The organism is Geomonas sp. Red32, from assembly GCF_023652955.1.
Taxonomy (GTDB): domain Bacteria; phylum Desulfobacterota; class Desulfuromonadia; order Geobacterales; family Geobacteraceae; genus Geomonas.
In genome coordinates, this window is sequence record NZ_JAKLOY010000004.1 from 56464 (window position 1) to 284195 (window position 227732).

General features: G+C 61.7%; 217 protein-coding genes, 3 tRNA genes and 1 pseudogene. 99 read left to right on the forward strand and 122 right to left on the reverse strand.

The annotated features are described in order from the left end of the window. Window positions 1-200 precede the first annotated feature (200 nt). The 3 genes from L4X63_RS11830 (at window position 201) to L4X63_RS11840 (ending at window position 3406) form a co-directional block, all read left to right on the forward strand. Complete coding sequence (locus L4X63_RS11830) at window positions 201-899, forward strand: ArsR/SmtB family transcription factor (protein WP_250678842.1); 699 nt, start codon at window positions 201-203, stop codon at window positions 897-899. Then, complete coding sequence (locus L4X63_RS11835; RefSeq protein WP_250678843.1) at window positions 896-1417, forward strand: TlpA disulfide reductase family protein; 522 nt, start codon at window positions 896-898, stop codon at window positions 1415-1417. Before L4X63_RS11830 ends, L4X63_RS11835 begins: the two co-directional genes overlap by 4 nt. A 114-nt stretch (window positions 1418-1531) precedes the next feature. Further along, complete coding sequence (locus L4X63_RS11840; RefSeq protein WP_250678844.1) at window positions 1532-3406, forward strand: cytochrome c3 family protein; 1875 nt, start codon at window positions 1532-1534, stop codon at window positions 3404-3406. A gap of 130 nt (window positions 3407-3536) precedes the next feature. Here L4X63_RS11840 and L4X63_RS11845 read toward each other — a convergent pair whose 3' ends face one another. Next, complete coding sequence (locus L4X63_RS11845) at window positions 3537-3815, reverse strand: hydrogenase maturation nickel metallochaperone HypA (protein ID WP_250678845.1); 279 nt, start codon at window positions 3813-3815, stop codon at window positions 3537-3539. A 402-nt stretch (window positions 3816-4217) separates the two neighbouring features. Here L4X63_RS11845 and L4X63_RS11850 point away from each other — a divergent pair, with 402 nt between their 5' ends. Together L4X63_RS11850 and L4X63_RS11855 are read left to right on the forward strand one after the other, a co-directional pair. After that, window positions 4218-4706: an adenosine-specific kinase gene (locus L4X63_RS11850; protein ID WP_250678846.1), complete on the forward strand. Its 489-nt coding sequence runs from the start codon at window positions 4218-4220 to the stop codon at window positions 4704-4706. Window positions 4707-4943: 237 nt separating this feature from the next. Next, a complete protein-coding gene (locus L4X63_RS11855; protein ID WP_250678847.1) occupies window positions 4944-5819 on the forward strand; it encodes a fumarylacetoacetate hydrolase family protein in 876 nt (291 codons plus the stop codon). 24 nt (window positions 5820-5843) lie between these two features. Here L4X63_RS11855 and L4X63_RS11860 read toward each other — a convergent pair whose 3' ends face one another. From L4X63_RS11860 to L4X63_RS11885, 6 genes are all read right to left on the reverse strand, one after another. Next, a complete protein-coding gene (locus L4X63_RS11860; protein ID WP_250678848.1) occupies window positions 5844-6656 on the reverse strand; it encodes a type II TA system antitoxin MqsA family protein in 813 nt (270 codons plus the stop codon). A gap of 3 nt (window positions 6657-6659) precedes the next feature. Next, window positions 6660-7088, reverse strand: a complete 429-nt coding sequence (locus tag L4X63_RS11865) for a type II toxin-antitoxin system MqsR family toxin (protein WP_250678849.1) — start codon at window positions 7086-7088, stop codon at window positions 6660-6662. Between the two features lie 27 nt (window positions 7089-7115). Further along, a complete protein-coding gene (locus tag L4X63_RS11870; RefSeq protein WP_250678850.1) occupies window positions 7116-8504 on the reverse strand; it encodes a phage exclusion protein Lit family protein in 1389 nt (462 codons plus the stop codon). Between the two features lie 16 nt (window positions 8505-8520). Further along, entirely contained in the window at window positions 8521-8895 is a 375-nt protein-coding gene (locus tag L4X63_RS11875) for a hypothetical protein (protein WP_250678851.1), read from the reverse strand. Then, on the reverse strand, window positions 8892-9080 hold the full coding sequence (locus L4X63_RS11880) for a hypothetical protein (protein WP_250678852.1): 189 nt from the start codon (window positions 9078-9080) through the stop codon (window positions 8892-8894). Before L4X63_RS11880 ends, L4X63_RS11875 begins: the two co-directional genes overlap by 4 nt. A 346-nt stretch (window positions 9081-9426) precedes the next feature. Continuing rightward, window positions 9427-10965, reverse strand: a complete 1539-nt coding sequence (locus L4X63_RS11885) for a sigma 54-interacting transcriptional regulator (RefSeq protein WP_250678853.1) — start codon at window positions 10963-10965, stop codon at window positions 9427-9429. 262 nt (window positions 10966-11227) lie between these two features. Between L4X63_RS11885 and L4X63_RS11890 the strand changes: the two genes are divergently transcribed. The 4 genes from L4X63_RS11890 (at window position 11228) to L4X63_RS11905 (ending at window position 16064) form a co-directional block, all read left to right on the forward strand. Continuing rightward, window positions 11228-11860 (forward strand): FMN-dependent NADH-azoreductase, encoded by a 633-nt coding sequence (locus L4X63_RS11890; protein WP_250678854.1) that lies wholly within the window; start codon window positions 11228-11230, stop codon window positions 11858-11860. A 200-nt stretch (window positions 11861-12060) separates the two neighbouring features. Continuing rightward, window positions 12061-13332, forward strand: coding sequence for a TolC family protein (locus L4X63_RS11895; RefSeq protein ID WP_250678855.1), 1272 nt, complete (start codon window positions 12061-12063; stop codon window positions 13330-13332). Between the two features lie 44 nt (window positions 13333-13376). After that, window positions 13377-14489, forward strand: coding sequence for an HlyD family secretion protein (locus L4X63_RS11900; RefSeq protein WP_250678856.1), 1113 nt, complete (start codon window positions 13377-13379; stop codon window positions 14487-14489). Between the two features lie 21 nt (window positions 14490-14510). Then, window positions 14511-16064, forward strand: a complete 1554-nt coding sequence (locus tag L4X63_RS11905; protein ID WP_250678857.1) for a DHA2 family efflux MFS transporter permease subunit — start codon at window positions 14511-14513, stop codon at window positions 16062-16064. A gap of 132 nt (window positions 16065-16196) precedes the next feature. Here L4X63_RS11905 and L4X63_RS11910 read toward each other — a convergent pair whose 3' ends face one another. After that, a complete protein-coding gene (locus L4X63_RS11910) occupies window positions 16197-16844 on the reverse strand; it encodes a fibronectin type III domain-containing protein (RefSeq protein WP_250678858.1) in 648 nt (215 codons plus the stop codon). A 106-nt stretch (window positions 16845-16950) separates the two neighbouring features. On the opposite strand from L4X63_RS11910, the gene L4X63_RS11915 reads away from it, so the two are divergent. After that, complete coding sequence (locus L4X63_RS11915) at window positions 16951-17379, forward strand: hypothetical protein (protein WP_250678859.1); 429 nt, start codon at window positions 16951-16953, stop codon at window positions 17377-17379. Window positions 17380-17813: 434 nt separating this feature from the next. Here L4X63_RS11915 and L4X63_RS11920 read toward each other — a convergent pair whose 3' ends face one another. Beyond that, window positions 17814-18845 (reverse strand): DUF4034 domain-containing protein, encoded by a 1032-nt coding sequence (locus tag L4X63_RS11920; protein ID WP_250678860.1) that lies wholly within the window; start codon window positions 18843-18845, stop codon window positions 17814-17816. Window positions 18846-19080: 235 nt separating this feature from the next. On the opposite strand from L4X63_RS11920, the gene L4X63_RS11925 reads away from it, so the two are divergent. From L4X63_RS11925 to L4X63_RS11935, 3 genes are all read left to right on the forward strand, one after another. Next, the gene (locus tag L4X63_RS11925; RefSeq protein WP_250678861.1) at window positions 19081-20028 is read left to right on the forward strand and encodes a hypothetical protein; all 948 of its coding nucleotides are present in this window, start codon (window positions 19081-19083) and stop codon (window positions 20026-20028) included. Between the two features lie 64 nt (window positions 20029-20092). Next, the gene (locus L4X63_RS11930) at window positions 20093-20380 is read left to right on the forward strand and encodes a hypothetical protein (RefSeq protein WP_250678862.1); all 288 of its coding nucleotides are present in this window, start codon (window positions 20093-20095) and stop codon (window positions 20378-20380) included. A gap of 105 nt (window positions 20381-20485) precedes the next feature. Continuing rightward, complete coding sequence (locus L4X63_RS11935) at window positions 20486-21046, forward strand: replication initiation factor domain-containing protein (RefSeq protein WP_250678863.1); 561 nt, start codon at window positions 20486-20488, stop codon at window positions 21044-21046. A gap of 89 nt (window positions 21047-21135) precedes the next feature. On the opposite strand, the gene L4X63_RS11940 is transcribed toward L4X63_RS11935, so the two are convergent. Continuing rightward, on the reverse strand, window positions 21136-21327 hold the full coding sequence (locus tag L4X63_RS11940; RefSeq protein WP_250678864.1) for a hypothetical protein: 192 nt from the start codon (window positions 21325-21327) through the stop codon (window positions 21136-21138). Between the two features lie 412 nt (window positions 21328-21739). Between L4X63_RS11940 and L4X63_RS11945 the strand changes: the two genes are divergently transcribed. Then, window positions 21740-23041 (forward strand): Arm DNA-binding domain-containing protein, encoded by a 1302-nt coding sequence (locus L4X63_RS11945; protein ID WP_250678865.1) that lies wholly within the window; start codon window positions 21740-21742, stop codon window positions 23039-23041. 16 nt (window positions 23042-23057) lie between these two features. Here L4X63_RS11945 and L4X63_RS11950 read toward each other — a convergent pair. Next, window positions 23058-23132 (reverse strand) — tRNA-Gly (locus tag L4X63_RS11950). A 161-nt stretch (window positions 23133-23293) separates the two neighbouring features. On the opposite strand from L4X63_RS11950, the gene L4X63_RS11955 reads away from it, so the two are divergent. After that, window positions 23294-23737 carry an acyl-CoA thioesterase gene (locus L4X63_RS11955; RefSeq protein WP_250678866.1) on the forward strand — a complete coding sequence of 148 codons (444 nt, stop codon included), beginning with the start codon at window positions 23294-23296 and terminating at the stop codon, window positions 23735-23737. After that, a complete protein-coding gene (locus L4X63_RS11960) occupies window positions 23730-23978 on the forward strand; it encodes a hypothetical protein (RefSeq protein WP_250678867.1) in 249 nt (82 codons plus the stop codon). Before L4X63_RS11955 ends, L4X63_RS11960 begins: the two co-directional genes overlap by 8 nt. Before the next feature lie 59 nt (window positions 23979-24037). Here L4X63_RS11960 and gluQRS read toward each other — a convergent pair whose 3' ends face one another. From gluQRS to L4X63_RS11975, 3 genes are all read right to left on the reverse strand, one after another. Further along, entirely contained in the window at window positions 24038-24991 is a 954-nt protein-coding gene (gene gluQRS / locus L4X63_RS11965; RefSeq protein WP_250678868.1) for a tRNA glutamyl-Q(34) synthetase GluQRS, read from the reverse strand. An 85-nt stretch (window positions 24992-25076) separates the two neighbouring features. Then, window positions 25077-25391: a pyrimidine/purine nucleoside phosphorylase gene (ppnP, locus tag L4X63_RS11970; protein WP_250678869.1), complete on the reverse strand. Its 315-nt coding sequence runs from the start codon at window positions 25389-25391 to the stop codon at window positions 25077-25079. A 27-nt stretch (window positions 25392-25418) separates the two neighbouring features. Continuing rightward, window positions 25419-25802 carry a hypothetical protein gene (locus L4X63_RS11975; RefSeq protein ID WP_250678870.1) on the reverse strand — a complete coding sequence of 128 codons (384 nt, stop codon included), beginning with the start codon at window positions 25800-25802 and terminating at the stop codon, window positions 25419-25421. A 707-nt stretch (window positions 25803-26509) separates the two neighbouring features. Between L4X63_RS11975 and L4X63_RS11980 the strand changes: the two genes are divergently transcribed. Next, a complete protein-coding gene (locus L4X63_RS11980) occupies window positions 26510-27451 on the forward strand; it encodes a replication initiation factor domain-containing protein (RefSeq protein WP_250678871.1) in 942 nt (313 codons plus the stop codon). Between the two features lie 455 nt (window positions 27452-27906). Here L4X63_RS11980 and L4X63_RS11985 read toward each other — a convergent pair whose 3' ends face one another. Both L4X63_RS11985 and L4X63_RS11990 read right to left on the reverse strand, forming a co-directional pair. Next, window positions 27907-28650 carry a hypothetical protein gene (locus L4X63_RS11985; protein WP_250678872.1) on the reverse strand — a complete coding sequence of 248 codons (744 nt, stop codon included), beginning with the start codon at window positions 28648-28650 and terminating at the stop codon, window positions 27907-27909. Window positions 28651-28892: 242 nt separating this feature from the next. Then, window positions 28893-29648, reverse strand: a complete 756-nt coding sequence (locus tag L4X63_RS11990) for a hypothetical protein (protein ID WP_250678873.1) — start codon at window positions 29646-29648, stop codon at window positions 28893-28895. Between the two features lie 152 nt (window positions 29649-29800). On the opposite strand from L4X63_RS11990, the gene L4X63_RS11995 reads away from it, so the two are divergent. Beyond that, on the forward strand, window positions 29801-30133 hold the full coding sequence (locus tag L4X63_RS11995; protein WP_250678874.1) for a helix-turn-helix domain-containing protein: 333 nt from the start codon (window positions 29801-29803) through the stop codon (window positions 30131-30133). A gap of 29 nt (window positions 30134-30162) precedes the next feature. Here L4X63_RS11995 and L4X63_RS12000 read toward each other — a convergent pair whose 3' ends face one another. Then, on the reverse strand, window positions 30163-30837 hold the full coding sequence (locus tag L4X63_RS12000; protein WP_250678875.1) for a recombinase family protein: 675 nt from the start codon (window positions 30835-30837) through the stop codon (window positions 30163-30165). 154 nt (window positions 30838-30991) lie between these two features. Between L4X63_RS12000 and L4X63_RS12005 the strand changes: the two genes are divergently transcribed. Continuing rightward, entirely contained in the window at window positions 30992-31192 is a 201-nt protein-coding gene (locus tag L4X63_RS12005; RefSeq protein ID WP_250678876.1) for a hypothetical protein, read from the forward strand. 358 nt (window positions 31193-31550) lie between these two features. Here the strand turns inward: L4X63_RS12005 and L4X63_RS12010 are convergent, their stop codons facing one another. From L4X63_RS12010 to L4X63_RS12020, 3 genes are all read right to left on the reverse strand, one after another. Continuing rightward, complete coding sequence (locus tag L4X63_RS12010) at window positions 31551-33284, reverse strand: site-specific integrase (protein WP_250678877.1); 1734 nt, start codon at window positions 33282-33284, stop codon at window positions 31551-31553. 136 nt (window positions 33285-33420) lie between these two features. After that, a complete protein-coding gene (gene glnA, locus L4X63_RS12015) occupies window positions 33421-34833 on the reverse strand; it encodes a type I glutamate--ammonia ligase (protein ID WP_250678878.1) in 1413 nt (470 codons plus the stop codon). Window positions 34834-34871: 38 nt separating this feature from the next. After that, a complete protein-coding gene (locus L4X63_RS12020; RefSeq protein ID WP_250678879.1) occupies window positions 34872-35210 on the reverse strand; it encodes a P-II family nitrogen regulator in 339 nt (112 codons plus the stop codon). 338 nt (window positions 35211-35548) lie between these two features. Here L4X63_RS12020 and L4X63_RS12025 point away from each other — a divergent pair, with 338 nt between their 5' ends. Next, entirely contained in the window at window positions 35549-36256 is a 708-nt protein-coding gene (locus L4X63_RS12025; protein WP_250678880.1) for a peptidoglycan DD-metalloendopeptidase family protein, read from the forward strand. A 139-nt stretch (window positions 36257-36395) separates the two neighbouring features. On the opposite strand, the gene L4X63_RS12030 is transcribed toward L4X63_RS12025, so the two are convergent. The 11 genes from L4X63_RS12030 to L4X63_RS12080 all read right to left on the reverse strand — a co-directional run bounded on the left by L4X63_RS12030 (window position 36396) and on the right by L4X63_RS12080 (window position 49068). After that, complete coding sequence (locus L4X63_RS12030; RefSeq protein WP_284694614.1) at window positions 36396-38483, reverse strand: glutamine synthetase III family protein; 2088 nt, start codon at window positions 38481-38483, stop codon at window positions 36396-36398. Window positions 38484-38931: 448 nt separating this feature from the next. Then, complete coding sequence (gene hrpB / locus L4X63_RS12035) at window positions 38932-41415, reverse strand: ATP-dependent helicase HrpB (protein ID WP_250678882.1); 2484 nt, start codon at window positions 41413-41415, stop codon at window positions 38932-38934. Between the two features lie 7 nt (window positions 41416-41422). Next, window positions 41423-42097 carry an HAD family hydrolase gene (locus L4X63_RS12040; RefSeq protein WP_250678883.1) on the reverse strand — a complete coding sequence of 225 codons (675 nt, stop codon included), beginning with the start codon at window positions 42095-42097 and terminating at the stop codon, window positions 41423-41425. A gap of 103 nt (window positions 42098-42200) precedes the next feature. After that, entirely contained in the window at window positions 42201-43046 is an 846-nt protein-coding gene (locus L4X63_RS12045) for a phosphatase PAP2 family protein (RefSeq protein ID WP_250678884.1), read from the reverse strand. An 18-nt stretch (window positions 43047-43064) separates the two neighbouring features. Beyond that, window positions 43065-45851 carry an SLBB domain-containing protein gene (locus L4X63_RS12050; protein ID WP_250678885.1) on the reverse strand — a complete coding sequence of 929 codons (2787 nt, stop codon included), beginning with the start codon at window positions 45849-45851 and terminating at the stop codon, window positions 43065-43067. A gap of 121 nt (window positions 45852-45972) precedes the next feature. Continuing rightward, a tRNA-Glu gene (locus L4X63_RS12055) sits at window positions 45973-46047 on the reverse strand. A 36-nt stretch (window positions 46048-46083) separates the two neighbouring features. Continuing rightward, window positions 46084-46157: transfer RNA gene (locus L4X63_RS12060), tRNA-Gln, on the reverse strand. A gap of 41 nt (window positions 46158-46198) precedes the next feature. Further along, window positions 46199-46750, reverse strand: a complete 552-nt coding sequence (locus tag L4X63_RS12065) for a 2-oxoacid:ferredoxin oxidoreductase subunit gamma family protein (protein WP_250678886.1) — start codon at window positions 46748-46750, stop codon at window positions 46199-46201. Window positions 46751-46925: 175 nt separating this feature from the next. Beyond that, window positions 46926-47669, reverse strand: coding sequence for a thiamine pyrophosphate-dependent enzyme (locus L4X63_RS12070; RefSeq protein WP_250678887.1), 744 nt, complete (start codon window positions 47667-47669; stop codon window positions 46926-46928). A gap of 21 nt (window positions 47670-47690) precedes the next feature. Further along, window positions 47691-48755, reverse strand: coding sequence for a 3-methyl-2-oxobutanoate dehydrogenase subunit VorB (locus L4X63_RS12075; RefSeq protein WP_250678888.1), 1065 nt, complete (start codon window positions 48753-48755; stop codon window positions 47691-47693). Window positions 48756-48864: 109 nt separating this feature from the next. Beyond that, the gene (locus tag L4X63_RS12080; protein ID WP_250678889.1) at window positions 48865-49068 is read right to left on the reverse strand and encodes a 4Fe-4S binding protein; all 204 of its coding nucleotides are present in this window, start codon (window positions 49066-49068) and stop codon (window positions 48865-48867) included. A 195-nt stretch (window positions 49069-49263) separates the two neighbouring features. On the opposite strand from L4X63_RS12080, the gene L4X63_RS12085 reads away from it, so the two are divergent. Then, entirely contained in the window at window positions 49264-49767 is a 504-nt protein-coding gene (locus L4X63_RS12085) for a Ros/MucR family transcriptional regulator (protein ID WP_250678890.1), read from the forward strand. Window positions 49768-49965: 198 nt separating this feature from the next. Here the strand turns inward: L4X63_RS12085 and L4X63_RS12090 are convergent, their stop codons facing one another. The 6 genes from L4X63_RS12090 to L4X63_RS12115 all read right to left on the reverse strand — a co-directional run bounded on the left by L4X63_RS12090 (window position 49966) and on the right by L4X63_RS12115 (window position 61320). Further along, the gene (locus tag L4X63_RS12090) at window positions 49966-50808 is read right to left on the reverse strand and encodes a pseudouridine synthase (protein WP_250678891.1); all 843 of its coding nucleotides are present in this window, start codon (window positions 50806-50808) and stop codon (window positions 49966-49968) included. Between the two features lie 267 nt (window positions 50809-51075). Continuing rightward, window positions 51076-52035 carry an acetyl-CoA carboxylase carboxyltransferase subunit alpha gene (locus L4X63_RS12095; RefSeq protein WP_250678892.1) on the reverse strand — a complete coding sequence of 320 codons (960 nt, stop codon included), beginning with the start codon at window positions 52033-52035 and terminating at the stop codon, window positions 51076-51078. Between the two features lie 100 nt (window positions 52036-52135). Continuing rightward, entirely contained in the window at window positions 52136-55618 is a 3483-nt protein-coding gene (gene dnaE, locus L4X63_RS12100) for a DNA polymerase III subunit alpha (protein WP_250678893.1), read from the reverse strand. 395 nt (window positions 55619-56013) lie between these two features. After that, a complete protein-coding gene (gene hisS, locus L4X63_RS12105) occupies window positions 56014-57270 on the reverse strand; it encodes a histidine--tRNA ligase (RefSeq protein ID WP_250678894.1) in 1257 nt (418 codons plus the stop codon). A gap of 181 nt (window positions 57271-57451) precedes the next feature. Then, window positions 57452-58873, reverse strand: a complete 1422-nt coding sequence (locus L4X63_RS12110) for a GGDEF domain-containing response regulator (protein WP_250678895.1) — start codon at window positions 58871-58873, stop codon at window positions 57452-57454. Window positions 58874-58953: 80 nt separating this feature from the next. Further along, window positions 58954-61320, reverse strand: coding sequence for a DNA internalization-related competence protein ComEC/Rec2 (locus tag L4X63_RS12115; protein ID WP_250678896.1), 2367 nt, complete (start codon window positions 61318-61320; stop codon window positions 58954-58956). Between the two features lie 280 nt (window positions 61321-61600). Between L4X63_RS12115 and L4X63_RS12120 the strand changes: the two genes are divergently transcribed. Then, a complete protein-coding gene (locus L4X63_RS12120) occupies window positions 61601-62059 on the forward strand; it encodes a hypothetical protein (protein WP_250678897.1) in 459 nt (152 codons plus the stop codon). 94 nt (window positions 62060-62153) lie between these two features. Here the strand turns inward: L4X63_RS12120 and L4X63_RS12125 are convergent, their stop codons facing one another. The 13 genes from L4X63_RS12125 to xseA all read right to left on the reverse strand — a co-directional run bounded on the left by L4X63_RS12125 (window position 62154) and on the right by xseA (window position 75651). Further along, window positions 62154-62453 (reverse strand): hypothetical protein, encoded by a 300-nt coding sequence (locus tag L4X63_RS12125; protein ID WP_250678898.1) that lies wholly within the window; start codon window positions 62451-62453, stop codon window positions 62154-62156. Window positions 62454-62798: 345 nt separating this feature from the next. Beyond that, complete coding sequence (locus L4X63_RS23645) at window positions 62799-62927, reverse strand: hypothetical protein (protein WP_268899001.1); 129 nt, start codon at window positions 62925-62927, stop codon at window positions 62799-62801. Between the two features lie 730 nt (window positions 62928-63657). Further along, window positions 63658-65241 (reverse strand): citramalate synthase, encoded by a 1584-nt coding sequence (cimA, locus tag L4X63_RS12135; protein WP_250678899.1) that lies wholly within the window; start codon window positions 65239-65241, stop codon window positions 63658-63660. Window positions 65242-65442: 201 nt separating this feature from the next. After that, window positions 65443-66657, reverse strand: a complete 1215-nt coding sequence (locus L4X63_RS12140) for an aspartate kinase (protein ID WP_250678900.1) — start codon at window positions 66655-66657, stop codon at window positions 65443-65445. A gap of 295 nt (window positions 66658-66952) precedes the next feature. Next, window positions 66953-67417 (reverse strand): tRNA (adenosine(37)-N6)-threonylcarbamoyltransferase complex ATPase subunit type 1 TsaE, encoded by a 465-nt coding sequence (gene tsaE / locus L4X63_RS12145; protein WP_250678901.1) that lies wholly within the window; start codon window positions 67415-67417, stop codon window positions 66953-66955. A gap of 5 nt (window positions 67418-67422) precedes the next feature. Then, window positions 67423-67872 (reverse strand): CBS domain-containing protein, encoded by a 450-nt coding sequence (locus L4X63_RS12150; RefSeq protein WP_250678902.1) that lies wholly within the window; start codon window positions 67870-67872, stop codon window positions 67423-67425. 67 nt (window positions 67873-67939) lie between these two features. After that, window positions 67940-69478, reverse strand: coding sequence for an NAD(P)H-hydrate dehydratase (locus tag L4X63_RS12155; RefSeq protein ID WP_250678903.1), 1539 nt, complete (start codon window positions 69476-69478; stop codon window positions 67940-67942). Continuing rightward, entirely contained in the window at window positions 69479-69856 is a 378-nt protein-coding gene (locus tag L4X63_RS12160) for a holo-[acyl-carrier-protein] synthase (protein ID WP_250678904.1), read from the reverse strand. Further along, window positions 69853-71049 (reverse strand): peptidase MA family metallohydrolase, encoded by a 1197-nt coding sequence (locus tag L4X63_RS12165; protein ID WP_250678905.1) that lies wholly within the window; start codon window positions 71047-71049, stop codon window positions 69853-69855. The genes L4X63_RS12160 and L4X63_RS12165 overlap by 4 nt, the downstream gene beginning before the upstream one ends. A gap of 59 nt (window positions 71050-71108) precedes the next feature. After that, the gene (gene dxs / locus L4X63_RS12170) at window positions 71109-72980 is read right to left on the reverse strand and encodes a 1-deoxy-D-xylulose-5-phosphate synthase (RefSeq protein ID WP_250678906.1); all 1872 of its coding nucleotides are present in this window, start codon (window positions 72978-72980) and stop codon (window positions 71109-71111) included. After that, window positions 72980-73864, reverse strand: a complete 885-nt coding sequence (locus tag L4X63_RS12175; protein ID WP_250678907.1) for a polyprenyl synthetase family protein — start codon at window positions 73862-73864, stop codon at window positions 72980-72982. The genes dxs and L4X63_RS12175 overlap by 1 nt, the downstream gene beginning before the upstream one ends. 156 nt (window positions 73865-74020) lie before the next feature. Next, complete coding sequence (locus tag L4X63_RS12180; protein ID WP_250678908.1) at window positions 74021-74248, reverse strand: exodeoxyribonuclease VII small subunit; 228 nt, start codon at window positions 74246-74248, stop codon at window positions 74021-74023. A gap of 50 nt (window positions 74249-74298) precedes the next feature. Further along, window positions 74299-75651 (reverse strand): exodeoxyribonuclease VII large subunit, encoded by a 1353-nt coding sequence (xseA, locus tag L4X63_RS12185; RefSeq protein WP_250678909.1) that lies wholly within the window; start codon window positions 75649-75651, stop codon window positions 74299-74301. Between the two features lie 88 nt (window positions 75652-75739). On the opposite strand from xseA, the gene L4X63_RS12190 reads away from it, so the two are divergent. Then, the gene (locus tag L4X63_RS12190; protein ID WP_250678910.1) at window positions 75740-77119 is read left to right on the forward strand and encodes a ParA family protein; all 1380 of its coding nucleotides are present in this window, start codon (window positions 75740-75742) and stop codon (window positions 77117-77119) included. A gap of 226 nt (window positions 77120-77345) precedes the next feature. Here the strand turns inward: L4X63_RS12190 and L4X63_RS12195 are convergent, their stop codons facing one another. After that, a complete protein-coding gene (locus L4X63_RS12195; protein WP_250678911.1) occupies window positions 77346-78236 on the reverse strand; it encodes a divergent polysaccharide deacetylase family protein in 891 nt (296 codons plus the stop codon). Between the two features lie 333 nt (window positions 78237-78569). Here L4X63_RS12195 and L4X63_RS12200 point away from each other — a divergent pair, with 333 nt between their 5' ends. The 3 genes from L4X63_RS12200 (at window position 78570) to L4X63_RS12210 (ending at window position 81407) form a co-directional block, all read left to right on the forward strand. Then, window positions 78570-78983 carry a bacteriohemerythrin gene (locus L4X63_RS12200; RefSeq protein WP_250678912.1) on the forward strand — a complete coding sequence of 138 codons (414 nt, stop codon included), beginning with the start codon at window positions 78570-78572 and terminating at the stop codon, window positions 78981-78983. 328 nt (window positions 78984-79311) lie between these two features. Next, window positions 79312-80028 (forward strand): c-type cytochrome, encoded by a 717-nt coding sequence (locus tag L4X63_RS12205; RefSeq protein ID WP_250678913.1) that lies wholly within the window; start codon window positions 79312-79314, stop codon window positions 80026-80028. Beyond that, on the forward strand, window positions 80025-81407 hold the full coding sequence (locus L4X63_RS12210) for a cbb3-type cytochrome c oxidase subunit I (RefSeq protein WP_250678914.1): 1383 nt from the start codon (window positions 80025-80027) through the stop codon (window positions 81405-81407). The genes L4X63_RS12205 and L4X63_RS12210 overlap by 4 nt, the downstream gene beginning before the upstream one ends. A 209-nt stretch (window positions 81408-81616) precedes the next feature. On the opposite strand, the gene hcp is transcribed toward L4X63_RS12210, so the two are convergent. Beyond that, window positions 81617-83263, reverse strand: coding sequence for a hydroxylamine reductase (gene hcp / locus L4X63_RS12215; RefSeq protein ID WP_250678915.1), 1647 nt, complete (start codon window positions 83261-83263; stop codon window positions 81617-81619). 201 nt (window positions 83264-83464) lie between these two features. On the opposite strand from hcp, the gene L4X63_RS12220 reads away from it, so the two are divergent. Next, window positions 83465-83626, forward strand: coding sequence for a hypothetical protein (locus L4X63_RS12220; RefSeq protein WP_250678916.1), 162 nt, complete (start codon window positions 83465-83467; stop codon window positions 83624-83626). Between the two features lie 4 nt (window positions 83627-83630). Here L4X63_RS12220 and L4X63_RS12225 read toward each other — a convergent pair whose 3' ends face one another. Next, window positions 83631-84185 (reverse strand): DinB family protein, encoded by a 555-nt coding sequence (locus L4X63_RS12225; protein ID WP_250678917.1) that lies wholly within the window; start codon window positions 84183-84185, stop codon window positions 83631-83633. A gap of 177 nt (window positions 84186-84362) precedes the next feature. On the opposite strand from L4X63_RS12225, the gene L4X63_RS12230 reads away from it, so the two are divergent. The 17 genes from L4X63_RS12230 (at window position 84363) to L4X63_RS12310 (ending at window position 100665) form a co-directional block, all read left to right on the forward strand. After that, the gene (locus tag L4X63_RS12230; protein ID WP_250678918.1) at window positions 84363-85763 is read left to right on the forward strand and encodes a cbb3-type cytochrome c oxidase subunit I; all 1401 of its coding nucleotides are present in this window, start codon (window positions 84363-84365) and stop codon (window positions 85761-85763) included. A 12-nt stretch (window positions 85764-85775) separates the two neighbouring features. Next, window positions 85776-86639, forward strand: a complete 864-nt coding sequence (locus tag L4X63_RS12235) for a cbb3-type cytochrome c oxidase subunit II (protein ID WP_250678919.1) — start codon at window positions 85776-85778, stop codon at window positions 86637-86639. A gap of 1 nt (window position 86640) precedes the next feature. Beyond that, window positions 86641-86781 (forward strand): cbb3-type cytochrome c oxidase subunit 3, encoded by a 141-nt coding sequence (locus tag L4X63_RS12240; RefSeq protein ID WP_250678920.1) that lies wholly within the window; start codon window positions 86641-86643, stop codon window positions 86779-86781. A gap of 24 nt (window positions 86782-86805) precedes the next feature. Then, window positions 86806-87294, forward strand: coding sequence for a c-type cytochrome (locus tag L4X63_RS12245; protein WP_250678921.1), 489 nt, complete (start codon window positions 86806-86808; stop codon window positions 87292-87294). Window positions 87295-87337: 43 nt separating this feature from the next. After that, window positions 87338-88510, forward strand: coding sequence for a 4Fe-4S dicluster domain-containing protein (locus L4X63_RS12250; RefSeq protein WP_250678922.1), 1173 nt, complete (start codon window positions 87338-87340; stop codon window positions 88508-88510). A 275-nt stretch (window positions 88511-88785) separates the two neighbouring features. Continuing rightward, on the forward strand, window positions 88786-89229 hold the full coding sequence (locus tag L4X63_RS12255; RefSeq protein ID WP_250678923.1) for a hypothetical protein: 444 nt from the start codon (window positions 88786-88788) through the stop codon (window positions 89227-89229). Beyond that, window positions 89226-91715, forward strand: a complete 2490-nt coding sequence (locus L4X63_RS12260) for a heavy metal translocating P-type ATPase (protein WP_284694616.1) — start codon at window positions 89226-89228, stop codon at window positions 91713-91715. The genes L4X63_RS12255 and L4X63_RS12260 overlap by 4 nt, the downstream gene beginning before the upstream one ends. Further along, on the forward strand, window positions 91712-91879 hold the full coding sequence (ccoS, locus tag L4X63_RS12265) for a cbb3-type cytochrome oxidase assembly protein CcoS (protein ID WP_250678925.1): 168 nt from the start codon (window positions 91712-91714) through the stop codon (window positions 91877-91879). Before L4X63_RS12260 ends, ccoS begins: the two co-directional genes overlap by 4 nt. Window positions 91880-92057: 178 nt before the next feature. After that, window positions 92058-93158 (forward strand): hypothetical protein, encoded by a 1101-nt coding sequence (locus tag L4X63_RS12270; RefSeq protein ID WP_250678926.1) that lies wholly within the window; start codon window positions 92058-92060, stop codon window positions 93156-93158. An 83-nt stretch (window positions 93159-93241) separates the two neighbouring features. Next, entirely contained in the window at window positions 93242-95143 is a 1902-nt protein-coding gene (locus L4X63_RS12275; protein ID WP_250678927.1) for a tetratricopeptide repeat protein, read from the forward strand. 106 nt (window positions 95144-95249) lie between these two features. Next, window positions 95250-95849 carry a TIR domain-containing protein gene (locus tag L4X63_RS12280; protein WP_250678928.1) on the forward strand — a complete coding sequence of 200 codons (600 nt, stop codon included), beginning with the start codon at window positions 95250-95252 and terminating at the stop codon, window positions 95847-95849. 37 nt (window positions 95850-95886) lie between these two features. Next, on the forward strand, window positions 95887-97038 hold the full coding sequence (gene thcB4, locus L4X63_RS12285; RefSeq protein ID WP_250678929.1) for a Thoeris type III anti-phage system protein ThcB4: 1152 nt from the start codon (window positions 95887-95889) through the stop codon (window positions 97036-97038). Then, entirely contained in the window at window positions 97035-97607 is a 573-nt protein-coding gene (gene thcA / locus L4X63_RS12290; protein WP_250678930.1) for a Thoeris type III anti-phage system protein ThcA, read from the forward strand. The genes thcB4 and thcA overlap by 4 nt, the downstream gene beginning before the upstream one ends. Window positions 97608-97733: 126 nt before the next feature. After that, a complete protein-coding gene (locus L4X63_RS12295; protein WP_250678931.1) occupies window positions 97734-97961 on the forward strand; it encodes a hypothetical protein in 228 nt (75 codons plus the stop codon). Between the two features lie 205 nt (window positions 97962-98166). Beyond that, complete coding sequence (locus tag L4X63_RS12300; RefSeq protein WP_250678932.1) at window positions 98167-99060, forward strand: hypothetical protein; 894 nt, start codon at window positions 98167-98169, stop codon at window positions 99058-99060. 118 nt (window positions 99061-99178) lie between these two features. Beyond that, entirely contained in the window at window positions 99179-99925 is a 747-nt protein-coding gene (locus L4X63_RS12305) for an SAM-dependent methyltransferase (RefSeq protein WP_250678933.1), read from the forward strand. A 185-nt stretch (window positions 99926-100110) separates the two neighbouring features. Then, window positions 100111-100665 (forward strand): DUF1697 domain-containing protein, encoded by a 555-nt coding sequence (locus tag L4X63_RS12310; protein WP_250678934.1) that lies wholly within the window; start codon window positions 100111-100113, stop codon window positions 100663-100665. 570 nt (window positions 100666-101235) lie between these two features. On the opposite strand, the gene L4X63_RS12315 is transcribed toward L4X63_RS12310, so the two are convergent. Beyond that, window positions 101236-104286: a hypothetical protein gene (locus L4X63_RS12315; RefSeq protein WP_250678935.1), complete on the reverse strand. Its 3051-nt coding sequence runs from the start codon at window positions 104284-104286 to the stop codon at window positions 101236-101238. A gap of 1266 nt (window positions 104287-105552) precedes the next feature. Here L4X63_RS12315 and L4X63_RS12320 point away from each other — a divergent pair. Beyond that, window positions 105553-105846: a hypothetical protein gene (locus L4X63_RS12320; protein WP_250678936.1), complete on the forward strand. Its 294-nt coding sequence runs from the start codon at window positions 105553-105555 to the stop codon at window positions 105844-105846. Between the two features lie 6 nt (window positions 105847-105852). Here L4X63_RS12320 and L4X63_RS12325 read toward each other — a convergent pair whose 3' ends face one another. The 3 genes from L4X63_RS12325 to L4X63_RS12330 form a co-directional block, all read right to left on the reverse strand. Then, the gene (locus L4X63_RS12325; protein ID WP_250678937.1) at window positions 105853-106173 is read right to left on the reverse strand and encodes a BrnA antitoxin family protein; all 321 of its coding nucleotides are present in this window, start codon (window positions 106171-106173) and stop codon (window positions 105853-105855) included. Further along, on the reverse strand, window positions 106142-106429 hold the full coding sequence (locus L4X63_RS23890; RefSeq protein WP_350339189.1) for a BrnT family toxin: 288 nt from the start codon (window positions 106427-106429) through the stop codon (window positions 106142-106144). The genes L4X63_RS12325 and L4X63_RS23890 overlap by 32 nt, the downstream gene beginning before the upstream one ends. Before the next feature lie 65 nt (window positions 106430-106494). Beyond that, a complete protein-coding gene (locus L4X63_RS12330) occupies window positions 106495-107310 on the reverse strand; it encodes a ParB/RepB/Spo0J family partition protein (RefSeq protein WP_250678938.1) in 816 nt (271 codons plus the stop codon). A 340-nt stretch (window positions 107311-107650) separates the two neighbouring features. Between L4X63_RS12330 and L4X63_RS12335 the strand changes: the two genes are divergently transcribed. The 7 genes from L4X63_RS12335 (at window position 107651) to L4X63_RS12365 (ending at window position 110906) form a co-directional block, all read left to right on the forward strand. Next, a complete protein-coding gene (locus L4X63_RS12335) occupies window positions 107651-107959 on the forward strand; it encodes a hypothetical protein (protein WP_250678939.1) in 309 nt (102 codons plus the stop codon). A gap of 207 nt (window positions 107960-108166) precedes the next feature. After that, window positions 108167-108415, forward strand: a complete 249-nt coding sequence (locus tag L4X63_RS12340) for an AbrB/MazE/SpoVT family DNA-binding domain-containing protein (RefSeq protein WP_250678940.1) — start codon at window positions 108167-108169, stop codon at window positions 108413-108415. Beyond that, window positions 108412-108822, forward strand: coding sequence for a type II toxin-antitoxin system VapC family toxin (locus L4X63_RS12345; protein WP_250678941.1), 411 nt, complete (start codon window positions 108412-108414; stop codon window positions 108820-108822). Before L4X63_RS12340 ends, L4X63_RS12345 begins: the two co-directional genes overlap by 4 nt. A gap of 104 nt (window positions 108823-108926) precedes the next feature. Further along, window positions 108927-109451 carry a hypothetical protein gene (locus L4X63_RS12350; RefSeq protein ID WP_250678942.1) on the forward strand — a complete coding sequence of 175 codons (525 nt, stop codon included), beginning with the start codon at window positions 108927-108929 and terminating at the stop codon, window positions 109449-109451. A 104-nt stretch (window positions 109452-109555) separates the two neighbouring features. Beyond that, window positions 109556-109786: an addiction module protein gene (locus L4X63_RS12355; RefSeq protein WP_250678943.1), complete on the forward strand. Its 231-nt coding sequence runs from the start codon at window positions 109556-109558 to the stop codon at window positions 109784-109786. 86 nt (window positions 109787-109872) lie between these two features. Continuing rightward, window positions 109873-110346: a carboxymuconolactone decarboxylase family protein gene (locus tag L4X63_RS12360; protein ID WP_250678944.1), complete on the forward strand. Its 474-nt coding sequence runs from the start codon at window positions 109873-109875 to the stop codon at window positions 110344-110346. Between the two features lie 80 nt (window positions 110347-110426). Further along, a complete protein-coding gene (locus tag L4X63_RS12365; protein WP_250678945.1) occupies window positions 110427-110906 on the forward strand; it encodes a YybH family protein in 480 nt (159 codons plus the stop codon). Between the two features lie 193 nt (window positions 110907-111099). On the opposite strand, the gene L4X63_RS12370 is transcribed toward L4X63_RS12365, so the two are convergent. Genes L4X63_RS12370 through L4X63_RS12380 form a run of 3 tightly spaced genes read right to left on the reverse strand, consistent with a single transcriptional unit; the run spans window position 111100 to window position 114693 of the window. Beyond that, window positions 111100-112851, reverse strand: a complete 1752-nt coding sequence (locus tag L4X63_RS12370; RefSeq protein ID WP_250678946.1) for an NAD+ synthase — start codon at window positions 112849-112851, stop codon at window positions 111100-111102. A 16-nt stretch (window positions 112852-112867) separates the two neighbouring features. Continuing rightward, window positions 112868-114058, reverse strand: coding sequence for a nicotinate phosphoribosyltransferase (pncB, locus tag L4X63_RS12375; protein WP_250678947.1), 1191 nt, complete (start codon window positions 114056-114058; stop codon window positions 112868-112870). Window positions 114059-114072: 14 nt separating this feature from the next. Continuing rightward, window positions 114073-114693, reverse strand: a complete 621-nt coding sequence (locus L4X63_RS12380; RefSeq protein ID WP_250678948.1) for a nicotinamidase — start codon at window positions 114691-114693, stop codon at window positions 114073-114075. 197 nt (window positions 114694-114890) lie between these two features. Between L4X63_RS12380 and L4X63_RS12385 the strand changes: the two genes are divergently transcribed. From L4X63_RS12385 to L4X63_RS12410, 6 genes are all read left to right on the forward strand, one after another. Beyond that, window positions 114891-115592, forward strand: a complete 702-nt coding sequence (locus L4X63_RS12385) for an NUDIX hydrolase (RefSeq protein WP_250678949.1) — start codon at window positions 114891-114893, stop codon at window positions 115590-115592. 20 nt (window positions 115593-115612) lie between these two features. Next, entirely contained in the window at window positions 115613-116677 is a 1065-nt protein-coding gene (locus L4X63_RS12390) for a J domain-containing protein (RefSeq protein WP_250678950.1), read from the forward strand. Between the two features lie 92 nt (window positions 116678-116769). Then, entirely contained in the window at window positions 116770-117699 is a 930-nt protein-coding gene (locus L4X63_RS12395) for a hypothetical protein (protein WP_250678951.1), read from the forward strand. Window positions 117700-117703: 4 nt separating this feature from the next. Beyond that, the gene (locus L4X63_RS12400; RefSeq protein WP_250678952.1) at window positions 117704-118951 is read left to right on the forward strand and encodes an adenylosuccinate synthetase; all 1248 of its coding nucleotides are present in this window, start codon (window positions 117704-117706) and stop codon (window positions 118949-118951) included. A gap of 131 nt (window positions 118952-119082) precedes the next feature. Next, complete coding sequence (locus L4X63_RS12405; protein WP_250678953.1) at window positions 119083-120204, forward strand: dipeptide epimerase; 1122 nt, start codon at window positions 119083-119085, stop codon at window positions 120202-120204. Between the two features lie 195 nt (window positions 120205-120399). Further along, window positions 120400-120981: a cob(I)yrinic acid a,c-diamide adenosyltransferase gene (locus L4X63_RS12410; protein ID WP_250678954.1), complete on the forward strand. Its 582-nt coding sequence runs from the start codon at window positions 120400-120402 to the stop codon at window positions 120979-120981. Between the two features lie 245 nt (window positions 120982-121226). Here the strand turns inward: L4X63_RS12410 and L4X63_RS12415 are convergent, their stop codons facing one another. From L4X63_RS12415 to L4X63_RS12425, 3 genes are all read right to left on the reverse strand, one after another. Further along, window positions 121227-122192: a diguanylate cyclase gene (locus L4X63_RS12415; RefSeq protein WP_250678955.1), complete on the reverse strand. Its 966-nt coding sequence runs from the start codon at window positions 122190-122192 to the stop codon at window positions 121227-121229. Further along, window positions 122179-126315 (reverse strand): PAS domain S-box protein, encoded by a 4137-nt coding sequence (locus L4X63_RS12420; RefSeq protein ID WP_250678956.1) that lies wholly within the window; start codon window positions 126313-126315, stop codon window positions 122179-122181. Before L4X63_RS12420 ends, L4X63_RS12415 begins: the two co-directional genes overlap by 14 nt. 547 nt (window positions 126316-126862) lie before the next feature. Continuing rightward, the gene (locus L4X63_RS12425; protein ID WP_250678957.1) at window positions 126863-127123 is read right to left on the reverse strand and encodes a hypothetical protein; all 261 of its coding nucleotides are present in this window, start codon (window positions 127121-127123) and stop codon (window positions 126863-126865) included. Window positions 127124-127591: 468 nt separating this feature from the next. Here L4X63_RS12425 and L4X63_RS12430 point away from each other — a divergent pair, with 468 nt between their 5' ends. Then, complete coding sequence (locus L4X63_RS12430; protein WP_250678958.1) at window positions 127592-127870, forward strand: type II toxin-antitoxin system RelE/ParE family toxin; 279 nt, start codon at window positions 127592-127594, stop codon at window positions 127868-127870. Window positions 127871-127939: 69 nt separating this feature from the next. After that, window positions 127940-128269, forward strand: coding sequence for a HigA family addiction module antitoxin (locus tag L4X63_RS12435; RefSeq protein WP_250678959.1), 330 nt, complete (start codon window positions 127940-127942; stop codon window positions 128267-128269). Window positions 128270-128282: 13 nt separating this feature from the next. Here L4X63_RS12435 and topA read toward each other — a convergent pair whose 3' ends face one another. From topA to L4X63_RS12460, 5 genes are all read right to left on the reverse strand, one after another. Continuing rightward, window positions 128283-130088: a type I DNA topoisomerase gene (gene topA, locus L4X63_RS12440; RefSeq protein WP_250678960.1), complete on the reverse strand. Its 1806-nt coding sequence runs from the start codon at window positions 130086-130088 to the stop codon at window positions 128283-128285. Between the two features lie 81 nt (window positions 130089-130169). Then, window positions 130170-130970 carry a general secretion pathway protein GspB gene (locus tag L4X63_RS12445; protein WP_250678961.1) on the reverse strand — a complete coding sequence of 267 codons (801 nt, stop codon included), beginning with the start codon at window positions 130968-130970 and terminating at the stop codon, window positions 130170-130172. 34 nt (window positions 130971-131004) lie between these two features. Then, entirely contained in the window at window positions 131005-132597 is a 1593-nt protein-coding gene (locus L4X63_RS12450; RefSeq protein WP_250678962.1) for an AAA family ATPase, read from the reverse strand. Window positions 132598-132752: 155 nt separating this feature from the next. Beyond that, window positions 132753-133358, reverse strand: coding sequence for a CAP domain-containing protein (locus L4X63_RS12455; protein WP_250678963.1), 606 nt, complete (start codon window positions 133356-133358; stop codon window positions 132753-132755). Between the two features lie 48 nt (window positions 133359-133406). Then, a complete protein-coding gene (locus L4X63_RS12460) occupies window positions 133407-133664 on the reverse strand; it encodes a hypothetical protein (protein WP_250678964.1) in 258 nt (85 codons plus the stop codon). A gap of 295 nt (window positions 133665-133959) precedes the next feature. On the opposite strand from L4X63_RS12460, the gene L4X63_RS12465 reads away from it, so the two are divergent. Further along, window positions 133960-134454: a hypothetical protein gene (locus L4X63_RS12465; protein WP_250678965.1), complete on the forward strand. Its 495-nt coding sequence runs from the start codon at window positions 133960-133962 to the stop codon at window positions 134452-134454. 139 nt (window positions 134455-134593) lie between these two features. On the opposite strand, the gene L4X63_RS12470 is transcribed toward L4X63_RS12465, so the two are convergent. The 3 genes from L4X63_RS12470 to L4X63_RS12480 all read right to left on the reverse strand — a co-directional run bounded on the left by L4X63_RS12470 (window position 134594) and on the right by L4X63_RS12480 (window position 138050). Then, complete coding sequence (locus tag L4X63_RS12470; RefSeq protein ID WP_250678966.1) at window positions 134594-136225, reverse strand: methyl-accepting chemotaxis protein; 1632 nt, start codon at window positions 136223-136225, stop codon at window positions 134594-134596. Further along, complete coding sequence (locus tag L4X63_RS12475) at window positions 136222-136479, reverse strand: Franean1_4349 family RiPP (RefSeq protein WP_250678967.1); 258 nt, start codon at window positions 136477-136479, stop codon at window positions 136222-136224. Before L4X63_RS12475 ends, L4X63_RS12470 begins: the two co-directional genes overlap by 4 nt. Before the next feature lie 200 nt (window positions 136480-136679). Beyond that, a complete protein-coding gene (locus L4X63_RS12480) occupies window positions 136680-138050 on the reverse strand; it encodes a sigma-54-dependent transcriptional regulator (protein ID WP_250678968.1) in 1371 nt (456 codons plus the stop codon). 233 nt (window positions 138051-138283) lie between these two features. Between L4X63_RS12480 and L4X63_RS12485 the strand changes: the two genes are divergently transcribed. Continuing rightward, the gene (locus L4X63_RS12485; protein WP_250678969.1) at window positions 138284-140065 is read left to right on the forward strand and encodes a methyl-accepting chemotaxis protein; all 1782 of its coding nucleotides are present in this window, start codon (window positions 138284-138286) and stop codon (window positions 140063-140065) included. A 113-nt stretch (window positions 140066-140178) separates the two neighbouring features. Here L4X63_RS12485 and L4X63_RS12490 read toward each other — a convergent pair whose 3' ends face one another. Together L4X63_RS12490 and L4X63_RS12495 are read right to left on the reverse strand one after the other, a co-directional pair. Beyond that, complete coding sequence (locus tag L4X63_RS12490; RefSeq protein WP_250678970.1) at window positions 140179-140685, reverse strand: cupin domain-containing protein; 507 nt, start codon at window positions 140683-140685, stop codon at window positions 140179-140181. Window positions 140686-140695: 10 nt separating this feature from the next. Continuing rightward, complete coding sequence (locus L4X63_RS12495; protein ID WP_250678971.1) at window positions 140696-141607, reverse strand: sensor domain-containing diguanylate cyclase; 912 nt, start codon at window positions 141605-141607, stop codon at window positions 140696-140698. Between the two features lie 360 nt (window positions 141608-141967). On the opposite strand from L4X63_RS12495, the gene L4X63_RS12500 reads away from it, so the two are divergent. From L4X63_RS12500 to L4X63_RS12510, 3 genes are read left to right on the forward strand one after another with little or no spacing between them, the layout of a single operon-like run. Beyond that, window positions 141968-142351 carry a response regulator gene (locus L4X63_RS12500; RefSeq protein ID WP_250678972.1) on the forward strand — a complete coding sequence of 128 codons (384 nt, stop codon included), beginning with the start codon at window positions 141968-141970 and terminating at the stop codon, window positions 142349-142351. Continuing rightward, complete coding sequence (locus L4X63_RS12505; RefSeq protein ID WP_250678973.1) at window positions 142344-142985, forward strand: chemotaxis protein CheC; 642 nt, start codon at window positions 142344-142346, stop codon at window positions 142983-142985. Before L4X63_RS12500 ends, L4X63_RS12505 begins: the two co-directional genes overlap by 8 nt. Then, window positions 142972-143928 (forward strand): sensor domain-containing diguanylate cyclase, encoded by a 957-nt coding sequence (locus L4X63_RS12510; RefSeq protein ID WP_250678974.1) that lies wholly within the window; start codon window positions 142972-142974, stop codon window positions 143926-143928. Before L4X63_RS12505 ends, L4X63_RS12510 begins: the two co-directional genes overlap by 14 nt. Window positions 143929-144181: 253 nt before the next feature. Here the strand turns inward: L4X63_RS12510 and L4X63_RS12515 are convergent, their stop codons facing one another. The 7 genes from L4X63_RS12515 to L4X63_RS12545 are packed head-to-tail and all read right to left on the reverse strand — an operon-like array spanning window position 144182 to window position 150873. Beyond that, window positions 144182-144661, reverse strand: a complete 480-nt coding sequence (locus tag L4X63_RS12515; RefSeq protein ID WP_250678975.1) for a Zn-ribbon domain-containing OB-fold protein — start codon at window positions 144659-144661, stop codon at window positions 144182-144184. 1 nt (window position 144662) lies between these two features. Then, window positions 144663-145955, reverse strand: a complete 1293-nt coding sequence (locus tag L4X63_RS12520; protein WP_250678976.1) for a thiolase C-terminal domain-containing protein — start codon at window positions 145953-145955, stop codon at window positions 144663-144665. Further along, window positions 145952-147103, reverse strand: coding sequence for an acyl-CoA dehydrogenase family protein (locus tag L4X63_RS12525; RefSeq protein WP_250678977.1), 1152 nt, complete (start codon window positions 147101-147103; stop codon window positions 145952-145954). Before L4X63_RS12525 ends, L4X63_RS12520 begins: the two co-directional genes overlap by 4 nt. A gap of 27 nt (window positions 147104-147130) precedes the next feature. Then, window positions 147131-147481 (reverse strand): hypothetical protein, encoded by a 351-nt coding sequence (locus L4X63_RS12530; protein WP_250678978.1) that lies wholly within the window; start codon window positions 147479-147481, stop codon window positions 147131-147133. 14 nt (window positions 147482-147495) lie between these two features. Continuing rightward, window positions 147496-148158, reverse strand: coding sequence for a hypothetical protein (locus L4X63_RS12535; RefSeq protein WP_250678979.1), 663 nt, complete (start codon window positions 148156-148158; stop codon window positions 147496-147498). 55 nt (window positions 148159-148213) lie between these two features. After that, a complete protein-coding gene (locus L4X63_RS12540; protein WP_250678980.1) occupies window positions 148214-150388 on the reverse strand; it encodes a xanthine dehydrogenase family protein molybdopterin-binding subunit in 2175 nt (724 codons plus the stop codon). Beyond that, a complete protein-coding gene (locus L4X63_RS12545; protein ID WP_250678981.1) occupies window positions 150385-150873 on the reverse strand; it encodes a (2Fe-2S)-binding protein in 489 nt (162 codons plus the stop codon). Before L4X63_RS12545 ends, L4X63_RS12540 begins: the two co-directional genes overlap by 4 nt. A 143-nt stretch (window positions 150874-151016) precedes the next feature. Here L4X63_RS12545 and L4X63_RS12550 point away from each other — a divergent pair, with 143 nt between their 5' ends. Together L4X63_RS12550 and L4X63_RS12555 are read left to right on the forward strand one after the other, a co-directional pair. After that, the gene (locus L4X63_RS12550; RefSeq protein WP_250678982.1) at window positions 151017-151436 is read left to right on the forward strand and encodes a c-type cytochrome; all 420 of its coding nucleotides are present in this window, start codon (window positions 151017-151019) and stop codon (window positions 151434-151436) included. 185 nt (window positions 151437-151621) lie between these two features. Next, on the forward strand, window positions 151622-151798 hold the full coding sequence (locus L4X63_RS12555) for a hypothetical protein (protein ID WP_250678983.1): 177 nt from the start codon (window positions 151622-151624) through the stop codon (window positions 151796-151798). A gap of 104 nt (window positions 151799-151902) precedes the next feature. On the opposite strand, the gene L4X63_RS12560 is transcribed toward L4X63_RS12555, so the two are convergent. After that, entirely contained in the window at window positions 151903-152571 is a 669-nt protein-coding gene (locus L4X63_RS12560; protein WP_250678984.1) for a DUF922 domain-containing protein, read from the reverse strand. A 247-nt stretch (window positions 152572-152818) separates the two neighbouring features. Between L4X63_RS12560 and L4X63_RS12565 the strand changes: the two genes are divergently transcribed. Continuing rightward, entirely contained in the window at window positions 152819-154318 is a 1500-nt protein-coding gene (locus tag L4X63_RS12565) for a leucyl aminopeptidase (protein ID WP_250678985.1), read from the forward strand. Between the two features lie 50 nt (window positions 154319-154368). Further along, the gene (locus L4X63_RS12570) at window positions 154369-155784 is read left to right on the forward strand and encodes a B12-binding domain-containing radical SAM protein (protein ID WP_250678986.1); all 1416 of its coding nucleotides are present in this window, start codon (window positions 154369-154371) and stop codon (window positions 155782-155784) included. Between the two features lie 13 nt (window positions 155785-155797). Here L4X63_RS12570 and L4X63_RS12575 read toward each other — a convergent pair whose 3' ends face one another. The 7 genes from L4X63_RS12575 to L4X63_RS12605 form a co-directional block, all read right to left on the reverse strand. Continuing rightward, window positions 155798-156889, reverse strand: coding sequence for a type III polyketide synthase (locus tag L4X63_RS12575; RefSeq protein WP_250678987.1), 1092 nt, complete (start codon window positions 156887-156889; stop codon window positions 155798-155800). Further along, a complete protein-coding gene (locus L4X63_RS12580; RefSeq protein WP_250678988.1) occupies window positions 156882-158123 on the reverse strand; it encodes a U32 family peptidase in 1242 nt (413 codons plus the stop codon). The genes L4X63_RS12575 and L4X63_RS12580 overlap by 8 nt, the downstream gene beginning before the upstream one ends. Further along, on the reverse strand, window positions 158120-158827 hold the full coding sequence (locus tag L4X63_RS12585) for a methyltransferase domain-containing protein (protein ID WP_250678989.1): 708 nt from the start codon (window positions 158825-158827) through the stop codon (window positions 158120-158122). Before L4X63_RS12585 ends, L4X63_RS12580 begins: the two co-directional genes overlap by 4 nt. A gap of 19 nt (window positions 158828-158846) precedes the next feature. Then, complete coding sequence (locus L4X63_RS12590; protein ID WP_250678990.1) at window positions 158847-159623, reverse strand: hypothetical protein; 777 nt, start codon at window positions 159621-159623, stop codon at window positions 158847-158849. Between the two features lie 115 nt (window positions 159624-159738). Beyond that, a complete protein-coding gene (locus L4X63_RS12595; RefSeq protein WP_250678991.1) occupies window positions 159739-161196 on the reverse strand; it encodes a B12-binding domain-containing radical SAM protein in 1458 nt (485 codons plus the stop codon). Between the two features lie 570 nt (window positions 161197-161766). Continuing rightward, window positions 161767-163374 carry a methyl-accepting chemotaxis protein gene (locus L4X63_RS12600; RefSeq protein WP_250678992.1) on the reverse strand — a complete coding sequence of 536 codons (1608 nt, stop codon included), beginning with the start codon at window positions 163372-163374 and terminating at the stop codon, window positions 161767-161769. A 232-nt stretch (window positions 163375-163606) separates the two neighbouring features. Beyond that, entirely contained in the window at window positions 163607-164077 is a 471-nt protein-coding gene (locus L4X63_RS12605; protein ID WP_250678993.1) for a CYTH domain-containing protein, read from the reverse strand. An 83-nt stretch (window positions 164078-164160) separates the two neighbouring features. Between L4X63_RS12605 and L4X63_RS12610 the strand changes: the two genes are divergently transcribed. Continuing rightward, window positions 164161-165039: an alpha/beta fold hydrolase gene (locus L4X63_RS12610; RefSeq protein ID WP_250678994.1), complete on the forward strand. Its 879-nt coding sequence runs from the start codon at window positions 164161-164163 to the stop codon at window positions 165037-165039. Between the two features lie 153 nt (window positions 165040-165192). On the opposite strand, the gene L4X63_RS12615 is transcribed toward L4X63_RS12610, so the two are convergent. The 8 genes from L4X63_RS12615 to L4X63_RS12650 all read right to left on the reverse strand — a co-directional run bounded on the left by L4X63_RS12615 (window position 165193) and on the right by L4X63_RS12650 (window position 172770). Continuing rightward, complete coding sequence (locus L4X63_RS12615; RefSeq protein WP_250678995.1) at window positions 165193-165564, reverse strand: hypothetical protein; 372 nt, start codon at window positions 165562-165564, stop codon at window positions 165193-165195. A 27-nt stretch (window positions 165565-165591) separates the two neighbouring features. After that, entirely contained in the window at window positions 165592-165975 is a 384-nt protein-coding gene (locus L4X63_RS12620) for a DUF190 domain-containing protein (protein WP_502799910.1), read from the reverse strand. After that, the gene (gene crcB / locus L4X63_RS12625; RefSeq protein WP_250678996.1) at window positions 165936-166310 is read right to left on the reverse strand and encodes a fluoride efflux transporter CrcB; all 375 of its coding nucleotides are present in this window, start codon (window positions 166308-166310) and stop codon (window positions 165936-165938) included. The genes L4X63_RS12620 and crcB overlap by 40 nt, the downstream gene beginning before the upstream one ends. An 82-nt stretch (window positions 166311-166392) precedes the next feature. After that, entirely contained in the window at window positions 166393-167310 is a 918-nt protein-coding gene (locus L4X63_RS12630) for a pirin family protein (RefSeq protein ID WP_250678997.1), read from the reverse strand. Between the two features lie 138 nt (window positions 167311-167448). Then, window positions 167449-170058: a methyl-accepting chemotaxis protein gene (locus L4X63_RS12635; protein ID WP_250678998.1), complete on the reverse strand. Its 2610-nt coding sequence runs from the start codon at window positions 170056-170058 to the stop codon at window positions 167449-167451. A 427-nt stretch (window positions 170059-170485) separates the two neighbouring features. Then, window positions 170486-170980: a chemotaxis protein CheW gene (locus tag L4X63_RS12640; RefSeq protein WP_250678999.1), complete on the reverse strand. Its 495-nt coding sequence runs from the start codon at window positions 170978-170980 to the stop codon at window positions 170486-170488. Window positions 170981-171449: 469 nt separating this feature from the next. Continuing rightward, on the reverse strand, window positions 171450-172085 hold the full coding sequence (locus L4X63_RS12645; protein WP_250679000.1) for a response regulator: 636 nt from the start codon (window positions 172083-172085) through the stop codon (window positions 171450-171452). A gap of 7 nt (window positions 172086-172092) precedes the next feature. Then, a complete protein-coding gene (locus L4X63_RS12650) occupies window positions 172093-172770 on the reverse strand; it encodes a response regulator (RefSeq protein ID WP_250679001.1) in 678 nt (225 codons plus the stop codon). A gap of 210 nt (window positions 172771-172980) precedes the next feature. Here L4X63_RS12650 and L4X63_RS12655 point away from each other — a divergent pair, with 210 nt between their 5' ends. Then, entirely contained in the window at window positions 172981-173547 is a 567-nt protein-coding gene (locus L4X63_RS12655) for a hypothetical protein (protein ID WP_250679002.1), read from the forward strand. Window positions 173548-173673: 126 nt separating this feature from the next. Here L4X63_RS12655 and L4X63_RS23895 read toward each other — a convergent pair. The 4 genes and pseudogenes from L4X63_RS23895 to L4X63_RS12670 form a co-directional block, all read right to left on the reverse strand. Beyond that, window positions 173674-173868, reverse strand: a pseudogene (locus tag L4X63_RS23895) (SOS response-associated peptidase family protein); the annotation flags it as partial. A gap of 24 nt (window positions 173869-173892) precedes the next feature. Beyond that, window positions 173893-174270, reverse strand: a complete 378-nt coding sequence (locus tag L4X63_RS12660) for a PH domain-containing protein (RefSeq protein WP_250679003.1) — start codon at window positions 174268-174270, stop codon at window positions 173893-173895. Window positions 174271-174354: 84 nt separating this feature from the next. Beyond that, a complete protein-coding gene (modA, locus tag L4X63_RS12665; RefSeq protein WP_250679004.1) occupies window positions 174355-175089 on the reverse strand; it encodes a molybdate ABC transporter substrate-binding protein in 735 nt (244 codons plus the stop codon). Window positions 175090-175291: 202 nt separating this feature from the next. Beyond that, window positions 175292-176101 carry a TOBE domain-containing protein gene (locus L4X63_RS12670; protein ID WP_250679005.1) on the reverse strand — a complete coding sequence of 270 codons (810 nt, stop codon included), beginning with the start codon at window positions 176099-176101 and terminating at the stop codon, window positions 175292-175294. A 386-nt stretch (window positions 176102-176487) separates the two neighbouring features. Between L4X63_RS12670 and L4X63_RS12675 the strand changes: the two genes are divergently transcribed. Continuing rightward, window positions 176488-176916, forward strand: a complete 429-nt coding sequence (locus tag L4X63_RS12675; protein WP_250679006.1) for a bacteriohemerythrin — start codon at window positions 176488-176490, stop codon at window positions 176914-176916. Between the two features lie 256 nt (window positions 176917-177172). Beyond that, on the forward strand, window positions 177173-178732 hold the full coding sequence (locus L4X63_RS12680) for an Lcl domain-containing protein (protein WP_250679007.1): 1560 nt from the start codon (window positions 177173-177175) through the stop codon (window positions 178730-178732). A gap of 85 nt (window positions 178733-178817) precedes the next feature. Here the strand turns inward: L4X63_RS12680 and L4X63_RS12685 are convergent, their stop codons facing one another. The 4 genes from L4X63_RS12685 to L4X63_RS12700 all read right to left on the reverse strand — a co-directional run bounded on the left by L4X63_RS12685 (window position 178818) and on the right by L4X63_RS12700 (window position 182441). After that, on the reverse strand, window positions 178818-179723 hold the full coding sequence (locus L4X63_RS12685; RefSeq protein ID WP_250679008.1) for an AEC family transporter: 906 nt from the start codon (window positions 179721-179723) through the stop codon (window positions 178818-178820). Window positions 179724-179744: 21 nt separating this feature from the next. Then, window positions 179745-180746: a YhdH/YhfP family quinone oxidoreductase gene (locus L4X63_RS12690; RefSeq protein ID WP_250679009.1), complete on the reverse strand. Its 1002-nt coding sequence runs from the start codon at window positions 180744-180746 to the stop codon at window positions 179745-179747. Window positions 180747-180769: 23 nt separating this feature from the next. Further along, complete coding sequence (locus tag L4X63_RS12695; protein ID WP_250679010.1) at window positions 180770-181777, reverse strand: aldo/keto reductase; 1008 nt, start codon at window positions 181775-181777, stop codon at window positions 180770-180772. 76 nt (window positions 181778-181853) lie between these two features. Further along, window positions 181854-182441 carry a TetR/AcrR family transcriptional regulator gene (locus tag L4X63_RS12700; RefSeq protein WP_250679011.1) on the reverse strand — a complete coding sequence of 196 codons (588 nt, stop codon included), beginning with the start codon at window positions 182439-182441 and terminating at the stop codon, window positions 181854-181856. Window positions 182442-182794: 353 nt separating this feature from the next. Here L4X63_RS12700 and L4X63_RS12705 point away from each other — a divergent pair, with 353 nt between their 5' ends. Together L4X63_RS12705 and L4X63_RS12710 are read left to right on the forward strand one after the other, a co-directional pair. Next, window positions 182795-183043 carry a hypothetical protein gene (locus L4X63_RS12705; RefSeq protein ID WP_250679012.1) on the forward strand — a complete coding sequence of 83 codons (249 nt, stop codon included), beginning with the start codon at window positions 182795-182797 and terminating at the stop codon, window positions 183041-183043. Between the two features lie 94 nt (window positions 183044-183137). Next, the gene (locus tag L4X63_RS12710) at window positions 183138-183575 is read left to right on the forward strand and encodes a MarR family winged helix-turn-helix transcriptional regulator (protein ID WP_250679229.1); all 438 of its coding nucleotides are present in this window, start codon (window positions 183138-183140) and stop codon (window positions 183573-183575) included. A gap of 117 nt (window positions 183576-183692) precedes the next feature. On the opposite strand, the gene L4X63_RS23650 is transcribed toward L4X63_RS12710, so the two are convergent. Both L4X63_RS23650 and L4X63_RS12715 read right to left on the reverse strand, forming a co-directional pair. Further along, complete coding sequence (locus tag L4X63_RS23650; protein ID WP_284694617.1) at window positions 183693-183824, reverse strand: hypothetical protein; 132 nt, start codon at window positions 183822-183824, stop codon at window positions 183693-183695. Window positions 183825-183869: 45 nt separating this feature from the next. Continuing rightward, window positions 183870-184949, reverse strand: coding sequence for a branched-chain amino acid aminotransferase (locus tag L4X63_RS12715; RefSeq protein WP_502799912.1), 1080 nt, complete (start codon window positions 184947-184949; stop codon window positions 183870-183872). A 315-nt stretch (window positions 184950-185264) separates the two neighbouring features. On the opposite strand from L4X63_RS12715, the gene L4X63_RS12720 reads away from it, so the two are divergent. Beyond that, a complete protein-coding gene (locus L4X63_RS12720; RefSeq protein ID WP_250679013.1) occupies window positions 185265-185843 on the forward strand; it encodes a hypothetical protein in 579 nt (192 codons plus the stop codon). 190 nt (window positions 185844-186033) lie between these two features. Here the strand turns inward: L4X63_RS12720 and L4X63_RS12725 are convergent, their stop codons facing one another. Beyond that, window positions 186034-186402 (reverse strand): TRL domain-containing protein, encoded by a 369-nt coding sequence (locus L4X63_RS12725; RefSeq protein WP_250679014.1) that lies wholly within the window; start codon window positions 186400-186402, stop codon window positions 186034-186036. A 331-nt stretch (window positions 186403-186733) separates the two neighbouring features. Between L4X63_RS12725 and L4X63_RS12730 the strand changes: the two genes are divergently transcribed. Next, the gene (locus L4X63_RS12730; RefSeq protein WP_250679015.1) at window positions 186734-187243 is read left to right on the forward strand and encodes a hypothetical protein; all 510 of its coding nucleotides are present in this window, start codon (window positions 186734-186736) and stop codon (window positions 187241-187243) included. Window positions 187244-187337: 94 nt separating this feature from the next. Here L4X63_RS12730 and L4X63_RS12735 read toward each other — a convergent pair whose 3' ends face one another. Continuing rightward, window positions 187338-187994, reverse strand: coding sequence for a chemotaxis protein CheD (locus tag L4X63_RS12735; protein WP_502799913.1), 657 nt, complete (start codon window positions 187992-187994; stop codon window positions 187338-187340). A 61-nt stretch (window positions 187995-188055) separates the two neighbouring features. After that, window positions 188056-188991: an L-lactate dehydrogenase gene (locus L4X63_RS12740; RefSeq protein WP_250679016.1), complete on the reverse strand. Its 936-nt coding sequence runs from the start codon at window positions 188989-188991 to the stop codon at window positions 188056-188058. A 197-nt stretch (window positions 188992-189188) separates the two neighbouring features. On the opposite strand from L4X63_RS12740, the gene L4X63_RS12745 reads away from it, so the two are divergent. The 3 genes from L4X63_RS12745 (at window position 189189) to L4X63_RS12755 (ending at window position 190864) form a co-directional block, all read left to right on the forward strand. After that, window positions 189189-189392 carry a hypothetical protein gene (locus tag L4X63_RS12745; protein WP_250679017.1) on the forward strand — a complete coding sequence of 68 codons (204 nt, stop codon included), beginning with the start codon at window positions 189189-189191 and terminating at the stop codon, window positions 189390-189392. A gap of 384 nt (window positions 189393-189776) precedes the next feature. Next, complete coding sequence (locus L4X63_RS12750; RefSeq protein WP_250679018.1) at window positions 189777-190400, forward strand: hypothetical protein; 624 nt, start codon at window positions 189777-189779, stop codon at window positions 190398-190400. Between the two features lie 140 nt (window positions 190401-190540). Further along, window positions 190541-190864 (forward strand): cytochrome c3 family protein, encoded by a 324-nt coding sequence (locus L4X63_RS12755; protein WP_250679019.1) that lies wholly within the window; start codon window positions 190541-190543, stop codon window positions 190862-190864. A 123-nt stretch (window positions 190865-190987) separates the two neighbouring features. Here the strand turns inward: L4X63_RS12755 and L4X63_RS12760 are convergent, their stop codons facing one another. After that, a complete protein-coding gene (locus L4X63_RS12760) occupies window positions 190988-191611 on the reverse strand; it encodes a TetR/AcrR family transcriptional regulator (RefSeq protein WP_250679020.1) in 624 nt (207 codons plus the stop codon). Between the two features lie 168 nt (window positions 191612-191779). On the opposite strand from L4X63_RS12760, the gene L4X63_RS12765 reads away from it, so the two are divergent. The 6 genes from L4X63_RS12765 (at window position 191780) to L4X63_RS12790 (ending at window position 197040) form a co-directional block, all read left to right on the forward strand. Continuing rightward, a complete protein-coding gene (locus L4X63_RS12765; protein WP_250679021.1) occupies window positions 191780-192517 on the forward strand; it encodes a flagellar motor protein MotB in 738 nt (245 codons plus the stop codon). Window positions 192518-192668: 151 nt separating this feature from the next. Beyond that, a complete protein-coding gene (locus L4X63_RS12770) occupies window positions 192669-193172 on the forward strand; it encodes a cytochrome P460 family protein (protein ID WP_250679022.1) in 504 nt (167 codons plus the stop codon). Between the two features lie 396 nt (window positions 193173-193568). Further along, window positions 193569-195464 (forward strand): methyl-accepting chemotaxis protein, encoded by a 1896-nt coding sequence (locus tag L4X63_RS12775; RefSeq protein WP_250679023.1) that lies wholly within the window; start codon window positions 193569-193571, stop codon window positions 195462-195464. Between the two features lie 188 nt (window positions 195465-195652). After that, window positions 195653-196123: a putative molybdenum carrier protein gene (locus L4X63_RS12780; RefSeq protein ID WP_250679024.1), complete on the forward strand. Its 471-nt coding sequence runs from the start codon at window positions 195653-195655 to the stop codon at window positions 196121-196123. A 405-nt stretch (window positions 196124-196528) separates the two neighbouring features. Then, a complete protein-coding gene (locus L4X63_RS12785; protein ID WP_250679025.1) occupies window positions 196529-196717 on the forward strand; it encodes a hypothetical protein in 189 nt (62 codons plus the stop codon). A gap of 38 nt (window positions 196718-196755) precedes the next feature. Beyond that, window positions 196756-197040 carry an STAS domain-containing protein gene (locus L4X63_RS12790; protein ID WP_250679026.1) on the forward strand — a complete coding sequence of 95 codons (285 nt, stop codon included), beginning with the start codon at window positions 196756-196758 and terminating at the stop codon, window positions 197038-197040. A gap of 37 nt (window positions 197041-197077) precedes the next feature. On the opposite strand, the gene L4X63_RS12795 is transcribed toward L4X63_RS12790, so the two are convergent. Then, complete coding sequence (locus tag L4X63_RS12795) at window positions 197078-198157, reverse strand: hypothetical protein (protein ID WP_250679027.1); 1080 nt, start codon at window positions 198155-198157, stop codon at window positions 197078-197080. A gap of 404 nt (window positions 198158-198561) precedes the next feature. Next, window positions 198562-201549 carry a PAS domain S-box protein gene (locus L4X63_RS12800; RefSeq protein WP_250679028.1) on the reverse strand — a complete coding sequence of 996 codons (2988 nt, stop codon included), beginning with the start codon at window positions 201547-201549 and terminating at the stop codon, window positions 198562-198564. A 335-nt stretch (window positions 201550-201884) separates the two neighbouring features. Here L4X63_RS12800 and ruvB point away from each other — a divergent pair, with 335 nt between their 5' ends. Together ruvB and L4X63_RS12810 are read left to right on the forward strand one after the other, a co-directional pair. Then, complete coding sequence (gene ruvB / locus L4X63_RS12805) at window positions 201885-202898, forward strand: Holliday junction branch migration DNA helicase RuvB (protein ID WP_250679029.1); 1014 nt, start codon at window positions 201885-201887, stop codon at window positions 202896-202898. Continuing rightward, complete coding sequence (locus tag L4X63_RS12810) at window positions 202899-203609, forward strand: DnaA/Hda family protein (RefSeq protein ID WP_250679030.1); 711 nt, start codon at window positions 202899-202901, stop codon at window positions 203607-203609. A 10-nt stretch (window positions 203610-203619) separates the two neighbouring features. Here the strand turns inward: L4X63_RS12810 and ettA are convergent, their stop codons facing one another. The 4 genes from ettA to trpB form a co-directional block, all read right to left on the reverse strand. Beyond that, window positions 203620-205518 (reverse strand): energy-dependent translational throttle protein EttA, encoded by a 1899-nt coding sequence (gene ettA / locus L4X63_RS12815; RefSeq protein ID WP_250679031.1) that lies wholly within the window; start codon window positions 205516-205518, stop codon window positions 203620-203622. Between the two features lie 216 nt (window positions 205519-205734). Beyond that, window positions 205735-206232, reverse strand: coding sequence for an LEA/WHy family protein (locus tag L4X63_RS12820; protein WP_250679032.1), 498 nt, complete (start codon window positions 206230-206232; stop codon window positions 205735-205737). A gap of 198 nt (window positions 206233-206430) precedes the next feature. Further along, on the reverse strand, window positions 206431-207117 hold the full coding sequence (locus L4X63_RS12825; RefSeq protein ID WP_250679033.1) for a transglycosylase SLT domain-containing protein: 687 nt from the start codon (window positions 207115-207117) through the stop codon (window positions 206431-206433). A gap of 225 nt (window positions 207118-207342) precedes the next feature. Further along, complete coding sequence (gene trpB, locus L4X63_RS12830; RefSeq protein ID WP_250679034.1) at window positions 207343-208533, reverse strand: tryptophan synthase subunit beta; 1191 nt, start codon at window positions 208531-208533, stop codon at window positions 207343-207345. Between the two features lie 176 nt (window positions 208534-208709). Between trpB and L4X63_RS12835 the strand changes: the two genes are divergently transcribed. Continuing rightward, window positions 208710-209186 carry a tRNA (cytidine(34)-2'-O)-methyltransferase gene (locus tag L4X63_RS12835; RefSeq protein ID WP_250679035.1) on the forward strand — a complete coding sequence of 159 codons (477 nt, stop codon included), beginning with the start codon at window positions 208710-208712 and terminating at the stop codon, window positions 209184-209186. Between the two features lie 278 nt (window positions 209187-209464). Here the strand turns inward: L4X63_RS12835 and L4X63_RS12840 are convergent, their stop codons facing one another. Together L4X63_RS12840 and L4X63_RS12845 are read right to left on the reverse strand one after the other, a co-directional pair. Next, window positions 209465-212344 carry a protease pro-enzyme activation domain-containing protein gene (locus L4X63_RS12840; RefSeq protein WP_250679036.1) on the reverse strand — a complete coding sequence of 960 codons (2880 nt, stop codon included), beginning with the start codon at window positions 212342-212344 and terminating at the stop codon, window positions 209465-209467. Between the two features lie 449 nt (window positions 212345-212793). Beyond that, window positions 212794-213330: a nitroreductase family protein gene (locus tag L4X63_RS12845; RefSeq protein ID WP_250679037.1), complete on the reverse strand. Its 537-nt coding sequence runs from the start codon at window positions 213328-213330 to the stop codon at window positions 212794-212796. A gap of 181 nt (window positions 213331-213511) precedes the next feature. On the opposite strand from L4X63_RS12845, the gene L4X63_RS12850 reads away from it, so the two are divergent. Together L4X63_RS12850 and L4X63_RS12855 are read left to right on the forward strand one after the other, a co-directional pair. After that, complete coding sequence (locus L4X63_RS12850; protein ID WP_250679038.1) at window positions 213512-214021, forward strand: PaaI family thioesterase; 510 nt, start codon at window positions 213512-213514, stop codon at window positions 214019-214021. Window positions 214022-214237: 216 nt separating this feature from the next. After that, complete coding sequence (locus tag L4X63_RS12855) at window positions 214238-215422, forward strand: PAS domain-containing protein (RefSeq protein WP_250679039.1); 1185 nt, start codon at window positions 214238-214240, stop codon at window positions 215420-215422. Window positions 215423-215631: 209 nt separating this feature from the next. On the opposite strand, the gene L4X63_RS12860 is transcribed toward L4X63_RS12855, so the two are convergent. Both L4X63_RS12860 and L4X63_RS12865 read right to left on the reverse strand, forming a co-directional pair. Further along, complete coding sequence (locus L4X63_RS12860; RefSeq protein WP_250679040.1) at window positions 215632-215934, reverse strand: hypothetical protein; 303 nt, start codon at window positions 215932-215934, stop codon at window positions 215632-215634. 5 nt (window positions 215935-215939) lie between these two features. Beyond that, a complete protein-coding gene (locus L4X63_RS12865) occupies window positions 215940-216275 on the reverse strand; it encodes a hypothetical protein (protein WP_250679041.1) in 336 nt (111 codons plus the stop codon). A gap of 284 nt (window positions 216276-216559) precedes the next feature. Between L4X63_RS12865 and L4X63_RS12870 the strand changes: the two genes are divergently transcribed. The 8 genes from L4X63_RS12870 (at window position 216560) to L4X63_RS12905 (ending at window position 224336) form a co-directional block, all read left to right on the forward strand. Further along, window positions 216560-216928 carry a roadblock/LC7 domain-containing protein gene (locus L4X63_RS12870; protein WP_250679042.1) on the forward strand — a complete coding sequence of 123 codons (369 nt, stop codon included), beginning with the start codon at window positions 216560-216562 and terminating at the stop codon, window positions 216926-216928. A gap of 109 nt (window positions 216929-217037) precedes the next feature. After that, window positions 217038-217787 (forward strand): oxygen-binding di-iron domain-containing protein, encoded by a 750-nt coding sequence (locus tag L4X63_RS12875; protein ID WP_250679043.1) that lies wholly within the window; start codon window positions 217038-217040, stop codon window positions 217785-217787. A 28-nt stretch (window positions 217788-217815) separates the two neighbouring features. Beyond that, window positions 217816-219102 (forward strand): HD-GYP domain-containing protein, encoded by a 1287-nt coding sequence (locus L4X63_RS12880; protein WP_250679044.1) that lies wholly within the window; start codon window positions 217816-217818, stop codon window positions 219100-219102. Next, on the forward strand, window positions 219099-220898 hold the full coding sequence (locus tag L4X63_RS12885; RefSeq protein WP_250679045.1) for a PAS domain-containing sensor histidine kinase: 1800 nt from the start codon (window positions 219099-219101) through the stop codon (window positions 220896-220898). Before L4X63_RS12880 ends, L4X63_RS12885 begins: the two co-directional genes overlap by 4 nt. Beyond that, on the forward strand, window positions 220895-221809 hold the full coding sequence (locus tag L4X63_RS12890) for a response regulator (RefSeq protein WP_250679046.1): 915 nt from the start codon (window positions 220895-220897) through the stop codon (window positions 221807-221809). Before L4X63_RS12885 ends, L4X63_RS12890 begins: the two co-directional genes overlap by 4 nt. Window positions 221810-221866: 57 nt before the next feature. After that, the gene (locus L4X63_RS12895) at window positions 221867-222673 is read left to right on the forward strand and encodes a ParA family protein (RefSeq protein WP_250679047.1); all 807 of its coding nucleotides are present in this window, start codon (window positions 221867-221869) and stop codon (window positions 222671-222673) included. Continuing rightward, the gene (locus tag L4X63_RS12900) at window positions 222648-223223 is read left to right on the forward strand and encodes a hypothetical protein (protein WP_250679048.1); all 576 of its coding nucleotides are present in this window, start codon (window positions 222648-222650) and stop codon (window positions 223221-223223) included. Before L4X63_RS12895 ends, L4X63_RS12900 begins: the two co-directional genes overlap by 26 nt. Window positions 223224-223241: 18 nt before the next feature. Then, window positions 223242-224336 carry a response regulator gene (locus L4X63_RS12905; protein WP_250679049.1) on the forward strand — a complete coding sequence of 365 codons (1095 nt, stop codon included), beginning with the start codon at window positions 223242-223244 and terminating at the stop codon, window positions 224334-224336. Between the two features lie 145 nt (window positions 224337-224481). On the opposite strand, the gene L4X63_RS12910 is transcribed toward L4X63_RS12905, so the two are convergent. Next, complete coding sequence (locus tag L4X63_RS12910) at window positions 224482-226659, reverse strand: tetratricopeptide repeat protein (RefSeq protein ID WP_250679050.1); 2178 nt, start codon at window positions 226657-226659, stop codon at window positions 224482-224484. 327 nt (window positions 226660-226986) lie between these two features. After that, a complete protein-coding gene (locus tag L4X63_RS12915; RefSeq protein ID WP_250679051.1) occupies window positions 226987-227727 on the reverse strand; it encodes a succinate dehydrogenase/fumarate reductase iron-sulfur subunit in 741 nt (246 codons plus the stop codon). Between the last annotated feature and the right edge of the window lie 5 nt (window positions 227728-227732).

A 227732-nucleotide genomic window follows, 5' to 3' on the forward strand; every position in this document is an offset into this window, starting at 1 on the left:
GACATTCAAATGATCATTTGATTATAAGATTATCAGCGTCATCATCCTGGCCCACGTTACCAGGCAACGCCTGCTGCCGACCCACCCACGTTACGAAGACAGCAGTTGCTGTTAATCCGCCCATGTTACGAAACCAGCCGCTGCTGCCGGTCCGCCCACGTTACCGGGCAGCCGCGGCTGTCGATCCGAGGACAAAACCTGTGGACCTCCAACATATCCCCGACCGCCTGTATCAGCAATTCGCCCGCGTCGGCCAGGCGCTCGCCAGCCAGCAGCGGGTCAGAATCCTCAACCTCCTCTGCCAGCGGGATCGCTACGTCGACGACCTCGCCGAAGAGCTGGAGCAAAGCTCGGCCAACACGAGCGCACACCTTAAGATTCTCCGCGAGGCCCACCTCATCGAAATCCGCCGCGAGGGGCGCAACGCCTACTGCTCGCTCTCGGGGAGCCCCGCGGTGAAGCTCTGGGTGGCCCTGCGCGACTTCGGGCTCCAACAGGATCCCATTGCCCGCGAGCTTATGCGGGAATACGGACGCGATGCCGCCGCCGTCCCGGAAGCGCTCGGCGAAGAGGCTCTGGAGATGGTCAGAAACGGCGATGCCGTCCTGGTCGATCTCCGCCCTTCCAGCGAGTACCAGGCCGGTCACCTCCCGCTGGCGCAGAGCATCCCCGTCGAGGAACTCGAAGCCCGCCTCAAGGAGCTTCCCCGCGACAAGGTCGTCTTCATCTACCGCCGCAGCCCCTTCTGTGTCGGGACCGTGAAGGCGGCCAAGATCCTCAAAGAAGCGGGATTCGAATCCCGGCGCCTTCGTGACGGAGTGGCCGAATGGCGGGCGGAGGGAAGGACCCTGCCGGCCCCCCCCGCCCCGGCCGACACCAAGAAAGGAAAAGCAGCATGAACCGCACGAAAAAGCTCCTCCAGTTGGCCCTCCTCATCGGCATCGGCCTTTACCTCTTTCCGCTGGTCAAGGAAAGGTTCGCCTTCGCCGGCGCGCCACCGGCCCTGCACCAGGCTGCTCCCGATTTCACCCTCACGGGAATGTCGGGGAACCAGGTCCGCCTGGCCGATTACCGGGGAAAGGTGGTGCTGGTCAACTTTTTCGCCAGCTGGTGCCCTCCTTGCCGCATGGAGATCCCCGGGTTCCAGAAAACCTACGCCGCCTACCAGGGGCGAGGCTTCACCGTCATCGGCGTCGCCCTCGACGACGTCCCCCCCTCCTTCCTGAAACGGATGGGGATCACCTATCCGGTCGCCTTGGGAAACGAAAGCGTTTTCAATGCCTACGGCGACATATCCAGCGTCCCGGTCTCGTTTTTAATCGGGCGAAACGGCAAGGTGGTCAAGAAGGTGATGGGCTACTACCTCGAGAGCAGCCTGAAAGGCGACATCGAGAAGGCCCTCGCCGGCAAAATCTGACACACCCCCGCGCCTCTCCTTAAACTCTCCCTCCCCTTCAAGGGGAGGGTTGGGGTGAGGATGGGGTAGGGAAAGAACGTCTGTTGTAAATCGGGATAAAAAAAGGAGGGCGAAATGAAGCGGCTTTTCGTCGTGGTGGTTCTGCTGGCTGCTACCAGTGCATGGGGTTTTGATGCGGCATCGCAGTGCGTGATCTGCCATGGGGACAAAAACCGGATGAAGGAACTGGGGGCCGAGGCGATGTACCTCGACCCGGCTCAGGTCGACCGGGAAGTCGGCATGGAGGGGGCGACCTGCGTCGACTGCCACCTCGGTGACGGTTCGCAGGCGACCAAGGAGGGTTCCCACAAGGGGATGCTTCGCCCCTTCGTGGTAGCGGTAGGCCCCAAGGTCAAGGGGGAAGCCCTTTTCCGCGAGGCGGCGGGGGCCCTGCAACCGCTCAACCCGCGCGGGACGGGGATGGACAGGATGATCCCCAAGGGAGACCCGGAAAAGCTGAAAGCCGCGGGGGCCAAAGCCATCATCGGGATCGAGTGGCATGACCGCGACCCCGAGACCATGGCCTACGCTCCCAAGATCGCGGAGCAGACCTGCGGGCGCTGCCACCAGAAAGAGGTGAAGGACTACAACAGCTCGGACAAGGGGCTCTTGAAGCACCAGCGGGCGTTCCGCTCCTGGAGCGAAAGGCTCCCCGGCCCGCAGAACTGCGGCATGTGGTTCGGGCAGAACTACGAGAACCTCAGGGTCCAGACCTCGGTCCCCTACACCCTCGCCCAGAATGCCGCCTCCGACCGCAGCTGCAACCTCTGCCATCCCGGCTGCAACGACTGCCACTACCGCCCCTTCGCCGGGAAAGGGAGCCACTCCTTCGGGCCTCCCGACACCGCCAGCTGCTACGGCGGCGGCCGGGCCAGCGTCTGCCATGCCGGGCCGATGGACCGGCGGCGCGGGGCGGGCTACATGCGGGGCGAGTACGCCTTCCCGAGCACCCTTCAGCCGGGGCCTCACGTGAAGGCGGGCGTGCAGTGCCTTGACTGCCACAAGCCGGTCGACCACAACTTCGGCCACCTCGCCGCCGACGACGCCAGGTCGTCCTGCGCCAAATGCCATGCCGACATCGTCAAGGCGGTGAAGAGCTCCGCCCACAGCAACGTCGACTGCGCCGCCTGCCACGTCACCGTCATCGGCGCCTACCAGTACACCTTCTGGGGCAACGGCAACGTCGCCGGGGTCGAGACCCCCTACGCCAAGCACAAGGAATACTACGGCACCCGCGATCTCCCGACCCTGATCCGGGACGCCGGCGGACGCTGGATCGGCGTCAAACCCTACCCGATGGCGGTACTCAACCAGACCACCGACCTCGGCCCGACCGGACTCCTCTTCCGCTCGATCCCCACCCGCACCATCGCGGGCAACGTCCGGATCGGAGAGCCGCCCGCTTTCGAAGTCTCCCGCGCCGCCACCGACGTCAACGACGCCTTCATCGTGGTCGGCACCCGGGACGACCTCCCCACCGGCAACAAGGCCATCCTCTGGGTCCAGATGGACAAGATGAGCCACGCCCTCGGGAAGCCCCGGGGATGCAGCACCTGTCACGATTCCCATGCCCAGGTCGGTAAATCGGAGTGGAGCTACTTCGAAGGTAAGGACGTGACCAAGCCGTTCAAGGGGAGCTACACGGTGACCGCCGACAAGGACGGGATCCGTTTCAGCGACGTGACATGGGAGGCGCCGTCCCTGGCCCAGGGCCGCAAGCTCCAGGACCTGGCCCCGTTCGCGGTGTTGCCGAAGAACGCCTGGGACGTGAAGGGGATCGATCTCTCCATCCCCTTCAACGACAAGAAGACCAAGAAGGAGCGGAGTAATCTCGACACCTTCCTCGCCGAACTGGACAAGCGCCCCCCGGCCGAAGATCTCCGCAAGATCAAGGTCATCGCCTACCACAACCTTAAGATGGCCAAAGAGATGCTGGAGTCGCGGAAGTAGAGCGGTTCGGGCACCGGACGTAAAAGGGACGGACGTAAAAAGGGGGACAGGCACCAACCGGAGCCTGTCCCCCTTCCTTTTCTCTATCCCCCGTCCCTTCACGGAAGCGGGTGGCCGGAGGCTTTTATCCCTACAGCCGGAACCCTTCCCCGGCAAACTGGATGTTGGCGGGATCGTTGCTGCGCGGCGGCGAAACCGCGTGGACCCCGCCGCACGCCGGGCAGCTGGCGACGAAGGTAGCCAGTAAAAAGCCGGCCCCGCACCCTTGGCAGACCGCCTGCAGCCCCCCGTTAGGGAGCCTCTCATTCTTCAGGGTACCGCCATGGGCCCTCGACACGAACTCCACCAACTCCCTTCCTTCCGCATACGGCCCCGCACCCGCGGAATGCCCGCAACCACAACCACCCATCAGTAACCTCCTTTTGCCGATAAACGATAATCTTTCACTCAGCCGCTCCCCTCCACCTATGGAGAGGGCAGCCCCATCCGGCCCAAATCCCGCCCTGCCCTTTGCTCAAGGCTCCCCAGAAAGCCCCCTTGAAAAAGGTTCTTCCGGCCATCCCGGGGAACGCAGGTCCCCCACTTGTCAAAGGGGGGACAGGGGGGATTTCTCAATCCGGGCAGATCTATGAGCAGGCCAGATAGTACCCTGATTGCGCCAGGAAGCCTTGACCGGCGTCAAAAAGTTGCAGTTACCCCGGCCTTTATCCCGTTAAACAGACTCCCTCCGCCTCCTCCTCCCATTTACATCCCGCACCGGCGGGTTAAAATGCATATCGACCGAAGCCAATTAATCCTGGAGGAGGGAAACATGCAACTGGAGATGCGAGCCGTTGAAGTCGTCTACCCGGAAGGGTGCAACATCATCCTTGGCCAGACCCACTTCATCAAGACCGCCGAGGACCTGTACGAGATCATCGTCACCACGGTACCGCAGGCGAAGTTCGGGATAGCCTTCACCGAAGCCTCCGGCCCCTGCCTGATCCGGAGCGAGGGAAACGATGAAGAGTTGGTGAACAAGTGCCAGAGGATTCTCCAGTCCATCGGGGCGGGCCATGTTTTCTGCGTTCTTTTGCGTGACGCCTATCCCATCAACGTTCTCAACCCGATCAAAAACTGCCCCGAAGTCTGTCATATCTTCTGTGCCACCGCCAATCCCCTCCAGGTCGTAGTCGGCGCGACCGCGCAAGGCGCCGGGATCCTTGGCGTCATCGACGGCAGCGCCCCCAAAGGCATCGAGTCCGGCACCGACCGCGACGCCCGCCGCCAATTCCTCCGCACCATCGGCTATAAGCGGTAAACGGCGAAGGTTAACATTGGTCCCCTCCCCTTCAAGGGGAGGGAGAGGGTGAGGATGGGGGTGAGCAGAGTACCCATTCGGCCGAAACAAGATCTATAATGAAGAGTAGCCCCTTTTCAATATCATGATGGGTGGGGCACCCCGTGCCCGCGCTGAATCGTCCCCTCCCCTTCAAGGGGAGTGACAGGGTGAGGATGGGGTTAGAGAGAAGATGGGGTTAGAGAGAAGGAGAAGCCCGTGAAGATAGCAACCTTCTGGTACGACGGCATGAGGCTGGTGGGGCGGGTCTCCGCCGACGGCACGATGATCACCCAGTTCTTCCTGGGGGGAAGAGGCCACGAAGCCGGAGCCCTGGCACTGATGGAGCGGCTATCCGCCGGGGATTGTCTCGAACAGGGAGCCCCCCTGCCGCTGTCGGAAGTACGCCTCGATGCCCCCTTGCCGCACCCGCGCCGCAACATCTTCTGCGTCGGCAAGAACTACCGAGCCCACGCCCGAGAGTTCGCCCGGAGCGGCTTCGACAGCAGTTCGGCGAAGGCGGGAGACGAGGTGCCGAGCGACCCGATCATCTTTTCCAAGGTTCCCGAGACCGTGATACCGTCCGGCGCCCCGATACGGATTCCGACCGGCGTGTCGGAAGCGGTCGACTACGAAGCCGAGCTGGCCGTGGTGATCGGCCGCGGAGGGAGGGGAATCGCCGCCGGGCAAGCGATGGAGCACGTCTGGGGGTACACCATCATCAACGACGTAACCGCCCGCGACTGGCAGAGCAGGCATCGCCAGTGGCTCTTGGGGAAATCGTTCGACACCTTCTGTCCGATGGGGCCGTGGCTCGTATCCGCCGACGAGCTCGACGGCACCGACACGCGGGTCCGCAGTTGGGTCAACGGCGAACTCCGCCAGGATGGCCGGACCAGCGATTTCATCTTCACCATCCCGCAGCTGATCCAGACCATCTCCGCCGGCGTCACCCTCTATCCCGGCGACATCATCGCCACCGGCACCCCGGCCGGCGTCGGCATCGGTTTCGATCCCCCCCGCTACCTCAAGCCCGGCGACCGCGTCCGCATCGAGATCGACGGCCTGGGCGTCCTCGAAAACCCGGTCGAGTAGGGGGCGACAGAACCGGGCCTGCCGCTAAAGAGCAATTAAGGTGTCGGCCTTTTGATATGTAATTGAGTGACCAGTGCGGGTTGTAGACCAGGCAGGCTCATGGTGGGATGCATGGTAAGCCTCCACTCCGTTTCTGAAACGTGTCGCTACTCGTCTGATTATGCCGATTTCACCTTCAGTTAGTTCCTCGGCTTGGCTCGCGTCAGCCTCCATGATTGCGCTCACCAGATCTCGATAATTGTTCAGTTGCGGGCCTTGTGGAAGTGCCGCATAGGTCGCACCTGTCATACCTCTGCCCAATTCACGATAGGCAATCATATCGGCAAACCAGAGGTATTTCGCACTGTAGAGAAACCGGTCGTTGGGTTTAAGCAACGTTTTGCGCAAAACACGTTCAAATTCTCTCAGTACGAGCTTTATTCTCTCCAGCGATAGCTCCCGGTTGCCGCAATAAGGATCGGCGCAGCAATCTTTCTTCTCCAAAAAATGCCGCAAATGCTGGTCCATCGCTTTGTTTTGCACCAGCCCATTCTCCCACCTTTTAACACTGGCGACTCCCACACACATCGATTCAGCAAGCTCGGATTGGCTGATGCCCAGGCCTTCCCTCAGTGATTTAATCCTGTGGCCCGGCAATAGTCCGTGTTTCTCCCGGTAGACATCACTGACATAGCATTGCACCTTGTGTGCAACCTCTATACTGGTTGCCTCAAGGTGGCATTTATCGCAGACGTCGGCAACGTACTCAACGTTAAAATCTTCCCCCCTGAAGGTGACTTTTCGCGTTACCGTTTTCGGGGACATCGTGGATGAATCATTGGGGCACACTTCTTTCATGGTTCACCTGTTTTTGTGCAATGAGACTAGCCAGAGGGTATCGTTATGGATGGCGAATTTCAGGTATATCACTCGGCCGAACCAGGTCGAATCCACCCTGAAAGCAAAAAGATCGGCACCCTTGATCCCCACCTCGTACGATTTCTGTGGTGGATGAGCCCCCGCATAGGTTTCCGGGCTTGCCTCCTCCAGAAGAGTAACCAACACATCATTAAGCTCATCGAGAGTATATTCCAACTCGTCCGCGTCCGAGAGGAGGCTCTCTAGATCAACGATTTTGACCCGCGATTGAGACAAGGCCACGGCAGCGGCCCTGATCTTACCCGTGATTTCTCGGTGCGATGGTCTGGGTTTCACCCGGGTCTCCCTGATAAAAACGGTATCATATGATACCAAAAGGGTCAATAACCTACCCTCTCCGAAGGGTATCATCTGATACCTGACGCTCGGAGGGAGGTGTTATTTCTTGATCCGCTCTTTAATTGATCTTAGCGGATCCACCCCCCTAAAAGTGCGCACCATCTCCAGGCAAGTCTCAAGGAACGAGTACTTCTCCTCGTAACCGGCTGACGGGTCCTGAAAAAGCGATGTCAGGTGCTCCCGGACCTGCTCGAGCGAAGGGTCTGCAAGCCGGGCATCCGTGTTGACCATGTCTATTGCCTCGATGACGGCGTCGATGTCATGAAACATCAGCGGCCTCAACGCAGCCTCTTCAAACCTGTCGCGCCAACTTCCCTGTAAAGGGGGCAGCAGTTGCAAAAAGCTCCTGATCATGAGGTTGGCGTACCTAAACAACTCCTCAAAAACGTCAGGCTCCAATTCCATCCGGACAAAGGTCCAAATGTTATTGATTCGCATCTGCACCGGCGGGTGTGATGCCCGCGACACCTGCACACCTCGTAGCCCCTCCATTCGCCGGAAAAGATACAGCACCAGGACAGCTCCGGCTGCGACATAAAAATTATGCACCGCCGCCAGTGCATGCCGGTAGTCCTCGACCGCTTCCGACGGATCCCGCTTGGTAAAAATCGAAGAGATCGCGTGATCTTCAACCGTCTTATCCAACATACCGAACCTGATGGCGGTCAAGTCAGCCATAAGTTCCTGGTTCCACTGCATCCGAAAATCCTCTTCTGGCTGGCCTGCATGCACGTGCCCCAGCAGTACATGCGCGTACTCGTGGCCGAAGATGAAGTTTTTCATACCTGAGTCCAGGAACTCCCAGAACAGTTTATGCAGTTCGTCGAATACGGGGTACTGGTACTCCACCGCCACGCCCAAGAGAGACCGATCCACCATCTCAATGAGCGGCAGTCCTGCCGGATCGGGATCACGCTTCCAGTTCACGGGAGCCACGACAAACGGATTGAGTTCGACGTGATTGGCAATCACGCACGATGCCAGTGACGAAGCGATCCAAAGGCCGCGGCTGATCACCACCAGCCATTCGCTAGAGTTTTCGATTTGTACGACCTGCGCTGCAGGGGTGCCGAGTTCGAGGGTGCCGAAGTAGACCTCCTTTAGTGCCGCGTCCGCGGGGATTTCCGGCACTTTGGGGATCAACTCCTGTAACCGTTTCTGAATGCGGTCCAGGATGTACATGTCCAGGATGGACTGTCCCTTCGGGATAAGAGCGGAAATGGCCTTGAACTCCTCCCCTGCTATCCCTCGCATGTCGTCTAGGTAATCCTTTGCAGAGGGGGGGATGACGCCGGCGGATGCTGCTTCCGCAATTATCATCATCATTTCTTCTTTGGATCGTTTGTCGTAGTCGACATCCGATTGCTTCGCTAACGCCGTCAACAATGCCGCCGCCCTTGGGCTGATCAGTAGTTGCATGCCTGCCATGTCACCTCCTGAGAATCTACAGAATGAAAAGTAGCGCCCATATTGTTCCGGCCAACCAGAAGAGTAGCCAGATGACGGAGAACACAAGGATTCTTCTGACGGTAACGCGGTAAAGCTCAAAGAGATCATCATCAACACGCTTTGGAAGCGGTATCGAAAGCGCAATTCCGAATCCGGCGGAGATGAAGAGAAGGAGGATACCCATGCGCAGCCCCCCAGGCACAGGCGGCGTCAGCTTTGCCAGCGTAGCCAGTGCGCCTAGGGTGGCGGTCGAGGTGGCAAAAAAATATTTACCGAGATCGTGCGCCACCGCTGGGGCAGATTCCAACTCCTTGAGAACCCACTTTTTCGTCACTGTGGCAACGTCATCACCTGTTAGCCTCAATGTCATGGCCCCACCTCCTTCCTGACGCACTCGTACCGGTAATAGTACTTCCCGCACCGGCGGCACTCTCTCGGCATCTCCTTTGGGAGGAGTGGGCTGATGCTGAACCCCTTCCCTTTGACGTTACCAGTGCCGGCGTCGTTAGGAAAAAGGACCTCGTCATCATGCACGGGACACAAGTACTGGGCCATTGGCTTCTCCTTTCACTTTTTGGCTTTCCTGCCCTTATACGAGGGCGGGTTAGTTAAAGGAACGGGTTTACCGTCGACAGCACGTTATGGAGTGAGCGTCGGGGTACGGATGAGCAGCGAGTAGGTCGAGGGGAGGGGATCAGGGACTGGATGGTATGGCGTCGGACCCAGGGAGCACTATGCGCGCTGGACGCTGCCTAAAGGTAATAGTGCCACTCAAGGCAACAATAGCAACCTGAAGGTTTCCCGGAATGGGCCGGAACTCACGCCCCCTTGCCCCTTAGGGGGGACGGGGCGTGGAGGCGGGTGAGGGAGGTAGTGAAGGGGGAAGGGGTTGAATTCGTTCTCACCGGCTCTTCCGGCGGTAGGCGATTCCCAGCTTGTCCAGACGCCAGCGGAGGGTGTTCGCGTTCATCCCCAACAGCTCGGCGGCGCCGCCGGGGCCGTGGATCTTGCCGCTGGTGAGCTTCAGCACCTCGGTGATGTGGGCGGCCATCGCCTCGTCCAGCTTGAGCGGGAGGTGCGGCCTCCCCTCCTCCACCGCAGCAACCGGGCTCCGCCGCTCCTCGCCACTTAAGACGGTGTCGAAGGTGAGCGCACCGCCACGGTGCCTGATCAATTCCCGCTCCACCAGGTTCTCCAGCTCCCGCACGTTCCCCGGCCAGTCGTACTCCATAAGACGCATCAGCGCCCCCGGCGCGATGGAGGGGGGCATGCCGATGCCGAGCTCGCGGCTCTTCACGGTCACGAAGTGCCGGGTCAGCGCGGGGACGTCCTCCTTCCGCTGCCGCACCGGCGGGATCATGACCGGGAAGGTGCTCAGCCGGAACCAGAGGTCCTCCCGGAAACTCCCCTCGCCGATCATGTTCTGCAGGTTGCGGTGGGTCGCCGCGATCACCCGGATGTTCACCGGTATGGCCCGCTTCCCCCCTACCCTTTCCACCTCCCGGCTCTGCAGAACCCGCAAAAGCCGCACTTGGGCGGTCATGGGAAGCTCTCCGATCTCGTCGAGGAAGATGCTCCCCCCCTCCGCGCGCTCGAAACGGCCACGGGTTTCGGCAACCGCCCCGGTGAAGGCCCCCCGCTCGTGCCCGAACAGCTCGCTGTCGATCAGGCTCTCGGGAATCGCGCCGCAGTTGACCTTGATGAAAGGGCCGTCCTTGCGCGGGGACGAGAAGTGGATGGCGTTGGCGATGATTTCCTTCCCGGTCCCGGTCTCCCCCAACAAAAGCACGGTGCTGTTAAGGGGCGCCACCTGCCGTACCGCCTCCATCACGTTGCGAAGCCCGGTGTTGCCGCCGATGATCTCCTCGCCCAGGTGGCCGTACAGCTCCCGGTTCAAGAACCGCTTGTCGTCGAGGAGAATGTCCTGGTAGCGGAGCACCGCCTCGTGCGCGAGGGCGTTGGCGAGCGCGATGGCAAAGGGCCTGGTGACGTACCCCATGATCTCCGCCTGCTCCTCGCTGTATCTCCCTTCCCCGTGTGCCCGCAACGTCAGCCCCCCGATCGGCTCGGAATCGAGATGCAGCGGCACGATCATGTCCGAGTTCCCTTCCAGCTTTATGAGCGGGGCCATGGTCTGGAAAATCTGGTCGTCCATGTCCGCACTGGCTATGAACGGCTCGCGGAAACAGCGCTCCTTGATCCTCTCGACGATCTCCTCGGGTAACGGGATGATCTCGTCGGGGGTCTCCGACCCTTCCGTCCCGACGTAGGCGATGCGGCGCAGGGCCCCCAGGTTCTGGTCGACGATATTGAGGAACAGCTCGTCCAGGGGCAACTGCTCCCGCAGATACACGAAGGTATTGCGGAGCGACTCCTTGATCTCGAGGCTGCTGCAAATCCGTATGGTCACTTCCCTGATGAATTCGTCCCGGTTTACCATCGCATCTCTCTCCTTCCGCCTTTTCCGCATCCCAGCCCCGTTCCCGGCTCCCTTTCCCAGAGAGCTATGGGCCGGCTGCGGGCGATTACAACATGCCGTAGTCTACGCCACAATCACAACATACCACAACACAAAATACAGCATACCGTGGTCTGAAATGGCCAGCCGTCAGCAATCGGCCGGAAATACTAAGGTTACCATCCTGGCACGCTCCTGGCTAATGAGAGACCGGAGCCCGCAACCGGCGGGCGAGGAGAGCGTCATGGCGAACCTGCTGTACGTAACATGCTTCCTGAAACCTATTCACCGTTCCCGCGGTCTTTCGCTGGGGTACGAATTCCTGGAGGAGTACCTGCGCTGGAACCCGCGCGACGAGGTGCACGTGCTCGACCTCCACCGGGACAACATCCCGCGCATCGACCAGGACGTGCTGCACGCCTGGGAGCGGATCAGCGCCGGGGAGAGCTGCGGGTCGCTGAGCGAGGACGAGCGGCGAAAGATCAGCCGCATCTGGCGGCTCGCCGACCAGTTCATCGCCTGCGACAAGTACGTCTTCATCACCCCCAGCTGGAACCTCTTTTTCCCCGCCGAGTTCAAGACCTACATCGACGCGGTCACCGTGCCGGAAAAGAGCTTCCGGCTGACCCAGGAGCGTGCCGAAGGGCTCCTGGCCGGGGAGCTCAAGAAGTCGCTCCACATCCACGCCTCGGCCCCCTTCAGCTACGGTAACGAACGGGATCTGAGTGCCCCTTACCTTCGCTCCGTGTTGAACTTCCTCGGCGTGACCAACCAGGAGACGGTCCTCCTCACCGGGTGCGACGATCCGCAGCAGGGGCCGTCCAGTGAGCACGGCGACGCCCGCCGCAGGCTTCTGGACCTGGCCCTTCGCTTCTGACCTCCCTCCCCTTCAAGGAGGGCCGGGGCGAGGATGGGGTGGAGAAAGATGAAACGAAACGGGAGGCAGGGCAGTGACATTCATAGTGGCAGGGACCATCGTTCTGTGGGTTGTAATCGCGCTGGTGGCGATCTTCACCCGCTCGGGAAAAGAGAAAGAAGACCGGTAATCAACGACACCACGAGGGAGAGTAAACGGTGATGAATCTAAGAAGTTATGTAATGGCAGCCATGCTGGTGGCGGCGCTGGCGACCACCTCCTCGGCGGAAACCCTTTCGCTTCAGCAAAGCCTCGACAGTGCGGCGCACAACAACCCAACCCTCAAGGTCTCGTCCTATAACAGCACGATCGCCCGGGAAAACGAACGGGTGGCCGCCAGCGGCTACCTCCCCAGGGTGGACGCCAAAGGGGGATACACGGCACAGCTCGACGCACAGTCGATCGCGATAGCGGGCATGTCGGCCCCCACCCAGCAGGCCGATTACGGCTTCTTCTCGCTGGGGATCGGCCAGACGCTCTACGACTTCGGCCGCACGAAGTCGCAGGTGGAGCGGGCCAAAGCCCGGAGCGAGGAGGCGCGCCAGGGGTACCGCGCAACGGAGCAGGAGGTATTTCTCCGCGTGGTCCAGGCATACTACGGGATCCTCGAGAGCCAGAAGCTTTTGGCCTCCGCCGACGAGGAGGTTCGCCAGATGGGTGGACACCTGAAAGATGCCCAGGCGAAGTTCGACCAGGGGGTGGTGACCCGTAACGACGTGCTCCAGGCGGAGGTCAAGCTCGCCAACAGCAAGCAGCGGCGCCTGGAGATCGCCAGGCAGCTCGACAACAGCTGGCTCCTCCTCAATTTCCTAACCGGCCGCGAGCCCGGCTCGCGGGCCCAGCTCGAGGATACCCTCGGGCGCAGCGAATCCCCCTCCGTCAAGGCCACCCAAGCCGACCTCGCGTCACGGCCCGACCTCTTGGCCGCCCGGGAAGCGGTCGCCGCCAGCGAAGCCGACGTGCGCGAACAGCACACGAACTTCCGGCCCGAGCTGTATGTACAGGCGGGGGCCGAATACCAGCAGAACCGCTACGTCAACGAGCAGACCATCCTGGCCGCCACGGTCGGGATCCGGTTCAACATCTTCGACGGCTTTGCCAAGGACGGCCGTCTGCGCCAGGCGGTCGAGGTGCGCTCGCAGAGCGAGGCGAGCCTGCGCGAGGCCGAGCAGTCGGCGCGGCTCGAATACCAGACAGCGGTAAACGATCTCCAGGTGGCGGGCGAGCGGATCTCCACCAACGAGAAGGCAGTCGGCCAGGCCGAGGAGAACCTCCGGCTCAACCGCAGCCGCTACGAGGAGCAGATGGGAACCTCGACCGACGTCATCGACGCCCAGATCCTTCTCACCCAGGCGCGCACCGACTATTTCCAGTCGCTCTTCGACGAGCGCGTGGCCCGCGCCAGGATCAGGAAAGCCCTCGGTACCCTGTAATTTTACGCCCCTTATAGATATCGAAAAATACCACGGAGGATGTCATGGAAGAGATGGTGAATACGGTGGAAGAAGTAGTAGGCACGGTGGAAGGGATAGGCAGCGAAGAGGCGAAGCCGGTTGGGCGCAAGCTGGCAATCCGTGCCGCGGTAGGGTTGGTGGTCGCCGCCGCGTTGGCGTGGGGAGGGCATCTCTACGTCGAGGGGCAGCGGCGGATCGAAACCGACGACGCCTTCATCGAGTCCCACATCCACGCGGTTTCTGCCCGGGTGCCGGGGACGGTGACCAAGGTGCTGGTCAAGGACAACCAGTTCGTACACAAGGGGGATCTCCTCCTCACCCTGGACGACCGGGACTACGCGGTGAAAGTATCGAGCGCCCAGGCTGACCTGGACATAGCGAGAAACGACACCACCGGGGAAGCCGCCCAGGTCGAGGCGGCCAAGGCCGACCTGGAGCGCGCGAGGGCGCAGTTCGCCCAGTCCGAGCTCGATCTCAAGCGGGCCCAGGTGCTGGTCGGCCGCGAAGTGATGCCGCGCGAGCAACTGGAGAGGAGGACCACCGACCGCAGCGTGGCGGCGGCGCAGGTCAAAGGGGCCGAAGAGAGGCTCCGCGCGGCGCAGGCCGCCCTTGGGCTGGTGGGAGGAGGCAAGGCCGGTGCCCGCGAAGCCAAGCGCCAGTCGACCCTGGACGAGGAACGCCTGAACCTCTCCTACACGAAGATCTACGCCCCCGCCGACGGTTACGTCACCCGCAAATCGGTCGAGCCGGGGAACCGCGTGCAGTCGGGACAATCGCTTCTTGCCGTGGTGCCGCTCGAAGACTCCTGGATCACCGCCAACTATAAGGAGAGCCAGCTCACTCATGTCCGCCCCGGCCAGAAGGTTTCCTTCAAGGTGGACACCTACCCCGGGCGCGAATTCACCGGGACCGTGGAAAGCATCATGGCGGGGACCGGCGCAGCCTTCTCGCTGCTGCCGCCCGAGAACGCCACCGGCAACTACGTGAAGGTGGTGCAGCGGGTGCCGGTGAGGATCGCCATCGACCGCGCGAGCGATCCCAACGCACAGCTGAGAGTGGGGATGAGCGTGACCCCGGTCATCCAGGTGGAGCGGAACACCTCCGCGATCGTGAAAGAGCTCTTGCACCTCTCCTAGCCGGGGGATCGGAGGATGAACATGCAGGACAAAACCAACACCGCCAACAAATGGCTCATCGCCCTCGCCGTCATGCTCCCGGCGTTGATGGAGGTGATCGACACCTCGGTTGCCAACGTGGCGCTTCCCAACATGCAGGGGAGTCTCAACGCCGGTACCGACGAGATCACCTGGGTCCTCACCTCCTACATGGTGAGTAACGCCGTCGTGCTCCCGATCACCGGCTGGCTTTCCCGCATGTTCGGCCGCAAGCGCTTCCTGATCACCTGCGTGATCCTGTTCACCCTCTCCTCGCTTTTGTGCGGAGCGGCCCCCAACCTGGCGACCCTGATCTTCTTCCGCATCGTGCAGGGGGCGGCCGGCGGCGCGCTGATACCGATCAGCCAGGCGATCCTCCTGGAGAGCTTCCCCCACAGCGAGCAGGGGATGGCCAACGCCATCTTCGGCATCGGGGTGATGTTCGGTCCCATCATCGGCCCGGCACTCGGAGGCTGGATCACCGACAACATGACCTGGCGCTGGATCTTCTACGTCAACATTCCGGTCGGCATCGCCGCCCTCGCGATGGTCGGCCGCTTCGTGACCGACCCACCCCACGTCACGCGGGGTAAGGCCACCATCGACTACTGGGGGCTCACCTTCCTGACCCTCGGCATCGGATCGTTGCAGATCATCCTGGACAAGGGGCAGCAGGACGACTGGTTCAACTCCCCCTTCATCGTCATTTTCACCGTAGTTTCGGTCGTCTCCCTGCTCCTCACCGTCTGGGTGGAGCTGAGGCATCCGCACCCCATCGTGAACCTGCGGCTCTTCAAGAACGTTTCCTTCCTGGCGGGGAACCTGGTGATGTTCATGATCGGGTTCGGACTGTACGGGTCGCTGATGGTGATCCCGCTCTTCTTGCAGACCCTGATGGGGTACACCGCGACCCAGGCGGGCCTCGTGCTGGCGCCGGGAGGAGTGGCGACCCTTCTTTTGATGCCGCTGGTGGGAGCGGGGCTCTCCAAAGTGGACGGCCGGAAGATCGTCTTCGCGGGTCTGGTGATCTCCGCCTGGTCGATGTTCATCTGGCGCGGATTCCCGCTTGCAACCGCCTATGGCGACTTCCTCTGGCCGCGGATCGTGGCGGGGGTGGGGCTCTCCATGCTCTTCGTGCCGCTCACCACCCTCACCCTTGGTGGTATGAAGCCCGAGCAGATGGGGGATGCGACCGGCCTCTACAGCCTTTTGCGCAACATCGGCGGGAGCGTCGGCATCGCCGCCACCTCGACCCTCTTGGCCCGTTACAACCAGATGCACCAGAACCTGCTGGTATCGAGGCTGAACCCCTTCAATCCCGTCTACCAGGAGAAGGTATTCTCGATATCCCAGGGGTACGCCGCCCGCGGAGTTGGTCCCGCAGACGCGCAGCAGTTGGGGGTAAGCTCCGTCTACCGGTTGTTGCAGCAGCAAGCCGCCATCCTCTCCTACAACCGCGTCTTCTGGATCCTGGGCCTGGGTTTTCTGGCCGTCATCCCCTTCCTCCTCCTGCTGAAAAAGCCGAAACCCGGCGCCGCCCCCGTCGCCGCCCACTGATTCTTCTTCTGAAACATGAAAGCCCCCGGCTGCATCGGCAACCGGGGGCCTAGGTCCCCTCCCCTTCAAATCTACCCTCACCCCTGCCCCTCGCCCCTTTAGGGGAGAGGGGCAGGGGTGAGGGAGGTGATATCACAAAGCCCTAAGCGAAACAGGCACCGACCAGGGCCCGCGCCCGTGGCCGCTGAGGACCCTCACGCGGAACCAGTACAGTTTTCCCGGTTCCTTCTCCCCTACTTTGATCCCCGTGGCGCGAGGGAAGGTATCCACATCGCTCCAGTTCGACTCGACCGCCGGGTCCCCTTCGCAGATCTGTATGTCGTAGGCCCTCGCACCCGACACCCTGCCGGCCCTCAGGTCAAAGAAACCGGAATCGAGAGCATGCCTGACGGAAAGGTCCGTAGAGGGGACCGTGGGGGCCGCCTTCACCATTTCGGACTTCAGCGGGAATCCCGTAGTTCTCAGCACCTCCAGGTTGCCATCGGCAGCGAGCTCGACGTAGCTGGCGATCTTGGCGAGATGAGTCTTGGTCTCCAGATGCAGGGCATTACGCTCGGCAAGTTTTAAAGTGTCACGGGTCTGGGCGTTTTTGATTGCGGCATCGAGTTTATCGGTTGTAGTTGCAAGCGTGTCGAGAGACGGGACGAAGTGAGGCCAAGGCTCGGCGAAGTTCTCGAACGAATGGTTGGTGAGCATAGCCTTTACCGTTCTGGCCAAGGCTACCGTTTCAGCAGCACTCGTCCCAAATCTCCGTACCACCCACGTTATTTGTGGCGTCATGACGGGTCTCCTTTCAATTAATTTTTACTAATCATAGCGGCATTCCGTGGCAGTGCAAGCGAGGAAGCAATTTTTTCACCCCGTACGGGGCGCGGAGTGACGCACCATGGACGAGTTTTGCCGTCAAAAAAAGGCCGGGAGAACCCGGCAGAGTTTTGCAGTGCACGAACCAAGATTCTTCGCGAAAACAACGCCCTCCCAAGCGCCTAGAAATATAGGGCTTTTGGCCACTACAGTTGAAGAATCAAAATTGTTAGCGCGCATCTTCCTTTTCTTCGCGCACATTCTCCTTTTCTTAACGCAAAAATGGAGTTTCTCTGCGCAAAGCCACCGCGATCGAATCGCCCAACGAAGTTCTCGACGATCTCCGGCAAAATACGTGGTTCAGGTTTGGAAATTGGCCGGCTTGGATTTCAAAAGGAGAGAAGAGAGCGGCAACGGTGTAAGGCAGGAAAGGACTGTCGTCGCCCAACAAGCAAAATTCGAGGTATACGACGCCGAAGATGCAGTTCCCAAATCGGTTGGCGTAACGTAAGCAGCAGTTTTTGGTGCGTCAAAATGTGGCGTTTTGAGGAAAAAAATGGCGGGCGTAAAACTGAAAAGCCCCTGGCTGCGTGGAGCGGCCGGGGGCTTTGAATTTGTTTGGAGCGGGAAACGGGGTTCGAAGGCCTCATAAAAAGGCAAGTCAACCTTGAAAAGGGTCATAAAATCAAACTATTACAAATTGTTACCTGAACCTTCAGTGTGTCTAAAGTCCATTACAGTTCAACTGAAAACAGGTTCATTCGGCAGGTTCAGCAACAATTCGGGTACACTAACGGGTGCGCCCTTGACCTGCGCGGCGATTGTATGCCGCGCCAGTGTCCAAGGGCGTGTTGGGCGTTACAATTTCTATCACAAAGATAGAAAATGCAGAGTGACCCTTCATTTTTTTTGCTCACCAGTCGCCTGTTCGGGTTATTCCTGTTCCTATTTCATTGAAGAATGTACAATGGCAGTTTTAGCTTTTTCAATGCAATTTTCGTAGGTCCTTTTGCCCCAACTCCAGACTCCCACTAGTTCCACTTTGTCTGCTAGTATTTTATTTTCTTGAAGGACGGCCTCGTAATCTTCGCTAAAACAGGCAAAACGCAGGTAATAATTGTGCATCCGGGGAGCGTTGTAGTAGTAGACCAGTTTTTCAAATGATGGTTTAAGAGTATTCCACGGGAATTCAGTAAATACTCCTTTGTAGGTTAATTCGTCCACCATGTTTCCAGCAAAACGAGCCATAAAACTTTCGCGGTCAGGTTTATCAAGGCCTGCCATTTCCTTCCTGATTAAACGTCCCAGCTCACCTGGTTGACCACCCCACTTGGGCTGCAAAAACTGCGCACGATAAAGAATGTTGTAATAGAATTGGGGTTCAGCAGCCCTGGCATCAGCATAGTTCTTCTCAATCACCTCTTCGGGTTCATGCAAAAGAAAGGCTACTCGGAAGCGAAGCGTATGGAGCATTGGGCAATCTGGGCCTTTAACTTGCTGCTTCAACACTTCCTGGGCACGGGCAAGGCGTTCTTTGAATTGTTGCCAGCCTTCGTCCGTTACTTTATCGGCGTAACCTTCACCACGGGCATCGACAGCCCAATCAAACAGCCCCTCTCCTAAAGCAGTCTGCGATATTGCCGAATCAGGAAAAGCCGCTCGCCAGCGGACAAGGCGATCTATATATTCCTTCCAACCATTCTTATCGCTGGCATATGGATCGCTCAGGTTATTAATGAATAAGTATATCCGCCAACTGCCATCGGCAAAGCGGGCCTTACGGGAAATCAGGTCGCGTGCGTAGCTCTCCAACTCGGCAAATCGTTCTTCACGCAGCAATCGCGCTACTTCAGCATTTTGTTGCACACTGGTAATCTTGTCTAGCTTAATGGTGGGAGTCGGTTCTGTTTCGCTTGCTTTTACGGTGGTTGCCAAACTAAAGCACAAGACAACGTTGATGCATACGAGCAGTGCCAAGAATGTTCTGTTTATTGCGAGCATTTTTCATCTCCGGTTCATAAGATATTGGGGCACAACTACTTATTGAGCGGTTCACGCGCGCGTGCGTGAACCTGTGATCTTCCAGAAAGGGATATTTAGCTCATGCACATTAAGGCAGGCATTCCCCCATCTTGGCGCCAGGGGGTTGGAAATACATGCAATTTCATATACCATGCGCTCCATTGTAAGGAAAGAATTATTAGGAGTTATAATGCTAGCTGTCGAAAAGTGGGCTCAAGGTAAGTCACAGTACATTGCCCTGTTTGCACCATCTATAGCCGCCTTCGCTAGAGAAATCCCGGATATCCTCAAGTACCAGAAAAAACACCGGCTCTTGAGCCATACCTTTTCTGTCCCGGACCTCCCTTCCTGGTCCGCGCTGTATCGCTTTCACCATCGGTACACGGATCCGCTTTATGGCATGATCTTTCAAACTTCAGAATACGGCCAACGACTAATTACATTGATGTCTGAATTCCAGCGCCTCTCCCGAAATCCTGATTTGCTGAAAGAAATGGTTTTCACATCTGAAGAAATCAAAGAAGGGCAGACATATTGGAATGAACTTCAACGAATGTCCTTTGATGACATCCAGGAAGACATTTCTGGTGCCCCTATGACGCCAGAAATGCGGACTTCTTTTCAACAGTACATGGACGCGAACGAAACGGAGTTCGCCTTCCTGTTCCTGGTCGCCATCCCCTGCTTGCTGATCTACAAGGAATGGCCCTCCTCCTTATACCGAAAGGCGGTGGTACGCGGCGATACTGGTGCAATCCACAAGCTACTTCGTCTTGATCCCTTCACCCTCCACGATTCGGCCATCGGTAAGCAGATTCAGCACGTCCGTATCCACGGGCGGCAAGCTGTTTACGAAGAGCTTCTCAGCGCACCACTCAAACCTCTCAAGGTCAAGCTGACAAGCCGTACCATAAAAGACATGCTCGCCGGGTTCATCTCCTTGCTTGCAGAAAAGCTCAAGCAACCTCTCACCTCAACTGAAATCCGAGATCTCTTCGACGCCGTTGCAAAGGATACCGATAAGCGTGATATAGACACCAGCCTTCCAGAAAGTCAGGAGGCATATTCAAAGGTTATCCAGCTTAACCGCCCAGACTGGGAGCCAATGTTACGCCCCGGACAGAAAAAACTAAAGTAGCGTCCGGGTAGTTCTCCCGCATCCGTGGCAAACCTCCCAAGAAAATTTATCCTTGGAGGTTTCCATGAAAATGTCCGACAACAACATCATTCCCGCAGAACAGCGCGCGTCCCAGGCCACCGGTGAGAGTCGGGACGGGGCGGCTCCCGACGTACCGGTGGCGGGTGCGGGGAGCTTTGCGACCGCAAGCGAGCAGGAGGAGGCTTTGCCTCCGACCACCGAAGGCGACCTTGTCGCCGAAGGAAGCATGGCGGAACCTGTAACACGCCATGCGCTAATACCACACCTCGAAAATTTCCAGTACCTTCTCTGCGGCTTTGACTCCCTTGACATCGGTCTATTCGTGGAATAGGGAACTGACTGGCCGGTAGTTCTCAAAACTCTCCAACAGCTCAAAGATCACGCAAAAAAACTAGGAGAGGTCGTAGAAGAAACGTACCTCGGACGAAACTACGTCATGTTCCCCAATGGCAAAGGCGACAACTACGCCTTCCACCTCCAGTTCCCGCAGTATCACCTCTACATTTCCAAATCTGAAAAGTTCACATCTTCACCGAATGTCTACCTTTCCATCAATTCAAAAACCATGTGGGGAAAGGGCGTAGCTTATGTCCTCGACTTAGCCACCAACGATCTCAAGTATTTCGGTGGTAAGATCGTCGAGGTACTCCCTAGCCGCCTCGATATCTGCGCCGACTTCAAGTTATCCTCTGGTCTCTCCCTCCCTTTCTTGGAAGAACACACCGTGTGCCGCAGCCGGGATGTCAGACCGATAATTAAGGGCGGCATCCTCGAAACCTGTTACTTTGGTTCACCTGCCGCACCTATCCGCCTGAGGATTTACAACAAAGGAAAAGAAGTAATCAAAAAGGGGGAAAAGCTATGGTTCGCCGACATGTGGGGGACTGACAATCTTGAAGATATCTGGAGGGTCGAATTCCAACTACGAAGAGCCGCCTTGAAACAATTCAAGATCAACGATTTTCTTGATCTCTGGCAAAGAGCCGGAGGCGTCTAGAACTACCTGACTGGAGACTGGTTCTCCCTCCGAGTTCTGGACAATGACCGCCAGAATCGGCGCACTATCCACCCTTGGTGGATTGAAGTTCAAAACTGCGCTGAACGACGGCGCTCTTCTACATCGCCCACATTGCCGGTTGCCTCCCTGCGTTCGCTGCCAGGACCGGGAACAGGGATTACAAAGAGGCCATCCTTGCACTCGGTAAAGCCTTGTATGAACACCGGAGCAAAAGGGATTTCGACAGGGAATTCATAAAACGCTCCATTAAGCTTGGGCATGTCCTGGAAGCTACGGGGGATGACCATGAGTGATTTAAAGGTGAGGACCGTTGAGCATGATGGTGTCCCGCACCACCGTCTTCGGCTGGCTAAAAAGCGGTGTTCTGAAGGAAGGCGTCCACTACTGCCGACTCGGCCGAATCCTCCGCTTCTGCTGGCGGGAAAGTCTTTTCTTCCAAGGCCAGCAGAGGCTCCCCACGGAGGATGACGGCCTGGCGACTCTGCCGCCAGTGCCACGAAGTGAGCACGATTCACAGCGAGGCGCAGCCTCGGTCCCAGGCTCGCCTTTGACTTTCAAGCGAAGCAAGGCACCGATGATGAACCTGGACTATTGATAATCGGATTGATTGGCGTTATCCTCCGCACCGGACTAAGACACACTGAAGGGAGGGTAACGCCATGAGGACATAACATGAGAAACAAGAAAGGCAATCTCGCCATAGAAGCACCCAGCAAGGAACACGGAGCTGTCAAGAGGCGCAAAGGCTCCAGTAAGCTCTATGTGGATTTCTACTACTTCAGCCAGCGGATCACCCGCACCACTGAGCTTGATGACACCCCGGCCAATGAACGAAAGGTTCGCGCCTTCCTGACCAGGATCGGGCAGAGGATCGAGGACGGCACCTTCAAGTTTGCCGAGGCATTCCCTGGAGCCACCGAACAGGAAAAAGCCTACTTCACCCAGCTTGAGGGGCGAGAGTACCGGCCCGAACCTCACCAGGTGCTCTTCGGTGAGTACGTGAAGGAATGGATGGAGACCATCTTTCCCTCCTTCAGCTCGCCGACCAAGCGGAACGACTACCGGGAAGCGATTGAGACGAAGATACTACCCCACTTCAAAAACGTCTCCTTCTACCAGATCACCAGCACCACGGTTTTCAAGTTCACTCAATCCCTTCTCTGCACGCGGGGGGAGAACAAGGGGAAGCCTCTCTCGACGGCGAGGAAAATGAACATCCTCATGCCGTTCAGAACGATCTGGAACGATGCCTGCGACCATTACCGGTGGGTGCTGAAAAGCCCCTTCGACAACCTGAAAAAGAGGCTCCCTAAGACCGAGAAGAAAGAGCACGTTGTCATCCGGTTTGATGAATGGCTTCGCTTCCTGGGCCACCTGGAGGAATACTACCGGCCCATAGCGGAGTTCATGATACTTACCGGGATGATCCCTTCAGAGATGGGGGGATTGAGGAAAGAGGACATCGACGGCGAGTACATCAACGTCAAAAGCTCCTTCGTGCTCGGCCAGGACAAGCAGAGTCTGAAAACTGCGTTCAGGAAGCGCCAAGTCTTCATCACCAGGGCGCTAAGGCAACGCCTGGACATCATCCTGAACCGCTCGGATTCACCCTTCGTCTTCACCATGGAGGACGGGGCGCGGTTTAACAGCTCCCGATTCTGCAAGGTCTGGAAAAAGGGCGTTGACGCTGCCGGGATCACCTACGTTACCTCCTACTCGGCCCGGCACTCCTTCGCAGCCTGGAGCCTCCTTGTCGGCATCAATCCGCTAAGGCTCGTCAAGCTCATGGGTCATGCTAGTAAGCAGATGGTCTACGAGGTGTACGGAAACTACGTGGAAGGTCTGGAAGAGGACGGAGAGAGAATCTTCGACTACCTGGGGCGCGACTTCGTCATACCCCAAAAAAGCAAATCCCCGATTCCGTTTGGGGACAGAACCGGGGACAGTCTCGAAAGGATCGCGCTAACCGCTTGAACCTGTATGTTTTTTATGGAGCGGGAAACGGGGTTCGAACCCGCGACTTCAACCTTGGCAAGGTTGCACTCTACCACTGAGTTATTCCCGCTCAATGGAGATCCTGTTTATAGCAAAGGACCTCCCTTGAGTCAACCATTTTTTTCTTCATACTGCAATGATCTCAGCGTACTTGATCTCGATAAAGTGAGTCCCTTTCGGGGCCCGCTGAGGTATACTCTGGTGTCGGAGTAACTTCAGAAGGAGAGCTGCATGGACAATCGCAAGGCCGAACTGATCGAAACGCTGTTGCCCAAAGACACGAACGGCTACGGGAATATCTTTGGCGGAGTCATCATGAGCATTATGGACAAAACCGCCGGGGTCGCCTGCTGGCGCTATTCCCGCAAACGGGTGGTCACCAAGTGCGCCCAGGAGATCTGCTTCCACACCCCGGTCAACATGGGGGAGGTCGTGTACTCGCGCGCGGCCATCGTTCACGTCGGGCGCTCTTCCATGGAGGTGGAGGTCGAGGTGGAGGCCGAAAACGTGATGGATGGAACCATCCGCCGGGCAGCCAGCGGCATCTTCACCATGGTGGCCCTGGACGAGAACTGGCACCCTACCCCGGTTCCGGTCTGGCAGCCGGTCACCGAGACGGATATCGAGAAATGGCAGGCGGCCGAACTGAGAAGGAAACGCCGGAGCCATGAGTAGGCACCATCGGCAAGATACCAGGCGGCGGGCGTGGTATGGCAGGGCGCTGGTGCTGGTGCTCCTCCTGACTCTTACCGGCTGCGAGACGATCAACGACGCGGTGGTCAGGTCCTGGCTGATGGATTCGGGCCTGGGGAATCGGGTCAACAAGCAGATCAAGGAAGGGTTGAAGAAGAAGGAGATTTCCCCGCCGGTGACAGGGCCGAGATTCCCGGCGCCGCAGGGTTTGGATCAGGGATAACATAGCACCGGGACCCCATCCTCACCCTGTCCCTCCCCTTGAAGGGGAGGGAACACCACTCAAAGAGGTGTGGACGCCGGAGTGTCAGCGTTCCGGTGAAAGGGAGCCGGGTCGCGGGGGATGCAGGTTGGGTCGAAGTTCTCCCTCGCCCAGGCGAGGATGTCACGGGAAGAAGCGGTCGCCAGGGAGGCAGGAGGATTTTGGCCGAGGAAGTGGAGGGCTCCAAGCAGCAGTCCGCCCCCCTCTTTCGACAGGTCGCGGCCGGCAGCAAGGGAGATGGCGTTGTCCCTTTTGCTGAGCTTCGAGCCATCGGGGCCGGTCACCAGTGGCAGGTGCCCGTAGTTAGGGGTGGGGAACTGGAATACCCGCTGCAGATAGATCTGACAAGGGGTGGCGCTTAACAGATCCGCCCCTCTCACCACCTGGTTCACGCCCGAGGCGGCGTCGTCCACCACCACGGCAAGATGGTAGGCATACGGGCCGTCGGCACGGCGCACCACGAAATCCCCGCAGGAAGCCGTTAAGCGCTGGCAGTAGCGCCCCATCACGGCATCGTTGAAGCAGATCACCTCGTCATACACCTTCACCCTCAGTGCACGCTCCACTTTTTCGGGAGGAAGCCCGTCACGGCAGATGCCGGGATAGACCAGGGTCTCGCCGTGGGGAGCCGAGGAGATCTGGGCAATCTCGCTCCTGGTGCAGCCGCAGCCGTAGGCGAGCCCACGCCGGATCAGCTCTTCCGCCGCCTCCCGGTACTGCTCGGTCCGCCGGCTCTGATAGAGCACCTCCCCGTCCCATTCGAACCCCAGGGTCTCCAGGGTAAAGAGGATATCGTCGGCGATCCCCGTCACCACGCGGGGAAGATCGAGGTCTTCCATGCGAAGAAGCCAGCTGCCCCCGCTAACCCTCGCCATCAGGTAGCTTCCAAGAGCTGCAACCAGGGAGCCCAGATGAAGGGGTCCGGTTGGAGAAGGGGCGAAACGCCCTACTATGTGGTGAGCGTCGTCGGTCATTGGTCGTTCACGGTGTTTGCCCAATCCTCCACCTGTCCTCCCCCTTGAAGGGGGAGGAACCTGTCTAAAAGGGCTGGTACCGGGATTAGCCGAGGAAGGAGCAGCAGTAGTCGGCGATGGTGGTGACCTTCATGGTGAAGCTGGAGTTGGCCGGGACTTCGAACGCTTCGCCGCCCTTGACGGTAACCCACTCGGAGGAGCCGGGCAGCAGCACAGTCAGCTCGCCCGACATGAACTCCATCAGTTCGGCAGCCCCGGTGTTGAAGGTGAACTCGCCGGGGAGCAGGATGCCGAGGGTCTTCTTGGTGCCGTCGGCGAAGATGACGGCCCGGCTGGTGCACCTGCCGTCGAAGTAGATATTGGCTTCTTTGACTACCGTTACGTTGTTGAATTCAGACACGAACTACCTCCTGGAAAAAAATATGGATCAGGCCAGCCACTCTCCCGACTCCCACCGCTCCAGGGCGACCTGCGCCCGGAAACCGATGAGACCCGGCAGTTTGGCGATTCTTTTCAATACGGCAATACATCTATCGGGAGACTCACGCATCGCGAAGACGGCGGCCATGCCGGCTACGGGTGGGGCCGGGTCTTCAAGGAGCACGAAAAAGGCCTCCAGCCCCCCCTCCCGCACCACCGCAGCATAGAACCTGGTGAGCTCCTGTACTTGGGCGGAAGCCGCCTCGTCGTCATAGGCTTCCATCGCCTCGGCATGCCTGAGAGCGGCCTTGGCAAACCATCCGACGACTTTCTCTATCTTCTCCTGCTGAGTCAATTCCTGCTCCCCGAGCCGTTCGACTGCTGACTGCACGGCACCAGCTCCAGCCAAGAACAGTAACAGTTTTGGAACCTTGAAACAAGCAAAAGGCATTGGAACACGGATCAAATCCGATGAGACGGATTTACACGGATAAATCTTTCAAGCTTAAATATTTACAATGACCGAAGCTCCGGTTGATCCGCCTTTATCCGTTCAATCCCTGTCATCCGTGTTCTATTGCTTTGTTTTTACGGGAGTCGAACAAGAAAAAGGCGGGGTTGCCCCCGCCTACCCCGCCTTTACCTTGAAGGTAACCTCTTGAGTTCCCATGTGGCAGCCCCCCTGGACGGTCCACCAGCATTAGCAAAACCATTAGCACATTTTGATAGCGGCATTCAACCCTTTCCTATCCGCCTACCCTAAACGGGGGATATGCTCGCTACCAAGATCCGGTGGACCATCTCATATATATTAAAACATGAATATGCAATCAGGGGGTATGACTGCCAATCCCCCCTGCCAACCTCCTTTAATAAGCACGCTCGCCTCCCTCCTCTGCCTCACTCCCCCCGAAGCCGGGAACTCAGCCTTCCCCTCCTACCCAACTCAAACCTATTTAAGACCCCACAAGCTCTTGGCACCAAGTACACCGACCGAATCCATGCCGATTTTTTTTTCAGAACACGCGGAAAAACTCTCCTCTACTGGGCATATAAGATTATAGCAAGCCAATACTTCATCTTACCATCCGAGGAGCCATGCAGCAAATCACCACTGGGATAGACCACCTACACCTGACGTTTTCAGCCAGCCATTCTCTTGAAACCATTGTAACCACCTTGTTCACAGGTATCACAGCAGATCACTTCCGCCCCAGTCGCAAGCAGCAGAAATGGTACCGCCGCACCCGACTTCTACAGACCACAACCGGCGACACCCTGGCAGCTTTCCACAGTGACAGCACCTCAACCTTCGGACGTAGGAACTTACTACAGGTTCACGGGCTTGCTTTCAGTGATTCAGCCCTCAACGCATTACGCCCCCTGAATTTACAGAAGCTCATTGACGGCGCGGTTGAACTTGACGCGCATGTCTCCGAGATCGACGTTTACATTGATGACCGCTCAGGACTGACCCCTGTGAACCAGATCTACGAACAGTCACTACCTCACACATACCGCGATTACATACGTTCCACCTTTACTAAGGATCACCAGGGTAAGCCGACCCTACCCGATTTCTATGGCGGATCTTCAATCTACTACGGGAGGCGGGGACGAAACTTCTGCAAAGTCCTTTTCTACCAGAAAGACCTATGTCCCCGACAAAGAGTGTACGAGACCGGAAATCGGCTCAAGTCCCCCTGGATCAGGTATGAATTAAAGCTACGCAAAGGATCTGCCAAGAAGGAAACCGACCTCCTGATGAAACTAAGCATCCCCGAATTCGACGCAGAAACACCGCGCCTGGGAGAGGTTGTCGTTGACCTGTTTCAACGTCACTTCTCCTATGTGGTTCCTGGTCCCCGGTCCAGTCGCCGGAAATTACAATCTTGGTGGAGTGAATTGTTGAAGCGTGCAGCCCTCTATAACCATATACCACTGTCTGACCACACCTCCTGCTACCACCGTCCGGGGATATCCTCACTGCGTACTTTAGACGGTAACCCGCAAACTGACACTCTTGCATTCTGCCTGTAGAGGGCGATCACACCAAACCCCATCCGAGGATTACCATTAATGATCGAACATGCACTTCGACTCCCTCCCTCTCTCAATAAGAAGGAGATCCCTAACGCAGGATACCGTAACCGTTGCCCGTTCTGTGGTTCCTCCAAGTGGGCACCCGGTACCCGTTGCGACTGTGGAATCTGGTGCCCGCCAGAAAGCGGTCACAAGCGTTCAAGACCAAGCAAATACAAAAAGACACCGCCTAAGGCGGATACGCTCATCTATGAGCCGAAACATTGTCATTACATCTAGAGTCACATCGACCACAGCGACAGCAGCTTACCGTGGGCCTGAGGCCGAGGCCGGAAAGGAGAAGGGCCGGATTCTCTATGAAGAGATCCGGCCCTATGTCCCACCCTCCGTCTCATGCCAGACGGTATTTTTATTTTTATCAATCAATAATGTTAAATTTGACACGGTAGTTGCTAGGAAAAGAAGTTCCCCTGGACCGGTTTTGGTTGGGAGAAGCTAGGGCAGGGTACAAATCCTATCCCCTGGTTTCGTAAGATCTCTGCGAAACGGTCATCGGGTGACACCACCACATACGATCCTCTCTTGTGGGATTGATAAAAGCGAATCTGCCGGATCAGTTCTCCCAGAGACAGGATCTTGCTCTTGACCTCAATGAAGACCTCATCGTCATAGGACCCAATTCTCCATTCTGGCGCGGCTGAGGGGAAAGCCTGTAGGTTAGAAGTGTAAGACTCCACCCTCAAACCGGGCCGACGAACTCTTACCATCATGTCGATTGCCCCGACCACGAACCCCTTGTCGTTCATGATCGTACACTCCCAGACAGTCTTCGTAACCTGGAGCTTCGGCATCGCCGGAGGATCTTCAAGCTTTGACCATTCCTCCAGTTGGAGAAGCTTCGATTCGGTCTCCAGGGTTTTCGGGTCTGGGGTAGGTGCACCCGGTCCAGCAGAACTTGATCTGAGGTTATGGAGTTGGCGCTCTAGGCTGGCTTTGAGTTTAGCCAGGCCGGTGTGAAAATCCGAAAGCTCTCCTTTGACCTCCCTCTCTGGCCAGACAGCAGGGAAAGCTCTATTTATGACCTCCTCGATGTTTGCGTTCAGCCAGATCATGATGCTGTCGTGTTCTGGTGTCTTCAGGTCATCGTCCTTGAAGCCGAACTTCTCAATCAGGGTCTTTGCCTTAGGTTGCCCCATCAGCGCCTCCAGAATACTCCTGTTCGTAGGTCTCTCACTATCGCACATAAGCAACCACCAATCCAGGTAAAAGATTGACGGTGAGAGGGCTGGAGGTCTCTCTGTGCTGAATCGTTAACGCTGTAACTCAGGTCATAGCAGATTTGGCCTTTTACCCACCAGTAACCCCTCTTTGCCACGTTAACGGTACCCCCCCGATTCTCTGTGCTGCACCATTAACGCGGCACCGTCCAAGCACCGCGTCAGTGCTGGTTCTGGATTGTCGTACAGACGCCATCATCGAAATAGACGCAGGTGGAGGCGTCCTCCCTCATAACCCACTGTTCATTGACTCCGCTAGCGGTACTAGTCCGATTGACCCGATACGGCTTCCCCCAGGCAGTTCTTACCTGCTCAGTTGTCATTCCTACCCGGATCTTCTTTCTTCCGATGGTGTTGCAGTCTTCTTCACTCCAGTCAGGATGTTCCTGGTGAACCCGCTTGCCTACTGGCGTAAGTTGAACTCCTACAGCGCCATCTTTGGATTTTGTCAGTTGTGTTTGGATCTCCTTCTGCCTCTTGTCAATTCGTCCTAACAGAACCTGAGCTTCTTTGTATTCAGGGGCATCTGATGGTATGCACTCAAGAAGCGTTTTCACCTGATCTGTATCTCCAGAACTTAATCTGTTTTCAATTTCTGTTTTCGCTTGGGTCAGGAGTTCAGCCGTACTCATCTTTTTCCCGGATTCACGCTCATGCATGATACCAAACAGAGCAACGCCCAAAAGCACCAGTATACCAACAAGCACAAGTCCCAGGCCGTTACGACCACTACGGACTTTCGATTGCTGCTCCGGCATCTCCGGTTCTTTCAACGGCACTGCCTGATGGTCCTTTACCTTGACTTCTTCGCGCACCTGAGAATCCAGGTGCTTCATTAGCGGAAAGGCGCAGGTAGGGCATACCTCGGCTTTATCCGAAACCTCTTTTGAGCACTCAGGGCACTTGATAAGAGCCATACTACCTCCCTCTCTCCACTTGATAGCAGATCCTAACCGACCATCAACTATACAGTCTGAGATGATATACTGACAAGTAAAACATATCATTAATGAACGTGGAAACGATGATCTCATAGCTGTATGCTCGCCGCCAAAAGGGGCCTATAGCTATGCTGGACAGTGCAGCCATCGGGAAAAAGATAAAGGAATTTCGCGTCAGTGTAGGCCTTACTCAGGAGGGGCTTGCTGAACGGCTTGGCATTACGTTTCAGCAAGTGCAACGGTTCGAGAAGGGAACAACGAAGGTAAACCTAAGCAGGTTACAGCAGCTTGCGGAGATCCTAGAAGTCCCGGTCTCTGCTTTTTTTGCTGAGTCGCCCAACACAGTGTACAACCTGACCAACGAAGAGCTAAGGCTCCTGGAGGCCTTTAAACAGGTGCCCAAGCATGTACGCGGTAGCGTTTTGGATGTTGTAGAGAACATGGCGGTGAAGAAGCCGTGACCCCAAAACCGATTTTGTCCTGAAAGGGGTTACACCCTCTCAAGAGCGTTCCGTACTGCTGCAGGCGTCCACAACTTGCCTCGTGGGGTAGGTACGTTCATGCCGTTCAGCTCATCGGCAATGCTCTGGAGAGTTGCCTTTGCTTCTCTTGCTCGCTTGATTGTAGCCGCGACCTTTGCGGCATCTTCATTTGCCTTTGCAGACCTGTTGGCTGCTGATTTGGCCCTCTTCGTATCATCCATTGTTATCGTTCGCTCGGTCTTCCCCGACTTGGTTGTACCTCCATTAGCTAATCGCACCTTCAGTTCTGCCAGTGATTTCTTGGTTCGATCAGATATAGCTTTCGCCTCATGCTCTGCCATGACTGCCATTATCTGGATCGTCATGCGGTTCGCCTCTGGCATGTCAGCTGCGATAAACTCTACGCCCGACTCCATCAGGGTAGCAGTGAAAAGCACGTTGCGGGATAACCGGTCGAGCTTTGCCACTACCAGCACGGCCTTTTCCTTCTTGCAGTACGCTAGGGCCTTTAGCAGTTCCGGTCTGTTTTTCTTCTTGCCCGACTCAACCTCAATGAATTCAGCCGCAGGGGTGTACTTCGCAACCGCTGTGCGCTGGGCATCAATACCCAGGCCGTCTCTGCCTTGGTGAGTGGTCGAGACCCGCAGGTAGTGTGCGTATTTCGTTGTCGGCGTTGCCTCCATCGGTGCCCCCTTAAGTGAATTATAAAATGTGGTCGGACGTACACAAATTATATTTATTTTGTTTGGTGATGTCAATGTCAATTACCGCTTTCGAGATGCAGGCTAATATGGTATCAACTGGTGGGCGAAGGACAGACTTAAAAGGGAGGTCGTTATGAGCGAAAGTGAAAACGAAAGAAAACTTCCGGCTAGGGAAGAAATAGAGGCATACATCGGAGGGGATGGTTGCCTCTGCCTAAAGCAAGGGCCATTCCCATACGAGGATCACGAAAACATCATCGCTATGTGCCCTCAGGATGTACCAATCATCATCAAATGGCTCCAGGAGCTTCTTGAAGAGGTTAAGGGCAAGTGACAACATGGACCGCTCTAGATCTAGGAGCGGCCCTTGTTGTTTTCAACCCTGGTGCAGCACGTAGACCAACAAGCTGACGCACCCGCCGTTGAACATCGAGAGGACATGCCATCCACGCCGGTTGCTCCAGATTCCGACAGCAACGTGGAGGAGGGCCAAGCAGCCGAAGAAGAGAAATCGCACGTTTGCCCCTCACCTACCCCTGGACCGCCGCGCAAAGTGACGTCAGAAGCGAAATTTGGAGGCCCAGGTGGGGGCGGGGTCGAAATGGCCCCGCACCTCAGGCGCGCAGTCCCTTTCATTCACGCCCGAAAAGTAGAAATAGAAGTTATATAGCACCATTGTGGATGCTTCGACACTAGTCTCCGACCAGCACAGCCTTCAAGCGACTGAGGTCCACGGGATACGCCGCTAGTTGGACAACCTTATTCATTATCCCAAGCTGCCGCTTTCGGTAGACCGTGTCACCCGTGTTCCCCTTCACCCGGTGCCCCATAACGTTATTCAAAGCAAGGTCCAGAAAAGGACTATACCCCTCACCCGCAACGACCTCTCCACGGTCATGCGATGCAAGTGCGGGAGCGATCAAGGCTTCCTCGACCGAACAGCGGAAGTTAGCACGAAGCGAGTACAGCCGTAGCTTAGAGTCATTGGAAATCAGGTTCACTGGTGAGTTCATGAGACTGCTGGCGTTGGCATCGTAATACAGTCCACAGCTCTCCCGCCACTTGAGATTTGGGAAAAGCTGGGACTCCCCCATGTCTTGCATCTTCCGAACGTAACCGACTAGACCTAAGTCCCTCAGTGTTCTGTGAACCGGGACATTGCGCTTTGACTCTTCCGTCTTCGTCCTTTGGTGTCGCTCCTCATTCCCGGTTACTCTAAAGAAAAGGATTCCCTCTCGCTCCTGAACATCATCAACAAAGAGTTGTGCCACCTCATTACACCTCAGCCCAGAATAGGCTATTACCAACGGAATCCAGGTGAGTTCAGGTCGTTGTGGGTTGTGGAGATCCGCCAGGAGATCAAAATAGGCTTGAAGTTCCCTCGATTCAAAGATCCTGGACTTCTCGCAGGCCACTCCAGAAGGTAAACCTAGCCCCCTGAACGGGTTCCCTTCAGTGTACTTCACCTTGTGGTTGGCACCCCAATTAAAGACTGCCGACAAGGTTTCGAGAGCATTGTCAACTGACTTGTTCTCCAGCGGCTCCCGTTCATTGTAGAACTCGTGCTGGTAGTAATCCCGCCACTCTAACGCCATCTCTGGCGTTACCGCCCTCACCCTGGGCACTTCGCCAAAACACTCAGCAAAAACCCGCTCAATCCTTTCTAATTCCTTCGCTTTCCGGCGTGCCCGGTCAGGAGCGTGTGTTTTTGACCACTCGGCATGGTACAACTCGCGCAGTTCGGAAAAGGGGATACCTGGGTCTTTCCTCACAGGAAGATTACTGCGCCACCGCCTCAGAAGCCGGTACTGGTAATCTGAATCGTCTTCGGTTATCCCCAGCACCCTTTCTGACTCAACTTTGAACAGATGACGCTCCGCTACCGCAAATGCAGCTACGACCTCGGTAAACTCATCTTTAGTGACCTCATCGGGACCACCGACCAAGCCTTGCTTGTTGTAGTGGCTAAGCATCATATCCGCTGCCTCAGTAGCAAACGGGGTGCTTAGAATGTTGCCATTGGCTTCCTCCCGCTGGTACATGGCCGCAGCCTTCGCCAACACAGACCCCACAACCTCTGGATTTTTTAGACTCCGCAGCAAATCAGCCCGGTACAGCATGAACGCGTTGTATTCCGGGTCATCTGAGACCTTAACCCCTAGCCTCGCCTTATCCTGCGCAGCTATAGTTCCCAGGCCATACTCAGCTACCATCGAATCGATCAGTTTTTGATCCATCCCGTTCCTCATCCTGTTAAATAGACCATCCACTACCGACAAAAGTTTGCGTGCGGCGGACTTTGCATCCTGGTACCGCCTCGTTTTCAGCGATCTCCAGATCTGACGCTTCCCTACTACTGGTTGAAGGTCAATAGGCACCGTGATAACCACGCAGTACGTCTTGCCCCTTCGCCTCATATAATCCATTTCAGGCCTCCCGACATTAGCAGATTCGTTAACAAATCGCCAAGGGGAGTCGAAACACATCAGGAACCAGATAGTTACCAACAAGAAAAAGGCGGGGTTGCCCCCGCCTTTTTGGATGCTGCTATCGAGCTGCCGATTAGATGTCGAAGTAGAGGGCGAACTCGAGCGGAACCGGACGCATACGGACCGGGTTGACTTCGGCTTCGGTCTTGTACTCGACCCACTTCTCGATGACGTCCGGGGTGAAGACGTCGCCTTTGAGGAGGAACTCGTGGTCTTCCTTGAGGGCGTTGAGAGCTTCTTCGAGGCTCCCCGGGGCGGACGGGATGTTGGCGAGCTCTTCCGGAGAGAGGCCGTAGATGTCCTTGTCGAGCGGCTGGCCCGGATCGATCTTGTTCTCGATGCCGTCGAGGCCTGCCATCAGCATGGCGGCGAAGGCCAGGTAGCCGTTGCAGGACGGGTCCGGAGTACGGTACTCGATACGCTTGGCTTTCGGGTTGGTGGAGAACATCGGGATACGCAGCGAAGCGGAACGGTTACGGCTGGAGTACGCCATGTTCACCGGAGCCTCGAAGCCCGGCACCAGACGCTTGTAGGAGTTGGTGGTCGGGTTGGTGAAGGCGCAGAGGGAACGGGCGTGCTTGATGATGCCGCCGATGTAGTAGAGCGCCATCTGGGAGAGCCCGCCGTACTTGTCCCCGGCGAAGAGGTTGGTGTTGTCCCTCCACAGCGACATGTGGCAGTGCATACCGGAGCCGTTGTCGCCGTAGAGCGGTTTCGGCATGAAGGTGACGGTCTTGCCGTTACGGTAGGCGACGTTCTTGATGACGTACTTGAACCACTGGAGCTGGTCGGCCATGTCGACCAGCGAGGAGAAGCGCATGTCGATCTCGGCCTGGCCGCCGGTGGCGACTTCGTGGTGCTGGCACTCGACGCGGATGCCGACCTTCTGGAGCTCGAGAACCATCTCGTTACGGAGATCGTTCTGGGAGTCGGTCGGGGAGACCGGGAAGTAGCCTTCCTTGTGGCGCGGCTTGTAGCCGAGGTTCGGGAACTCTTCGCGGCCGGTGTTCCAGGCGCCTTCGACGGAGTCGACGGCGTAGAAGGACTGGTTGGACGAGGAGTCGTAACGGACGTCGTCGAAGATGAAGAATTCGGCTTCCGGTCCGAAATAGGCGGTGTCGGCGAGGCCGGTCGACTTCAGGTAGGCCTCGGCCTTGCGGGCGATGTTACGCGGGTCGCGGCTGTAGTCTTCCTTGGTGATCGGATCGAAGATGTTGCAGATGAGGGACAGGGTCGGAATAGCGGTAAACGGATCCATCTTGGCGGTGTTCGGATCCGGAATGATGATCATGTCGGAAGCGTGGATCGGCTGCCAGCCGCGGATGGAGGAGCCGTCGAAGCCCTGACCTTCTTCAAAAGTGTCCTCGCCGAACTCGCTCATAGGCACCGAGAAGTGCTGCCAGATGCCGACGAAATCCATGAACTTGAAGTCCACCATCAGCGCGCCGTTTTCTTTTGCGAACTCAACTACTTGTTTTGGGGTCATTCTACAATCTCCTTTGAGTTTAGTAGGAAATCAGGCCATTACAGGGCGTCTTCGCCCCGCTCACCGGTCCTGATCCGTACAACTTCTTCAACGGGTGTGACGAAGATCTTGCCGTCGCCGATGCGGCCAGTCTTAGCGGCCTGCTCGATGGCATCGACCACCTTGGCAACCACCTCGTCGGAGACGATGATTTCCATTTTGATCTTGGGGATGAAGTCCACGACGTACTCCGCGCCGCGGTACAGTTCCGTGTGTCCCTTCTGGCGACCGAAACCTTTGACCTCACCGATGGTGATGCCTTGAATACCGATCTCATTAAGGGCTTCTTTGACCTCGTCGAGCTTGAAGGGCTTTATAATTGCTTCCACTTTTTTCACGGGCGTTACCTCCGCAGGTTTTTCAATGCGCGCAAATTATAGTAACGTTACCGTCAAATTGCAAGGTTAATAAAGCAACGTGAGCCGGGGTTCAGGGTCAAATTAGCAATTTATTTGCCAACGCAACTGTTAAAAAAACCACTAGTCTTTTTACATAGTTACTAATGTAAATCCCCCTCCCGCTTCTCGATTCCGGCGCTTGCGCTTAACCGTTAGGCACCCCCGGGACCGGCTGTCTATTTTTTAGGCAGCACGGAGTTCGCCTTGCCAACGCACCCTCTGTCACGGTATATTTGCGCCTTAACCTGTGACATAAAAGCCGTCTCCGGAACTTGCTCATGAAAAAGTTTCATCTCTCCAAACTTCGTCTAGTCTCGCTGCTCATTTTACCGGGATCCCTCTCCCTGGCATCTATCCCGGCGCGCGCGGACTTCTATCGTTACGTTGGCGAAGACGGGGTGGAAACCTTCACCAATACGCCCAGCACCCCCGGCGCGGTACGGGTGCTGCGCGAGGCGAAGGTGAGGACCAGGCCGGTAAAGGAGCATGCGACGGAAGCGCTGGAGCCGCCGGCGCCGGGCGAGCCGCCGCGGCTGCCGGTAAACGGGACGGTCACCTCCAAGGTCGGCTGGCGCCACGACCCCATCGACGGCGGCATCAGGCACCACAACGGGGTGGACATCGCGGTGCCGTCCGGGACCCGGGTGAAGGCGATCATGGGCGGCAAGGTCCGGGAAAGCGGCTTTCACGGCGGCTACGGAAACCTGGTGGTGATCGAACACCCCGGCGGAATGACGTCGCTGTACGGACACAACTCGAAGCTGGAAGTGAAGGCAGGAGACACGGTCCAGGCCGGCGACGTCATCGCCTACTCGGGCTCCACCGGCCGCTCGACGGGTCCCCACCTGCACTTCGAACTGTGGAAAAGCGGGAACAACGTCACCCAGGCCTACCTCGAAAACGGCGTCGGCATTCCGGAGGTCTCGGGAGGCATCAGGAGTTACCTCCACGCCGACGGCTCGATCGTCTTCACCAACCTGCATTAGCAAATCCGGCTACCATCCACCCCAGCCCATACTCACCCTGACCCTCCCCTTGAAGGGGAGGGAACGTTACGCCCGCCATTAAATAAAAAAAGGAGCCCCCGGTGGAGGCTCCTTTTTTGTTGCTGCGGTGCTGTCGAGATTACAGGATGAAAAGCATCTCGGCGTAGGTCGGCATCGGCCAGTAGTCGGCGGAGACGATCTTCTCGAGGGCATCGCCGTCGGCACGCAGAGCGAGCATCTGGGCGAAGACCTTCTCGCGGAAGGCGGTGGCCTGCTTGGCGAGGTCTTCGATGGCCAGTGCGTTGTCGAGAGCCTTCTGAAGGGCCTTGACGTTTTTGTTCATCGCGGAGAGGAGCTTGGAGGCCTCTTCCAGGGTTTCCTTCTGGGCCGAAACGTCGATCTTGCTGGACACGGCGGCGACCGACGAGATGGACTGGGCGACTTCGGTGATGAAGGAAGTGGCGGCAGGCATGATGCTCTGCTTGGCCATGTCGATCATGGTCAGCGCTTCGATGTTGAGGGTCTTCACGTACTGCTCGACCACGATCTCGTAGCGGGCATGGATCTCTTTCTCGGTGAAGACCTTGTGACGGGTGAAGAGCTCCACCGACTCCTTCTTGATCAGCTCCTTGAGAGCCTCGGGAGTGCTCGGGATGTTCGGCAGCCCGCGTTTCTTGGCCTCGGCGACCCACTCGTCGGAGTAGTTGTTGCCGTTGAACACGATGCGCTTGTGCTTCTTGGCGGTCTCCTGGAGGAGTTTCTGCAGGTCGGCGGAGAAGTCCTTGGACTTCTCGAGCTTGTCGGCAAACTGCCTGAGCACTTCGGCGATGATGGTGTTGATGATGACGTTCGGGCCGGAGATGGAGAAGGTGGAACCGACCATCCTGAACTCGAACTTGTTGCCGGTGAAGGCGAACGGAGAAGTACGGTTACGGTCGGTGGTATCTTTCGGAAGCGCGGGGAGAGTGGTCACCCCGATCTGCATGTCGGTCCCTTTTTTGGAGGACTTGGCCCCGCCCTTCTCGATCTGCTCCATGATGTCGGCCAGCTGCTCGCCGAGGAACACCGAGATGATAGCCGGCGGCGCTTCGTTGGCGCCGAGACGGTGGTCGTTACCGGCATTGGCGCAGGTCATGCGCAGGAGGCCGGCGTACTCGTCGACCGCCTTGATGGTGGCCATCAGGAAGGTCAGGAACTGGGCGTTCTCGTGCGGGGTGTGGCCCGGCTCGAGGAGGTTCTGGCCGTCGGAGGAGCTCATGGACCAGTTGTTGTGCTTACCGGAGCCGTTGACGCCGGCGAACGGCTTCTCGTGCAGCAGGCAGACCATGTCGTGACGGAGGGCGACGCGCTTCAGGGTGTCCATGACGAGCTGGTTATGGTCGGTGGCGATGTTGGTGGTTTCGAAGATCGGGGCGATCTCGAACTGGCTGGGGGCCACCTCGTTGTGCTGGGTCTTGGCGGTCACGCCGAGCTTCCAGAGCTCGGTGTTGACTTCCTTCATGTAGGAAACGACCCTTTCCTTGATGGTGCCGAAGTAGTGGTCTTCCAGCTCCTGCCCTTTCGGGGGCATGGCGCCGAAAAGGGTACGGCCGGCCATCATCAGGTCAAGCCTCTCTTCGAAGAAGGACTTGTCGACCAGGAAGTATTCCTGCTCGGGACCGACGGTGGAGGTGACGCGGTTGGCGGTCTGGTTGCCGAACAGGCGGAGGATCCTGAGGGCCTGGGTGGAAAGGGCTTCCATGGAGCGCAGAAGCGGGGTCTTTTTGTCGAGCGCCTCACCGGTGTAGGAGCAGAAGGCGGTCGGGATGCAGAGGGTGACGACGTCGGCCTCTTCGCGGAGGAAGGCCGGGGAGGTGCAGTCCCAGGCGGTGTAGCCGCGGGCTTCGAAGGTGGCCCTCAGGCCGCCGCTCGGGAACGAGGAAGCGTCCGGCTCGCCCTTGATGAGCTCCTTGCCGGAGAACTCCATCATGATGCCGGCGTCGGTCGGGGTGATGAAGGAGTCGTGCTTCTCAGCGGTAACGCCGGTCATCGGCTGGAACCAGTGGGTGAAGTGAGTGGCGCCTCTTTCGATGGCCCATTCCTTCATCGCGGTGGCGACCACGTCGGCGATCGACGGGTCCAGCGGGAGACCTTCGTCGATGGTTTTCTTCAGGTTCTTGTAGACAGCCTTCGGCAGTCTTTCTCTCATCACATCCTGGCTAAATACGTTCTGACCGAAAATCTCCATACTCGTTCTCACTCCTTGTCTTTGGTGGTGTGGAAATTAAGCAACTTTCCGAGTTGCGACTATTTTAGGCAGTTTAATCCGGAGTTCGGAAAACCCTCGTAAACTGCAAGATATGCGCCCTTGCGAGAGCCCTCGGACAGGCGTCACGGTAACGCCCTGTAGTACCGGCCGTTCCCTAAGGAAATTTCGCGAAAGGATGCAGAAAAATTAGGCAGTTATAACCAAAATGTGCCGCAATTTTAGGCAACATGCCTAAAAAAGCAGCACGGCACAAAAGCTTCCCTCACCAGGCCTTCGGCCACCCTCCCGCCCAAGGGGGGCGAGGAGCGGAGATGAGGTACGGGGTTAGAAGCAGGCGAGAGGGAGGAAGGGAAGGGGTTCGGTCACCGTGTAGTGACACAGCGGTACGGGAGTTTTCGGGCCGGGTGAAAGCGATCGTTCGCGGGGGTCACATCCTCTTCTTCACGTGGCGGGTGGCCTGGGCACTCCAGGGGTCGTCGGGCCAAGGGTGCCTGGGATAGCGCCCCTTGAGCTCCTTGCAGACCTCTTTGTAGGCGCCGTCCCAGAAGCTCCTTAGGTCGCTGGTGACCTGGATGGGGCGGCGGGCCGGGGAGAGGAGGTGGATAAGCAGCGGGACCCGGCCGAAGGCGATCCGCGGGGTCTCGGCCAGTCCGAACATCTCCTGCAGCTTCACGCTCAGGTACGGGGCTCCCTCGGAGGGGTAATGGAGCTGGACCCGGGAGCCGCTGGGAACCTCGAGGTGGGTCGGGGCCCCCTCGTCGACGAGTTTTTGCTCCCGCCAGCTAAGCATGGCCCGAAGCGGCCCCAGAAGGTCGACCTTGGCGAGCTGGCCGAGACTTCTCACCCCGTCGAGGTAGGGGAGGAGCCACTCGGAGAGCCGGGCGGCCAAGGCATCTTCGGAAAGATCGGGAAGCCCCTCCTCGGGGAGCTCCCGGGCGAGGAAGACGACCCGGTTGCGGAACTCGACGGCCTGGCCGCTCCAGTTGAGCCCCTCCAGTCCGGGCCCCGCCAGGATCCCTTCCAGAAGGGCCGCGGCGACCTCTTCCCGGCCGGGGGTGGCGGGGCGCTCGGAAAGGAGCAACGCCCCCAGGCGCTCCTCCTCGCGGGCGATCACCCGTGCCTCCCGCTCGTCCCAAAAGACCCGCTTTTGCCGGGTGATGGCGGCCGCACAGACCTCCCTCACCGACTCGAGGGTCACCGCGCTGGCGAGGTGGATATCGCCCTCCGCTCCGCCGCCGGTCACCTCGACCGCCACGATGAACGGCTGCCCGCGCAGGTTCGAACGGTGCGACAGCTTCCCCCCGGTGCCGTTGGCGAGGAGGTAGCGTCCCGAGCCGGGAGCCCGCTCCTTCCCTACCCGGTCCGGATACGCCTTCATCAGCAGCGCCCCGATCAGGCCGGTATCGGGAACCGGTCCACGGCCGTCGCCCGAGAGGCGGAGGGCGTTGCGGAAGTAGCCGGCAAGCCTTTCGATGGTGGCGCTCAGCTGGGGGTCGCGGCGCTCGCGCAACGCCTCGATACGGTCGAGCAGGTCGCTGTCGGAAAGCGCCCCCTGCCCGGCGGGGAGAAGGTCCCGCTCGGAGAGGATGGCCGCCAGGGTGCAGGCGAGCCTCCCCTCCCCTTCAGGCCCGGCGGCGATCAGCATGGCGGCCAGCCTCGGGTGCATCGGGAGCGCAGCCATCTTCTTCCCGAGGGGGGTGATGGCCCCGCGGCGATCGAGCGCACCGAGCTGGGCGAGGAGCGATCTCCCTTGGGCCAAATGCCCGGCCGGCGGCTGGTCGAGGAACGAAAGCTGGGCGGGATCGGCCACCCCCCAGAGGGCGAGGTCGAGGGCCAGGGGGGTCAGGTCGGAGACCCGGATCTCGGGCGGCGTGAAGGGGAGCAGGGTTGTCTGGGTATGCCGCGTCCAGAGCCGGTAGCAGATGCCGGGACCGAGGCGCCCGGCGCGCCCGGCCCGCTGCTCGGAGGAGGCAGCCGAGATGCGCAGCGTTTCCAGGCGGTTCAACCCGCTCCCGGCGTTGTAGCGGAGCTGGCGGGAGTAGCCGGAGTCGATCACCACCCGCACCCCTTCGATGGTAAGGCTCGTTTCGGCGATATTGGTGGAGAGGACGACCTTGCGGCAGCCGGCGGGGAGGATGGCGCGCTCCTGCAGGGCGAAGGGAAGGTCGCCGTAGAGGACGGCTACCAGTACCTCGTTTCCCAGCCGCTCCTTCAGGCTTCGTTCCAGCCGCTTGATCTCCCCGGCCCCCGGGAGAAAGACGAGGATATCGCCGGTGGTCTCGGAGAGGGCGGAGAGGACGGCGGTGAAGACGGTATCGGTGAGGCGGCCGGTGGGCTCAAGGTTGAGGTAGCGGTGCTCGACCGGGAACTGGCGGCCGGGGCTGGAGATCAGCGGAGCACCGCCGAGCAGCTCGGCGACCGGGGCGGCGTCCAGGGTGGCGGACATGACGAGGATGCGGAGATCCTCGCGGAGCCCCTGCTGGACATCGCGGCACAGGGCCAGGGAAAGATCGGAGGTGAGGCTTCGTTCGTGGAATTCGTCGAAGATGACCGCCCCGACGTCCTCCAGCAAAGGATCGGCCTGGAGACGCCGGGCGAGGATCCCCTCGGTGACCACCTCGACACGGGTGGCGGCGGAGACCTTGCGCTCGAAACGGATGGTATAGCCGATGCGGCGGCCGGGTTCCTCACCGAGCGAGGAGGCGAGGAAGCGGGCGGCGTTGACGGCGGCAAGCCGCCTCGGCTCCAGCATGATGATCTTCTTGCCGGAAAGGTAGGGGGCGTCCATGAGGGCCAGCGGGACCCGGGTGGTCTTGCCGGCGCCGGGTGGGGCCTGCAAGACGGCGGCGTTGCCCGCCTCGAGGCGAGCCACCAGCTCGGGGAGGATTGCCTCGATAGGAGCCTTGGACATGGAGATCTTAGATGAGGAGGCGGAGGCTTTCCAGGTCGACGCCGGCCAGCGAATCCACCACCTTCACGGCTCCGGTGAGCCGCTCTTCGGGATAGCTGTTGGTCACCCCCAGCACCTTGAGACCGGCGCCGGTGGCGGAGGCGATGCCGGCCGGGGTGTCCTCGACGGCGAGGGTCGAGGCGGCCTTGACCGCACCGGGGAACCTTTCCTGGAGGCGCTTGAGCGCCATGAGGTAGCTCTCCGGGTCGGGCTTGCTGGCGGCCACCTCGTTGGCGGTGACGATGACGTCGAAGGCTCCGGTCAGCGAGAGCTGCTCGAGGACGGGATCGATGTCGCTTCTCAGGGCGCCGCTGCAAAGGGCGAGCGGCAGGGTGCCGGAGATGGAGCGGATCAGCTCGACGACGCCCGAATAGGGGGCGACCCCGGCGGAGACGATGCGGATGAAGGCCTCGGCTTTTTCCGCCATTAAGCGATGGAGCTCCTCGCCGGAAAGGTGGCGCCCGCCGGCCCGGAAGGACTCGCGGAAGGCGTCGCGGTCGTCGAACCCCAGGTACTCATCGAGGTACTGCTGCCAGGAGTAGCCGAGCCCTAAGGGGACCAGCACTTCCTGGAAGGCTTTGTAGTGAAGCGGTTCGCTGTCGACGATGATGCCGTCGAAGTCGAAAATTACTGCGTCTAGCATTGGTGCTCCTTATCCCGGGCCGCCCGGAGGACGGCTTGTGTGCTCATTCTCTGTTTTACCGGACCCGCATGGCACGGGGTGACCGCCCTGGCTGGACGCAGGCTCAGAAACGGCCGGAGAGGGCGAGGCCCGGGGCGCCCCCAAGGCTCGCCGGGGTGACGGTGACCTTGGCGCCGTGGAGGTCGTAGTACCTGGTGACGGCACTCCCGGCCAGTTCGCCGATGGCGGCCCCCAGCACCACGTCGCTCGCCCAGTGCTGGTCCCGGTAGAGACGGGAGAAGCCCACCAGGGTGGCACCGGTATAGCAAAGGGCCTTTACCCCCCAGGAGTCGCTCTCGGCGGCCAGCACGTGGGCCACGGCGAAGGAGCTCGCGGTGTGCATGGATGGGAGCGAATAATCGCCGTCGAAGCGGAAAGGACGGTAGTCCGATTCCCCCTTCCCGGCCTCCGGTCTCGCCCGCCCCACCGCCTCCTTGAGGATCAGCGTGGTGCCGTCGGCCAAAAGGAGGGCCTCGCCGAGCTTTTGTCCCAAAAGAAGGACCCGCGGCGAATCGGTCAGTGCACCGGCTCCATAGAGGGTCGCGGCCACCCCGAGGTGGATGTAGGGATCCCCGGCCAGGCTCCCCCAGCGGGTGACGTGATCGAGGGTGCTGGTGTGGACCCCTGCAAGGTCCGAGCGGATGTCCCGGTCATAGACGTAGGCGGCGGCAAAGGCTCCCGCCGCGGCAATGGTCTGGACCCAGTAGGGATCGACGGGGCCGGTTGCGAACAGAAGGCTCTCGTCCCCTATCCGCCCCGCCTCCTCCTTCACCGCAGCGGTGCTGGTGAAGACGTTCTCGACTGCCAAGACCGGCGTGGCCGGAAAAAGCCCCACTGCCAGCACCAGCGCGGCCAGCAGGCGAACGGCACTCCGCACTGCCACCGGCACAACCCCTTTCGATGTCACCATCGTAAGCCCCCTTACCCGCTACTTGAAGAAGAGCCAGATGGTACCGGCGGTGAGAGCAACCTGCGAAACGATGGTGGTGATGTCCTTGATCTCCCTCAGCCAGGCTATCCGGTCGAGTTTCTGCGGAACGACCACGGTGTCCCCCGGCCAGAGCGTCCTGGAGAGGAAGCTCCCGAAGTGCCAGGTCTTGTCGCTTTCGTCCCAGCTGAATCCGAAGGAGGACTGGCTCCTGCTGAGCACGGTGCCGTCCGCCCGCAGCACGTACATCTCGGAGGTGTCGGCGTCGTTGAGCGGGCCGCCGGAGCTCGAAAGGTACTTGGAAACGGTGCCGTCGTCGCTGAAGACGAAGGTGGCAGGGCTGTAGACCTGCCCCATCACGCTCACCACGCTCGGGGTGGCCGGGACGTCGAGGATGTCCCCACCCATGAGCTCCAGGTCGAACTTGGACTTGGCGAGCTTCTCCGGCGGCAAAAGGCTAATGACGATGCGTCCTTCCGCCTTCTTCAGCTTCAGCGTTTCCAGGCTCTTCATGAGGCTGTCGAGGGCGGCCTTGTTGGCGGCCAGATCCTCGCTGGAGGAGGAGACCGCGGAGAGCTCGCTCTGCTTTCTCAGGATGTCCTGCTCGCTGCGGGCGATCACCTCGTCCATCCGTTTTTGCTGCAGCACCTGCACCGACTTCCTGGTGAAGCGGGCGCCGCGCAGGTAGGCCCGGTCGGTGAAGCCGCCGGCCCGCTCGATGACCGAGCTCAGCCGCTCTCCCTTAGTGATAGAATACTTGCCCGGATAGCGGACCTCACCTTTGAGGGTGATGAAACGGTCGGTCATCTCCAGCCATTGGGTGATGCTCCTGACGATGAGGACGTCGTCCGGCTGGAGCTCGAGATTGGCGGAGGGGTCGCCGGCCAGCGCCTTTTTCAGGTCGAGATTGATCCGGGTGGGGGTGGCGGAGCCGCGGCTGATGTCGATCCTGGTGAGCTCGGCGTCCTCCATGAGGGCGTTACGCTTGAGGCTCCCGGCGGCGGCCAACAGGTCGCGCACGGTCATGCGGGGGTAGAACGGGTAGTTGCCGGCCTTCTTCACCTCGCCGGTGATGGAGACCATCGGCCGCTCCTGCATCTGCCAGAGCGAGAAGACCTTGACCTCGTCCTGGTCCCTCAACTCGATGTTCTCCTTGGCATCCCCCGAAAGGGCCTTGCCGAGGTTCGCGGAGAGCTTCTCGAGGTGCCGGTCGGGGAGCACCTGGCGGGTGATCTCGGCCGAACCGAGATAGGTGTCGGGGAGGATCGCGTCGTACCCCGGGAGGAGGTCGCGCAGACGCATCCCCTTACGGTACTGGTATTCGCCGGGGCGGGAGACGTTCCCCGAGAGGGTCACCACCTGGCGCGCCACGTCGTAGAAGGGGAAGACCTTGACCATGTCGTGGTCGGAGATGGGGATCGAGGCGAGCTCCTGCTCGAGCTGGCCCCCCTTGGGGAGGTAGTCGTGGATCACGCGGGAGCTGTTCCCTTCCAGCCGCTCGACCTGGATCCGCCCCTTGTCGCCGGAGGCGCTGATCCCCCCCGCCATCTCGATGACCGACGAGAGGGTGGCGGGCCCTTTGAGCTCGTAGATGCCGGGGCGCTTGACCTCTCCCGCCACCGCCGCCACCGGGCCGATGACCGGCACGAAGAGGGTGTCGCCGTTTTCCACCCGGACGTCGCGGCTGCGGTCGCCGGAGAGGAACATGGAGTACAGGTCGATATCCTGGACCGTCTTCCCTCCCCTCACCAGCCGCACCTGGCGCAGCGACCCGCTCTTGGTGGGGCCGCCGGCGGCGGAAAGGGCGTTGATGGCCGAGGAGAGCGAGCTCACCGTGTAGGCGCCGGGAGCCTGCACCTCTCCCACCACGAAGATCTGGATGGTGCGGAGCTTGCCGAGGGTGATGTTGAATTCGTACCCCTTGAAGTAGCGGGAGATGGACTTGTCGACCACGCCGCGGAGCTGGGCGTAGGTGAGTCCCCAGACCTTGACGGCCCCGATCCGGGGGATGGTGATCTCGCCGTTGCGATCGACTTCGAGGTCGTAGCGCCCCTGGGTGGTCCCCCAGATGTCGAGCCGGAGCGAGTCGCCCGGGCCGATGACGTAGTCGGAACCGACCGGGAGGTTGTCGCGGGAGGCGGCGCCGGCGTTGGTGAAGAAGTCATAGCCGAACTGGGTGAGGGCGAGTTTGACCTCTTTCCCGTCGACCTTGCGGGTCATCGCCTTCAATCCGCGGGAGAAGGAGCGCTCGATGGCGGAACTCGAATCCTCGGGAGGAAGCGGGGTGACCGTGATCTCCTCGGAGGAGGCGACCTCCTTCCCTTCCTTGCTGTAACCGGACACCCTCACGTAGTGGACGATGCCGTTTTTAAGCCCGCGCAGGCGGTAGTTGTTACCCTTGATCTTCTCCAGCCGCCGCTCGACCTTGTCGCGCTCGCTGTGGTAGCTGATGGTGTAGGTATCGACCGGGGTGTCGCCCGGTTCGGGGGCGTACCAGTTGATGACGATCTCTTCGTCCCCCGCCTCGCCCCTCAGCTTGAGCTTGGTGGTGGTCACCTTACCGTTGGCGTCCGTTTCATTCGGGCGGATGGTCTCTTTCTTCTGCGGCTGGTCGCCGGTGTCGGATTGCTGGTCGCCTGCCGGGGGCTGGTCGCTGGACTGCTCGGGGGCTTGCTGCTGATCGGAGGAGACCTGGCCCCCCTGGAACGCCGGGTCGGTGGCGGCCAGCGCAAGGGGGGGCTGGAGGATGGTAAGGCACAGAAGGAGTACGGCGAGAACTTTTCTCATGAAAACCTCAGCCAGCGTAGTTTAAGACAGAATAAAATAAGCGAGTTGGCTACGGTTGGCAACAGCAAAACCGGGCGGCGGGCAAAAAAAAACAGCGCCCCGGGGGACGCTGTCTTCTTTATGGTGATCCCAAGGGGACTTGAACCCCTGTTACCGACGTGAAAGGCCGGTGTCCTAACCACTAGACGATGGGACCGGAAAAGGCCGGGCCGAAGCTATGACCTTTATGAATTGGCTGGGGTACAAGGATTCGAACCTTGGATGACGGAGTCAGAGTCCGTTGCCTTACCGCTTGGCGATACCCCAACAAGAGAGACCAACTTAATAGCAAATCCGGCAGTCGAAAGTCAAGCTTTTTTCTGCCGGGCCGCCGCCCCCCCTGCCTCGATCGCCTTGAGGTTGGCGGGGATGAAGCGGTGGTTCCTCTCGGGGAGCGCCTGCTCGAGCGCGCCGGCGACCGAGGCGGTCCCCACGGCGGGGACCAGCGCCAGGTACGCCCCGACGGCCACCATGTTGACCATGCGGGAGTCGCCAAGCTCCATGGCGATCTCGTTCATGGGAACCGGGACCAGGGTGATGTCGCCGCGGTCAAGGCCGGAGACGTCCACCAGCGAGGAGTTGTAGATGCAGATCCCGCCCGGGCGGACCTTGCTCCCGAAACGTTCCAGGGAAGCCTGGTTCAGCACCACCAGGGTGGAGGGATTTCCCACCACCGGGGAGCCGACCGCACCGTCGGCGATCACCACCGTGCAGGTGGCGGAGCCTCCCCTCTTCTCGACCCCGTACGCGGGGAAGTAGCTGACGTTCTTTCCTTCCTCTATGGCGGCATAGGACAGGAGGTTCCCGGCCAGGAGCACCCCCTGCCCGCCGAAACCGGCTATCATCAGATCGTACCGCATGATCCCTCCTACTACATGAATATGATCACTTCAGCTCGGCGGACACAGCCCCCCCCTTGTCAAAGGGGGGACAGGGGGGATTTGCCTCTACAGATGGCGAAGCACTCCCCCAAATTCCCCATTATCAAGTGGGACTTAGAACCCGCTTGGAGACCGTTTCTAAAGGGCGCGAGAGCTACTCGTTCCCTTCCTGCTTGAAGATCCCGAGCTGGAAGTACGGGATCATCTCCTCGCCCACGCGGGCATTGGCCTTGAGCGGCGTCATCCCCCAGTTGGTAGGGCAAGCGGAGAGGACTTCCACGAAGGAGAACCCTTTCCCCTGGGCCTGGTAGCCGAAGGCCTCGCGCATCACCTTCTTGGCCTGGATGAGGTTCTTGGGGGAATCGACCGCCACCCTCGCGGAATAGGCGACCCCGCCCAGCTGGGCCAAAAGTTCGGCCATCTTGATGGGAGAGCCGTCTTTCTTCCGGTCGCGGCCGTAGGGGGAGGTGGAGGTCTTCTGCCCCACCAGGGTGGTGGGAGCCATCTGTCCCCCGGTCATCCCGTAGGTGGTGTTGTTCACGAAGACGACGGTGATGTCCTCGCCACGGTTGGCGGCGTGGATGATCTCGGCGGTCCCGATGGCGGCCAGGTCGCCGTCACCCTGGTAGGTGAAGACGAAGCGGTCGGGGCGGGCCCGTTTGACGCCGGTGGCGACCGCCGAGGCGCGCCCGTGCGGGGCCTCGACCACGTCGATGTCGAAGTAGCCGTAGAGAAACACCGAGCACCCGACCGAGGCGACCCCGATGGTTTCCTGCTGCACGCCGTGGAAGTCCATGGCGTCGGCCACCAGGCGATGAATGGTGCCGTGATGGCACCCCGGGCAGAAATGGGTCTGAACGTCCTTGAGGCTCACCGGCCTCTTGAAAACCTGTTCCATGCTGCTTCCCTCGTTAAGGTATTAAATCCTGGCGCAACTCTTCCGGATCACGTCCAGAAGCTCTTCCGGAGACGGGAGCGAGCCGGCCCCCGGCGGGCGGCCGTAGAAGCCGACCTCGGCCTTGCCGTTGACGGCCAGCCGGACATCTTCCACCATCTGTCCGCAGTTGAGCTCGACCACCAGCACCCGCCCGGCCCGGATCCCGGCCTCGGCGAGCGCCTTCTCCGGGAAGGGGAAAAGGGTGATGGGGCGGAAGAGGCCTACCTTCAGCCCCTCCTCGCGCGCCATGGCTATCGCGGTCTGTGCGATGCGGGAGACCGAGCCGAAGCCGGTCACCAAGAGTTCGGCGTCGTCGGCCAGGTAGGTCTCGTACATGACCTCCTTTTCCTTCATCACCTGGTACTTGGCGTGGAGCTTCCAGTTGTGGGCCTCGAGCTCACCGTCGCCGAGGAACAGGGACTTGACCACCCGCTGCTCCCCTCCCCCTTTGCCGCGGACCGCCCAATCCTTCTCCGGGAGCTCGCGCTGGGGACGGGGATTGGGGACGAGCGCTTCCTTCATCTGCCCGACCACCGAGTCCCCCAGCACCATGACCGGGGTGCGGTAGAGATCGGCGAGGTCGAAGGCATGCATGGTCAGGTCGTACATCTCCTGCACGCTGTTGGGGGCCAGCACCGGGATATGGTAGCCGCCGTGCCCTCCCCCCTTCACCGACTGGAAGTAATCGGACTGGGAGGCATCGATCCCGCCGAGGCCGGGGCCGGAGCGGGAGATGTTGATGATGACGCCGGGGAGCTCGGAGCCGGCCATGTAGGAGATCCCCTCCTGCTTCAAGGAGATGCCGGGGCTCGACGAGGAGGTCATGGCGCGCTTGCCGCAGGCGGAGGCGCCCAGGAGCATGTTGATGGAGGCGACTTCGCTCTCGGCCTGGATGAATTCGCCGCCAAGCCCGGGAAGCTCGCGGGAGAGGTACTCGGGAATGTCGCTTTGCGGGGTGATGGGGTAGCCGAAGTAGTAGCGGCACCCGGCTTCCAGGGCCCCCATGGCGGCAGCCTCGTTTCCCTTAACGAACAGTCTTTTCGACACGTGGACCTCCAGCATAAAAAACTGCATGACTCCATGTAGCTCGATCGAGGGAAGGCATAACGGCGGGCCCGCCCGATCAGACCAGAGTCACAGAAGCGGTGACATTGACTTATTTGTAGACAGTGATGGCTACGTCAGGACAGATTTCGGCGCAGAGAGCACACCCGGTACACTGCTCCAGATTCGGAGCCTCGGCCGGTGTGTAGCCCTGGATATTGACCCGTTCGCAGAGCTGTATCAGCTTACGGGGGCAGGCTATGGTGCAGAGACCGCACCCTTTGCATCTCAACTGATCAATCTCAATTCTTGCCATAAGCAACTTTCCTCACATACCGACAGCGGTGCCGAACCGCATCCAATTAGCGGCTGAAACTAGCAGAAACCTGTCGCTTACGTCAACTTTTTTTGTTTTGAGTAAAGATTTCTCGCTTGCTTTTGCTTGGTCTTATAGTTTAATAAAAATTAATAAATTTTTGCACGTTAAAAACAGGAAAGGAGGACCACCGAGATGGCATCATCACTGCTCGAACTGACGGCCAACATAGTCTCGTCGCACGCGTCGGTAACCGAGATGTCCGGCGAGGATCTGCTTCAGGAACTGCAGAAGGTTCACGTCGCCCTGCAGAAATTGGAAGTGGAAAGCGGCGAAGGTGGTGAAAAGCCCGAGGGCAAGGGGCCCGCCGTTTCTTTGAAAAGGGCCTTCCAACCGGACCAGATAACCTGCATGCTCTGCGGCAAAACCGGTATGAAGACTCTGGCCCGGCACCTGGCCCAGGTCCACGGGATGAAGCCAGGGGAATACCGGAAGCAGTTCGGCATCCCGAGCAACCAGGCTCTCACCGCCAAGAACTTCTCCGAGGCCCGCCGCAGGATGGCCCAGGAGAAGGGGCTCGCCGACAATCTCGCCAAGGCCAGGGCCGTCCGGGCCGCGAAACTGGCAGCCAAAGCCGGTGGCGAAAGAAAGCCGGCCAAAGAGCCGCGGCAGCCCAAGCAGAAACGGATGAGCGCCTGATCTCCCCTATTTCCTGCCGCAAAAAAAAAGCCGCCCGAGGGGTGGCTTCTTTTTGTTCAGGTATAACCTTAGCGGCAGAATCCCTCCCAATGAAACATTCACTGGCAACATGGGGGAAAGTAGGTCCCCCCCTTGTCAAAGGGGGGACAGGGGGGATTTGCCTCTGGCCGGTTCTGCGTTGCCCCTTGGCGATTACGGTTATCCTCGCGGCTTTCCCCCGGGCCGGCCTCCCCCACCCCCTCGCCCCCTCCCTCCAGGGGAGGGGGAAGAAGGTTGGCGGCGGGCGACGATACCGGTCTTGCGCGGGGCGCGGCCGGATCCGGCATAGACCTTCCGCTTGAGGCGGGTGACCTCCTCCGGGGCGAGAAAGCGGAAGTTCCCCGGCTTGAGGTCGCCGATCTCCAGGAAGTCGTAGCGCGATCTTTTCAGCCTCACGACGCTCAGCCCCACCGCCTCGCACATGCGGCGCACCTGGCGGTAGCGGCCCTCGTGGATGGTGATCGAAATCCAGCTGTTGTGCTCGCTCTCGCTGACCGGCGCCACCTTGGCGGGTGCCGTCATGCCGTCCTCCAGCTCCACCCCTTCGGTAAGCTTGCCGATCTGTTCCTCGGAAACCTTTCCGCTCACCCGCACCAGGTACCCTTTGTCCACCTCGTGGCTCGGATGCATGAGGGTGTTGGCGAGCTCGCCGTCGTTGGTCAAAAGGAGAAGCCCTTCGGTGTTGTAGTCGAGGCGGCCGATGGGATAGACCCGCTCCTTCACCCCCTTCAAAAGATCGGTCACGATCGGGCGCCCTTCGGGGTCCTTCATGGTGGTCATGTAGCCGACCGGCTTGTAGAGAAGGATGACGACCCGGTTTTCGGCCACGACGATGGCCTTGCCGTCGACGGTGATGACGTCGTTGTCGGGATCGGCCTTGGAGCCGAGCTCGGCCACCACCTCGCCGTTCACCTTCACCCTGCCGTCGAGGATGATCTTCTCGGCCTCGCGGCGGGAAGCTACCCCTGCCTGCGACAGTATCTTCTGCAAACGTTCCTGCATGTAAATTCTCCGTTAACGGTTATTACCCCATCCTCACCCGGTCCCTCTCACTGAAGGAGCTCTCTTCCCCCTCCCCTGGAGGGAGGGGGGTGGGGGAAGCCAGCCACTGCGGAAAGGGTCGGCAGGGCCTACAGCGTTAAAATCCCCCCTGTCCCCCCTTCGCAAAGGGGGGAACGCGAGGCCAGCTCTTTCGTTGAATCAAAAAAGACAAAAAGGCGGCTCCATGTCTGGAGGCGCCTTCCTGTTCTCTATCAGAGGGCTTTGCGATTACTCGGCAAAGCGGGACATCTTCCTGAACTTCTGGTAGCGCTGCTCGATGAGCTCCTCGGCCGGAATCTTCATCAGCTCGGCCAGGTTCCTGGAGAGCGCCTCGTGGAGACTCTTCGCCATCGCCTCGTGGGCGCGGTGGGCGCCGCCAGCCGGCTCGGGGACGATCTCGTCGATGACGTCGAGCTCCTTGATGTCCTTGGCGGTGAGCTTCAGGGCCTCGGCGGCCTGGGCCCCCTTGGTGCCGTCGGACCAGAGGATGGCGGCGCACCCTTCCGGGGAGATGACGGCGTAGACCGAGTGCTGCAGCATGAGGATGCGGTCGCCGACCGCGATGGCGAGCGCGCCGCCGGAGCCACCCTCGCCGGTGATGACGACGATGATGGGAACGGTGAGGCGGCTCATCTCGCGGAGGTTACGGGCGATGGCTTCGGCCTGGCCGCGCTCCTCGGCGCCGATGCCCGGGAAGGCGCCCGGGGTGTCGACGAAGGTGATGATCGGGAGCTTAAAGCGCTCGGCCATCTCCATCAGCCGGAGCGCCTTGCGGTACCCTTCCGGGTTGGGCATGCCGAAGTTGCGGAACACCTTCTCCTTGGTGTCGCGCCCCTTCTGGTGGCCGATGATCATCACCGGCTGGTCGTCGAGCCTGGCAAGGCCCCCTACGATGGCGTGGTCGTCGCCGTAGTTGCGGTCGCCGTGGAGCTCGACGAACTCGGTGAAGATGAGGTTCACGTAGTCGAGGGTAAAGGGACGGTTGATATGACGGGCGACCTGCGCGGTCTGCCAGCGGGAGAGATTGGAGAACATATCCTCACGCATCTGCTCCGCCTTCTTCTCGAGCTTCTCTACTTCACCCTTGAGATCCACCCCTTCGGTGGAGAAAGCGAGCAGTTCCTGGATCTTCTTCTCCAGCTCGGCCAGCGGTTTCTCGAAGTCCAGGTAGCTTTGTTGCAGTGCCATATATCATCATCTCCTTGTCTTTAGATTCTTCCCCACCAGTGAGTAAAACAGATAAAACCGCAGCTCACTTCAGGAAATGAGTGCGGTGGGGAGTCCGTGCTTATTCAAATGAGACGGCATTATAGCCGAAGAGGTTCCCTACTTCCACTGTTAATTCTTCACTGGCCGCCACTTTGTACATGTCGGAGAGCTTGACGGTAACCCGCGAGCCATTCTCCAGGTTCATATGAAGGAAACTCCGGCAGCTTCCGCGGTACTTTGAGAGTATCCCCTTGAGCGTATTAAGCTTGCCGGCATCGGCCTCCTGGGCGTCGATAGTGAAATTCACCCGGCGGGTCTCCCGCTCGACCAGATCCTTCAGGAGAACGATGTCGGTGGCCATCACCTTGGCCCCCTTTTCACCGTGCTCGACGGTGCCGGTCACGTGGATCGGGTCGTCGTTTTTGAGGTACTCGGAGCAGCGGGCGTAGACGTCGGAGAAGACCACCACCTCGAGGGAACCCATCAGGTCCTCCAGGGTGATGAACCCCATCCGGTCCCCCTTCTTGGTGATGATCTCCTTGCAGGTGGTGGAGACGCCGCAGAGTTTCACCTCGCTCTTGTCCTTGGCCTCCTGGATGGTGGAGGTGTCGACGGTGGAGAACCGGCGCATGTCGGAGACCCAGCGGTCCAGCGGGTGTCCGGAAATGAAAAAGCCGATGGCCTCCTTCTCGCACCCCAGGCGATACTTCTCGTCCCACTCGGGGATGTCGGGGAACTTCTTGGAGCCTCCTCCCGGTCCCCGCACGATCTCGGCGACGCCGAAGAGCGATACCTGGGCGCTCTCCTTCTCCTGCTGGATCTTCTGCCCCTGCGCCGCGGCGTCGTCGAGTGCCGCCAACATCTGGGCACGTTTGTAACCGGTGCAGTCGAAGGCGCCGCTTTTGATGAGCGCCTCGATCACCCGCTTGTTGCAGCGCCTGAGATCGACCCTTTCACAGAATTCGTAGAGATCGGTGAACGGCTCCTCGCCGCGCGCCTCCAGGATCGCCTCGATGGCCCCCTCCCCCACGTTCTTCACGGCGCCGAGGCCAAAGCGCATGGCGTCGTCGAGCACCCGGAAGGATCTGAGCGACTCGTTGATGTCCGGCGGCAGGACCTGGATCCCCATCTCGCGGCAGTCGCCGATGCTCTTGATGACCTTGTCGGTGTTGCTCATGTCCTCGGTGAGGAGGGCGGCCATGAACTCCACCGGGTAGTGGGCTTTCAGGTAGGCGGTCTGGTAGGCGACCAGCGCGTAGGCGGCGGAGTGCGACTTGTTGAAGCCGTACTCGGCGAACTTGGCCATCAGGTCGAAGATGCCGGCGCACTTTTTGGGGTCGAGCCCGAGCTTCTCGGACCCCTCCATGAACTTCAGGCGCTCCTTGGCCATCTGTTCGGCGTCTTTCTTACCCATGGCGCGGCGCAGAAGGTCGGCGCCCCCCAGCGAGTAGCCCGCCAGCGAGCGGGCGATCTGCATGACCTGCTCCTGGTAGACGATGACGCCGTAGGTGTCCTTGAGGATCGGCTCGAGCTGCGGCAGATCGTAGACGACCGCCTTGCGGCCGTGCTTGCACTCGATGAAGGCGTCCACCATGCCGCTCCCGAGCGGACCCGGACGGTAGAGGGCGCAGACTGCGATGATGTCCTCGAAGCAGGAGGGCTTCAGCTTGACGAGGAGCTCCTTCATGCCGGAGGACTCGAGCTGGAAGACGCCGGTGGTGTTGCCGGCCTGCAGAAGCTTGTAAGACTCCTCGTCGTCGTCGGTCAACAGCGTGATGTCGAAGTTCGGGTCCTTGCCGTTACGGATGTGCTTGCAGGCGTTGTCGATGACGGTGAGGTTCTTTAACCCCAGGAAGTCGAACTTCACCAGGCCGACCTTCTCCACGTACTTCATCGAGTACTGGGTGGTCAGCGATCCGGTCTTCTGATCCTTGTAGACCGGGGCAAACTCCTCCATCTGCTTGGGCGCGACCACGAGGCCCGCGGCGTGGGTGGAAATGTGGCGGGCAAGGCCTTCGAGGCGCAGGGCGACGGTCATGACCTCGTTCACCCGCGGGTCTTCCGCCATCAGCTCCTTGATCTTGGGCTCCTGCTCGATCGCCTTGTCGAGCGTGATGCCGAGCACCTCGGGGATCAGCTTGGCGATCTTGTCCACGTCGGCGAAGGTGAGATCGAGCGCGCGCCCCACGTCGCGGATGACGCCGCGGGCGGCCATGGTACCGAAGGCGGCGATCTGGCAGACCTTATCCCTGCCGTAGCGGTCGACCATGTACTGGATCACCTCTTCGCGGCGGTCCTGACAGAAGTCGACGTCGATATCAGGCATGGAGATACGTTCGGGATTGAGGAATCGCTCGAACAGCAGGTTGTACGGCATCGGGTCGATGTCGGTGATCCTGATGCAGAAGGCGACCAGGGAACCTGCCGCCGAGCCCCTGCCCGGCCCCACCGGGATGCCGTGGTCCTTGGCCCAGTTGATGAAGTCCGCGACGATCAGGAAGTAGCCCGGGAACCCCATGTGCCGGATGCAATCGAGCTCGATGCGCAGGCGGGCGTGGTAGGCCTGCTCCTGCTCGGCGGTCAGGTTGGGATACTTGATCTTGATCTTCTTGAGGCGGAGATCGAGCCCCTCGATGGCCTCGCGTTCCAGCTGCTGGTCGAGGGTCTCGCCCGGCGGCGCCTCGTAGGCGGGGAAGTGGTAGGTCTTGAAGTCGAACTCGTAATTGCAGCGCTCGGCGATCTTGACGGTGTTGGCGAGCGCCTCGGGGCAGTAGTGGAACTCCTTCGCCATCTCCTCCGGGCTCTTCAGGTAGAAGGCCTCGGTGGTGAAGCGCATCCGGGACGGGTCGCTCATGGTCTTCCCGGTCTGGATGCAGAGGAGGATCTCGTGCGCCTTGGCGTCCTCTTTATTGAGGTAGTGGCAGTCGTTGGTGGCGACCAGCGGCAGACCCATCTCGCGGGCGATCTCCATCACGCGGTCGTTGGCGATCCTCTGCTCGGGGAGCCCGTTCTCCTGGATCTCCAGGTAGTAGCTGTCCGGGAACATCTCGGAGTACCACTTGGCGGCGGCCCGGGCCTCGTCCATCTTGTTGCGGCCGGCCAGGTAGGCGACCTCACCCTGCAGGCAGGCGGAGAGGCAGATGAGCCCTTCCCGGTGCTTCTCCAGGAGCTCCTTGTCGATGCGGGGGCGGCGGTAGAAGCCGTCCTTGTAGCCTGCGGAGGTCAGGTAGCAGAGGTTCTTGAAGCCGGCCATGTTCTCGGCCAGCAGGATGAGATGGTAGCTCGTGACGGGATTGGCGGCGGAGGGGGCCTTCTTCTCGAGGCGGGAGCCGGGGGCGATGTAGACCTCGCACCCGAGGATCGGCCTGATCCCTTTATCCTTGGCCTTGAGATAGAACTCGAGGGAACCGAACATGTTGCCGTGGTCGGTAACCGCCACCGCCGGCATGTGGTATTCCTTGGCCTTCTTGACCAGGTCGCCGATACGGATGGCGCCGTCCAAGAGGGAGTACTGGGAGTGGAGATGGAGATGTACGAAGTTGGCCGATTCTGCCGAATCCATAACAAACGGTCCTGAAGTATGCGCTGGCGGGAGAGCCGATACAGCCTGCTCTCGACACGACAAAGGGAGCCTTTTTGTCGGCTCCCGTGAGGTTATCTTACGGTGAAAAATGTAGGGGGATTGTTACCACGAATGGAGACTCTGTGTCAATTGAACAGCGCGGGTAAGCCCGTGACAGAGAGAGATTTTTATCTTCAGGAAGCCGTGGCCTAGGTGAGAACTCAGCCCCTTACGTCCCCCCCTTTGCGAAGGGGGGACAGGGGGAATTTTTGCCCCAGCCAGCATCAGCTCCGCCGCCGGCCTCCCCCACCCCCTAGCCCCCTCCCACCAGTGGAGGGGGAAAAGAGGTCCCCCCCCTTTGCGAAGGGGGGACAGGGGGGATTTGCCTTTGCTTCTTATCCCTTGATGACCTTGATGACCTTGGCGATCAGCGCTGCGTCGAGGGCGATCTCTTCCTGCGTGCCGCCGTCCATATTCTTCAGCGGCGCCGCACTCTTGGCCAGCTCGTCCTCGCCGATGATGAGCGTGAAGCGGGAGTTGAACTTGTCCGCCCGCCGCATCTGGCTTTTGAGGCTCTTCCCTTCGTAGTCGATCTCGACCGCGATGCCGTTACGCTGGAGGGCTGCCATCAGCCGGAAGGCCTCGGCGTGAGCCTCTTCCCCGATGGCGGCGATGAAGAGATCCGGGCGCCTGGCGAACTCCTTCTCCGCCAGCAAAAGCGCCACCCGCTCCACCCCCATGGCGAAACCGATCCCCGGGATCTGGGGACCGCCCAGCTCCGAGATGAGCCCATCGTAGCGGCCGCCGGCCGCCACCGCGCTCTGGGCGCCCAGCATGGTGGTGACCATCTCGAAAGTGGTCCTGGTGTAGTAGTCGAGGCCGCGCACCATCCGCTCGTTGATGGCGTAAGGGGTCCCGACCAGGTCGAGATAGCTGCGGGTCTTGCCGAAGTGGGTCGAGCAGTCGTCGCAGAGGTACTGGAGCATGGAGGGAGCGCCCTTGGTGGCCTCCTGGCAGCCGGGAGACTTGCAGTCGAGCGCCCGGAGGGGATTGGTCTCGTAGCGCCGCTTGCAGTCGTCGCACAAAAGCTCGATCCGCTCGTAGAGGAAGCTTTTCAGCGCCTCGCGGTAGTTCGGACGGCAGCAGGGGCAGCCGAGGGAATTGACCTGCAGGGACGGCTCGGTGAGCCCCAGCTCCTGGAAGAAGTGGGTCAGCATGGTGAGCACCTGGGCATCCACCGTCGGGGAGGAGACCCCGGTGATCTCGGCGCCGATCTGGTGGAACTGGCGGTAGCGACCCTTCTGCGGGCGCTCGTAGCGGAACATGGGGCCCATGTAGTACAGGCGGGCGACCGGATCGAGGGCGTGCATCTTGTGCTCGATGAAGGCGCGCATCACCGAGGCGGTCCCTTCCGGACGCATGGTGACCTTGTTCCCACCCTTGTCCTCGAAGGAGTACATCTCCTTCTCGACGATGTCGGTGGCGTCGCCAATGGAGCGGCAGAAAAGCTCAGTCTTTTCGAGGATCGGGATCCGGATCTCGGAGAGTCCGTACAGCTCGAAAACCCTCCTGGCCGTAGCCTCGATATGCTGCCACTTCTCAACCTCGCCCGGGAGGATGTCGTTGAACCCTTTCACGCCAGTAATTGCCACGTCCGGAAATCTCCTTGCCTATTAAAATTCACAAGCCGCGCGGCACTGCCGGCGGCCCGGGTTGCAACCGATAAAGATGTGCCCGCCACATCCTGGCGGGAGTAACGCCCCCTCCACTTGCTGGCGGGGTATGGTCCCCCCCTTGTCAAAGGGGGGACAGGGGGGATTTGCATTCACCCCTTTACCGCTTCCGGGGTTGCCATTCCCCTTGGGCGGCCTGCGGTTCGCTGCCCGGTTGCGGCTGGGCGTGGAAGGCGAGGTTTTTGCCACCCGCCTTGCCGCGGTACATCGCCTGGTCGGCCAACTCCAGGAGCTCCGCCTTGGTGGAGGCGTCCTTGGGAGAGCAGGCATAGCCGAGGCTCACCGTCAGCTTGATGGAGAGGCCATCGGCGCGGGCGAAGGTATGCTCCTCGATGGAGTGGCGGATACGCTCGGCGACCACCGCCGCCCCTTCCAGCCCGGTCTCCACCAGCACGATGGTGTACTCGTCCCCGCCGTAGCGGATGACGGCATCCACATCGCGCACGCTTTTTCTCAAGAGGGTCCCCACCTCTCTCAGCACGCGGCTTCCGATCAGGTGACCGTACATGTCGTTGACGGTCTTGAAGAAGTCGATGTCGATGAAGAGGAGCGAGAGACTGGAGTCGAAACGGTCGGCACGCTTGAGCTCGCGATCGAGCACCACGTCGAGATAGCGGTAGTTGTACAGGCCGGTCAACTCGTCGATGTAGAGGAGATCCTTGGCGAAGTTGTAGCGAGCAGCGTTGTCGAGCGCCAGCGAGGCCTGGTCGAGCAGAAAGGTGATGTGATTGGCGTTCAAGGTGCCGGGGAAGCTCGGCTGGCCGGGGTCGTTGAACAGGATGATGATTCCCTGCAGTGACCCCTTGTGCCTTATATACAGGCACATCGCCTCTCGCAGCTCGGTGTCCCGGCATTCCGGATCCGCCTGGAAATTCTTGAGGGTCGCAAAGTGGCTCTCGCCGTCGTCGATCAGGTCGCACTCGGTGATGGCGGCCTGCCCGAGCAGCGAGGCGGTGCCCTGATCGAGCCCTTTGATCTCCTGAAGGATGAGCTGCCCGGACTCGGTGAAGTAGCCGAGACCGCGGGAAACGCCGGCCTCTTTGGAGAGGGCGTCCACCAGCAGCGGGTAGATCCGCTCGAGCTCGAGGCAGTTGGCGATGGTCTGGCTGACCTGGAAGAGATTCACCAGTCCCCGCAGTTCCTGGTTCTCGTCCAAAAGCCTCCGCTGCCGCATGCAGTGGGCGACGATGTGCCTGAACTCGTCGTGGTTGATCGGCTTGACGAGGTAGTCGGTGGCCCCGTTTTTGAGGGCGTAGATCGCCGTCTCCACGTTGGCGTGGCCGGTGACCATGATGACACTGACAGAGGGATCGTGACGCTTGACCGCGGAAAGGATATCGAGACCGCTCACGTCGCTCATCACCAAGTCGGTCACTACCAGGTGGTAGAGCCGTTTGGTAATGAGATCGAGTGCTTCCTCACCGGAGGAAGCGGTCTCTACAAGATACCCCTCCTCCTTCAGAAGATCTGTGTAGACCTCCCGGAAGAAGCTGTCGTCTTCGACTATTAAAACCCTTTCCATGAAACCGGTCTCCCAGGGGGGGTACTCAGAGGGATGGACGAATTCCAGCATAAACTAGCAGATAGCCGTGAACGCGTCAATTAAAATGGCCTCCAGGGAAGCGAGACAGAGACGACGCCCTCGCTGTCGCAGATGACTTTGACGGTGCCGTCGAGGTCGGTCCGGTGAATGGGAATGTGCCGGTCCCGGAGCCGTTGCAGGGTGGAAGGAGCCGGCAGACGGAACGGGTTGCCGAAGCCGGCGGAGATCACCGCCAGCTTGGGCGAGACCAGATGTAGAAAGGGATCCGATGAGGAATAGCGGCTCCCGTGGTGGCCCACCTTGAGGATGCTGCTCGGGGTAAGATCTCCCCTTTCCAGCACTCCCCCCTCCCCTTCCGCGCCGAGGTCGCCGGGGAAGAGCGCCGCCCCCTTGCCGAGCACCAGCCTCAGTACCAGCGATTCCTCGTTGGCGTCGCCGGAGGGAGGCTGCCACCCAAGCGGCGGCCAGAGAGGCTCCACCCGTGCGCCCCCCGCCGGAAACGGCGCCACCTCCGCGCTCAGAAGCCGCACCGGGATTCCCTTGGCCGAGGCGACCCAGTTGAGCTCCCTGCATTCGGGGGAGAGATAGGAAGCGGAACTCTCCCAGAGCTCTCCCACCTCGTACTGTTTGGCGAGATAGAGCACACCCTGCAGGTGGTCCGGGTGCGGGTGCGAGAGGACCAGGTAGTCGATCCTTCCCACCCCCAGCCGCCAGAGGGCCGGGAGAAGGAGCCGCTCGCCCGCCCAATCGCCGCCATCGGCACGCCCCCCGCCGTCGATCAGCATCCACTTGCCGTCCGGAAGCCGGATCAACGTGGAGTCCCCCTGCCCAACCGAGAGGAAGTAAAGGGTGAAGCGCCCGTCGGGAGGTTCGATGGCCGCCACCGGCCGCAGCACCAGGAAGGCGGCCAGCACCGCCACCGCGATCCCCTTGACCGCGCGGGAGCGGAGCCAAGTGAGGGCCGCAAGGATCAGCACCGAGAGGAGAAAATCGAGCCCGGTGGGGGCATAGCCGGTGGCGACGGGAAGCCGGGAAAGGGGAAGGATGGCCCGGTTGCAGATGCCGACCAGCCAGGCGGCGGCATCGAGGAGCCAACTGGCCGGGGTCTCCGCGAACCAGCTCAACGGCAGCGAAAGAAACCCCACGACCACCGCGCCGTACCCCATGAGCGGCACCACGACGAGGTTGGCCAGCAGGCCGGTGGCCGACACCCGGTGAAAGTAATAGGCGACCGGCACCAGGGTGGCGAGGATGGCCGCCGCCGAAGCGGTCATCAAAAGGAGGAGCCAGCGGAGCGGGCGGGGAATCCCATCGAAGGCCGGAGCGAACGGGGAAAGAACGACGAGCCCCCAGATGGCCAGGAAGGAGAGCTGGAAGGAGAGATCGAAAAGGGTCTCCGGCGCGGCGAAGAGCATGGCGGCCGCGGCCAGCATCAGGGAGTTGACCGGGTCGGCCTCCCGCCTGACCTGCAGGGCGCAGGCGAAGGCGGCGATCATCAGCACGCTCCGCACGGTGGCGGGAGCCGCCCCGGAGAGAAAGAGGTAGAAGACCACCACCGGCAAGGCGGCCAGCATCAGCATCCGCCTGAGGTTTACACGAAGGGCCAGCCATTCGCTCCGCCGCGCCAGCCAGAAGAGGGCCTGGAAGACGCAGAGGAAGATGATTCCGATGTGGAATCCGGAGATGGAGAGGATGTGGTTGATTCCGCTCCGGGCGTACGCCTCGTTCAGCTCCGGCGGCACCTCTCCCTGGTCCCCGAGCAGAAGGGCCTTCAGGACCGTCCCCTCTGTCCCCGGGCAATTGCGGGATACGAAGCCGGAGAGGGAGGCGGCGATCCGGTCCACCGCGTGGCGCCACCCCTCGCCCCCCCTGACGAGGACGATGTCCCCCGGCTCCTTTACCCAGGCGGTGGCAAAGATGCCGCGGTAGGCCAGGGCGCGGACGTAGTTCCGCTCGCCCGGCAAACCGTAGGGCCTCGGCTTTCTGATCCGTGCGGAAAAGAGCACCTCGTCGCCGGTAGCGAAATCCCCCCGGCCGCTGCCGGCCTGGACCAGGAGCCGCTTCGGAAGGGAGCTTAAAGCGCCTCCGGTGACCTTTTTCACCGCCACTACCAGCGAGAAGCCGTCCGGCCGGTTGCGGGGCCGCTCGTCGACCACCCCCTGGATGGTGACCGGCAGATCCCGTCCGCTCACAGTAAATATTTCCGGGGGCGATAAAAAAGGCTCAAGTGAAAGGGCCCCCCAGACGAAGAACAAGGTGGCCGACGAGAGGGAAAACGGGATAGATCCGGCGGTGAAACAGCTAGTTAACGCGAGCCCGAGCAGCAAGGCGAGCGCCCACCACGGTGCGGTGAATCCGGCGAGATGGGCGGCACAGAGGCCGGCGATCAGGGAAACGAGGGGAATCAGCAGGGGTCTCTGGTGCATGGCGTGGGGCCCCGGGAAGGTGGACGGCGGCGGTGTTCATTCTTCACCACGGTGGCAAACGCAGTAAAAACAGTAGCTTGGCAGGGCACAACCGGGACTTGTGCAGCTTTAGCACAATTGGCCGCCATGGGCGGGCAGGCAGCCGGGTCCCGCAAATGGCAAAAAAAGGTAATGATTCAGCAAGGTTGTAAAGCGAGACGCATCCCTTGTCAAGTTGGTACGACCGTTGAAAGCTAGAGGCTAAAGGGCCAAAAGCTGAACCAAAAAGGAGGGTGGCGTCATGGCATCAAGAGTTATCTCTGCTGAGAAATCAGGCGGTTACGACTACCGGATCATGGAGGTGCGGCTCAGAAAGAAGGGAGCCCCGCCGGATGCCAAGGAAGACCTGCGGCTGCTGATGGTGGACAGCCATTGGGAAACCCTGCGTTTCGTCCAGGACAACATGGAAGATGTGGTAGGGAACATCGTCAAGCTGAAGAGATCCGAACCGGTGGGCACCAAGGGGATCAACGAGAGCGCCGCGCTCTTCCAGAGCAAGCTCGAACCGTTGATCACCACGCTGGCGGCCTCCAAGAAGGGCGAAGGGGTGATGGACAAGCTCTCCCTCTCCCTCAAGAAGGCGCTCCTGTTGATGGTCATGGAGCGCTACCACAGCGACCGCGAGCAGGCCTGCAAGGTACTGGGAATCTCGCGGGAGAAACTCGAGAAGGAACTGGTTCTCTGCGGGGTCTCCCGCTGATCTTCCACACCGGGGAGGTCTCCCTCCTGGCCTCCCCGGCCCACACCCCCCTGATTTTCCCCTCCGCTCCCTTCCCCGGCCAGCGGCTCCGGCCTCAGGGCTCTTCAGAAGGGGACGCAGGGGGCAAGGCCCCGTCAGCGTTCTCGCCGCTTCTTTCCTCACCGTTCACGGGGGGTTCCTCCCCGTTCCCCTGACTCGCCTCCGATTGAACTCCCCCCTCATCGCCGTAACCGTGCACGAGCTGGGCACTGCGCGTGTCGCCCCCCTGGGTACGGAGGGTCTGCTCCATGGTGGAGACGGTGTCCTGGACCGTGTTCAGGCTCTCCAACGGATCATCGGCGAAACATTTCCCGGCCATCAGGACCATCACCAGTACCAGCAGCTGCGCACGCATCGGCCACCCCCGACAAAAATGTGGTGAAATATTATCACCCGCTAATGTCACTTTCAACCACTTTGTAAGTTTTTTTTAACCGCTATGACAGTACGGAAGAAGAGGTAACTGGATAAGGCTGGAACCGGCAATGTCACAGGAGCCGGTCTGGGAGTAATCCCCAGCCCCGCTTGGCGAGGAGGGGTGGAAGAACTGGAAAGTTTCAAACGCGAGAGACAGACGGGAGACGGGGATTGTTTCTCTTCTGACAGTGCGGCTCCCTTCCCGGGCACCGCTGAGAGCTGAAATTGAAAGGGCCGCAGATCGCGGCCCTTGCCAAATCAGTTTTATGTGGAGGAGGTTGGATCAGCCAAGGAGGCTGTTAAAGTTTCTGGCCCGGTTAGCCAAGATGGTCGGATCAAGCACCTCACCACAGCAGGTGCATTTCCAGGCGTCGAACGACCTGACGAAATCGTAGTATTTTTCCGCGAACATTCTCCCCCTGCATTTAGGACACTTCATAAGGCTACCTCCCATGGCAACTTAATAAGATCAGCAAGCGAGGATACATAATACACCATGCGTGCCAAAAATCGGCCAGCGGAGGGAGGCGCCGCCACCGCAGAAGGGACCCCTTGGAAATACAGGACTTTCGGCCGACAGCCGGTATATTAAAAATAAGCTCTAATTATATTAATCTTTCCAATACCCACCCCCGGCACCCTCAGCACCCCATCCAGGGAACCGAAAGCGCCATTTTTATGACGGTCATCGGCGATGCGTCCGGCCAGCGCCGGTCCGATCCCCGGGAGAAGGTCCCAATCAGTGGCATCCAATGAGTCGGGATTGAGCGGGACCCCAATTAACATCTTCTCCTTAGTATGCATTTTTTCGACGGTAATTTCCGCAGATCCATCCATCCTCCGTCTTAAAACCACCACATCTCCGGAACTAAGCCTGGTACTTCCCCCCGCCCCGGCCGGCGCCGCAGGAGCCCCTCCCACGACCGTCAATTTAATGGCGGCCGCCCCGGTAGTACCGTCAGGAAAGCGGTAGATACCGGGGCGCGGCACGGCCCCGGAGAGCCTCACCACCACCGTCCCGGGCGACGGACGCACAAAGGCCGCGTCTCCACCGTTGGTGGTAGTGACGCGGCCCTTGAGGTACGACATTAGACTGACGATGAGGGCGAGCGACCAGAGAGCGATTCGCTGGCCGGCCGGGATCACTTCTTCGGTGCCCCCTCCTCTTCCTTGTGCAGCTTGTACTCGATGGAGTCGATGAGGGCCTGGTAGGAGGCTTCGATCACGTTCGAGGAGACCCCGACCGTGCCCCAGCGTCCTTCCTTGTCCCCGGACTCGATGAGCACACGGATGGAAGAGGCGGTTCCCTGCCCGGCGGGGAGGACCCTGACCTTGTAGTCGTGGAGCTTCATGTCCTTGAGTTTCGGGTAGAACTTCTCGAGCGCCTTTCTGAGCGCGTTGTCGAGCGCGTTGACCGGGCCGGTCCCCTCGGCGGCGGTGTGCTCGATCTTGCCTCCCACCTTGAGCTTGATGGTGGCCTCGGAGATGGGTGCCTCGTCCTCGTGGCGCTTCTCGTCGATGACCCTGAAGCCGATCAGCGAGAAGAACTTGCGGTGGGTGCCGAGCGCCCGTTTCATGAGGAGCTCGAAGGAGGCCTCGGCCCCCTCGAACTGGTAGCCGCGGTTCTCCATCGACTTGATGTCTTCCAGGATCTCGAGGGTGACCGGGTCCTTGGAGTCGAGGTTGATGTTGAACTCGGTGGCCTTGGCGAGGATGTTGGCCCGGCCGGAGAGGTCGGAGACCAGCACGCGGGTGGCGTTACCCACCAGCTCGGGACGCATGTGCTCGTAGGTCTCGGGGTGGCGCTGGATGGCCGAGACGTGCACCCCCCCCTTGTGGGCGAAGGCCGAGTTGCCGACGTAGGCCTGGTGCTTGTCGGGAGCGAGGTTGGCGAGCTCGTAGACGTAGCGGGAGAGGTCGCGCATCTGCTTCAACTGTTCGCTGGAGACGCAGTCGATCCCCATCTTCACCTTGAGGGCGGGGATGATCGAGCAGAGGTTCGCGTTGCCGCAGCGCTCGCCGAAGCCGTTGATGGTCCCCTGCACCTGGACGATCCCCTGCTGGACGCCGATGATGCTGTTGGCAACCGCGCACTCGCCGTCGTTGTGGGTGTGGATACCGAGCGGGGTCTTGATCTGGGCCTTCACCTTGGCGACGATCTCGGAGATCTCGTACGGCATCGAGCCGCCGTTGGTGTCGCAGAGGACGATGCAGTCGGCACCGGCCTGCTCGGCCGCCTGCAGGGTCTTGATGGCGTACTCGGGGTTGGCCTTGTAGCCGTCGAAGAAGTGCTCGGCGTCGTAGAAGACCTCCGGCATGCGGGCCTTCAGGTATTCGAGCGAGTCGAAGATCAGCTCCAGGTTCTCCTCGAGCGGGATCCTGAGCGCCTCGCGGACCTGGAAGTCCCAGCTCTTGCCGAAGATGGTCACCGCGTCGGCCTCGGACTGCACCAGGGTACGGATGTTCTGGTCCTTGTCCGGGGTGATCTTCGCCCGGCGGGTGGAGCCGAAGGCGGCGATCTTGGCCTGGTTCAGCTTCTCCCTCTTGATGTCCTTGAAGAAGGAGACGTCCTTGGGATTGCTCCCCGGCCAGCCACCCTCGATGTAATGGATGCCGCTTTCGTCCAGCCGGTGGGCGATGCGGATCTTGTCTTCCACCAGGAAGGAGATGTCCTCCGCCTGGGTGCCGTCCCTCAGTGTGGTGTCGTAAAGTTTTACCAGGCTCATAATCACCCCTTAAAACCGGTTCTACGTTCTACGTTCTAGGTTCTACGTTACAGTCGCTAAGGACCACACACTGCAGAAGCGGGGAAGTAGGAACGCGGACATTGTGTCCTGATACGAAAAAGTTCCAGGCTCTATCTCCAGGTCCTATGGTTTCTCAACCTGGAACCTGGAACATAGAGCCTGGAACTTGTTTTGTTTGGTTTATTTCGACAGTCCGAAGGCGTCGTGCAGCACGCGGACGGCGAGCTCGGTGTACTTGGCGTCCACCACCACGGAGATCTTGATCTCGGAGGTGGAGATCATCTGGATGTTGATCCCTTCGGCGGCCAGGGCGGTGAACATCTTGGTGGCGACGCCGGCGTGGCTCCTCATCCCGAGGCCGACGATGGAGACCTTGGTCACGTTCTCGTCGCAGAGGACTTCCTTGGCGTCGACGGCCTCGGCGGTCTCCTTGGTGATGGAGAGGGCCTTCTTGAAGTCGGCCTGGGGAACGGTGAAGGTGAAGTCGGTGAGCCCATCCTCGGAGACGTTCTGGACGATCATGTCGACCGAGATGTTGGCCTCGGAGAGCGGGGAAAGGATCTTGGCAGCGATCCCCGGGCGGTCGGGTACCTGCATGACGGCTATTTTCACTTCATCCTTGGCATACGCGATACCGGAGACGAGCACTGCTTCCATTTCTTTATCCTCCTTGGTGACCATGGTCCCGAGATTTTCATTGAAGCTGGAGCGGACGTGGACGTCCACGTTGTACTTCATGGCGAACTCCACCGAACGGATCTGGAGCACCTTGGCGCCCAGGCTGGCCAGTTCCAGCATTTCCTCGTAGGAGATGCGCTCGATCTTCTTGGCGTCCTTGCAGATGTTGGGGTCGGTGGTGTAGACGCCGTCGACGTCGGTGAAGATCTCGCAGACGTCGGCCTTGAGGGCGGCCGCCATGGCCACCGCCGAGGTGTCGGAACCGCCGCGCCCGAGGGTGGTGATGGAACCGGAGGCATCCACCCCCTGGAAGCCGGCCACGATGATGATGGTCCCTTCCTTGATGTCGGCGCGGACCTTGTTGTCCGGGATCTCCTCGATGCGGGCCTTGGAGTAGGAGCTATCGGTCATGATGGGGATCTGGAAGCCCAGGTAGGACTTTGCCTTGTACCCCATCGATTTCAGGCACATGGCCAAAAGGGCGATGGAAACCTGCTCGCCGGCGGCCACCAGGACGTCGTATTCGCGGGCATCCGGGAACTCGCTGAGCTCGTTGGCAAGGGCCACCAGCTTGTTGGTCTCTCCGGACATGGCGGAAACCACGACCACCATGTCGTTGCCGGCGTCGTAGGTCTTGGCGACTCTCTTCGCAACGTTGCGTATCCGCTCGATGGAACCCATGGAGGTGCCACCGTATTTTTGGACTACCAATGCCATGTCAGTCCTCCTTGTACTCGACTAATAAATCCACCCGGGCGAAGCCGGACGGGTAGTTTGGGATCACTTTTAATAACACAATCGTCTTGGGGATCAAAACATTTTTTTAACCAGCCAAGGCCGCTTTCGGCGGCTACCGGCCGCCCCCGGCGGAGGCTTGCCTCACCGGTGTTTGGTGCTCGAAAGGGCAAACTGCCGAAGGTTCAGCTGCTTCGGCGGGCGTGGCGTATACGGAAGCGGCAGTACGCGGTTATAAAACACCCGGGGCCGGGGCCAAGCCGGGAAACGGGCCCGGTCAGGAGGGGAAAAGCCCGGCCAAAAGTGCCGCCCCTCTCCCGCTTTCGGCGGCGAAGGCGACCGTCCGGGCGTCGCCACCTGCATGGGAGAGGGAAACGGTGAGGGTTCCTTCCGGCAGCTCCCCCTCCAGCCTCTCGGCCCATTCGACCAGGCAGGCCCCGCCGCCGTCGAAGTATTCCTCGAACCCGAGCGAGTCGATGTCCTCGGGCCCGGCGAGGCGGTAGAGGTCGAAGTGGTAGAGGGGGATCCTCCCCTGGTAGATGTTGAGGATCGTGTAAGTGGGGCTGGTTACCGGGGTGCCGGGATCGACGGCAAGGCCCGCCGCCACCCCCTTGGAGAACTGCGTCTTCCCCGCCCCCAGCTCGCCTACCAGGGCCACGAAGTCTCCCGGCTCCAAAAGGCGCCCCAGCCGCTCGCCCAGCTCCACCGTCTCCCTCTCGCTCGAGGTTTCCACCGTCACCACACCCACTACCCGATCATGGTCCGGATGAGGTCGATGCGGGAGACGATCCCGACCAGCTTGCCGGCATCCACCACCGGCACCGAGTGGACCTTGCGGGTGGAGAGGATGTCGGCGACCTCGCTCAGCGAGGTGCCGGGGCGAACCGTGGCGACGTTGCGGGTGCAGATCTCGCCGGCGGTCTGGGCGGTCATCTTCTGCAGCTCCTTCTCGAAACGCTTCTCGCTCTCGAGGTAGATGACCCAGTCGAAGATGGAGACCACGGTCGGGATGTGGAGGTTCTTATCCTGCTCGACCAGGTCGCTCTCCGACACGATGCCGATGAGGGTTCCGTCGTCGGCCACCACCGGTGCGGCGCTTATGTGCTTGTCGGCGAAGAGCTTCGCCAGGTCGCGGACGGTGGTGTCGGGGCGGACGGTGATCAGGTCCTTGGTCATGATTTCTTGCGCTGTCAACATGGGAGCTCCTTTGTCGAACGTGCTGGTGGACGTCGGTGGACGTCGTGGACCTATCTAAGCGAAATGGTCAGGGCGCCGTTAGGCTTTTCAGCGCCTCGGGGAGCGCCTCCTGGACGTCGGTGGCAGCCAGGCCGCAGGTGCCGCGGCGGGCAGCCGCCAGGTCGGCTGCGTGGCCGTGCAGGAAGACTCCGAGGCAGCAGGCGTCGAAGAGCGGGTATCCCTGCCCAACGAGGGAGGCTACCACCCCGGTGAGGACATCCCCCATGCCGCCCGAGGCCATCCCCGGGTTGCCGCTGCCGTTGATGGCGACCCGGCCGTCGGGGGCGGCGACGACGGTCCGGGCCCCCTTCAGGATCAGGTAGACGCGGTGCGAGGTGGCGAAGGCGCGGGCGCACCCGAGACGGTCGCTCTCGATCTCGGCGATGCTCGCGCCGGTCAGCCGGGACATCTCGCCGGGATGCGGGGTGAGGACGGTCTCCCCGGGACGGCTGGCGAGGAGCGCCACGTTGGCGGCCACCGCGTTGAGGCCGTCGGCGTCGATCACGAGCGGCAGCCCGAGCGAGGCGGCCAGCGAGTGTACCAGGTAGACGGTCGAAGGGTCGGTACCGATCCCCGGCCCGAGGGCGACCACATCCTTTCCCTTTGCCAAGTGCAGGATCTCTCCCAAAAGTCCCGCAGTCAGGTGCGTGGCGTCCGCCCTCCCGAGCGGCACGGTCATCGCCTCCGTGCTCTTCGCTTCCAGGATGGCGTTCAGTCCGGCCGGCACCGCGAGAGTCACGAGCCCCGAGCCGGTGCGGACCGCGCTGTTGGCGGACATGGCGGCGGCGCCGGTCTTCCCGCTGGAGCCCGCCACCACCAGGCAGTGGCCGTTACTCCCCTTGTGGCTGGTGAGCGGCCGGGGGCGCATGAGCGAGGCGGTGGCAGCGGCGTTAATGAAATTATACCCCTCCGCTTCGGCTACCACCTGCCCGGGCATGCCGATCTCGCGGACCAGGAGCCTGCCGCCGCATTGCGCGCCGGGGTAGAGGACGTTGCCGAGCTTGGCCAGGGCGAAGGAGACGGTGATGTCGGCCCGCACCGCCCTCCCGAGGATCCTCCCGTTACCGGCGTCGACCCCTGAGGGGATATCGACCGCCACCACCGGGACGCCGCTCTCGTTGATGGCGTCGATGGCCTCCCCGTAGATCCCGGTCACCTCGCTCTTCACGCCGGTACCGAGCAGGGCGTCGACGATGACATCGGCCCGCGAGAAAAGGCCGCGGTGTGCCCCTATCCCGTCGGGCGCAAAGACCACCCGTCCCATCTCCAGGCGGTTGAGGTTGACCGCGGCGTCCCCGGTCACCGAATCGGTGGCGGCCAGAAGGAGCACCGGGGCGTTCCACCCCCGCTCGGACAACAGGCGGGAGATCACGAAGCCGTCGCCGCCGTTGTTCCCCTTCCCCGCCACGATAAGGACGGTCTTTCCCGCGCCCGGGCCGTAGGCCTCGTCGATGGCGTCCGCGCATCCCTTCCCGGCGTTCTCCATCAGCGTCACCCCGGGGATTCCGAACTCCCCGATGGCCCGCTTGTCCATCTGCTGCATGACCTGTCCGCTGACCACTTTCATCTAGCGCTCCAGTATCACCATGGCGACGGCGCACCCTGCGTCGTGGGAAAGGGAAAGGTGGCAGGCGGTGAGCCCGGCCTGGTTGAAGAGCTCCAACGCGCGCCCGGTGAGGCGGAGCTCCGGCTTACCGAGCGCGTCGTTGGCCACCTCCATGTCCTGCCAGGAGAGACCGTCGCGAAGGCCGGTCCCGAGCGCCTTGAGGAAAGACTCCTTGGCGGCGAAACGCAGCGCATAGTGCTGGGCGCTCAGCTTTTTCCCCGAGCAGTAGTCGATCTCCTCCCGGGTGAAGATCCTCTGGAAGATGGCGTCGTTTCCCTGCTCCTGGAAACGCTGGAACCTCCCGATCTCGACGATGTCGACGCCGGTGCCGTAAATCATTTGAGCGAATCCCTCCATTCCCGCATCACCCCGGTCAGGTCCATGGAATAGCTGGAAAGCGCCTTGGCGACGGCGTCGTCGATGGAATTCCGTTCCCGGAGGTTCTTGAGGATCTCCTGCACCGCGTACCAGCCGTAGCGCGAGACCAGGAAGTTCGCGACGGAGTAGCTTTCCTGGTAGGCAAGGCCGGCCTCGTTGCCGTTCATGGCCATGAACGAGCCGGAGAGAAAGGATAGCGGGATGACCTTGTCCTCCTTGGCGGCGCGGGAAAGCTCCACGGTGGGGTGGCCGAACTCCCGGCGCCCCTCGATCTCGGCGAGCCCCTCGTTTAACCAGGTCGGGATGTTGTTGCGGGTGATCTCGGCGATCACGACGTGGGTGAATTCGTGGAAGATCACCGCCCGCATCTGCTTGGTGAGCGTAGTGGCGTTGCCGACCGGGAGCCGGATCTTGCCGTCGTAGAGCCCGCCCGACCAGTCGGGACCGGCGGTGACGCTGCGGTAGTCGCTTTTGGTGTAGAGAAGGACCGGGACGCGGGTGGTGGGGAAATAGTTGAGGTCGGCGCAGACCGTGTTGTAGGCGCTCTCCAGCGCGTCGAGCACCTCGGCGGAGAGACCGGGGGGGAGCTCGGCGTCGAAGCTCAAGTCGAACATGGAGCTGTACCCCTTGTCCATCTTGTTCTCGACCGGCAATTCCCGCTCCGCCTTGTCGATCAGGGCCTGGATGGATTGGTTGTCGGGGTCCTTCTCCTTGGCGCGGCGCCAGAGCGCGAGGGCGCCGGGGAGGTCGCCGGTATCGTAGCTGATCTTGCCGAGGTAGATGAGGGCGGGGGCAACGTCGCCCGCCTCCTGGAATTCGGTACGGGCGCCGTCGTAATCTTTGCCGAGGTAGAGCGCGATGCCGCGCATGAAGCCGAAGTCGCCGCGCTGGGGAAAGAGCTCTTTGGCTTGGGAGAAGGAGTCGGCAGCCTCGGAGTAGCGGTTTTGCTTCAGCTTGAGCTCGCCCGCGGCGGAGAGGGCGCCGGCCAGTTGGGCCTTGAGCTGGAGGTCGTAGGGAAAGAGGGAGAAACCCTTCTTCAGCACCTCAACGGCCTGGTCGGGGTCTCCCCCCTGCAGGAGGGTCTGCGCCTGGGCGCTGTAGGAGACCTGATCCCCGGCCAGTGCGGTGCCGGTCAGGCAAGCCAAAAGAAGCAACAGACATGCGGTTGAACGTGCAGTGGTCATCTGTCCGCCTTTGGATTTTTAAAGTCCGGCTAGCCGCGCGCCTCGCGGATGCTCTTCACGATGCCGGGGACGTCGAGGCCGTAGGCAGCCTTCAGCTCGCTCTGTTCCCCCTGCTCGACGAAGCTGTCCGGGTAGCCGAGACGGATCACCCGCACGCCGGTCACCTCTTCCTCTTCCAGAAGCTCCAGCACGGCGGTGCCGAAGCCACCCTGGCGGGCGTTGTCCTCGACGGTGAAGATGGTGCCGGTACCGGCAAGCTTCAGGATCATCTCCCGGTCCAGCGGCTTCACGAAGCGGGCGTTCATGACGGCGAGATCCACCCCCTCCTTGGCCAGCTCGGCGGCCGCGTCGGCGGCGGCCTGCACCATGGTCCCGATGGCGATGATGGCGCCGTCCTTCCCTTTGCGGACGAGCTCCCCTTTCCCGATCTCGAGGGTCTTGAGGATCTGGTCCATGGGAACGCCGAAACCGTTGCCGCGCGGGTAGCGGATGGCGGAGGGGCCGTCCAGGGTGAGCGCGGTGTGGAGCATGTGCTGCAGCTCGTTCTCGTCTTTGGGTGCCATCACGGTCAGCCCGGGGACCTCGCGCAGATAGCTCAAGTCGAAGATGCCGTGATGGGTCGGCCCGTCGCTTCCCACCACGCCGGCGCGGTCGATGGCGAAGACCACCGGGAGATCCTGCAGGCAGACGTCGTGGCAGAGCTGGTCGAAGCCGCGCTGCAGGAAGGAGGAGTAGAGCGCCACCACGGGGCGGTATCCCTGGGCGGCCAGGCCGGCCGCGAAGGTGACCCCGTGCTGCTCGGCGATGCCGACGTCGAAGAAGCGGTCGGGAAACTCCTTGGCGAAGGGGGTAAGTCCGGTACCGTCCGGCATGGCGGCGGTGATGGCGACGATCTTGTCGTTGTCGTGGGCGAGCTTTCTTACCGTGTCGCCGAAGACGCTGGTGTAGGAAGCGGCGCCCCCTTTACCCTTATGGACCTTGCCGGTGGCACGGTCGAAAGGGCCGACGCCGTGGAACAGGGAGGGATTGGCCTCGGCGGGCCCGTATCCCTTCCCTTTCTTGGTGATCACGTGGATGAGCACCGCGTCGTCGAAACGCTTGACGTTCTCCAGGGTATCCATAAGGAGCGGGATATTGTGGCCGTCGATGGGGCCAATGTACTCGAAGCCGAACGCCTCGAAGAGCATCCCGGGGGTGAAGAGCCCCTTGAGCGACTCCTCGGCCCGCTTGGCGACCTTCAGTGCCGAGTGGCCGAACATCGGGACCGACTCCAGGAAGGATTCCAGCTCCTTCTTGGCCTTATGGACGAACTCGTTGGTGATGGTACGGGAAAGGAGCTCGGAGACGGCGCCGACGTTGGGGGCGATCGACATCTCGTTGTCGTTCAGGATTACCACCAGGTCCTTGTTGAGCATCCCGGCGTGGTTCAATCCCTCGAAGGCGATGCCGCCGGTCATGGAGCCGTCGCCGATCACCGCCAGCACCTTGTTCCGCTGCCCCTTAAGGTCGCGCCCGACCGAGAAGCCGAGCGCAGCGGAGATGGAGGTGGAGGAGTGGCCGACATCGAAGCAGTCATGCACCGACTCGACCCGTTTGGGAAAGCCGCTGATCCCGCCCAGGGTGCGTAGCGTTCCGAACGACTCGTTGCGGCCGGTGAGGAGCTTGTGAGCGTAGGCCTGGTGGCCGACGTCCCAGACGATCTTGTCCAGCGGGGAATCGAAGACCCGGTGCAGCGCGATGGTGAGCTCGACCACCCCCAGGCTCGGGGCCAGATGGCCGCCGTTCACGGAGCAGGTCTCGATGATTCTTTCCCTAAGCTCCCCGGCCAGCTGTTCGAGCTCCCGCAGGGAGAGCCCCTTCAACTGCCGGGGATCGGTGATGTTTTCCAAAAGGGACGACATCAGGATTTCCTCTTCACGATATACGATGCGATGGCCCGAAGCGGCTCGGCGCGTTCGTCGAAGGAGGCGAGCGAATCGAGCGCGATCTCGACCAGTTCGCTGGCGCGGGCCTTGGAGGCTTCGAGCCCCATGAGCGCGGGGTAGGTCGCCTTGCCGCGGGCCTCGTCGCTTCCGGCGTCCTTGCCGAGCTCTTCGGTGGTCCCTTCCACGTCGAGGATGTCGTCGGCGATCTGGAAGGCGAGACCGATCGCCTCGCCGTAGCGGGTGAGGGCCTTCAACTGATCGCAGCTCGCCCCGCCCAGGATGGCACCGGCCCGAACCGAGGCGCGGAGAAGGGCGCCGGTCTTGTGGGTGTGGATGTAGGAAAGGGTGGCGAGATCGATCTCTTTCTTACCCTCGCTCTCCATGTCGACCACCTGGCCGCCGACCATCCCGTGGGAGCCCGCCGCGCAGGCGATCTCCTGGATGACCTTCAGGCGCGCGGCCGGGTCCCCCGCTCCCTCGCGGGACAAGAGGACGAAGGCCTCGGTCAGGAGGGCGTCGCCGGCCAGGATGGCGATGGCCTCGCCGTAGACCTTGTGGTTGGTCGGGTTCCCGCGGCGGAAATCGTCGTCGTCCATCGCCGGGAGGTCGTCGTGGATGAGGGAGTAGGTGTGGATCATCTCCATCGAACAGGCGGCCGGCATGGCGGCCTCGATGGTCCCCCCCACCGCCTCGCAGGCGGCGAGCATCAGCACCGGACGGACGCGCTTACCGCCGGCGAAGACCGAGTAGCGCATGGAGCCGTGAACGGAGGCGGGGAGCTCGTCGGCGGGGGTGAGGAAGCCTTCCAGGGCCTGGTCGACCAGCTCGCATCTTTTTTTGAGGTAATCCTTAAGATCCATATAGGTACTCGCTTTCGTAGATTATTTTTTTACTCCCCCCCTTGTCTTACTTCTCCCCTCTTTGAAAAAGGGGGGCTGGGGGGGATTTGGTGTCAGGGGAAATCCCCCTAAATCCCCCTTTGGCAAAGGGGGACTTGCTCGGCGGAAACCGCCGTCCTACTCTTCCTCTTCAAACGGTTTTTTGGTGAAGCTTCCGTCGCGCTGCTTGATGAGGAGCTCCACCCGGCGCTCGGCCTCGTCGAGCTTCTTCGAGCAGAAGGCGGAATGCTTCACCCCTTCCTCGAAAGCCTTCAGGGATTCCTCGAGAGATAGCTCGCCACCCTCGAGTTTTTTCACCACTTCCTCGAGCTTTTTGAGCGAAGTTTCGAACTTTTCAACCGCCATTTGGTACCTCGAATGAAAGGGAGTAGATTACACCGGTTACACCGTCGGCGTCAAGGTTTGACTGGCGGCAGCGGCTCCTCCACGCGGCACAGGGCGCCGCCCGAGGAAAACATCAATTCCACGTGGTCTCCCGCCTGCAACTGGGCGCTCTCCCGCACCACCGTGCGCCCGGGGAGCTTCCTCGCGATGCTGTAGCCGCGGGATAGGGTCGCCAGGGGCGAAAAGGCGTTGAGGGTGCCGGCCGCGAGCCTAAGCCGCTCCCCTACCCCGCCGATCCTTCGCGACATAGCCTGGTCCAGCCGGAAAGAGAGCGTTTCCAGGCGCTCGGCGTTTCGCTTCAGGGTGAGCTCCGGGCTTTGCTGGGAGAGCCTCCCCGAAAGGGTCACGATCCTCTCACCGTGGCGCTCCAAAAGTACGCCAATCTCCCGCACCAGGCGCGACTCCAGGGCATCGACCCGCTGGGCCAGGTGCCCGAGGACGCGGGAGGGATCGGTCACCGAGCGGGAAAGGAGGGTGAGGCCGGAGCGGAGCCGGTCGAGACGGCGCAGCTGGGCGGTGTGCAGGCGGTGGCTCAAGGCCTCGAGCTCGGCGGAGAGCTCCTTTTTGCTCCGGACCACGAGCTCGGCGGCGGCGGACGGAGTGGGGGCCCGGAGATCGGCCACGAAGTCGGCGATGGTGAAGTCGATCTCGTGGCCGACGGCGGAGATCACGGGGATGGCGGAACGGAAGATGGCGCGGGCCACCACCTCCTCGTTGAAGGACCAGAGGTCTTCCAGCGAGCCGCCGCCGCGGCCGACGATCATCACGTCGAGGTTACCGTAACGGTTGAAGTCGTCGATGGCGGCGGCGATCTCGGCGGCCGAGCCCTCCCCCTGCACCCGGACCGGGTTGATCAACAGCTCGACGTTGGCGAAGCGGCGGGAAAGGACGGTGAGGATGTCGCGGATGGCGGCGCCGGTCGGCGAAGTGACCACGCCGATCCTTTGGGGAAGCTTGGGGATTTCCTTCTTGTGGAGCTCGGAGAAAAGCCCCTCCTTGGCGAGCTTTTCCTTGAGCTGGATGAAGGCCATCTGGAGCCCGCCGATCCCCTGCGGTTCGAGGTAGTCGGCCACCAGCTGGTACTCGCCGCGCGGCTCGAAGAGGGTGATCCGCCCGCGCGCCAGGACCCGCATGCCGTCTCTCGGGGTGAACTTGAGGGTGCGGGCGGCCGAGCGGAACATGACCGTGCGGATCTGGGCACCGGCATCCTTCAGGGTGAAGTAGCAGTGCCCGGATTGCGGTGAGGCAAAGTTGGAGATTTCCCCCTCGACCCAGACCTGGTCGAAGTTTTCCTCCAGCACTCCGCGTATGAGAGCGGTCAGAGCGCTGACGGTAAGGACGCGGCGCTCTTTGAATAGTTCCATTATTCACCTTGCAGACTGTTTCGACGTTTCTACCACGCCCCCCTCCCACTGTCAAACCGGTTGACCGTGCGAGAGGGTCGATGGTAATATGCGCGCCATGGAAAAGTACCCTTATGTAATAACCGTCTCCTCTGAGAAAGGGGGAGTGGGCAAGACCACCCTGGCAATCAATCTGGCAATCTTCCTGAAGGCTCTCGACGAAGACCTCCCGGTCTCAATCTTCTCCTTCGACAACCACTTCACCATCGACAAGATGTTCTCCATCAAGGGACAGAAGTTGACGGGGAGCGTGGCCGACCTGCTGCTGGAAACGCCTGGCCGAGATCTATTGCACACCGGCCAGTACGGGGTGAACTACATCCCCTCTTCCAATTCTCTCCCCGAGCTGCGCGGCTCCTTCAAGGGACCGATGGTGCTGGCGAGGCTTCTGGCCATGGCGGACATCCCCGGCATCCTGATCGTGGACACCCGCCCGGACCTCGACATCATGACCCAGAACGCCCTCTTCGCGGCGGACCGGGTGCTGGTGCCGATCAAGGACATGGCGTCCATGGACAACTGCCGCAACATCTTCGAGCTCTTCGACAAGCGCGGGCTGGACCGGAAGAGCCTCACGCTGGTCCCCTGCCTGATCGACGAGAGGATCAAGTTCGACGGGATGTTCAAGGACCAGAAGACGCTCCTCAAAGCCTTCGCCATCAACCGGGGCTACCGCTGCTCCGACACCTTCATCTCCAAGAGCCCCAAGGTGGAGAGCCTCAACACGAACCCGGAAGGGAAGATCTACCCGATCCTCACCCACGGGCGCGGGACCGACGTCTTCTCCCAGTTCTCCTCGCTGGCCGACCTCACGCTGCAGGAGTGCCGCGAGACCACCGAGCCACGGGCGCTGCTCTTCGACAAGTGGCAAAAGGAAGAGGACCAGCGGAAGAAGGAAGCGTACTTCGGGAGGCTCACCGGCCTGAAGAGCGAATGCCTGGTCTGCGGCAGGGAGCTCAGCCAGGACTCCCAGATCGCCTACTACTGCGAAAGCTCCGACTCCGCGACCTGCGGCTACATCGAAGCCGACTGCTTCACGAGCTTCCTCGTCTCGGCCATCTTCCGGATCGGCCGCGAGCTGCCCGCCGAGGATCCGACCCGGCTGATGATCCACCAGACCGCCCGCCAGTCGGTCTTCGTGCTGACTCCCGGCGAGGGGGAGGCTCCCGACACCGTGGATTTCCACCGTTTCGACCTGGAGGGGAACCCGCTTTTGAAGAAGACCTATCCGTTGAACCTTGCCCCGGAGCGGGACGAGCTTTCCGGGATGGTGGAAGGGACCCTCGGCGGCTACGAGGGGCAGCTGCGGGACGCCTTCCTGATGGTGCACCCCGTCAACGGCGAGAACCCCGCCTCCATCCTGGTGGAGGACAACTACCGCGAGATGATGAAGCTGAAGAGAAGGATCGCCGAGCAGATCTACGTGTAGCAGGCGCTTCATCGAGTTTCACTGCAAACAAAAAGGCACCCTCCCATCGCGGAGGGTGCCTTTTTCATTTAAGTCCCCCTTTGAAAAAGAGGGGTAGGCAGCAAGCGGTCCCCCCTCCCCCTTGAGGGAGGGGGCGAGGGGGTGGGGGAAGTTTCCACGCAGCGCCGAAGTCGGCCTCCCCCCCACCCTGACCCTCCCCCTCAGGGGGGGAAGGGAAGAAAAGGGATTAGCGTACCAGCGCGGAGGCGTGGACGAAGGTGATGCCGGAGGCGGCCAGCTCGGGGAGTGCCGCTTTGAGGGTCTGGATGGTGGCAGGATGGGGATGGCAGATGGCTATCGCTTCCCCGCGTTTGCCCGCGATCGCGGCCGCCTTTTCCAGCTGGCTGCGGATGGCGGGGACGCTCTGGACGTTGTCGAGGAAGACCTCGCGGTCGCCGGTGCGAACACCCATGCGGCGGGCGACCCGGGAGCCGACCGAGGCGGGAGAAGTCTTGCTGTCGACGAAGAAGAGCCCCTTCTCCTTCAACACCTTCAGGACCACCTCCATCTTCCCGGCGTCCTGGGTAAAGCGGGACCCCATATGGTTGTTGGCACCGGTGGCGTGCGGGACCATCCCGAAGTAGCTCCGCGTCCGCTGCTCGACCTCGCCGTCGCTCATGGAGAGGAGCAGCCCGATCTTCTCCAGCGGCTGCTGCGGATACCCTTCCGGCTCCATCGGCATGTGGATCATCACCCCGGCACCGGCTGAATGGGCGGCATCGGCGACCTCGCGGGCATGGGCGAGACTGGGAATCACCGAGAAGGTCAGCGGGACGCCGATGGAGAGGAGCGCCTGCAGATCGCGTGGAGAGGCGCCCATGTCGTCGATGATGATGGCGAGCTTGCCGGGTCCTCCCCGGTGACGGATCGGCTCCACCGGCTGCTCGCGATGGGCGGGCGACGGGGCATGAGCCGCGGAGGTGGCCGCCGAGCTCATGGCGCCCATGGCCGGAGGGCGGGGAGGAATCGGCTCCTTGGAAGTGCTCTGGGTGGGCGCTTTCGGCGCCGGAGCCGGGAAGTGAACGAAGCGGTCGATCAGGAAAAAGCAGGCTGCGACCAGGACTATCGCCGCTGCCATGAGCATCACACGCCTGGCCCTGTTGTCAGGGCGTTTGCGCCGGTTAATCTTCCTCCCGTTTCTTGCCAATCAACTACTCCTGCAATCAGTCATAAGTTTCCAACAGCGGACTCGATCTTAGTCAAGAGGCGCGGCTCCTGCAACCGAAAAGTGACTGACTTCGAGGGGAATGGCGAAATGAGGAAAACGCGCGCCGCGAAGAAGCGTCAAGGGACCGGATGATACATTAGATAATTGTTGAAAATGAGCGAACCGTTATGTATAACCCCAAGGGAAGGTCCAGACGGGCAAAAGCGCCGCCGGATGACAGATCGGCGTTCAAGGAGAGGTACCGTGGTCCAGTGGCAGGAAAGTCTATCGATCGGGGTTCTGGATGTGGACATCCAGCATAAGCTGCTGTTCGAGAAGTTCAACGACTTCCTCCTGGCCTGCGACGCCCACCTCGATCATGAAGCCATCTACCGCCTCTTCTGGTTCGTCGAGGCCTACGCGGTGACCCACTTCAGCAGGGAAGAGGCCCTGATGAAGGAGTTGAACTACCCGGGACTTACCGGGCACCAGGAGATGCACCGCCGCTTCAGCGAGCAGGTGGCCGACTTCAAGGAGCAGCTCAAAAACGAAGGCCCCACCCCGGCACTGGTGGCGGCGATAAAAGATTTCATCGCCAGCTGGCTCGTGGAGCACATCTCCACGGTGGACAAGGGCATCGGAGCCTTCATGAACCAACAGGGGACAGCAGGCCAGTAGCCGCCGGTCGCCGGCCGCCGGTCGGACCTGTCAGACCTGTCAGACCTGTCAGACCAGTCAGACCAGCCGGAGCCAGCCACACAAACAACACCTGCACTCGCACCACCCCACCCCACCGCACTCGCCCCACCCCACCCCACCCCACCCCACCCCACCCCACCCCACCCCCACGCCCACGCCCGCAGCCACCCCTGCCCGCAGCCACGCACCCACACAGCCGTCCACACCCCCTGCCCCTCAGCACCTCACCCACCGACTTTCCCCGTTGACACCACCGGCCTTCGTGTAAAGATTATATTTTGCTAATAATTCAGCAAAGGAGGCTGGCATGACCGGGAAAGCTGCCCGCTGGATCTTCTGGATTGGAACCCTCTCCTCCGCCGTGATTTTCCTCTGGATGACCTACGACTTCCACCGCCAAACCCCAACCTTCGCCCACACCGACCGCCTCACCGCCGACGTCATCGCCGGGAAGAAGGTCTGGCACCGCTACAACTGCAACGATTGCCACACCATCCTCGGCTTCGGCGGCTACTACGCCCCCGACATGACCAAGGCCTTCTACCGCCTGGGGCCCAACAACATCGCCACCATCGTCATGCACCCCGAGGCGGTCTACAAGAACTCCTTCCGCAAGATGCCGCAACTCGGAGTGACCCAGCCCGAAATCGCCCAGCTGAACGCCTTCCTGAAATGGGTGGGCGAGATCGACAACCGGCACTGGCCGCCGCAGGACGAGAAGTTCGTCAAGGCCTACTACCAGCGCGCCGCCTCCCCGCAAAACCTCAGCAAGGTCGATATCGTGATGGGGGCCTGCGGCGGCTGCCACAGCTTCCAGAACCTCGGACGCAACGTGGCCGGTTCCTTCGACGACATCGCCAAGCGGATCGCCTACGACCGGGCCACCCTCATCCGCTACATGCTCAACCCGCAGTCGGTCAAACCGGGGATCGCCATGCCGCCCCAAAACGTCACCCCCGAGACGGCGGGGATCATCGCCGACTTCATCCTCGCCCTCAAAGTCCCCAAGGAGGTGCGCCAATGACGGCCATCGAATTCCCCAGCCAGCGCGTTTCGCTCTGGTACTTCCGCATCGCCCTGGTCCTCTTCATCCTGCAGGTCATCATGGGGCTGTGGCTCTCCATCAACTACGCCTTCACGCTGCCGCAGGCACTGGTCGACGTCTTCGCCTTCAACACCGCCCGCTCCATCCACACGAACCTCCTGGTCGCCTGGATGCTCCTGGGCTTCATGGGGGGGACCTACTACATCCTTCCGGTGGAATGCGAACGGGATCTCTACAGCACCAGGATCGCCTATCTCCAGCTGGCCATCTTCGTCCTCGCCGCGGTCACCGCCGTGATCGGCTTCCTCTTCCGCTGGACCCGGGGGAAACCGCTCCTCGAGATCCCCTTCCCGCTCAACGCCCTGATCGTGGTGGCCGCGCTCCTCTTCATCGCCAACGTCGCCATGACCATCTTCACCGCCAAGGTGAGATCGGCGCTGCAGTGGATGCTTTTAGGCGGGGTCGCCTTCCTCGCCGTCATGTACCTCTTCGGCATGCCCTTCTACCAGAACCTCAACACCGACTATTACTACTGGTGGTGGGTGATCCACCTCTGGGTGGAAGGGGCCTGGGAAGTGGTCACCGCCTCCATCGTCGCCTTCATCATCATGCGGGTCACCGGCGTCGACCGGAAGGTGGTGGAGAAGTGGCTCTACGTGGAGACCGGCCTCTTCCTCTTCACCGGCATCGTCGGGACCGGGCACCACTACTACTGGATCGGCGCCCCCGATTACTGGCTCTGGTGGGGCGGGGTCTTCAGCGCGCTGGAACCGCTTCCCATCGTGCTGATGGTGGTCGATACCTGGATGCACGTGCGGGAAAGGAAGAACCCGATCATCAACCCGCTCACCTGGTATTACATCGTGGGGCTCGCCATCTACCACCTGGTCGGGGCCGGCCTGTGGGGCTTCATGCACACCCTTCCCCCCATCAACTACTACACCCACGGCAGCCAGGTCACCGTCTCCCACGGGCACCTCGCCTTCTTCGGCGCCTACGGCATCCTCAACCTGACCATCTTCTACTTCGCGATGCCGCGGCTCAAAAACATCATCAAGTACCAGGACCGGCTGGGCCGGTGGGGATTCTGGATCATGACCATCGGCATGTTCCTCCTGGGCCTCGTCTTCGGGGTCGCCGGGATCCTGCAGACCTACCTGGAGCGCTTCCTCGACATCGGCTACAGCACCGCCCAGATCACCATGATGTTCTGGTTCAGGATCGCCTTCGGGATCGGCGTCGTCTTCCTGATCGGGGTCATCATCACCGTCTGGCATCTCTTCACCATCAAGCCCGCCCCCGACCAGCCGGCGGAGACGCTCAGCTCCGAACGGGGCCCGGCGGCGGAAGGGATCTGATCACCACTTAGACCTCCCGAAAGAAGGTTCCCCCCTTGTCAAAGGGGGGACAGGGGGGATTTGCCTTACTGGTCGAGAGGCAAATCCCCCTAAATCCCCCTTTAACAAGGGGGACTTGATTGCCCCACAGACACAAAAAGAGCGCCGGGAACCTTTCGTTCCCGGCGCTCTTTTTTCTGCCTTCGCCCCTTCGGGCTACTGCCTTCCTGCTAGGCGAGCGTCGCCTTCAGGTCGTCGTCCACGTTGCCGATCTGGCCGATGTTGAAGTTGTCGACCAGGAACTTGAGGACGTTGGGGGAGAGGTAGGCCGGCAGGGCCGGACCGAGCTTGATGTTCTTGATCCCGAGGTGCAGAAGCGACAGCAGGATGACGTGGGCCTTCTGCTCGTACCAGGAGAGGATGAAGGAGAGCGGAAGGTCGTTGACGCCGCAGTTGAAGGCGTTGGCGAGCGCCAGGGCGATCTGCACCGCGGAGTAGGCGTCGTTGCACTGGCCGACGTCCAAGAGACGCGGGATGCCGCCGATGTCGCCGAACTCCTCCTTGTTGAAGCGGAACTTCCCGCAGGCCAGCGTCAGGATCATGCAGTCCTTGGGCACCTTTTCCGCGAACTCGGTGTAGTAGTTTCTTCCCGGCTTGGCGCCGTCGCAGCCGCCGATCAGGTAGAAGTGCTTGACCGCGCCGCTCTTCACCGCCTCGATGACCTTGTCGGCCACCCCGAGGACGGCGTTGTGGCTGAAGCCGACCGTGATCTCCTTGGAGGGAGCGTCCGGGAGATCCGGGGCCTCCAGCGCCTTGGTGATGACGTCGTCGAAGTGCCAGCCGGTTAAATGCTTGACGCCGGGCCACCCGACCTCGCCCCAGGTGAAGAGGCGGTCGTTATACTGGTCGGCCGGCCGCTGGATGCAGTTGGTGTTGAAGATGATGGCGCCCGGGAAGTTCTGGAACTCCTTGTACTGATCCTGCCAGGCGCCGCCGAAGTTGGCGTAGAGGTGGGAGTATTTCTTGAGCCCCGGATAGCCGTGGGCCGGGAGCATCTCGCCGTGGGTGTAGACGTCGATCCCCTTGCCGTCGGTCTGCTTGAGGAGTTCCTCGAGCATCCTGAGGTCGTGGCCGGAGACCAGGATCCCCTTCCTCTTGCGGGTCCCGAGCTGGACCTTGGTGGGAACCGGCGCCCCGTAGTGATCGGCGTGCCCCTCGTAGAGCATACCCATCACCTGGATGTTCATCTTCCCGACCTCCATCGAGAGGGTCACGTAATCCATGAGCCCCAGGGAGGGATCGGCGGTGGCCGCCAGCGCCTTGTGGTAGAACGCGAAGACGTCTTCGTCCTTTTTGCCGAGATGATAGGCGTGGGTGGTGTAGGCGGCCATCCCCTTCAGGCCGTAGTTGACGAGCTCGATGGCGCTCAGGATGTCGGGGTCGCTGTGCTGGGTTTTCACCCCGTGCTCCTTACCTTGGGCGACCAGGGCCGGGAGGCTGTCGGCGATGTTCCAGGTGGCCGGACCGGCGGCGATGGCGGGAGCGGCGCTCCCGTTCTTGGCGAGATAGGCCTTCTCGTAAAGCCCCTTCGCCTTCTCCTTCTCGTCGAAGCACTTTCTCAGCTTCCCGGCGATCTGGACGGCGTCGAAGTCGACGTTGGTGACCGTGGTGAAGAGCCCCTCGATGAGGAACTTGTCGATCGTCTCGTCCTTGGCGCCCAACGCGCGGGCCTTGTCCGCGTAGACCGCGAGCCCCTTCAGGCCGTACAGCATCAGGTCCTGGAGAGCGGCCACTTCCTCGTTCTTGCCACAGACACCGACCACTTCGCACCCGGTCCCCTTGGCAGCCTGCTCACATTGACGGCAAAACATTCCCATAGAAACACTCCTCCTTTGAGTTTGCGATTAACGCTGAGGTGACACCAGCAAAACTCCTGAAGTATATCCGGGAAAATGGTTCCGGCAACTTCTGCCACTGCGACTTTCTTTCTCAACCTGCGAGGCCTGTAGAAACGTCAGAGCTTAGGTGGTACAGTCTGTACAGGATGGACGTTATTTTGTGGAAGTTTGGGAGGCGCCATGGCTAAGGACACCAAGACACTTTGCAAGTGGGACAAGGACGACATCAAGGACGATTTCAAGGAGCTGAAGAAGATCGTCTCCACCCCTGCCTTTGTCTGCAAAAAATGCTGCAGGGTTGCCAAGAAGGAAGAGTATCTCTGCAAGCCGGAGGAACTCTGAGAGCTCACCGCCCGCTCAGTTCATCCATCACCCTCTCTATCAGCACGACGTGGTAACGGGCGTGCTGCACCAGGAAGTACAGCCACTGGTACATGTCGAGCCACCCCGACCGGTTGACCGACATCCTGATGCGGCATAGCCTCCCCTCCCCCTCCCTCATCGACTCCAAAAGCTCAACGCACCTCTTTCGCTGGTTTTCCAGCTGCTCGCGGATCTCCCCGGCGCAGGGAAGGCCGGTCGGGATCATATGCCGCGGGGGCGCCCACGCGAAGGCGTCCGGATCGGCGATGGCGGCCAGGAGCCCGAGATCGCTCTCCCCTTCCGCGACGGCGCCGGCGGCCTTCCTCTTCAAGGCGGTGCGGCACCCCTTGCCGATGGTCAACAAAAGGAAGCGGTCCGCCAGGGCCACGTGCTCCAGGTGCTCGGCGATGGTCCAGGCATCCTCCCGGCCGGGGCGGCGGGTCAATAGCTCTCCGGGAAGCCCGCAAAGGGCATCCAACTGGGTGAAGACCTCCACCACCGCCCCCATCACCCTATCTACCGCTGCAACCACTGGCATAGCGATCCTCTCTTCGACCAAAATCGATTAAGTACTGGCTGTGACTTGATAATCGGGGAATACCAAATAAACTAACCAGTGGTCCTTGTTATTCCAGACGGCGCAACAACTCACAAAAGTGGCGATTATCTTTTGCCCAAAGGTTGCTTGCCAGCGTCTCACCCAGTGGAGGAAAACATGAATCAGCAGGAAGGTTACGCGGACGAGGTGGTCAAGGGATTCATAACGTGGAGCATCGTCTGGGGGACGGTCGCCATGCTGGTCGGGCTGCTGATCTCCCTCCAGATCGCCTTTCCCCAACTGAACGTCCCCCCCTACCTCACCTACGGAAGGCTCCGCCCGATCCACACCAACGCCGGGATCTTCGGCTGGGGGATCGGGAGCTTCATGGCCTTCTTCATCTACATGACGCAGCGCCTGTGCAAGACCAGGCTCTGGAGTCCCGGCCTTGGCCGCATTCAGCTCTGGCTCTTCAACATCACCATCGCGACCGCCGCGGTGACGCTGCTGCTCGGGATGAACCGGAGCAAGGAGTACGCGGAGCTCGAATGGCCGGTGGCCTTGATGGTGGTGGTCCTCTGGGTGATCTTCGCCGTCAACATCGTGATGACCATCGTGAAACGGCGCGAGGAGCAGATGTACATCACGCTCTGGTACGTGCTGGCCACCCTGGTCGGGGTCGCCATCCTCTACCTGGTGAACAACGCCGGCATCCCGGTGTCGCTGACCAAGTCCTACAGCGCCTACGCCGGGGCCAACGACGCCAACGTGCAGTGGTGGTACGGGCATAACGCGGTCGCCATGGTGCTCACCACCCCGCCCCTGGCCATCTTCTACTACTTCCTCCCCAAAGCCACCGGGGTTCCCATCTACAGCCACCGGATGGGGGTGATCGCCTTCTGGAGCCTCATCTTCATGTACCTTTGGACCGGCGCCCACCATCTCCTCTGGACCCCGGTCCCCGACTGGGTCCAGACGCTGGCCATGGCCTTCTCGATCATGCTGATCGCCCCCTCCTGGGCGGCGGTCTTCAACGGCTACTACTCGATGGAAGACCAGTGGCACCAGATGCGGGACAACTACCTCACCAAGTTCCTCATCTTCGGCATCACCTTCTACGGGATCCAGACCCTGCAGGGTCCCGCCCAGGCGGTGCGCACCTTCTCGGCCTTCATCCACTACACCGACTGGGTCCCCGGCCACGTCCACATGGGGGCGCTCGGCTGGGTATCGCTGGTGATCTTCGCCGCCATCTACTATTCGCTGCCGAAACTCTACCACACGGAGATCTACAGCGTCCCGCTGGCCAACCTCCACTTCTGGCTCGCGGTGACCGGACAGCTGATCTTCTCCATCAGCATGTGGATCGCCGGCGTGCAGCAGGGGGCCATGCTCAACGCGACCAACCCGGACGGCAGCCTCCACTACAGCTTCATGGAAACCGTCGTCGAGCTCTACCCCTACTGGTACATGCGCGCCTTCGGCGGGGTCGTCTACTTCGCCAGCATGCTGGTCTTCCTCTACAACATGTACAAGACCATCGCCCGCGGCAAGGCCGGCGCGGCGCAAACCGCCTAGAAAGGAGTGGTCATGTTCGAGAAAAAGCCCGTCATCCTGCTGCTATTGGCTGCCGCCACCATCATGGTGGGGACCGTCATCACCATGATCATGCCCTTCAAGTGGATCAACGATCCCAAGCTCGCCATAGCGTCGGTGAAACCGTACACACCCCTCCAGCTCGAGGGGCGCGACATCTACATCCGCGAGGGGTGCAACAACTGCCATACCCAGACCGTGCGGCCGCTCCTCTCCGATACCGAGCGCTACGGCGAATATTCCAAGGCGGGCGAGTTCGTCTACGATCAGCCCTTCCTCTGGGGGTCGCGGCGCACCGGGCCCGACCTGGCGAGGATCGGCGCGAAGTACCCGGACGCCTGGCACTACAAGCACATGCGCGACCCGCAGTCGATGGTGCCGCGCTCCAACATGCCGAAGTACGCCTTCCTCGACCGGCCGCTTGACACGAGCCTCACCGAGAAGAAGATGAAGACCTTGAACTTCCCGTACACCCAGGCCGACCTCCAGGCGGTCAGCGGCAAGAGCGAGATGGACGCCCTGGTCGCCTACATGCAGAAGCTGGGCAACGACATCCCCTGGAGACAGAGCCAGCAGGCCCAGGTGGTGGGCGAGGCCAAGAACCCCTACCAGGACAACCTCGCGGTGATCCCGGAAGGGAAGAAGGTCTACGACGAGAGCTGCGCCCAGTGCCACGGCAAGGACCTCAAGGGCGAGGTGGGGCCGCCGCTCATCGACCTCGACAAGCCGGACGCCCAGGTGTTCAACTCCATCTTCGGGGGCATCCAGACCGGCGGCATGCCGGCCTTCGGCAGCAGCCTCGGCAAGGAAAGCATCTGGAAGGTCGTCACCTACATCAAGTCGACCCACAGGCGCTGATATGGACCTCTCCGGCATCGTTTACCTGGGGTTCACCGTCCTTTTGTTCCTCGTCTTCGCCGCCATCGTGGCCCGCACCTACAGTCCGGGGCGCAAGGAGCGGGGAGAGGAGCCGAAATACCGGATGATGGACGAAGATTGAAGGCCAATTCCAAGGAGGATTACCATGTCGGATCTCGACAAGGAATACGATGGCATCAGGTACAAGGCGAAGGATACCCCCCCCTTGATCTTCAAGGCTCTCTTCACCGTTTTGGTGATCTGGGCGGTCTGCTTCATGGGGTACTACCTCTTCAGCGGCTGGAGCTCCGAGGGGGAATTCGCCGCCATCAAGCGGGCCAAGGAGGCGAGGCTCGCCGCCGAGAAGTCCAAGGGGGGACAGGCCGCGCTGCCGGTCAACGAGGAGAGGCGGAGCACCGAGCTGCTGGCGGCCGGCAAGAAGGAGTTCGCCGAGCGCTGCGCCTCCTGCCACGGCCCCGACGCCAAGGGGGGGATCGGCCCCGACCTGACCAAGAAAACCTACAAGTACGGCAGGACCGCTCCCGAGGTGATGCAGACGCTGGTCGAGGGGCGCCCGGGCGGGATGCCCTCCTTCCGGAGCGAACTGTCCAAGGACAAGCTCGAGGGGCTCGTTGAGTACGTCCTCTCGCTCTAACACGGGGGGGGAGATCCCCCTCATCGGCCCCAAACGCAGGCTGGTGCAATGGCTCGCCAGCCTGCTCATTCTCCTCATCCCGTTCGTGCGGGTGGGGGGCGATTCGCTATTGCGGCTCGACGCGGCCAGCCGGACCCTGCTCCTCTTCGGGGCGCGGATCCGGATCGAGGAGTTCTATCTCTTCCTCTTGGCCACCCTGATCTTCGTCTTCGGTTTTTTACTCGTCACCATGCTCTTCGGGCGGGTCTGGTGCGGCTGGTTCTGTCCCCAGACCACCGTCTGCGATCTGGCCGACTGGCTGGACGCCCGGGTGGCGCGGCTGCCGAAACCGGTGGCGGCGGCCGTCAGGCACGGGGGGTACCTCCTCCTTTCCTTCCTCATCGGGAGCAACCTGGTCTGGTACTTCATCCCCCCCGGCGAATACGTGAGGAGGCTCGCGTCGGGAGAGCTCGGGATGGTGGCGGGGATTACCCTGGTCTCCATGCTCCTCCTGGTCTACCTGGACCTGACCCTGGTGCGGCGGGGCTTCTGCAAGACCGTCTGCCCCTACGGGCGGATCCAGCTATTGACCACCGAGGCGGGGACCCTCACCCTCGAGTTCGATCCGGAGAGAAAGGACGAGTGCATCCGCTGCGCCGCCTGCCTGAGGGCCTGCCCGATGGGGATCGACATCCGGGACGGGCTGAAGATCGAGTGCATCAACTGCGGGCGCTGCCTCGACGCCTGCCGGCTGGTGATGGCCAAAGGGAAGCGGCCGGGGCTCTTCCATTACACCTTCGGCGGCAGCGGTGGAAGCCCCTCCGCCCTTTTGAACAGGAAGTCGATCCTTTTGGCCGGCGTGCTCGTGCTCCTAACCGTCGTCCTGGCGCTCGGAGTGACCCACCGCCGGGAGGCGACCGTCAAGGTGCAGCGCTCCGCCTCCGCAGAGGTGAAAAGACTCTCCGACGGCACCATCGTCAACTTCTACCAGGTCTTCCTGGAGAACCGCTCCACCCAGGCGGCCGCCTTCTCGCTGGAGGCGGCACCGGTGAATGGTTACCGGGTGGAGCTGGTCGGCCCGGTCCGCGAGCTGAGTCTCGCTCCCAACGAGAACCGGAAAGTGGATGTGGCGGTAAAGGTCGCCCCCGCCCCCCCGGCCAACATGGCCCTGGAAATAAGGCTGATGCGGGACGGCAAAGTGATCGCCACCTCCCCCCTCCCGCTCCTAGTTAACTAATCCCCGGAGGGAGGGCGAGTGTGTGGTGGAAGCCCCGCCCCAGCGAGATTGTCAGCACAACATCCCCCCTCCCCCGGAGGGAGGGGGCAAGGGGGTGGGGGAAGCCCGCCGAAAGGACATTGCCAGCAGCGCAAAAGGCAGCTCATCCCACGCCCCCGCCGATGCAAGAGAAACCAAAGTCCCCCCCTTTGAAAAAGGGGGGGCAGGGGGGATTTAAAACGTTGGCCCCTTTTTCAAAGGGGGACTTCAAAAGAAACCAACTTACGAGGAGATCAATGACCGCAGAAGATTCCTCAATCCGCCGCTGGAAGCTGGCCCTGGGCACCTTGGTCGGGCTCTTCCTGATCGGCATGGCCATCAGTTTCACCCTCGCCGCCCGCAAGGTGACCCGGGTAGTCGACCGCGACTACTACACCCACGGCCTCCAGTACGGGCAGTGCCTTCCCACCGCCGACTGGACGATCGCACCCTACGTCCAGAAGGGATACCTGGTCGCCCGGGTGGTGGACAGCGGGGGAGGCCTCCTGCGGGGAGGGCGCCTGCAGTTCGAGCCCGAGGAGGAAGACCGGAGCCGGGCCGCCGCGCTGGCCTTCGCCGAATCCTCCCCCGGCGTCTTCAAATCCACCGCACCGCTCCCCCCCAACACCGAGTTGCACGGGACACTCCGTTTCATCCGCGGCGAGGCGAACACCTGCCGGAAAGTGGTCCTCTTCAATTGATTGGGATCTGCTTCCACTGCGGCGCGCCGGTACCCCCGGGGATGCCCTCCATCGACGGCGGCAGCGCCGGAACCCTCCTCTTTTGCTGCCCCGGCTGCCACGGCGCCTACCTCCTCATCACCGGCGCCGGGCTCGACGACTTCTACCGCCGGCGGCAAGCCACCGTCGACGGCCCCTCCCCTGCCGCCTTCCAGGAAACCTTCGACGACGCCTATCTCTCCCGCTTCGTCCGCCCCGCAGGCGACGCGAGCGCCATCGACATCATCATCGACGGCATCCGCTGCGCCTCCTGCGTCTGGCTGAACGAGAAGGTGATCGGCAGGATACCGGGTGTAAAGGAGGCGAGGGTCAATTACGCCACCGGCCGTGCCCGCGTCGTCTTCGAGGCCGATACCGTCACCCCGGCCGGGATCTTCTCCCGGATCGCCGAGCTCGGCTACCGCCCCCGCCCCTACTCCGAGACGGCGCGGGAAGAGGGTGCGAGGCGGGAGCAGCGGGATCTATTATTCCGGCTCGGGACCGCCTTTTTCCTCACCATGCAGCTCATGGCCTACTCCTTCTCCCTCTACGCCGGATACCTCCAGGGGATGGACGCGCAGACTAAGGAGTACCTGCAGTTCTTCTCCCTCCTCGTCACCACCCCCGTCATCTTTTACAGCGGCCGCCCCTTTCTCTCCGGCGCCTGGCGCTCCGTCGTCAACCGCGCCCCCAACATGGATCTCCTGATCGCGCTCGGCGCCCTCTCCTCCTACCTCTACAGCGTCTATCAGCTCTGGGCCGGCGGCGAGGTGTATTTCGAGACCGCCGCCATGATCGTCACCCTCATCCTGGCCGGAAGGCTTCTGGAGAACATGGCGCGCCGCCGCGCCTCGGGGGGGATCGAACATCTCCTGGGACTCTGCCCGGCCGAGGCACATCGAGTGACCGGGGATGGCGTCGAGAAGGTCGATCCGGCTGAGCTCAAGGTAGGAGACCTGGTGCTGGTGGCGGCCGGGGAGCGGTTCCCGGTGGACGGGGAGGTAAGGAAGGGAACAGGCGAGGTAGACGAATCCCCCGCCACCGGAGAGGCTCTACCCGTCCTGAAGTCGCCGGGAGATCCGGTGATCGCCGGGAGCTGCAACCTGAGCGGGACCTTGACCATCGCCTGCGAGAAAGAGGCGGCCGACAGCTTCATAGCCCGGGTGGCGCGGCTGGTCGAAGAAGCCCAGAGCCGCCGCGCCCCGATCCAGGGGATAGCCGACCGGGTCAGCGCCGTCTTCGTCCCCGCCGTCCTGGCCCTTTCCGCGGCCACCTTTCTCTGGAAATACCTTTCCGGCCACCCGCTCGGGGCCTCGCTGATGGACTCACTCTCCGTGCTGGTCATCGCCTGCCCCTGCGCGCTCGGCCTCGCCACCCCGACCGCCATGGTGGCGGCCACCGGCGCCGCGGCCATGGGAGGAGTAATCTTTCGCGGCGGCGATGTGCTGGAGAAACTCAGCCGGATCAAGAGCGCCGCCTTCGACAAGACCGGCACCCTCACCTGCGGCTCCCCTACCCTCGTTGAGATCCTCCCCGCCAAGGGGCATAGCGAGGAAGAGCTGCTGGCAACTGCGGCGGCGCTAGAGGCAGGATCGCGCCACCCGCTCGGTAAGGCGCTCGTACAAGCGGCCCAGTCAAAAGGCCTCCTGATTAGTCACTATCCTCCGCTTAGCCATACTCTCCCTCCCCTTCAAGGGGAGGGGCGGGGTGAGGATAGGGATAACGGCCATCTCCCCCTTCCCGCCGAAGAGATCAAGGAAGTGGCCGGCGGCGGGATCACTGGCCTGATCCAAGGCAAGAAGGCGGTTGCAGGCAGCCCCCGTTTCCTCACCGCCCAGGGAGTGGCAGTCCCGACCGACATCATCATCCCCGACCGCTCCCTCCTCGTCTGCGTAGCGGTCGAAGGAGCCATGCTCGGCACCATCGTTCTGAGAGACCGGCTCCGGGAGGATGCGAAGCCGCTGGCCGCCTACCTTGAGCGTGCCGGGATCGAGACAGTGCTGTTGAGTGGGGACCGAGTCGAGGCCGCGCGCGAGACGGCCGAAGCGGTAGGAATCAAGGAGTGGCGTGGGGAACTCTCCCCCGCCGACAAAGTGGAAACCGTCGAGCGCCTGCGGGCGCGTGGCGGAGTCCTGATGGTGGGCGACGGCATAAACGACGCCCCGGCATTGTCCGCAGCCGACGTAGGATGTGCCGTTGCCGGAGGAACCGATCTCGCCGTAGAGAGTTCCGAGCTAGTGCTGGTGAAGCCGAACCTCGAGCGGCTCATCTTCGCGCACCGGACCGCCCGGCGGGCGATGAACGTGATCCGGGAGAACCTGGTCTGGGCCTTTTTGTACAACGCCATCGGCATTCCCCTCGCGATGACCGGCAAGCTCACCCCGATCTACGCCGCCGCGGCGATGGCACTCAGTTCGATCTGTGTAGTAGGGAACTCATTGAGACTGACAAGGAGTAGCAAAGCGTGACTCAATCACTGATGATGCTGTTGATCCTATCCCTCTTCCTCGGCTGTGCCTGCTGGCTCATCTTCATGTGGGCGGTACAGAAAGGAGAATTCAACGACGTCGAGCGTCCCAAGCACAGGATGCTGGACGACGACGATGTCCCGCCCAAGCAGGAAAAACAATAGCCCCCCTCTTTTCCCCACCCCTATTTAATTAATTCACTTTGACAAGACTGCTTAATCTTTATATAGTCCTTTCCACCTAACCCTCGACTACTCTCACAGCTGGTTCGACATGCAAGCAGTCGAGGTAATGGGATCGAAGCAGTGATATAGACCATTGTGACGTTTTGAGGAGGATTCTATGGACCCAATGACAATGACAGCTTCATTAGCAGGCGCAGGCGCTGGTTTAGAAGTTGTAGATAAAACCCAACGCATCATGGCGACGGCGATCAAAAACCTGTATGGCGCGGCAAGGAGTCTAGAAGATTATCTAGACGATCATATTGAGAAGATGAAATTGTCAGACGATACTACTGTTTCGCGCACAGGCAGAGTGTTGGAAAATGCGAAGGTAGGCTTTGGGGTCGGGATGCTCCCCCCACTTATTGTGATCGCCGGTGGACAGTTGCTACTCGGCAATCCTCTTTCCGCAGTTGGTGCTATCCTGTCGGCTCCCTTCAATCCCATTGTCATGACCTGCGCCGCTGTAGGCGCCGTTTATTATGGTTGGGGTGCGTTGAGTGAGCAGGAACGAGCTGAACTCCTGGAAAAAGTCAGTGAGGGGCTGAATGTCGGCGTTGAGTTCGTCAAATCTGTAATTTTATTTGTGCGAGAAAAGATCAAATTGATCTTGAGTAAGGAAAATGTTGAAGAATTTAAAAAGTACATTAACTCCGTAGCTGCTTCCTTTGGTAGGTCCCTGGCTGATGTGACCCGCAAAGCCATCGACAAGGTGAAGGATGCCTTTGACGTGCTTGTCGAAAAGGCCGGCGCAGCAATTGAAAAAACAGCCGGCGCAGCTAGCGGCGCATATGACAAACTCAAGAAGACCGCCGAACCGAGTGGTGAGGTGGCCGGGAAAACTACTAGTAGCCACGCTACTGAAGCTGAGAAGCATGCCACTACCTGTGGACGGAATATCGGTTTCTCCTACATCGGTTCTGTCACCGGAGGGGTAAGGGTCGTGCTGGCAAAAAGTTCATTTGCTGTGTCGGAAGATTTTTTCAAAATGATGATCGAGACTTTTGCTGGTCGAACTGTCATGGGTGGCTTTTCGACGACAAACCCTATACCTGAGGGTTTTGGGGAATGGGTCCGGGATCAATCACAGGAATATAATTGCCAAACGCTGTCCCCTCGGCATGCATCGTTCATTGCTGGAATTTTAAGGAATGAGGGCAAGCTTAGGAGTGAGCGTGTTAATAACTCGATTCGCCTAGTTTTTGAACCAATACGATAGACGAATTGAGGGGGACGCCAAACCCGGCCGGTCAACTTCCACCTTGAATAAATAGACCTATCTTATATGTAATAGGAGGAGACATGCCAAACAATCTTACCAACTATAGAGTTTTCATTGCTTCCCCAAGAGGTTTAGACGACGAAAGAACCTGCTTTAAATCGTGCATTCAAAATTTTAATGAATCAGATGCAAATCACAGAGGAGTGCACTTTACACCTGTGGGTTGGGATATAACGCTAGGAGGTGTTGGACGCCCTCAAGGTCTTATAAATGAAGAAATAAAAACATGCGATTACTTCATTTTATTGTTGCATGACAGGTGGGGCAGTTATCCAGGATCATCAACAGAAACAAGATTTTCCTCTGGGACAGAGGAAGAGTTTCATGTTGCCTTCTCATTATTCAACGACACCAAGATGCCGATGAGGGAACTTGTATTATTTTTTAAGGCTGTAAGTGATCGGCAATTAAGTGATGCTGGAGAACAACTGCAAAAAGTACTTGCATTTAGAAAGGAACGCGAAAAATTGAATGATTTTTTATATCATACATTTGACACAATAGAGAATTTTGCCGAATTATTTAGGCGGCATTTAGCAAAATGGGTGAGAGAGCACGAAACAAATACTAAAATAAACCAAAATACAGGACTGGTAATAGATAAAGATAAGATCAAATTTAAAGATGTTCACCTCTCTGCATATACTAGTACAATGAACGATGAACTACTTATAAGTGCCGAGGAACTTGCGTCATCAGGAGACCTAGTAGAAGCAGAGGTTGCATTTTCAAAACTTGTGGTTAAAGGAGGAAATCCTTGGGCATTAGCCCGGTATGGCAGATTTTTAAGAAAAATCGGGCAAGCTAGTAGGGCAAAGGTAGTGCTAGACGAAGCGTTAGACCTATCGGCAGAAATGAAAGACATTCATACAAAAGCCTACGCAACTAGGCAATTGGCTAGATTGCAAGAAGATCAAGGAGATTTTGTTTCATCAACTGCACTTCTCAGAAAAGCAAATGCTCTGTATGAGACCTTTTCCGACTTCAACGGCATGGCAAGGTCGTTGAGAGATTTAGGTCAGATTCTTAGAAAAAGGGGTCTACTAGAAGATGCAATACACGAACTAGAAGAGGCAAGAAAAATATACATCAATATGGATAATAAAGAAGGGCAAGCTTCAACGCTTGGATATTTGGGTCTTGTCTATCGCTCATTGGGTAAATTAAAACATGCAGAATTAGCACATAATGAATCCCTACATCTCCAACAAGAATTGGGCAATGAGGAGGCTCAAGCTATTGCGTTAGGCAATATTGGAGTTATTTTAAGGCAACAGGGGAAACATGAAGAAGCTAAACAAAAACACATCGACGCCTTTGAAATTCATGAGAAACTTGGCAAGATGCAAGGCGTGGCTAGAGAGTTGAGCAATCTTGGTACAGTTTTTAGACACCTAGGAGAACTTGCAACATCTCGGGAATACCATGAAAGATCTCTTGCTCTATCGGAACAAATGGGCAACAAGCATGGCATAGCAATACAGCTTAGTTGTATAGGGCAAATAGATACATTAGAGGGCAATTATGAATCTGCAGAAAAGCATCATTTAAAGGCGCTAAGCATTAACAAATCCACGAATGAGGCTCAGAGCATCGCAATACAATACAAGAACCTAGCCACCATTTACAGACTAAATAAGGAAGTCAGCAAGGCAAAAGACATGGCTTATAACTCTCTGAACATAAACGAGAAATATCATTTCAAGAGTGGCATTGCACAGTGTAAAATTGAGTTGGCTAAAATCTCGTTACAAGCAGAAGAAGCCGAGCAGGCAAATATTCATTTAGTAGAAGCATTAGCTCTTTCATACGAAATTGGGGCTGAACACGATTGCAATACAATAAAGTCAATAATAGAGGCCATAAAAAATCAGAATACTGAAGTAGTAGGTAATTTTGTCCAAAATCCTACTTTAAATTAGGCGTACTTGCACTTGGGCCACCGATTTCTAAGATCGTAACCCTTACTCCCCAGTTTGGGATTTAAGGACCACGCCCCTGTTGTGATACTCCTTGGAGGATGGAACTATGAGAAGAACTTTTTTTTCGTTTCACTATTTGCCTGACGTTTGGCGTGCCTGGAATGTTCGAAACAGCTGGGTAGTAAAACCTGAGGATCAAGCCGACAGCGGTTTTTTCGATAGTAGCGTGTTCGAAGCATCCAAGAAAGAGAGTGATGAGAATCTAAAAAATTTCCTACGTGACGGGCTGAAAAACACCTCTGTGACGTGTGTACTCGCGGGCACTGACACATGGAGTCGCCGCTGGGTCAGATACGAAATAGCCCGTAGTGTAATTAAGGGAAATGGTTTATTGACCGTCTACATTCATGGTGTCAAGAATAAAGATGGGGTCACAGCCGTAAAAGGAGCCGACCCACTTGCACAAATGGGTGTGTACAGAACTGAAAAGGGAATTTACCTTGCTGAGTGGAAGGGCGGTAATTGGATTAAATACAGTGACTACACACTCGCCATCCCCGAGAGCGACCTATGGTTCACCGCCCCCGGTGATAACAAAATCGTACAACTCTCCAATCACTGTATGAGCTATGATTTTACAACACAAAACGGGCGACAGAACATCGGCGGATGGATAGAGACAGCTGCTGGGCTCGCTGGACGATGAGGCAACGCCAATGACAACAGGGCCTTACCAGATACTTATGCTCGGTTCGGATGAGGGGTGCCGTGGTCAGTTACAACGGCTACTAACAACAAGACTAGCTGAAGTTGGTGTAGAACTAGCGGCCATACGTTTTATCAGCGAGGAGGCGGCTTCTACTAGGGACGCGCGTGCGCCCCTTGTTGCGATCTTTTTCGGAGCTCCCGCATATACGGTTGATACTCCACTCGTCGATGACCTAATCGAAGACTCCATTACGGTCGTGCCTTTAGTATCATCGCTGGAACAAGTTCACACGGAGATCCCGCCACAGCTAAGGTTTATAAATGCGTTGGAGTTCGGCCTTAGTGGCGAGGGGATCGAACGTGTAGCAACTCTCGTGCTGGAGGCTTTTCGTCTGCTTCGCCGCGAACGACGGCTCTTTATCAGTTACCGGCGTGTTGATTCTCAGCCCTTTGCAGAGCGACTCTACGACGCGCTGGATGCACGAGGTTTTGATGTGTTCATTGACGTGCGTTCGGTGCCTCCAGCAGTGGATTTCCAGTCCGAACTATGGCATAGGATGTCTGACTCTGATGTTGTTGTCCTTATCGATACCCCTGGCTTTCGCGAAAGTCGCTGGACAACCGAGGAGCTTGCCAAGGCGAACGCCACCAATATTCAGATACTCCATCTACTGTGGCCTGGACAGGAGGAGGATGGAGCCTCATCTTTCAGCCACTTCATGAGGCTTGAAAGGCGAGACTTTAGATTAGGGCTTGTAATGGCGCAAGGTAGATGGGTGAAACAGCACACGCTCGCTCGCATATGTGACGAGGCCGAGCGACTGCGTGCACGTGCCATTGCCGCGCGTCACCGTTATCTAATCGACAATTTCTGCGACGCAGCCGAAGACTTAGGATTGGATACAGTTATACAACCCTACCAATGGATTCTGGTTAAAACGCCTGGATGTAGTAAATCTTTAGTCGTCGTGCCAGCAGTTGGCCTGCCAACTTCTAGTCGCATCAATGAGATATTTAATTCGTTGGAGAATCCAGCCATGAATACTCGGGACGTCTGGATCATCTACGATAATAGAGGTGTTCTTAATAGCTGGCTAAAGCATCTGGACTGGCTAGATATGCACCTGCCCATCCGAACCGTCCGAATGGCGCAAGCCCCCGAAATTCTTAGTGGATTCATCTCATGATTAATATTTTCCTTTCGGCCAGTGTGCCGCTCCCGAACAGAGACCGCCGATTCTTCGATACAGCTGACGTCCTCGCCATTCGGGAGGCTGTAAAGGCTTTAGTCGAGGTGGTTCTTCCGATCGGACGGATTACCTGCGGCGGTCACCCTGCAATAACCCCTTTGTTATCCCTTTTTGTGCGCGAGGCAGAACTGTGTCAAGACAAGGTGACTATCTTTCAGAGTGCGCTCTTTAAAGGAAACATGCCTGTAGAACTTGCTGATTTCATCAACGTCCGGGTCATCCCCGCGGTCAACACAGACCTTGATGCCAGTCTCAAGCTAATGCGCAAGGAGATGGTGACTAGTCAGCATTTCGAGGCCGCAGTAGTCATCGGCGGAATGGAAGGCGTGCTCGAAGAGGTGGATCTATTTAGTCATCACAACCCAAGCGCCGTCGTACTACCGCTAGCGTCGACAGGTGCAGCGGCTGCTATTATTTACTCAAAAGGCTGCTATGACAAAGAACTCGCTCGCGAGCTAACCTTCGCAAGCTTATTTCGCCGGAAATTCCAATTGTTTATTGAATAGAAAGATGGCAGGGATGATGGCCTGGTTGCCTTAATACAAATCTTCAACCAGCGGCGGCACGCGGTCTCCGCTACGCTCCGCCGGTGCGCCTTGTGACGTTGGACAGAAACTGAAAAAGGAGGATTTATGAACATCAATGACCTTAAGAGAGAATATGAGACCGCCGGAAATGGGTGGCTGCGGGCCGCGTTCGGGAGTATCGTCCGGAGAAATTATGACGAAATCGGGAAAATGAGCCCGGACGAGCGAAAAAAATTAATCAAGGCCATAGGGGCACCAGAAACCTATATTTCTGAATTAAACAAAGAGCTGAAGGGGGTGGAGTACGACAAGATTCATAAGCATATTCGATAGTTTTGGTCCGGGTTGTTCACCTTGAGCTGAAGGAGGCAAAAGGTCAGCCTGGGGGTCAAGTCTTGAATGTTGAATTTCCGGGAAACCGTTTAAAACGAAATTCAAGAATCAAGACCTGACCCTCGGTCCCACAAACCCGGCCGATCAACTTCCGCCGTTTGCCGGCGAAAAAAAGATCGGATAGCCATTTAGTTTGGAGGAACTTATGGAAGAAATCTTCAAGATAGCTTCTTCTGTTTCGACCCCTTTGGCGCTTGGTGGATTCTTTGCTGCTGTCGTATTCTTCACGTTTGGTCAGATTATTTCAAAGGGCAAGTTTCCCAAGTTCACGGCTATTATCGCTGAAGACCTGCTTGCATTGATTATAAACAGGCTATTCTGGCTAGCACTTATTGCTATGACTCTTGGATTTGTCGCATACATATTGCCTAACCCGGCGTCTGATCCCAGACATAAACTGGAGACCATGCCATCGCCACCCTTTTCCTCACCTTCCCGCGTGACTGAACACAACTCCTGGCGCGTATTCGATGCGTGGGTAAGACAACATCCAGAAATAGTCAGACAATACGGCATGCCGAAGGAAGTCAAGTTTGTAAGTTTGCATGAGCAGAACTTCAAGGCTGGATATGTAGCTTATAATGTTTCTGATGCCTGGTCAGTGTGGTTGTTTACAAGAACCAATAAGTTCCAAAAACTGGGTAATCCTCTTAGACATCTCACTCCCGGGCCTGGGTTCACTGTTGACGAGAACGTTTTCAACGAAGTCACTAGAGGGCTCAACGCACAAGAGAAAAAGATTTATCGTTCTCTGGTGGAAGGGCGGGTGAACTCAGCTGGTTTTAAAGGAATTGGTATTATTGGAGGAATTGGAACCCTTTATATTCAGAATCGCCTGCGAGACGTATTTGGCCCACCCACTGAGAACGAAGTCTTCGTTGCCGATGCGGTATATGCCAGTGCCGACGGCTACGAGGTTCTGGCTGGCCTACGGCACGGTTTGGAAACGCCGAATCCTGATTCACCAAAATCAGTGTACGTTCTTTTCAGAGACGGTAGTTTCTTGCGGCAAGTTCAATTTCCGCAACCTTATCGGTAACATGTGACAGACAGCGGATCAGCCTGGGGGGCGGTCAGCCTGAGGGGATCGAGGGGGACGCTTATACGATTCATGCGTTTCTCGAATGAGCAGGGGACAGAAAAGGGGGGGGCCCGAAATGGACATTCCACGGATCTTCAACATCACCGAAAGTGCTCACCGCATCCATAACCCGTTCACACCTGAAAAACTCGCCACTCTCGGCGCGGCGCTGCGTCTGGAAACGGGGACCCGCGTGCTCGATCTCGGCAGCGGTTCGGGAGAGATGCTGTGTACCTGGGCACGCGATCACGGTGTCATCGGCACCGGCATCGACATGAGCCAGTTGTTCACCGAGCAAGCAAAACTCCGTGCTGTAGAACTCGGCGTCACCGATCAAGTCGAGTTCATCCATGGCGATGCTGCTGGCTACGTAGCTGACGAGAAGGTCGGGGTGGCAGCCTGTATCGGGGCCACGTGGATCGGAGGGGGAGTCACCGGCACTATCGAGCTTCTGGCGCGGAGCCTGCGCACCGGAGGGATTATCCTCATCGGCGAGCCCTACTGGCGGCAATTACCGCCGACGGAAGCTGTTGCCAAGGGGTGTCTTGCCAACTCAATCTCCGACTTTCTCATGCTCCCTGAACTTATCGCGTCTTTCGGCCACCTTGGCTATGATGTCGTCGAAATGGTTCTTGCTGACCAAGACAGCTGGGACAGATACGAGGCGGCCAAATGGCTCACCATGCGCCGATGGCTTGAAGCCAATCCCGACGACGAGTTAGCGAAAGAGGTTCGAGCCCAACTGACTTCGGAACCCGAGCGCTACGCCGCTTACACGCGTGAATACCTGGGCTGGGGTGTATTCGCGCTGATACCGCGGTGATAGCGTTGGCGCATCCGGTGGATCCTCAACGGCTGGAGACAACCCAAAGAGATCAGCCTTCACTTTTTCAGTAAATCGAAGAGGTCGGTGCAGTAAATGTAGCCTGTCCCCTTTTCCGGTCCCCCTTTTCCGGTCCCGCAAGAAGCCCAACTAGAACCTGCCGGACAGCTTCGTCTGAGGAAAACATGCAACAGTATGTAGCGCTGTTTCGAGGAATCAATGTTGGTGGCAGCAACATTCTGCCCATGAAGGAACTGGCGGCGCTTCTGGAAGCCCAGGGGCTTCAGCAGGTCGTTACGTATATCCAAAGTGGCAACGTAGTCTTCGAATCCGAGGAAGCCGACAAGACACGGCTCTGCGTGGGTATCCGCTCCGCGGTCAAAGACCGTCACGGCTTCGACCCCTTCACAATCCTCTTGGAGACGAGTGAACTGGAGCAGGCCATGGCGGCGAACCCGTTCTCTGAGGCCGTCGCCGCACCGAATACCCTGCATCTGTTCTTCCTGGCGGCAGCTCCCATGAGCCCCAACATGTCGGCACTCGAAAAATTGAGGGGCGAAAACGAGCGGTATGCTTTGCAGGGCGCAGTCTTTTACCTTCACGCTCCGGACGGGATCGGCAAGTCCAAATTGGCCGCCAACTCAGAAAAACTCCTCGGCGTCCCCGCTACCAGCAGGAATTGGCGGACCGTGATGAAGCTTCTAGAACTGACTCAGAGATCTTCAAAACCCTCCCGTTAAGAACCAGTCTCTTCAAAAGGAATCGAGAGGGACGAAGGAATCGAGGGGGATGGCCATGCGATTCATGCGTTTCTCCAATAACCAGAGGAGGACAAGATGAAGGTTCGCATGAAAGGCATTCAACGCATAAGCGTTTGCCGGCCCCCTGCCGCTACCACCACGATTGCTGCAGCTAACAACACTGTGCTTTTCATGTAGTACCCTCCCCGATTTTAAGCCATCCCTATCTTTAGCCCCACCGGGGCGGCCCCCGTCTCTACCTTCGATGCGGCTATTGCCATCACTTCCGAGACTTCAACAGACCGTAGGCGGCAATGCCGATTGCCGTGATCAGTGAAGTCTCAGGGCCGCCAACTGGCGTTACCGGGATTTGAGAGGCATTGACGGGAGGTGGAGGAGGCCCCGCCCATGCCACGCTGAAAAGACTGCCGATCGTAAGGGCTGCGAGGAAGCCGTGAACTGCCATCCGGACCAATTTCTTGAGCATTGATTTCCCTTCTGTGGTTGCTGGGCGAGAGTGCTATCCCCCCAGGTGAAGAACCGCCTGCATAGGTAACGGTTGCCTAACAGTTACTGAATCGTGAGAGTGTGGCTAACAGAGTCGAGGTTGACGATCCAGTACCCTTTCCACGGCTCGATCTGCGGGTTGTCGTTGAGCATCGACCATGAATCGTAGGTAGTCCCGTTCCACCAGTAAACGCCGCCACCAATCTTGTTGGTAACGATGGCGACACCGAGTGACTGGCCGTCGATCAGCCAATTGGACGCGATGTCTTTCAGGTTGTTGGTTTGGGGATCGGCGACCATGGTCCAACCAGGCTTAAGGGTGACGGTGGCACTGGCAGGGCCGGGGTTTCCCGCGTAAACGAGCATGGTGCTGCTGTTTGAGGTCTTGGCAAAGTATCCCTTGCCGGGGTTGAGTTTACTCACCGTGGCATAGGAGCCGAGCACGGAATTGCTACTTTCAGGGGTGGCGCCACTCGGTATCCATTCGTAGATGGAGCTCACCGTACTGCCGAAGATCGTGGTCGGATTGACACCAGTCGTTTCATAGGGCACCGCGACGATGTTCCAGCCGTTGTACAGCGGAGTGTGGATGGTCAGGACGGTTGTCAGGGTCGGATCGCTGTCCGAGCTCACACTGTACTGGTAAATGGTGTTGGGCAGAAGCGTCGAGGTGTCGGTAACATTCGTGCTGGAATTGCTCGATATGAGCGTATTCACGGCCCCGCCTCCCGTACGGTACACGGAGAAGGTCGAGCCGGTTTTCGTTCCGGCGAGGTCCAGGCTCGGTTGGCCGGCAACGGCAACGGGTGCGGTGGCCACAGAAATGTTGGAGGCGGAGCACGATGCGTTTGCTCCTCCACTGGTACCGCTGCACACCCAGGTCCAGGGGCCGGCTCCGGCTACCGTGCCTGCTGAGCCGGCGGAACAGAGGTTGGTCGCGGGGGCGGTGGCGAACGCCTTTCCGTTGGAGGAACCACAGCCACCGTAGACGGCCAAGGGAGCGACGGAAACGGCAACGGTCCCGCTCACGGTGGTGTAATCGGCCCCGTCATTCGGGGTAAAGGTTACTGCGGCGCTGTAGCTTCCCGCTGCCGAGGGTTTCGTGTCCGGCGTCGTGAAGGTGAAGGTACCCGCAACTGAGCCACTTCCGCCGGTGAGGGTCGACGAGGAGAGTGGCTGGCCCAACGTTATGCCGCTCGCCGCCGGCAACGCGGTGATTGCAGGGGTAGCCTTGGCGACCTGCACGTTCACGCTATCGGTCACGGCGTTGTAATCGACCGTGTCGGTGGGAGTGAAGGTGATGGCCGCACTGTAGGTGCCGGCGGTTGGGGGGACGACGAGAGGCGTCGTGAAGGCGAAGGTGCCCTGGGCGGAGCCAGACCCGCCGGTGAGGGTCGACGAGGAAAGTGGCTGGCCAAACGTTATACCGCTCGCCACCGGCAAGGCGGTGATTGCGGGGGGAGCCTTGGCGACCTGCACGTTCACGCTCCCGGTCGCCACGTTGTAATCGACCGTGTCGGCGGGGGTGAAGGTGATGGCCGCACTGTAGCTGCCGGCGGTTGGCGGGACGACCAGAGGCGTGCTGAAGGAGAAGGTACCCGGGACGGAGCCAGACCCGCCGGTGAGGGGGGACGAGGAGATTGGCTGGCCAAAGGTTATGCCGCTCGCCGTCGGCAACGCGGTGATTGCGGGGGTTGCCTTGGCGACCTGCACGTTCACGCTCCCGGTCACCGTGTTGTAATCGACCGAGTCGGCGGGAGTGAAGGTGATGGCCGCGCTGTAGCTGCCGGCGGTTGGCGGGACGACCAGAGGCGTGCTGAAGGAGAAGGTACCCAGGACGGAGCCAGACCCGCCGGTGAGGGTCGACGAGGAGAGTGCCTGGCCAAAGGTTATGCCGCTCGCCATCGGCAACGCGGTGATCGCGGACGTAGCCTTGGCGACCTGCACGTTCACGCTCCCGGTCACCGTGTTGTAATCGACCGAGTCGGCGGGAGTGAAGGTGATGGCCGCACTGTAGCTGCCGGCGGTTGGCGGGACGACCAGAGGGGTGCTGAAGGCGAAGGTGCCCGGGACGGAGCCAGACCCGCCGGTGAGGGGCGAAGCGGAGAGCGCCTGGGTGTAGGTGATCCCCCCCGCTGACGGCAAGACCGTTATGCTCGGGGTTGCCTTGACGACGGTGATCGTGAAAGCGGGCAGAGAGGCCGTTGCGCCGATGCTGTTAGTTGCGCTGATACTGATATCGGAGTAGGTCCCTGCGGTTGTCTGGCCGGTCAAGGCGCCGGTGGTACTGTTGAACGTGGCCCAGGAGGGCTTGTTGGTGATGCTGAAGCTGCTGGCGTTGGTGGCGGTGGGGGTGAAGCTGTAGGCGGTTCTCGCGGCAACGTTGGTGGCGGGCGTACCGGAGATGGTCGGAGGGTACACGATCGTGTAGCTCGCCGTCTGGATAGATTCGGCATTACCGGCGTTGTCGGTGGAGTAAAACCGCACGATGCCCGATGCGGACATTCCGATGGCAGCGCTGTACGCTGTCGCCGGAGAGCAGCCGGAGCCTAGGCAGTAATAGGTCGCGGAACATCCCGGAGTCGGACCGGACATTTTGCGGACCGTTTGGTTTAATTCATCGGTGATGTAAAGGTTGGTTCCATCGGAAATGACACTGTCGGGGTTGTTAAACACCGCCGCTGAGCCGATGCCGTCCGCCGAACCGGGTATCCCGACGCGTCCGGCCAGTGTAGTGACCCCGCCTGTGGAGATAACTACCTTCCTGATAGTTTGGTTATACCTGTCAGCAACATAGAGGTTGGTGCCGTCGGTGGAAATCCCCCAGGGGCCGTTGAACCTCGCGGTGGACCCAGCGCCGTCGGCAAAGCCTGATACCCCGGCGCTCCCCGCCAGCGTGGAAACCTCCCCCGTGGCGATGCTGATCTTTCTGATGGTACTGTTCTTCCAGTCGGCCACATAGAGATAGGTGCCGTCGGTGGTGATGCCGTTAGGTTGATAGAATCTGGCCGCGCTGCCGAAACCGTCCGCGGAGCCGGGTGATCCCGCTGATCCGGCCAAGGTGGTTACGGCTCCCGACGCAATCACGATCTTCCGAACCGTATGGTTGAACAAATCGGTGACATACAGGTTGGCTCCGTCCGTCGTAATAAAATTGGGGTAATTAAAGAGGGCGGAGGTGCCAACTCCGTCCGTCGTACCGGAAACGCCCGCCCTGCCGGCTATGGTGGTCACGGCACCCGTAGCGATGACTACCTTTCGGATCGTGTTGTTTCCCCTGTCCGCCACGTACAGATTGGTTCCGTCAGTGGTAATCCCCACCGGGTAGTTGAAGGTGGCGGCTGAGCCAACGCCGTCTGCTGAACCTGGGTACCTCGGAATACCGGCCAACGTCGTCACCGCTCCCGTGGTAATCGAGATCTTCCGAATGGTTTCATTGTTGTAGTCAGCCACATAGAGATTGGTCCCATCGGTGGTGATGCCCGCGGGAGTGGAGAACGCCGCGGCGGCGCCAACACCGTCGCTGTAACCGTACACCCCCGCACTCCCCGCAATGGTCGTTACGGCGCCACTGAGGTTCAAAGACGCGCCCTGAACGGTACCACCCAACAAAAGGGTCGGATCGGTACAGGTGAAGGCTACACTCTGCGCGCCACTGTACGTTCCGGTCGGCGGAACAGCAGTGGTGACCGGCGGGGTTATATCAGCACCAACAACCAGAGAAGGTAACAGTTCTATGGTTAGCAGCGCTACTATCGCCCCGATGATTGTTCTGTACATCCACTTTGACATAGCGATAACTCCTTTGTTTCTGCCTGCGCCACTCTTTGGCAGAAGGGGCGCTTCACCTACGGGCAAAGTACTTTTTGATTCAATAAAATTTGTCGACCAATGCCGTCAAATCAACAGAGCTCAGAGGTGACGCACTGTGCCTACGTATGAGAGAATTGCTTGGTGCTCCAGCGATAAAGCCTTGCACGCATGCAATATAAGATCCAATGCTAAAACCCATTAAATTCTTAGTTTCTTTGTGTGAGTGTGCCTAGTATTTACGTGAAATAGCGGCAACAGTGACTGACGGTAAGCATTTTCGCGTAAATTCAAATAGGCTTCGTCCGAAACGACGCGAATAAGAATAGCCTGGCACTGTCTTAGTCGAGAAGCCCCCGCTCCTTTCACCGTCCTATGATGTAATTGCACCCGATTCTTCAGGATAGACTTGTGCGGCTTCCGCACCTTGATGCCTGCTGTTTCTTTTCTAGTCGTGGAGGGGTTGATCAGGTGAAGGCTGCCGTAACAGAAGCGACTGGTTTTCTCGGGGGGGGGCGTTATGCCACCGGCTCTTGGCTGAGGGGTGGCGGGGCCTGCTAGGGGACATACTTGAGATTTGATATTTGGTGGGGATTCAGGGGACTAATACCGATAATTGAAGGACACATAAAAAAACCTGGATTTCGGAAATTAAACCAGGTAGAAGCCGCCTTCGTCTTGCGTGATGGTGCAGGAATAGCGGAAGGTGCTCATCTTAAATCCTCCTTCGTCAGGCCCAAGTCCGCAAGCATTGAGGCCAGAAGGCCGATGGGCTCAGCACCACTCATGACAAAATTTCGGACAAAAATGTCCGCATGTCAAGCCGGATATATGGTCAAAGAAAGGAGATTGGGGAGAGCGTAGCAGAAATTATGCTCGCTTGAGAGGGTGGCCTAACATCCATTCGTGGAGAGCGGTATCGATGCGCGACTGCCATCCGGTACCTGTCGACTTGAAATATTCCACAACATCGGGAGATAGACGGATAGCGACAGGAACCTTTGTTACCTCGGCTTTCGGACGACCTGGTTTACGAACGACTTTTGCACCAGAAAAAAATGCAGCTACCTGTACAGCGTCGTTAGGATCATACAGATCCGTATCAGGATCGTATGCTATGGGAGAATCTGAAGCAGCGTCTTTCTTGACTTGCTCCCAATCACTCTTCGAAACCTTTTTCGAGCCAGGCATGATATGCCTCCCTTTCATGTTTATGAGCCCTGCGAAAACTGATTATGCGTGCTTTCTCTCCAGGGAGCCATATAACAGTAAGAACCGTGAGTACCTCCGCAACATAGGCAAAGGCTTGGCGCCGGACCTCGCCGTTGCGGATGACCTCGAATACCAAACGGTAACGATTTGAAAGGACCAGCCCAGCATCGGCGAAATCAAGCTGGTGCTTCTCGAGGGTATATACAGTAATTAATTGGCTGTCAAGGGAAGGCAGCGATCAAGGGCGTGGTGGGCGACTTCCTCCTCTAGCGGAAGTGCCCACCTCCGTTTCGGCCGCGGTTAAGGCGATGGCTGGGCTGCGATCAGTTCGTCGAGGTGCTTGAGGACGGCGCTGCAGGTGGCTTGAACCGCCGTTATGTCGCCTTTCATCGATTGAAGCTGCTCCGGCTTCAGTTTTCCCAGCGCCACCCCGTCCACTTTCTTCGCGAAGGCGGACACGAACGACACGTCTACTTCCTTCTCCTCAGTCGGCTTGGCCGGCTGCTCCTTCTCGATCACCTCTTCGGTAATGAACCCTTTATCCTTGTACTTCTTGTACAGCGCCACCATCTTGGCCCGGCTCTCTGCCTGGGCGATCTTTGCCAGAATCTTGATCGGCGCCCGAGGGTTTTGCCGAAGGTCGTCCTTCACGCTGTCCGGCAGCTTGTTGAGCGACAGTAGGGTGTTGGTATGGGTTGAGCTCAAGCCGATCCGGTTCAGCAGGTCGGAGGGCTCGTAGCCATGCCTACCCCTGAGTGCTTCAAGCGCTTCCGCTTTTTCGATGGCGGTGAACGGTTCACGCAGCAGGTTCTCCACCAGCATGATCTCTTCCGGGTCCCCTTCGGTGACGATGGCGGGTATTTTCGATAGCATCGCTAAGGGTGCCGCCAAGCAGCGCCGATACCCCGCAGCGATGCAGAAGGTTCCCGGTTGGTCGGGGTCGGGGTAGACCAGGACAGGCTCCATTACCCCATGCACGGCGATGGATTGGGCAAGGTTCGCCAAAGCCTCCTCGTCGAAATATTTCCGCGCCTGGTTAGGGTTCGGATGGACGATGGCGAGAGGGAGGTCGTAGAGCTTCCCCTTCTCGTACTGTACAGCCGTAGTCGTTGCCATAAATGCCACCTCCTGTTTGTAAGATTGGTAACTTTTAACATATTCACGACTTCTGTCAAACCTGAGGCACCAAAATGCACATTTGGTTAAAAAGCGGTTAGAAACGTCTTAAGCCATGGGAATTGCAGAGTTTTACCGGAAAAACCATCAGCCCCTACAGGCGTCCCCTCGGAGCGGGAGCAAATGGTGGTACTGCGGCTATTTACCCGGAATTACATGGTAATTCCTTCTCGCCAGGAGGCCGGAAGATCCATGAGAGATAGGGACCTACCCCTTCAGGACAGTCTAAACGGGTACACCTTTCGGTTGCCGGCGAGGGGGAGGCTGATAGACTTCCCACATGCCTACCCTCGCTCGCCTAGACCAGGTCGAACTTCTCCAGCACGTCATCGTCAAAGCCGTCCCGGGCCAACGGCTCTTCGAGGACGACAATGACCGTGACATCTTCCTCAGGATACGGGATCCTCTCCTCGCCCGGACGGAGACCCAGTGCCTCGCCTGGGTCCTGCTCCCCGACCACTTCCACCTCCATCCCGGCAAGGCGGTAGCCGCCGAATTGGGCGTCGCCCACTCAACCATCTGTGCCGGAGCCCTGGCAGGAGAAGCCCTCCTCCACAGCGACTATCGCCTCTACCGCCTGCGGCGGTGAACCGCGCCAACGAACGGTGCTCGATCACACCGGCCCCCTCCCCACCCAGGTTCCCTAACGTTTGAAAAAGGCGTCAACAAAAGATCTGGTAGGCATGGCTCGGCCAGTTTAAGTCCCGTCCGCAGCCGGACTCCACAGTTAAGAGTCTTGACCGGTCGAAATTCCTTACCTATACTGCATGGTAAGGAATACATGCGGAGGTAAGAAATGCTGGCTACTATCACGTCGAAGGGACAGGTCACCATACCGAAGGAGATCAGGGAGCGGCTTTCCTTGCGATCTCAGGACAAGATCGATTTTGTCATCGAAGGAGATCGGGTCGTACTTTTGCCCGTCAAGACGCTACTGGATCTGAGGGGTGCGGTGAAACCGCGAGGCGGCGGCGATTTTGAAGAGGAACGGGGCAAAGCGAAACTGGCGGTTGCAGCCAGGGTGGCTGAGGAAGAGGCTGAGTGAAAAGCGCATTTATCGACACCAATCTTTTTATTCGCTACCTCACCAACGACCACCCGGATAAGGCAGATCGGGTTGAGCGACTGCTCAGGGATGCGGCAGCCGGCGGAATCAAGCTTGTCACGGTCGAGATGGTCATTGCCGAGGTGGTGTGGGTCCTTGAGTCTTCCTACGGACTAACATCGGTAGAGGTTGCTCCCTTGATCCGGGGAATCCTTGCCACCGAGGGACTTGAGGTGATCAACGGAGCATTGGTAGCCAATGCGCTGGATAATTACGAAGGGAAAAATATCGATTTTATCGATGGTTACCTAGTGGCCGCCATGGAGAGCCGGAGTGTTTGCGACCTGTACTCCTTTGACCGCAAACATATTAACCGCATCAAAACAATCACCAGGAGAGAGCCATAAAGCAGAGGGGGGGCGCCAACCAGGGCCTCTGCCAAGACCGGGGAGAGGTGGATCAGCCAGGGAAGCTGATAAAGACCAGGATTTAACGAAAAGGAGAATGGGCAATGGGGTTCATTGCCGCGTTTTATACGCTGCACGAAAATGATTCGGATGCTCTACTTGCCGCGGCCAAACCTGATATCAGATGGATTGACACGGCAGTTTTCATGTTCAAGAAGCCAATGGAGAAAGAGATCGATCACTTCCCGAATTTCCTGAGGGATTGTGCCGTTGGGCAGGAGGAATACGCCTTCTCGGGTTACGGCTTCTGCGATCTTGACTCTTTGCTGGAGAGAAGCGCAGGGTGGACACTGTTTGGGCTCGGCAACTGCGACCTCGCCAACAAGCTGTCTGAGGTACGCGCCACTCAGATCGCTGTTTTCGATGGCAATGCAGCCAAACTCGCACTTTCAAAGCTTAACGGTATTGCCCTTGAGGAGTCTCAGGTCAGGAAGTACTTCCAGGAGAACCATCCTCCTGAAGACGAAGGCCCGGGAACAGAGGCCGTCCTCGCGGCCTATGAGATCGGCAAACACTGGCTGGCTGCCGTGGGTGACAAGGAAATCGGCCTTTTGATCCTGGGAGAGTGAGGACGAAATCTTTGCAATAAGCGGCAATTTGACGGCGCCTTCTTGGAAAGCTATAGTACGTCGTGGATAGATTGATTGAGTGGACCGTTGTGGGAGTAGAGCGAATGGCTAAAGAGATAGAAAGGATCATTGCGGAAACAATGGAGCTTGAGCGAGATGAGAGGGCGCACCTTGCCGGAAAGCTGCTTCTCAGTCTGGACGAGCCAACCCCGTCGGAGTTGGAACGCCTCTGGCTGGATGAAGCAGAGCGCCGGCTTTCCGATTACCGGGAAGGCAGAACCAAGGGAGTACCGGCGGACGACGTCTTTCGCCGCGCCGTGGCGGAACTTACTTGAAGGTCGAGTTCCTCCCCGATCCTGTCCCAAACCGCCTGAACCATTGGTGGGCGGCCGTTGAATGGAGGAGGGAAAGGAGACATACCATGAGAATCGATGTTACCAAGGTCGCACCGGAAGCTTTGAACGCCATGCTGGGAGTAGAGAAAGCGGTACACGCCAGCGGATTGGAGGAGTCTCTCCTCGACTTGATAAAGCTTCGCGCGTCACAGATCAATGGATGTGCCTACTGCATCGACATGCATACCAAGGATGCGCGCGCCAGGGGTGAGACGGAACAGCGGATCTATGAGCTCGATGCCTGGAGAGAGACCCCCTTTTACAGTGCGCGAGAGCGTGCGGCATTGGCCTGGACCGAAGTGGTGACCGTACTCACGAACGGCCATGTGCCTGACGATGTGTACGAGGAGGCGCGGACGGCATTCAGCGATCGGGAACTGGCCTTCATTACCCTGGCCATCGCCGCCATCAACAGCTGGAACCGCCTGGCGATCGCTTTTCGTGCGGAACCCGGGACCTATCAGCCCCAACACGACCCGATTAAAGCCAACGCCGCCTGAACAAACATGAGCCCTCCAAACCGGCGAGGGGGTCAAACCGGCGAGGGGGGCAGGCACGTTTTAATGATGGAGGAGAAGCTATGCAGAGGCTGGAACAGACACCGGTGACGGGGCGGGAGGATAAAGCGGGACTCTCTCCCGAGTTGGCGGCCTTGTCCGGGTTCTACGAGGCGCTCAACGGACGGGACATCGAGAAGATGGCCCTAAACTGGCTGCAGAGCGACGAGGCGGCGATGGACAATCCGCTCGGCGGGATCAAACGGGGATGGGAGGAGATTAAGTCCGTTTACCAGCGGCTTTTCGCCAGCCCATCTGAGTATTGGTTCGAATTCTACGACTACACCCTGCACCTCGACGGCAACGTTTTCTACGTAGTGGGCCGGGAGCGCGGAGAGTTCAAGATGGCCGGCACCGTCCTCACCATGGCGATCAGGACCACCCGGATCTTCACCCTCCGCGACGGCCGGTGGCAACAGGTCCACCACCACGGCTCGATCGAGGACCCGGATCTGCTGGCCCGGTACCAAGCCGCGGTCACCGGCAGCGCGCCTCCCCGGTAACGAACCGTCGAGCTCACCGTTGGGGCGGGGGGGCAGAGGGCTCCCCACCCTACGGTGCTCCCTTGATCAGACGGCTTCGAAGCTTCCCAAAGGAGCCCCCATCTTCCTTCGCCCCCGATTCCCGGAGCCTTCCCCCCGATTCCCGGAGCCTTCGCCCCCCTAAAGCCAACGGCTCCCCCCTATTCCCGGCCTCTTACCTTCCTTTGCCGGGGAGTTCCCTTCCGACTACCTCCTGAATGAAACGGTCGTCAACGTACCGCGCGGCGACCGGCACCTGCCATCCCGGGCCGAAGGAGCGCCGCTGCACCCGGATGATCGGCGCCGCCTGGTTGCGCTTGAACTGGGCCCGGTCCACCAGCCGGATCGCCCTCTCCAGCGCCGCAGTCGGCGTCCCCGCCAGCTTGCCCAGACACTCCTCCCGCTCCTCGTCCTCGAGCAGGTCGTGCTCGATGAAGAGCATCAGCACCGGGTCGAGGATCTCATACGGCAACAGGGAGTCCGAATCCTTCTGCCCTTCCGATAGCTCGGCGGACGGCTCCTTGGTGAAGATCTCCTCCGGGATGCACCGTTCGGGACGCAGCCGGTTGTGGAGCCTCCCGATCTCGTACACCTGGGTCTTGTAGATGTCGCCCAGGACGTTCAGCCCTCCGCACATGTCGCCGTACAGGGTGCAGTACCCTTCACACACCTCGCTCTTGTTGCCGGTGGAGAGGGCGAGGACGCCGGGACGGTCGTTGGAGAAGGCCATCACCTTCCCTCCCCGGATACGCGCCTGCCGGTTCTCCCTGGTCAGGCGCTCCGGCTCCTTGCCATACACGGCGCGGTAGTTCTCCAGCCAGAGTTCGTACTCTTTCGTGATGGGATCGGAATAGAGCGGGATCCCGAGATTGGCGCAAAGGGCCTCGGAATCGCGGACGCTTCCCGCCGAGGAGAAGAGTTCGTTGGGCATGGTGATCGCGAAGACGTTCTCCGGCCCGAGCGCCTCAACCGCGAGGGCCAGGGTCACCGCGCTGTCGACGCCGCCCGACGATCCCACCACGGCGCCGGTGAAGCCGCACTTCCCCACGTAATCCCTGATCCCGACGATGCTCTGCCGGTAGATGAGCTCGATGTCGTCCATCGGCTGCGGGTTGGCCGTCAACTGGCCGGCGGCAACGGAGGCGGCCACCGGTGCGATGGCGCCCGATTCCCCCACTTCAATGACCGCCAGCGCTTCCTCGAAGGAGGGGAGCCCGTAGCCGATGCCGCCCGACCGTTCGGCGACGAAGCTCGCGCCGTCGAACACGATATCGTCGTAGCCGCCAACCTGGTTCACATAGACGACCGGGCAGCCGCACCTCCTGGCGGCGGCGCCGATCACCTGGTGACGCTTGAGCTGTTTCCTCACGTTGCTCGGGCTGGCATTGATGCTGACCACCAGGTCGAGCCGTTCCCGCTCGAGGTGGGAAACCGGGTCCACCTGGTAGAGCGGGATGTCGGCGGCGTTCCAGGCATCCTCGCAGATCAGGAAGCCGATGCGCTGGCCACGGAAGGTGACCAGCCCGGGGCGGTTGCCCGGTTCGAAGTGCCGCGGCTCGTTGAAAATGTCGTAATCGCACAGGAGGTGCTTGTGGTAGGTGTAGCTTCTCGCCCCGTTCTCGATGAGAGAGAGGCTGTTGAAGAAAGGCTTCCCCGCGAAGGGGTTGCGGGAGATGTGCCCCACCACCACGCCGGCGCGCATGCCGGCCGTCGCCTGCTGCAAAAGGAGGAGCTGTTCGTCCTGCGCATCGACGAATCCGGCCCTGGTGATGTAGTCGTACGGATAGTAGCCGGTCGCGGCAAGCTCGCTGAAGACGATAAGGTCCACCTCGTTGCCGTGACGCCTGACCAGTTCGATCATCTTTCCCACGTTGCCGGGGAGATCCCCCACCAGGTAATTGAGCTGCGCCATCATGATCTTCAGCATGATCGTCCCTCCTTGTCTAAGCGACCGCTTCCGCAGGAATCTGGAACACCTGCATCAGGTAACGCAGGAAGTCCGGGTTGTCGCACATCCCCTTGCCGGGGGAGTCCGAGATCTTCGCGACCGGCTGGTCGTTGCAGTCGACCATCTTCATCACCATGTTCAGCGCCGGCCGCCCGAAATCGTTGGTCAGGTGAGTCCCGATACCGAACACCGGCCGTACCGCGTGACGCACCAGGCGGTGCAGGGCCAGCGCGCTGACCAGCGTGAGGCCATCGCTGTAGACCGCGCTCTTGGTGGCGGGATCGATGCGCAACTGCTGCAGCCGCTCGACCAGCTTCCAGGTCCACTTGACCGGCTGCCCGGAATCGTGACGGAAACCGTCGAGAAGCTTGGCGAAGTAGAGGTCGAGGTCGCGCAGGAAGGCATCCATCCCGACGACGTCGGTCAACGCGATGCCGAGATCCCCCCGGAACTCCTTCACCCAGGTTTCCAGGGCGGCCTTCTGGCTGTCCACCAGGCGCGGCCCCAGGGCCTGGAACGCCTGCAGGTATTCGTGCGCCATGGTGCCGATCGGGGTGAGGCCGTACTTCATGGCAAGCGCCATGTTGCTCGTGCCGCTGAAATTCTCCGGGAGCGCCTCGGCCTGTCTCATCACCGTGTAGTCGTGCCACTCTCTGCTCTCGCGGCGCCGGCCGCCGAAGTCGGCGTAGCGGAACCCCTCCTCGCCAGAGCCGCGCACCATGGCGATCTTCTCCTCCAGACGGCGCTTCGCCTCCGCGTAGTTTTCGCCGGGGTAGGTGCGCCTGGTGAAAACCTCCTGCACGATGGGGAGGACGTAGAGCTCGAAGGGCATGGCGTGGACGATGGCCCCCTGCACCTCGATGACCAGCTCGCCGTCGCGCCCCTCGATCAGCACGTTCCTGCTGTCGAGGCGGAAGATGCGCAGGAAATCGAGGTAATCCCCGGCCAGCGAAGGGATCTTGGCGAGGTAGTCGAGCTCGTCGCGGGTAAAGGTGAGGGAATCGAGGTGCCTCACCTGTTCGCGGATCTCGTCGGCAAACCGGCCGAGATCTACCCCGCGGGTGCGGCACTTGAAGCGATAGCGGGCATGGGCGCCGGGATAGTGGTGAAGGAAGGTCTTCTGCATGGAGAGCTTGTAGCGGTCCGTGTCCATGAGCGTCGTGATGATCGGCTTGTCCTGTTTCATGTCCCCACCTCCTGTTACAGCGAATCCACCACTTCGATGCCGGCGCCCCTCATCTCCCGTATCGCCGCGTCGACGGTAGCTTCCGCGATCCCCCGGCACGCCTCCAGGTTGACGACCACCTCGAACCCCGCCTTCCGCAGCTGCAGCGCCGTGTTCTTCACGCAGTAATCGGTGGCCAGCCCTCCCACGAGGACCGTCCGGATGCCGTTGAGCTTCAGGTATTCGATGACGCCGGTGCTCTGGCGGCCGGAGAGATCGTGGTAGCAGGCGCCGTAGGGGTGCATGTCCGGCTCCACTCCCTTTTGCACGAAGAAGTCGTACCGGGCGGGGTGCGGCAGCCCGTCGATCAGCTCGTGCCCCCTGGTTCCGGCGACACAGTGCATGTTCCAGCGGATGTCGACGTTTTCACCGGCGACCGGCGAGAAGGGAGGTTTCCCCTCCTCCACCTTCCAGACCGCGTTAAGCGGGTGGGCATCCTTCGATCCGACCCGCAGCCTGGCCAGCGAAGCCTGCCGGTTGAGGGGATCCGCCAGGGTCTCGCCACCGGCAACCGGCAGCTCCTCCGGGCAAAGCGGGGTAAATCCCTTCTGCACATCCACGTCAAAGCTTGCCGTCGTTTCCCTGTCGAGTTTCATGGCGCCCTCCTCGTTCAAGTGTCTTTGAGCCACTTATAATATCAATACCGGTGACAGTCAACATATTTTTTTAATAATCAAAGGAGATAGCTTCGTTTTGTCCGCACGCATTTTTACTATTGACAATATGTCACTGTGACATTATTGTTGTGACAAACGGAAGGGAACGTCGAGCGGACGAACCCCAGGGAGGGACCATGGAAGAAAGGCACGCGATTCAGACCTCCGTCGACCCGGTGATCTTCACCGTGTTCGACGGGCAACTGCACACCCTGGTGGTGAAGCGGACCATCGAGCCGTACAAGGGATGCTGGTCCCTTCCCGGAGGGCTGGTGGATACCGAGCAGGACCTGGATCTTCATTCGGCGGCCCTGCGCAAGCTCAAGGAAAAGACCAACGTGGCCGCCCCCTACCTCGAACAGGTGGAAACGGTGGGGAGCGCCAGCCGGGACCCGCGCGGGTGGTCGGTCACCGTGGTCTACTACGCCCTGATGCCGCGGCCGGAGATCGCCCTCGCCGCCACCCACGGCGCCTCGGAGGTGCGCTGGGAGCCGGTGACCGACGGAACGGCCGCCATTCCCCTCGCCTTCGATCACGAAAAGCTGGTGCGGCTTGCCCTTGAGCGACTGCGCGCGAAGGTCGGCTACACCTCGGTGGCCGTGCATCTGTTGCCGGAGCCTTTCACCTTCCTCGACATCCAGCACATCCACGAGGTCATCCTCGGGAGGAAGGTCGAGAAGAAATCGCTGATGCGGCGCTATCTGGGGTCCGGCGTCATCGAGGAGGCCCAGGGGGCGCGGAAAGAGGGGCGGATGAGGCCGGCACAGCTCTACCGGCTGAAGGATAGACGCACCATCCACTACTTCACGAGGACCATGGAAGGCCCGCGGGAGGAGTGACGGGTTGGAAGGAGGAGGCCATGGAAGATCGTCTGGACAGGTTATCGGCACTGGCGGCGGCACAGCTCCTCGCCATCGGCAAACCGGAAAGGCTCTTCTCGCCGGACGAGGAGGCGCTGAAACGGGAATACCGGCACCTCGCCTTCGCCTGGCACCCCGACCGCAACCGCCATCCGATGGCGCCGGAGGTACTCCAGCACATTAACGAGCTGCACCGCGCGGCGCTCGCGAAGCTCGCCAACGGCAGCTGGGAGGGGCGCGGGTCGATGATGCTCTCCTCCAAGTTAGGCGAGAGGTTCCGGCTCAATTTCCAGAGGCGCCGCCCCTTCGAGCTGGGCGAGATGCTGGTCGCCGATTCCATGGTGGCCTTCCTCGTCGACGGCACCCACCGGCCGTTCTTCGACAACGCCGTCCGCACCGTTACCAGCTTCCGCTATGCCTCGGAATCCATGGAAAAGGAGGTATCGCGCTATCTCCCCACCCTTTTGAGGTCCTTCGAGACGGAGGATGGCCGGCTGGTGATGGTGCTCAAGAAGAGCCCGGAACTGCTGCTTCTCGCGGACGTTGTCGAACACTACCGCGAAACCGGCCAGCCGGACCAGTGGCCGCGCCATGTGGCCTGGATACAGAGCACGCTCCATAACCTCTGCTGCTATCTCGAGTGGGCCGGGATCACCCACAACGACCTGTCGCCGCATACCTACTTTATCTCCCCGCTGAACCACAGCGGCGCGCTGCTGGGGGGATGGTGGTACGCGGCACGTCAAGGGGAGAAGCTCCTGGGGGTTCCGGCGCGGAGCTACGAATTGATGCCTTTGGAGGTGAAGGAAATGCAGCTCGCGGACCCGCGGGTAGACCTGGAGTCGGTCCGCTGCCTCGGCCGCGAGGCTTTGGGGGACCCCTCGGGAATGAACCTCCTCCGCACCCGCCCGGCTCCGGAACCGATGCTGGACTGGCTCCGGCACCCCACGACCGGGAGTGCTATCGAAGATTACCGGCTGTGGCGGGAGGAGGTCCTGGTCGAGAGCTTCGGAGCGAGGAAGTTCGTGGAGATGCGCCTTACCGCAGATGACCTGTATGTCTGAGTGACCATCCCCCATCCGGCGGCATCGCTTGCCCGCCGGAGGGACTGACCAAGGCTTCCGGTGCGGCCGGAACGCCTGAAAAGGAGGACGCCATGGGAACGGGACGATTCACCGACGCCGATTGGGACAGGTACACCACCACGCACATCAGGGGGAGATCAACCTCCACGGTCTTCAGCTCAAGGTCGCTGCATCCGGCCCTGAATCCGCACGGGGTCGGCATGCGGGAATCCCGCGACTCTGCCGACAACCCTAATAGCCACGCCATCATCGTCGACGTGGACGTCACCGGATCGATGGGATTTTTGGCCGACGTCATGGTCCGTCAGGGGTGCCACACGCTGGCCACCGAGATCTACGCGAGGAAGCCGGTCTCGGACCCCCACATCATGTTCATGGCCAACGGCGACGTCGAATGCGACCGCGCGCCGCTCCAGGTCACCCAGTTCGAGGCGGACATCAGGATCGCCGAGCAGCTTCGCCAGATCTGGCTGGAGGGAGGCGGCGGAGGGAACAACCACGAAAGCTATCTCCTCCCGTGGTACTTCGCCGCCATGCATACCTCCATCGACTGTTTCGAGAAGCGCGGCAAGAAAGGGTACCTCTTCACGGCAGGGGACGAGGAGCCGCAGATGGTGCTCCGGGCTGCGGAGATCGAGCAGGTCTTGGGGACCAGGCCGCAGGCGGACCTGACCGCTGAAGCGCTCCTTGCCGTCGTGTCGCGCTACTACCACGTCTACCACCTGATGGTCGAGGAGGGGAGCCACTTCCGCAGCTACGGAGACCGGGTGGCAAGCAAGTGGACGAGGCTCATGGGACAGCGTGCCATCCGTCTCTCCGATCACACCAAAATGGCGGAAGTGATCGTCTCCACCATCCAGGTCAACGAAGGGGCCGACCGCGACGACGTGGTCGCCTCCTGGAACGGCGACACCTCGGTAGCGGTGAGGGCCGCCTTGAAATCCCTCACCCGCCGCCAGGAGTTCGGCCTGGGAGGTCTCGTGAGGTTTTTAAGAGGGTAACGCTATGAAAACGGCCAAGGTAGTGATAGGGGCGGCGCTGGGGGACGAAGGGAAGGGTCTCATGACCGACTACTTCGCCAGCGCCTACGGAAGCGATGCGCTGGTGGTGCGTTTCAACGGCGGTGGGCAGGCCGGGCACACGGTGACCGTGCCGTCGGGAGCCTCCCACGTGTTCGGGCACATCGGCGCCGGGACCTTCGCCGGCGCCCCTACCTACCTTAGCCGGTTTTTCGTGGTCAACCCGCTGCTGTTCTTCAAGGAGCGGGATCAGCTCCTGCGGGTCCTTCCCGGCAGCCTGCCGCCGGTGTACGCCGACCGGGACGCCCTGGTGACGACGCCCTTCGACATGCTCCTGAACCAGGCTGCGGAAACCATGCGGGGCGCGGGGAGACACGGCAGTTGCGGCGTCGGCTTTGGCGAGACCATCGAGCGCTGCCTCGACCCGCGTTACCGGACCACGGTGGCGGACCTGGAAGATCTCCCGGGCCTTCGCCGCAAGCTCATGGAGATCCGCGAGAGCTATCTGCCAAGGCGCCTCGCGGCGCTCGGTATCGGCGAGTTGGATGAGCGGTTCGGCACGCTCATCGGAAGCGGCCTCCTTGTCTCGGGCTTTCTGGAGGATGCCGAAGCCTTTGCCGGCCAGGTCGTGGTGACCGGTGCGGACCTGCTCAGGCAGCCCCGGCAGCTCGTTTTCGAGGGGGCGCAGGGGCTGCTTCTGGACGAGACGCACGAGTGGTTTCCGCACGTAACCCGTTCCCGCACCGGGCTCTACAATGCCTCCATCCTCGCGCGGGAGGCAGGCATCGAGAGCCTCGATGTCACCTACGTCAGCCGCGCCTACCTGACGCGCCACGGTGCCGGGCCGCTTCCTTTCGAGCTTCCGGGCAAGCCGTACCCAGGGATCCAGGACCGTACCAACATTCCGAACCCGCACCAGGGGACGCTGCGCTTTGCCTGGCTGAACCTCGACCTCCTGGAGCGGACCATCGCCCGCGATCTCGGGCAGTGCGAAGGGGTGGCGATACGTCCATCCCTGGCCGTCACCTGTCTCGACCAAATCGATGGGCGCCTCACCTATGTCAAAGGGGGGCAACTGAGGGTAGGCTTGCCGGATGATGTCGTGCAGATCGCCCGCTCGACAGTCGGTTTCCCCCGCGTCTACGTCAGTGCGGGCCCGACCCGTGAAACGGTCACCTCGAGGAGTCAAAGCGTGAGGATTTGCCACGACTTGACCGTGGGCGCATCCATATAGGCCCGGAGCTCATCCATAGAGGCTCAGAGCGCATCCAAAGAGGCCCGGGGAGCATCCAAATAGGCCCGGGGTTGTGCCATTGCATCGTTGATGGGATACTGTTCCAGGAGAAATCAAGGGAGATAGATAAGATGAATAACGTGACGTTTACTGTTGCCGATGCGGCGGTTTCCATTATCAAGGCACCGCTGGTCTCCCCCTTCCGTATTGCGACGGGGCAGCACGACGAGCTGGATAACGTCTTCGTGCGTCTCACCACCAGCGACGGGGTGCGCGGGTACGGGGAGGCTGCGGTCGCCTCCCATATCACGGGGGAAACGGTGCCGGGTACGGTGGCCAACCTGAAGTCGGCGGCTGCGGCTCTCAAGGGGCGCACCATCGAATCGGTGGAAGAGGTCTGCCGTGAGCTGGCCCCGTCTTTCGCGGGGAACCATGCCGGGCTTGCGGCGCTGGAGATGGCGCTGCTGGATGTCGCGAGCCGCCTGCAGGGGATCCCCCTTTACCGGCTCTTTACCGGGATCACTTCCAGGGAGCCGGCACTCGCCTTCGCCACCGACATCACCGTGGTCATAGGGTCGCTCGAGGAGGCGCGGGCAACCGCCAGGGAGTTCGCCTCCCGCGGGTTCACGGCCTTCAAGATCAAGATCGGCAAGGACGAGGAGCTCGATCTGGCTCGCATCCTGGCGGTACGGGAGATGGCGCCGGAGAGCCGGCTGATCCTCGACGCCAACATGGGGTTCGATGCGAAGCGGATGCTCGCTTTTCTGGACCGGCTTGATAGCCACGGGTGCCGGCCGGTCCTCCTCGAGCAGCCGGTGCCGAAACAGGACTGGGACGGGCTGGCGGCGATAACCCGGGCGCTCCAGGGATCCGGCACGCTGGTCTGCGCGGACGAAAGCGTCGGCTCGCTCGCCGATGCGCAGCGGGCGGTGGAGAGCAACGCGGTCAGCGCCATCAACATCAAGACCATGAAGAGCGGCTTCTTCGAAGGGGCGCAGATCGCCCGACTGGCGAGTGACCACGGGATACCGCTGATGCTCGGTGCCATGATGGAGAGCGCGCTGTCGATCACCGCCTCGGCGCACCTCGCGGCCGGACTCGGGTGCGTCGATTTTGCCGACCTCGACACCACCTTCTTCATCAAGGGAGATCTCTCCCACTCTCCCTATCTCGACGAGAGCGGAAGGTTCGACCTCGCCGGAGCCGGCCCCGGCATCGGGGTAGACCTCTCAAAATCATGGAACACGGATTAGACGGATGAACACGGATAAAGGCGGATAAAGCAAGAGCCTTTGATGTTACCCAAAAGTTCTGTTTGATCCGCCTTTATCCGTGCAATCCGTGTCATCCGTGTTCAAAGCCTTGAGTCTGCCGTACCTCACCTGGCACCGTTCCTCCCTTGCCCGCCTCCCTCTGTGGTGGGATAATTTCCTGGGGAGGGTCTTCTCATGAGCAAGCAGGGGAGTCCGCCGCTCACCATACAGCGGCTGGAACCGAAAGTGAAACGGGGCCTGACGGTGGTCATCACCGGTCACGGCAAGGGGAAGACGACTTCGGCCCTCGGCATGGCACTGCGCGCGGCCGGGCACGGCATGCGGGTCTGCATCATCCAGTTCATGAAGGGGGACCTCTACGCCGGGGAATGGGACGGGGTGAAAATGCTCGGCAAGCTGGTGGAGTTGCACACGACCGGCAAAGGGTTCTGCGGCATCCTCGGCAACCCCTATCCCTGGAATGAGCACCGCGCCAACGCCCAGGACGCGATGGAACTGGCGAGGGAGAAGATAACTTCAGGGAAATTCGAGATCGTGATCCTCGACGAGATCAATAACGCGGTGAAGCTCAAGCTGGTGGACCAGCCCCAGGTGATGGAACTGTTGGACCTCAAACCTGAGCTGCTCCACCTGGTGCTGACCGGAAGGGACGCACTGCCGGAAGTGATCGAACGGGCCGACACGGTGAGCGAGATTGTCGAGGTGAAGCACGCGTACAGGAAAGACATTGAGCCACAGCCGGGGATTGATTACTGAAAACCTCAGAAGCAATGGAACACGGATGACACGGATTGAACGGATAAAGGCGGATCAGGCAAAGGCTTGAGGGGAACGGCGGAAGCTTTAAAACAAAAACAATAACCGGGAACGCGGATGACGCGGATTGGGCGGATAAAGGCGGATTAGACAAAGGCTTGAGGGGAACTTCAATGCCTTTTGCTTTATCCGCGCAAATCCGTTAAATCCGCGTCATCCGCGTTCTAAGGTTTGCAGTTTGATTCTTATTCTCCGAAGACGCTCACCCGGTTCCTACCGCTCTGCTTCGACCGGTAGAGCGCCTCGTCGGCCTGGGCTACTACTTCCTCGGGACCGACATCGGCCACCATGATCCCGCCGGATACCCCGGCACTCACGGTCACCACCTCCCCCACTTTGCTCTCGGCATGTGGAATCGCCCGCTTCTGCAGCTCTTCTCTCAGCCGGTCCGCAAGCTTCGCCGCCTTGGCCGGTGTCGTGTCGGGCAGCACGACGACGAACTCCTCTCCGCCGTAGCGCGCGGTGAGATCCCCTGCCCGCCGGAAGGTCTCCCTCATCAAAGCCCCCATGGTCTGCAGGCAATGGTCTCCGGCCACGTGTCCGTAGCAGTCGTTGTACTGCTTGAAGAAATCGATGTCGAAAAGGATCAGGGAGAGCGGCTGCCGGCTGCGCACCGCACGCTTGATCTCGGCCGAAACGGTCTCGTCGAAGGTGCGCCGGTTGGCGATTCCGGTCAGGCCGTCGGCCCGCGCCAGCACCTCCAGCTCCCGGTTCTTCTCGGCCAGCTCCCGGCTGAGGGCGTTCAGAAGGTCCCGGCTCCGCTTGAGCTCGAGGTGGTTTCTCACCCTCGCCTTCACGATCGGGACGCTGATCGGCTTGGTGATGTAGTCGATCGCCCCGCAGTCCAGCCCGCGGGTCTCGTCCTCGGCTCTTCCCATGGCGGTCACAAAGATCACCGGAATGGGCGCGGTGACCGGATCCTTCTTGAGGATCTCGCAGACCTGGTAGCCGTCCATGTCGGGCATCATGATATCGAGCAGGATGAGGTCGGGAGCATCCCGCTGGACCACCTTCAGTCCGTCGATGCCGCTTTTGGCGAAGAAGACATCGTAGTCGTCCTGGAGGATCTTGTAGAGGATCTCGATGTTTGCCAGCGTGTCGTCCACGATGAGGACTCTCTGGCGTGTCTTTTGGGCATCAGGCGTGTTCATCGCTTCCTCGCTGGTCCGGGCCAAGCCCGAGTTGCCGCATAATGCCGGCCAGAAGCTTCTCGGCGTCGGCGAAATCGAGGGACTGCAACGCGGCATCCACCCGTTTCCCCTCCTCGGCCGGAAGCAGCGGACGGAGATCGTCCCAAAGGGTCAGGGCCCGCAGGTTGTGGGCCTCCAAAAGCTCGGCCAGCTTCGCTCCCAGCGAGGCGACCCGGTCGCGGTCCAGCGGAGAGGGGGCCGCCGCCGGCGCAGCCTCCTCGACCGCCGCGGCCTCCCACTTCGCTTCCAGGATGGCGATCGAGGCGAGCACCTCGCTAAGCCTCTCCCTGAGCGACGCGACGAGCTCGTCGAGGGCCGCAGGTTCCGCGGAGAGAAGTGCCGCCTCCAGCCGCGAACCGGCACTGAACAGTTCCCCGGCCCCCAGGTTCCCCCCTACCCCCTTGACGGTGTGTACCAGGAGCCGCGCCTTGGCGTATTCCCCGGAGGCCAGGACCTCGTCGAGCTCGGCCAGGGTCCCCTCGTTCTCCCGCGCGAAGCTCAAGAGGAGCCGCTTGAGGAGCAGAGGGTTCTCCACGGTCTTCAGCCCCCGCTCGAAATCAAGCCCCGGCAGCCGTTCCGGGAAGATCACCTCCTCGCCCTCTTCGCCCGCCAGCGGTTCCGCCACGGGGAGAATTTCTTCCCCCTTCACCCAGTGCTTGAGCTTGGAGAACAGGTCGTCCACATCGATCGGCTTGTTGACCTGGTCGTTCATCCCCGCCTCGATGCAGTCGTCGCGCTCGCTCGCCAGCGCCGAGGCGGTCATTGCGATGATCGGGAGCGAGGTGAGTTTCGGGTTGAGGCGTATCCGGCGGGTAGCCTCCAAGCCGCCCATCACCGGCATCTGGACGTCCATCAGGACCGCCTGGTAGAGGTGGCCGTGACTGGCGAGGCGGTCCACCGCCTCCTGCCCGTTGGATACCATGTCGACCCGGGCGCCGCGGTGAACCAGGAGCTCATGGACCAGTTGCTGGTTGAGCGAATTGTCCTCCACCAGCAGCAGACGGACGCCGGAAAGCCCCCCCTCCTTCACGGGCACCTCGGCCGGAGCCGGTTCGGTGACGGCGAGGCTCCGCTCCCCGGTGTGGCGCTGCAGGCAGATCTCGAAACTGAAGGTGCTCCCCTTGCCCACCTCGCTCTCCACCCGGATGGTGCCTCCCATCAGTTCCACCAGGTGCTGGCTGATGGTGAGGCCGAGACCGGTCCCGCCGTACTTGCGGGTGGTGGAGGAATCCGCCTGGGAGAAGGCGTTGAAGAGGGTGGCCTGCTGCTCCGGCGTCATCCCGATCCCGGTATCGGTGACGCTGAAGCGGACCACCACGTCGCCCCCCTCTTCCGCGAGCAGCACCACCCCCACCTCGATACTCCCCTCCTGGGTGAACTTGGTGGCGTTGCTGGTCAGGTTGAGAAGGACCTGCCCGAGGCGGAGCGGGTCGCCGACCAGGATGTCGGGCACCTGCGGCGAACGGTTCACCACGAGCTTGACCGGCTTCCCTTGCAAGGTCGCGCTGGCCAGCGTCGTCAGGTCGGTGAGCACCTTGTCGAGGGAGAAGGCCACCTGCTCGAGCTCCAGTTTCCCCGCCTCGACCTTGGAGAAATCGAGTATCTCGTTGATCAGCCTGAGCAGGATGTTGCTGGCGGTCTGGGCCTTTTCCAGGTAGTCCTGCTGCCGGTCGTTGAGAGCGGTCTGGCGCAGCAGGTAGAGCATGCCGATCACGGCGTTCATCGGGGTGCGGATCTCGTGGCTCATGTTGGCGAGGAACGCGCTCTTGGCCCGGGTGGCGGCCTCGGCGGCGGCGGTGGCTTTGCGGAGTTCCTCCTCGGCCCGCTTCCGCTCGGTGATGTCGAGGAAGGTCACCACTCCCCCCACCACCTGGCCGTCCTGGAGCTGCGGGTAGGACCAGTACTCCACGGCAAAGGGGGAACCGTCCTTGTGCCAGAAGACCTGGTCGTCGCCGTGGAGCCCCTCCCCTCCCCGGAGCACGCCGAGCAGCGGGCATTCGGTGCCGAGGAAGATCGTCCCGTCCAGGTGGCTGTGGTGGATCAGCAGGTGCATGTTCTTGCCGAGCAGTTCGTCGGGATCGTTGTAACCGAGGATCTTGGCGCAGGCGGGGTTGGCGAAGGTGCAGGATCCCCTGAGGTCGGTGCCGTAGATCGCCTCGGCGGTCGATTCCAGCAGCAGGCGGATCCGCTCGTCGCTCCGCCGGAGGGCCTCCTCGGCCTGCTTGCGGAGGGTGATGTCCTCCTTCACCGCCACGAAATGGTGGATCTCCCCGTCGATCCCTTTCACCGGCGAAATGGAGGCGGACTCCCAGTACACCTCGCCGTTCATCCGGCGGTTGAGCAACTCGCCGCGCCACTCGCGCCCGGAAAGGATGGTGTTCCAGAGGTCCTCGAAAAACTCCCTCGGGTGCAGGCCGGAACGGACCAGGCGGGGGTTCTTGCCGATGGCCTCCTCGGGGAGGTAGCCGGTGGTCACCGTGAAGTGGGGGTTGACGTACTCGATGATGCCGTCGCGGTCGGTGATCATGACGGTCACCGGCATCTGTTCCACCGCCAGCAACAGCTTTTGCAGCGACTCCTCGGCCTCCTTGCGGTCGGTCAGGTCCTGCAGGGTCTGGATGGCGGCGATGATCCTGCCGTCCGCATCGCGTATCGGGGCGGCCTCGAAGCTGAGGAAACGGGTGCGTCCTTTGAGGTTGGGGAACCACTCTTCGGCGCAGAGCCCATCGGGGGCGAACGGCGAACGGGCGCACAGGGTGTAGTAGCCGGTGAGATCGAGCTCCCCCTGGTCGATGACGAAATCGGCCAGCACCGGGCGCGGGGAGGGATAGAAAGCCTTCCACGGCTGGCCGCTCGAGATCACTTCGGAGGCGGGAACTCCCGTCAGCTCCTCGCAGGCGCGGTTCCAGATGACGACCCGGTGCTGGGCATCGAGCACGAAGGTGGCAACCGACGAGTTCTGCAGAAGGCTGTCGGTAAAGGCCTCATGGGCCAGCGCGGCCGCCTTCTGCTTATGGGTCTCCTGCACCATCCGGTTGAAGGCGAGCGCCAGGGTGCCGATCTCGTCCCGGGTCTTGATGGAGATCGGCGTCGGCTCCTGGTCGGAACCGGTCATCGACTCGACGTGACGGATGAAAGTGGTAAGGGGGGAGGTCAGCCGGTGCATGAACACCCAGGTGGCCAGCACGGTGAGGGCGAGCGCGGTCACCAGCGTTGCCATCAGGTATCCCCGGGTCTTCTGGAGCGGTGCGTAGGCGTCGGCTTTGAGGTAGCTTGCCGAAAGAATCCAGTCGACCGTCGACAGCCGCTTGTAGGAGGTGAGCACCTGGCGGCCATCGGAATCGATCCGTTCGCCGGTCCCGTTCCTTCCCGCAATGGCATCGTCGAAGAGCGGGTCCCTTCCCGGCGGCGATCCCTTGGAAAGTATCCGCTTGAGATCGCGGTGGGCGATGATGGTGCGGTCCTTGTGGTAAAGGGTGAGGTAGCCGTTTTTGCCGAGGGAGGCGTTGCCGAACTCGGCGAAAAAGCTTGCCTTGCTCAGGTCATGGATCCCCCCCAGCATCCCGACCGCCTCGCCGCGCGGGCCGAATATGGGGGCGGTGAAGATGACGATGGGGACCCGGGGGCGCTGGAGGGAAAGAAGCGGGACCGAGATGCACGGCTCCCCGCTCGCCATGGTCTGCTTGAAGTAATCGCGGTAGGAGAGGTCTTTGCCGACCATGTCGGGATCATGGGGAAGTACCCCGAGGAGCCCCCCCTTGCCATCGAGGAGAAAGATGCCGCCGTCGAAGATGGCCAGGGCTTCCGGCCGGGTGGCGAGAAAGCGGCGCGCCTCCTCCCGGCTTCGCAGCGCCTCGGCAGGAACCACACCGGTGATGGTGGAGAGCTGCTGCTGGGCGATGGCGATCTTCCCCTCGATCTCGCTGGCCATGGCGGTGACCATGGCGAACTGCTGGGAGGAGACCGAGGCGGTGAACTGCTCCTGGAGATACCAGGAGGCGGTCAAGGTGACGCCGATCATGACCGCCGCTACCAGCAGGCAGACCATGACACTCATCTTCGTGGTGAGGCTCAACCTGGGCATATCGTGTACCTGCCGTAGCGGACGTTCCTTCGACGGTTGACGTGCAACTGACAGCTCCCTTCCGGGAGATATTTAAAAAGGTAGAGAGGGAGAACAAAAGCCGCTGCCAATGGTATCGGCTGGATCAGACAAAACCTTTAATGATATACGGCGGATGTTTTCGTTAATTTTACCAGGACGAGCTGCGGAAGAAAGGGCGCGGGAGGAGGATTAAGAGGAGGATTAAGAGGAGGATTAAGAGGAGGATTAAGAGGAGGATTAAGAGGAGGATTGGGAGGAGGATTAAGAGGAGGATTGGGAGGAGGATTGGGAGGGGGATCAGGAGGCGGTGAGCGGGAGACGACTAGGGGGGGCGGCGTGACTGGGGCGGTGCGCTTGATAGTATCGATCAGCCGGAGTAACTCAGTTGGAAGAGTAGCTGATTCGTAATCAGCAAGCCGGCTCGAAGATCGAAGAGCGGGTCGAGCGGGTCGCCGGGGAGTGTCACGGAACTAAAAAGGCCTCTCCCCGATCGGGAAGAGGCCTTTAGTGCTGGGGATAAGGTGGATCAGGCGCGAAGCCCGCTGTAGGTCAGGCCGTCGCTGTGACGCTGGGTGCGGAGACTCCTTTGGTACAGGCTCTTCATACGCCGGGCACGCATCTCGTCCTGGCTGTCCCAAGGGAGGTCCGCGGTACCCGGGGAGGGCTGAAGGTCAGCGCCAGGTGTCGGATTCTTGACGGTGGTGTCAAATATCGAGCAAGAGGTATTAGGGAAGATCTCGGGGAAAACCAGCGGAATTACTCTACCAAAGTGCACTAACGCCGACATTGAGATCTCCTTTGACAACAACAATTCCGTCCAGTGCCAGTATCTCTTTCAAGCAGTATGCCAATGGCAGCAAACGGTAACTCATTGCCTCGGTTGGATGTCTCCCAAGTTGCGCCTTGGAACTGTCCGGCAGGTGAACAGATGGTGTTCAGCCCCGGCACATAAGGCAGAGAGGCTTCGCACATACTTTGACCGTTGGCCGGTTGTGGTCCCTGGTAAAACTGATAGTATACGCTCATTAGTTATCACACACTAAAAAGCGGCTACCGACAGCTCATGACCCGCTTCCTCGAAAAGGTCATGTCCCACGTCGAGATCGGCAGCTTCTCCAGGTAGTGTTCGCGGTACCGTGACGAGAGCGAGTGCGCGATCTGTAAAGATTTGCTCGTGACTTTATTTTCTGGTATAACGCATTACGTAATAGGCACAACAACAGTCGGCAAATAGGGAGGGTGGGAATCACCCGATATGATCAAGACCTTCAAGAACAGCGAGGTAGAGGCGTTATTTGCCGACAAGAGGGTTGCAAGATTTGTGGAGGTCGAGAGGACGGCAAGGCGGAAACTGCTCCTCCTTAATCAGGCCCGGACCATTCACGACCTCAGGAACCCGCCTGGCAACAGATTGGAAGCACTGACAGGCGACCGCGACGGACAGTACAGCATCAGGGTAAACGACAAGTGGCGGGTCTGTTTCCGATGGGATGGAGAAAATGCCTTTGATGTGGAAATAGTGGACTACCACTAGGAAGAGCATCTATTGCCAGAGCGGTTATCGATGCTTAAGCGAACGAAACGTTATTGGAGGTAGGGAAAGATGGAAGCTAAGATCGCGGTACAGGAAGGAGATCTACTCGACCTGATCCCGCCGGGTGAGGTTTTAATGGAAGATTTCATGAAACCTCTGGGGCTTAGTATCAATGCACTTGCGAGGGAAATCGACGTGCCGCCAGGCCGGATCAGCGAGATCGTCAATGGCAAAAGAAGCATCACCGCAGACACAGCGTTGAGACTAGGTTTATTCTTCTCCGTCTCCCCTGAACTTTGGACCGGTCTGCAGGCCGATTACGACCTCAGGGTTGCCAGGCGTCTTGTGGGTGAAAAACTGAAGTTACGAATTCAGCCGAGGTCGCTGAAGGCAGCCTGACCGTCCCCAGCGGTTACTTCGTGCCCTTCTTTTTCGCTCCGTCGATCCACTTGGAGATCTCCTGGCGGCTGGCGAGCACCGAGGCGGGGATCTCGACGCGGGCTCTTTCGGCCAGCGCCTTGGCGTACCTGAGCTGCCCCTCGCTGGGGGCGTTGCCGTCACCCCTGGAAGGCGGAACGGCGTACCCCATCTTGGCGTGGACCCCTTTGCAGAAGCGCTGCCAGCTCTCCTTGTTGTCCACCACCAGGTCGAGGAACCCTTCCATCCGGCGGGTGAGGTCGTAGTCGATCACCCAGCCGTGCTTGGTCCGCAGGTAGTCGACCAGCGCCTCTCCGGGCGGAAGCGGCACCACCTTCCCCTTTTCCTCCCGCACGTAACCGCGCTCGGCGATGTTCCGGGTGATGGCCGCATAAGTCGACGGACGGCCGATCTCCAGCCGCTCCAGCTCCTTGACCAGGGAGCCGAAGGTGAAGCGCCCCGGAGGCTTGGTCTTCTTCTCGTCCAGCTTTTCCCCTTTCTTGGGAACCATCTCGCCCCGCACGACCTCGGGAAGGGCCTGCACCGGGTCGTCCTCCTTCCCCTCCTTATCCTCCTCCTGATCGGTATAGATACGGAGAAAGCCGTCGAATTTCAGTACCCTGCCGCTGGCCCGGAACCGTTCTCCGGCGGCCTCGAAGAGCATGACGGTGGAGTCGTAGACCGCCTGCGCCATCTGGCTCGCCACCGCCCGCCGGAAGATCAGCTCGTAGAGCCGGGCATGTTCGGCGGTCAGCCCTTCCCTCCCCATCAGCGCGTTGATTCCGGAGAGCTCATGGAGGTGGGTGGGGCGGATACCCTCGTGGGCGTCGGCCTGGCTGTTCTTGGACTTGTACTGGTGCGGCTTGGGAGGGACGTAGCGCTCCCCCAGCGAAGCGGAGAGAAAGGTGCGGATCTCGGCCACGAACTCGTCGGCCATGCGGACCGAGTCGGTACGGTGGTAGGTGATGAGACCGTGATCGAAGAGAGCCTGGGCGAGCTTCATGGTCTGCTCGGGGGAAAGCTTCAGACGGGCCGCCGCCGCGGCCTGGAGGTCGACGGTCGTGAAGGGAGGCTTGGGCGACTGGCGGGTTTCCTTCTTTTCCACCTTCTCCGCCAGCGCCTCCTTGGCGCCTTGGATAGCGGCAACGATCGCCTCCGCCTCCTCCTTCCGCTCGAACTTCCCCCGGAGGTGGCGGGCCAGGAACTCGATCCCCCCTTTCTCCAGCACGATGGCGAGGATCCAGTACGGCGCGGGGACGAAGGCACGGATCTCCCGCTCCCGGTCCACCACGAGGCGCACCGCAGGCGACTGCACGCGCCCGACGCTGAACTTCCCGGCAAGGTCGCGGCTCGCCAGCGGGGAGAGGATGTAACCTACCAGCCGGTCCCCCACCCGCCGCCCCAGGAAGGCATGGTACAGCCCGGCGTTGGTCTTTTCGAAGGGAACCGCGCGGGAGAGTGAATCCTTGAGCCCCTTCTCGGTCACCTCGAAGATCTCCATCCGGAGACACTCCTTGGCCACCCCCTTGACCTCTTCGAAGATGTGCCGGCTGATGGCGTATCCTTCGCGGTCGGGGTCACCGGCCAGCATGACGGTCTCCCCCTTGGCCGCCGCCTTGAGTTCCTTGGGGAGGTTCTTCTTTTTCTCGTGGAGGATGAAGGTCGGTTGGTAGGTGGCGAGGTCGACCCCCATGGAAGCATCGGGGAGGTCCTTGAAATGGCCGACCGTGGAGATGGTCTTGGTCTTGAGGATGGATTGTATCTTCTTCGCCTTGGTCGGCGACTCGACGATGATCAGCAAGGGTCACCTCCAGGTGTGCGGGTCGGGGAACGATACCGGGAGCATACCATCCCGGCGGGGAGACTCAATCGCTCGAAGGTGTCAACGCTGCGGGACGGACGAGGAGAAGACGACGTCGAACTGGCGGCCGTTCCGGGAGAGGCGGACCTTGGTTTCCTTGATCTCCACCACCCGCGCACCGGCGACTTCTTCCCCTTCTTTCACGAGGGTGCCGTTGAGCACCGCCCGGCGCAGGCTCCGCTCGTCCTGGAATGCGATGCCGGAGATGGTGATGTCGGAGCCACCCTGGCTGGCAACCGGAGCGTCATCCCGGGAGCCCTTCATTTTGACCACCGGTTCCCGTGCCACACCGCGCACCCCACCGGCCGCCGCTGCCGTCCTGGTCTTCGCCTTGCCCGCCGGGGTGGGAGCCGAAACGCGCTCGCCGCCACCGGAAGCAGCCGGGACGGAAGGCGCAGAGACCGGTGCGGCGGCAGAGGACGGCGGTGCCGTCTTCGCATGGGACGGGGCAACCGCGCTGGCAGCAGGCCCGGCCGGAGCCGGGGCGGAGGTTTCCGCCGCCTTGGGAGGAAGCGGGGCGGCCGGGGCTACCATCACCGCGGCCGGTGGAGCGGCGGCGCTGTTTTCCTGCATCTCACGAACGGCCTCCTGGCGCACGGCGGCTGGGCGATCGCCATCGCCATGCCCCTTCAGGAAGAATCCGGCACCGATACCGGCCACAAGGAGAGCCGCACCGGCAGCTACCTGCAGGTACGGGCGCGGGCGAGGATCGGAGGCGCCGCCGCGGTAGCGAAGCACCTCCGGGCGCAGGTCCGCCGCGGCGCGACGCCGGGTTTTCCGCTCCTGCTCCATCTTCCTCAACGCATCAAGTATCAGGCTCATGAGTTGCCCTCGATTGCAATAAAGTCGTTTAGTATCATCTCCGGTCTTTCACAATGCCGGGGGGAAAGAAGCCGCCGGCTTGCCGGTAGAGCCTCATCAGGGTCTCGGGAGTCAGCTTCCCGTCGACGGTCATCCCCTCCTTGGCCTGGAACTCCCGGACGGCGGCAGTGGTGAGCGCGCCGTCCTTGCCGTCCACCGGCCCCGCATACGAGCCCGCCTCCTTCAAAAGCCCCTGCAGACGCTTGACCTTGTCCGCCTTCTCCGCGGCCTTCGGCCTTCCCGCCAGCCCGTGAAAATCCTTCCAGAGCACGGTCGCGCTCCCCTTCCACAGGGTTCCCAGTTCACCGGCGCTCAGGCGTGCTTTCCCGCCTACCGCCGGAACCAATTGGAGGCCGTCGCGGTCCACCCCGACGAGGGCCACCACCCGCTCTCCACCGGGCACTGCGACGTGCAGGAGGGCGGGCGCATCCAGCCGTTCGAGGCTCTCCAGGTTTGCGGTGATCCGGGTGGCGGTGAGGCCGCTTCCCCGCAGGAGGGAGGCGAGAGTTACCGCCTGGCCGGTGGTGGGCTTCACCGGCGGTTTCTTCCAGCACCCGAGGAGCGCGTTGACCGCCACCGGCAGGTTCTCCTGGAGGGAGACCGAAGCGAGCTCCCGCTGGGCCAGCTCGGGGGAAAAGGGAGCCACCACCGCGACCGGGGCAGGTTTCTTCGCCTCCACGGCGTCCTGCCGCGGGAGAGCGAGGAAGATCAAGGCCGCCACTGCTGCCAGCGCCACGGCTCCGGCCATCGCCTTGACGATCCGGCGCGACCCCTTCTCCTCCCTCCTGAAGTCGGCCAAGGAGGCGGTGGCCATCGATGACGACACCTCGCGCCGGCCGGCGGTATAGGCCGCCAGCAGCGAGCGGTCGCAGGCGCCGTTGATCAGGCGGGGGAAGCCTCCCGAGAAGCGGAAAATCTTTTTCAACGCCCCCGGGGCGAAGTTCACCGGCTCCTGACCGCCGGCTGCCGCCTTCACCCGGTGCCTGATGTAATCGCAACTGTCCTCGAACCCCATCGGCTTCAAGTGGTAGCGGACGGTGATCCGCTGGTCGAGCTGGCGAAGCTCGGAGCGGGAAAGGAGCGTCCGCAGCTCCGGCTGCCCCACCAGCACGATCTGGATCAGCTTGTCCGATTCGGTCTCCAGGTTGGAGATGAGCCGGATCTGCTCCATTACCTCGACCGAGAGGTTCTGGGCCTCGTCGATGACCAGCACCACCGTGCGGCCGCAGCGGTTCTCCTCCAGGAGAAAGGTGTTCAGGGCCTGATGAAGGTCCCGGATCTCCCCCCCTTCCGCCGAGATCCCGAATTCGGTGTTGATCTCCCGCGCGAGGCCGAGCGGTGAGACGGTGGGGTTGAATATGAGCGCAGTCCGGTAGGTATCGGGCTCCAAGTGGTTCAGGAGGGTACGGACCAGCGTGGTCTTGCCGGTGCCGACCTCGCCGGAGAGCTCGATGAAGCCGACTCGGTTCTCGATGGCGAACAACAGGTGCGCGAAGGCCTCCTGGTGCGGCGTGCTCAGGAAGAGAAAGGCAGGGTTGGGGGTAAGGGCAAAGGGCGGTTCTTTGAAGCCGAGTTGTTCCCAGTACATGTTCGCCGAGTCGTCCTTTGGATGGGGCTTTCAAACCGTCGGTCTAGCTATAATTTCTCGCGCAGACGGTGTCAACTTCTTTCCTGCTTGTGGTCATGGATTAAGGCAAGGGAGAGGGCTAACGAAGGGGACGGGCACCTGCGGAAACGGTCCCGTTACTTCCGGAAGAAGGAGGCGAAGTCGATGACGCACATGTTGCGGTAGACCGGGTGCGGTCCGCAGGCGGCCCCCGCCACCTTGAGAGCGCGGGAATAGATGTTCTTTCTATGCCCGCGGTCGGGAACGCCGTCGTCGATGATCAGCTCCATCACCATCAGCCGGGGATCTTCGGGGCCGTAGCCGATGTTCTCCGCTATCCGGTTGGACCAGTCGCCGTGCCGCTCGATCCTCTGCTGCATGGTGCCGCTGCGCCGCCCGCGGTGCCCGACGTCGCCGTTTTGCCCCTCGTCGCGCACCAGCTCGGCGGCCGCCAGGGCAAGGCCGTCCGACCAGGTAAGGGGCGGCAGCGGAGCCTGACGCTCCACGAAGCCGATGGCCTCGTCGACCGCGCCCCCCCCTTCCGAGGTCACCACGGTGGCTAACGATCCCGGCGCGCGGTAGAACTTTCCCCAGTAGCTACGGCGTAACTCCCGGAGGTACTGGGCGTAGCGCCGCGGCTGCGTGCGGGCCAGGTTGATCTCCGCCACCACCTGGCGGCCGAAGCCGTCGCCGGGGAGCGCCTGGGTACCGGGAGCCAGCACCAGCAGCGTAGCGATCATCATGCCCCACATCCTGACGGCCATCGTCCCGTCCCTCACAGGTACCGGCAATCAACCGAGCCTTTGCTCGAATACTCTCAGTGCGGCGGCCAGCGTCCCTTCCAGATCGTCACCATAGACGGTAAAATAGAGATAGGGACCGGAGTAGTGATGCCAGTTGAGGTCTTCAACCTGGAGAGGTGCCAGATATCGCTCCATCTTCTCATACGGATAGAATGGATCACCGTTGGGCCAGGTTCTTCTGAGCTTGGCAATCTGCACCTCATTCAGTTCGATGCGGTACCTGATCGATACGACTTCCGCCTTCACGTCACTACCCTCCGATGGGACTCGCATTCAGCGGCCCTTTTACCAGCAAAGACGGCTCCGTCCCGCCCCCTTTGCCTTGGCCCGGCAGCCTTGAATCAGCATACCACAATGGCACCGCCTTCCGTTTGACATCGCTACGAATTAGGTTAGATTAATTTCCTGACCGTCATCGGGAAAACGGCAGCCACTGTCACCCCCCATCGAAGAGATTGTTCTTGTGTTTTGGAAACCAAGTCTGGTAAATAATGGCCGCGTCAAAAGAAACGGCCAGCTGGAATGGTCAAAGGTGAGTCATATGCAGCTTGCACTCTATCTCGAGCACGGTGAACAGTTTGCCCGTGCCGCGCTCAAACTTCCCCAGTTCACCACCGTCGATATCGACTCCATCCTGCTTGACTGCGTGATCGAGGTGCTGCCGGTGACCTGCTCCAACTTCCTGGGGCCCGACCATCTTCCCGGCATCGAGTTCCCCTACCCCGAGTTCAGGGTGGTCTTCAGACTGAAGGACCGGCCCATGGTCGCCGCCGTCTACGGTATCGACGTCTTCGTCACCGACGCCATGCTGAGTCTGGTAAACCGAGCCCTCGGCCACAACCACATCGAGCTCAACCGCCGCTACGCCCAGATCGAGCGCTACATCGCCACCAAGCAAAACGGGCTACTGGAGTTGGTGGGATGCAGCCACAAGGCGCTGATCGACCGGATCACCCAGGCCTTCGTGGAGCTTAGGTCCGCCTATCTCGACGCGCTGGACAAGGAAGGGTGCCTCCCGGTGCCGCGCCACACCTAGCCCGGTTCCCCTCACCCGTCGATCCGGAAGATTTTCCCGGCGGGTTATGATACAAAAAAGCCGCCCAAAGCGGGCGGCTCCTCTCCAACAGCCCCTGGCCATTTCCGCCAGGGGCTTCGTTTTTCCGAACGTTCTCTAGCTAGGCCAATTTGAAGCGGCGCACCAGCGTCTGCAGCTCCACCGCCTGCTCGGAGAGCTGGGCCGCGGCGGAGGCGGTCTCCTCGGCGCCGTTAGCGGTTTCATGCACCACCTGAGTGATCTGCTGGATGTTGGTGGCCACCTCGCTGGTGGTGGCGGTCTGCTGTTCGGCGGCGGTGGCTATCTGCGCGACCTGAGCGGCAACCTCGTTGATGCGCTCCACGATCTCCTTCAGGGCTTCGCCGGACTTGCGGGAGGAAACGGCTCCCTTCTCGGCCTCCTGGACCCCGGCCCCCATCGCCTGCACGGCTTCCTTGGTATCACCCTGGATCGCCTTGATCATGGCCCCGATCTCCTTGGTGGCCTTGGAGGTCCGCTCGGCCAGCGCCCTCACCTCGTCGGCCACCACCGCGAAGCCGCGTCCCTGCTCTCCAGCGCGGGCGGCCTCGATGGCGGCATTGAGTGCCAGCAGGTTGGTCTGGTCGGCGATGTCCTCGATGGTCCCCACGATGTCGCCGATCTCCTCGGACCTGGTACCGAGGGCCTCCACGGTGTTGGCGCTCTGCCGCACGCGGTCGGCGATCACCTCCATGCCGACGATGGTCTCCTGCACGATGCGGGCGCCCGCTTCGGCGGTGTCGTTGGACTTGCGGGAGATATCGGCGGCCAGCAGGCAGTTGCGGGCGATGTCGCTGCTGGTGGCCGACATTTCCTCGCTGGCGGTGGCCACGGTGCCGCTTTGGGAGGCCACCTCCTCGGCGCCGGTGGCGATCTGGGCCGAGGTCGAGTGCAGCTGGGTGGAGGCCGAGGCGATGCTGTTGGAGATCCTGACCGTCTGCTCCACCATGTCCTTCAGGCTGGTCACCATGTTGTCCATGGCGGCCAAAAGCTGCCCGCTCTCATCCTTGGAGGTCACCTCCAGCTTGGCGGTGAGGTCCCCGGCGGCCAGCCGGTTGGCAGCTTCCACGGCCTTGGCCAGCGGACCGGTGATCTGCCGGGTGATCAGCAGCCCGAGCCCTATCGCGGCCGCCACCCCCAGCACCACCAGCACCAGCATGGTGGTGGTAGCCGAGTTGGCGAGCGCGGTATTTTCTTTGGACATCTGCTTCGCGTGGGACTCCTTCAAGGCGGTCAGCTTGTCCAGCAGATCCTGCTCGCGGAGGGCGGCCTTCTTGGCGTCGCCATGGAGAAGGGCCATCGCTTCGGCCTCGTGCCCCTGCTGGTCAAGTTGCAGCACCTGGTCGGCGTACTGCAGGTAGAGTTTGCGGGCCTGGGTGAAGTCCGCGAACAGGGCCTTGGCCTCGTCGGTGGTGAGCGTTTTTTCGAACTCCTGGGAGCGCTGGGAGACCAGATCCCGGAGCTGGTTCATGGTTTCGACGTAGTTTTTCCGCTGGGCGGGGTCCTTGGTCTCCACCGCGTCCCGCACGTTGATCCGGACGCGCTGGAAGGCCACCGCCATGGTGCCGATATCGGCCAGTGGCACGGTGTACTTCTCGTAGAGCAGGGTGTCCTTGCTGTCGATCTGGCGGAGCTTGCCGATTCCGACCACCCCTACCACGCAGGCGATCAGCGCGATGGAAAGGAACCCGGCCAAAAGCTTGGTTCCGACTTTTAAATCATTGAAGGCTTTCATGACGCCACCTCGTTATGTTGATTTTGGCTGGCAATGCCGGCCCGGGTGCAAAACCGCTTGATGCTGCTGTCGAGCCGTATCGACACCAGCGCGATGAGAGCGAGGTGCTCGGCCTTGATGGCGCCGATCTCCTCGTCGGTCAGTGGGTATCCATAGCTGCGGCAGGCCTCCTGGGGAGCACGTGCCGCCAAATTTCTGAAGGTGTCGTCGGTTAGCAGGCGACCCAGGAACTTCTCTACCGCATCCTGTGACATGGGGAACTCCTTTTGCGTCCCGAGGTGGGACAGCCTGCGCTGTCCTTACCCTGGTAGTAGCATCAGGAGTGCCAAGAGCTACGGTGCGTTATCTCAGTGAGTTAGCCGCCACAGGAGGCGAAAGGAGTGTCCCGCAGCGGGACAACTGTGACGCTGCGGGTCAAAAGGGAGCCGAATGGTCCGCTTTCCAAGAAGGGGGGTCAGCTGCGGTAGAAGACCTTGCGGTTCACCTTGAGCATCTGGGACGCCTTCGACTTGTTGCCGCCGCACCTCTCCAGGGTGATGGAAAGGATCTGCTCGGTGAGGGCATCGAGGGAGAGCTCTTCCGGCGGGACGGTCAGCTGATAGGCGACTCCTCCGGTGGGCTCGGAGGGCTCAGAGGGAGCGGGAGCGCCCGGGGCGGCGTTCCCCAGTCCCAGGTGGGAGGGGCGGATCAGTTCGCCGTCGGTAAGGATGGCGGCCCGCTCCAGGCAGTTACGCAGCTCGCGCACGTTGCCGGGCCAGCGGTAGGCGAGCATCGCCTCCATCGCCTTCTCGGAGATGCCGGGGAGCGGCTTGCCCAGGTGCTGCCTGAGCTGCTGCATGATGTGCTCGCACAGAAGGGGGATGTCGTCGCGGCGCCGGCAAAGCGGCGGGATGCTGAGCGGGAAGACGTTAATCCGGTGGAAGAGGTCCTCGCGGAAGCGGCCGGCGGCCACCTCGGAGGCCAGGTCCTTGTTGGTCGCCACGATGACCCGGCACTCCACGTTGATCGGGGTGTTGCTTCCGATCTTCTCGAAGACCCGCTCCTGGAGCACCCTGAGGAGCTTGGCCTGCAGGGGGAGCGGCATGTCGCCGATCTCGTCCAAAAGGATGGTCCCGCCGCGGGCCAGGCTGAACTTCCCCTCCCGGTCCCGGTCGGCGCCGGTGAAGGCGCCCCGGGCGTGGCCGAAGAGCTCGCTCTCCAGCAGGTGCTCGGGGATTGCCGCGCAGTTGACCGCGACGAAACCGTTGGGGAGCCCCTTGCCGGCGAAATGGATGGCGCGGGCCAGCACCTCCTTGCCGCAGCCGCTCTCGCCGTAGATCGCCACCGTGGTCTGCCGGACGTTGGCGACCTTGGAGGCCAGGGCCAGCATCTCCTTCATGGCCGGATTGACGGTGACGATGCTCTGGAAGGTGAAACGCTCCCGCAAAAGACCCTTTATCTGCTCGTTTTCCTTGAGGACCTGCTGGTAGTCGAGCGCCCTTTTGACGGTCATCCTGAGGTCGTCGGCGTTGTAGGGCTTGACCAGGTAGTCGTAGGCTCCCCGCCGCATCGCCTCGACGGCGCCCTCCACGCTGCCGTGGGCGGTATTGACGATCATCGGGATACCGGGGTGGCGCTTTTGGACCTCTTCGAGGAGTTGGAGCCCACCCATGCGGGGCATGACGAGGTCCGAGACGACCAGGTCGACGCGCTGGCGCTCCATCGCGTTGAGGGCATCCTCGCCGCAACCGCAGGAGATCACCTGGTATTCCTTGGACAGCAGGCTCTCCAAAAGGTGCAGTGAGAACTGGTCGTCGTCGACAACAATGATGGTGGGAATGACCATGAAAGGTACAATTTCCTTCTTTGCGGGTTTTTCTACCCTTATCGGCCGCCCCCTCCCGGACTTGACTGTTATTTTCACCCCCTCGAACTGTCCAACTACCACCAGATACTAGAGGATTTCTTTTAATGTAAAAATGACCCAAGCGTTAATTTCAGTTGTGTAGAACGCCATTTTTGGCGTAATATCCCGATCCTGGTTACCGGTATTCAGCACCACGACTGTGAGAGTGCATCATGGCTATCAACCTGCGTCTCGGTTACAACTTCATCCGGCTCTCGCTGGCAAGCGGCGTGGCAATCGCCGTGGCCGGTGTGGCCTGCATCTCGAACCTGCTGACCATGCTCCCTCCCGGCCACGAGGGACGCGGCTACGCCTATGCTGCGCTGGTCTTCCTCGCCCTGGAAGGGGCCGTGGCGGCCGGGGTGCTGGCCATGCTGGCATCGAGGAAACTGGCCCAGCGGGTCAGGGTGCTGGCGGCTGCCCTCGACCGCGGCGCGGACGGCGACCTCACCACCCGCCTGACGGTCACCACCATGGACGACCTGGGCGCCCTCAACAACAATTTCAATACCATGATGGAACGCCTCTCCGGGGTGGTCGCCAAGGTCAACCACTCGATCGCCGAGCTGACCAAGATCGCCGGCGACATGAACGAGGTGGCCCAAAACGGCGTCAACTCCGCCGAGCTGCAGTCGGAAGGGGTGAACTCGGCCAGCGTGGCAGTGCAGGAGATCAACGAGGCGGTGCTCCAGATCGCCCGCTGGGTGGAGGGGCTCTCCAGCTCCGCCACCGATAACGCATCCTCCATCCTGGAGATGTCGGCCAGCATCGAGGAGGTCAACCTCCACGTGGAGGCCCTTTCCGCCGCGGTCGACGAGGTGAGCGCCTCCATTATCGAGATGACCGCCGCCGAACGGCAGATCGGGGAGAGCGCCGACAGCCTCATGCAGGAGTCGGCCACCACCTCGGCACTGGTGGGGGATCTGGACGTTTCCATCAAGCAGGTCGGAGAGAACGCAGCCAAGACCGCCGCCATCTCCGAAAGCGTCCGCCGGGACGCCGAGGAAGGGCGCAAGGCGGTCGAGGCGACCATCGCCGGCTTCAACGAGATCCGCAGCTCCTCGAGCTCCTCGGTGGAGGCGATCGAGAACCTCGCGGTCCGCACGGTCGATATCGGCAAGATCCTGATGGTCATCGACGAGGTGGCCGAGCAGACCAAGCTCCTCGCCCTCAACGCCTCCATCATCGCCGCCCAGGCGGGGGAGCACGGCAAGGGGTTCGCGGTGGTGGCCGAGGAGATCAAGGAGCTCGCCCGCCGGACCCGCAGCTCGACCCAGGAGATCTCCGAGATCATCGGGGGGGTCCAGGAAGAGACCGATCGCGTGGTCTCCGCCATCCGGCTCTCGGAGAAGCGGATCGTCGAGGGGGACCGGCTTTCCAAGCGCTCCGGGGAGGCGCTCAAGAAGATCGTGGCGGGGGTCCAGCAGGCCGCCGGCCAGGTGGACGAGATCGCCGACTTCACCGAGGCGCAGTCGCGCATGAGCCAGAACATGAGCAACGCCATGCAGCGGGTGGCCGACATGGTGCGGCAGATCGCCCGGGCGACCCGCGAGCAGGGACGCGGCAGCGAGCTGATCATCTCGGCCGTGCAGAGGATGAAGGATCTCACCGCGCAGGTCAGGATCTCCACCCGCGCCCAGAGCGAGTCCTCGAACCACATCGTCCGTGCCACCGAGGACATCACCGCCACCATCGGCGACGTCAGGCAGGCGTGCGAGGACGAGACCAGGAGCTCGAAGCTCATCGTCAACGCCATGGAGAACATCCAGGAGTCCTCCCGCAGCAACGTGGAGAGCACCCGGGTCATCAACGGCGCGGTCAGCGGCCTCTCGCGGCAGGTGGCCCTGCTGCAGCAGGAGATGGCCGGCCTTCGCTATCAGCAAGGGGCATCCGCACGGAACGCCCCCTCCCCTTCCCCGCCGGGGCTGCCCGAGCCCGGCCCGGCCGAAAGCTGACCTAATAACGAAAAAAGCCCGCCGACCGCGGGCTTTTTTTTATGGTGTCCCCTCATTTCACGGGACCACGGAGTGCGGGTCCCTTTCGCCTCAAGGGGAGGATAGGGTGAGGATCATCGGGTCAACCGGGTGATGAGTTCGCGGTGGGCGGGAAAGAGCGCGAGGAGGGAGCCGCGTTCGCCCATCTCGAAGTCGGCGAAGTCGAAACCGGGGGAGACGGTGCAGCCGACCAGGGCGAATCCCTCCCCGCCGGAGAGCTCGGCCCCGAACCAGCATCCCGCCGGCACCACCGCCTGCAGGCTCTCCCCTGCGGCAAGATCGCTTCCGAGCCTCAGTTCCCGGCGCTCCCCTTCGGGAGTGATGACCTGGACGGTGAGGGGGGAGCCGAGGTGGAAGTGCCAGAGCTCGTCCGACTTTATCCGGTGCAGCGCGGAGATGTCTCCCGCCTCGAGCAGAAAATAGATGGAGGTGCAAAACGACCGGCTCCCGCCGAAGCGCTCCGGCAGAGCCCCGGTACCAACGATCTCCGGCGACCGGTAGGTCTCCCGGAACCATCCCCCTTCCGGGTGCCGGGTCAATCCGAGCCGGGCCACCAGCTCTTGCACAGCGATCTCCCTCATTCCCCCTCCCCTATCCGATGGTTACCCGGTTCCTGCCCTGCTGCTTGCTTTGATACATGAGCGAGTCGGCGCGGGAGATGATGCTCTCGGCGTCGTCGCCGCTGCGGATCATGGTCCCCCCGATCGAGATGGTCACCCCGACGATCTCCTCCCCGACCGTGATGAAACTCCGCTCGACCGTGCTCCGGATCCTCTCCGCCATGGAGACCAGGGTTGCCTGGTTTGCCCCCGGCAGGATGGCGATGAACTCCTCGCCGCCCCAGCGGGCGACCACGTCGAGCTTCCTGACCACGTGGGCGATCGACTTGGCCACCATGGCCAGCACCTCGTCGCCGGTGGGGTGGCCGTAACGGTCGTTGACGTTCTTGAAGTTGTCGATGTCGAGGAAGAGGATGCCGAAGGGGGTGAGGCGGGTTTGCCACTCCCCGACCGTGGAGTCGAGGGCCATCTCGCCCAGGCGCCTGGTGCCGGTATCGGTCAAGGGGTCGGTGAAGAGGTCGTGGCGCAGCCTGTCCAACTGCTCCATCATCTGCATGGCGTTACTGTCGGTGAAGATTTCCACCGCCCCTACGATCGCCCCGCCGCTGTTTCTGACCGGCGAGACCCGTACCTGGACCGGAAGGCGGAACCCCTGCTTGTGTTGCACCATGGCGGTCAGCTCGTGGTGCTCGCCGTCGGTCATCGCGTTATGGAGGGGACACCCATCGTTGCAGACCTCGCACCCTTCGATGTCGATGTGCTGGAGGATATGGTCGGCGCAGCTGTTGCCGATCACTTCTTCGCGCCGGTAGCCGGTGATCCGCTCGGCTCCCTTGTTCCAGTAGGAGATGCGCCGGTTGAGGTCGATGCAGTAGACTCCGTCGAACAGGCTGTCGAGCAAGAGCGCGGGGGAGATTTCCGTTTCGGTGGTGGGGGTATCCATGGGGACTCCTGGAGAAGGCGTGGGATCGGGGTCTATGCGGCGAGCCGTTCTGGCAGGAAGGCCTGAGAGAGGACGCTGACGCCGGCCCGGAGATCGTGCTCCCCGGCCACCCGGCCCCGGGTGACGGGCGGGGGAGCAAAAATGGCCGGGGGGAGCGGGGCTAACCCGTCTTGAACCTTGACATTGGCGGCGCGTAAGTGTAATTTTGCGCCCATATAATAGCGTTTTAAATCTGGCTTGGCAATCCTCTCGTTCCGGGTACCGGCGGCAGGGAACCGGGGCCCGGATGAACGGCGCATTTTCACCCCCTTTCGCGGGTGAGCTGATATCTCCCTTACCACGACAGGTAACGAGGGTTCAATGGCAAAGATACTGGTAGTCGATGATTCCATGGTGGCGCGGATGTGCCACATCGCCAGCATCCCCAAAGACCAGGGGCATGAAATCGCCGAAGCTTCGGACGGCCTGAGCGCCTTGGAAGCGTTTCGCGCCATGGAGCCGGACGTCACCTTCCTGGACCTGACCATGCCGGGGATGAACGGACTCGACGTCCTCGCCGCCATCAAGGAAGATTACCCCAACGCAGTGGTGATCGTCTGCACCGCCGACATCCAGCGGCAGACGTTGGAGATGGTAGAGAAGCTGGGGGCCTTTGGCGTGCTCAGTAAGCCGTGCAGCAAGGAGGTCCTGCAGGAGAAACTGGCCCGGGCGCTGGAAAAAGCGGAGCAAAATCGTGATGAGTGAGACCGCATCGCTGATGACCCCACTGGAGAAGGACGTTCTCCAGGAAATCATGAACATATCCTTTGGCCAGGCGGCAGCCGGGTTGTCGGAGGTCATCAACCTGTACGTCACCCTGTCGGTTCCCTACATCGACGTCCTGGCTCACGGGGAGGTGGCCCGCTACATCAAGGGGAAGATCCCGGACACCGGCGAGATGAGCATGGTGACCCAGATGTTTTCCGGCAACTTCAGCGGATCGAGCATCCTCATCTTCCCGCACGGCGAGGGGAAAAAGCTCCTGCGGCTCTTCAACGGCGAACTGGGGACCGAGGGGCACGACATGGATGTCCTGGAGCGGGAATCGCTGATCGAGATCAGCAACATCATCATCGGCGCCTGCATCAGCAAGATCGCCGAGATGCTCGGGGACGTGGTCAGCTACTCTCCCCCCCGTTTCTACGCCCGCGAGCAGATAAGCGACGCGCTACGGGAATCGTTCGAGGCAGAGGGAGCGTTTGCGATCTTCTTCAAGACCCTCTTCCAGTTCGAGGAGTACGACGCCCGCGGCTACCTCTTCATGGTCAGCAACGGGGCCGCCCTCTCCTGGCTCAAGCAGTCAATAGCGAACTACCTCCAAAAATATGCAGGCGCATGACCAGATCTTTCAGAACATCAATCTCGGATTGATGGTCCTGGACCGCGACCTGAGGGTGCGGGCCTGGAACCGCTGGATGGAACTCCACAGCTCGCTGTCGTTTGCCGAAGTGGAGGGGAAATCGATCCTGCAGTTCTACCCGCACCTCGCCCAGCCGGAATTCAGCCGGTTCTTCAAGAGCGTCCTCTCCTTCGGCAACTACGCCTTCTTCTCCCAAAAGCTTCACCGGCAGCTGATCCCGATGAAGAATCCGCACCCAAGCGTCGCCCACATCCCCTACATGCAGCAAAACTGCACCGCCGGCCCGATCAGGAACGACCAGAGGGCCATCGAGAGCATCTACATCACCATCCAGGACGTCACCGAGTACGTGATGTACGAGCACCGGCTGGTGGAGATGAGCCGGCTCGATCCCATGACCAGGCTCTTGAACCGCAGCCATCTCGAGCAGACCCTGAGCGAGGAGATGAGCCGGGCCCAGCGGTACGGGACGCCGCTCAGCGTGCTGATGATCGACATCGACTTCTTCAAGTCGATCAACGACACCTATGGGCACGTCTGTGGGGACCAGGTCATCAAGGCGATCGCCAACCTCCTGAAGGACACCGTGCGGAGGATCGACGTGGTGGGACGTTACGGGGGGGAGGAATTCTGCTGCGTGCTGCCGGAGACCGCCTCCGACAACGCCGTCCTGCTGGCGGAGCGGCTGCGGGGGATGGTGGAGGAGAAGGTTCACACCTTCGGCGCCCACACCCTGAAGGTCACCATCAGCGTCGGGGTGGCCGAGCTCTCCCCGGGGCGCGACACCCTGGAAAGACTCGTGAATGCCGCCGACGACGCCCTGTACCGGTCCAAGCACCAGGGGAGAAACCGGGTGACCTGTGCCGCCCTTGAGGAATCGGCTCCCCACCCCGCCAGCGCCTCCAGCCTCCTCGCCAACTAGGTCCCGACCAGCTACCGGCGCCCCATTCGGCCGCCCCCCTCCACTCAACCTCTCCCCGGCCCACACCCTCCACCCACGCAACCCACGCACCGCCACGCCAGGCGATTCTTTAATGAGATTTTGTACCATTTTTTTGACAAAACAACAACTAAATCGGCCAGTTAACCCCACATTTCGGCCGGCCGAAATGGCTGAGAAACGCAGCCGCAGTCCACGCAGTCCACGCAGTCCACGGCGTCCACGGCGTCCACCGTCACTTCGGCACGAAGTAGACGTCAGTCGGCTTGAACTTGCAGTTTCTCAAGAAGCGGGCTTGCACCGGCATGCCGACCGAGATCTCCTCGGGACGGGCGCCGATCAGGCGGGAAAGGAACAGGGTGTCGACCCCCTCGAACTCCACCATGATCAGCGTGAAGGGGGTCTCCTTGAGGAAGGCCTGTCCACCGAAGTGGCAGGTGGTGAAGGTGTGCACCCTCCCCTCGTGGGGAAGCTCGAACCATTCGGTGGGAGCCCCGCACTCCATGCAGTGCCCGCGCGGGGTGGCGAACCGGCGGTCGCAGGAGGTGCAGCGGCTCCCGAGCAGCTTCCTCCTGGTCAGCCCGGTGAAGAAGGGGGAGTCCTGCGCATAGGAGTGGAGGTAGTCAATCTCGTAGTGGTACTTGATGATGATGGGATCGGTGTTGAAGAGGACGGTACCCTCCTCGTTTTCGGCAAGTTTCGCGTCTTTGTCCATGTCACACCCTCTCCAGGATGGAGACCGTGATGTAGGTCCCGGTCCCCGCGTGGCTGTGGATAAGCCCCCGCCGCGGCTCTGGGAGCTGGAGGGTGGCGTCGTTCAGATGCTTTCCGATGGTCCCCTGAAGCTGCCAGAAGGCAAAGACCGCCTGCATGAGACCGGTCGCCCCGACCGGATGCCCGCAGGCGAGGAGCCCCCCCGACGGATTGACCGGGAGCGGCCGCCACTTCTTTTCGCCCGAAAAGCTAAGCCCGTAGTCGAGGTTGGGCAGGAAGGGTGCGCCGGAATCGACGTAGCGCCCCCCTTCCCCGTACCGGCAAAGCCCCAGGTCCTCGCAGGTCTGGATCTCGGACGAGGTATAGGCGTCGTGCAGTTCCACGAAATCGAGCTCCTCCCCCGGGTCGCGGATCCCCGCCATCCCGTAGGCGAGCTTGGCCGCCATCCTCCCCCCGCGGAAAGAGTGGACGCCGGGATAGCGGAGACCGGCGTATTCCTCGGCGCTCTCGTGGGGAAGGAGGATGACCTTCCCCTGGGGGCGGTCCGCCATCCGCATGGCGTCGGTGCCGCACCCCACCCCGGTGACCCGTACGGGATTCCCCCCCAGCCGCTGGGCGGCCTCCTCCGAGGCGAGGATCGCCACCGCGGCCCCCTCGGACATCTGGCAGATGTCGAGCAGAGTCAGCGGCTCGGAGACCATCTGGGAGGCGCGCACCTGTTCGATGGTCAGCCGCCCGGGGCGCTGGGCGTAGGGGTTATAGAGCGCGTTCAGGTGGTTCTTGATGGAGACCTTGGCCATCTGTTCGACGGTGGTCCCGAACTCGTGCATGTGGCGCACTACCATCATCGCGTAGTAGCCGGTGTAGAATCCCCCGACCGGGTAGTCGAAGTTGGTGTCCGAGGCAAGGGCGATGAACTCGTTCCCCTTCCAGGTGTTCACCCTCCCCATGGTCTCGAACCCCATCGCCAGGCAGACCTCCATCCGCCCCGAGGCGACCGCCTCCCAGGCGGACTGGAAGCAGAGGCCGCCGGTGGCTCCTCCCCCCTCCACCCGCCGGGAGGGCTTCGGGTTCAGCCCGAGGTAGTCCTGCACCATGGCGCCGGCCATCAGCTGTCGGGTGAAGTGATCGGAGAAGTAGGAGCAGACGCTCCCGTCGATCTCCTCGCGGGATAGGGACGGGAGGTCGGCAAGGGCGTAGTCGAAGGCGTCTTTCACCATCCGGCGGAAATCGGTCTGCGGGAGCGCCTTGGCGAACTTGGTTATTCCTCCGGAGATCATGTAGACCGGTCTCATGACTTGATCACCTCTTTAAGGTAGGAGCGGGCGATGACCAGACGCTGGACTTCGGAGGTCCCCTCGCCGATCTCGCAGAGCTTGGCCTCCCGGAAGTAGCGCTCCACCGGGAAGGCCTTGGTGTATCCATGGCCGCCGTGCATCTGCACCGCCTTGAGCGCCGCCCGCATGGCCGCCTCGGAGGCGTACAGTTTCGCCATCGACGCCTCCCGGCCGAAGGGGACGCCGCAGTCCTTGCGCCTGGCGGCCCGCAGGGTCAAGAGTCTCGCGGCGTCGAGTTCGGTCGCCATGTCGGCCACCATCCACTGCAGCGCCTCGAACTCGGCGATCTTGATCCCGAACGCGCTCCGTTTCTGGAGGTAGTCGATGCTCTGCTCCAGGCAGGCCCGGCCGATGCCGACCGCCATAGCGGCCATCCCGATCCGCCCCGCCGCGAGCACCTGCATGGCCTGGGTGAATCCCTCGTTCTCCCCGCCGATCAGCGCCTCGGCGGGAAGCCGGAGGCCCTTCAAAAGGAGCGCCACCGTGTCGCTCGACCGGTAGCCGAGCTTCTCGAGGTTCTTCCCCTTCTCGAGCCCCTTGACGCCCCCCGGCAGCACGAAGGCGGAGATCCCCTTGGCCCCCCGGGAGGGATCGCTCTTGGCCATCACCACCAGCACGCCGGCCCGCGACCCGTTACTGATGAAGTGCTTGCGGCCGTTCAGCAGCCACCCCTCCCCGTCGCGAAGCGCGGTGGTGCCGATCCCCCCGGCATCGCTCCCGGCTTCAGGCTCGGAGAGGGCCCAGGCCCCGATGGTCTCGCCGGTGACCAGCGGGGCGAGGTAGCGCTCCTTCTGCTCGTGGGAGGCGAAGAGGTCGAGGTGGGTTGCGCAGAGGGTGTGGGCGAGGAGGGTGATGGTGACCGAGGCGTCCACCCGCGCCAGTTCCTCCACCGCCGTGATGTAGCTGACGAAATCCTTCCCTCCTCCGCCGTAGCGGGCGGGAAAGATCAGGCCGAAGAGTCCCATCTCCTGGAGCCTCTTCACCGCGTGGGCGGGAAACTCCGCGGTGGCGTCCCGCTGGGAGGCGCCGGGTGCCAGCTCGCGGTCGGCAAAGTCGCGGATCCGCTCCTGGAGTTGCTGCTGCTCGTCGTTAAGTTCGAATTCCATGGTAGTAGCCTCTGGTTTCCTGCCTGCCTATTGCTTCTGTCCCGGGATCTCCTTGATGTCCGGCGGAGCAGTCTTCTCCATGATCTCCGGCGGGGTCCCGAGCGGCGCGGGCTTCAACGGCTGGCCGCAACGGTTGCAGCAGTCCTCGCAGCCGTCCTGCACCGCTTCCCCCTCCTTGCTCTTCGACTGCACCGGACTCTTGGCCGCCTTGCACTTCTGGCAGCAGTCGCAGGCCCCCGCCTTGGCGGGATCGCGAGTCTCGGGAGTGTCCGGAGGAACGATGCCGGCGGCGCGGTTGGGGGCGGCCACGCACGAGGCCGTGGCGGCCCAAAGGAGGAGCAGGAGGGCGAGCGAGGAAAACTTGGTCGTTGGCAACATGGTCGGCTCCTTTGTCACGGGCAGGGGGCTCCGCTATCGGCCCAGGTGGACATCAGCTTGACGAACTCGGCGTGCGGCATCGGCACCGGCGTGCGGCCGTCACCGGGATGCCACCCCCACAGCACCAGGGGAGCATCCCGCACGTGATCGACCACCTCGGCCGGAGTTCGCGATCCGTTGCGGGCGGGATCCTTCAACTGCTCGCACAGCTGCCGCGGCGTCTTCTTCTCGAAGACCATCTTCATGTCCTCCGGAGGGAGCTGCCACTCCGGCGCCCCGGGAGGGGTGTGATCGTACTCCTGGTTCTTCTCCTGATGGCAGGTGGTGCAGAAAAGGCCGTTTTTCCCGAGGCCGCCCCGTCCCCGTTCCACGTGCATGGGGTGCGGACGGCTGCGGTCCCCGACCAGCGGGCGGTCCCCCTCGGGATGGCAGTTCACGCAGCGGGGATGGAGAAGCACCTTGCAGGCCTTCGCGAACGCCTCGGCTCCCGCGCCGGTATCCGGGGAGGCCGCTTCGGCCCGGCTGACCAGGGAGGCCGGGGGGGGCCCGCCCCGTAAAGGGTTGAAGATGCCGCGGCAGACGAAGAAGGCCAGCAGGGCAGCGATTGCCGCCACCAGCAGCCTGACCGCCAGCATGCGGAAAAGCGACGGATCCCGCTGAGGCTTGGCAAGTCTCATCAGTTCCTCCCATCCGCCCCGGCACCCGGCTTTGCGGGGGGAGCGGAAGCCCAACTCAGGCGTTGAGGATCACGTTGAAGGAGCCCGGTTCGATGTTGTAGATCGGGAGCTGTCTCACCCTGCGGCCGGTGGCGGCGAAGATCGCATTGGTCACCGCGGGGGCGATGGGGGGAACGGCGGTCTCTCCGATCCCTCCCGGCTTCTCGCGGCTCTCTACGATATGCACCTCGACCTTGGGCATCTCGTCCATCCGGAGCACCGGGTAGTCGTTAAAGTTATCCTGCTGGACCCGGCCGTTTTCCAGGGTAATGGCGCCGTAGAGGGCGGCCGACAGCCCGAAGACGATGCCCCCCTGCATCTGCGCCTCGATGATGGAGGGATTGACCGTCATGCCGCAGTCGACCGCACAGACCACCCGGTCCACCCGTACCCGGCCGTCCGGCTTCAGGGTGACGTCGGCCACCTGGCAGACGTAGCTCCCGTAGGACTCGAAGACCGCGATGCCGCGCCCCCTTCCCCCGGGGAGCTTCTCCCCCCACCCCGCCTTGCGGGCGGCGAGATCGAGGACCCCGAGGTGCCGGGGATGGTTCGACAGGAGCCCGCGCCGGAACTGGTAGGGGTCCTTCCCGGCCACCTGGGCGAGCTCGTCGATGAAGCTCTCGACCTCGAAGCCGGTGTGGGAGTGCCCGACCGATCGCCACCACTGCACCGGCATCCCCGGCTCGGGGCTGTGGAGATCGACCAGGAGGTTCGGGATCTCGTAGGGGACCTGCTGGGCTCCCTCCACCGAGGAGAGGTCGACCCCGTTCTTGATCCGGCTCTTCTCGTTGAAGGTTCCCTTCATGATCGACTGCCCGACGATCCGGTGCCGCCAGGCGATCACCCGTCCCTTCTCGTCGAACCCGCCGCTCATCCGGGCGTGCCACAGCGGCCGGTAGTACCCCCCTCTCATGTCGTCTTCGCGGGTCCAGATCACCTTGACCGGCTTGCGGATCTCGCGGGCCACCTGGACTGCCATGGTGACGAAATCCTGATGGGGATTCCCCCGGCGCCCGAAGCCTCCCCCGAGGTAGGTGGTGTGGACCTTCACCTTCTCGGGGGGAAGCCCGGTGAGCGAGGCGGCCAGGTCGCGGCAGAGGGTCTGCCCCTGGGTACCTGCCCAGATTTCGCAGCTGTCCCGCCGCAGATCCACGGTGCAGTTCAAAGGCTCCAGGTCGGCATGGGCGAGGTAGGGAAGGTCGTACTGGGCGTTCACCCGGTTAGGGGAGGCGGCCAGGGCGGCCTCGGCGCCGCCGTCGTTACGGGCGATTGTCCCGGGACTCTTGGAGAGCACCGCGTAGGCGGTCCGCATCTTCCCGGTGGAAAGCCCGGCCCGGGCGCCGTCGTCCCAGTCGATCTCCAGCACGTCCCGCCCTCTCTTGGCGGCCCAGTATCCTTTGGCGACCACCGCCACTCCGGTGTCGATCTTGACGACGGCGACCACTCCCGGGACCGCCCGGGCCTTGGTGGCGTCGAAGCTGCGGACCGTACCGCCGTAGACCGGCCCCCTCGCCACCAGCGCGACCAGCAGGCCGGGGAGCTTGGTATCGATCCCGAAAAGGGCCGATCCGTTCACCTTGACCGGGGTGTCCAGCCGCCGGAGCGGCTTGCCGAGGAGCGTGAAGCTGGAGGGGGCCTTCAGTACCGGCTCGGGGGGGACCGGCAGCAGGGCAGCCGCCTCGGCGACCGCGCCGTACTCGATGCTCTTTCCGCCGGGGAGGATGACCTTGCCGCCGGAGGTCCGGCAGGAGGAGGGAGCCACCCCCGCCCTCTTGGCCGCCGCGCTCACCAGCATGCTGCGGGCCGCCGCCCCAACCTTGCGCATCCGTTCCCATTCGGTCCTTACACTGGTGCTCCCCCCCGTCATCTGCTTGCCGCTCATGGGGTTCGCGTAGATCTCGGCCACCGGGGCGGGGACCGCCCGTACCTTCCCCCAGTCGCAATCGAGCTCCTCCGCGATCAGCATCGGGATCGCCGTATAGACCCCCTGCCCCATCTCGGACTTGTTGACGAAAACGGTGACCGCGTTGTCACGGCCGATGTGGAGAAAGGCGTTCGGGTAGTACGGCATCCGCTTCTTCCCCGGCTGCTGCGCCGCAGCCGGCAGCGAGAACCCGAGGATCAGCCCGGCACCTGCCACCGCTCCGCTCTTCAGGAAGTCGCGACGGCTCATGGAGAGGATGTCGCTCATGGTTTCCTCCCGGCGGGCCTCCCCGGCTCCGCCGCCACCTTCCCGGCGGCGCGGTGGATGGCTCCCTTGATCCGCTGGTAGGTCCCGCAGCGGCAGATGTTCCCCGCCATCGCCTGTTCGATGTCGGCATCGCTCGGGTGGGGATTGACCGCGAGCAGCGCCACCGCCGACATGATCTGGCCCGGCTGGCAGTAGCCGCACTGGGGAACGTCCTCCTCGATCCAGGCCTGCTGGACCGGGTGCATGCCGGGGGAGGAGAGCCCCTCGATGGTCACCACCTCCTTCCCCGCCACCGCCGAGACCGGGGTGACGCAGGAGCGGACCGCCCGGCCGTCCACGTGGACCGTGCAGGCCCCGCAGAGGGCGCTTCCGCAGCCGTACTTGGTGCCGGTAAGCCCCAATTCGTCGCGGATCACCCAAAGTAGCGGCATGTCCGCCGGCACGTCGAGCTCATAGGCCTTTCCATTGACCTTGATGGGAATCATCGGGCCTCCTGCAGCGAGGGCATAATGTGGGGGGTGGAATCAACAAAAAAATTAACACTAATTAAATTTTTGTCAAAGGTGGGCAAGACTGCAAAAGGAGTTCTGCTACACTTAAGCGAAATTCACACAAAGGAGGAGTGCCCATGCAGAGACGTATCGCCTTATCCTTGGCAGTGGTAGCTATCGGCGCAATCGGAATGGCGGGGTGCAAGAAGCAAGCACCCCAGCAGGCGGAGACACCGGCCGCCAAGGCCACGTCATCGGCTTCCGCGGTGCCCCCCCCCAGCACCCCGGCCCAGCCTTCCCCCGCCAGCACCGGGCTGACCGGAGAAGCCCTCTTCAAGCAGTACTGCGCTTCCTGCCATCCCGACGGCGGGAACGTGATGAACGCGAAGAAGACGCTCAAGAAGGCCGACCTGGACGCCAACGGCGTCAAGACCGCCGACGATGTCGTCAAGCTGATGCGCAACCCCGGCCAAGGCATGACCAAGTTCCCGGTCACCCAGATCTCCGACGACGACGCTAAAAAGGTCGCCGACTACACCCTGGCGACCTTCAAATAGTTCCTCCCCCTCGCCAACTCGCCGCCCCCCCTCCCGGAAATCCAGGGAGGGGGGCACTACCGACGGCGGGAGCCCCCTTTTCCCCACGTACCGGCCAGGCTCCGGAAACGGCCGCTCCTTCCCAGGATCCTTCCCTTTTGTGACGCAGTCCACCTATCGACCTCTCCCGTCCCGAGGCACTCTCCATGGGGCAGCACGACCCGTTGGACGGGCTGGTGACCTGCTGCGAGCTCAAGGCGGCGACCGCCAGGGCCGGCATCGGCCTCCCCCCTCTCACCGGCGAGATTCAGGATCTGCGGGAGATGTGCCGCGACCCGGTGCGCAGGATGGAGGCGAGGCGGGAAGAGGAGGAATTAGCATGAAACGGGGTTACCTCGGGGAGAGGTTTCTTGGTGACTGCTGTGCTGTACCAGGAGCTCCGCAAGCGGATCGAGAAGCCCTCCGCCGGCGGCCCCTGACCATCGGGCTACTCCGCGGCGAGCACCGCCCCCTGTGTCTCGCCGTGGTGGGTCTTGGCATCGTATCCCACCTGGAGGTCTTTCAGCTCCCGCAGCTTCTCGTCGGTCAGCCGCTTGGCCTCCTTCTCCAGTTCCCCTTCGTTCTTGTAGTTCTGCAGCGAAGAGAGCACCTCGTTGATCTCCCCCGCGGTCTTCACCGTAATGTCCTTATGGCCGAACTCGTGCAGCTTCAGGTGGGCCAGGTACTTCTCCCAGACGGGGGCCAGCTCCGCCGCGTTGCCGCCAACCAGCCTCGGCAGGTGGTAGACGATCTCGACGTTGGTCTTCACCGACTTGACCGAGCAGTGTCCGTCGTCTTCGGAGATGTCATAGTCGAAATGAAGATCCCAGGTGGTGAGGGCTGCATAGACATTCCCATCCCCCCACTTGGTGCCGTTATGTCTCATCTGGCGCTGGAGATCCTCAACGGTGGGGCCGTCGATGTCATAGTACTCGTAGCGCTCCTTCACCTTAAGCTCACAGGAAGCTGCCGATGCCGGTTGGTGCATGGATGTGGAAGAGATCTCCAGTTTCGAGGCAGGAACCGGTTTGACCGGTCCGGAACTCGCGGCAAGCAGGTTGGTAGATGAGAAAAGAGCAATGGCCGCGGTCAGTAACAGGGTGGTGCGCAAAGACATCGAGGAGTGCCCTCCGGCGAAGTAGGATTGCTGCAACGTTAGATTGAGACTGCCGACAGAGTAAGGAAAAGTTCGCTTCCTGTAAGTGACTCACGTCACAAAGCAACGAAACTCCGGACAGTTACATTCCGGTTTCCGGATATGTCACCGGGCGGCGGTGGTCTCACTCATAAGCTGCCGTTTGCATAATCGACTTTTTCATTGCATCCTTTAGTAGAACCATCCAATCCAGCAGAACGAGGTTGCCATGAGAATAGACGTCATCACCTCCTCCCCGCTCGACTTTTCCACCGCCGCCCTCGTGGTGGGGTGTTACGAAGATGGCCCCGACGAGCTTTATTCCTCCATCGATCAGGCCTTGGACGGGATCCTGACCAAGCTGGCCTCCACCAGGGAGTTCACCGGCAAGCCCGGTTCCACCCACCTCATCCACACGCTCGGCAAGCTCGCTCCCCAACGGGTGCTGCTGGCGGGACTGGGAAAAAGGGGAGATCTCGACGACCGGCGGATCCGTAACGCCGCAGGCGACGCCGTCCAGGCCCTCCGCCGGGCCCGGATCCCCTCCTTTGCCCTGGCCCTCCAGCTGGCCGCCAGCCATGAGACCGCGCTGCAGGTGGCTTGCGAGGGGGCCCTGCTCGGGAGCTACAGCTTCGACGAGTTCAAGACCAAGGAGCGCGAGGAGCGTTTCCGCTTCGATACCATGACGGTGCTGGTGAACAGAAACGAGGAGGCGGCCTGGGAGGTGGCGCACCGCGCCGATGCCATCTACCGCGGCGTGCAGCTCGCCCGCGACCTGGTGTCGCAGCCGGGAAACGTAGCCACCACCGGCTACCTGGCCTCCGCGGCCCACGAGCTCGCGGCCCGCAGGTCCCTGAGCTGCCTGGTCCTCGAGGCCGACGTTCTGGAGAGCATGGGGATGAACGCGCTCTTGGCGGTCGGCAAGGGGTCGGTGGAGCCTCCCCGCCTCATCGTCACCGAGTACAACGGCGCGGGCGAACGCATCCGTCCCACCGTGCTGGTCGGAAAAGGGATCACCTTCGACACCGGCGGGATCTCCCTGAAGCCGGGCGCCGGGATGGAGGCGATGAAGACCGACATGGCCGGCGCCGCGGCGGTCTTGGGGACCATGGAGGCCGCCGCCCTCATGAAACTGCCGGTCAACCTGGTGGGGATCGTCCCCACCGCCGAGAACATGCCGGGGGGGCGGGCCTACAAGCCGGGGGACGTCATCACCGCCATGTCCGGGACCACCATCGAGATCACCAACACCGACGCCGAGGGGAGGCTCGTCCTCTGCGACGCATTGCACTACGCCTGCACCCACTACAAGCCCGCGGCGGTCATCGACTTAGCCACCCTCACCGGCGCCTGCGTGGTGGCGCTCGGCCACGAGACCGCGGGGATGATGGGGAACGACCGGCGGCTGATCGAAGACCTGAAACGGGCCGGGGACCGAAGCGGCGAGCGGGTCTGGGAGATGCCGCTTTGGGAGGAGTACGGCGAACTGATGAAGAGCGACATCGCCGATCTCAAGAACGCCGCCAGCACCCGCGACGGCGGAGCCATCAGCGCAGCCTGGTTCCTCAAGCAGTTCGTCGGGCAAAACCGCTGGGTCCATCTCGACATCGCCGGGGTCGCCTGGGCCGACAAGGCGCGCCCCGACAGCCCCAAAGGGGCCACCGGCGTCGGCGTCCGCCTCCTCATCGACTACCTGGGCGGCAACCGCTACCGCGTCCCGCACGGATAGCCATAACCTGTCCAGTCGAACCTATCTCCCCTACCCGGAGCGACCTCTCGATGAGAATACTGCTGCTGGCAATGCCGGACGCCGCCAACAACTTCAACCGCGTCATCAAGGTCCCCAACCTCGGCCTCTGCTCGATCGCGGCCCATTTGCCGGAGCACGGGGTGAAGATCGTGGACCTCGTGCTGGTCCAGCGGAACATCGCCTCCTGGCTCGGCAAACTCCTGGCCGAGTTCCGCCCCGAGATCGTCGGGATCAGCAGCATGAGCTTCCAGTACCAGAGCGCGGTCCGCGTGATGAAGATCTGCCACGAGACCATCCCGAGCGCCCACGTCGTCCTCGGCGGCTACCATGCCACCCTCGCCTACCGCGAGCTCACCAGCCGCTGGCCCGCCCCTTTCGATTTCCTGGTCAGGGGCGAAGGCGAACGGGCCATGGTGGCCCTGGTGAAGGCCCTCCATGGGGAGCTTCCCTACGAGGAGGTACCCTCGCTCTCCTGGTGCCACCAGGGGGTCTTCAGGCACAACCCGGCGGCCCCGCTCATGGAGATGGAGTCGCTCCCCCTCCCCGCCCGCGACGCCCGCCTGCTCGACACCTTCAGCTACCTCGGAAGAAAACTGGACTGCCTGGAGACCTCGCGCGGCTGCACCATGACCTGCACCTTCTGCTCGATCACCGGAATGTACGGATCGAGCTTTCGCTGCCATGCCGTCGAGCGGGTAGTGGCCGACCTGAAGGAGCTCAAGAGGCGGGGAACGCGGAGCGTCCTGCTGGTCGACGACAACATCACCCTCGATCCCCGGCGCTTCCGGAGGATCGCCGAGGCCATCGCCGCAGAGGGGCTCAACGACATGGAGTACCTGGTTCAGGCTTCGGTGGCGGGGATGGTGGCCGATGCCGGGCTGATTCCGGCGCTGGCCAAGGCGAACTTCACCATGGTCTTTCTCGGAATCGAATCGGTCATCCCGAAGAATCTGCTGCTTTTCCAGAAGGGGGAGGTGCAGGAAAAGACCGAGGAGGCCGTGCGGCGGCTGCGCGAGCACGGGATCGGCGTGATGGGGGGCTTCATCATCGGGAACCCGGACGACCGCGCCGAGGACATCCGGGCCATCTTCCGGGCCTCGAAGCGGCTGCGGATCGATCTCCCCTACGTCCAGTGCGTGACCCCTTACCCGGGGACCCGCATCCGGGAGGAGCTCATGAAGGAGGGGCTGGTGACCAACCCGCACGACCTGAGCCGGTACACCGGCTTCATGTGCAACGTGCGGACGCGCCACCTGAGCGAGCGGCAGCTGAACAGGATCATGAACTGGGAGAACCTGAAGGCTTTCTTCAGTCCCGGGATGTTCATCGGGAATTACTTCGTGCGGCGGCGCGAGAAGGCCGCATTGAAGGTGGTGCTGAACAACCTCGACCTCGTGCGGGGGTGGTTCACCGGCGACCAGTTCCGCTCGCGGCACAGGTTCTGAAAGGCCGACGGGATCAGGTCTTTCTCAGCAGGTAGCCGTGGGCAGAGAGGCCGGCGCCGTAGGCCAACAAGACGCACAACTGCTGCGGCTCGATCCCCTGCTGCAGGAGCTCCTCCAGGACGAAAAGCACGGTGGGGGACGACATGTTGCCGTACTCCGCCAGCACCTTCCGGGTGGCCCACATCGCCTCCTCGTCGATCCCCACGCTGTCGCGCACCGCGGCGAGAATCTTGTCCCCTCCGGTATGCAGCGCCCAATGCCCCACCTGGTGCGGTTTCACCGCCGCCTCCGCAAAGAGATCTTCCACCACGGCCGCCGCGGCCTTACCGACCAGCTCCGGCAGTTCGAGGGAGAGCTGGTTGTGGAGCTGCCCGTTCTTGTGGACGAAGCGGATCGACTCCCGCTGCTCCGGAATGTAGCGCCCCGCCGAAGCCACCAGCTCGAATCCGGACGGCCGCTCCCAGAGCACCGCCGCCGCCGCGCCGTCGCCGAAGATGGCGTTGGAGAGGATGAGACTCAGGTCGTTGTCCATCTGGAAGGCGGCGCTGCAGATCTCCACCGCCACACTCACCACCACCCCGCCGTTCGCCTTCAGCATGGCCTCCGCCACCTGCAGGTTGGGGATCGCCCCGCCGCAGCCGCTTCCCACCAGGTCGTACACCGGGGTCGTCCGCCCAAGCCCCAGCCGCTCCAGGAGGTAGGTGGAGATGCCGGGGCAGATGTAGCCGGTGCAGGTGTTGACCACCAGCGCGGTGACATCCTTCACGGTCAGGCCGACCTTCGCCAGGGCGCTCTCCACTGCCTTCGCGGAGAGATCTATCGAGCGCTCGGTGAAGCGGCGGACCCGCTGATCGGCGCTCTCCCCCATGATGTCGGCCGGCTCGTCGATGGCAAAGTGCCGCTTGCGGATGCTCGAATGGAGGAAGGTGGCCCTGATCTGGGCGATGCTCCTCGCGGTGAGCCGGTTGCCGAAGTGCTCTTTCAGGAGCTCGGCCGCGGTGCGCTGGTCGGTCCCCATAGGGGGCGCGACGGTGGCGAGCGAGCCGAGGAAGGCGCGCCGGGAGTGGTCTCTGGTTCGATACTGGTTTGCCGGTTCCCTAGTCATGCCTTCCCCCTTGACGGACGCCCCACAGGGCGCCGGAATACATCTCCTCGAAGACCTCACGGTAAAGCTCCATCATTTCGCGGCGGTACTCCTCGTCGACGGTGACCGCCCTTTCGGTCCAGCGGGCGCAGTAACCGCACTCCCCGCACGCCGTCTCCCGGCAGCCGATATCCCTGATCCCCTCGACGAAGCCGTCCAGGGCGCGGTTGTCCACCCGCACCGGGTCCCGTTCGAGAGCCCGGATCAGTCCCCGCTTCTCGGCGAGCCTCTTGAGCCGCAAGAGACCTCCCGCTTTCACCACACCGGGGCGGAAGAAGTACCGGAGAAACCTGCGGAGCTCCGCGAGCCGACCGGGCTTCTCCTCCCCCCGCACCTTGTAGCCGTACGGCTGGATCAGCTCCAGGAGGTTGCCGTCGAAGCGCCCCTCCGTGTACGCCCGCACCCGGGTAGCGAGCACCGGGGTCGGCGCCCCCCGCTCCAGGATCTTGAAGGAATCGAACCCCAGTTCGCGGTAGATCCCGAGATCCTCCGGGCGGATGAACTCGGAGCGCAGGAAGTGGGTGGGGTCGGCGAGCTTGTCGTGGGAGCAGCGGAGCGCGCAGTAATCGATCATAAAGCCGCGGCTCGCGTGCCCCTTCTGGGAAGCGTGGGAGAGGTTCACCATGTGCTGCCCGGAGAGCGGACAGAAGATCATGCAGTTGGAATTGGCGATCAGCTGCAGCTCCAGCTTCACCGCCCGCCGGATCGCCTTCAGCATGGCAAAGTCCCGGTTGATGGCGATCGACTCCAAGGTGATGCAGTCGGCCCCCATCTCCTCCCAGAAACGGGCCTTCGCCACACAGTCGACCCGGGCGTACACCCCGACCCGCACCTTCAGGCGGGGATGGCGCTTCTTTATGATGGGGAGGAGAAAGGGGAGCGATACCGTCACCGAGCTCACCCCGCAATCCTCGACGAATCCCAGCAGCCGCTCGAGCGCCGTCTGCCCCTTCCTGGTGTACTCCAGGTTGTCCAGGCAGGCCGGGTTGACCAGGTAGTTGAAGCCGATCCCCTTCGCCCTCGCCTCGCGTACGTGCCGCTCGAAGGCGTGGGCGCTCAAGGGGGAAAGCATGAAGGAGGCCCGCCCTCCCCCCACCGGGTCGGAGGGGAGCTTCCCGAACAGCTCGGTGACCGGATACCCCTGAAGGGCGGCCACGAGGTCGGGCTGGAAGTTGGTGGCGACCGAGAACCTCATCCCACCTCCCCCGCGAGAACGAGCAGCCAGAACGGCTCCCGGCTCACCCGGAACCGCGCGGTCCCGGCCTGGCGGGCCAGGGAGGCCAGTTCCTGGTCGGTGAAGGATTTCAGGACGGAAAGCGGACCGTCGTAGCGGGTCAGCCGGTTGCTGGTGAAAAGGGTGCTCAGCATCCGGATCAGGAACCAGGCGACCCAGCTCCTCCTGAGATCCATCACCAGGTATCCCCGCCGGGCGAGCCGCTGCATCTCCTTGATGAGGCGGACGTTCTCCTCGTCGGTCAGGTGGTGATTGGTCTTGCTGCAGAGAACCACGTCGAAACTTCCGTCGGCAAAGGGGAGGCTCAGTCCGTCGGCCACCTCCAGCCTGATCTCCGGGTAAGCGCCCGTCTCCCGGCGCGCGATGTCCACGGTCCGCTCGTTGATGTCCACCGCAGTCACCTCGGCCCGCATACCCCGGCTCCTCGCCCACTTCACCACGGCGACCGGGATATCCGCCGACCCGGTAGCGATATCGAGCACGCTGAAGGAGCCGCGCCCCGCCACCATCCGGGAGAGATGCTTCACCACCGCCCGGCTGTCGCCCAGGTAGCGGTTGATGGTCCGGATGTCGGCCAGGGTTCCCTCCAGCTCGGCGGCGCCGTAGGACTCCGGCGGCAGATCGAGGAACTCGGGAGCGGTTCTTTTCTGCGGGACGAACGGCATCGGGAATCCTTTCGCGAGGCTACTTGCCCCACACCGGGCTGGTCAGCTCGATCCGCCAGATGGGGCCGTCCGTGTAGAGGGGACCTTCGAACTTGAGGAAGGCCGGGACGTCGCTGGCGATGGTCCAGATGTGGTCGTCGGGCGGCGTGCGGCCGGTGAGGGCGGCGGGGATCTTCAGCCAGCCGAGCCTGGCCTTCAGGACGTAGTGTTCGGCAGCCCGTTTGAGGTCGCCGATGGTGACCGGCACTTCCCCGGTGGGGGAGATGTCCAGCTCGATTACCCGGGGGGCCGGGGTGAAGGCGATCATGTGGATCTTCTCGCTCGCCCCTTTCGGGAGATTCTTTACCACCGTCGGAACCATCCCGTTGTAGACGTCCGGCGGGAGGTCGAGCTTCCCGGTCAGCTCCTTCTCGCGACCGTTCTTGCGCTCGGTGGTCTTGATCCGGTAGCTCCCCTTGGCGCAGTCGACGGTAATGTCCATCCCAACGGGGAAGGAGGGGCCTTTCTGGATAAGGCGATAGCTCTGGAGGGAAAAGAGCTTGTGCTGGGTGAAAACGGCAGTCTCGTCGTGGAGGGAGCCGTCCTTGAAGTGCAGGAGCACGCGGGCCTTGACCTCCTCGCCGTTTTCAACCTGGAGGAAATCGCCCGAGGCGGGCCTTTTCCCAGCGCTGTCGTTGAGGACGAGAAAGCCGCGCGTCATCCCTTCGCTGAAGCGGACCGGCACCTGGGCGGCCTGGGCTCGTAAAGTGGTGCCAAGAAGGAAAAGGAGGAGCAACAGGAGCAGACGAACTCTCATAGCAGGACCTCCGGTGGTGGCGGCGTGGCGGCGCACCCTTTTAAGAGGGGCGACTGACCGCCGCAAAAAGATTGGAGGATTGTAACACAATATCTGCAATCTGCTTTCCCGGGTATCAGCCGCGGTAGATCACCCGCGTCTTCCCGTTGATCCGGTTGAGATACCTGGCATAGCGCCAGAAGGGGCCGGGGAGCTTCATCATGGTGCCGAGACGGCGCAGCCCGGTGACAGTGCGGGAGCCGGTATCGGAGACGAAGATACAGCGGGACAGGTCGTGTACCCCGCGCTGAAAGCACTCCCTGGCGCGGCCGGTAGTGAGCTTGCTGCTGAAATAAAATGACGGCATCAAAAAGTCGTGGCTGGCGGTGAAGATCCCTTCGTCAACGGCCACCCGATGGAGCGGCGTGCCGGGATAGACCCTGATTCCCATGGTGACGAAGGCGGCATCCTTGCTCCCGATCGCGCCGTCGATGAAGGAGACGGTCTTGGCCAGGCTCGCCTCGTCCTCGCCCGGAGCCCCCACCAGAAAACACCAGAGTGCCCGCATCCGGCTCGCCGAGAAGAGTTCGGCGGCGCGGCGCACGTCGTCCTCTCCGAAGTCTTTCCCCAGGGAGGCAAGGGTCCTTTCGCAGGCGCTCTCCGGGGTCACCACCAGCGATTTCACGCCGCTTCGCTCCATCAGGGCCAACTGCTTTGCGGTGAGCCCCTTCGGAGAAAGAGAGGAGACACGGAAGCGGGCCCTCACCCTCTTCCTCAGTACCTCCTCCAGCACCCCTTCGAGGTATCCCTCCGGCTCGTTGAAGACGCTGTCCACGAATTCGAACTCGCGGGCGCCGGTGTCGCGGATGGAGCGCTCGATCTCCTCCACCACCCGGGAGGGCTCCCGCAGGCGCCAGCTCTCCCCCTCGATCCGGCCGTAGGTGCAGTAAAGGCAGCGCTTGGCGCAGCCGCGCTTACCCTGCACCGGGAGCACCGGTTCCAGCTTCAGGTAGCGGCGGGTGTCGATCCAGCGGTGCAACTGGGGCATGGTATCGATGGTGCCGCAGGAAGGGGTGACCGCGGCCGCATTCGCCTCCGGGCCGCCCGCCTGCCGGCTCCCCTCCTTGAGGCCGCCGCGCGAAACCAGGCCGGGAATCCCTTTTCCCCCACCGTCCCCACCGAAAAAAGCCACCGCCGCCCGCTCCCCCTCCCCCACCACCGCGTGATCGAGGTCGAGGAAGTCGAGGAGCTGCCGGGGCATGATGCTCGCCCCCGCCCCGCCGACCAGGATTCTCGCGCCGCTGCGGCTTTTGAGGAGCGCGGCCACCTCCTTGAGCTCGGGGAGATAGCTCCGGGGGGCCAGGTAGTCGCAGTTATCGAGGTTCCTCACCGACAGGCCGATCCCTTCCGGGTAAAAGACTGCCAGCATCCGCTCGATCGCCTTGAGCGGGTCGGGAGCGAAGCAGAGATCCAGCAGCTTCACGTTGAAACCCGCCTGGTGGAGCGCCTCCGCGACCCAGGCCGCCCCCACCGGCACCGCCGGCTGGGGAGAGAGTTCGCGGTTGGTATTGATGATGAGGATGCGCGCGGTCATAACCTCGCCTATGGTGCCGGGTAAACCTCGATGAATCGGGCCGCGTTGCCGCTTTCATTGGATTAGCAAGAGTGTATCAGAAAGAGAGATCCCCGCTGGACGGCCCTTGGCGGAAGGAAGAAAAAAGATTAGCGGGTGGGGAGAGGTTTTTCCATGAGAGGTGCTGTTGACACCGGAATTAGGGGGGGAGTAGAATGAAGCTAATGGAAGGAAGGACCAAGCTCTTTGAAACAATCCCCATGGTCCCCAAAAGGCCATAGGGGTTGGTAATTGACGTCCACGCGAACCGGAGCCGGCCAAAGTGTAAAAACTGAAGCGGCTACACCCCTCATCCGTTCCAGCGGCCAAACCCGCTGAAATAGGTTCGTGACTCCACCAGTTCGGGTACCTCATCGCACCCTAACGGGCGTCACATACCTGTGCAACGGAGACTCAGGAAGGTCCCAACATGGGCGTCAATTATTTTCCGGGAAAGGCCCGCGGCTTCAGTGCCGGCGGGCCTTTTTCCTTTTCAAAAGGCTGCAGAGCCTTTCGGGACCGTTAGGGGACTCAGGGGGAGAACGCGGTTGCCTATGCCCGCAGCCGGAACTGGCCGACGATCTGGCGGAGATCTTCGGCCATCGAGGCGAGTTGGTGGGCGGCCGCCGCCGCTTCCTGGACCCCGTGGGAGGTCTCGGCGAGGGCGTGGTTGATGTCGTGCATGTTGTGGCTAATCTCCTCGGTGGTCGCCGTCTGTTCCTCGGCTGCGGTCGCCACCTGGTGAATCTGGACCGTCATGTCGTCGACCATGGCAAGGATCTCTTCCAGGGCCCGTCCCGACCCCGCTGCCTGATCGCTCCCCTTGGTCACCTCCTGGACGTCCTGTTCCATGGCGACCACCGCACAGCCGATCTCCCCTTGGATTCCCCGGATCATCGCCCCGATCTCCCTGGTGGCCTTCCCGGTCCGTTCGGCCAGGGCCCGCACCTCGTCGGCCACCACCGCGAAGCCGCGCCCCTGCTCGCCGGCCCGGGCCGCCTCGATGGCGGCATTGAGGGCCAAGAGGTTGGTCTGGTCCGCGATGTCCTCGATGGTGCAGACGATGGCGCCGATCTGCTCCGAGCGCGTCCCGAGCCCCGCCACCCGCTGGGCGCTCTCTTCGACCCGCTGGGCGATGCCGGCCATGAGGGTGATGGTTTCCTCCACCACCTTAGCCCCTTCCGCGGCGGCCTTCGAGGTGCGGCCCGACCCGTCCGCGGCCTTCCCGCAGTTCTGTGCGATATCGCCCGAGGTGGCGGACATCTCGTCCCCCGCGGTGGCGATCGACTCGGCCTGGGCCGCCACCCGGTCGGTTCCCTGCGCCATCTTCCCGGCCGTCTCCTCCAGCCGCGCGGCAGCGGCAGCCAGCCGCTGGGTAGTCTCGGCGGTGCGGGAGATGATGCCATGGAGCTTCTCCATGAAGTGGTTCATCCACCCGGCGACCTCCCCGATCTCGTCGGACGAGTTCACCTCGAGCCGCTTGGTGAGATCCCCCTCCCCCTGGGCGATATCCTCGATCATCTCGCACATCCTTCCCAAAGGCCGCAGAAGCCCCTTCACCAGCACCAGCATGACGAGCGAGAGCACGGCCCCGAGGGCCAGTCCGGTGCCGGCCACGATGTAGGCGAGATGCTGGAAGAGGGCCAGGTACTCGCTCTGCTTTTCCCCCACGTAGAGGGCGCCGATGACGGCACCGGAGCGGTCCACGATGGGGTCGTAGGCGGTGAAGTAGGGAACTCCCAGGATCTCGGCCGCCCCGCGGAACGGTTTCCCCTCCTTGAGGACCGTGTCATAGGCCGCCCCCTGCAGTTTCGTCCCCACCGCGCGGCTTCCGTCCGGCTTCATCACGTTGGTGGAGATACGGGTATCCTGCATGAAGATGGTCGCCGCGCCGCCGAAGAGCTCTTTGATCTTGTCGGGGATCTCGTAGTTGCCGTTGATCACGTACGAGCCGGCCATCAGCTTGCCGTCGGCCACCCTCAGATCGCCCCCCTTGCTCTCTATCAGCAGGTGAAGGGTTCTCATCCTGGCGTCGAGGTCGATCCTGGCCTTGTTGGTGAGTTCCTTTTTGGTCTGGTACAGAGACAGGCAGGAAGTAACGGCTACGGCAAAACAGACGGCAACAATAATGGAGAGAGAAATCTTGGTGGCTATCTTCAATCGCGGGGCTCCTGCAAGGTAGGATAGATCGGTAACAACGGCATCCCGAGAACCGGCTGGAGGCGCGACCTGATTAACGCCAGCCAACGGTTTCGAGATTAAATTGATACCGAGCGACAAAGTACCCAATCGACCCCGGCGCTGATAACTTTAGCGTTTCATTGAAGAAGAATGGCGGGATAGCGTATACGTTGGAAGAGCGGGGAGCGCTGCTATTTCCTCGTTTTCCCCTCTACTTTCCCCACGTGGAGAAGGGGTGCCGAACGAGGCTCACGTTGCGGTACTTCGGGTCGTGGGAGACCTCTTCGCCGGCCCAAGGGGGCAGCTCGACCTGCTGATCCTCGCTCTCGAGTTCGACCTCGGCCACGATCAGGCCAGCGTTGTCGGCCAAAAACTCGTCCACTTCCCATTGGATCCCGGCGTAGGTGACGTGGTAGCGGTTCTTCTCGACCTGCGGCGACGGGCAGAGGTTGTCCAGCATCTCGGCGGCATCCTCCGGCGGGATCGGATACTCGTACTCGTCCCGGCTCACCCCCTGGGTTTTCCCCTTGATGGTGAGAAAGGCCTTCTCCCCCTGCAGGCGCACCCGCACGGTGCATTCCGGCCCGGAAGAGAGATACCCCTGGCGGGTGTGGATGGCCGCAGCCCCCTCTCTCCACTCATCGCCGGTGACCAGGAATTTACGTTCGATCTCTTTCGCCATCTCGCACTCCTTCCGAATTGCGTACCGCGCCGCGAGCCTATTCGCCGCGGGCGTTTCACGCCGGTTCTGGTACAATCATCCCCATGAATTCCACACCTATCGCCTGTCACCTCTCCGAATCGGAGACCCTCCGCTACCGGAAGTACGGAAACGGCCCAGAGCGCCTGGTCCTTTTGCACGGGCTCGCTTCCCGGTCCGCCTGCTGGAAGGACCTGGTGCCGCTCTTTCCCGCCGGCCGCTACACCCTGTACCTCGTGGACCTCCTGGGATCGGGAGATTCGTCCAAGCCGAAAAACGGCGACTACTCCATGCGGGGGCACAGCCGGAGGCTGATCGCTTTCCTGGAAAAGGAGGAGCTCGCCGGGGCAACCGTGGTGGGACATTCGCTGGGGGGGGCGGTGACGCTGATGGCCGCGGTCGAGCTCCAACTGGCCGGCAAGGAGGCGCTGGTCTCCTCCCTGGTGATCATGGCCGGGCCGGGCTACCTCCAGCAGCTGCCGCTCATCGCCGAGCTGTTCGCCTACCCGCTGGTGGGACGGCTTTTCGTGGCTCTGTACGCCCCGGATATCTGGATCAAGGTGGGACTGAAGGCGGCCTACCACGACCATAGCCTGGTGGACCGGGAACACATCAAGAGGTACGCCCCCTGCTACCGGGACCGGGCGGCCAAGCGGGCCCTGGTGGAGACCTGCCGTTCGCTGGTGCCGGACGACGCGGAAGAGCTCGCCTCCCACTTCGGCGGCCTGAGGCTCCCGGTGCTTCTTCTGTGGGGGAGGGAGGACCGCATCGTTCCCCTTTCCCAGGGGACCCGGCTCAACGCCGTCATCCCCGGCTCACAGCTGGAGATCATCGAGCAGTGCGGCCACAACCCGCAGGAAGAGAAGCCGCGGGAAACCTTCGGCATCATCGACCGGTTTGTAACGGCCATAAACCTCACGTCAAATGAACGAGAACGCGGATGACGCGGATGTAGCGGATAAACGTGGATCAATCAAAGGCTTGAGAGTTTAAAATCAAAGTCTTTGAGCTTCATCCGCGTATCCGTTGAATCCGCGTCATCCGCGTTCCAAGACTCTACTCATCCCCACCCAAAAGCATCTGCAGGTTCCGGGACTTTACTCGTCCCCACCCAAAAGCAGCCGCTTGGCGAGCGGGACGACGGTCTGCAGGGGGCGGAGCCGGGTACGCTCCTTTTCCTTGCCGCAGGCGAAGAGGTACTGGGGGGGGGAAAGGCCGGGGCCCTGCAAGGCCCCGTGGGCGGGTGCGAAGAGGACAACGAGGGCTCCGGCACGCTGCCAGCCGAGCGGGGTGATCGAGTCCTCCTCGCGGTTCCCCTCGCCGTCCACCCCGTAGGGAGGACCCTCTCCGGCCGGCTTCTCCGCGTGCCTGATCAACATGATGCGGGGCGAGGTGGCGCCGGCTCCCTTGCGCTCCCCGTTGCCAACGTAGCGGGCGAACCGTTCGTCCAGCTCAGGCGCAGCCTTCATAGCAGCCTCCTGGAGTGGGGGGCGTCGCTATTTTTCCCCGTAGCGGATCACCGTGGCCTTCTCCAGGGTGATCATCCCTCCCTTCATCATCTCGTCGATTTTCGGCATTACCTGGTCGATCTTTTCCTGGGTATCGACCGCCTCCACGATGAGCGGAAGGTCGGCGGAGAGATCGAGCAGCTTCTGCGTGTGGTAGGCCCGGTGTCCGCCGAAACCGCAGACGGCCCTGATCACCGTGGCCCCGGCGAACCCTTCCGCCAGGAAAAGCTCCATCAGCGCCTCGTAGAGCGGCTTTCTCTCGAAGCGGTCCTCCTCGCCGATGAAGATCCTCATCAGCACCTTTTCCCCTACCTGTTTCAAAGGCTCCTCCTTCACATCGACCGGATGGTGACGATCCCCAGCCAGGTGCATAACAGGCAGAGGATCACGCTCCCCAACACGTTGCCGAAGGCTACCGCGAACTGGCCGTCCTCGAGGAGCTTGAAGGTCTCGTAGCTGAAGGTGGAGAAGGTGGTGAGCCCCCCCATGAAGCCGACGGTGAGCCCGATCCTCAGGGTGTCGGAGATCGCCGTGCTGCGCATCCCGAGCTCCATCACCACACCGATCAGGTAGGCTCCGATCACGTTGACGGCCAGTGTCCCGTAGGGAAAGGCCCTCCCCAGCATGGAATAGACCCAGCCGGAAAGGTAGTAACGGGTGAGCCCCCCGCCAGCACAGAAAACCCCGATGATCGCCGCTATCTTCATCCTTCTGCCACTCCTTGACGCTCCTTGGACTGCTGGCGGCAAGCTAGCATCGGGAGTGTGAGCGGGTCAATGAAAAAGTAGGCTAGCGGTGCTTTATGAAAGTCCCTTCCTGGTACTCGCGGAAGGCGACCTCCAGCTCCTCTTGGGTGTTCATCACGATCGGCCCGTACCAGGCGACCGGCTCCCCGATCGGCTTGCCGGAGATCAGCAGGAAACGGACCGGGCTTCCCTGGGTGGAGACCGCCACCGCATCCCCGTCCTCGTACAGGACGAGGTTCTCGCTCCCGCACTCGCAGCTCCGCTCGAGGTCGAAGTAGTTGTTCCCCACCATCTCGTGGGCATAGGGGTTGCGGTCGAGGTCGAAGTAGCCGTGGCCGTCGATGACGTAGGCGAAGGCGGTGTAGCCGCGCCGGATGGCGTGGGTGAAGGTGGTCTGCTCGGGGAGGGTGACGTCGAGATACTCGGGATCGACCACCACGTCCCGGATCGGGCCCCGCACGCCGCCGATCTGGCCGGCGATCACCTTGACCCGGGCGTCCTTCAGGCGGGCCTCGGGGATCTCGTCGGCGGTCAGGCCGCGGTAACGGGGATCCATCATCTTGTGGGAGGCGGGGAGGTTCGCCCAGAGCTGGAATCCGTACATCCTTCCCTCGTCGTCCCCCTTGGGCATCTCCTGGTGGATGATGCCGCTGCCGGCCGTCATCCACTGCAGGTCTCCCGGGCCGATCACCCCGCGGTTGCCCATGCTGTCACCATGCTCCACCCGGCCGTCCAGCACGTAGGTGATGGTCTCGATGCCGCGGTGGGGGTGCCAGGGAAACCCCTTCAGGTAATGCTCGGGGGTATCGGAGCGGAAGTCGTCGAGCAGGAGGAAGGGGTCGAGGTTGGGAACCTGGTTATTGCCGAAGGCGCGTTTGAGATGGACGCCGGCGCCTTCCAGGGTCGGTTTGCTCTTCCAGACTTTGCGGATCTTGCGGATGGAACCGGTATCGGAACTCATGTGAACCTCCTGGCACGGTAATGGCAAAAACATTCTAATGGCCCACCCATCGATGTCAACTGCACTGCCCTGCCAGGAAAAAAAGAGGGGGCCGGCTAAACCGGCCCCCCCGTACATCGCTTGCTACACTCCCTCCGGTCAGAACCTTTCGAAATGGCTGTCCATATCCTCGCCGTTCATGGCCAGCATGGCACCCTTGACATGCTCCTCGGCCTTCGTCAACTGGTGGGGAGCCACCCGGGCGACCGGTTTGGTCTGGACCTTTTTCTGGGGGAGCGGCTTCTTGGCCTGGGCACTCTCCTTCACCTTGAAGAAGGAGATGGTGGACTGGAGTTGCTCGGCCTGGCTGGAGAGCTCCTCGGCGGTGGAGGACATCTCCTCGGCGGCGCCGGCATTCTGCTGGATGACCTGGTCGAGCTGCTGGATGGCGCGGTTGATCTGGCCGGCGCCGGTGTCCTGCTCGCGGGAGGCGGCGCTGATCTCCTGCACCAGCTCCGCGGTCTTCTGGATGTCCGGCACGATCTGGGTGAGCATCGCCCCGGCCTGCTCGGCCACGTCCACGCTGGAGACCGAGAGCTTGCTGATCTCACCGGCCGCCGCCTGGCTCCTCTCGGCCAGTTTTCTCACCTCGGAGGCCACCACCGCGAATCCCTTGCCGTGCTCGCCTGCCCGGGCCGCCTCGATGGCGGCATTGAGGGCCAGCATGTTGGTCTGGCGGGCGATCTCTTCGATGATGTTGATCTTGCCGGCGATCTCCCGCATGGCGGAAACCGTCTGGGCCACCGCCTTGCCCCCTTCCAGCGCATCCTGAGCGCTTTTCACGGCGATCTTCTCGGTCTGCAGCGCGTTGTCGGCGTTTTGCCTGATGTTGGAGCTCATCTCCTCCATCGACGAGGATGCCTCCTCGGCCGCCGCGGCCTGCTCGGTGGCTCCCTGCGACATGTTTTCCGACCCGGAGCTCATCTCCATGGCCCCGGCCGCGACGTTGTCGGCCGCCGCCTTGACCTCGGCCACCACGGTGGAAAGCTGGGACACCATGGCCCCCAGGGCCCTCATCAGCTCGTCCTTTTCGGAGCGCTCCCTGATGTTCACGAGGAGGTTACCGGAGGCGATCTCCTTGGCGGAGGCGGTGATGGACTGCATGGCCTCGATCAGCACGTTGAGGTTGTTCTTGATGATGTTGTACTGCCCCTTGTACTCCGCCGTGATGGGAGCGGGAATGTCCCCCTTGCTGATGCTGTCGACGTAGTTGGCGGTGACCATGAGCGGGTTGACGATGTTGGTGACCGTCTCGTTCACCCCCACCACCAGCTTGTTCCACCCTCCCACGAAGAGGGAGGCGTCGGCCCGCTTGTCGAGCTCGCCGTTGGCGGCTCCCTGGATCAGGATGTCGGTCTGCGCCAGCAGGTCGTTCATCATCTTGACCATGTTGTTGAGGTTGTTCTTGATGACGTTGTACTCGCCCTTGTAGTCGGTGGTGATGGCCGGCGGGATGACCCCCTTGGCCACCTGGTCCACGTAATCCGCCGTCACCCTCATCGGATTGACGATGTTGGCCACCGTGTCGTTCACCCCCGCCACCAGCTTGTTCCACCCCCCCACGAAGAGTGAGGCGTCGGCCCGCTTGTCGAGCTCGCCGTTGGCGGCCCCCTGGATGAGGACGTCGGTCTGCGCCAAAAGGTCGTTCATCATCTTGACCATGTTGTTGAGGTTGTTCTTGATGACGTTGAAATCCCCGTTGTAGTTGTCGGCGATCTGCGGCGGGATGATCCCGTTGGAGATCTTGTCGACGTAGTCGGCGGCCACGTTGAGGGGATCGATGACCGCGTCGAGGGTCTCGTTGACCCCGGCCACGATCTTCTGGAAATCACCCTTGTGCTTCGAGGCGTCCGCTCGGGTGGCGAGCTTCCCTTGCACGGCGGCCTCGGAAAGCATGTTGGCGTCGGCCACCAGGGCCTTGATACGGCCGGTCATCTCCTGCAAAGCCGACAGCAGCTGCCCCGCCTCGTCGTTGCTATCGATGGTGATCTCGCTGGAGAGATCCCCTTCCGAGACCTTCCTGGCCACCCCGAGCGCCCTGGTGATGGGAAGAGTGATGGCGCGGTCCAGCAGGTAGGCGATGATCATGGCGAGGATGACGGCTACCAGCCCACCGCCGATCATGACCACCTTGGTGGTGGATCTGCGCGAATCGGCCGCCTTCATCCGCACGCCCAGAAGGGAGGTCTCGTCCTTGGACATCTCCGACAGGACCGCACGCATGGCGTCCATCTGCTTCTTGCCCTTGGCTTCCTGGACGCTTCTCACCACCTGGTCCATCGAGGCCCTTCCCGCCACCACCTGCTTCCTCAAGGCGACGGTCGGCTCCACCTCGACCTGTATCCACTGGTCTTTCATGGCCAGCAGCTGGGAGAGGCGTTCCTGCTGGCGCGGGTTGTCCGCGGTCAGCTTCTTGGCATCCTCGAAGTCCTTGGCGAAGGCGGCCTTACCCTGGTTGAGTGGCTCCAGGAATTTATCGTCCCCCGAAAGTGCATAGCCGCGGGTCCCGGTCTCCATGTTGATGAGCGAGGTGAGCATGTTGCCTACGTGGTCAAGTACCTCGTAGGTGTGTACGTTCATCTGGTTGGCGGTACCGAGCGCGCTGAAGTTTAAGTATGCGACGGTGACCAGCACCAGCACGATGGCGACCACGGCGAGGAAGCCTGCGTATAGTTTTCTGCCTATAGCTACGTTAGCGAGCCATTTCATGGGGCACGTCTCCTGTAGTGAAAAAGTGGGCGATTCTGGATCTGCCTTGGGAACAGCTGTCCGTCGGGGCCCTGGGCGAAGAATCCGCGCCAGGAAGATTCTGTGTCGTTCTCGGTGACGAGATTCCCACCGCGGGCGAGCGTCTAGGGTAACGTCCGCAGACTTCCCCCTTTTGCTGTCAGGGAAGTGGAGCCGCACGTTCTCCCGGACCATGAGGCGGTAACCGCCCCCGGTGGGGTTATGGGCGTGAGGGGGTGTCCGTGGCCAAGATACGCTTCTCCCAGCCGTGGAGCGCCCCCCGGCGTCCCAAACCTTGGTCCTGCTTCGGCCGGTGGCGTGCGGGAGCTAGATGCCGGCCTCCCATTGCTGGGACGGCTGAACCCGCATGAAGCTTAACGCCACCGGTCTACCGTTATTGGCAGTCCATTCAGGCGGCCTGCTGGCTCGCCTGGGCAGCCACCGCCACCTCTTCGCCGGCGAAGACGCGGTCGATGTCCAGGATGATGATGAACTGCTGGTCGTGCTTGGCCATGCCGAAGATGAACTCGGTGTTCAGCTTCGAACCGATGCGAGGGGGAGGCTCGATCTGCTCCGGCGCCATGTCGATCACTTCCTGCACGGCATCCGCCAGCACTCCCATGACCAGGAGGTCGTCCTCAAGCTTCATCTCGACCACGATGACGCAACTGTCAACGGTCTTCACGGTCTCGGTCATCCCGAACTTGGTACGGAGATCCATGACCGGCACCACGCTGCCACGGAGGTTGATCACGCCTCTCATGAAAGGGGGGGTCTGGGGTACTTTGGTGACGACGGTAAAGTCGAGGATCTCTCGCACTTTGCCGACATCGAGCGCAAAGGTCTCTTCACCAAGTCTGAAGGTCAGGTACTGGGCACTCTCGTTAATCGCTGCAACTGACATCTGAGAACCTCCTTATGACTCGAAGCGCTGGACGAGTGGCATGGAATCTATTTCGCCCCCCGTCGTCAGCTAGAACTACCTCTTGATTCTGCTCTTCGGCCTGTGTGGCCCGGCCAATATCAGGATTTTCCCTAAGCCATAGGGAATTTTCCTGTATACGCCTCAGCAAGGACCGGATAGAAACTGCATGAGGCAGGATTGCGGGGATTGCGGGGATTGCGGGGATTGCGGGGATTGCGGGGATTGCGGGGATTGCGGGGATTGCGGGGATTGCGGGGATTGCGGGGAGTCGGGAGCCGGGAGCCGGGAGCCGGGAGCCGGGGAGCCGGGGAGCAGCGGGAGCAGCGGGGGCAGCGGGAAACCGGTCGGGGGGAGCCAGGGAAAGGTGGGGGACGCGAACCGGGAAGCATGGCGGGCAGGGAGATCGAGATAGCCGCGGCAGTGCAAACCCGGGACGCCCTGCGGACGGCTAACTGGCGAGCAGCCCCTCGCGAAGTGCATAGCGGGTGAGGTCGGCGATGTTGTTAAGCCCGAGCTTTTTCATGATATGCGCACGGTGGGACTCCACCGTTTTAGCGCTGATATCGAGGATGGTGGCGATCTCCTTCGATTTCCGCCCGGAGGCCAGCAGCACCAGGACCTCCCGCTCCCGCTCGGTCAGGAGCGGTTCCAGGGTCACTTCGCCGCCGTTAGGCTGCCGCTGCCCAATTGCCCCCAACTCCGGCGAAATGTACCTTCCTCCGGCCGCCACGGTCTTGATTGCTTTGATCAGCTCGGCCGCAGGCGCGCTCTTCAGCACGAACCCGCGCGCTCCCGCCCGCAAGGACTCCTCCAGGATCCGCCTCTCGTTATGCATGGAGACCATCAGAACCTTGACGCCGGGAGAGCCGCTGGCGAGGCAGAGGGTGGCATCGATGCCGTTCATCCCCTCCATGCCGACGTCCATGACAACCACATCGGGTACCACGTCACGGGCCATCCGCACCGCCTCAACCCCGTCCCCCGCCTGGCCGGCCACTTCCAGCTCGTCACAGCGCTCAAGGATGGAGCAGAGACATTCCCTCACGATGGCATGGTCGTCGACGACCATGATGCGAATTTTCATAGCGTCCTCAGCCGTCGAGACGGACTATCCCCGCCCGCACGGCATACCTGGTGAGATCGGCGATCGAATTGAGCTTCAGCTTCTTCATGATCTGCTGGCGGTGATTGTCCACCGTCTTGGCGGTCAACTGCAGCTGGAAGGCGATCCCCTTGGCGTTCTCCCCCCGGGCGATCAGGGAAAGAATCTCCTGCTCCCGGGGGGAGAGGGAGTTCTCCATCCGTGGAGCCGCTTCCTTCACGAGCTCGAGGTACCCGTCGATGACCAGGGAAAGGATCTCCGGGCAAAGATAGTGGTGACCGGCCGCCAGGGTCCGTACCGCCTCCACCAGCATCTCCGAGGTGTGGTCCTTGAGGAGGTATCCCCGCGCCCCGGCCTGGAGAGCCTTGGTTACCTGGAGCCGGTCCTCGTACATGGTCATCATGAGAATCCGGGTCTGCGGGTGAAGGGCCAGTATCTCCCGGGTGGCGTCGATCCCGTCCATGACCGGCATGTTGACATCCATCACCACCACCTCCGGCCGGAGTTCGCCGGCCAGCTGGACTCCCCGCTTCCCGTTGTCCGCTTCACCCACCACCGAAATATCGGGGTACTTCCCGAGCAGGTACCTGATCCCCTGCCGCACGATGGCGTGGTCGTCCACCACCAGCACCTTGATTACCCTAGCATCTTCAACGCTGTACGCCATAGTTACCCCTGGCTCCTCGCGGTTTTCATGTAGGCGACGGCCCCTCATCATTAATATTAACGTTGTTGACGGTGATTGGGGGGGTGGCTAAGATTATCATGGTCCAATGAGAAGGCAAAATTTTTCGCTTCATCCGCGCCGGTAATGAACCAGCGGAGACGGAGCGTCTAAGCAGCCGCCTGGCGCGGCGTACTTACCAGAGGAAACGCCATGGAACATCTAATGGAAGAGGCTTTCCGTTTCGCGCTGCACACCGAGCTTACCAGTTACCGCGGTCTGCGCAACGCGGCGCTCATGCACCCGGACAATTACGCAAGAGAGCTGTTGCGCGAGCTCTCCGCCCAGCAATGGGAGATCGTCGAAGAGATCGCCAGACGCTGCCCGGAGAAGATAGCGAGCCGCCTGATGCCCGCCGACGACCTGCAACTCCCCGCTCCCCTCCCCTACCCGCGGGAGGCATCCAGCCGGACGCTGTACCGCCAGTTGCGGGCGGCCCTGGTCGACAAGCAGTGCAGCGCCGAGAAGTACACCATCTTCGCCGCCTCCTTCCGGGACCCCGAGATCTGCGGCATCTTCCAGCTGGCTCTCAACGGGTCGCAACGGCTTTTGGTGCGGCTCCTCGACGCCTACCGCCAAGCGGACGATACCCTCCACCCTCTCATGCCGAGCATGCGCAGAAAACGGACCCATCTGCGGTCGATGGCTCCCCCCTCCCCCAACCCGCACACCGAACTGTTCATCTCCCTGCTGGATTCCGGACGCCGTTCGCTTTCCTGAGATCAGCTGCCGAAAAGGGAACGTGCCGCTTCCCGGCGCTCCACCAGTGCCGGCGAATCGTTTTGGACGCTGTTGACCAGCGGCGAGGCCTCCCACTGCTGCATGAGCCCGGGCTGCGGCTCCCCGGTCCCGGGACCAGGAGGGGATCAGCCCCCACTGCAAAAGGGCGAGGCTCCGCGTACCCGACAGATCCACCCGGACCACCGCCACCGGCTGGGTGGGGGCGATATTGAAGCGGGAGAGGGGCGGGCAAAGCGCGCCCAGGTTGAAGAGTTCGGCCAAAACCTCGGGGGGAAGATCGAGGGTGAAGCGTCCGCACATACACCGGCTCCGGAGGAAACGGCTCTACTTGAGGACGTGGCTCGCCAACATCTTCTGAACCTCGTAGACGTTGACGTCCTTGGTGAACTTTTTCTCGATCGGGATGGTCTCGGTCCCGACCCAGATCTTAAGCTCGGCATCCAGGTCGAATGCCGAACCGGTGACCACGCTGAACTTCATGATCTTGCCGTAGGGGATGGATAGATACTCGATCTGCTTCCCGGACAACCCTTTGACCTCCACCATGATGAGTCTTTTGTTGGTGAAGAGGAAGGTATCCCTAAAGACGGTGAAGCCTACTTCAATGATCTCCCCGTCGGAGAGGAGAGCTCCGTAATTGGCGTGATACTTTTTGGCCTCCGGAGACCCTGCGCTCTTCGCCCCACCAGTGAACATTCCCATGACCGTCCCCCGCATCTTTTAATTATCGGTTGATAGGCACGCTTCTTATCGGTAGCCGGGGCGAAAACTGTAGGGATTTACCGCTCACTGGCCGGAGAATCCGTACTTCTCCAGCACCTTCTTGGCCTCGGCCCCCTTGAGGAAGGAGAGGAAGGCGGCCGCCTCGGGATTACGGGCACCGGTGACGGTGAGGGCGAGGGGATAGACGATCCGGTCGTGGAGGTTGGCGGGTACGGTGAAAAGGATACGGGCTTTCTTCGCCTGCAGCGCATCGGTGCGGTAGACGAAGCCGCCATCCACCTCGCCCCGGTCGGCGTACATCAGGCACTCCCGCACGTCCTTGGTCATCACCAGTTTCTTCTCAACCTGCTTCGCGACCCCGGCCCTGGTGAGGGCCTCCATGGCGTACTCGCCCGCCGGCACGCTCTTCGGGCTCCCGATGGCGATCCGCTCCAGCTTGACGAGATCGCGCAGCGACGACGCCTTCCCGGAAGTCCCGGCGAAGACGAGCGTGTTGTGGGTGAAGATCCCGATACTCCCGGCATCTACCAGCTTCTTCCCCTTGAGATACTCCATCCACTCGACGTTGGCCGAGATGAAGATGTCGCCGGGGGCACCGCTCTCTATCTGGCGGGCCAACTGGCCGGAGCCGCCGTAGTTCTTCAAAAACCGCACGTCGGGATGCCTTTTGGCAAAGCGGTCGCAGAGGTCGTTGACCACCTCCTTAAGACTCGCCGCTACCGAAAGGTTCACCTCTGCCGCCATGGCCGGCGAAGCGGCCAATAACGCCAACAGCACCATCACCACTATTTTCCTCATAATCCGTCTCCTCCCGTTTCATCGGCGCCCGGCCAGGCGTTGTCCCGGGCACCGCCGTATTGCAAACGTTCGTCCCGCCGCATCGCCGTCAGCGCGGCCCGCGGTTCCATCTCCTCAGCCCCAGCCTCAGCCGTTATGGCGAAAATACCATAACGCCCAGCCGGAAAAAAGGGGTGGCAGCAAGCGCCACCCCTTCGCGAACTCAGCTCACCCCGATGATGACCGAGCTCGCCTTGAAAAGGGCGCAGGCATGGTCGCCCGGCTTAAGATCCAGCCGTTCGGCGCTGCCGTGGGTTATTACCGCGCTCACCGTATTCCCCCCTCCGATCTCGACGTCGATCTCGCTGCTGACCGGCCCCTGGATCACCTTGGCGACGGTGCCGCAGAAAACGTTGCGGGCGCTGACCTTGGCGTTGTGCAGATCGGTCCCGATGATGACCGAGCTCGCCTTGATGATGGCGTAGGCCTCGGTCCCGGCGGCAAGGCCGAGGTTCTCCACGGCGCCGTTGGTAATGACCGCCACCAGCGGGACCCCTCCTTTTAGCGTCAGGGTGACCTCCGAGTTGACCGCTCCCTTGGTGATGCCGGTGACCGTTCCTGCAAAACTGTTGCGTGCGCTGACCTTCATGCTCATCCTCCTTATGAATCGGAGCAGGTCTTCGGTATCGCCGAGCCTGCTGCCGAGGTTGCCGAGAAGCCGCTGGAGCTCCTCCTGGATCACGCGGTACTGTCCCAGGATCCGTTTTCCTTCCGGGGTGAGGCTGGTCCCTCCTCCCCCTTTGCCCCCGGTCAGCCGGTCCACCAGCGGCAGGTGGGACATATTATTAATGGTACGCACCATGTCCCAGGCGGTCTTATAGCTCAACCCGCTGGCCTTGGCGGCCTTGGCGATGGAGCCGAGCTGGTCGATCCTCTCCAGGAGCTCGATCCGCTCGCCTCCCAGAAATCTCTGCTCGGCCAGGTTGAACCAGAGATGGCCGGAGACTTCCATCTTGTCGTCTCTATTTTTCATCGAGCAGATCCCTCTCCCGGTGGTCCCATATCTTCGCCAGATAGAATAGCAAACAGACTCCGGCTGTAAAGTTACACAAGGCGTGCCAAGCCCCCGTTGGCACTCGACTGGCCATAAAAGCGGCGGCAAATCGGGGACCCGTGGGCGAGCGTTATGGAGCGTGTTCCATATCGCCTGCCGCTCTTTACGGCAGCTGCCGATAAAACCGGCAACCGGAAGCCTGAGGCACAAAGGACACCGCCACTTCTCCCGGGGCGGAGTGGGAAAAAACCTGAGTTGACGAACGGGAGAACAGGAGATACCGTCTCAAGACGATATTTTCCCCGCACCTAGCAAGCCCGGCCGGCACCGGGCTTTTCAATGCGCCACACAGGAGGAAGCACGACATGCCGATTATCATCTGGAACGACAGCCTGCAGGTAGGGATCGACGAGGTCGACCTGCACCACCGCCGTCTGGTCGAACTGCTCAACAAGACCTACGATGCGGTGCTGGCCCGTGAAAACGACAGCCAGGTGGGAGAATGGCTGGACCAGCTGGTCGATTACGCCACCTACCACTTCAATACCGAAGAGATCATCATGAGTAACGCCCACTACCCGGACCTGGTGGCCCACCTTGCCGAACACCAGAAGTTCATCACCCGCATCGTCGAGATCCAGCGGGACCACCAAAGCGGGAAGACCCACCTGTCGCTTGAGCTCATGACCTTCCTTAAGGACTGGCTGTTCGACCACATCATGAAGACCGACGCAGCCTACGGCAAGTTCGTCGCCGACACGAAGAAAGTTTCCGGAGTTTCCATCGACCTCTGATCCCCCCATGGTCCGGTAACAGAAGAGAAAGGGTGAGGTGCCGCGGCATCCCACCTTTTTTTTGCCTGAGCCCCCTCCCGGCACGGATCCTGTTCAAGTTTTGAACACAGAAAGCGGTTCACCCCCTTCGTTGAATTTATAAAAATCAGCTACTTAGCCTTGACAAGAGTTGGCCGGGGAATTGCTGTCATCCCTGACACATTTTGACAATGCTACTCGCCCCGGACGGGGAACGGGTAAAGACGCGAGGTGACCGATGGTACACGTTCGGCGCGGAGGGTACGGGATCAGGAAAGCCGGGTGGGTGGCACTTGTGGTGGGGGTGGCCTTTCTCTACGGCTGCGGCGGAAGCGGAGGACTTTCCGGCGGCAATCAGGTCAACCAGTCACCCTCCTCCCGGGACAAACTCTCGGGGGTGATCAGCGACCGAAACGGCGTCCCCATTGCCGGGGTGACGGTGACGCTCTACTACAACAACAGCAACACGGCGGCGGCCGCCACCACCGATTCCAGCGGCGCATACTCGTTCACGGATCTCTACAACAACCAGTATTCCGACTACGCCGTCTACGCCGAGAAGAGCGGGTTCGCCTTCTATCCCTCGGTCACCGATCCCGCCGGCAAGGTAATGAGGGAAGACTTCAACGGCAACTACCGCACCGTGATCCGGTTCCTCACCATGCCGTCCCACGACGTGACCGGGGCCAACTTCACCGCCTTCCGGCCGGGTGACCGGCTGGCGAGCCTCCCTTCCACGGGGGAAGCTACCAGCTACGCAGCCGGGGATGACTATTCCGTACGAGCAGGTGTCACTTGGCCGGCCACCCGGTTCACCGACCACCAGGACGGCACGGTGACCGATAACCTCACCGGGCTCGTCTGGCTGAAAAATGCCGGCTGCTTCCCGCCGGCCGGCTGGAGCACCGGCCTCGCCAACGCCAACCAACTCGCCAGCGGCCAGTGCGGGTTGACCGACGGCTCGCTTCCCGGGCAGTGGCGGATGCCGAACGTGAACGAGTTGGAAAGCCTGGTTGACGTCTCCCAGGCCGCCCCCTCTCTCCCGGCGGGGGCCCCTTTCAGCAATGTCGCCCAGGGGAACGCGTACTGGTCCTCGACCACCTACATGGCCGGGATCGCCAATGCGCTGGCGATCCGCTTCACCGACGGCAGGTGGATCAACGGGCAGGACGCCGGGGACGGGAGCTTCTCCAACACCAAGAGCAGCTCCTCCAACTCCGTCTGGGCAGTGAAATCGGGAGGAACCGGCACCGTTAAGCTGCTCGCCACCGGGCTCTTCTCAGGCCAGGGGGGCGGTTCGGGGATATCCTTCGGGGCAGGCGACGATCCGGCCCTGCAACTGGGAACCCCTCTCACCTCGCCCCGCTTCGTCGACAACGGGAACGGGACCCTCTCCGACACGGTCACCGGCCTCACCTGGCTGAAAAAAGCCGACTGCATCTCCGGGAACTGGTCCGACTCGCTCACCGCCGTCAACGCCCTGTCGACCGGCCAGTGCGGCCTCACCGACGGCTCTTCCCCCGGCGAATGGCGGATGCCGAACCGCAACGAGATGCTGAGCCTGGCCGACCGGGCCCCCACCTTCCCGATCGCCAACTACTACAATGGGATTCCCGGCCCCGACGGCGTCACGGTCACCTTTACTCCGGTTTTCCAGAGCTTCAAGGTCTTCACCTACTACTGGACCTCGACCAGCTACCAGCCAGACTCCGGGGAGGCCTGGAGCGTGTACAGCTGCGACTTCGGCGTCTACAACCACGCCAAATCCGCCATAGGCTACGCCCTCGCCGTCCGGTGACGCTTTCATCCCTTCCGAACGCAAAAAGGGTTACGGACCGGAGCCGTAACCCTTTTCTTTTGCTGCCGCCGCATTGCCCGGACGATCACACCCCGGCGAGGGCGAGGTTCCAGAGGTAGAGCGTTACGAAGGAAAGCGGGATGCCCACCCCGACCAGCATGCCGACCAGCTGCGGCTTGAGGTCGTGGTCGATGGCGATGATCCCCGCCGAGATCATCGGTGCCATGGCCGACTCGAAGATGGTCACCTGGGTGACGGGCCCCTTGGCGCCGAGGAACAGGACGTACAGAAGGGCGATCATCGCCGGCCCCAGGAGGAGCTTGTAGGAAAGCCCGGCAACGAGGGCCTTGGCTTCGGCGCGGATCCCTCCGAACTGGAGCTGGAAGCCGACCGAGAAAAGGGCCAGCGGGGTGAGGGTGCTCCCGAGCTTCTCCAGCACGCTCACCGTCCAGGACGGAAAAGCCACCGGCCTCAGCAGCAGGGCCAGCACCAGCGCCTGGAACGGGGGAAAGAGGAGGATCTTCCTGGCCATCTGCCGGGGCGATACCGAACCGGACGAGTAGCAGGTGGCGACCAGGATACCCAGCGTCGAGAGGACCATGAAGGAGCCGAGCTGGTCGGCCACGATCCCCACCCCCAGGAACTCCTTCCCGTAGTACGCCTCGATCATCGGCAGTCCTACGAACGAGGTGTTCCCAAGCCCCGCCACCAGGATGAGCGCCCCAACCGTCTCCCGCTCGAGCTTCAGAGCCTTCCCGCTCCCTGCGAACACGATCCAGGCGGCCCCGAAGAGAATCCAGGCCATGGCGGCGGTAAGGGCCAGGGTGGCATCCAGCTTGAGGTTGTGGATGTGCAGTACCGCCAGGGCGGGGAGCGAAATGTGAATGATGAAGCCGTTGAGCGCCGCCGGGGTGGTCGAGGGAAAGCGCCCGTTTCTCCTGAGGCCGATCCCCGCCAGCAGGCAGATTGCGAGAAGAATAATGTTGGCCATGGGTTACCCTTCCCCCGTTCCCTACGGAAGCGCCACCACCACCCGTCCGCGGATCGCTCCCTGCAGGATGGCGTCGATTTTCTCGTCCAGGTTCTCGCGGACAACCTCGGTGGAAAGCTCGGCGAGCCGCTCCGGTTTCCAGGGTCCGGCCAGCCGCTCCCACGCCTTCTGGCGCGTGGCGACGGGGGCGTTGACCGAGTCGATGCCGACCAGGGTCACCCCGCGCAGGATGAAGGGGAAGACATTGACGGGGAGATCGGGTGAGCCGACCAGGCCGCAGCAGGTGACGGTACCGCCGTAGCGGATCGATTTCAGGACCGCCGCCAGGGTCTCCCCGCCTACCACGTCCACCGCCCCCGCCCAGCGCTCCTTCATGAGGGGCCGGTCCCCACCTTCGGTGACCTCCCCGCGGGAAATGACCTGTGCCGCACCGATCGACCGGAGGAACGCCTCATCGGCGCTCTTGCCGGTCGCCGCCACCACCCGGTACCCCGCCCGGGCCAGGATGGAGACCGCGAGGCTCCCTACCCCGCCGGTGGCCCCGGTGACCAGGATGTCGCCGTCGGAGGGTTTCACCCCACCCTGTTCCAGCCTCAGTACCGAAAGGGCGGCGGTGAAGCCGGCGGTGCCGAGCTCCATGCTCTCCTTAAGGGTCAGGCCGCCGGGAAGGCGGACCGCCCAGGAGGAAGGAATCCTTATGTACTCTCCCCAGCCGCCGTCGGTCTCCATCCCCAGGTCGAAACCGGTGACAATCACCCGGTCCCCCGGCGCAAACGCACCGCTGTCGCAGGCCACGACTTCGCCCGCCGCGTCGATCCCGGGGGTGTGCGGGAATTGGCGGGTGACCCCGGGATGGCCGGTGGCGGAAAGGGCATCCTTGTAGTTGAGGGAGGAGTAGCGGACCCGCACCAGGAGATCCCCATTGCCAAGCTCGGCCAGGGTCCGCTCCTTCAGGCTCCTGACGAACCGCTTATCCTCGGTTTTTTCCACCACTACCGCCTTGAACGTGGTCGCTAAGTCCATGTCATCCCTCCTCTTGCACTGTTTCAACGGTTAATGAGACCTATCATGCTGGCCGGGTAGCGATCCCCCGCCGCCGCCCCCTTGGGGATGACGGCGGCGATCTCGGCCAGATCCTCCGCGGAAAGGTGGATGGCCGCCGCCTTCGCGTTCTCCTCCAGGTACTTCACCCGCTTGGTGCCGGGGATGGGAACAACATCCTCTCCCTGCGCCATGACCCAGGCCAGCGCAAGCTGCCCGGCGGTGACCCCTTTCGCGGCCGCCATCCCGGTGACCTTGGCCACCAGCTCCAGGTTCTTCACGAAGTTCTCCCCCTGGAACCGGGGAGAATTGCGGCGGTAGTCGTCGGCGGGGAAGTCGTCGAAGCTCTTCAGCTGACCGGTGAGAAAGCCGCGCCCGAGCGGGCTGTACGGGACGAAGCCGATGCCGAGCTCCCTCAGGGCCGGGAGGATCTCGTCCTCGGGGTCACGGCTCCAGAGGGAGTATTCGGTCTGCAAGGCAGTCACCGGGTGGGTGGCGTGGGCCCGGCGGATGGTGGCCGGTGCGGCCTCGGAGAGCCCGATGAAGCGGACCTTCCCCGCCTGGACCAGCTCCGACATGGCCCCCACGGTATCCTCGATGGGGACCTCGTTGTCGACCCGGTGCTGGTAGTACAGATCGATGTGGTCCACGCCAAGGCGCTTCAAGGAGGCGTCGCAGGCCGAGCGGACATACTCGGGACGGCCGCTGATGCCGGTGATGGGAGCCCAGCCACCGTTAGCGGCAGGCTGGTTGCTTCGCACGATGCCGAATTTGGTGGCAATGACGAAGTCGTTCCGTTTCCCCTTGATGGCCCGGCCGACCAGTTCCTCGTTGGTGAACGGGCCGTACATGTCCGAGGTATCGAGGAAGTTGACCCCGAGATCGAGCGCCCGGTGAATGGTGGCGATCGATTCCTTCTCGTCGCGCACCCCGTAAAAATCCGACATCCCCATGCATCCAAGCCCCTGGCCCGAAACCGTCAGCCCCTGGCTTCCCAATCTGCGCTGCTCCATCACTGCTCCTTTCTCCCTCACGTGGTGAGAATAATTCCGGCGCCTCTGCGCCGTCCGGTAATAACTCCGCTGCCGGTTATTTGGCCACGAAGACTGACGCGTACATGGTGTCGATGAAATCTCTCAGCGGCTGCGGCGATTTCATCACCTTGGCCCGCAGGATCGCCCCTTCCCACCCGGAGAGGAAAAATCCGGCGATGACGGCCGGGTCGCATCGGGGGGTGAGCCCTCCCTGCTGCTGCGCTTCCTTGAGGCAGGCGGCGAAGCGCTCTTTCCAGGAGTGGAAGATCTGGTCGAGCCGCTCGCGGAACCGCTCGTTCTGGTCGGCCAGCTCCTGCCCGAGGTTGCCGATCAGGCACCCTTTGGCGAAGTTGGTGCCGGTCAGGTAGGCGAGCACCTTCTCCAGGTAATTCCGGATCCGGTCGAGCGGCGGGAAAGCCGGGTCGTCCAGAAAGGAAGCGAGGTACTGGTCGTAGCGGACGGCAAACTGGTCGATGATGGCCAGCCCGAAATCTTCCTTGCTCCCGAAGTAGTGATAAAAAGAGCCCTTCGGTACCCCGGCCCGCTTCAGGACGGCATCGATGCCGGTGCCGTTGTATCCCTGCAGGGCGATCATCTCGGTGCCGATGGAGAGGATCTCCGATCTCTTGTCGCTTTTCTTCATGGCGGGGAAAATAGACCGGTCGTCTAGTACTGTCAACTCCTTTTTTTCACCGCCCTTTTCCGGCAGATCTCGACGGATGCGGGGCCCCCTGGCTGTACCTCAAACGCCGCTCCGCCCGGGAAAGGGATTCCCGGTAGCGGCTCCCCTATTTTCCCGGGCGACCATCCCGGCGGCCGCCCCATACCTCAAATGAGGCAGAGTCCCCTCATTTGAGGTTGACTTCCTCCCCTCTCATGGTTGCGGCCACGAGCACAAACCTGTCATTTACGGCACTTACAAATTTTTTGAGAGTTGGCACGAGGTATGCTCTATATGAGATCAAGAAGTCAAACCACTCTCAGGAGATTTACGAAATGAAAAAGATCGTTGCTTCCCTCGTTGCTGCTCTCGCCGCCGTTTCCTTCGCTGGTGTTGTTTTCGCTGCTGATGCCGCTCCGGCTGCTCCGGCCGACGCTGCTGCTCCGGCTGCAGAAAAAGCTCCGGCTAAGAAAGTGAAAAAAGCCAAAAAAGTGAAAAAAGCCAAGAAAGCCAAAAAAGCCGCTAAGAAAGAAGCTGCTCCGGCTGCTCCGGCTGAAGCTCCGGCTGCCCCGGCTGCTAAGTAATCAAGGCCCCACGGCCATGAAAAAAGCCGCACCCGAAAGGTGCGGCTTTTTTTTGTCCATTGCATCCCCGTTAAGAGCGTGCTATTTGAATCCGATGCACAACCTCCTCTTTCGACTCAACGGCCTGACCCGGCGCTGGCGCCAGGTGCTTGATGCCGAGTTCCAGTCCTCGGGACTGACCGACGCCACCTGGCGGCCGCTTCTGCACCTCTCCGTCCTGGGCGACGGCATCCGGCAGAAGGAGCTTGCGGCCTCGCTCGGACTGGAAGGACCGTCGCTGGTCCGCCTGCTGGACACCCTCATCGAGAAGGGGCTGATCGAGCGCAGCGAAGACGGGCAGGACCGGCGGGCCAAGCAGCTCGCCCTGACCGTAAAGGGGCGCGAGCTGGTGGAGACCATCCAGACCACGCTGACCGCCCTGGAGGAGCAGGTGTTCCATCCGTTCAACGAGCAGGAGATCGAGCAGCTGAACGATTTCGTCCGGCGGCTGGAATCGACCGTAAACGAGCTCCGCGACCGGGTAAAGCACTGACCCCTGCTCCGGCGCCGTGGCCCGGCTAGCGCACCCCTGCCACCCTTTCCCTACCGAGCGGCTCGAACGCAGCCATTCCCAACCTTACCCGAACAAACGACCGGCGCAGGCCGTCCCCTAATGCTTGAACAGCAGGTGGATCATGTTGGCGTGCTCGTCCGCCGCCGGCTCGGCCGCCAACAGGCAATAGCAGAAGAACGCGACGGCCAGCGCAATCAGCGCATAGAACCACAAGGTACTGGCAGGCATGGCGATCCCTCCTTCCGGACCGCGAACGCGGTCCGCGTTGCTTTCCTACTTCCCGACGAACCTCAACCACCCGAACGGGTCGGCCACCGCCCCGCTCTGAATTCCTGTCAGGGTATCGTAGAGGCGCTGGGTGACCCGGCCGACTCCGCCGTCCCCCACCGGGATGGTCCGCTCCCGGTAGCCGAGACGGCCGACCGGGGTGATGACCGCCGCCGTCCCGGTTCCGAACGCCTCGGTCACCCGCCCCGCCTCGATGTCGGCCAGGAGCTCGCCGACTTCGATCGGCCTCTCCTCGGCGCGGTACCCGAGCTCCCGGGCCAGGGACAGCACCGAGTCGCGGGTAATCCCCGCCAGGATCGCCCCGGAAAGCGGAGCCGTGACGATGGTATCTCCGTAGGCGAAGAACATGTTCATCGAGCCGACCTCGTCGACGTAGCGGTGCTCCTTGCCGTCCAGCCAAAGCACCTGGTCGAATCCCTGCTCCTTGGCCTTGAGCCCCGCCCGTAGCGAGCTCGCGTAGTTGGCGCCGGTCTTGGCTTCCCCGGTCCCCCCCGCCACCGCGCGCACGTAACGGTCCTCCACCCGGATGCTGGTGGGTGCGAAGCCGTTCCGGTAGTAGGCCCCTACCGGGGAAAGGACGACGTAGAACCAGCAGCGGTCTGCGGGACGGATGCCGAGCGCCGCCTCCACCCCCATGAGCACCGGCCGGATGTAGAGCGAAGTCCCGGGCGCGGTCGGGATCCATTCCCGCTCGAGCTCCACCAGCCGTGCGATCCCCTCAACGAAGAGCTCCTCGGGAACCGGGGGAAGACAGAGCCGGTCGGCGGATTGGTTGAAGCGCCGGGCGTTCATGTCGGGGCGAAAGAGCGCCACCCGGCCGTCCTGCCAGCGGTACGCCTTCAGCCCCTCGAAGATCGCCTGACCGTAGTGGAACACCATCCCGGCGGGATCGATAGAGAAAGGCTGGTACGGCTGGATACGTGCCACCCCCCACCCGCTCTCCTCACGCCATTCCGCGAACAGCATGCGGTCGGTGAACACCTTCCCGAATCCGAGCTCGCTCCCCGCTGCCACCATCGACCTGTCCTTGCCGCCGGTCAACGGCTCGGTCACTATCTGAACCATGCAAACCTCCCTGCTATCCGGCTGCGCGCCGGTAATTATTTCATTTTCGATCACGCCGGGAAATTACTGACGCCCGGAAAGCGCCCGCACTCCGTCCGATCACCGTCCGGTGAGGGGCGGCACGTTCATAAAATAGATAGCATGTTATTTATTCATTTACAATTGGTTTTCCGCTGCCACCGGAGGAAGAGGCGGGAGAAATGAGATTGCGAAAACGCCGCCAGCACGGTATATTGCGCCACGTTTGCCGCCGGGGCGCACTCCGCATATCCACCGGCCGGCAGACCTCGAGAACAACGCAGCAACCGGAGTCCCATGGCACTGACCACTCTTTCCGCCCCGCCCCCGTCGGCATCGGCGGTCATCTCCATCTTCAAACTCTTCCTGCTCCCGGTGGGAGGCGGCATCCCGGCCGGCGTCCTCCTCGCCAAGGCCAACGGGGTGGCGTGGCCGCTGACCTCCCTACTCTACCTCGTTTCCGACCTGGTGCTGGCGGTTGCCTTCGAGCCGCTGTTGAAGCTCATGGTCGCCCTCGGCAGCATCATTCCGCTGGTGAGAAAATTCGCCCTCGCCCTCAAGGCGACCACCGCCCGTAGCGTCGCACACTTCGGCGGCACCACCACCGGGCCACTGGGACTGGTCATGATCGCTTTCGGTGTCGACCCGATGACCGGGCGCGCCTCGGCGCTCGCCGCAGGCCACGGCTTCGTCGCCGGCTGGGCCATCGCCATCGCCGGAGACATGCTCTATTTCGGCGTCATCGCGGTCACCACCTTGCGCCTGAACAGTTACATCCGCGATCCCAACATCACCATGGTCATCGTGCTGGCCGCCATGTTCTTCGTCCCCGTGCTGGTGCGGCGCTTCCGCGGTGCGCCCCAGGCCGCCCAGTAACTCCCTCCGCAAAAACAAAGGGACCGGCCACCACGGCGCGATCCCTTTCTCCATGTATCGAGGCGATCCCGTTCCCGGTCGCCCACTCCCGGCTCCGCTCACCGCCCCGGTTTCATTTCACTACCCGGTTTCATTTCACCACCCGGTCCGATCGCTGCCCCGGTTGGGATGGGATGAACTCACCCGCCCCTCACTTGTCGATGGTCTTGATCCCATGGACCCCGGTCGGCTTGCTCAAGCCCCGGTCGCCGTAGACTATCGTGCAGTTGGTGCTGAAAGGGAAGTACCAGTACCCGGTCTCGCCGATCAATTCCACCGTGTTGATGGATCCCTTGTTGGCGGCGGTAATGATGGATCCGTCCCCCCAAAGAGGGAGGAAATAGAACATGTTGAAGGTGCAGGATTCTCCCTTTTTCATCTGCTGCAGATCGATGAACTTGATGTTCTCCACACCGACCGGGGTGTTGTCCGCATACCGCAGCGTCTTTGCGAGATCCTTTGTCGGTACGCAGCCCGAAACTCCAATGACCACCATCAACAGTGCAGCTAGCTTCTTCATACGTCCTCCTCTGCCACGAAGATGAAGAAACAGATTGCCCAAAGCTCATTCTACTGCTGGCTGAAACGCTTTCAATGGACCACAATTAATTATTGAATTATAAAAAATAAATGAGCCAAGACACGGATCCCTCCCTGAGAGAGACCACGGATCCGCTGTCTCACTCCCGTGGGTGGCAGACACGGTGATGCCAGCAGACTAAAAGTCAGTGGCCAACCCCGGGTACGCGTGGTAGCATTCGCTACAGTAAGATAGAATTTTTTACCGGGTACAACGCTACCGGCGCATTCTATTAAGCGCACGAGGAAGCATCGCAAAAGGAGCCGTTGCCATGAGATATGTACTGAGCGCACTGCTGGTGCTGTCCGTCCTGGTGAAGCCGGTACTGGCCCAGGAATTCGGGAATTGGGCGGTCGACGCCAAATCCGAAAAGTTCCTCTACGCCGCCACGGTCAATGAAAGCGGCGCGTTGCTGGGGCAGTTCTGTTTTGTGGAGGGCGGATCCTGCGTCTGGCTGATCGGCATGGATACCGGCTGCAACAAGGGTGACGAGTATACCGTCCTGGCCAATTCCGATGCCGGCTCGAGCGCGATGCAGGTGCTGTGCGACGGCCAGCTCGACAACGGGATGTACCGGTATGGGTTCAGCGACTTCGAATCGATCGACACGCTCCTGAAGACCGCCACCCGGGTAGGCTTTGCCGTTCCGCTGCAATCCGACCAGTTCAAGGTGTTCCGCTTCAAGCTCGAGGGAGCCAAGCCCGCCATTTCGGTGATGAGGGCCCTGGCCGAGAAGCGGATGAAAAATAGCGAGACCGGCACCAAGGACGACACGATCTAGCCCGCCGCCCCGCCGCCAGCCGCAACTAAAAAAGGGACCACCTTCCACGGGTGGTCCCTTTTCATTTGCGGGCAACGGCTGGATCCCTTGCCGCCTATCCTTCCCAGATATCGACCAGGGTGAGGGCCGCCTGTTGCTGCTCGATGGCTCGCTGCCAGCAGTAGCGGTCGCGCTGAGCCAGGCGGTCGCTGCGGAGATGGTTGATCTTCCTGCGGTGGACGGCGAAATCGCCGTTGGAAAAGTGGATGACCCGGCCGAATTCCCCCCCGACGTCCATCGCGTCCACCGGGATCCGCTCCATCTCCAGGTATTCGGTGATGAAGCGGCAGTTGACCTCCCCCACGCAGAAGAAGTTCCCGCCTGCGCTATCGGGGTTGAGGATGGTGGCGCCGCCGAATACCTTCGCCCGCAGCATCGACCGGGTGGTTCCCTTTGCCATCATGGCGTTGATGAGGAGGTCCATGGCATGGATGCCGTAGCGCCCGGCCTCGGTGATGCTTGGGGGGAGGTCGCGGGAATAGCGGGGGTTGCTGAGCATGAAGTGGTTCATCCCGATGATGCGGCGGACAGGGTCATAGAGACAGGCAGCGATGCACGACCCGAGCAGGGTGGAAATCACCCCGGGACTCGCGGTGGTGTAGTATTCGCCGGGGGAGATCACAACACGCTCCCCTTTCTGGTACTTCTCGATCTTCATCCCGTCTCCCGAGCTGTCCGCCCTGCTAAAGCCACGGCCACCGTAGCTCACCATTTCGTTATCGTCAACTGCAGCGAAAGATTGAGCCGAAAGGCGCCCCAGGGGGAAACGCTTTTTAAAGCCCTTCCAGCGCCGATGTGATCACCCGCGCGCTCTCCCGCAACTTCGCATCCTCCTCGGCGGTCAGCACCGGGGGAAAGGTGGCCAGGATGCCTTCTCCGCCGACCAGTTGCGGGAGCGAAAAGGTGACGTTCGGCCCTCCCCACGCTTCGGGGATCAGCGAAGAAACCGACAGGATGGCCCGCTGGTTGTGCAGGATCACCTCGATGAGGCGGGCCAGCGCGCTCCCCACCCCGTAGTAGGTCGCCCCCTTCCCCTCGATGATGGAGTAAGCCGCCCGGCGGACCTCGTTGTCGATCCGGCGGCGCTCCTCCGCCCCCAGGCTGACCTCCCGCTTGCCGCAGAACTCATCCAGCGGCATCCCTCCCACGGTGACCAGCGACCAGGTGAGCACCTCCGAATCCCCGTGCTCGCCCAGCACGTATCCGTGCACGTGGTGCGAGTCGACGCCGAGATGGATCCCGAGCAGGGTACGGAAACGGGCGGTGTCCAGCATGGTTCCCGAGCCGATTACCCGGCTCGGTGGGACCCCGAATTCGGCGGCGTAGCGGATGGTCAGGTGGGTCATGATGTCGACCGGATTGCTGGCGATGACCAGGATGGCATCCGGCGCGTTGGAGAGGACGGCGGGGACCACCTCCCGGAAGACCGCCGCGTTTCTCTGCAGCAGCTGGAGCCGGGTCTCGCCCGGCTTCTGGCCAACACCGGCGGCGATCACCACCGCCCGGCTCCCCTCGAGATCCCGGTAGCTACCGGCCGACACCGTGAGCGGATGGGCGAAAGGTACCGCGTGGTAGATGTCGTTGGCTTCCGCCCGGCCTCTCGCTTCGTTCATGTCGACCAGCACTATCTCACGGCCGATCCCGCTCATCACCATGGCGTAGGCGGCGGTCGATCCCACCAGCCCGCAGCCGACGATACCTATTTTCATACCCCACCCCCCTCGCGTGTTCCCGCCCGGCCCGGCCACATACCGGCGACAGGCAAAGTTTAGGGCCCGGGAGGAGTCTGTCAATGCAATCAGTGCGGCAGGCTTCATCACTTCTCTTCGCTTTGATGCGTCCGGGAGCTCTGCTATACTCTTCGCTGGTCGTCTCCGACCGATACTCACAGAGCCCGGGAGGAAAAGTGAATCACAAGTCGGCCGCAGTCATTGCGGCGGTTTTAGCCATCATCCTGGCGGTTTTCATCCTGAAACTCGCCATCGGTTTCGCACATCTCACCCTGTGGTTCGCCCTGCTGGGAATCAAGATCGTCTTCCTGCTGCTGATCGGAGTGGTGGCTTTTGCCATCCTCTACCACAAGCTCAAGCCGAAATCGAAAGCCGATTAGCCACCATCTTCCGCTAGGCTCTTGCCGGCTCCCCCCCCTTTGAGAAAGGGGGGGTGGGGGGGGATTTCTCAAGGCCCGACCCGCTATAAATCCCCCTAAATCCCCCTTTTTCAAAGGGGGACTTTCTGCAGCGGAAGATCATCGCTAATCAGGAATCGAAATAGGGTCTGCCGGCTTCTGCCGCGCGTCCAATTGCAAGCCGTCAAACCGGCCGACAGAGCGTCGGCCATCCTTACATTTTATTAACGGCAGACACTCCCCCCGCCACTCGTCCCCCGGCGCAAAAAGCGAGTAACTCCCGCCCCCTGGCCCGGTCCCGCCCATCCGCCTCCCCGCTGGCATCCTCCGTGAAGGAGTCCCCTGGATACCCACGGGAGCGATGCCATGACAATTGCGAGCAACGGCATTCCGTCTGCGGCCCAACGGGCTCGCCACGCCCTGAAGCGTATCGCGCTCCTCGGCCTCGTCTGCGCCCTCTGTTCCTGCGGAGGTGGACCGGCCACACCTGCCGCCGTAGTGCAGGCCGATCCCCCCTCCCAGGCCGTGACACCGCCCGATTCATTCACCATCACCAGCGATACCGGTGCCATCAAGGAAGCAAACTACCTGGCGGCCACCCGCTCCTCCGGCTGCATCGTCCTTAGAGCCGGGATCGCCTCCAGCCTGACCGACCCGGAGTTCCGGACGGTGGCGAGGATCGACATTCTGACCCCGCAGGCAGTCGTCCCGGGCACCAGCTACTCGCTGGCCCCCCTTCCCGCCGAAGGCCCCGTCTTCCCCGGCGCCTTCTACCTCTTCAACGGCGAGCAGTCGACCCTCGTACACACGGTCGACGGGACCATCACCTTCACCTCCGTCGGCACCGGCAGCGGCGACAGGATCTCCGGCACCTTCACCGCCACCGTCCAGGACGGCTACGGCCTCCCCCCCTCGAGCCCGGCCTACACCATAGCCGGCACCTTCCGCTTCACCCTCGACACCGCCGGCCCCGTCCCCCCGGCCGAGTAATGGCCTTTGCGGGCAACTCCACCGCCGATGGTGGCGGCACCAACCACCTCACCACTGGATCTGGACAACCAGGTCACAGGAGTTAAAATTGTCTCAGCCCGTCATAGAGGAGTGCCAAGATGAGACATATTCTCTTAGCCATGTTAGTTCTGTCACTCGCCGGGGCATCTGTGAGCTTTTCCGCCGAAACCACACCCAATCGAGGGCCCGAGATCATCAGGTTCCACATGGGGGATCTGACACTTCCCTTCAGGCACTGGGGCCACCAAAGGCTCGTCAACAACCAATGTTCCCCCTGCCACGGGTCCACTCCCGGCAAGATCGACAACTGGGGCAAGGAGATCGCCCACGCGCTCTGCATTCCCTGCCACGAAACCAGGCGGCGCGGCCCCGTCGAGTGCAAGGAGTGCCACCAGACCACGGTCTCCATCAAGCAGCTTCCCCCCGCCAAGGGAAAGGATTAGCAACAGAAAGGGCGCCAGGTTTCGATAACCCCGGCGCCCTTCTCCATCCCTCTTCAATGACGGTGCTTCACGCCTGACAGCACGCGCCGCAGACCGGACTCCTCACGTCCCCGCCCGCCCCGCTTAGCTCTCCTTCGTGCCCCCTGCCGATCCATACGCCGCCATGAAAACGTCCACCGCGCGCCCGGTGGCCTCCTCGATCTCCTTCGCCGTGACCTCCCCCGGCAACTGGTAGAGAAAGCGGTCCAAGAGCTCCGATTCCAGAAGGCTTACCAGGTGAAGGGTGGCCACGGCGGGATCGCCCTTTTTAAGCGCCCCCCCCTCCATCGCCCTTTCCAGGAAGCCGGAGACCAGCGCATGGCTGCGGGTCACGCCGTGTTCGTAAAGGAGGCGGCCTACAGCCGAGTGCCGCGATTGCGCGATCGCCATGTGCCGGGTGGCCTGGACCTCGGGGGAATAGAGGAAGGCGAGGAAGCGCTCGCCGAATTGCCGCAAGGAGCCGCCGATGTCAGCGGGGGAGACGGTAATGGCGTGGTGAGCCGCCTGGAACGAGGCCTCGGTCGAGCGCATCACGACTTCGGCAAAGAGCTCCTCCTTGGAAGCGAAGTAGTTATAGATGGTCGCCTTCGAGCCGCCGACCCGCGCACAGATATCCGACATCGAGGTCCGGTCGAATCCCGACTCACGGAAGGCTCGCGCCGCCTCCTCGATGATCGCCTCTCGCTTCGCTTCGCTCCGTTTTTTCATGGCACGCACCTTTCGATGGAAATCGTCGCTTGCAATCTACGCCATCGTGGTCTATTTTGTCTACTGGTATAACTGTACTGTACAGTATGGTTTAACGGTAAAACCACCGGCTGCCGGTTTAGCCGACCTCCTCCAGGGGAGTGGGGGCAAGCGGCGAGGAGCAGGGACATGGCGCGGAAAAAGGAACCGGAAAAGGAAGCAAATCACGAACGGTGGCTGGTCTCCTATGGCGACCTCCTCACCCTGCTCTTCGCGGTGTTCGTCACCCTGTACGCCATGTCCCAGGCTGACGTCAAAAAGGCCGAAGAAGCGGCAGCCTCCATGCGGCAGGCGTTCGGCATCACGTCCCCCAAAGGAGCCGCCGTGAAAACCTCCGTGATCGGGGCCGGCGAGGCAGGCGTCCTCCAGCTGCCGCCGGCAGGAGGGAGAAAGCTGGCCAACGAGGATGACCTGAGGGGCATCAAAGCCTCCCTCGATGCCTACCTCCTCAAGGCCGGTGCTGGCAACAGGGTCAGGGTCAGCCTCACCCGGCGCGGCCTGGTGGTGAGCCTCAAAGAGGCAGGATTCTTCGACTCCGGGAGTGCGGTGCTGAAGCAGGATCCTTCGGAGGTGCTGGCAACCATCGCATCCATCCTTAAGGAGACATCAAACGACTGCCGGGTGGAAGGCCACACCGACGATCTCCCGATTGCGACTCCAGCCTTCCCGTCCAACTGGGACCTCTCCAGTGCCCGTGCCACCAATGTGGTCAAACGCCTTACCGGGCAGTACGGAGTGGATCCCAGGTCGGTATCGGCTACCGGTTACGGTCAATACCAGCCGATGGCGGACAACGCGACCGGCGAGGGGCGCGCCCAAAACCGGCGTGTCGACATCGTCATCCTTTCCCCCACCACTCCCCGCTAGCCGGCACATCCCAGGGCCCGCCGGGCACCATGGTTCTCCCTCCCTGTCCCAGCTCAAAACCGGCATTGAGATTGTATGGTATTCTTTTCTCTCATTGCGGAAACTGAATAATCGCGCTAACTCAATCACCTTATGAGCAAAGGAGACGACTGTGAGACTGTATCCGAGTGTACTGTTAGTAGCCCTGATCCTGATCCCTTCAGCCGCCTTGGCCGTCAACGGCAACGGCCCCGTAGCGCCCAATGGCATAGCCCTTTTCAAGGACTACCGGATGTGGCAGGTTATCGCACCTTCCTACCGGGAGGACAAGCAGCAGATCCGCGTGATCCTCGGCAACCCCGTTGCCGTCCAGGCCATGCGGAACAAGATACGGCCGATGCCGGATGGCGCTGTCCTTTGCAAGATCGCCTGGTCGGCTAAAAAGCATCCGCAATTCCCGGTTGCGACGGTCCCGGAGAACTTCGCCCAGGTCGAGTTCATGGTCAAGGATTCGGCGAAATACAAGGCGACCGGCGGGTGGGGGTTCGCCCGCTTCGTCGGCCAGAAGTACCAGCCTTACGGAAAAGATCCCAGTTTCGTCCAGGAATGCTTCGGCTGCCACACCCCGGTGAAGGGGAACGACTATCTCTTCACCGGTTACGCCGCCGTCCCGTGACCAAGTAATCTCCCCACCCCTTCCTCCAGGCGACGCGCCCCGGAATGACCGCCGCTCATTCCGGGGCGCGCTTGCCTCAGCCCCTTCTTCTTTTCACCCGTATCCCCGCCACGGCACCGCCTTCGGCTTCTTCCGGAAAGAATCAAAGGAATAACCTTACCCGCCACACTCCTTATCCGCTGAGCATTTAGGTGCACTCAATAGTTTTTATCCGGCAAAAATCGCACTGCCGGTGAAATTTATTTCAAGTCGCACTCTTCCTATGTCGATATGCATCCCGGTAAGTCCCTTTTTCCCTTCACCTCCGGACCTGCAGTGACATTCCCACGTCACATTTCTTCCATTGAACATTGTTTAAGCATCTTCACTAACAAAGGCGGTCCGGAGGATAACGGCATGAAGTTGAACAGCATCAGGGCGAAACTCACGGCAGCTATCGTGGTGGCCATGGTAGCCACGGTGGTGATTTTGGGAGCGGTGAACTACTGGATCACCAGGGGGCTTCTGGTCGACGAAACCCAGGAAGGGCTGAGGACGCTGGCGATTCACAATGCGGAGAAGCTCAACCTGTGGCTGGATATCCGCAAGGGTGAGGTGGCCGAACTGGCGGCCTCGCCGCTCATCGCCGGCGGCAACGATCAGACTAGACTCGAATATCTCAAGAACGAGAACAGGCGGAACCCGGTCTACGCCTTCCTCTACGTGGCCGACGCCGACGGAAACGCCATCCTGACCACCGGTGCCAAGACCAACGTCGCCGACCGCCCCTACTTCAAGGAGGCCAAGTCCGGCAAGGTGGTGGTTTCCGCCCCGGTACGCTCCAAGGTCGACGGCAAACAGGTAGTGGTGGTGGCAGCCCCCATCACCCGCAACGGCCAGTTCGGCGGCGTAGTGGCCGCCACCGTCGGCCTGGATGACCTGATCAAGATGGCGGGCAAAATCAAGCCGGGTGCAACGGGTTACGCCTACGTGCTGCAAAAGGACGGACTGACCATCATCCACCCCTCCGAAAAGCTCGTCATGAAGCATAACGTCCTCGAAGACAGCAAGACCGGAAGCGACCTGAAGGACATCGCCGGGAAGATGGTCGCCGGCGAGTCGGGGATCGGCACCTACAGTTTCAAAGGGGTGAAAAAGTACTGTTCCTATGCCCCCATCGCCGGGCCGGGATGGAGCCTGGGGGTGACGGTCCCGGTCCACGAGGTGACGAGCAAGCTGAACGAGGTGCTGCTGGTGACCCTGGCCGTCCTGGTGGTGGCCCTCGCCGCGGCGGCCGTCTTCTCCTTCCTGATCGCGGGAACCTTCACCAAGCCGCTGCTCGCCATCAACGCTCTCATGGAAGAGCTGGCCGGCGGGGACCTGACCAAGCGCCTGGCAGTGAGCTCCAGGGACGAGCTGGGCGAAACCGGCAGGCATCTGAACAGCTTTGTGGACAGGATGCAGGGGAGCATCTCGCAGGTGGCGCAAACCTCCTCCCTGCTTTTCCACGCGGCAACCAAGGTGAAGAGCGCGGCGGGCGGCATGGCCGACGGGGCCGACCGGGCCTCAGCCCAGGTCGGTACGGTGGCCACCGCCGGCGAAGAGATGGCGGCCACCTCCTGCGACATCGCCCACAACTGCCAGCTCGCCTCGGAAGGGGCGCGGGAGGCCAACGAGGTGGCGCTGGCGGGAGCGCGGGTGGTGGAGGAAACCATCGCCGTGATGAGTAACATCACCCACCGGGTGAAGGGGACCGCCGCCGCGGTGGGAAGCCTGGGAGCCCGCTCCGACCAGATCGGCGCCATCGTAGGGACCATCGAGGATATCGCCGACCAGACGAACCTGCTGGCGCTTAACGCTGCCATCGAGGCCGCCCGGGCGGGAGAGCAGGGACGTGGATTCGCCGTGGTGGCGGACGAAGTGCGGGCGCTGGCTGAGCGGACCACGAGGGCCACCCGCGAAATCGGCGAGATGATCAAGGCGATCCAGAAGGAGACCGGCGACGCGGTGACCGCCATGGAGGAAGGGGTAACCGAGGTCGCCCGCGGAACCGAGAAGGCGGCCGGCTCCGGGAGGGCGCTGGAGGAGATCCTCGAAAAGATAGCGGCCGTCACCAGCCAGGTCCAGATGGTGGCCGTCGCCGCCGAAGAGCAGACGGCGACCACCTCCGAGATCAGCGCGAACATGCAGCGGATCACCGAGATCATCGGCGATACCACGAGCGGCGCCCGCGACTCCGCCGCTGCCGCCGTGGAGCTGCACGGCAGTGCCGACGAGCTCCAGCGCCTGGTTCGCCAGTTCAAAATCGGCTGACCGGTAACCGGCCGGGGGACCTCCCGAAACACCCTCCCCTCCCGTCAGCCTGCCACTACACCCGCTAAGCCCCCGGAATGACATGCCGCTCATTCCGGGGGATAGTTGCCTTTCCCAATTTCCCTGACATACTTGCGGCTATTCTTTGCTCACCCCGCGCTCCGGCCGGGAGATCGAGAGGTCACCTCATGCTCAGAAAAATCGTCTCCGGCGGGCAGACCGGCGTGGACCGGGCGGGACTGGACTCCGCGGCGGCGTGCGGATTGGCCACCGGCGGATATTGCCCGAAAGGGAGACTCGCCGAAGACGGCACCATTCCGCCCGAGTACCGCCTGACGGAAATGGCCTCCCCCGTCTACATCGTCCGGACCGAGAAGAACGTGGTGGAAAGCGATGGCACCCTGATACTCAACATCGGGGAAGTGACGGAAGGGACCAAGGCCACGCACGAGTTCGCCCTGAAGCACGGCAGACCGGCCCTCATCGTCCAGTTGGACGCGCCGGAGCTCACGGCGCCCGAGGAGGCCGCCCGCTGGATAGAGGAAAACGGGATCGTCACCTTGAACGTCGCCGGGCCCCGGGAGTCCAAATACCCCGGCGGGATCTACGCTGCGGCCTTCGACTTCCTCGAAAAGGTCTTCGGGTGCATCCATCCCTAGCCTTGATTGAGTACGTCACCTCCCCATCCATCCTGGACTAAAAATATCTCCACCGGGATAGGCAGGGTACAGGAAACTCGTTCTTTCCCGGACGAGCAGGGCACACTATCCGGCAAGCCCGTGACTGAGACCGGCATATCCTTTGACACGGCGGGATTGCGGGATACAGTTACAAAGCCTTTCCCATCCACAACACCACAAGCGAGTGAGCATGCTTCACCGGCTCGCCTCAACCTCCCCCCGGGCTGATACAGGAGCCCGTCACCTCTCGGCCAGTGAAAGAGATTCCTCTTGGTCAAGGAGAGCAAGGAGGAACAGATGACCACCGTGAAGAGTTGGCCCCGTTTCATCGCGGCGGCGGCACTGTTCTGCCTCGTGCAGGCATGATGCGCGTCGCACGACAACATGTTCCGCACCCACCCGGAGCTGGCCGCCCGGTCGCCACAGGTCAGGAAGATCCTCCTCGTCACCCCCGAGGTCAAGGCCTACCAGGTCTCGGCCGGCGACGTTGTCTACCGCCTGGGCGGACCATTCCGGGACCTGTTCCGTGGCTCAGGGCCAGGATACGGCCGGGAAGCAATCGGCAATGAATGAGTGATTGGCAGTTCTGTATCAAGGAAGGAGGGAATCCTGTGGAAAGAAAATCGGTGGTGTGTACTCATCTGCAGGGAGACTGGTCGAGTTCCGGGATAGGAAGACAACTCCTACCGCTGTCGGAGCTCTCAACGAGGCTGGGAAAGGAAACCAGGGAAGTTCATCTCGATTGCAGCGGCATAGAGAAGATCGATCGATGTGGCATCGAGGCGCTCTACAGCTGCCTTCATCGTCTGCAGACCCGCGGTTATCAGCCCCGGCTGATCGCCATACCCCAGGTGGTCCGGGATTTCCGGCATTTTCAGGAGTTGCTGGACGTCTGACCCTTCACCGGCGAGGGGGCTTTCCCCTCGCCCTTCGCTATTTCGCCACCGGATAGAACATGTACGATCCGAAGAGGTTATCCCTCCAGACCTGGAAGGTGGTGGGTCCCGTGTAGTTGTCGTCGAGGGAGGGGCCCGTGATGGAGAAGGTCGCCGGCTGCGCGCTGCTGGAGGTCGATGAATTCCAGCTGGCGGTCGTGGTGTAGGTCTTCGATATCTTCAGGTTGTTGCTGACGAAGTAGGTGAAATCGACCGGTCCGTCCACATAGCAGTCGACGCTGTAGTTGTACTTCGCCAGTTGCTTTCGCGAGGAGGCGTTGCGGGGGGTGACCGTAAAGACTTGGGTATCGGGGCCGTAGGTGAAGGTGTTGCCGCCGCTGGTCGTCTGGAGGTCGAAACGGTAGCTGTCGTCGTTCGCCGGGTCGTACTCGCCGGAAGCGAAGGGATCGGCCGCCAGGATGGACGCGTAGTCGGCGGTGGTGAGCCCCCCGACGGTGGTGTCCCAGCTGCGGGCCAGCAGCGCGGCGGTAGGGGCGGGAATCCGGCGCGGGTCCTTTAACTGCGAAACGCGCAGGGCGACGATGTCGGGGGAGGCGGCGGGATCTTCCTGGCGGTTGGCGTACCCGTCCCAGCGTATGCTCGTCGACCCGCTGATGGTCAGCTTGGCCGCCGGGTTGAGCCAGACGAAGATGATATCGCCGTCGTGATCGACCCCCTGGGGGGAGTCTTCTCCGGAGCGGGTGAGGCCGCTATTTCCCTCCATCATCAGCCCGAAGGCCGCGGTGTAGGCGGTGTCGACCGACTGGGTGTAGTTACCGAGGCTCGCATCGAAGAGAGCGCCCCCCGTGCTGAGGCTGACCGGATCGGAGAACGACTGGCGGTTGAGCGAGCTGGAGCCAAGGAGCCGGCTGTCGGCCGGATACCGGACGTAGCTTGCGCTCCCTGGAGGGGCATAGAGGATGCCGACGATGAGATACTTGGGGTAGATGCAGCCGGTAAGCTCGGTGGTGGTGCGGATTCCGGCCGGCGAGGGTTGTTTCGAGTTTTCGGGAGAGGACAACGCGCCACAACCGGCCATCAGCAAAGCGGTCAGGAAAACCGACATCGGTTTCAACATGCAAGCCTCCGCAGTCACTACTCATCGCAATATAAGGTGCTTCCCTTCTAACGATCCCGCTTGCTATTCCAACAACCGTACCAACGCCATTCACGCCGCCCGAAAGCCTTGGTTCCTCTATAAATCAACATCTTATACGCCACGCACGGATATCACCGAAAGATATCCAGGTGTGAATATTTTTACACCCCCTCCCCTGCGTATACATTAACGCCTATAAATCGGGGAGTTGCCGGAAGATGTAAAAATTTTCACACTGTCCACTTTTTTACAGTCACAGACACTTTACCGTCATACGCCGAAAGAGAACGGAGCACGGCGCCCCTGAATCGGGCACCAAGTAATGACTGAATGAGGAAAAGAGGGGAAAAACAGGAAGGATGGGGGGATCCCAGGTTGCATGGTCAGCGATGGTCGAGGAGCTCGCGCACCCGGGATAAGAGTACCTGGTGGAGAATGGGCTTTTTCAGATAGAGACAGCGCTCGTCGTAAAAGTCGGCGGGAAGCTCGTTGTTGTAGCCGCTCATCATGATGGTGGGGAGATCGGGGCGGACCCGCCGGATCTCCTGGTACAGCTCGGCCCCGCTTCTTCGCGGCATGACGACATCGGTCAGCAGGAGGTCGATCCGGCCGGGCTCCTCCTGGAACCGGTGCCACCCTTCCATGCCGTCGGCCGCCTCGATGACCGAATAGCCTTTTTTTTGCAGCATGATCCTGAACATGGTCCGGATGGTGTCGTCGTCCTCGACCAGCAGCACCGTTTCGCTCCCGGTCACCGGCTCGGGCATCTCGGTGGCGGCTTCGATGATCTTCCTCGCCGTCACCAGCGGGAAGTAGAGGGAAAACCTGGTACCCCGGCCCGGGCGGCTGTCGACGGCGATCCCCCCCTGGTGGTGCTTGGTGATGTTGTAGACCATGGCAAGCCCCAGCCCGGTCCCCTTCCCCACCTCTTTGGTGGAGAAGAACGGCTCGAAGATCCTCTCCAGGGTCCCTTCGTCCATGCCGCTCCCGGTGTCCTCCACCACCAAAAGGGCATGTCCCCCCGGCTCCTCGAGACCGAGCAGGTTCGCCTGGCGGGCCTCCACCTCGACCCGGCCGGTCGCGATAGCGATGGTCCCCTTCCCCCCGATGGCGTCGCGGGCGTTGGCCACCAGGTTCATGACCACCTGCTCCATCTCGCCGCCGTTGGCCAGGATCCAGAGACCCCCCTCGCAGCGGGTGAGCGAGAACTCCACCGATTCGGGAACCAGCTTGGTGAGGAGGCTCTCCGCATCGCCGAGGAGACTGTTCAGGTCGACCGGCTCCTTGTTGCCGCCGCTTTTCTTCCTGCTGTAGGTGAGGAGGCTCCGGATCAGCTTGGCACCCTTGGAAGAGGCCACCAGTATATGGTTCACCATGCCGCAAAGCGATTCCTGCCCTGCCCCGAGCTCCTTGGCGAGCTCCGCGTAGCCGGTGATGGCGGTGAGGATGTTGTTGAAATCGTGGGCGACCCCGCCGGCGAGGGTGCCGATCGCCTCCATCTTCTGGGACTGGCGAAGCTGCTGCTCCAGGTGGGTCCGCGTCTCCTCGGCGGCGACCTGGTCGGTGATGTCCCGGGTGATGCCGATGAGGAGCTGGCGCCCGCAGAACTCGAAGCCGCTCGAGGTGACCTCCACCGGGAGCACGGTCCCGTCCTTGCGCCGCTCTCCGGCGATCAGCCGGGCGAAACCGCCCCGGGCCGCCCGGTCGAAGAACAGCGGAAGGAGCGGGACGTCTTGGGGCGAGGCGATGTCGCGGATCTTCATCCGGAGGAGCTCGTCCCGGCTGTAGCCCAGGCGGGAACAGGCGGCTTCGTTGACCTCCACGATGGTACCGGTCTCGTCGTGGACGAAGACGGCATCGGCGATGCTGTCGAAGAGCGTCCGGAACATCTTCTCGGACTGGTCCAGCTTCTCGATGACCCTCTTCTGTTCGGTGATGTCGAGCAGGCAGCCGATCTCTCCCCCGAGGGATCCGTCGACCTGCGGGAACGGTGCGCGGTAGTGGATGACGTCGTGGCAGGTACCGTCGAAGGAGACGAAGGTTCCCTGGGAGACATCCGCCCCCTCCCGGCCCCCTGTGGCGGGCGGTGAGCCGGCCGCGGGGTGGAAAGGGACCACCGCCGAAAGGGGGTGCCCTACCACGTCGTCGCTGCCGAGTCCGGCCCAGCTGAGAAAGCTGCTGTTGCAGCCGATGCAGTTTCCCTGGGCATCGCCGTAGTAGGTCGGAACGGGAATGGTTTCCATGACGATGCGCTGGAACCCGATCTGCCGGTTAAGCTCCTTGCGCTGCCGGTCGAGCTGGGAGAGCATCGTGTTGAAGTGGGCGACCAGGCTTCCCACCTCGTCGTCGGTGGTTACCGGGATCTCCTCCTCGAGGACCCAGGTGGCGGAAACCCGGGCGATGTGCCCGTAGAGGTCGTAGAAGAGATTGACGCTCTTCCTCATCAGGGAAACCACGGCGAGATTGGCGGCTAAAAGAACCGCACCGATGACGGCCACGTTGGCGAGGATGGCCTTCCACAGCGATGCGTAGTAGGGGGTGAGATCGCGGTAGGAAGCGAGGTAGCCGACCCGTTTGCCGGAGGCGTCCTTCAGGGGAGAGAGCCCGACCGCCACCGTCTTGCGGCGGGTGGTGGCGATGGTGACGCCGGGGTGGCTGGCGGTGCCGGTGAGCTGGGGGGCCAGGGCGGCGGAGAGGCCGGGATCGGTGGGGTAGAGGATCCCGCCCCGGGCGGCGGCCTCGGTGGAGACCTGCGGGGGAAGCTTTTTGAGGAGGTTCGTGTCGAGCACGAGGGCGAAGTTGTTGCCCCCCATCCTTTTCATCCGCTCGAAGATGCTGTTGAACTCCTCGCCAACCTCGATGAACCCGGCGAGTTTCCCCTTCACATACACGGGGCCTACCGCCCGCACCGAGAAGAAGTTCTTCCCCTCCTCTATGCCGGTGGTTATCTGCAGGGTGGAGCGGGCCTTGAGGAAGGTCACCCGCTGCAGGCGGTCGCGGTCCTCTTCGTGCTTGTGGGCCCGCAGGATGACAGTCCCGTCCGGCGCGATGAAGTAGAGGTGGGTAATGCCGAGGTCGCGCCGCAGCTCGGCGAGGATGGGGGCGCCGGCGGCGAGCAGGGTTTCCTTGTCGCGGCGGGCGATCGCCCGGGCCAGCCCCTCCGCATGGGTAAGGCCGTAGATGGTGCCGGACAACCCCTTCTCGTCTCCCTGCACGACTTCCCGGAACACCTTGTACTGGCTGTCGGGAAACCTCTTGAGCTCCTCGTTGAGCAAAGAGATGCCGCGCTGATAGACCACGGCGCCGGTCAGGAAGGTGGTCAGCACGAAGAAGACCACGATGGTGAGTGTGAGTTTGGATTTTATCGACATGCTCAGGCCGCTCTGTCTTTGCGGCGACTCACCTTAGTCAGTGCGCCGGCATTTCCAGCACCTCTCGACACATCCGGGACGAAGCTCTGCGACAGTCCGAATCTCTCACGAAACATGAGCGAGACCAAGTAAGACAATACCGTAGAGAGACTCATCCATCGAGGCAAAAAACGCGGGCAGTCAAAAATACTTTCCGCTGACAGTGCCGACTGATTCTGCCTTTTTCAGCCTCCTTCCTTCCCTAACGGGAAGGGCGAATGCCTTGACCTTTACCGCCAACTGTTATACCTTGACGCGTCCCCGACTATCCCCGCAACCCCTCGTTTGGAAAAGGCATGACCCGTATCATCGCGGCTGACAAAACCGAAGACGATCTCCTCGAAGCGACGCTGCGCCCCCGGGCGCTGGCGGACTACGTCGGGCAGGAGAAGGCCAAGGGGAACCTGGGGCTTTTCATCGACGCCGCCCGTGGCCGGGGCGAAGCACTCGACCACGTGCTCCTCTACGGCCCCCCGGGGCTCGGCAAGACCACGCTCGCCAACATCGTCGCCTGCGAGATGGGGGTGAACATCAAGTCCACCTCGGGCCCGGTCATCGAGCGCCCGGGCGACCTGGCCGCCATCCTCACCAACCTGGAGCCGCACGACGTCCTCTTCATCGACGAGATCCACCGCCTCTCCCACGTGGTGGAGGAGATCCTCTACCCGGCCATGGAGGACTTCCAGCTCGACATCATCATCGGCCAGGGGCCGAGCGCCCGCACCATCAAGCTCGACCTCCCCAAGTTCACCCTGGTCGGCGCCACCACCCGGGCAGGGCTTCTCTCCTCCCCCTTGCGCGACCGCTTCGGTGTTATCTCCCGGCTCGAGTTCTACACCCACGACGAGCTCGCCTTCATCGTGACCCGCTCCGCCCGCATCTTCGGGATGGCCATCGACCCGGACGGCGCCCTGGAGCTCGCCCGCCGCAGCCGCGGAACGCCGAGGATCGCCAACCGGCTGCTCCGCCGCGTACGCGACTTCGCCCAGGTGCGCGCCGGCGGCGTCATCACCCGGGAAGTGGCCGACCAGGCGCTGCAGCTGCTCGAGATCGACGAGATGGGATTCGATCCCATGGACCGCGCGATCCTCCTGACCATCATCGACAAGTTCGGCGGCGGCCCGGTCGGGCTCGACACCATCGCCGCGGCCATCAGCGAGGAGAGCGACACCATCGAAGACGTCTACGAGCCGTTCCTGATCCAGAACGGTTTCCTCAACCGCACCCCGAGGGGACGGGTGGCCACCGCGGCCGCCTACCGGCATTTCGGGAGGGTGGCGCCGGAACCGCCCCAGGGAAGACTCTTCTAAATGCAGCTCATCTTCGACTTCCCCGTCATCCCCCGCTTCAGCTTCGACAATTTCGTGGTCTGCAGCGGCAACAGCACCGCCTACCGCTTCGCCCGCAAACTGGTCGAGGACGGTGGCGAAAACCTCCTCTACGTCCACGGTCCGGAAGGATCGGGAAAGACCCACCTTTTGACCGCGCTCGCCAACGCCATCGACGGGAGATACTTCAGTTTCCGGGACGCCGCCTCCCTCTACGGCGAAGCTGAGCCCGGCGAGGGGAGCTCGCGGCTGGCGGAATACTTCGAGGAGGCCGAGGCGCTGATCCTCGACGACCTGCACCTTTTGCCGGACAGCCAGGAGGCGAGGGTCGAGGTGTGGGAGCTTTTCAACGCCTACTACACGACGGGAAGAAAGATCGCCATCTCCGGGCTCGTGCCCCCCAAGGAGCTGCCGCACCTGGACGGGCACCTGACCAGCCGGCTTCTGTGGGGACTGGTGGCGAGGATGGATGTGTCGGATGACGAATCGAGAAGGATGATTCTCAAGAAGCTGGCCGAGGACCGGCAGATGGCGCTCCCTGCCGAGGTGATCGACCAGATGCTGTTGACGGTGCGAAGGGACATCCCCTCGCTGGTGTGGGCGCTGGAGAACATCAACCGGTACTCCATCTCCACCATGAGAAAGATCACCACCAGGCTCGCCAAGGAGGCGCTGGGGGTGGCGAGGGACTGAGGGCGGCTTTTCAGCCGCCTTTTTTCGTTTCCAGCTCTTCCCAGCGGGCGTAGGCTGCCGCGAGCTCGGTCTCCAGACGCCCATAGTCGGCGGTGATGGCGGCTATGCCGCCGGCAACCGTGGCATAGGTGGCAGGATCCGCCAGCATCGCCTGCACCTTGGCAAAATCATCCTCCATCTCGGCTATCTTCGCCTCCACCTGCTCGAGCTCGATCTTCTCCTTGTAGCTCAGCCCCTTCTTCGGCTTTTCGGCGGCCGGTGCCTGGGCCTCGCGCTTCTCCGCCCGCGCGGGGGCGGCGGCAGCCTTGGCGGCCGCTTCCTTGCGCTCCCGGTACTCGGTGTAGTTCCCCTCGTAGAAGGTCACCACCCCATTCCCCTCGAAGGCCAGCACCCCGGTTGCCACCTTGTCCAGGAAGAAGCGGTCATGGGTGACCATCAGCACACAGCCGGGGAAGGCGGCGATGGAGGCATCCAAAAGCTGCAGGGTCGGAATGTCCAGGTCGTTGGTCGGTTCGTCCAATACCAGCAGGTTGGAGTCCTGCAACATCAGCCTCGCCAGGATCAGCCGGCTCTTCTCGCCGCCGGAAAGGCTTCCCACCGGGCGCCGCCGGTCGTCGGGAGCGAAGAGGAAATCCTCCAGGTAGCCTATCTTGTGCCGCTTCTCTCCCCGGCAGGTGACGTAGTCCCCTTCCCCGAAGAAATCGTAGACGGTCTGGTTGGGATCGAGCACCTCGCGCAGCTGGTCGAAATAGGAGATCTTGGTCTTCTTCCCCAGCACCACCCGGCCGGAGTCCGGCTCCTCCTCCCCCATGATCATCTTGATGAGGGTGGTCTTGCCGCAGCCGTTGGGGCCGATGACGCCGACCCGGTCGCCGCGCTTCATGCCGAAGGTGACGTTCTTTACGAGCTGCCGGTCGCCGTACCCCTTGCCGACCTGGTCGAGCTCCAGGATGGTCCCTCCCAGCCCCTCGCCGGTGGAGAAGCCGATCTTCAGCTCGCGGCGGCCGGGGCCGGAGGCGCTCTCCTCCAGGTCGTGAAAGCGGTCGATCCTCGCCTTTTGCTTGGTCGTGCGGGCAGCGGGGCCCCGGCGCATCCAGTCGGTCTCGATCCGGAGGAGATTGAGGAGCCTGGCCTTCCTGGACGCCTCGCTCATGAGCTTCGCTTCCCGCTGCTCGAGGTAGAGGGAATACCCGCCCTGGTAGGAGGTGAGGTTCCCCATCTCCAGCTCCAGCATCCGGTTCACCACCTGGTCGAGGAAGTAACGGTCGTGGGTGATCAGCATGACGGCGCCGGGGTAGGCCTTCAGGTGATCCTGGAGCCACTGCGTGGTGTCGGCGTCCAGGTGGTTGGTCGGCTCGTCGAGCAAAAGGAGATCGGGGGCCTGCAGAAGGAGCCTGGCAAGCGCGACGCGCCGCTTGGTTCCGCCGGAGAGGGTGCCGATGCGCTGGTGGGGATCGGGGAGCTGGAGATGGGTCATCATCTCCGCGACGCGGTGATCGGTGTTCCAGCCGCCGTGGTGCTCGATCCATACGGTGAGCTCCCCCTGGCGGACCAAAAGGCGGTCCATGTCGGAGGGGTTCGACGCCATCCGCTCGGCGATCTCGTTGAAGGCGGCCATGGCCTTCCTGATCTCGGTGAGGCCGCTCTCGATCTCGGCGGCCACCGTGGAGCCCTCGTCGAGGATCGGGTCCTGGCTGAGATAGCCGACCGAGGCGCCGCGTTTCATGGCGATGGAGCCGCTGTCGCGGTCCTCGACCCCGGCCAGGATGGTGAGCAGGGTGGATTTGCCGGCGCCGTTGGCCCCGATCAGCCCTACCCGCTCGTCCTCGCCGACGGCAAAGGTGACGTTGTCCATGAGGACGCGGGGACCGAAACTTTTCGAGAGGTTGGTTATATCGACTACGTTCATTGCAGCTCCATATATTCTCCCCCTCCCTTCCTCGATCCACCTGCTTCGGCGAAAGGTCCCCCCCTTGTTAAAGGGGGGACAGGGGGGATTTGCCTTTGCTCACTGAGCATGGGCGTCGATCTCCCCCCTTCGCAAAGGGGGGAACCTTTATCTCGCCTTCCCACTAAGGGGGAGCTTTATCCCGCTTCGGGACGCTGGCCGAAAGTTGCCCGCGGGTCAGCGGAAGAGGTCGCCCAGCCGGTTCAGGAGGTTCGAGGGGCGGAAGGACTTGGGGATGGCATAGGTGCCGGTCTGGTTGACCGGGATGGTGGTCTGGCCGATCAGGGTGTCCACATCGAGCCCGGCGGACAGCTGGTAGGGGATGCGGTCCGCGTCCGGCGCCTTTTTCAGGATCTCCACCAGGTCGCCGTACGCCACCCGGATCGGGATCCGGAGCTCGGTCTCCACATCGGAAGGAAACTTCACCTCTTCCCGTGCGCCCCCCTTCGCCAAGGGAAGCGCCATGACCTTCAGGTCGTAGCTGTACCCCTTCAGCTTCAGGTCGTAGAAGTTGGGGTTGGTCACCGCCAGCAGGAGCTCCATCCCGAGCCCGCCCGGATCGAGGCTCGTCACCGTCAGGCTCTTGACCTTGACGGTGGGTGCCTTCACGAACATCGAGCAGCCGGTGAGCCCCAGCAAGCCAAGCAGTACGAACAGTAAGACAGTCTTCTTCACAGCTTTCTCCGTAACGCCCCCGCCGGCCGGCACCAGGAAAATCGAGGTGGAAGGTCGTCCGGAGGCCAGGTTCTTTTACCGGAACTCCCCCTTTTTTAACGGGGGAGTTGACGACGGCTTATGAAAAGAAAAAGGGCGGGTTCCTCATGGAAACCCGCCCACTATAGCACAACAGGTCAGGAAACGACAGCAGTAGCATCACTGGTAGTTGACGGCAACCCTCTGATACGACTGCTTCTCCATCTCCTTCAGGATCTCGGCCCGGAAACGTTTCCGCATCCGGTCGTAGGCCTTGGCGGCGGGGCCGGCACCACAGTAGTAGCGCTTGGCCCGGGACAGATTCCCTTTCGCCATGTCGAGCTTTTCGTAAAGCTCGTGTACCGCGGCGTCGGCACACTTCTCGTCATCTCTCATCTCGCCCGGCAGATAGCCGTGGCTGATGGCCCTCTCGGGCATCAATTGCCAAACGCCCATGGCCCCCTTGGAAGATACCGCTCGGCTGGACAGCTTGTGTCCGCCGGTCTCGGCCAGAGCTATTTCGGCGAGATCCAGCGGGGTGAACTTGGTTCCTTCCGTCTTCTGGTAGCAGATCTCCGCCAGCCATTTGGCCCGCTGCGGTGTGGTGCGCCGCTCGAAGGTCGCCGAAATGGCCGGCACCATGTTCTTTCTTTCTTCCGTTTTGGCATCTTTCGATGCCTCCTTAACAGTACCCGGGGAGGAATCGGACTGCTCCTCCTCTTTCTCTTTCTTCCCGCCTGCCTGCAGAACACGATCCGATTCCGTGTTCCCCGGTTTTACCGGAACCTGCGCCTGCTGCAGGTGGGACTGGTCGCACGAGGTGTTGAACAGCAACACCGTGGCCAGCAGAATAACAAGTTTTTTCATAGGTGACAGTTTTGATGGCTTTTGCCGGCTTTGGGGGTAAACCTCGAGGTCGGTGGAAGCCTGCGCCAATCATCTCCTTTCTTGAGGATGGGTTGCCGTCAACATGAGGCACCAAGTGTAGCCAATCCTCATAAGATTGCAAGTTTCGAATTATAATTAGTTAACTTGCCAACAAAAAAGGAGACCGCCGGCGGTCTCCTTCCCCTAAACTACCCGAATTATTATTTAAAGCTGTACTCCCATGACGTCTGCCACGGTATGGATGTCCTTGTCTCCACGGCCGGAAAGGCAAACTACGATGGTCTGGTCCGCGGACAGGGCCGGGGCCAGACGCAGCGCATGGGCGACAGCGTGAGAAGATTCCAGAGCGGGGATGATCCCTTCTTCCCTGGTGAGTTCCTGGAAAGCGGCCAGCGCTTCGTCGTCGGTGACCGAGACGTAGCTCGCGCGGCCGATATCCTTCAGGTACGAATGCTCGGGTCCCACGCCGGGGTAATCGAGACCGGCGGAGATGGAGTGCGCGTGGGCGATCTGCCCGAATTCGTCCTGCAGGAGGTACGTCTTGTTGCCGTGCAATACGCCGACGCTCCCTGCGGAAAGCGGGGCGGCGTGCTTGCCGGATTCGATGCCGTAACCGGCGGCTTCGACCCCGATCATCTGGACGGAGGCGTCGTTGCGGAAGGCGTGGAAGAGCCCGATGGCGTTGCTCCCGCCGCCGACGGCAGCCACCAGGTAGTCGGGGAGCCTTCCTTCCGCCTCGAGGTGCTGGGCGCGGGCCTCGTCGCCGATGATGGCCTGGAAGTCGCGCACCATCAGCGGGTACGGGTGCGGGCCGGCCACGGTGCCGATGATGTAGAAGGTGTTATCGATGTAGGTCACCCAGTTGCGCATCGCCTCGTTCATGGCGTCTTTGAGGGTGGCGGTCCCCGAGCTGACCGGGATCACCTTGGCCCCGAGGAGCTTCATCCGGAAGACGTTGAGCGACTGGCGCCGGATGTCCTCCTCACCCATGAAGACCTCGCACTCCATGCCGAAGAGGGCGGCGACGGTGGCGGTGGCCACCCCGTGCTGCCCGGCGCCGGTCTCGGCGATCACCCGCTTTTTCCCCATCCTCTTGGCCAAAAGCGCCTGACCGATGGTGTTGTTGACCTTGTGGGCACCGGTGTGGTTCAGGTCCTCGCGCTTGAGGTAGATCTTGGCCCCACCGAACTTACGGGACAGCTTCTCGGCATAGTACAGGGGGTTCGGCCTCCCTACGTACTGGCGCAGGTAGTAGGCGTACTCCTCCTTGAACTCCGGGTCGTTCCGGTAATGGTTGTAAGCCTGTTCGAGCTCGAGAAGCGCCGGCATCAGCGTCTCAGAGACGTATCTACCCCCGAACGGGCCAAAGTGTCCGTTGTGGTCTGGCTGGGTCAAAAAAAGCCTCCGGTACTGTTTGGGAAGGGTGCATCATAGCCTCTACGTCGATAAATTGCAAGCTTAGCCTCTCTTTCCCTCTGTCGTCGGCAGGTTACGGCGTTTCTCTTTGCCTTTGAGAGCTGTTTGCGATACATACAAGGGTTGTCCTTAATTCAGTCCGAGGGGAGCCCGTAATGGCATTGGAGAAACCCTTTCACATTGTGCTGGTGGAGCCTGAGATTCCACCCAACACCGGTAACATTGCCCGGCTGTGTGGTGCCACCGGGACCTATCTCCACCTAGTGGGAAAGCTCGGTTTCTCGACCGACGACCGCTATCTCAAACGGGCCGGACTCGATTATTGGAGCGAAGTAGAGATCGATTACTGGCCGGATCTCGCCTCGCTGCAGGAGGCCAACCCCGGGGCGCGTTTCGTCTACACCAGCAAGAAGGCGGCGAAAAGCTATGTCGGCTTCCGGTTCGAACCGGGGGATTTCATCGTCTTCGGGAAAGAGACCAAGGGGCTCCCGGAGGAGCTGATCGATGCGCACCCGGAGAGCGCGGTACGGATCCCCATCATCGGCAAGGTGCGAAGTCTCAACCTCTCCACCTCGGCGGGGATCGTCCTCTACGAGGCGCTCCGGCAGACCGGGGCGCTGGAGGGAGAGTAGACAGCGTAAAGTAAAAAGCCCCCTCGGCACTCATGGCCGAGGGGGCTTTTCTTTTTCCGTAAATACGTGACGGCGCCGTCCCCTCCTGACAGGTTCTTTCGGATTCCCGGTAGAACCGGGTCCCCCCCTTGTCAAAGGGGGGACAGGGGGGATTTGCCGTTCACCAAGCCAGAGGCAAATCCCCCTAAATCCCCCTTTAACAAGGGGGACTTTCGAATCTATCCGATGACCCGCTCAATAGGGGACTTTATCGTCGTCAGGATCAGTTTTCACCGGTCCTACTTAAGCGTGATCGCCACGTCATCGAGGTACATGTTGTATCCCCCCGCGCTGATGCCGAGGAAGCCGAACATGAAGTTCTTGCCGACGTAGGGGGTGAGGTCCACGTTGACCTGGGACCATCCGGCGGTGCTGGCGTAGCGGGAGACCGCCGCGCCGATGTTGGTCCAGGTGCTCCCGTTGGTGGTCACCTGCGCCTGGACCTTGTCACCATAGGTGGAGCGGCCGGTGTCGTGGTACATCCAGAACGACAGCGTCGCCCCCTTGGCGGTGGCCGGGATGGTATAGACGACGTCGTTGAACATCCGGACCTGGTTGCCGCTGGGCGCGCTGTAGGAGTTGAACATCGCCATCGCGGTGCCGGAGTGCGGTGCCGCCGACGGACTGCTGCCGCCAGTGACGATGTACCACCTCCCGTAGCTCCCGCTCACGCCGACCGCGTACCAGCTGTCGGTGAAGCTCGAACTGAAGATGGTGGCGGACTGGATCGTCACCGGGACGGTGACCGAGTGCACCAGGGATCCGGCAGTGGCGGTGACGGTGATGCTCCTGGTCCCGGTGGCTGCCGTGGCGGAGGCGGTCAGGGTCAGGGTCGAACTCCCGGTGCCGGGGGAGGCGATGGTGACCGGAGAGAAGCTGGCGGTGACGCCGCTCGGAAGTCCCGAGACGGTGAGGGTGACGGCCGAGGCGAACCCGGTCCCCGCGGTGGTGGTCACCTTCAGGCTGCCGGAGCCCCCCTGCGCGATGGCGGCGGGGGAAGCTGCCGTCAGGGAGAAGTCGGGTGCGACGACGGTGACGGTGAAGCTCTGGGTATGGGTGACGCCGCCGCCGGTGGCGGTCACGGTCACCGTGCGGGCGCCGGCCGCTGCGCTGGAGGCGGCGGTCACAGTGACCGTCGCGCTACCGGAGCCGGGCGCGGCCAGCGAGGCGGGCGATACCGCCGCCGTCACCCCGGAGCTGAGGCCGGAAACGGAGAAGGATACCGCCGAGCTGAAGCCGCCGGAAACGCTGACCTGGAAGGGAACGGCAACGCTCTTGCCGGCCGTCACGCTCTGGGACGCCATGGTGGAGAGGGCGAAGTCGGGCTGGGCCTTGACGGTGGTTGCCCCCCAGTTCCCCACCAGGGCGGCGGCGTCGACCGAGCCGAGACCGGTCGCGAGGTCGTATCCGGTCCCCGACGCGTAGCCGGAGACCCCCGGAACGCTGTTGTTGCTGCTGGTTACGTCGTGGAAGACCTTGGCGCCCCCGGCAGCGTACTGGTTGTTCCCCAGCACGTAGAGCTGCGGATTGGCGTTCCCCTGCCGCCCGCTCTTCTGCACCACAAGGGCCATCAATCCGGCAAAGGAGGGAGACGAGGCGGAGGTCCCCCCCACGGCGCCCAGCGAGCCGTTGGAGTAGATCAGGTAGCCGTCGTGCGCGGCGGCGGTAAGGGCAACGTCGGGGACGTCGCGCTTGCCATCCTGCGGAACGCCGGGAGCCGCCTGCCAGCTCGGCTTGGCATAGACCCGGGAAACGCCGCCACCGGTCGCCCACAGCCCGCTCCCACCCGAGACGGTGCCGCTTTCGTTCCAGGCCGCTTCCGGGATGTAGCCGGTGGCCGAGGTCATGTCGGTGGAGCTCACCGAGTTCCAGTAGGACCCGGCCGCATCGTTGAACTGGGTCCCCCCTACGGCGATGTTGTACGGGGTGGAGGCGAGGCCGTTGACCGCTTGGCCGGAGCCGGAGGTGCCCGAAGCGCTGCTGCACCCCGCCGCCCCGGAATCCCCCGAGGCGACCAGCACGGTGATTCCCTGCGAGGCGGCCTGCGCCCAGAGGTTGTTATAGAAGGCGTTCTCGGTGTTCCCCATGTCCGATTCGCAGCTCCCGAAGCTCATGGACATCACCGGCGCCAGGTTGTTGGCCACGATGTACTGGGCGGACAGGTCGACCCCGTCGGTGCTGTTGGTGGATTTGGAGGTGACGTATTTGATGGCGGCGTTTTTAGCCACCGCCCCGGCCCACTCCACGTCGAGGTCGGCCTCAGTGCCCTCGGAAGCCCCCAGGTCACCCGGATCGGCGCCGTTCACGATGATCTGCGGGGTGTTGGCGGGAAGCCCCATCTTCGAGCGGAAGGTGGTCCAGTTGCTGGTGGAGGGATGGGTGCGGCCGACGATGGCGATGCTCTGGCCAGTGCCGTCCACCCCGCCGGTGTAGAGCGGTTTCACGTTGTAGATGGTGGCGAAGTCGCCGGGAGCGACGTAGTGGTTCGACCCGGAGGTGTAGTTGGGAACCGCCTGCGGCGAAGCGAAGGTCTTCAGGCCGCTGTTCTTGGGCTGGCGGGGGATGTTATGCAGGGTCACCACCCCCGATACCAGGTCGGCCAGCCCGCGCGGGATGGAAGGGTCGGTCGCGTTGGCGTGGAACTCCCGGTTGCCGTCGGTGAAAGTGGTCATCCTGGTCTTGAAGGCGACCTCCACCTGGTTGACGGTGCCGGAGAAGTTGATCCAGGTCCTGCTTTTGCCGGTCTCCTCGACGGTGAAGCCGTGCGAGGCCAGCCACTCCGTCACCGCCTTCAGATCCTCGGCCGAGGGCCCGAACTGGGCGCCGAACTGTTCCGGGGTGAGCCAGTGGTGGTAGTTGGGAGAGGAGGGATCCTTCTGCTCCTTGAGGAGCTTCTGCAGGGCGGCCTGCTTGGCGGCCGGGACCTGGAGCGAGAGGATCATGTGCTCCATCGGGAGGTTGACCGCAGCCAGCGAAGCCTTGGCCCGCCCCTGGGGCGAGCGGGCCAGCGGATGGGTGTTGCCCGTCAGGACCACGGTGTCGTTATCGTCGACGAAGCGCCCGGCCAGGGCCTGGGTGGCTCCGGTCAGGAGCGAAACGAGGCATATCACAGCTACCACAAAGCGTCTTCCCTGCATGGCATGCTCCTTATGTAACGCGTTACCGAACGTGGTTCGGGTCGGCTATCCTTTCGGGAAATAGAGGAAAAACTTTAGGCGCCTCGCTGACTCCCCCGAGAGGCGAGTGTGAAGGCGGAGTGCAAGAGTGGGCCCAGGCTCATGGAGGGGTAAGAGGTTGAATGTGCGGAGATTGGGACGGGGACGGGAGCCGAAGCGGTGTGCAGCGGCTGAACAGCTGTAGCAATCTTGAACAGCAGGGAAGGGAAACGGCGTGGCCGCCCTCATGGGCGGGGCGGCCAGCGGCTGAGGCCGCTCATGGGCGGGGCCACCGGCTGAGGAAGGTGAACGACGTCCCCCCCTTTGAAAAAGGGGGGACAGGGGGGATTTGTACCGCTGGCAGCTGAAAAGAAATCCCCCTTTCAAAAGGGGACGTCAAACAAGGTGGAGGCTCAGCGGTCCCAGCGGGGGGCGTAGCCGTTGTGGCGGACCTTGTCGTAGTGGAGGGCGTCGGCGGGGACCGGCTGGCGGTTTTGGGCAGGGTAGCCGATGGCGATCATGCACTCGACCTTGACGTGATCGGGGATGCCGAGGAGCTCCTGGATGTACGCCTCCGAGGTGGTCTCCTTGTCGCGCTGCCGTTTGCGGATCTGGATCCAGCAGCTCCCCAGTCCCAGTGACTGGGCGGTCATCTGCAGGAGGATCGCCGCGATCGAGCAGTCCTCGATCCAGACGTCGCTCTTGGTGCTGTCGGCGCAGATCACCACCGCCAGCGGCGCCCCCTTCAGAAACGACGATCCGTGCTGCTTGGCGGTGGCGAGTTGCCCGATCAGTTCGCGGTCGTCGACCACCACGAACTCCCATGGATTGATCCCCCGCGAGGTGGGGGCCCGCAGCAGGGATTCGACGAGGGTTTCCACGGTCCCGGCATCTACCGGCTGTTCGGTGAAGGCGCGCATGCTGCGCCGTTTGCGTAAGAGTTCTATCAAGGGTGTACCTCCATTGAGAGAGAATTCCGGCATGATAACCATCAAAGCGGGCGAGGTAAAGGGGTGAGAGCGATTTTCTTGCTTGAGGGTCTTTATTTCCGGTGCAAAGTCTGCTAGGGTAGCGCCGGTGATCCACGTGAACGTAAGGGTCAAGTAACAACAGATGGGAGGAACTCCAGTCGTGTCCAATTCCAACGTTGCCAAGGTTTCCCAGCTTCCCTGCCCCCCGGTCGATCTCAGCGGCGAGGAGGGGTGGATCCATTTCGATGCCCCTTCCCTGGTGGGAGAATCGCTCAGGTTCGTTTCCGGCGATCCCGAGGGAAACCGCTTCCGCGCCCGCTACTACCGTGACAGCGAAAAGCACCTGCACGCCCGCATCTGGTTCGGTCCCGAGACCGGGGGCCCTCCCGGCCACGCCCACGGCGGCGCGGTGGCGGCGGTGATGGACGAGTCCCTCGGCCTGGCCGCCTGGGCCGCAGGCTACCCGATCGTGGTGGGGAATCTCAACGTAAGCTTCAAGAACATGCTCCCGCTGGAGCAGGTGGTCACCCTGGAAAGCCGGGTGGTCTCCGCCCAGGGGCGCAAGGTGATGGTGCACGGCCGCCTCTTTTACGGCGAGACCACCTACGCCGAAGCGGAGTGCCTCTGCATCACGATTCCCGCCGACAAGATCCCCAAGAAGGGTAAATAGTCGGTCTCCGCACCCCTGTCCTACACATCCATCCTCCCCCTGTCCCTCCCCTTCAAGCGAGGGGCGTGGGGGAGGATTACTCCCGCCCCGGCAACTCCCCCAGCAATTCAGTAAACATTTATTTACGGTGCGAAATCTGCTACTCTTGCGCGGTCGTCAGCTCAAGCGGTACGAGGCCGCCTGCTGCGTGACGTCTCCCTCCTTCCGGAGTTGCCCATGCACCAGTACGATCAGCTGTCCCGGTACGAGCTCATCAAGGAGATCGAAGCGCTCAAGCGCAAGAACAGCCTCCTCCTGGTGACTCAGAGCGTGGCCTTGAGAGAGAGCGAGGCCCGCTACCGCCGCATGATCGAGACGGCCAACGAGGGGATCATGGTCACCGACCCCAAGGGAGCCATCAGCTTCGTCAACACGAAGATGGCCCTCATGCTGGGGTATCACCCCCACGAGATGGTCGGCAGGTACATCTTCGACTTGATGGATGAGGAATGGGCGAGGCTCTGCCAGGAAAAGATCTCCCACCGGCGCAAGGTCGGCAAAGAACAGTTCGAATTCTGCCTCCAAAGTAAGGAAGGGTACCAGGTCTGGTGCCACGTCGCCATCTCGCCCATTTACGGCGATGACGAGGTCTTCCAGGGCTCCTTCGCGATGGTGACCGACATCACCGGCCGGAAAAAGGCGGAAGACGCCCTGAAGACCAGCGAAGAGCGGTACCGGGCCATGGTCGAGTCGCTGCCGGGACTGAGCTACATCTGCTCGGCCGATTACCGCATCGAGTTCATCAACGAGCGTTTCAAGAGGCACATCGGGCGCGACGCCACCGGCGAACTCTGCTACCAGGCGCTCCACGAGCTCTCCGAAATCTGCCCGTGGTGCGTCAACCAGCGGGTGGCGGCGGGCGAGACGGTCAGTTGGGAGGTGCAAAGCCCCAAGGACGGCCACTGGTATCACGTCACCAACAGCCCCATCTACAACCGGGACGGGACCGTCTCCAAGCACGCCATCATCAACGACATCACCGCGATCAAGGAGATGGAGACCGAGCTCGGCGCCCGCAAGAGCATGCTCGAACAGGCGGAGCTGCAGGGATCGTTCGGGAGCTGGCAGTGGGAGGCGGCGAGCGGCAGCTTCACCCTTTCAGGGCAGGCGGCCGCTCTCCTCGGCTCCTCCTCCGCCGTCTTGGCAGGGGACGATTTCCTCGCGCTGATCCAGGAAGGCGACCGCGGCCAGGTGGAGACCGCCATCCACGAGCCGGTGGCGCCGGGGAAAAAGCTGGAGCTCCTCTTCCGTCTCGTGCGGCCGGAAGCGGCCGAGATTCCCCTGCGCATGCAGGGGGAGGCGTTGCTCGACCCGGAACAAAAGCCCGTCGGGCTCTGCGGTATCCTCTTCCGAGCCGGATAGCGGCGCCCTCTTCCCTCTCGCCCTCTTTCCTTCCCCCCGGCGTCCTCTCGCCACCGGCCTCCCCTTGTCACCCCTGCAAAGCCCGCTATAATAAACCTTAATTTCTTCCAACTTAATTAACCTGCTGCCCCACCTCGCACTCCCCATCCAAAGGAGCCGGCCGTGGATATCCGGGAGCTCTTCAGGACCATCGAGGAGAGGGAATAGGTTCACCCCTCCCCTTCCATCTTCCGCCGCAGCCAGAGCTGGCAGACCATGTCCACCACGATGAAGCCGGTCACGGTCAGCAGCAGCGAAGGTCTCGGGTTGAAGTAGAAGAGGCAGTTGAGGAACATGTAGGAGCCGACCACGGCGGCCAGCAGCGAGCGGACGGTGCGGGTGGCCGACTCCTCGGCCTCCTCTCCGCCGTTGGTGAGCCGGACAAGCAGGGGCGCGGCATGGTAGCCGATGGAAGCGTCCACCAGGGTGAGCACGAAATTGACGACAAAAAGATGCGGCAGGTACCTTTCCACGCGGGCTATCTCTCCTCTTCGCTCAGAAGCTTTTTGACCAGGGCAACCAGCACTCCCACCATGATGAGGAACGCGGTGTCCTGCAGCGAATTCCAGTACCGGAACTGGCTGTCCGAGTAGCTGTAGAAATCGGACACCACCCGGGCGATGCCGGCGGCCACCGCGATCGCCACCGCCCCCCACCGTCCCACGCCCCAGGCGACGATGAAGATCGGGACGACGTAGAAGATCAGTATCGAATAATCGCCGGTCAGAAAGTCGACGTATCCCAGCAGGGCCACCAGCACGAAGGCGGCCAGCATCAGGAACCAGACCGGCATCCGGTCGATCTGCTTCAGCATATCTCACCCTCCGGTACCTCCCGCGCCTCAAGCCGCCAGGTCCGCGGAAACGGGACCCGGCACGGCACCGGCACAAGATGGATTCAGAGAGCAAGATATACCTATTAAAGCTCTTCCTGTCTATGAGAATCAAAAGAGTGTCATAAAGCCCCCTTCTTCTGTCAAAGCCCCCCCATAAAGATGTCATAGCGCGAATTTTCGCTTCCCTTCGGCCAAGCCTTGTGGTACAAAAGGATCGTATTTATCCCATTACCGGTTATCACGGCACGTCATGAGGAGGTTTTATGTCCCGCATCGAAGGGTTGAACAATGCTCTTAACAGCCTGCAAGCCAGTTCGAGCGATATCGAGGCTTGCGCTATCGTCTCCGAAGATGGGCTCATCATCGCCAGTCTGCTCCCGCAGGGTGTCGAGGAGGAGCGGGTAGCCGCCATGAGCGCCGCCATGCTTTCGATGGGCGAGCGGATCGCCATCGAGCTCAAGCGAGGCGAGCTGGAGCAGCTCTACGTGAAGGGGAAAAACGGCTACTTCATCGGCATGCACGCCGGCGAGCACGCGGTGCTGATTGCCCTGGCCAGAAAAGACGCCAAGCTCGGGCTGATCTTCTTCGACCTCAACAAGGCAGCGGAGACCACCAAAGGGATCCTCCTGTGACCCGTAACCGCCACCTCCCCCCCCAGTACCCCAACGCTAATAAGCTGGAACTTCCGGGCAGGATCACTCTCCCGGCCAATGACCTCGCCATGCGCCAAAAGGAATACACATGATCAAACTTTTCGAAAATGGTACCCACAAGAACGTCTTCGTGAACAACCTTTCCACCGGGCAGATGGTGCAGGCGAACCAGCACCTAATCATCCACAACGGTGAGGGTATCATCCTCGATCCCGGCGGTCACAAGATCTATACCAAGCTCTTTGCCATGCTCTCCACCGAGATGAAGCAAAACGGGCTGAAGCACATCTTCTTCTCCCACCAGGACCCGGACATCATCGCCGCCGCCAACGGCTGGCTGATGGTCACCGACGCCCAGGCCCACCTCTCCGGCCTCTGGATGCGCTTCATCCCCCACTTCGGCGTGGACGAGATGGTGGTGACCAGGATCAAGCCGATCCCGGACGAGGGAGAGATCATCACCCTGGGGGGCGCCCCGCTCATGTTCCTCCCGGCCCACTTCCTCCACTCCTCGGGGAACTTCCACCTGTACGACCCGACCTCCAAGATCCTCTACACCGGCGACCTCGGGGCGTCGCTGGGGAACGACTACGCCTTCGTGGAAGACTTCGACTCCCACATCCAGTACATGGAAGGGTTCCACCGTCGCTACCTCGCCACCGGCAAGGCGCTCAGGATGTGGGCCAACACGGTCAGAAAGCTCGACATCGAGATGATCGCCCCCCAGCACGGCGCAATGTTCCCCAACCGCGAGCTCGCCAACAAGTTCATCGACTGGGCCGAGACCCTCAGCTGCGGCGTCGACCTCATGGGCGACTGCTACCCCATCCCGGCCTGATCCGATGCAAACCGGCGGCGCTTTTCAGATGACCGGGCTGGTCTACGGACTCTCCTCCGCCCTCGGCCTGGTGAGCCAGTCGCTCGTCAACCATCACCGCGAGGTCTTCAGCTTCGCGATCAAGATCGCCGACGCCTTCCCCATCCCGGAGCACGACAAAGGGCAGATCTGCGTCGCGGCCCTTCTGCACGACATCGGGGTGGTGGCCTTTAACGGGGCCATCACCCCGGAGACCAACGACGCCGAGCTCAACGACCACGCCGAGCTGGGTTACCGCCTGCTGCGGGACTTCCACCCTTTTTCCCCGGCCGCCCGCATGATCCGCCATCACCACAAGAGCGCGCTGCAACTCGAGGAAGAGGAGCCGGACGAGCCCATCAGGCTGGGAGCCGGCATCGTCCACCTGGCCGACGCCATCTCCCAACGGCTCGATCCCAGCCACTGCCTTCTCAACCAGTGCCAGCAGCTGTGCGAATGGGCCGCCACCATCCCCGCCGGCGTCTTCAGTCCCGAGGTGGTGGAGGCCTTTCTCCAGCAGTCGAGCAAGGAGTACTTCTGGTTCGACGCCAGGTTCGCCACCGTCTCCCAGCTGGGGGGGGCGAGTGCCCTGTCGGGGGCGAGCGTCACCCTGGATCTCGACGGTCTCAGGGAGCTCTCCGCCGTCTTCGGCAGGATCATCGACTACCGCAGCCGCCACACCGCGGCCCACTCCCGGAGCGTGGCCGAGGTGGCCGCGGCGCTCGCGCAGAAGGCCGGCTTCTCCGACTGCGACTGCAGCCGGATGCAGGTGGCGGGCAACCTCCACGACCTGGGGAAGCTCGCCCTGCCGGTCTCCATCCTCGACAAGCCGGGGGCGCTGGCACCCGATGAGCGCAACCTGGTCAAGAGCCACCCCTACCACACCTACCGGATCCTCAAAGAGATCCCGGGACTGGGGGAGATCCCGGCCTGGGCCGCCCTGCACCACGAGGTGGCCGACGGGACCGGCTATCCCTTCCATCTCAAGGGTGACGAGATCCCGCTGGGGTCGAGGATCGTGGCGGTGGCGGACGGCTTTGCCGCGTTGAGTGAGCACCGCCCCTACCGGCTCGGTATGGAGCGCCAGCCCTGCCTCGAGCTCCTGGAGACCTCCGCCAAGGCGGGGAAACTGGACGCCTCGCTGGTCGCCCTGGTGGCCGAGAACTACGACGAGTTGAACGAGCTCACCCACTCGGCGCTCAGCAAGGGGCAGCAGGAGTACCAGAAAATTCTCAAGGAAGCCCTCTACTGGCCCCGGCTCACCGCCGGCGCCAAGAGGACCGGAGCCCAACCATGAACCTCTCTCACTTAGGCGTTGGCAGCGGCTTCGACGGCCGCGAGAACTGGCAGCGGCTCAAGCTCGACCCGGACAGCGTGGTGGTTGGGGGGAGCGGTCCGCTCCTCCCGGTGATGGACGGCACCCCCTTTTTCCAGCTGCTGACCGACCCGAGCCGCAAGGACTTTCTCCGCATGATCCCCTCCGGCGAGGACTCCCCGGGGGGCGGTATTCTCTTGGCCACCGACGGGACCATGATCGAGGTGATGGTCACCCCCTCCCCCACCGGCTACAACCTCTACTACCGCCGCCCGGTCGAAAAGCGCGGCTCCTTTCAGCGGCTGGAATTCTTCTATCGCCACTTCGTCACCTCCCAGATCGGCATCTGCATCACCGATCCCAAGGGGAACATCGTCGACGCCAACCCCCACTTTCTCGGTTTCTACGGCTACACGCTCGACGAGCTGATCGGCCAGAACCCGAGGATCCTCAAGTCCGGCCGCCAGTCCCCCGAGGCCTACAAGGAGATGTGGCAAAAGATCAGCGACCCCGCCATCCAGCACTGGAGCGGGGAGATGATCAACCGCCGGAAGAACGCCGAGGAGGTCATCGTCGCCATCACCATCTCGGCGGTGCGTAACGCCGCCGGCGTGCTAATGGGTTTCGTCGCCTCCACGCTGGACGTGACGGCCAGGAAGCAGATGGAGAAGGAGCTCCGCGCGAGCAACGAGGAGCTTTTGGAGTTAAACCGCCTGAAGACCGACCTGATGGCGATCACCTCCCACGACCTCAAGTCCCCCCTGCACGCCATCATCAGCCGCGCCCGCATGCTGATCGAGCTCGGCGAGGAGTTCCCGGCCCAGAAACGGCAGGACGCCCTGACGAAGATCGTGGAGTCCGGGGAGAAGATGACCACCTTCATCGGCGAGCTCCTCGACCTCGAGAAGATGGAGGCGGGGCGCTACCAGCTGAACTCCGCCCGCGTCCACCTCGACACCGTCTTACAGGGGTGCGTGGACACCAACCTCCCGACCGCCACCGAGAAGGGGATCGTCCTGGCCCTGAAGCAGCGGGGAGAGAGCGGGCCGCTGCGGGCCGACTTCCTGAAGCTCGAGCAGGCCTTCAACAACATCATCTCCAACGCCATCCGTTACACCCCGCGGGGAGGGACCATCACGGTCACCTTCACCGAGCATCCGGGGAAGCCCAAGCGGGTGGAGATCGCCGACACCGGCCCGGGGATTCCGGAGAAGGATCTCCCCTTCATCTTCGACCGCTACTACCAGGCGCGGGTCAAGGGGGGGATCGCCGCCCGGGTCTTCGGCGCGGGGCTCGGCTTGAGCATCGTCAAGAAGATCATGGACCTCCACGACGGCAAGGTCTGGGTCGCCAACGGCAAGAACGGCGGCTGCACCTTCACCCTGGAGTTCCCCGAGGTGCGCCGCGCGGTCTCCGGTCAGGACCTGGCCGCCATGATCGTCGACCCGCAGCAGGAGATCTACGGCTGGCTGGAGGCGCCCCTCAAGAAGGCGGGAGTCTCCTGCTTCATGGCCAGAAACGTCTTCGAGGCGAAGAGGATCGCCGGCCGGGAACGTCCCGAGCTGGTCTTCGCCGCCGACCAGGAGCTTCCCGAGCAGCTGAGAAGCTTCGTGGCCGGGCTCACCGGCAGCAAACGCCGCACCTCGGTCGCCACCACCCCGCACGACCAGCTGGAGGGGCTGTACCATCACCAACTGCTGACCCCGGTCATCGACATCGAGCTGTTCGAGCTGGTTGACGACCTCTTGAGCGAACTGGGGGCCCCGGAGGACCCATGAATAACCTGATTCTGACCATCGACGACGACGACAGCACCCACGAGGTGCTGGGGCAGTACCTGGAGCTGGCCGGGTACCGGGTGAACCACGCCTGGAACGGCGCGCAGGGGCTCGACGAGATCGCCCGGGAGACTCCCGACCTGGTGCTCCTCGACGTGCAGATGCCCGAGCTGGACGGCTTCCAGACCATCGAGAAGATCCGCCAGGACCCGGCCATGGCCGACGTGCCGGTCCTCTTTCTCACCAGCCTCGACCGCTCCAACCTGAAGATCAAGGGGCTGGAGATGGGGGCCGACGATTACATGGTGAAGCCGTTCGTGCGCGCCGAGGTGCTGGCGAGGGTCAAGGCCGCCTTGCGGCGAAGCGCCCGGGCCGCCACCCCGGCCGCCGCCCTCACCGGCGAGCTCGCCGCCGTCAGCATCGCCGAGCTCCTGCAGACCATGGAAGCCGGGCGCCGGACCTGCACCATCACCTTTCCGGAGCTGCAAGGGACCATCTACCTGGAGAACGGGGTGGTGGTGCACAGCGTCCAGGGGGCCTTCGCAGGGATCCCGGCGCTGCAGAGGATGTTTTTTCTGGAGCGGGGAAAGTTTAAGCTGACCCTGGACGAGATCCCCCCGGAGATCCCCCGCGCCCCCACCCGTTCGAGCTACCTGGTGCTCGACTGTCTCACCTACCTGGACGAGCTGGTGGCCATCCTGGGGAATTGCGCCGGGCCGGCCTGCCAGGTGGTCGAGGTGCACGGTCCTCCCCCCTGGGTCCCGTTCGCGGTGGCCGCGAGACTCCCCTTAAGCTGCCGGGAGTTCCTGAGCCTTATCGAGGGGGACCTGAAGGAGAACGCCGCGAAGTTGAAAGAGGCCGAGGCCGCCGGAGCCATCGCCCTGCGATACCCTCTTCCGGCAGAGAGCTAGGGTGAGGCATAGGGCCGGCAGCAGCCGCAGCAAGCGATAATCTCAAGGAGATCCATTATGGGGAGAGTGATAACCATAGCCAGCCAGAAGGGGGGAGTCGGTAAGACCACCACCGTCCTCAACCTGGGCTACAGCCTGAGCAGGTTCGGCAACCGCGTCCTGCTTTTGGACTGCGACCCCCAGGGGGGGCTTACCCTGGCCACCAATCTGAAGAAGCGTACCGACGTAGGCCTCATCAACCAGCTGATAGGGGGAAAGGGGCTTGCCGAGATCGTCATGCACACCAAGGACCCGAACCTGGCGGTGGCCGGGATCGGGAGGCTCGACCCCGAGGACGTCTTCATGCTCGACGAGTTCGCCAAGGACGGGCGGCTGACCGCCGGTGTCCGGGAGATCGCGGCGGGATTCGACTACCTCCTGATCGACGCCCCGGCGGGGGTAGGCGGGCTGGTCACCTCGCTCCTTTTGGCGAGCGACGCCGTGATCCCGGTGGTCCTCTGCCGGGCGCTGGCCATCAAGAGCCTGCCGCTGCTCTTGAACCTGGTCCGCTGGGTGCGCGATCACCACAACCCGGGGCTGGCCATCGAGGGGGTCCTCATGACCATGTTCGACCAGAACAACGAGACCGAACGGGAGCTGGGGAGCGAGTTCCGCGCCTCGCTGCCGCCCGAGCTCTTTTTCCGCAACACCATTCCGTACCTTGCCACCTTCGAAAAGGCGAGCGTCCGGTCGTTGCCGGTCGCCATGCTTGCCGAGGGGCAGCAAGGTGGCAAGTGCTACATGGATCTCGCCCTTGAGCTCAAGGAGCGGGAAATCGCAAGACAGACGGGGGTGAGCGATGAGCTTGTTGCAGGGCTGTTCTGAGCTTCAGGAGACCGCTCGCCTGGTAGAGGAGCTGATGGGTCTGCGGGTGGCCCCGCGGCCGTCCGCCCCCGCGCCAGCCGCGCCTGCGGCACCTGCCGCCGCGCCGGCTTTCCCGGCTTCCCAGTCCGACGCCTCGGCAGCCCCGGTCATCGAGCTTGAAGAGGAGGCCATGCCGCAGTTCGCCTACCGCGGCGACAAACTGCAGTACATCCTCTCCTCGCTCTGCAAGCGCGGCGGCTTCATCGGCGCCGTGGTAGCCGACCACAAGGGGCTTCCGCTCGCCGACTTCAACTCCCCGGTCGGGGGCGACATCCTGGCCGCCTTCACCTCGGTACTGGGCAACGCCCTCGAGCGCGGAGCCATGCTGCTCGGGGAGAGCGGCGCCGACATCATCTCGATGGACATCAACTACACCGACAAGGTCGTCCTGCGCCGCTTCGCCGTGCGGGGAGAGCCCTACTTCCTGATGGGGGTCTGCGCGCAGCCGGTCGAGGAGCGGACCGAGCTCGAACTTTCCATCGAACAGCTGATTGCTGTACTTTCCGAATAAAGGAGTCACCGGAAACCCATGATCCTCCTCGTTGATGACGACGAACTCGTCCTGGAAGTATGCTCCGCCAGCCTGACCGAAACAGGCTACGAGACCATCACCTTCAATTCGCCCCTGGAGGCCCTCCCCTACCTCGAGCAGGCCGAACCCGAGCTGATCGTATCCGACCTCATGATGCCGGACATGGACGGCTTCGGCTTCCGGGAAGCCTTCCTGGAGAAGTTCCCCGCCCGCCATACCCCCTTCCTCTTCCTCTCCTCGATGTCGGATCCCGACATCATCATCGAGGGGCTGGAGCGGGGCGCGGACGACTTCCTGCTGAAACCGATCGACCACCGCGTGTTCGCCGCCAAGGTGAAGAGCCTCCTCAAGAAGAAAGGCGCCAGCGGCCATGCCTTCCGCGGCGACCTGGCCCAGTTCCCCCTCCCGAAGGTGATGCGGTTTTGCGAACTGAAGGGTATCACGGGGGGGATCGAGATCAGCGGCGAGGGGGTTAACGCCACCCTGCGCTGCCGGTCCGGCAACTTCGAGCTCGACAAGCAGGGGCGGTCGGCGGCCCTCGAGAAGGTGTTGGGGCTCTCGTCGGGGAGATTCACCATCCTCGTCGACCCGGTCGACTACTCCGACCTGGGAAGGATGGACATCCCGGCCGCGCACAACCAGGCCCCCGCCAGCCCCGAGGTCCCTACCGGCGCCCTCTCCGGCGTGCGGGTGCGCGACCGCCTCTTCCAGGTGCAAAGCGAGTACGTGGAACCGGGGCAGCAGATCGTCACCCTGGTCATTTTGGACGGCAAGGTCCGGCTCAAGCGGGGGACCCCCGCCCCCCTCTCCCTGGGGCGCAGCGCCCTCCAGCAGCTCCTCGAGGAGCAGCACGTGGCGGTGGAGAAGGAGATCCAGGAGAAGCTCAACGAGAAGATCGAGGAAAAGAACCAGGCCGAGCCGACCGCGAAGCAGCGGTTCAACCAGCTCCTCGAAGATGGGCTCGACTACTACCGCCAGGGAGAGCACGACAAGGCGCTCGCCGTCTGGGAAGAGGCCGCCGCCCTCAACCCGGGGGATAAGCTCATCGAGACCAACCTTAAGATAGTGAGAAAGAAGCTGGGACTTGGGTAGGCTGCCGCTCCCGCGTATTACGACGAAAAAAGGCCGGGTTTCCAGGAGGAAACTCGGCCTTCATTTTTATATCATGCACCACTCACCCGCTCCGCAAACACGCCCTCCCCTTCAAGGGAAGGGCCGGGGTGAGGATGGGCGACTACTACCGGTTCCGGTAAGCCTCGCTCAAAAGCCCTTCCAGCTCCCTTATCATCCCCTCGTCCCCGAATATTGCCGGCGACGCCTCGTTGATCCTGGCGCTCAGCCGCGAGCGGAGATCCCGGTCGCTGGCGATGGCGACCGCCTTGTCGACGTAGGCCGCGGTGCTCTCCACCACGCAGTCGTCGATCCCCATCCGGCGGTAGAGGCTCAGCGTCAGACGCCCGCGCATGAAGGCGCCGGGGAGAGTGACCACCGGGGTACCGACCGCGAAGGCGTCGAAACTGGTCACGCCGCCGCTGACATGGAGCGTGTCGAGCACCACGTCGACGAGCCTCGTGAGCTCCAGGTAGTCGCCGTAGGGAAGGCGCGGAATGAAGAGCACCCGGGAGAGATCGACGCCCGCCCCCTGCAGCCGCTCCAGGAAGAGCTCGTTCCACTGCTGCACGTCCCGCTGGAAGACGATGATAACGGCCTCCGGGTCCTTTTTGAGGATCCCGGCGAAGAGCGCATCCATGTCGGGGTGGATCTTGAAGAGGGACTGGCTGCAGAGGTAGAGATGGGTCCCCTCCTGCAGGTCGAAATCGGCGCGGGTGCGGGCGGTCCGCAGTGCCGCCGGCCGCTCGACGAACAGGTAGCTGCTCTTTTCGCTCAGGCAGAGAAGCTTCTCGCTGTAGTTGGCCGCCGCATCGGCGGGCTCGCAGCCGGCCTGGGATACGAAGTAGTCGATGCTGGGGATGGCGGTAGTCACCGGATGGCCGCAAAGGGCGACCTGGACCGGAGCGAGGCGCCCGAAGGCCAGGAAGTAACCGAGCGGCTCCATCCCGATCTCGCCGTAGACCAGCACGTCCAGCTTGGCATCCGCCACGATCTTCTGGGCCACGTTCAGCACCATCGGGACCGCGATCGCCTCCGCTTTCTCGAGGATCCCGGCGGTCACCTGGTCCTGGCGGGCGAAGGTGGAAACCACCACGACCTCGAAACGGTCGCGGGAGATTCTTCCGATCACCTCGGCAAGGAAGTGCCCGAGCGGATGGTCGAAGAGGAAGTTGGAGAAGAAGCCGATCCGGATCTTCCCGCCGGGAGCGGGAGCGTCGGCGAGGGTGGCGCAGTGGCTGGCGAGGAAGTTGAGCTGCGGGCAGCTCGTCTGGAAGAAGCCGACCAGTTGCTCCATCAGCGGGAGATCGTTCATCCCGTGATAGGCGAGGTAGAAGGGGGCGATGCCGACCTCGCGGACCGGATCGATCATGCGGGGATTGACCTTGGCCATCTCGACCAGGTCCCGCCGCATCCGCTCGCGGCACTGCTCGATCTCCTCCACCGAGGCGGGGACCGGAGGCATCACCAGGGCATGCTTGACCCAGACTCCGGTGGTGGTGCCGAGCCTCAGGGCGTTTTCGAAGGCGACCAGGGCCGCGCGCCAGTTACCGGCCAGGTTGAGGACGGTCCCCATGTTGGAATGGGCGAAGGCGAGGGTCTGGTCGAGCTCGACCGCCCGCTGGAAGTGCGGAAGCGCGTCGAAGACCTTCCCGACGTTCAACAGCGCCGAGCCGAGGTTGTTGTGAAGCTTGGCGTGCCCATCGAAGATGGCGAGTGCATGCTGGTAGTGGTCGATGGCGTCGAAGTCGCGTCCGAGGTCCTGGCAGAGGACGCCGTAGGTGTAAAGGCTCGCCCAGTGCTCCGGGTCGATCCGCAGCGCCGTTTTCAGGGCTTCCTCGGCCTCTTCGTACTGCTTGAGGTCGTGCATGAGGTCGCCGAGCCGGAAGTGGGCCTCCACGCAGCGATGGTCGATGAAGGTGGCGATCACGTACCAGCCGCGGGCCGCGTTGACCTGGCGCGCCTTCTTGTACCCTTCGGCGGCGTCCAGCACCGCCTTGATGAGTTCGGTACAGGTCTCGTGGTCGACGACCGAGATGATGTCGAGGGAGATCTCGTTGGGGTGCGGCATCCGGTCGAGGTAGGGGATGGTGTCGCCGACCCGCTCCTGCTGGACCAGCACCGTGCAGAGAAGGAAGATGGCCGCCGGGCTGTCGCCGCCCGCATCGACCAGGGTCTGGTACCCCCGGCGTGCCGACTCCAGGTCGTCCTGGAGGTGGAGGGCTATGATCGACTGGAGACCTCCTCCTTTAATCTGTTGGGGGGACTCCTGTTTCGCCGAATCCTTCCTGAACCACTTAAGCATGCCACCTCCAGCCGTCTCAGTCATTGAACCAGCATTGCAGATACAGCGGTCATCAATAGCAGACAACCGCGATAATTTCTAGTTCAAACTGGTGGATTAACCCCATCCTCACCCTGTCCCTCCCCTTGAAGGGGAGGGTACCCGCAGTATCCAGTTTTGGTTCCCCCTGAAGTCTTTGTCTTTGCTTTTGCAGTATCCGCGTTAATCCGCTCAATCCGCGTCATCCGCGTTCCATTGCCTTTGCCTCTGCGCGTCCGCTAGATAAAAAAAGGGCGGAAGGTTTCCCCCCCGCCCCTTGCTGCATATCCCGCGGAACGCGGCACCGGACTACTTGAACAGTGCCTTCTGGTACTCGCGGTTGAGCCTGGCGATGAACTTCACGCTGATCCCTTTCGGGCAGGCTGCCTGGCACTCGTAGTGGTTGGAGCAGTTGCCGAAGCCGTTCTCCTGGAGAGCGTCAACCATGTTGCAGACGCGCTTGGCGGCTTCGGCCTGGCCCTGCGGAAGCTCGGCCAGCTGGGCCACCTTAGCGGAGGTGTACAGCATGGCGGAGCCGTTCGGGCAGGCGGCTACGCAGGCGCCGCAGCCGATGCACTCGGCGGCGTCCATGGCGTAGTCGGCGGACGGTTTCGGCACCAGGATGGCGTTGCCGTCGGCAACCCCGCCGGTGTGGGCGGAGGTGTAGCCACCGGCCTGGGAGATCTTGTCCAGGGCGGTGCGGTCGACGATCAGGTCCCTCTGGATCGGGAACGCCTTGGCTTTCCACGGCTCGATGTAGATGGTGTCGCCGTCCTTGAAGTTCCTCATGTGGAGCTGGCAGACGGTGGTACGCTCCTGGCCGCCGTGCGGAACACCGTTGATGACCTGCGAGCACATCCCGCAGATGCCTTCGCGGCAGTCGTGGTCGAAGGCAATCGGATCGCCGCCGGTCTTGATCAGCTGCTCGTTGACTTCGTCGAGCATCTCGAGGAAGGACTGATCCGGGCTGACATTCTTGGCTTCGTACTGCTCAAGCTTGCCCGGCTCGTTCGGCCCCTTCTGGCGCCATACATGTAATACAAGGTTCATTCCAT

Coding starts and splice junctions, on each gene's coding strand:
- L4X63_RS12675 (WP_250679006.1), top strand. CDS start 176,488: ATGCCGATTATCATCTGGAACGACAGCCTGCAGGTAGGGATCGACGAG.
- L4X63_RS12885 (WP_250679045.1), top strand. CDS start 219,099: ATGAACCTCTCTCACTTAGGCGTTGGCAGCGGCTTCGACGGCCGCGAG.
- L4X63_RS12245 (WP_250678921.1), top strand. CDS start 86,806: ATGTCGGATCTCGACAAGGAATACGATGGCATCAGGTACAAGGCGAAG.
- L4X63_RS12875 (WP_250679043.1), top strand. CDS start 217,038: ATGATCAAACTTTTCGAAAATGGTACCCACAAGAACGTCTTCGTGAAC.
- L4X63_RS12325 (WP_250678937.1), bottom strand. CDS start 106,173: ATGCCTGGCTCGAAAAAGGTTTCGAAGAGTGATTGGGAGCAAGTCAAG.
- L4X63_RS12475 (WP_250678967.1), bottom strand. CDS start 136,479: ATGTCACAGGATGCGGTAGAGAAGTTCCTGGGTCGCCTGCTAACCGAC.
- L4X63_RS12550 (WP_250678982.1), top strand. CDS start 151,017: ATGCAGAGACGTATCGCCTTATCCTTGGCAGTGGTAGCTATCGGCGCA.
- L4X63_RS12680 (WP_250679007.1), top strand. CDS start 177,173: ATGGTACACGTTCGGCGCGGAGGGTACGGGATCAGGAAAGCCGGGTGG.
- xseA (WP_250678909.1), bottom strand. CDS start 75,651: ATGGAACTATTCAAAGAGCGCCGCGTCCTTACCGTCAGCGCTCTGACC.
- L4X63_RS12795 (WP_250679027.1), bottom strand. CDS start 198,157: ATGTTGAAACCGATGTCGGTTTTCCTGACCGCTTTGCTGATGGCCGGT.
- L4X63_RS12890 (WP_250679046.1), top strand. CDS start 220,895: ATGAATAACCTGATTCTGACCATCGACGACGACGACAGCACCCACGAG.
- L4X63_RS12450 (WP_250678962.1), bottom strand. CDS start 132,597: ATGTACTGGGAACAACTCGGCTTCAAAGAACCGCCCTTTGCCCTTACC.
- L4X63_RS12785 (WP_250679025.1), top strand. CDS start 196,529: ATGTTCCGCACCCACCCGGAGCTGGCCGCCCGGTCGCCACAGGTCAGG.
- L4X63_RS11840 (WP_250678844.1), top strand. CDS start 1,532: ATGAAGCGGCTTTTCGTCGTGGTGGTTCTGCTGGCTGCTACCAGTGCA.
- L4X63_RS12425 (WP_250678957.1), bottom strand. CDS start 127,123: ATGTCGGCGTTAGTGCACTTTGGTAGAGTAATTCCGCTGGTTTTCCCC.
- L4X63_RS12490 (WP_250678970.1), bottom strand. CDS start 140,685: ATGAGGGAGATCGCTGTGCAAGAGCTGGTGGCCCGGCTCGGATTGACC.
- L4X63_RS12595 (WP_250678991.1), bottom strand. CDS start 161,196: ATGACCGCGCGCATCCTCATCATCAATACCAACCGCGAACTCTCTCCC.
- L4X63_RS12510 (WP_250678974.1), top strand. CDS start 142,972: ATGCAGGCGCATGACCAGATCTTTCAGAACATCAATCTCGGATTGATG.
- L4X63_RS11910 (WP_250678858.1), bottom strand. CDS start 16,844: ATGACGCCACAAATAACGTGGGTGGTACGGAGATTTGGGACGAGTGCT.
- L4X63_RS12280 (WP_250678928.1), top strand. CDS start 95,250: ATGAGAAGAACTTTTTTTTCGTTTCACTATTTGCCTGACGTTTGGCGT.
- L4X63_RS11895 (WP_250678855.1), top strand. CDS start 12,061: ATGAATCTAAGAAGTTATGTAATGGCAGCCATGCTGGTGGCGGCGCTG.
- L4X63_RS12715 (WP_502799912.1), bottom strand. CDS start 184,949: ATGGTTCAGATAGTGACCGAGCCGTTGACCGGCGGCAAGGACAGGTCG.
- L4X63_RS12660 (WP_250679003.1), bottom strand. CDS start 174,270: ATGGGAATGTTCACTGGTGGGGCGAAGAGCGCAGGGTCTCCGGAGGCC.
- ettA (WP_250679031.1), bottom strand. CDS start 205,518: ATGAACGTAGTCGATATAACCAACCTCTCGAAAAGTTTCGGTCCCCGC.
- L4X63_RS12300 (WP_250678932.1), top strand. CDS start 98,167: ATGGAAGAAATCTTCAAGATAGCTTCTTCTGTTTCGACCCCTTTGGCG.
- ruvB (WP_250679029.1), top strand. CDS start 201,885: ATGACCCGTATCATCGCGGCTGACAAAACCGAAGACGATCTCCTCGAA.
- L4X63_RS12555 (WP_250678983.1), top strand. CDS start 151,622: ATGGGGCAGCACGACCCGTTGGACGGGCTGGTGACCTGCTGCGAGCTC.
- L4X63_RS12455 (WP_250678963.1), bottom strand. CDS start 133,358: ATGATGATCGCTACGCTGCTGGTGCTGGCTCCCGGTACCCAGGCGCTC.
- L4X63_RS12810 (WP_250679030.1), top strand. CDS start 202,899: ATGCAGCTCATCTTCGACTTCCCCGTCATCCCCCGCTTCAGCTTCGAC.
- L4X63_RS23645 (WP_268899001.1), bottom strand. CDS start 62,927: ATGTTCGCGGAAAAATACTACGATTTCGTCAGGTCGTTCGACGCCTGG.
- L4X63_RS12905 (WP_250679049.1), top strand. CDS start 223,242: ATGATCCTCCTCGTTGATGACGACGAACTCGTCCTGGAAGTATGCTCC.
- L4X63_RS11845 (WP_250678845.1), bottom strand. CDS start 3,815: ATGGGTGGTTGTGGTTGCGGGCATTCCGCGGGTGCGGGGCCGTATGCG.
- L4X63_RS12230 (WP_250678918.1), top strand. CDS start 84,363: ATGAATCAGCAGGAAGGTTACGCGGACGAGGTGGTCAAGGGATTCATA.
- L4X63_RS12825 (WP_250679033.1), bottom strand. CDS start 207,117: ATGAAAAAACTTGTTATTCTGCTGGCCACGGTGTTGCTGTTCAACACC.
- L4X63_RS11915 (WP_250678859.1), top strand. CDS start 16,951: ATGGACGAGTTTTGCCGTCAAAAAAAGGCCGGGAGAACCCGGCAGAGT.
- L4X63_RS12030 (WP_284694614.1), bottom strand. CDS start 38,483: ATGGAGATTTTCGGTCAGAACGTATTTAGCCAGGATGTGATGAGAGAA.
- L4X63_RS12650 (WP_250679001.1), bottom strand. CDS start 172,770: ATGGCGTACAGCGTTGAAGATGCTAGGGTAATCAAGGTGCTGGTGGTG.
- L4X63_RS12435 (WP_250678959.1), top strand. CDS start 127,940: ATGGAAGCTAAGATCGCGGTACAGGAAGGAGATCTACTCGACCTGATC.
- L4X63_RS11980 (WP_250678871.1), top strand. CDS start 26,510: ATGCAGCAAATCACCACTGGGATAGACCACCTACACCTGACGTTTTCA.
- L4X63_RS12700 (WP_250679011.1), bottom strand. CDS start 182,441: ATGAAGAAAAGCGACAAGAGATCGGAGATCCTCTCCATCGGCACCGAG.
- L4X63_RS12270 (WP_250678926.1), top strand. CDS start 92,058: ATGGACCCAATGACAATGACAGCTTCATTAGCAGGCGCAGGCGCTGGT.
- L4X63_RS12530 (WP_250678978.1), bottom strand. CDS start 147,481: ATGTTGCCAACGACCAAGTTTTCCTCGCTCGCCCTCCTGCTCCTCCTT.
- hrpB (WP_250678882.1), bottom strand. CDS start 41,415: ATGTCCAAGGCTCCTATCGAGGCAATCCTCCCCGAGCTGGTGGCTCGC.
- L4X63_RS12385 (WP_250678949.1), top strand. CDS start 114,891: ATGGAAGAAAGGCACGCGATTCAGACCTCCGTCGACCCGGTGATCTTC.
- L4X63_RS12040 (WP_250678883.1), bottom strand. CDS start 42,097: ATGCTAGACGCAGTAATTTTCGACTTCGACGGCATCATCGTCGACAGC.
- L4X63_RS12160 (WP_250678904.1), bottom strand. CDS start 69,856: ATGATTTACGGCACCGGCGTCGACATCGTCGAGATCGGGAGGTTCCAG.
- thcA (WP_250678930.1), top strand. CDS start 97,035: ATGATTAATATTTTCCTTTCGGCCAGTGTGCCGCTCCCGAACAGAGAC.
- L4X63_RS12910 (WP_250679050.1), bottom strand. CDS start 226,659: ATGCTTAAGTGGTTCAGGAAGGATTCGGCGAAACAGGAGTCCCCCCAA.
- pncB (WP_250678947.1), bottom strand. CDS start 114,058: ATGAAACAGGACAAGCCGATCATCACGACGCTCATGGACACGGACCGC.
- L4X63_RS12750 (WP_250679018.1), top strand. CDS start 189,777: ATGACAATTGCGAGCAACGGCATTCCGTCTGCGGCCCAACGGGCTCGC.
- L4X63_RS12570 (WP_250678986.1), top strand. CDS start 154,369: ATGAGAATACTGCTGCTGGCAATGCCGGACGCCGCCAACAACTTCAAC.
- L4X63_RS12240 (WP_250678920.1), top strand. CDS start 86,641: ATGGACCTCTCCGGCATCGTTTACCTGGGGTTCACCGTCCTTTTGTTC.
- L4X63_RS12005 (WP_250678876.1), top strand. CDS start 30,992: ATGAGCGAAAGTGAAAACGAAAGAAAACTTCCGGCTAGGGAAGAAATA.
- L4X63_RS12575 (WP_250678987.1), bottom strand. CDS start 156,889: ATGACTAGGGAACCGGCAAACCAGTATCGAACCAGAGACCACTCCCGG.
- dxs (WP_250678906.1), bottom strand. CDS start 72,980: ATGTCGTCCCTTTTGGAAAACATCACCGATCCCCGGCAGTTGAAGGGG.
- L4X63_RS12390 (WP_250678950.1), top strand. CDS start 115,613: ATGGAAGATCGTCTGGACAGGTTATCGGCACTGGCGGCGGCACAGCTC.
- cimA (WP_250678899.1), bottom strand. CDS start 65,241: ATGAGCCTGGTAAAACTTTACGACACCACACTGAGGGACGGCACCCAG.
- L4X63_RS12400 (WP_250678952.1), top strand. CDS start 117,704: ATGAAAACGGCCAAGGTAGTGATAGGGGCGGCGCTGGGGGACGAAGGG.
- L4X63_RS12225 (WP_250678917.1), bottom strand. CDS start 84,185: ATGCCAGTGGTTGCAGCGGTAGATAGGGTGATGGGGGCGGTGGTGGAG.
- L4X63_RS12610 (WP_250678994.1), top strand. CDS start 164,161: ATGAATTCCACACCTATCGCCTGTCACCTCTCCGAATCGGAGACCCTC.
- L4X63_RS12090 (WP_250678891.1), bottom strand. CDS start 50,808: ATGCAGGAACGTTTGCAGAAGATACTGTCGCAGGCAGGGGTAGCTTCC.
- L4X63_RS11880 (WP_250678852.1), bottom strand. CDS start 9,080: ATGGCCCAGTACTTGTGTCCCGTGCATGATGACGAGGTCCTTTTTCCT.
- L4X63_RS12050 (WP_250678885.1), bottom strand. CDS start 45,851: ATGAGAAAAGTTCTCGCCGTACTCCTTCTGTGCCTTACCATCCTCCAG.
- L4X63_RS11925 (WP_250678861.1), top strand. CDS start 19,081: ATGCTAGCTGTCGAAAAGTGGGCTCAAGGTAAGTCACAGTACATTGCC.
- L4X63_RS12195 (WP_250678911.1), bottom strand. CDS start 78,236: ATGGCAGCGGCGATAGTCCTGGTCGCAGCCTGCTTTTTCCTGATCGAC.
- L4X63_RS12095 (WP_250678892.1), bottom strand. CDS start 52,035: ATGGCACTGCAACAAAGCTACCTGGACTTCGAGAAACCGCTGGCCGAG.
- L4X63_RS12495 (WP_250678971.1), bottom strand. CDS start 141,607: ATGGATACCCCCACCACCGAAACGGAAATCTCCCCCGCGCTCTTGCTC.
- L4X63_RS12620 (WP_502799910.1), bottom strand. CDS start 165,975: ATGCACCTGGCTGGGGATCGTCACCATCCGGTCGATGTGAAGGAGGAG.
- L4X63_RS12640 (WP_250678999.1), bottom strand. CDS start 170,980: ATGTCAGTTGCAGCGATTAACGAGAGTGCCCAGTACCTGACCTTCAGA.
- L4X63_RS11935 (WP_250678863.1), top strand. CDS start 20,486: ATGTTCCCCAATGGCAAAGGCGACAACTACGCCTTCCACCTCCAGTTC.
- L4X63_RS12150 (WP_250678902.1), bottom strand. CDS start 67,872: ATGTTGACAGCGCAAGAAATCATGACCAAGGACCTGATCACCGTCCGC.
- L4X63_RS12420 (WP_250678956.1), bottom strand. CDS start 126,315: ATGCCCAGGTTGAGCCTCACCACGAAGATGAGTGTCATGGTCTGCCTG.
- L4X63_RS11885 (WP_250678853.1), bottom strand. CDS start 10,965: ATGGTAAACCGGGACGAATTCATCAGGGAAGTGACCATACGGATTTGC.
- crcB (WP_250678996.1), bottom strand. CDS start 166,310: ATGAAGATAGCGGCGATCATCGGGGTTTTCTGTGCTGGCGGGGGGCTC.
- L4X63_RS12175 (WP_250678907.1), bottom strand. CDS start 73,864: ATGGATCTTAAGGATTACCTCAAAAAAAGATGCGAGCTGGTCGACCAG.
- L4X63_RS12370 (WP_250678946.1), bottom strand. CDS start 112,851: ATGCTGAAGATCATGATGGCGCAGCTCAATTACCTGGTGGGGGATCTC.
- L4X63_RS12350 (WP_250678942.1), top strand. CDS start 108,927: ATGGGGTTCATTGCCGCGTTTTATACGCTGCACGAAAATGATTCGGAT.
- L4X63_RS11985 (WP_250678872.1), bottom strand. CDS start 28,650: ATGGGGCAACCTAAGGCAAAGACCCTGATTGAGAAGTTCGGCTTCAAG.
- L4X63_RS12535 (WP_250678979.1), bottom strand. CDS start 148,158: ATGAGACTTGCCAAGCCTCAGCGGGATCCGTCGCTTTTCCGCATGCTG.
- L4X63_RS12310 (WP_250678934.1), top strand. CDS start 100,111: ATGCAACAGTATGTAGCGCTGTTTCGAGGAATCAATGTTGGTGGCAGC.
- L4X63_RS11990 (WP_250678873.1), bottom strand. CDS start 29,648: ATGGCTCTTATCAAGTGCCCTGAGTGCTCAAAAGAGGTTTCGGATAAA.
- L4X63_RS12505 (WP_250678973.1), top strand. CDS start 142,344: ATGAGTGAGACCGCATCGCTGATGACCCCACTGGAGAAGGACGTTCTC.
- L4X63_RS12725 (WP_250679014.1), bottom strand. CDS start 186,402: ATGAAGAAGCTAGCTGCACTGTTGATGGTGGTCATTGGAGTTTCGGGC.
- L4X63_RS12585 (WP_250678989.1), bottom strand. CDS start 158,827: ATGCCGTTCGTCCCGCAGAAAAGAACCGCTCCCGAGTTCCTCGATCTG.
- L4X63_RS12335 (WP_250678939.1), top strand. CDS start 107,651: ATGCCTACCCTCGCTCGCCTAGACCAGGTCGAACTTCTCCAGCACGTC.
- L4X63_RS12025 (WP_250678880.1), top strand. CDS start 35,549: ATGAAAAAGTTTCATCTCTCCAAACTTCGTCTAGTCTCGCTGCTCATT.
- L4X63_RS12235 (WP_250678919.1), top strand. CDS start 85,776: ATGTTCGAGAAAAAGCCCGTCATCCTGCTGCTATTGGCTGCCGCCACC.
- L4X63_RS12155 (WP_250678903.1), bottom strand. CDS start 69,478: ATGAAAGTGGTCAGCGGACAGGTCATGCAGCAGATGGACAAGCGGGCC.
- L4X63_RS12430 (WP_250678958.1), top strand. CDS start 127,592: ATGATCAAGACCTTCAAGAACAGCGAGGTAGAGGCGTTATTTGCCGAC.
- L4X63_RS12255 (WP_250678923.1), top strand. CDS start 88,786: ATGACCGCAGAAGATTCCTCAATCCGCCGCTGGAAGCTGGCCCTGGGC.
- L4X63_RS12485 (WP_250678969.1), top strand. CDS start 138,284: ATGGCTATCAACCTGCGTCTCGGTTACAACTTCATCCGGCTCTCGCTG.
- L4X63_RS12765 (WP_250679021.1), top strand. CDS start 191,780: ATGGCGCGGAAAAAGGAACCGGAAAAGGAAGCAAATCACGAACGGTGG.
- L4X63_RS12670 (WP_250679005.1), bottom strand. CDS start 176,101: ATGAAAAATAGAGACGACAAGATGGAAGTCTCCGGCCATCTCTGGTTC.
- L4X63_RS12190 (WP_250678910.1), top strand. CDS start 75,740: ATGCGCGCCATGGAAAAGTACCCTTATGTAATAACCGTCTCCTCTGAG.
- L4X63_RS12180 (WP_250678908.1), bottom strand. CDS start 74,248: ATGGCGGTTGAAAAGTTCGAAACTTCGCTCAAAAAGCTCGAGGAAGTG.
- L4X63_RS12210 (WP_250678914.1), top strand. CDS start 80,025: ATGACGGCCATCGAATTCCCCAGCCAGCGCGTTTCGCTCTGGTACTTC.
- L4X63_RS11905 (WP_250678857.1), top strand. CDS start 14,511: ATGCAGGACAAAACCAACACCGCCAACAAATGGCTCATCGCCCTCGCC.
- L4X63_RS12465 (WP_250678965.1), top strand. CDS start 133,960: ATGCAGCTTGCACTCTATCTCGAGCACGGTGAACAGTTTGCCCGTGCC.
- gluQRS (WP_250678868.1), bottom strand. CDS start 24,991: ATGACCGACGACGCTCACCACATAGTAGGGCGTTTCGCCCCTTCTCCA.
- L4X63_RS12415 (WP_250678955.1), bottom strand. CDS start 122,192: ATGAACACGCCTGATGCCCAAAAGACACGCCAGAGAGTCCTCATCGTG.
- L4X63_RS12000 (WP_250678875.1), bottom strand. CDS start 30,837: ATGGAGGCAACGCCGACAACGAAATACGCACACTACCTGCGGGTCTCG.
- L4X63_RS12410 (WP_250678954.1), top strand. CDS start 120,400: ATGAGCAAGCAGGGGAGTCCGCCGCTCACCATACAGCGGCTGGAACCG.
- L4X63_RS11835 (WP_250678843.1), top strand. CDS start 896: ATGAACCGCACGAAAAAGCTCCTCCAGTTGGCCCTCCTCATCGGCATC.
- L4X63_RS12560 (WP_250678984.1), bottom strand. CDS start 152,571: ATGTCTTTGCGCACCACCCTGTTACTGACCGCGGCCATTGCTCTTTTC.
- L4X63_RS12915 (WP_250679051.1), bottom strand. CDS start 227,727: ATGAACCTTGTATTACATGTATGGCGCCAGAAGGGGCCGAACGAGCCG.
- L4X63_RS11865 (WP_250678849.1), bottom strand. CDS start 7,088: ATGATACCCTTCGGAGAGGGTAGGTTATTGACCCTTTTGGTATCATAT.
- L4X63_RS11850 (WP_250678846.1), top strand. CDS start 4,218: ATGCAACTGGAGATGCGAGCCGTTGAAGTCGTCTACCCGGAAGGGTGC.
- L4X63_RS12085 (WP_250678890.1), top strand. CDS start 49,264: ATGGCATCATCACTGCTCGAACTGACGGCCAACATAGTCTCGTCGCAC.
- L4X63_RS12295 (WP_250678931.1), top strand. CDS start 97,734: ATGAACATCAATGACCTTAAGAGAGAATATGAGACCGCCGGAAATGGG.
- L4X63_RS12615 (WP_250678995.1), bottom strand. CDS start 165,564: ATGAAGGCTGCGCCTGAGCTGGACGAACGGTTCGCCCGCTACGTTGGC.
- L4X63_RS11955 (WP_250678866.1), top strand. CDS start 23,294: ATGGACAATCGCAAGGCCGAACTGATCGAAACGCTGTTGCCCAAAGAC.
- L4X63_RS12605 (WP_250678993.1), bottom strand. CDS start 164,077: ATGGCGAAAGAGATCGAACGTAAATTCCTGGTCACCGGCGATGAGTGG.
- L4X63_RS12540 (WP_250678980.1), bottom strand. CDS start 150,388: ATGAGCGACATCCTCTCCATGAGCCGTCGCGACTTCCTGAAGAGCGGA.
- L4X63_RS12080 (WP_250678889.1), bottom strand. CDS start 49,068: ATGGCAAGAATTGAGATTGATCAGTTGAGATGCAAAGGGTGCGGTCTC.
- L4X63_RS12120 (WP_250678897.1), top strand. CDS start 61,601: ATGGCATCAAGAGTTATCTCTGCTGAGAAATCAGGCGGTTACGACTAC.
- L4X63_RS12275 (WP_250678927.1), top strand. CDS start 93,242: ATGCCAAACAATCTTACCAACTATAGAGTTTTCATTGCTTCCCCAAGA.
- L4X63_RS12690 (WP_250679009.1), bottom strand. CDS start 180,746: ATGGACTTAGCGACCACGTTCAAGGCGGTAGTGGTGGAAAAAACCGAG.
- L4X63_RS12895 (WP_250679047.1), top strand. CDS start 221,867: ATGGGGAGAGTGATAACCATAGCCAGCCAGAAGGGGGGAGTCGGTAAG.
- L4X63_RS11930 (WP_250678862.1), top strand. CDS start 20,093: ATGAAAATGTCCGACAACAACATCATTCCCGCAGAACAGCGCGCGTCC.
- L4X63_RS12365 (WP_250678945.1), top strand. CDS start 110,427: ATGCAGAGGCTGGAACAGACACCGGTGACGGGGCGGGAGGATAAAGCG.
- L4X63_RS12710 (WP_250679229.1), top strand. CDS start 183,138: ATGCACAACCTCCTCTTTCGACTCAACGGCCTGACCCGGCGCTGGCGC.
- L4X63_RS11940 (WP_250678864.1), bottom strand. CDS start 21,327: ATGCCCAAGCTTAATGGAGCGTTTTATGAATTCCCTGTCGAAATCCCT.
- L4X63_RS12780 (WP_250679024.1), top strand. CDS start 195,653: ATGCTCAGAAAAATCGTCTCCGGCGGGCAGACCGGCGTGGACCGGGCG.
- L4X63_RS11875 (WP_250678851.1), bottom strand. CDS start 8,895: ATGACATTGAGGCTAACAGGTGATGACGTTGCCACAGTGACGAAAAAG.
- thcB4 (WP_250678929.1), top strand. CDS start 95,887: ATGCTCGGTTCGGATGAGGGGTGCCGTGGTCAGTTACAACGGCTACTA.
- L4X63_RS12685 (WP_250679008.1), bottom strand. CDS start 179,723: ATGGCCAACATTATTCTTCTCGCAATCTGCCTGCTGGCGGGGATCGGC.
- L4X63_RS12110 (WP_250678895.1), bottom strand. CDS start 58,873: ATGGAAAGGGTTTTAATAGTCGAAGACGACAGCTTCTTCCGGGAGGTC.
- L4X63_RS12865 (WP_250679041.1), bottom strand. CDS start 216,275: ATGCTGAAGCAGATCGACCGGATGCCGGTCTGGTTCCTGATGCTGGCC.
- L4X63_RS12010 (WP_250678877.1), bottom strand. CDS start 33,284: ATGGATTATATGAGGCGAAGGGGCAAGACGTACTGCGTGGTTATCACG.
- L4X63_RS11900 (WP_250678856.1), top strand. CDS start 13,377: ATGGAAGAGATGGTGAATACGGTGGAAGAAGTAGTAGGCACGGTGGAA.
- L4X63_RS12405 (WP_250678953.1), top strand. CDS start 119,083: ATGAATAACGTGACGTTTACTGTTGCCGATGCGGCGGTTTCCATTATC.
- L4X63_RS12855 (WP_250679039.1), top strand. CDS start 214,238: ATGCACCAGTACGATCAGCTGTCCCGGTACGAGCTCATCAAGGAGATC.
- L4X63_RS12520 (WP_250678976.1), bottom strand. CDS start 145,955: ATGAGACCGGTCTACATGATCTCCGGAGGAATAACCAAGTTCGCCAAG.
- L4X63_RS12115 (WP_250678896.1), bottom strand. CDS start 61,320: ATGCACCAGAGACCCCTGCTGATTCCCCTCGTTTCCCTGATCGCCGGC.
- L4X63_RS12580 (WP_250678988.1), bottom strand. CDS start 158,123: ATGAGGTTCTCGGTCGCCACCAACTTCCAGCCCGACCTCGTGGCCGCC.
- L4X63_RS12515 (WP_250678975.1), bottom strand. CDS start 144,661: ATGGACAAAGACGCGAAACTTGCCGAAAACGAGGAGGGTACCGTCCTC.
- L4X63_RS12870 (WP_250679042.1), top strand. CDS start 216,560: ATGTCCCGCATCGAAGGGTTGAACAATGCTCTTAACAGCCTGCAAGCC.
- L4X63_RS12340 (WP_250678940.1), top strand. CDS start 108,167: ATGCTGGCTACTATCACGTCGAAGGGACAGGTCACCATACCGAAGGAG.
- L4X63_RS12480 (WP_250678968.1), bottom strand. CDS start 138,050: ATGGTCATTCCCACCATCATTGTTGTCGACGACGACCAGTTCTCACTG.
- L4X63_RS11995 (WP_250678874.1), top strand. CDS start 29,801: ATGCTGGACAGTGCAGCCATCGGGAAAAAGATAAAGGAATTTCGCGTC.
- L4X63_RS12635 (WP_250678998.1), bottom strand. CDS start 170,058: ATGAAATGGCTCGCTAACGTAGCTATAGGCAGAAAACTATACGCAGGC.
- L4X63_RS12800 (WP_250679028.1), bottom strand. CDS start 201,549: ATGTCGATAAAATCCAAACTCACACTCACCATCGTGGTCTTCTTCGTG.
- L4X63_RS12735 (WP_502799913.1), bottom strand. CDS start 187,994: ATGGTGAGCTACGGTGGCCGTGGCTTTAGCAGGGCGGACAGCTCGGGA.
- L4X63_RS12500 (WP_250678972.1), top strand. CDS start 141,968: ATGGCAAAGATACTGGTAGTCGATGATTCCATGGTGGCGCGGATGTGC.
- L4X63_RS12045 (WP_250678884.1), bottom strand. CDS start 43,046: ATGGTGACATCGAAAGGGGTTGTGCCGGTGGCAGTGCGGAGTGCCGTT.
- L4X63_RS12140 (WP_250678900.1), bottom strand. CDS start 66,657: ATGGCATTGGTAGTCCAAAAATACGGTGGCACCTCCATGGGTTCCATC.
- L4X63_RS12900 (WP_250679048.1), top strand. CDS start 222,648: ATGAGCTTGTTGCAGGGCTGTTCTGAGCTTCAGGAGACCGCTCGCCTG.
- L4X63_RS12220 (WP_250678916.1), top strand. CDS start 83,465: ATGGCTAAGGACACCAAGACACTTTGCAAGTGGGACAAGGACGACATC.
- L4X63_RS12545 (WP_250678981.1), bottom strand. CDS start 150,873: ATGATTCCCATCAAGGTCAATGGAAAGGCCTATGAGCTCGACGTGCCG.
- L4X63_RS12065 (WP_250678886.1), bottom strand. CDS start 46,750: ATGCGGTACGATCTGATGATAGCCGGTTTCGGCGGGCAGGGGGTGCTC.
- L4X63_RS11870 (WP_250678850.1), bottom strand. CDS start 8,504: ATGGCAGGCATGCAACTACTGATCAGCCCAAGGGCGGCGGCATTGTTG.
- L4X63_RS12125 (WP_250678898.1), bottom strand. CDS start 62,453: ATGCGTGCGCAGCTGCTGGTACTGGTGATGGTCCTGATGGCCGGGAAA.
- L4X63_RS12305 (WP_250678933.1), top strand. CDS start 99,179: ATGGACATTCCACGGATCTTCAACATCACCGAAAGTGCTCACCGCATC.
- L4X63_RS12630 (WP_250678997.1), bottom strand. CDS start 167,310: ATGAGTTCCGATACCGGTTCCATCCGCAAGATCCGCAAAGTCTGGAAG.
- dnaE (WP_250678893.1), bottom strand. CDS start 55,618: ATGGATTCGGCAGAATCGGCCAACTTCGTACATCTCCATCTCCACTCC.
- modA (WP_250679004.1), bottom strand. CDS start 175,089: ATGAGGAAAATAGTGGTGATGGTGCTGTTGGCGTTATTGGCCGCTTCG.
- L4X63_RS12360 (WP_250678944.1), top strand. CDS start 109,873: ATGAGAATCGATGTTACCAAGGTCGCACCGGAAGCTTTGAACGCCATG.
- L4X63_RS12705 (WP_250679012.1), top strand. CDS start 182,795: ATGAAAAAGATCGTTGCTTCCCTCGTTGCTGCTCTCGCCGCCGTTTCC.
- L4X63_RS12070 (WP_250678887.1), bottom strand. CDS start 47,669: ATGGAACAGGTTTTCAAGAGGCCGGTGAGCCTCAAGGACGTTCAGACC.
- L4X63_RS12525 (WP_250678977.1), bottom strand. CDS start 147,103: ATGGAATTCGAACTTAACGACGAGCAGCAGCAACTCCAGGAGCGGATC.
- L4X63_RS11945 (WP_250678865.1), top strand. CDS start 21,740: ATGAGAAACAAGAAAGGCAATCTCGCCATAGAAGCACCCAGCAAGGAA.
- glnA (WP_250678878.1), bottom strand. CDS start 34,833: ATGACCCCAAAACAAGTAGTTGAGTTCGCAAAAGAAAACGGCGCGCTG.
- L4X63_RS11960 (WP_250678867.1), top strand. CDS start 23,730: ATGAGTAGGCACCATCGGCAAGATACCAGGCGGCGGGCGTGGTATGGC.
- L4X63_RS12355 (WP_250678943.1), top strand. CDS start 109,556: ATGGCTAAAGAGATAGAAAGGATCATTGCGGAAACAATGGAGCTTGAG.
- L4X63_RS12330 (WP_250678938.1), bottom strand. CDS start 107,310: ATGGCAACGACTACGGCTGTACAGTACGAGAAGGGGAAGCTCTACGAC.
- L4X63_RS12655 (WP_250679002.1), top strand. CDS start 172,981: ATGGAACATCTAATGGAAGAGGCTTTCCGTTTCGCGCTGCACACCGAG.
- L4X63_RS11860 (WP_250678848.1), bottom strand. CDS start 6,656: ATGAAAGAAGTGTGCCCCAATGATTCATCCACGATGTCCCCGAAAACG.
- L4X63_RS23650 (WP_284694617.1), bottom strand. CDS start 183,824: ATGCCTGCCAGTACCTTGTGGTTCTATGCGCTGATTGCGCTGGCCGTC.
- L4X63_RS12565 (WP_250678985.1), top strand. CDS start 152,819: ATGAGAATAGACGTCATCACCTCCTCCCCGCTCGACTTTTCCACCGCC.
- L4X63_RS12590 (WP_250678990.1), bottom strand. CDS start 159,623: ATGAGAGTTCGTCTGCTCCTGTTGCTCCTCCTTTTCCTTCTTGGCACC.
- L4X63_RS11890 (WP_250678854.1), top strand. CDS start 11,228: ATGGCGAACCTGCTGTACGTAACATGCTTCCTGAAACCTATTCACCGT.
- L4X63_RS12470 (WP_250678966.1), bottom strand. CDS start 136,225: ATGAAAGCCTTCAATGATTTAAAAGTCGGAACCAAGCTTTTGGCCGGG.
- L4X63_RS12880 (WP_250679044.1), top strand. CDS start 217,816: ATGACCGGGCTGGTCTACGGACTCTCCTCCGCCCTCGGCCTGGTGAGC.
- L4X63_RS12445 (WP_250678961.1), bottom strand. CDS start 130,970: ATGAGCCTGATACTTGATGCGTTGAGGAAGATGGAGCAGGAGCGGAAA.
- L4X63_RS12755 (WP_250679019.1), top strand. CDS start 190,541: ATGTTAGTTCTGTCACTCGCCGGGGCATCTGTGAGCTTTTCCGCCGAA.
- L4X63_RS12380 (WP_250678948.1), bottom strand. CDS start 114,693: ATGAAACTCGACAGGGAAACGACGGCAAGCTTTGACGTGGATGTGCAG.
- hcp (WP_250678915.1), bottom strand. CDS start 83,263: ATGGGAATGTTTTGCCGTCAATGTGAGCAGGCTGCCAAGGGGACCGGG.
- L4X63_RS12205 (WP_250678913.1), top strand. CDS start 79,312: ATGACCGGGAAAGCTGCCCGCTGGATCTTCTGGATTGGAACCCTCTCC.
- L4X63_RS12740 (WP_250679016.1), bottom strand. CDS start 188,991: ATGAAAATAGGTATCGTCGGCTGCGGGCTGGTGGGATCGACCGCCGCC.
- L4X63_RS12760 (WP_250679020.1), bottom strand. CDS start 191,611: ATGAAAAAACGGAGCGAAGCGAAGCGAGAGGCGATCATCGAGGAGGCG.
- L4X63_RS12645 (WP_250679000.1), bottom strand. CDS start 172,085: ATGAAAATTCGCATCATGGTCGTCGACGACCATGCCATCGTGAGGGAA.
- L4X63_RS12720 (WP_250679013.1), top strand. CDS start 185,265: ATGGCACTGACCACTCTTTCCGCCCCGCCCCCGTCGGCATCGGCGGTC.
- L4X63_RS12775 (WP_250679023.1), top strand. CDS start 193,569: ATGAAGTTGAACAGCATCAGGGCGAAACTCACGGCAGCTATCGTGGTG.
- L4X63_RS12835 (WP_250679035.1), top strand. CDS start 208,710: ATGGCATTGGAGAAACCCTTTCACATTGTGCTGGTGGAGCCTGAGATT.
- L4X63_RS12695 (WP_250679010.1), bottom strand. CDS start 181,777: ATGGAGCAGCGCAGATTGGGAAGCCAGGGGCTGACGGTTTCGGGCCAG.
- L4X63_RS12395 (WP_250678951.1), top strand. CDS start 116,770: ATGGGAACGGGACGATTCACCGACGCCGATTGGGACAGGTACACCACC.
- L4X63_RS12730 (WP_250679015.1), top strand. CDS start 186,734: ATGAGATATGTACTGAGCGCACTGCTGGTGCTGTCCGTCCTGGTGAAG.